This window comes from Duganella fentianensis, from assembly GCF_009857835.1.
In the GTDB taxonomy this organism is placed as follows: Bacteria; Pseudomonadota; Gammaproteobacteria; order Burkholderiales; family Burkholderiaceae_D; genus Rugamonas; species Rugamonas fentianensis.
Genome location: NZ_WWCL01000003.1, coordinates 574,629 through 805,314, shown reverse-complemented (window position 1 = coordinate 805,314; position 230,686 = coordinate 574,629). Strand labels below are relative to the sequence as shown.

Genomic DNA, 230,686 nt, shown 5'->3' with positions numbered 1-230,686 from the left:
CGAAGCAGCATCACCGGCTTCGATTTCATACTTGTCGATGCGGTGTTCCAGACCGGTGGCTACCGTCAGCGGCTTGGCCCAGCCGATGGCAAACTCATTGCTCGCTTCCAGCGTGGTGGTCAGCTGGCTGGCAATGAAGGCGCCGGCACGGAAGTTGGTCGGCGTGGAACCGGTATCCTTGAACAGCGAAACGTTACCCGAATCGGCTACCCCGATCTTGCTGGTGTCCTTGCCGTAGGTGCTGCTCAGGTCCATATTCCAGCCGGCCAGCGTGCCTTTGATGCCGGCCGTCAGGGCAAAGTCATCCTGCTTCAGAGTCTCCTTGGGCGAGAAGCCGGTAGGATAGATCAGCGGCAGACGGCTAGGCAGGCGGTAGTTCTCGTAAGCGCGCGCTTCCTTGTGGCCATAGGTGGCGATGGCATATAGCTGGCTGCCCGGCGCGAAATCGTAGCCAAAGTTCGCGGCCAGTACGTTCAGGTGGTATTGCGCATCACCGGAGATATGGTTGACGTGCGGGTAGCCCGGTTGCTGGAACATGCCGGGATAGGCCGCCATATTGGCCGGATTGACCACGCGCGGATCAAGGCCGCCACGGTCACTATAACCGTGGTACTTGGATTCGCCCGTGATACTCAGATAGGCATCCTGGAACGGTTCCATGCCGACGTTGAAAGCGCCGTCGCCGGTGCGGCCGCCACCATCGACATAGCCGCCGCCCGTGGCCGTGGCCGTGCCGCCATGGTTGTTGGATTTGAGGATGATGTTGATCACGCCGGCAATCGCGTCGGAACCGTACTGGGCGGCGGCGCCGTCCTGCAGCACTTCGATGTGGTCGATGGCGGCAACCGGAATGTAGTTCAGGTCTGCCGCAGCACCACCCTGGTAAGGGCCACCGAGTACGGCCAGATTGGCCGTACCGTGGCGGCGCTTACCGTTGATCAGCACCAGCGTATCGTTGGGGCTCAGGCCACGCAGGCGGGCCGACAGCGTCAGGTTGGCAGTATCGCCGCCAAACGCCTGCGCCGTGAACGAGGGCAGATTCTGCGCCAGCGCCTGGATCAGGTCCGGCTGGCCGGTGCGCTGCAGTGCACTGGCGTCGAGCACCTGTATCGGCGAAGCGCTGTTCTCCACTTTCATGCCGCTGGCGCGGGTACCCGTCACGATCACGGCGCTGACAGCCTCGCCGGCGACATCGGCCGGCGCGGCCGCCGCACCGGCAACGGCATCCACCGCAGGTGCGGCAGCATAGGCAGAGCCCATCAGCAGAGTGGACATCACGGCGGCGACGCCGGTCTTCAATTGAACCTTGTGCATGGTGATTCCTCGTTGATTAGTAAAGTAGGGTAAAGCGGTGATGAATTATTTTTTCGCGGCCAGCACTTCGATTTCTACCAGCCAGCCCGGATTGCTCAGTGCCGCCACCTGCACCACGGCGCGCGCGGGCAGGCTGGTCTGGCTACCGCCGAAATGCTGGGTGTAGGCTTCCATGAAGCCCCTGGTGTCGGCCTTGCCGCCCTTGGCAGGATCACCGACCAGATACACCGTCATCTTGATCACGTCCGGCATATCGAGCTTCATGCCCTGCAGGATTTCCTTGATCTTTTTCAGCACCGTTTCCGACTGGGTGCGGGTATCGCCGAAGGCCGCGATCGAATCCGGCGCGGCGCTGCTATCGACTATGGCCGGTACCTGACCACTGACGAAGTGCAGCGTTGCCGTCGGCGGCACCGTGACTGCCAGTGCGATGGGGAAGTCCGAACCGGGGATCTTGTGACGCACGATTTCCGCCGCCTTGGGTGCGGCGACCGCACTCTGGCAGCACAGTGCCAGTGCGGCGGGTACCATCAGGCCTGCCAGTACGCGTTGCAGAGTTGCTGGAGTTTTCATGTTGTTTGCTCTTTCAATGTTTGTTGGACATCTGGCCGTTGCTATATGGTTCTACCTGCAGCACATCGCGCAGGGCCATGACTTCGGCCTCGCTCAGCGGTGCTGCCTGATTGCCCCAGCTGCTGCGGACAAAACTGAGAATGGTGGAAATATCCTGATCGCTCAGGCTCTCGCTGAAGTCGGGCATGCCGCCCCGCCCTTTCAGCAGCACAGTGGCGACCTCGGTGCTTTTCCCCTGCACGAATTTGTTGCCCGCCAGCGCAGGGAAAGCGCCCGGTATGCCTTTGCCAGTAGGCTGGTGACAGGCCGCGCAGTTCTTCAGAAACAGCGCCTTGCCATCCATGCCATCCGCGCTGGCCGGTGCCGCCGCTGCGACGCCGATGGCAGCAAGCGCCAGCAGGGCGCATCTGATCAGTCGCTGTTTCATACGCTGGCCCTCGCATGGATTTTGGCGATCTGCTGCCAGGCCGATTCGATCGCGCCGGCCTGCCAGCCCGTCAGATAGCTCAGGTGTTCGCCGGCCAGCAGCACGCGGCCCTCGCCCTCCACCAGCGTGGGATAGGCAGCGGCGCGGGTCTTCTCGGTCCATTCGGCCCAGCCACCGAGGTTGTACTGCACGCGGTGCCAGGCAACGGAGAACGCCGTCTCGAAGTTCTCGCTGTACTGCGGGAAGATCTTCTGGCCTGCTGCCAGCGCAAACGCGGCACGCTCCTGCGGCGACAGGGCACTGATTTCGATGGCGCTCGTCTGGTACTGGTAGTAACCGAGCAGCACGCCCTTTTTCCCCTGCCAGCCGGTTGATGGCAGCGAGATGGTGTTGATGCCTTTCAGGTCGGTCAGGATATGGCCGCCATACAGCTGCTCGTCTTCTTCCCAGAAGCGGCGCTTCATCTGCAGGCCGATTTTGCCGACCGGCGCATAGGACACCGTGGCGATGGCCTTTTTGAATTTGTCCGAAAAATCAGTGTCGATCTGGCGCAGCACGGAAAGGGGAATCGCACACAGGCAGTAGTCCGCGCTGATGCTGGCCAGTTTGCCGCTGCCCGTGTCCTTGTAGGTCACGGTCACGCCCTTGTCGTTCTGACGGATAGTCTGCACTTCCGAGCGGTAGCGGATATTCTTGCCTACGCGTTTCTCGAACGCTTTGGCGATGGCGTCCATCCCGCCTACAGGCTGGAACATGGTGTTCTGCATGGGGAAGTCCTGCACGGCGCTGTAGACATGGCCCAGCTTGGAGGCCAGCAGGTCCTTGAAGCCGAGCGGATCGGACGGCGTACCGGCGCCGGGCGCCACACCAGCGCCGGGATTGACGGCATAACCACGGCCGCTACGGCCCTTGTACTGCAGATCCGCGCCAGCCAGCTGGCCTTCATGCGCCAGATAGTCAAGCAGCAGGCGCTTGTCGTCTTCGGTCAGTTGCTCGTCGAGCTGACGGTTCTTGACAGACTTGGCCAGCAGTTCGGAAACATGGCCGCGCATATCGGCCTTGATTTCGGCCACGCGCATGCGCTTGCCTGCAAACGGACCGGCATGCTCCGAGTAGACAAAGGCATGGTCGTTATCGTTGACCATCACTTCCAGCGGCACTTCGAACAGCCGCGTGTAATGCAGCGTGGACTGATGGTGCAGCGGAATGCGCCATGGTCCGTGATTGATGTAGTGGCCCTGATCGAACTCGCAGGTCTGCTTCTCGCCACCCAGCTCCGTCAGACTGAAGCCTTTGCGGGCTGTCTGGCAGCGGCCACCGGCAAAGCTGCGCGCTTCCAGTATCTGGCAATGGTAGCCCAGCTTGCCCAGTTCGTAGGCGGCCGTCATGCCGGCCAGACCGGCACCCAGTATCAGCACCTTCTTGCCTTTGCCACTGCCGCTCAGGGCCGGCGGCGCCGATGCCGTCGAGCCTATGCCCATGCCCCATGCATTCATGGTATTCAGCAGCAGCCCAGTACCGCCCACCGCTGCGGCGCGATACAGAAAGTCCCTGCGGGTAAATGAACTAAACGATTTAAACTGTTTAACTACTTTGCTTTCCATCTGCTTCCTCACCGATTTGCCAAAAGACTGATGCGCAAGTGATGCCGCGATGACTACCATCTAGCAATCGGTGTGCCACACATGGATAAACAAATAAACTTGCTTCGTATTGAAAGCAGCCCTTTATTCATATGGTTTACTTTCGCGGGGCATGTAAGCGCCACGAAAGGCGGGAGAAAACGACTTTATTTTCAAGCACCATTTTCTATCGACCAAGGTGCAATAGAAAAATCACGCGCAGCGCACCACAGCGATGCGCCAGCGTCCAGAAAAATACAAAGGGGAATGGAATACGATGCGAAAAATAGCAGACGCACCAGCCTAGTTCACATAGCTGGCGTAGTTGTGCGTAGTAGCACGTAGCAAGGCCGAGTTGGTGCGCTCTGTAGTGCGCGGCAGCAGTGCATATTCCACCTGCGTCAGCGGCTGCGTCGCACTGCTATCGAGCATATGGCAGGCGTGGTACTGCATCGGTGCGGCGGCATCGAGCAGATAGATGGTTTCCATATCGGCCGGATCGTAAGCCACCCGCACCATCCATGGCCCGCGCGTGCGCGCACGCTCGAACCAGCCTTCGTCGAAAGCGCGCATACAGGTGTATAGCTGATTAAACAGCTGTATGCCCGCACTACTGACCAGCGCCTCGGCGACGGGCAGCAGGCTGCAACGCAGCAGGTGCTCGGGATAGGTTCTCAGGGCATTGCCGTAACTGGCCATGCCCTGCTGCCAGCGCTGCACTGGCGTAGCGCCATCCAGTATGGTGCGGGTGTTGTAGTACAGGATGGCATCGAGCAGCAGGCGCTGGAATTCATCGAGGTCCAGCACCGCGTCCAGCCGCCCGGCGGCGGGCTGCGCTGCCGCGGGCAGCAGGCGGAAACGCCGCTCCAGCACGGGCTGCCATGCTGGCGGACTTTCGAGCGCAACACAGACTGGCAGATTGAAGTTGTTCAGCAAAGGCGTGAACACCCCGCCCGTACCCAGTTCCGGCGCCAGCTTCAGGCTGGCCGGCAGGTGCTGCGCGGGCCAGTCGGTTGCAGCGATTTCCCGCCCGTGCGCGGCGCAGTAGCGCACCTTGTCGGCACCGCACTGGGCCAGTGCCAGCAGGGCATGGGCCCGGCTTAGTCCGCCAAAGCCCACGTAGTAGCCGGTAATCAGCTGGCTGTAGGCATCCGTTACCAGATACAGCCAAGGCCGGCCTATGGTCTGTAGCGCATCCGCACGCGACACCAGCTGCAGCTCCGCCTGCAGCACGCTCAGACAGAAGGCGGCACCGGGGCGCCCGGCCGCCGCGACGCTGGCGGGCAATGGTGCGGATAGGTCTGCCCTGCCATCCTCGGCTTTGCCTGGCGCAGGGCTGCAGCACGCCTGTGCCATGGCTGCCATAGCCGCTGCCCCGCCGGTGGTGCGGCGCTGTACCTGTGCCGGCCGGTCATCGTCGTAATCGAGCCAGTAATTGAACTGGCCGAAGCTGGGCAGGCTGTCATGGGGCGCCGCCTGCACGGCGACGATACGGCCGGTCTCGCCATCGATCTGGCGGGTGCAGAAAAAGTCCGCCAGCATCTGCCGGTAGGCGCCCTGACGCGAGAAACGTCCATGCGCCGCAGCGTAGCGGGCTACTGCTACGCGGATCACGCGGCGAATATCCTCATCCACATTCACGCCGGCGCTATCGGCCGAGCTATCCTTGCGCGGGCGCCCGCGCTTGACGCCGGCCGTCGCCTGACGCAGTTTGCCCCGTCCGCCGGAATTGGCATAGTCGGGCAGCAGCGCGTTCGGCGTCTGGCCACGCTGCCAGTAGCGGCGCAGATAGCGGTACACCGTGGGATGCGAAACGCCATGCTGAAGCGTCGCCTGCGCCACCAGTGCGCCACGTAGCTGGGCCTCGTAAATGGCCGGCTCCTGCGCCACCAGCGGCGCAATAATCTGCCATGCCTTGTCGCGCAGGGCCAGATGCGCGGCGGCGGGCTGCTGCTGCCCCAATAGCGTCAGATAGGGATCACTGCCGGCTTTGCTGGCACGCCCTGCCGCCAGATCGGCCTGGATGCGCGCCAGCGTCCAGCGCTCCACCTCGCTGCCCTGCGCCGCCACATCGTACAGATAGGCGTGGCGCTGCCTGGGATCTATCCACAGTATGCGCAGCGTGCGCACCACCGGCTGCGTGTAATGCAGCAGCTCATTGCGTAGCAACATCGACACCCCGGCGATTTCTTCTGGCCATACCCCGCTCCCGTCTGCGTTCCTTAGCGCTCTCCTCCTGCCTATGCAATAAGCGCGCCAGATGGCCGCACGGGCATACGGCCCGCAGCGGGGCCATATTGAAGAAAGAAAAGCTTGATATTGGTGCAATGCAGCAGACGGGCGCACTGAGTCCGTGCACGGGCAGAAACGACAACAGGGCCTTGCGGCCCTGCTGGAGAGGAGGAAAAAGCGATCAGTACTTTTTCTTAGGCTTGGCACCAGCAGCCGGCTTTTTCGGCGGCGTGGATTTGCCCGACTCTGGCGGCATGCGGTCGGCATGGCTGATTTTCAGCTGTGCGCCGCCCACCCAGACTTTGCCCAGATGCTTGAACAGATCGGGCGGCATACCGTCCGGCAGCTCCAGCATGCTGTAGGTATCGAAGATTTCGATACGGCCGATATGCTTGGCTTCCAGCCCCGCTTCGTTGGCGATGGCGCCGACGATGTTGGCTGGCGTGGCCGCATGGTTGCTACCCACTTCGATGCGGAAAGCGCTCATGGGAATCGCGACCTTGCCCGGCTTTTCCTTTTTCTTCTTCGGTGCGGCGTCGGCCAGTTCGCCCGCTTCCACCCGTGCCGCCTTGGCCAGCGGCGATGCGGCCGGGCTGACCGGTGCAGCCGCTTTGGCCGGCTTGCTGACCGGCTTGGCGGCCGGTGCACGCTGCTCTTCACCATCACGGCTGATGCGCAACTGCTGGCCCGCTACCTTGATGCCGGCCAGATGGGCCAGCACCTCGCTATCGAGGTTGTCCGGCATATCGAGCACGGTGTAATCGTCGTAGATTTCGATACGGCCGATGTGCTTGGAGTCGATGCCGCCCTCGTTGGCAATCGCGCCGACGATATTGCCCGGCTTGACGCCGTGCTGGTAGCCCACTTCGATGCGGAAGGTTTGCATGCCCGGGTCCGGTGCGCGCATCACGCGTTCTTTTTTCGGGAAGCGTTCGGCACGTTCACCGCGCTCGGTGCGCTCGAAGCCGACCTGACGGCCCGGACGCTCGTCCCAGCTGGCGGCCGGAATCTGCTGCTTCTTATCCAGCAGCAGTGGCACATCGCCGCGTGCCATCTTGGCCAGCGCTGCCGCGATTTCGATGGCAGGAATATTCTGCTCGCGCTCGAAGTCTTCGATCAGCGACTGGAACTGTTCCAGTTCGCCCTGCGCCAGCGTTTCGCTGATCTGCGATTTGAACTTGGCGATACGCACATCGTTCACCGCCTGTATGGTCGGCAGTTCCAGCATGCCGATAGGCTGGCGGGTGGCGCGTTCGATCGACTTGAGCAGACCTTTTTCGCGCGGCGTGATGAACAGGATCGCTTCGCCGCTACGGCCGGCACGGCCGGTACGGCCGATACGGTGGGTATAGCTTTCCGGATCGTGCGGCACATCGTAGTTGACCACGTGGCTGATGCGCTCCACATCGAGACCGCGGGCGGCAACATCGGTGGCCACCAGAATATCGATCTTGCCATCCTTGAGCTGCTGGATGGTGCGCTCGCGCTGCACCTGCTGGATGTCGCCATTGATGGCCGCTGCCGAGAAGCCGCGCGCCTGCAGTTTCTGCGCCAGTTCTTCCGTACCCAGCTTGGTACGCGAGAAGATGATCATGCCGTCGAAGTCTTCTGCTTCCAGAATGCGGGTCAGCGCGTCGAGCTTATGCATGCCGCTCACCAGCCAGTAGCGCTGGCGGATGTTTTCATTGGTGCCCGTCTTGGCAGCGACCGTGATTTCTTTCGGGCTGCGCAGATAGGTGTTGGCGATGCGGCGTATGGCCGAAGGCATGGTGGCCGAGAACAGCGCCGTCTGGCGCGACTCTGGCGTCTCCTGCAGGATGCGCTCGACATCATCGATAAAGCCCATGCGCAGCATTTCGTCGGCTTCGTCCAGCACCAGCGTTTTCAGCTTGGACAGATCGAGCGAACCTTTATCGAGGTGATCGATCACGCGGCCCGGCGTACCGACCACGACGTGCACGCCACGGCGCAGGGCCGACAGCTGCGGGCCGTAGCTCTGGCCGCCGTAGATAGGCAGCACGTGGAAGCCGGGGATATGCGCGGCATAGGTCTGGAATGCTTCGGCGACCTGGATTGCCAGTTCGCGCGTCGGTGCCAGCACCAGCGCCTGCGGCGTGGTCTGGCGGATATCGATGCGCGACAGGACCGGCAGTGCAAACGCGGCCGTTTTACCAGTGCCGGTCTGGGCCTGGCCCAGTACGTCGAGGTTCTGCAGCAGCAGCGGGATGGTGGCCGCCTGGATAGGCGACGGGGATTCGTAACCGACTTCCTTCAGCGCCTTGATCAAAGGTGCACTGAGGTCCAGATCGGAGAACAGGGTTACGGGGGGAATGGAAGATTGGGGGGATACAGACATGGCGTCACTCACAAGTATGTTCGAATCGCCTAATTGCGAAAGAAATTTGTGCGTAGTTTACTCTGTCTGGCAGGTTTAAGCCCGATTTTGCCTAAAAATCGCGAAAACATGGCCGAAATCACAGTATTTCCAGCCAATTCACACGGACATAAAAAAAGCACAGGCCGTGGCCTGTGCTTCCCGTTTCCTGCACCGCCCAGGCCTTGCTGGTCCGGGGTGGCACGTCCTGCATGATGCTGCATGATGCTGCTGGGTGCTGCAAGCTGAAGGTCAGCTTAGTACCGCCAGTTCGGACTGGCGATCAGGGTGACGCTGTACTGCTTGATCTTACTGCCGGCTATGCTGCCGGCGGCCTGCTTATTTGCTGGCAGCTGGAGCGGCTGCGGCAGGAGCCGAGGCCGAAGCGCTAGCCGATGCTGCAGCTGCCTTCTTGTGATGCTTGCTCGCTTTCTTGGCTGGTTCGGCAGGCGTCGAAGCGGCTGGTGCCGAAGCTGCTGCAGCGGTGGCGGCAGGAGCCGATGCCTTGGCGCTCGCCGCAGCAGCTGGAGCAGGGGTCTGAGCGAAAGCGGCACCAGCGAACAGGGTGGCGATCAGGGTAGCGATAACTTTTTTCATGATAATTCCTCTTAGCGGTATAGACGGTTTATATAGTTAAATCTGATGCAAAGACTGCCTGATTACTTGCTAGCGGCCGGTGCCGAAGCCGCAGGAGCCGAAGCCGATGCGCTGGCCGATGCCGCAGCTGCTTTCTTGTGATGCTTGCTCGCTTTCTTGGCTGGTTCGGCAGGCGTCGATGCAGCCGGGGCCGAAGCTGCTGCAGCGGTAGCCGCAGGAACCGATGCCTTGGCGCTGGCCGAAGCGGCAGGAGCAGGAGTCTGAGCGAAAGCGGCACCAGCGAACAGGGTGGCGATCAGGGTAGCGATAACTTTTTTCATGATAATTCCTCTTAGCGGTATATACGGTTTATATGATTAAATCTGATTCAGTTACTGCCTGATTACTTGCTAACGGCTGCTGGTTTAACTTCGTGTTTTGCAACAACAACTGGTGCTGCGACCTTGGATTCTTTAGCCTGGTGTTCAGCTTTGACTGGAGCGGGTTTCACTTCGGTCTTGGCGGCGACATGGGTGTCGACTGCTTTAACTTCGGCGCCTTTGGCTTCTACAGTCTTGGCTTCAGCTTTCACCTCGTGGGTTTTAGCTTTGGCATCGGCTGGCTTGTGCGCCGCTTTCACCTCGGCTGCCTTGGCTTCGCCTTTCACTTCAGCGGTTTTGGCTTCGGCTTTGGCTTCTAGCTTGGTCTCGGCCTTCGCTTCGGTTTTCGCTTCAGCTTTCACTGCGGCTGGTTTGGCCACCGGTGCGGTGGTCGTGGTGGCAGCAGGCGTCTGTGCGAATGCTGCGGTAGCGAACAGGCCGGCGATCAGGGAAGCGGTGATTTTGGTCATGATGTATTTCCTTTTCTAGGTTTCGGCATCGGGACAATCCCGTGTCGCATGAGCAAAAAACGGCCTCCCTCCCCCTGCAGTTGACGGCAATTACAAGCTCTTACCGACTCTTACACTCGCTTACAAATAGCGCTTAGCGGCGCCCGGACTTCGGCGCCCTGCTTCAATGAGGCTGCACTTCCTTTTTCACGGCAGCCAGCGCCATGCGCTCCACCAGTCCGGGTGCGACCAGTTTCAGCCAGCGTCCCAGCTTGCCCTTGGCCGACATCACCACTTCGCGCTGGCGCGCCTGCATGCCATCGATAATCAGCCGGGCACACTGCTGCACCGACATGGCCTTATCCTCTTTCAGGCTGCTGCTACCGAGTTCACCGCCCGCCGCATTAAAACCGCGGTGGCGAATCTGCGTTGCCACCACGCCGGGATAGGCGATGGTCACGCTCACCCCGGCGCCACGCAGCTCCGGTCGTAGCGCCTCGAAGAAGCCGCCCATGGCGAACTTGGTGGCGCCATAGGCCGTGCGGCCCGGCACGCCCACCAGACCGGCCAGCGAAGAGACCGCAACGATGCGGCCCCGGGTCTGCTTCAGATAGGGCAGCGCCGCATGGGTACACCACACGCTGCCCCACAGATTTATCCGCATCAGTTCTTCGTACCAAGCCAGATTCTCGACCTCCTCGAACAGCGCATGGGCCGAGCGGCCGGCGTTGTTGATCAAGCCATCGATGCGGCCAAAGCGTGCCACACAGGCCGCGATCAGTGCCGTGCACTGGGCCTGCACCGAAACGTCGGTGGGCACCACCAGTGTCCGGGCACCGCTGGCTGCGCAATCGGCCGCCACCTGCTCCAGCAGTTCGGCCTTGCGCGCAGCCAGCACCAGCGCAACTTGATTGCCATGGCGACGTGCCAGCTGGCGCGCCATTTCTGCCCCGATGCCATCCGAGCTACCGGTAATGATGATGACTTGCATAGATCCCCTCCTGATTTAGACCGATATTATTTACAACAGCACGGCGTGCAGTTGCTACCACAAGTAAAGTAAGATAAAGCCCTCTGCACCGAATTACACTTCATGGAGTAAACATGCGCGTTCCGGCCCTCGCCATCGCTACCAGCCTCGCGCTGGCTTCCTTCCACGTCCACGCCCAGGCCCCCGCTGCACCGACCGTGACCGAAGGTCCGCTGCGTGCCCACCTGTCCTTCCTCGCCGATGATCTGCTGGAAGGGCGCGGCACTGGCCAGCGCGGCGGCGATCTGGCCGTGCGTTATCTGGAAACCCAGGCTGCCGTGATTGGTCTCAAGCCGCTGGCCAGCGGCGGCTATCGCATGCCCGTCAAAATCGAAGGCACCCGTTTGCTGGCCAATAGCCTGGTACGCTTCCAGAATGCCGACGGCAAGCAGATCACGCCACAGAACGGCAGCGAAATCGTATTCGGCACGGCCGGCGGCAAAGCCGATATCAGCATCGATGCCCCGCTGGTCTTCGTCGGCTATGGCGCCATCGCCCCAGAAGAAAAATGGGACGACTACAAAGGCCTCGACATGAAAGGCAAAATTCTGGTCATGATGGTCAATGACCCGCAGCCGACTGCCGAAGAGCCCAACCGCTTCGCCGGCAAAGCCTACACCTATTACGGCCGCTGGCTGTACAAATTCGAAGAAGCCGTACGTCAGGGCGCGGCCGGTGCCCTGCTGATCCACACCACCCCGTCCGCTTCCTACCCATGGAGTGTACCTGCCAATGGCTTCAGCCACGAGCGCTTCCATCTGGCCGGTTCCGGCAACCCTATCGAAGGCTGGCTGCAGGAAGACGTGGCGCGCAGCCTGTTTGCCGCCGGCGGCTTCGATCTCGATGCGCTGCGCGCGCAGGCCGAACGGCGCGACTTCCATCCGGTCGACCTGAAGCTCAGCGTGCACGCAGAAATTCATAGCGCGATCCGCCAGATCGAGCAGTTCAACGTGGCCGGCATCATTCCCGGCACCGATCCCAAGCTCAAGCAGCAGGCCGTGGTGTATTCGGCCCACTGGGACCATCTGGGCATGGACGAAGGCGTGAGCAAGGAAGATGGCCATGACCACATCTGGAACGGCGCCATCGATAACGCCTCGGGTTCGGCGGCCCTGCTGGCCATGGCGGCCGAAGCCGTCAAGCGTCCCGCCAAGCGCACCCAGGTCTTCCTCTGGCCTGCCGCAGAAGAACAGGGCCTGCTGGGTAGCGCGGCCTATGTGCGCAATCCGGCCTGGCCGCTCAGCCAGACTACGGCCGACCTGAATCTGGACAGCATGAACTTCGTCGGCCGCACGGTCGACATGGGTGTGGCAGGCGCCGAACGCAGCAGCCTGTATGACGCAGCCAGCAAGGTGGCGCGCAAAATGGGCCTGAAACTGGCCCCCACCATCCCCGACCTGTCCGGCGCCTACTTCCGTGCCGACCACTTCAACTTCGCCAAGGCCGGCGTACCGGCCTTTAACGTCGGTTCGGCCGTGTTCTCGGGCGACGGTCACTTCGAGTTCGAACACGATCAGGAACATTCGAGCGCCAAAATGGTCTCGTTCAAAAAGGACTACCACCAGATCACCGACGAATACCACCCGAGCTGGGATCTGTCGGGCATGGTGCAGCAAGCCCAGTTCACCCTGAATCTGGGCTACGCCGTCGGCAATGCACCGGAAATGCAGAGCTGGAAAGCCGGCGATGCATTCGGCAAAGTCAAACGCTAAAGGAGCGACAATGGAAACCAACAGCAAATGGATCAACATCGCTGGCGCCAACGGCAGCTTTGGCGCCTACCTGTCGCTGCCGCGTGGCGGCAGCGGCCCCGGCATCGTGCTGCTGCAGGAAATCTTCGGCGTCAACCAGCATATCCGCAATGTGGCCGACCAGTATGCGGCCGATGGTTATGTGGTGCTGGTGCCGGATATCTTCTGGCGTCAGGGCGAGCGCATCGAACTCGGTTACGAAGGCCCCGACTGGCAGCGTGCAGTGGAGCTGATGAACGCGACCGACTTCGCGCTGGCGCAGGCCGATGTGGCGGCAACCGCCAAGGTGCTGCGCGCCATGGCGGGGGTGGGCCGCATCGCCTCGCTGGGATTCTGCTTCGGCGGCAAGCTGTCCTACCATACGGCCGCCAATGGCGTGGTCGATGCGGCGGTGTGCTACTACGGCGGCGGCATCCAGCACGGGCTAGCTCGCGCCAGCGAAATCAGGCTGCCCGTACTGATGCACTTCGGTGCGCTCGACAGCCACATTCCGCTCAGCGCCGTGCAAAGCATCGCCGAGCAGTTCGACGATAACGAGCAGGTGGAAATCCATGTGTATCCGGACGCGGAGCATGGTTTTAATTGCAACCACCGCAGTTCCTACCATCAGCGCAGCGCTGCGCTGGCTAGAGGACATACACTACAGTTCCTGGCCGAACAGCTGTGACCGGGCGCGGGCCGTGCGCTAGAATGAAGCCTTACTACGTGAGGTAAGCATGGCCCGTCTGCAACTGCATTTCCCCGAAAACCAGTTCTGTTTTTCCACCCAGCTCACGGTCCGCGTGACCGACATCAACGCCGGCAACCATCTCGGCAATGACTCCATGATTTCCATGCTGTCGGAAGCGCGTGCGCGCTTCCTGTACGAGTATGGCGTGGAGGAAGTCGATGGCACGGGGCTGGGCATCATCGTCACCGATCTGTCCACCATGTACCGCGCAGAAGCCCATGCGCGCGACGTGCTGACCTTCGAAGTGGGCGTGATGGACTTCAATGCCTACGGCGGCGACATCATCTTCCGCGTCACCCGTCCGGCCGACCACACGCTGGTGGCCATGGCCAAGTACGGCTTCGTCTTCTTCAACTACAAGACGGGCAAGGTCACGCCCATGGCGCCTGAATTCCTCGCCAAATTCCCCAATGTGAACCGGCTCGAGTAAGCCGCCGCCCAGAGCGCGGCAGGCGGTTCAGCGCGCCGCGGTTTTTCGTACGATGGTTTTATCGAACCACTCGTCCAGCATCTGCTTCTCGTAGCGCAGCGTATCGCTCTCCGAGTAGCGGTTGATGCGCTGCATATAGCTCATATTCGATAACTGCTCATCGCCGCTGCGCACGCTCTGGCCATTCTGCTCCAGCGTGTAGCGCAATCGCATGCGCGGCCAGTCGGCACCATCATTGAGCACGCGGATATCTTCGCCGCCATTCCGGCGCGGCCACATACGCCCGGCCAGATCGATATCGAGTACTTCGATTTTCAGCGTCTGCCCGGCCGGCAGTCTGGCCGACCAGGTGTCGAAATAGCTGCTGAAATCCTTCAGCACGCGCTCGCGGTCGACGGCGCTGCGCGGCACATCGGCAAAATCTTCCGGCTTGACATAGCTGACGCTCACCTGCGCCGAGGCGGCGCCGCAGGCCAGCAGCGCAACTGCCAGCAGGCTACGTGTGATTGCTCGCATGAGAGACTCCTTCACAGATCATGCAGCCCAAAACGCTGCAAACGATATAGCTGCAATATAGCCGCTTTTATGCACGCCCGCGCCGCCTGAATAAGTTTGTTACCAAATCCCTGTCCGTGCTTGTCATGCTGCTGTCATAACAAATGACTAAGATTGCGCCCGTCGAGGCTGAGCCAGCCCCTCGCCACCTCCCGCGCCAGTCGCGGCCACCAGACTGGCATTAACCACAACAGGATTTCCCATGACCGACTCGCTCGATCTGACCCGTCGCAACCTTCTCAAATTCCTTTCCGGCGCACCTTTGCTGCCGCTCGCCGGCGGTAGCGCGACTGCCGCCCTGCTGTCCGCCTGCGGTGGCGGCGATACGGCCGCTGCAGCGCCTACGCTGATGTCGCTGAGCTTCAGCGGCATGGCAGCACCGACGCTGGCCGATCCGGCCAAGATGGCTACCACCACCGTGGCTTCCTCGCTCAACGCGGTCTACTCGAACGGCAAGACCCTGTCCTACGCACTGGGCTACCAGACCTTCTTCATCACGGGCGCCATGGTGCCTAACGGTAGCGGCGGCACTACCCTGGCCGGCGGCTACTACGACATCAAGAACCAGCCCATCCTGGACCGCAGCGATGCCGGCCAGCGCCAGTTCTTCTCGGACTGCCCGGACGGCTCCTCGCTGCTGAAACTGGCCAATCCTACTGTCACCGGCGTAAAAGGTAATACCGTTTTCGCCGTGGTGCAGTTCGAATATGCCACCCGCAACGTCAAGGGCGATTCCATGTACGGCATGCTGCCTTCGCCTATCGCCGTGCTGACGCTGGACCAGAGCCCGACCACGGGCGCACTGTCGCTGGTGAAGTACCATAACGTCGATACCAGCAGCGTCAACGGCCTGTGGATTACCTGCGGCGCTTCGCGTTCGCCATGGAATACCCACCTGTCGAGCGAAGAGTACGAGCCGGATGCCAGCGTGATCGAGAAGAACACCCAGTTCGCCAACTTCAGCACCAATCTGTACGGCGATGCCAGCAAGGCCAACCCTTACCACTACGGCCACCTGCCGGAAATCACCGTCAATCCGGACGGCACGGGCAGCATCAAGAAGCACTACTGCATGGGCCGTATTTCGCACGAGCTGATTCAGGTCATGCCGGACGAGCGCACCGCCCTGATGGGCGACGACGCCACCAACGGCGGTCTGTTCATGTTCGTGGCCGACAAGGCGCAGGACCTGTCCAGCGGCACCCTGTACGTGGCCAAATGGACCCAGCTGACGGCTGACAACGGCGGCTCGGCCAAACTCTCGTGGATCAAACTGGGCAGCGCCACCAGCGCCGAAATCAAGGCCCTGGCCGACAGCCTGAAAGCTGCCGACATTGTCAGCGTGAAGACCACCGATCCGGCCGATACCAGCTACACCAAGATCCCGTTCAGCGGCAAAACCAACTGGGTGAAATTCGTCGCCGGCAAAGAGAAGGCGGCCGCCTTCCTGGAAACCCACCGCTACGCTGCGTTCAAAGGTGGCAGCATGGGCTTCACCAAGATGGAAGGCACCACCGTCAACGCCAAAGACAAGATCGCCTACTCTGCCATGAGCTACATCCAGGCTGCCATGACCAATGGTTCGGGCGGCATCGCCGTCAAAGGCCCGAATGCCGGCATCGTCTACGCGCTGAACCTGAAGGGCGGCCAGAGCGACGACACGGGCGCCAGCATCAACAGCGAATGGGTACCGGTCGACATGGCTGCCGTGCCGGCACTGGTGGGCGAAGATCTGGCCACGCCGGACGCGCTGGGCAACCTGGCCAACGCCGACAAGATCGCCAATCCGGACAACATCAAGTTCTCGGAAAAGCTGCGCACCCTGTTCATCGGCGAAGACAGCGGCCTGCACGTGAATAACTTCCTGTGGGCGTACAACGTCGACACCAAGACCCTGACGCGCATCCTGTCCACCCCGGCCGGTGCCGAATCGACCGGCCTGCACGCCGTCGACGATATCAACGGCTTCGCCTACGTGATGAGCAACTTCCAGCACCCGGGCGACTGGGAAGCGGCCCTGCACGGCAAAGTGCAGGCCACGCTGGATCCGCTGATCCGCGCCAACTACCGCGACCGCTTCGGCGCCGCCGTGGGCTACCTGACCGGCCTGCCTACCCTGAGCTGATTTCCCCCAGCTGTCCCCCGCCCGCAACGAGCGTATGCTCCTTGCGGGCTTTTTTTATGGCGACGGCGCGATGTTGTGTAAATGCGATGGCAATATTGCCAAAAACGAAGTATTGTTGCAGCTGCTCTGAGCAGGCCGCTGCAGCCTTTGCAACACTCCCTAAAATCATGGATTGTTGCTTGTTGTCAATGGCCATAAGCCCGGTCTACAATCGGATAACCCCAACCTCGTGCCCTTTTGCGGAACTCGCTCATATGTCTTTTCTGTCCACGTCATCGCCTAAACTAGCGCCATGGAAAGTTCTGCTGGTCGACGATGAACCCGACATCCACGATATCACCAAGCTGACCCTGAGCCGCTTCCGTCTGGACGGACGTGCACTGAGTTTTGTCCACGCCTACAGCGGCGCAGAAGCCAAGCAAGTGCTGGCGCGCGAAAGCGATATCGCGCTGGTGTTTCTCGATGTGGTGATGGAGAGCGAAGATGCGGGGCTGGAAGTGGCGCGCTGGATGCGTCAGGATCTGGACAACCAGTTCACCCGCATCGTGCTGCGCACCGGCCAGCCGGGCCAGGCACCGGAAGAGCGCGTAATCGTGAATTACGATATCAACGATTACAAGGAAAAGACCGAGCTCGATCGCACCAAGCTGTTCACCACCACCTTCGCCGCGCTGCGCGCCTACCGCGACATCATGAAAGTGGAAGAAGCGCGCCAGCAGCAGATGCATTACCGCGAAGGGCTGGAACGGGTGATCGCCGCCTCCGCCCATATTTTCCAGCAGCGCAATCTGCAGGATTTCGCCAACGGCCTGCTGCAGCAGGTAGTGGCCCTGCTGCGGCTGGAACAGAGCATGCTGCTGCGCCTGCGCGCTGCCACTGCCATCAGCGGCGAAAACAATTACGAGATACTGGCCCAGATCGGCGACATCGATGGCCCGCTACTGAGCCCGGAACTACTGACGCGGCTCGATAATTCCAAGGTCAACAAGATCACCCACCTCGAAGGCGATACCTATATCGGTTACTTCCCGAATAACAGCGGCAAGCATTCGCTGCTGATCCTGAAAGGGGTGGAAGAAATCTGCGAGCTCGATATCAAGCTGCTGGAAGTGTTCTGCTCCGGCGTGGCCATCGCTTTCGACAACATCCTGCTGACCCAGGAAATCACCGATACCCAGGCCGAGCTGATCCTGCGTCTGGGCGATGTGGTGGAATCGCGCTCCAACGAAGCAGGCAACCACGTGCGCCGCATGGCCGAAGTGTGCCACCTGCTGGCCAGCGCCAGCGGCATGAGCGAGGAAGAAACCGCCGTGCTGCAGCATGCCGCGCCCATGCACGATATCGGCAAGATCGCCACGCCCGATGCCGTGCTGCTCAAGCCGGGCAAGCTGAATGCGGAAGAATGGGAAATCATGAAGCAGCACCCGACGGTGGGGCTGTCCATCCTGAACGGTTCGCAGCGCCCCATCCTCAAGGCGGCCGCCGTGATCGCCCACCAGCACCACGAAAAATACGATGGCAGCGGCTATCCGCAAGGCCTCAAGGGCGACGCCATCCACCTGTATGCGCGCATCGTCGCCGTGGCCGATGTGTTCGACGCGCTGATGCACAAGCGCTGCTACAAGGAAGCCTGGCCGCTGGAACAGGTGGTCGAACACCTGCGTTCCGTGGCTGGCCAGCATCTGGATCCGTATTACGTCGACCTGCTGGTGCAGAACATCGATAAAGCGCTGGCCATCAACCAGCGCTTCCCTGACTAGGCGCTGCGCAGCAGCACCGGCCCGCTCAGGCGGCCACCTTGCGCTGGATCTTGGGGAAGCGCAGCTTGTAGTGCAGCCCCAGTCCCGGCGAACTGAGCACCTTGACGCTGCCGCCCAGCGCACCCGTAACAAGGTTGTACAGGATGTGGGCACCAAGCCCGCTGCCGCCCGTGCCGCGCTTGGTGGTGTAGAAGGGATCGAACAGCTGGGCCAGTGCCGCGCTGTCCATGCCTATGCCATCGTCGCTGTAATTGAGTTCGACCAGATCGCCATCGAGCGCCACGCTGATGCGGATGACGCCGGGCTCGCCCTGCTCGAAACCGTGCACCAGCGAATTGACCACCATATTCGTCACCACCTGCGATAGCGCGCCGGGGAAGCTGGCCATATTGATCTGCTCGGGGCATTCCACTTCCAGCGTGACCGGCTTGCCTTTGAGTTTGGGCTGCAGCGACAGCAGCACTTCGTCCAGATAGCGGCGCAGATTGAAGCTGCGGATATCGTCGGCCGACTGGTCCACTGCCACCTGCTTGAAGCTGCGCACCAGCGCTGCCGCGCGCTGGGTATTGGTGGTCATGATACGCAGCGACTGGTCGATGATGCCAAAGAACTGCTGCAGGCCCTCCTCGTCCAGCGTGCCGTTGGCCAGCTCTTCGCGCGTCAGGCGCAGCTCTTCCACCAGATGGCTGGTGGCCGTCACGCAGATGCCCAGCGGGGTATTGATTTCGTGTGCCACGCCAGCCACCAGCCGGCCCAGCGACGCCAGCTTTTCCTGCCTTACCAGTTCGCCCTGCGCTTCCTTGAGCGAGTCCATTGCCGATTCCAGCGCGGCGTTCTGTTCTTCCAGCGCTTCCTTGGCGCGGCGGATTTCGCGGTCGGCGCGCATGCGGGCGATGGCCACGGCCACATGGCTGGCCATGAAGGCGAGGATGTCCAGATCGGCCTGGGTGTACAGCACCCGGTCGTCATAGCTCTGCACGATGATCACGCCGTAAGCCGTATCGCCCAGCAGCATGGGTGCGCCCATCCAGCTGGCGATCTCTATGCTGCCCAGCGGCTGTTTCAGTTCGCCGCTGGCGATCAGCGCTTCCAGCGCGGCCCGGTCCAGCATCTGCGCCTGCTTGCGCTGCAGGATGTAGGACGACATACCCAGCCCGAAATCGAAGCGTTTGACGGGCGCCTGCTCGTCCTTCTCGTCGACAAAATAGGGAATGCTGATTTCCTGCGTATCAGGGTGGTATAGCGCCATCAGGAAGTTCTGCGCCGGTACCAGCTCGCTGATGATCTGGTGCAGCTGCATGTTCAAACGGCTGCCGCCCGTAGCGGTGGCCGACAGATTGGCCAGCTGGTACAGCGCGCGCTGGATGTTCTCGGCGCGGCGCCGCTCGGCCACTTCGTGCGCCAGCAGCGCGGTGCGTTCCTGCACGGCGCGTTCCAGTCTGTCCATGCTGCGCAAGCCCTGCAGCGCGCTCGACACGTGGTTGGCGATCTGGGCGAACAGGGCCTGATCTTCGGTGCTGTAAGTGTGTTCCTTGTCGTAACTCTGCATCACCATGGCGCCCAGCACCTGATGGTTGAGATCATGCAGCGGGCAACCCATCCAGTGTTCGGCAATGGTGCCTATGCCGAAGCCGGCATTGTCCTGCCGCCGTGCCTGATGTTCGGCCGCCGTCATGATCATGCTGCGGTCATTGATGATTACGGCAGCGGTGGGCGATTCGCCCTCTTCCAGTTCGAACAGTTCGTCACGGCCGGGCGGTTCGTCGACTTCATCGACGAAGTAGACAAAGCGCACCTGATTGACGGGGCCATCGGCGTCGCTAAGCGCGACAAAGAAGTTGGCCGCATACATGATGCGCCCCAGCCCCGCATGCACGGATTGCAGGAATTCGCTGATATCGGTACAGCTACTGGCCTTCTGGCCGATTTCCAGCAACATGGCCTGTACGGCTTCGAGGCGGGCGAGACGACTTTCCATCGAGTTTCCTGAATCGTAATATGAACAGGAAAATACTAGCAGTTCCCCACGCGCACGGCCATAGGCTGGCGCCGTTCTGGCCTCAGGGCGCTATTGTCTGCGCCGGCCGGCACACAAGGCGTGGTTCAGGGACGACGGTAGCCGCCCGCAATCCAGTGTGCAGCGCTGCTGACGTTGAGTTTGAAATCGGGCGCAACGCGCACCTGTGCCAGCTGTTCGCCATCGCTGTCGTAGGCGCTCAGCAGGGCATACGGATCGTCTTCATCAGGCACGATATCGAGCAGCACCTTGATCGGCCCCGCTTCATCATTGACCAGCACCTGCTTGTGCAACTGCGCGTGCAGCTGCTGCTCGTGGCGACGCAGCACCTCGTTAGCGGTTTTCACCAGCGTATGGAAGGCCGGCAAATCAAGCGGCTTGGGATTTTTCTTGTCGCGTCCCATGGTCCACGGCCCCACCAGTGCCGGTTCCGGTTCGCCATCCTTGATCATGGCTACGGCCCAGCCATCATCGTCCTCGTTCTTGATCACGCGGGCAGTCCAGCCATTGCCCTGCCACAGTCTGGCCTCCTGCACGGGGCTGTCGTGGTCGGTTTGCTGTGCTGGCTCCATGGCGCGCTCCTGTCGGATAGGTAAGGGAGCGAAATGATACGCCCTGCGCGCCTGATCAACAATGCCGCCTGCGTACTGAGCAAGATCAGACTTTTGTGAAAATTATGGCAATATAGAGGCCATAAACGCAACAAAACTTTCCAAAATAAAATATTAAAGAGAAATTTTTTGCCTAGTGTTGGCAGTACGAAAATCATATTAAATCAGACACTTAAGCCAGCCTTCAGCATCGCCACCCCGGTTTATGGCTGCTTTACTACAAAAAAATCACTAGACATTGCCTAGTGAATATTATTATTATCAATCCAGAATCACCAGTTTCCTGTTGTTAATACAAGTGCTGCTAGCCCCAAATTAGCTAGCCTATAGATAAGGAACCGATCATGTCTCTGACCAAAACCCTGCTGGCTCTGGCCCTTACCGGTGCTGCGCTGAGCGCACAAGCTGGCGTCACCTACACGGCCACTAGCGGCAACACTTCGACAGTTTCCGGCGTCACCACCATTGATTTCGACAATGGCCTGCTGCCTACCGGCTTCGCCACCTACGATACCCTCAATGCCATCATCCCGGCTGGCGGCTATCCCGGCGAATCGGCGCCGCCACCAGGTGACATCACCCGCTACTTCTCGGTCGGTACCAGCCACGGTCAGGTGACTTCGTCGAGCGTGACCTTTGGCGGCAACGGCGTACGCTACTTCGGCTATTTCATGGGTTCGCCAGACAGCTACAACGTGGTTACTCTGTACAGCGGCAACACTGCCATCCTGCAAATTAACGGCAGCGACATGGCGCACGCCGCCTCGCTGATGGCTGATGGCAATCAGAGCCATGGCTTCTACATGAATTTTGTGACCGATAGCGGCACCACGATTTCGAGCGTGAAGTTCTCCTCGAATACCAATGCCTTCGAGACGGATAACCACTCCTACATCGCAGCCGTACCGGAACCAGAAACCTATGCCATGCTGCTGACGGGTCTGGGCCTGGTGGGCTTCGCCAGCCGCCGCCGTCGCCAGTCGAACGAGGAGCGCTTCTACTAAGCAATTAGCAGAACAAAGTAACAGCGTCTAGAACGCTTAGGGGCTGGCAAGGTCTTCCTGCAAGGGAAGGCTCTGCCAGCCCCGATTTTTTTGCCCTACAGGGCGATACACGGCCGTGCCGGCGGCTGGGCCGGGGGGCGCAAGGGCGTGCTGCGCGGATCGATGGCTGGCTGCGGCGTCTGGTAAGTGTAGGGGTTGATGATGATGGGCGGAATGGCAGGGGGGGCCGAGGGGGGATTTTTGGGCCCGCCACCGGACAGGCGCATCCGGCGCCAGACCGCCCGCACTCGCTCTACAGCAACCATGATACGACCCTCCTGACAGAACTCGAACTTTCAGTATAGGCCAGCACTGGCACTATGCAAGGCCTGACCATTCGGCGCGGCCTGCATGCATTCCATCCCGTCAAATCGGCGCTTTGTCGCACACCGCTGGCTGCGCAGAGGCCCCGCGCGTACAGTTCAACCATGCCAGACGGCACATAAGAACTTAACCAGAATCGGGGTCCACCATGAAACGCTCTGCCAAATATCTGTTCATCGCAACGCTGCTCACTTTCCTGGCCATTTCTGCGTGGCAGGTAATGTTTGGTGACGGCATCAACGTCAACATCGATGGCGACGAGATCGACGGTCCGGTCGGCGCTGTGCTGGGCGTGCTGTTCGCCAGTGGCGGCATGGCCATCGCCGCGGTGGTGTGTGTCGGTGTGGCGATCTTCCTCGGCGTGCTGTTCGCCGGTCTGGGCGTGCTGATGGTGGGTGGCATGGCATTGCTGGCCTTCATCTGCATCATGGCCGTATCGCCACTGCTGCTGCCCCTGCTGATCGTCGTCGGCATCTACTACTACGCCCGCAAACGCCAGCAACGCCGCCAGCATCTGGCCCTGAATCAGGCAGTCTGATCACACGGCTGCGCAGCACCGGCACCGCTGCTGCCAGCCCTACCCGTTTCAACCGGAAGCGGCCGGGACTAACACTCCCGGCCGATCCGCCTTCAGGCCAGACGGCCTTCATCCTGCGCCAGCAGCACCCGGTTACGCCCGGCCCGTTTCGCCGCATACAAGGCCTGATCGGCGCGGCTCAATGCCTGTGCTCCCTGCGCTTCAGCGGCCGCCAGCCGGGCCAGTCCGATACTCACCGTCACCGTGATTTCCACGCCATCGGCCAGCTGCATGGGCGTATCGGCCACACGCGCACGCAGCCGCTCGGCCATCAGTTCTGCCGCCGGCAGGGCCGTGGCCGGCAACAGCATGGCAAATTCCTCGCCGCCTATGCGGCCCAGCATATCGATCTTGCGCCGTCCCGCGTTCATGCGTTCGGCCAGCTGCTGCAGCACGCGGTCGCCGGCAGGGTGGCCATATTCGTCATTGATGCGCTTGAAATGGTCGACATCGAGCAGCAGCACGCTGGCCGGCGGTTCCGGTGCACGCTGCAGGCGGCTGTGTTCTTCTTCCAGCCGGCGCATGAACTCGCGCCGGTTCGGCAAGCCCGTCAGCGCATCGGTAGTGGCCAGCAGATGCAGCTCGTCGTGCATGCGGCGCCGCTCCGTGGTATCGAGCGTGGAGACGATCAGGAAATCCAGGCTGTGGCCATGGCCGGGCATCACCAGCAGGGTCAGCTCATTGCGGCGCGCCACCCCGTCGAGGCGGCGGAAACTGCCTTCGCAGCTGAAGATGTGCTGCCCCTTGACCAGCGCGGCCAGCGCCAGCGCAAAATTCGGTCTGGCGGCCGCATCGAAGTTCTGCTCCAGCGTCAGCTGCGCCAGATCCTGCCGGTCGGCTCTGGCCCCCACCTGCGCCAGCCCGGCCGCATTGACATCGACGATGCGCACCTGGGCCGCCAGATAGTCGAGCTGCGCGGGATGGGCCTGCAGATAGCCGGCCAGATCGTCGATGCCGGTCAGCTCGAGCTCGTTCAGCGCCTGGCGCACGCCCGACCAGTCCTGCTCCCACAGGGCCACGGGCGCATGGTCGTACAGGCTGCGGAAGCGGGCTTCGCCGGCACGCAGCGCCTGCGCTGCACGGGCCTGTTCGATGGCGATGCCGGCCAGCTGTGCGGCCTGTTCGATCAGCGTGATATGGGCCATGCCGGGCAGGCGCGGACTGCGGTGGTAGATGGCGAAAGCGCCCAGCACATTGCCGCTGGCGCCGAAAATCGGATCGGCCCAGCACGAGCCCAGCCCGGCCTGCATGGCCTGCACGCGGTAATCGCCCAGCTCCGGCGTGTTGGCGATGTCGGCCACGATGATGCGCCGCCGCTGCTGCACCGCCTGACTGCAGGGGCCGGGCATATCGCTCAGCGCCTGACCATGTACGGCCGCGTTGAAGAACACGGGCAGGCTGGGCGCCGCGCCCACCAGCAGATGATCGCTATCGCCTTCGCGCAGCAGCACGCTGCACAGCATATCCTCGTTGCCCGCCTCCACGCCGCGCACCACGCCTTCGAGTATGGTCTGCAATGGTGCGCCGGTGGCCAGCAATTCCAGCACCTGACGGCGCGTCTGCTCACGCTGCATGGCGCGGGTGCGCTCGGTAATATCGTGGAAGGAATGCAGGCGGGCCGCCATGCTGCCCAGCTGTAGCTGGCGTGTATGCTGTTCGATCACGCGGCCATCGCGCAGATGCAGCACACTGAGCTCGCCCTCGGCCGGCCAGCCTGCCCTGTAGTCCGGCGACGGCACCAGCAGCGGCGCCTGTACGGGCGGGCGTAGCTGCTGGGCCATGTGGACCCGTAGCGCCGCCCCGTCGGTCAGCCAGTCCAGATGCTCGGGCAGATGCCACATCTCGCGCAAACGCCGGTTCACATTCAGCACTTCGCCCTGCGGGTCTTCCACCAGGATGCCGTCCATGGTGGCATCGAGTATGCTGCGGATGGTGGCCTGGCTGCGCTGCTCTTCGCTGGCCAGCGCCAGCAGCGCCTGTTCGCGTTCGCGCAGGTCGCCCGCCAGCATCTCGGCATAGCTCTGGGCGGCACGGGCACGCACGCGGCTGTGCGCCAGCTGGAACGTCAGTCCGGCCAGCAGGGCGCTAAACAGCATACCGGCCAGGCCCAGCAGGGTGGCCTTGCGCTCGCCGCTGGCATTGCTGCCGGCAGCGCTGATCTGCAACGTCCAGCTGCGGCCAGCGACCGGAAACTGCTGCTGGCTGACGCGGCTGCGCTGCAGGTCATCGGGCTGGCTGTCGTACATGAGGTTGGCGGAACTGAGGCTGCTGCCGTCATAGATTTCCACATCGAAGCCGCTGGCGCGGGGGCCGCCCAGCCCTGCCATCAGGTCATCCATGCGGAACGGCGCATACACCCAACCCGTCAGGGCGGCGCGGCGCTGTTCCACCGTGGCGACAGGCGCGCCATGCCGGTACAGCGGCAGCACCATCAGGAAGCCGGCCTGCACGGGCGCTTCCTGCTCCAGTTCCTGCACCAGCCGGATGCGCGCTGTCAGGGCCGGCAAGCCGCTATCGCGCGCCTGTTCCAGCGCAGCGCGACGCAGCGGTTCGGAAGCCGAATCGAAACCGATGGCGCGGGCATTGGCCACCGTGGCCGGTTCCAGATAGGTGATGGCGGCATACCAGTCGCGCAGGCCGGCCGGATGCACGCGGTAGCCGGCCACGCCGCTCCGGCGCACCTGCTCCGTATGAGCATCCAGCTGCTGCGGCGCCAGCAGCGCCATATAGCCTATGCCCTGTATGCCGGGGAAATGCTGCTGCAGGTGCTGGCCGGCCAGATAGGTGTGGAATTCGTCGCGGCTTACCCGCTCCGAACTGGTGAACAGACCCTGCACGCCGTACAGCACCTGTGCGTAGATGCGCATGCGCTGATCGAGATTGTTATGCAGTACGCGCACCTGCATCTCGAATTCGCTGCGCGCATCGCGTTCGGCATCGGCGCGCGCGCCCAGCCATAGCACGGCGGTGGCAGCCAGGCAGATGGCCAGCACCAGCGAGGACAGAATGTGCGGTGATTGCACGCTCTGCAAACGCTGGCCTGGCCGCGCGTTCATCTACACCCCGCCACCGGCAAACTGCTGGTAGCCGCGCGCGCGCAGCTCGCAGGCCGGGCACTTGCCGCAGCCGTAGCCCCAGTCATGTAGCTCGCCACGTTCGCCCAGATAGCAGGTGTGAGTGCCCGAGCGGATCAGATCGACCAGCGCGGCGCCGCCCAGTTCCTGCGCCAGTTCCCAGGTCTGGGCCTTGTCGCGCCACATCAGCGGGGTTTCCAGCTTGTAGCGGCTATCCATGCCCAGATTGAGCGCAACTTGCAGCGCTTTCATGGTGTCGTCGCGGCAGTCCGGATAGCCGGAGAAATCCGTCTCGCACATGCCGCCCACCAGCACTGTCAGGCCGCGCCGGTATGCCACCGTGGCCGCCACCGTCATGAACAGCAGGTTACGGCCCGGCACAAAGGTATTCGGCAGGCCATTGGCCTGGGTTTCGATGGCGATATCGTGCGTCATGGCCGTCTGCGCGATGTTCTTCAGCAGCGACAGATCAATCATGTGGTCTTCGCCCAGCCGCGCCGCCCACTCGGGCGAAAAGGCACGCAGCTGCTCGCGCACGGCCGGACGCACGGTCAGCTCGATAGCATGGCGCTGGCCATAATCGAAGCCTATGGTCTCCACACGCGCATAATGTTTCAGCGCCCAGGCCAGACAGGTGGTGGAATCCTGGCCCCCGCTAAACAGGACCAGGGCGGAATCGGTAGGCAGCATTACAGTGTTCTTTCAAGTACTTGCAAGGGTTTGCAACGTTATTAGTACGCCATCAACTGGGGCAATCCGGTAACATGGCAACATGCTTTACCCCCAATGGAATCTCATGCTACCGGCATTGCCCGCAAAATTATCAGCAGGATCACGAATTTTGGCACAAGTTGTGGCAAAAGTAGTGGCAAATATGGTGCGGGCCCGCGCCCGCCGGTGCGCTGCGGCAAGTCTGCTGGCTGCCATGGCCCTGCCCGCGCAGGCTCAGCTCGACTATGCGCTGCGCATCAGCGCGCCGGCCCCGCTCGATACGCTGCTGGAACAGAATCTCGATCTGCAGCGCTTCCGCGAGAGTCCGCGCATGGATCTGGAGCAGCTGCAGCGGCTGGTACGGGTAGCGCCCGAGCAGATCCGTACGCTGGTGGCCACGGAAGGCTATTACTCGCCCGAAGTCAGCGCGACGCTGGAGCGCGACGGTGAACGCCCCACCGTGCAGATTCGCGTCAGCCCGGGCGAGCCGGTGCGGGTGGGCGAAGTCGAGCTGGAACTGCAAGGCTTCGCCTACGCGCCGGGACTGGCGCCGGCCCTGCAGTTCGATCCGGTCGCACTCAAGGCCAGCTGGGCCCTCAAACAGGGCGCCATCTTCCGCCAGAACGACTGGGAACAGGCCAAACGCGGCCTGCTGCGGCAGGTGGTACAGAGCCGCTATCCGCGCGCCCAGATCGCCGAAAGCAGCGCCACCGTCGATCCCGACCAGCATGTCGCGCTGCTGCACGTGGTGCTCGACAGCGGGCCGGAACTGCGCTTCGGCGAACTGCGGGTGGAAGGGCTGAAACGCTATCCGCTCTCGGTGGTGGCGAATCTGAACCAGATCCAGCCCGGCGACTACTACAACGAAGCGGCGCTGCAGGCCTATCAGACCCGCTTGCAGGATAGTGGCTACTTCAGCAGCGTGGAAGTCAGCGCCGATAGCAGCGCCATGCTGAACGAGCAGCTGGCGGCAGCGGAAGCGCCGGCCAGCCGTGATCGCAGCATGGCGCCCCTGCCCCTGCTGGTGCGCGTGGTCGAGAACAAGCAGCGCAATGTCAGCGCCGGTCTGGGTTTCAGTACCAACACGGGTAACCGTGCTTCGCTCACTTATGACGACCTGTCCGTGTTCGGCCTGCGCATGAAAAGTGCGATGACGCTGGAAACCAAAAAGCAGTCGGCCCATAGCACGCTGTACTTCCCCACTACGCCGCAAGGCTATAACGACAGCATAGGCGCCGCCTTCGAGCGCAGCGACATTTCCGGTGAAGTCACCAGCGTGGCCAGCGTGGCCGCCAAGCGCAGCTGGGGCACGCCGCTGCTGGAACGTAATCTGTCGGTCGAGCTGCTGACGGAAACCAAGACGCTCGATGGCATCCCTTCCAGCACCAGCAAAAGCCTGCCGCTCACCTATGGCGTCACCTGGCGCAAGCTGGATAACCTGCTGTTCCCGACCAAAGGCTACGCCCTCAATGCGCAACTGGGCGGCGCCCTGCTGCCGCTGCTGACGGATGAAGCATTTGTGCGCGGCTATGCGCGCGCCGTGATGTATGCGCCGCTGGGCAGCAGCGATAATCTGATCCTGCGCGCCGAAGCCGGTGCGCTGGCTTCGCGCAGCAAGAATGGCGTGCCGGCCGTGTATCTGTTCCGCGCCGGTGGCGACCAGTCGGTACGCGGCTACGCTTTTCAGGAACTGGGTGTAAGAGTGGGCGATGCCATCACGGGGGGGCGTTACCTGACCACCGCCAGCGCCGAATACCAGCACTGGTTCCGCCCTAACTGGGGCGCGGCGCTGTTCTACGATGCCGGCAATGCCAGCGACACTTTCAGCACACTGCGGCCGAAATCCGGCTACGGCGTAGGCGCGCGCTGGAAGAGCCCCGTCGGCCCGATCAACGTCGATATGGCGTATGGCCACGCCGTGCACAAATACCGCTTGCACTTCTCGCTGGGCTTCACTTTCTGATTATTTCTGATGAGCGCAACGCCTCCCACCACTCCTGACACCGAGCAGCCTGCGGCCAGCAAGCGTCGCTGGCCGCGCCGTCTGCTGATCGGCTGCCTGCTGGTACTGGCCATGCTGGCAGCCGCCTTCTGGCTGCTGGGCCGCGAAACCACGCTGCAGCAGCTGGTGCAGCGCATCGCCAACGCCAGCGGCGGCCAGATTACGGTCAGCGATGTCTCCGGCTCGCTGTACCACCGCATGCACATCGGCCATCTGGTGTACCGCAGCGAAGACAGCGTCATCACGGCAGACCAGATCGATATCAACTGGTCGCCGCTGCAGTATTTTTCGGCTGGTCTGTCCGTCAGCGAACTGCGCGTGGCCGCACTGACCGTGCAGAGTCTGAAGGAATCCCCGCCGCCTACCCTGCCTGCATCGCTGGCGCTACCGTTTGAACTGCATCTGGCCGATGCCCGCATCGAACTACTGACGCTGATAGGCACCAATCCCGGCAGCCGGGACGTGATCCGCAAGCTACACCTGCAACTCGACGCAGGCCCGCAGCGCTGGCAACTGCATCAGGCCAGCGCCAGCACAGCCTATGGCGACATCGGCGCGGAATTGAAACTCGATGCCAGCGCGCCCTTTACCTTGCAGGGGCGGGCCACACTGGCCCACGCCAGCGGTGCCAGCGTGCGTCTCGACGCCAGCGGTACGCTGGCCGCGCTCAAGCTGCAGGCACAGGCCAGCCTGCAGAACAACAGCACTGCCGGTGCGGCGGGTAACGCGCGCACCGCTGTTACGGGTGCCGCTGCCGGTACAAGTGCCGCTGCTGGGGCCACTGCCAGCGCCAGCGCCGTCCTTGCCCCGTTTGACACCTTCCCCTTGCGCAGCCTGAATCTGCAGGCCCGCCACATCGATCCGGCTGCCCTGCAGGCCGGCCTGCCGCAAGCCCTGCTCGATCTGGACCTGCAGGCCAGTCTCAGCACACAGCAGCAGCTAAGCGGCCGCCTGTCGCTGTACAACCGTGGCAAAGTGGGCGCCATCGACCAGCAGGCATTGCCCCTGCAAGCACTGGCAGCGCGCCTGAACGGCAGCCTGAAAGACCGCATCAATACCGCCAGCCTGGACGACGTGGTGATCGACCTCGGTGCTGCAGGCCGCTTCACAGGTGGCGGCAAGCTGCAACACAAGGACGGCGCCGCCACACTGGAAAGCGCCCAGTTCACGCTGCACACGGATAAGCTCAATCTGCGCCAGTTGCACAGCAGTCTGCACGCCACCAGCCTCGCTGGCAACATCAGCCTGCAAGGCAAAGCAAAGCAGCAAACGCTGACGGCCAGACTGACACAGAAAGACCTGCAACTGGAACTGCAAGCCCTGCTCAATGCCAGCAAGCTGCACCTGCAACAGGCGCGCCTGCAGGCCAGGCAAGGCAGCCTTGCCGTCAGCGGGCAGGCCAGCCTGCAGGGCCAGCGCGATTTCGCCCTGACCCTGCGCAGCCAGCATTTCGATCCGGCCGCCCTGGGCCCGCAACTGCCGGCGGCCGATCTGAATGGCAGCATCAGCGTCGACGGCAAACTGGCGCCTGCATGGCAGGCCAGTGCGACGCTGGATCTGCAGGCCAGCAAGCTGGCCGGACACCCGCTGACGGCCAGCGGCAAACTGCGCGCCGACGCCCGCCACCTGAGCGACGTTGATCTGCGCCTGCAACTGGCGCAGAACAGCGCCAGCATCAAGGGCAGCTTCGGCGCAGCGGGCGAGCAGTTACGCTGGCTGGTGGAAGCACCGCAGCTGAACGCCTTCAGTAGCGATATCGGCGGCGCGGCCAGCGTCAGCGGCAGCATCAGCGGCAGCATGGCCGCACCGCGCAGCAGCTTCGAACTCGATGCCCGAGGCCTGATGCTTAGCGCCAGCAAGCACGCAAATCCTGATAGCCGAGTACACGCCAGCGGCGAACTCACGCTGGCGGGTGCCAGCAAGCGTCCCGAACTGAACGTGCAGGGTACGGTGCAGAAGCTCGATCCGGCCGCCTTCGGCAGCGCCCAGAGCGGCAGCATACAGGCCGACTTCCGCGCCGACGCCAGACTGGCACAGGACTGGCGCGCCGCCCTCAGCCTGACCCTGCAACCCTCGACGCTGGGCAGCGCGCCCCTGAGTGGCCGCGCGACCTTGCAGGCCGACCGCCAGCGCATCAGCAACGCCGATATCGATCTGCATCTGGCCAGCATGGCGCTCAGCGCCAAAGGCAGCTTTGGCAAAGCGGGCAACAAACTGGAATGGAAGCTGGCCGCGCCACAACTGGCCCCGCTAGGCCCCCAGTTCGGCGGCGCGCTGCAGGCGGCCGGAGTACTGGCCGGCACCAGCGCCAAACCGGCCCTCAGCTTCACGCTCGATGGCAGCAATCTGCACCTGCCCGGCGCACGCCAGATCGCCAGCATCCGTGGCAGCGCTACGCTGGGCAGCACGGAGAGCACCAGCGATGTGCCTATGGTGGCCGATATCGACATCAGCCGCTACGGCTCTCCCACCCTCAGCCTGAACCGCCTGCGCCTGCAGACTAGCGGTAGCCGCAGCGCCCACACCCTGCAGCTCAGTGCCAGCAACGGCGACTTCGATGCCAGCGTCAAGCTGGCCGGTAGCTGGGCCAACGATAGCTGGAGCGGCACCCTCAACACGCTGCAGAACCGTGGCCGCTTCGGCTTCACGCTGGCCGCCCCCGCGGCCCTCAAGGTGACAGCCGAACGTGATAGCGGCGTGGCCGGCCTGCTGCATCCGCAGCAGATCAGCGTGGGCAGCGCCAGCCTGCAACTCCCTGATGGCAGTATCCGGCTCGACCAGCTAGAGAAAAACGGTGCCAGCTGGCGCAGCAAAGGGCAGGCGCAGGGCGTACCCGTCAACTATCTGGCCCAGCTCTCGCCGGCATGGCACGACTTTGTGCGCAGCACCCTGAATATCGGTGCCGAATGGTCGCTCAATCTGCAGGCAGCCAGCAATGGCGCGGCGCCGGCACTGGACGGCATGCTGCGGGTGTACCGCGAATCGGGCGACCTCACCATTACCGGCGCCGATCTGCCGCAGGCACTGGGCCTGCGCATGCTCGACGCGCGCGCCGACCTCACCGATGGCAATCTGCGCCTGCAGCTCAATCTCGATGGCAGCCGCGCCGGACAGGCCCGCTTCGACGCCAGCACGCGGCTGGTGGATGGCCATCTAAGCCAGCACAGCCCCTTTACCCTGAGCGGCAGCGCGAATATGGGCTCGATCGCGTGGCTGGCACCACTCGCAGGACAGCCCGGCATGGAAGTGGACGGCGTGCTCAAACTGAATGTGGCCGGTAGCGGCAGCTTTGCCGCGCCCCAGCTGAACGGTGACCTGAATGGCGAAAAACTGACGCTGACGCTACCCGAACAAGGCATCAAGCTACGCAACGGCCAGCTACAGGCGCGCATCAGCGGTGACCAGCTGACCTTGCAGAACCTCAGCTTTGACGGCACGGAAGGCCGCGCCAGCGCCGAAGGCTGGATGCGCTACGCCGACAATCAGGCCAGCATGAACCTCAAGCTGGTGGCCGATAAACTGGAAGTGCTGGCCCGACCCGACCGCATACTGGTGGTCAGCGGCAGCAGCAGCCTGACGCGCGACGCCAAGCAGTTCCAGCTCACAGGCAAATACCGCGCCGAACGGGCCAGCATCGAACTGGCCAACGAAAACACCCCCACCCTGAGCGATGACGTGATCATCCTGGGCCGTGGTGCGGCTGTAGGCAAAGCGCCGCAAGGCATGCCGCTAAATATCGATCTGGAGGCCGACCTCGGCGACGCCTTCAGTCTGAAAGGCAAAGGCCTGAATGCGCAACTGGCCGGCACCCTGCGCATCCGCGTCAGCGAACGGCGCGCACCGCGCGTGCAGGGCAGCATCCGCGTCGTCAGCGGCACTTACGCCGCCTATGGCAAGCAGCTCAGCATCGAACGTGGCGTAATCAACTTCAGCGGCGCTTACGATAATCCGGGCCTGAACATTCTGGCCGTGCGCCATGGCCCCGAAGGCGAAGCCCTGAGCGAAACCAATGTGGAAGCAGGCGTGGAAGTCCGCGGCACGGCGCTGGCCCCCGTTGCCAAGCTGGTCTCCACTCCCAACGTATCGGATAGCGACAAGCTGGCATGGCTGGTACTGGGCCACGGCATCGACAGCACGGGCGGTAACGATATGGCCCTGCTCAGCACTGCGGCCGGTGCCCTGTTCGGCGGCGGTCAGGGCCGGCTGGCCAATGCGCTAGGGGTGGATGAACTGGGCGTCAAGCAGGCGGCCGGTACGGCCGCAGGATCGGCCACAGGGCTGCAATCGACCGTGGTCACGGTGGGCAAGCGGCTGTCGGCACGGGCCTATCTGAGTTTCGAGCAGGGTGCGGGCACGGCCACCAGCCTGGTCAAGCTCAAATACAAACTGAACCCGCGCATCACCCTGCAATTCCAGACCGGCACCAACAATGCGCTGGATGTGCTGTACAACTGGGCCTTCGACTAGACAGGCTGGCTGGCCCGTCTAGCTGGGATGGTGGTCGGGCACAGGGTCATCCTGCGGCACCGGATGGGGCACGGCAGGCGGCGCGGGATCGTCGGCCGGCACAGGATCAGGCGCCCGGTGCAGGTGCAGCGCGGGCAAATAGGGTAGCGGCGATGGCATTACGGCAGACGTCAGCATGAACACTCTCCTTGCATCAGGGTAGCCTTCATTGTACGCCTGCTGCGTTTCAGGGCTGCGCGTGTCTGACGTATTTTTCCAGCCACAGATTGGTTTCGTACAGCATGTGCAGTATCGATTCACGCGCCCGATACGCATGGGCCTCATTCGGCAGCATCACCAGCCGTGCCGTGCCACCGAGTCCTTTGATAGCCTGGAACATGCGTTCGCTCTGCACGGGGAAGGTGCCGGAATTGGCATCCTCGGCGCCGTGTATCAGCAGCAGCGCATCCTTGATGCGGTCAGCGTAGTTAAATGGCGACATGGCCTGATACACCTCCGGCGCCTTCCAGTAGGGCCGCTCTTCGGACTGGAAGCCGAACGGCGTCAACGTGCGGTTGTAAGCGCCGCTGCGGGCTATGCCGGCCCGGAACAGCCGCGTGTGCGCCAGCAGATTGGCCGTCATGAAAGCGCCATACGAATGGCCGCCGATGGCGATGCGATGGCGTTCGGCCACGCCGCGGCGCACTACTTCTTCCACTGCCGCCTCGGCATCGGCCACCAGTTGCGGCAGATAGCTGTCGTTGGGTTCCTCCTCGCCGCTACCCACGATGGGGAAGGACGGGTTATCCAGTACCGCATAGCCCATGGCCAGAAACGCGGCCGGCCCCCAGTAGCTGACGGCATTGAAGCGGTAAGGCGAACCGGTGGTCTGGCTGGCTGCGCCGGTGGATTTGAATTCCTGCGGATAGGCCCACATCAGCAGCGGCAGCGGACCGTCACGCTGTGCGTCATAGTCCGGCGGCAGCATCAGCGTGGCCGTCAGTTCTACTCCATCGGCACGCTGGTAGCGGATCTGCTCTTTTTGCACTGCGCGTAGCTGCGGGGTCGGATGGGGATAGTGCGTCAGTGCCAGCAGCTGCTGGCCATCCGGCTTGCGCAGGTCGCGCAGATAGTAATTGGGCCGCTCGGTCGGGGTTTCGCGCGAAGTGAGAATCAGCGTGCCATCCTGATTCAGCACGGCCGCCACGTTCTCGAAGTAGGGCGCGGCGCTCTGGAACAGCCGCTCCTTGTGCAGCGTATCGAGATACAGCCGGTCGAGGAAAGGCCGGTCGCCTTCCGGCGTGGCACCGGCACCATCGAGCAGGATGCTGTTGTCCTCCCCTATCAGCAGGCGCGCAAAACCCTGGGCATCGGCGCGCAGCACGGGCGCACCGGGGCTGTTGTAGCGGTCTTCATACGAACCGGCATACACCAGCTGCGCTGCCACGGCCGGATGATCGGGCTGCAGGCGCCACTGGCGGAAATCACGCGTCTTGTGCCAGCGCTCATTGACCAGCGCCACATCGCCACGGCCCCATGCCACTCCGGCATAGCGCATCTGCAAGCGCGCCAGCACCTGTGGCGCCGCCGTGAACGGCGCCGCATGCTGATACACCAAATCACGCACACCATCAGCCACGGCGCGGGCCGGATCGCCGCCATCCTGCGCTTCCACCCAGACCAGCGTGGCTGCCGCATCGGCACGCCAGCCCACATTGCGCACACCGGCCGAAACAGCGTCATTCCCCGGCGGCAGGCCTTCTTCCAGCGGCAGATCGGCCACCGTATGCAGCACGGCGCCAGCCAGATTGAGCACTTCGATGCGCTCGCCGAAATTCGACGCCGGTACCAGATAGGAATACGGCCGCGTCACGCACTGGCTCAGTATGTGCTGGCCATCGGGCGAAATCGCCGTGCGCGCATAGGCGGCCGGCGCGGCGATGGGCTGGGCTTTGCCATGCAGATCCAGCCGCACTAGCTGCACGGTGATGTAGTGCTCAAACAGCTGTGCATCGTGCTCGTTCTTCAGCAAGTCCTGATAGGTACGCAGCTGGCGCACACCGGCAGCAGCATCGCTATCCTGCATGACGGGGCCGCGCGGTATGCCATCCGACACGGGCGCCTTGCCACTGCCGGCAGGTCGCCAGTGCACCAGCAGGCCGCTGCTATCGGGCAGCCAGCTGAAACCGCGCGTCAGCACGGCCGATAGCGGCTGGGCCGACAGGCGCGCCGCCTTGTTGGCCGCAATATCGAGCAGCCACAGTTCCACTGCGCCCTTGTCGCCCTTGAAGGCCACATGGGAAAACGCCAGATAGCGCTGGTCCGGCGACCAGCTCATGTCGGCCAGACGCAGATTGCGCGGCAGGCCGCGTATGCGGCGCGGCTTCTGCGTTGCCACTTCCAGCAGCGACAGATCGGTGCCGAACGAAAAGCGCGACTGCGCGTAGATGCGGGGATTGATGCGCAGACCGGCCAGCTTGAGCTCCGGCTGCGCCACTTCGGCTATGCCGGGCAAGGCCGGGGTCTGCACCACGGCCAGCAGGTCACGCTGCGGGCTCAGACTCATGGAGGGCGCACGCGGTGCATCGACGATCTGCTGCAGCGCCAGCGGCGGCAGGCCATAGCCGTCGGCAGCAGCTGCCATATGCGGTGCGGGGGCCAGCAGGTCTGCCGTCAGCGGCAGCTTGGGTAAAGCTTGATTCATGGTGTTCCTTATCGCCAAGATAATATGGCGGGGCGGCGCGGCTGCAACGGCAGAGCTTAAAGCCCAGTTTGCTGACGGCGGAATTGATTGTCAAGGCAGTAAGCGGCCGGACTGGCGTACAATCGCGCTTCTCGACTGACTCAAGACGCTGTTGCAATGAATATCGAAATGACCACCCTCACCCTGCTGCTGCTCGTGCCTCTGGCCGTGTGGCGCATCTATTCCCGTCTGAAGACGCTGCTGGGGCGCACCCGCTCGGAACTGTGGCGCCACTACAGCACGGCCGTGATCAGTGCCGGCAGTCTGGGCGTGATCGCCGCCACCCTGCTGGGCAAATGGGAAGCGCTGGGCGCCCTGCTGGCCGGTGCTGCCATCGGTGCGCTGCTGGGGCGCCGCAACGTGCAGAGCACGCGGCTGGAAAATACCAAGGAAGGCTTCTTCTACACGCCCAACCGGCGCCTTAGCCTGCTGGTGCTGATGCTGTTCATCAGCCGCCTGATTTACCGCCTGTTCGAAGCCTATCTGCACATGCACAACCAGCTGCCGCTCGATCCGGACTTCCTCGGCCAGCCTGTTACTGCCGTGCTGTTTGGCCTGCTGGGCGGCTTCTATCTGTATTTCTCGGCCCAGCTGATCCGCTGGCGCCGCAGCACCAAGCCGGTGCCCCGCCCTATCGACATCTTCGACATCAAGTAAGCCCGCTGGCCTAGAGGCCCAAAACACAACGCCCGGATGCATCACTGCTCCGGGCGTTTGTTTTGGGCGAGACCCTGCTATCAGGCGGCCTGAGTTGCCTCGGCGGTCCGGCGCTGCAGCACGAAGATAGGCTGGGCCCATTCCGTATCCTTCTTCTTTTTGCTGGTGATCAGCGTCAGTTCGGAAGGATCGTACACGTCGGTGTTGTGGGTCAGCGGCGTCGTCATCAGATACTGGGCGTCGGTGTTCTTGAGGAACTCGCCCACTAGCTGGATGTTGCGGATATCCAGGTGGGCAAACGGTTCGTCAATGAACACGAAGCCGCCCGAACCATCTTCCGATTTCAGCAGACCAATCAGCAGCACCAGCGATTTCATCACCTGCTGGCCGCCCGACGCTTCGCCGTCGTTCATGCCGATGATGCCCTTGCCGTCGAACTTGAAGCGCACATGCAGGCCAGCCTGCGCCAGCAGCATATCGTCGTTTTCCAGACGTACCGGATCGGCATGCACTTCGATGCCGGCCAGCTCGCCCAGTTCCTTGATGTTCTTGGCGTAGGTCTTGATGGTGTAGCGCAGCCGCTCCATGTAGGCGCCACGGGCATTGCCGGTGGCTTCGATGGCGCGGTTGTTCTGGTAGCGGCGCTCTTCCGTCTCGGCCTGACGGCCATGCAGCTGGTCGTTGAGGCGCTGGTACTGGTCGATCACGGTAGCATCGAGTTCCCAGTCGCTGCGCGCCAGACTGGTTTCCAGACTGTGGATACGCAGGTGAACCTGATGGGTGTTCTGATGCTCGTCGGCCAGCGCCAGACGACGGGCCGAACGCTTCCAGCCTTTCGGCAGGTGGCGCCAGCTCTTGCGCAGTGCCAGCAGCGCACGCGCATGCTCGCTACGCTGTTCCAGCTGGCGGCGGTTATTCAGACGCATGCCGGCTTCCGCTTCCGACAGCGCGAAGCGGGCGTTCTGCCACGTAGTATCGGCGCGGGTACGCGTCACCACGGCATTCTTGATCAGCGTCTGCAGCTCGCCCAGACGTGCCCCCACTTCCGTGCGCTCGGCACGCAGCGGCACGGCGTTGCGCGCCGCTTCGTCGAATTCTTCCTGCCGTGCGGCCAGCTCCTTGGCCGCATCGACACCGGCCAGACGGGTCTTGAGCGCGCTGATTTCGGAGGCCAGCTTGGAGACCACCAGCGTCAGCGCATCTTCCTGCGCTTCCAGTGCTGGCAGGCCTTTCTGGATCGCTTCCATACGCTGGGTGCGGCCAGCGGAACCGAAGCGGTAACGCGAAGCTTCCACGAACAGCGAACGGCCACCGCGACGCTCGCGGTGGTAGGCGTCCGGCGTAATCCATTCTTCATGGCTGCCCAGCTTGGCGCCGGCATCGACCGAATCAACCCGGGTAATACGGGTCAGCTGTTCTACCAGCCATGCCGGCACTTTGGCTGAGAACTTCACCACCGACATCAGGCTGTCATCCTTGACGCTAGGCGCGTGCACCAGATCGGGCACGATGAAGTGGCGATAGCGCTCCTTCTCCGCCAGACGGTAGGCTGCCGACGCATCGGAAGCTTTATCCAGCAGCACCACGGACGCATAACCGCCCAGCACACCTTCGATGGCACCCTGCCAGCGTGCATCCGTCACCTCGACGATGTCGGACAGCATGGCGTGGCCTATGCCTGCATCGTTGAGGGCGCGGCGCATGGCGCGCTGCACTTCCGGCTCCGGCATGGCAGTCTTGCCCTGCAACGCAGAAATGGTGGCCTGTTCGCCGGCGATCTTGCTGGCGATAGCATCGCGTGCCATACGCTGGCGCGCCAGTTCGATTTCTTTTTCCTGTAACTGCTGCGCCACTTCGGCCAGATCGGCACCGGCATCGGCGGCCAGCTTCTGCAAGCGGGCCTTCTGTTCCAGCAGCGAATCGAGCGGCTTGAGTTTGCCGTTAATCAGGGTCAAGCGGCTTTGCAGCGCGGTCGATTCCTGTTCCAGCACGGTTTCCGTCTGCTGTGCGTCACTCAGCGCCTTGGCCTGTGCGGCCAGCGCATTGCGCTTGTCCGACAGCTGCTGGTCCGCCTGCAGCAGCGGCTTGCGCGCATCGCGCAACTGGCGGCTGATGGTGCCGTGCTTCTCGCGCGCTTCGTGGTACTCCAGCGTCGGCAGCACTTCTTCCTGCAGATTGCGGCGTTCCTTGTTGAGCGACTCCCACTGGTGGTAATTGGCCACGCGCAGGCGCAACCCTTCCAGATTGGTCTTGGACGATTCCAGCTCGGCCTCGAAGCGTTTCAGTTCCGTTTCCGTATCGCGCTGGTGGCGCTTGGCTTCGTCGTAGGCGTCCAGCACTTCCTTGTCGCCGAATACCTGGAACACCAGATCGAGCAGCTGGCGCGGGGCGTATTCGCACAGCTTGTCCGTTTCGCCCTGCTCGAGCGCCAGCACTTTGGCCATGGCGGGCGACAGGCCGGCACTGGCCAGACGCTTGCGGTAGTTCTCCACACCGAGCCAGTCGTTGCCGACTTCGCCGATGTCTTCGATCTGCACATTCCCCGGACGCATCAGGTACTGACGCTTCCAGTCGCCACCGTTTTTCTGGATCTGGCAGAACAGCGTCACTTCATCATCGCTGAAGAAACCGGAGCTACGGAACGGACGGTTGGACAGCTGCCTGCCCACGGCGCGGTTATCCACCACGGCGCGCAGCCATGCCGTCTGCTGGCCGCTATGGCGGGCATAGTGCTTGTAGGTACGGCCCATCGAGCAATCGAGCCCGAACAGGGTGCGCAGCGCATCGAGCAGCGTGGTTTTGCCGGAACCGTTCTGGCCCGCGATGGTGATGATCTTCGCGTCCAGCGGAATATTCTTGATACGTTGCCAGTAATCCCAGTGGACCAGCTCTAACGATTTAATGTGAAACATGGCTTAGCTCTCGTCGGGAAGTTCGGTATCGGCAGCGCTATCGCTGTCGGCAGCTTCGGGGGCATGTTCAACATGCGGCTCGACATACGGCTCGGCTTCCGGCTCCGGCGTTGCGGCCTGACGCGGCACAGGGATCATCTGCGCGGGCGAACGCTTGAACACATCGGCCAGCGCGCCATTGATGATGCGCTCTTTCAGCAGGTCGGTGTCCATCATCAGGTCCAGCAGCGGACCTTCCACGATCACGTCGCCGCGTCGCTCGATGAAGCCCAGCTTGGCCAGTATGCCCAGATTCATATCGAGACGGGTTTTCTTGCCCAGCTTGTCGCCGAAGTCGGCCAGCAGCGCCTTGTAGGCGATGCCGATGGAAGTATCCTCTGCCCGTGGCAGCGGCTTCTCCACCCCGAACATATCGTTCTGGTCGTCGTCCGCATGGGTATGGCTTTCCTGCCGTTCGCGCTTGGGCAAGATGATCTGCGCCCACAGCACTACCAGCAGGGCCACGCCGTCGCGCGACAGGCCGAAATTATTGTTCTGCCAGATATCGCGCGCACCGAAAATCTTCGGTTCGATAGCACGGTGCAGCGCCAGCGTCACATGATCGGCGTACACGTTATCCAGCAGTTTCAGGCCCGTGGCCAGCAGACGCGCATCGACTTCGGCGCGGAACTGTTCATCCGACAGCACGCGTTTGACCAGTTTGTCATCGCGGCGCAGGCTCTGGTGCGTGAGCAGGCGGGCGATCAGAATTTGGGAATCGTCATTCATCGGACTTGTCGCCTTCCGGATTCAGAATAAGTGAGAGGGAGGCCATGGACATTGCTGCCACATGCAAATCGGGCAACTCGACCATTTCATCGGTCGGTGCAAATTTCACTGGCAAGCGAGCCAGTTCGGCAGTAGCGCCCTGCAGGCGTGCTTCGTCGGCATCACCCAGCAGTGGCAGCAGCGAAGCGCGGTAGGAGGCCACGGCAAAGGTAGCCGGCAGCAGGGTTTCGTGTACCGGCATCGCTTGCGGCGCGGCTTCCGACGCATCGACTGCCGGCGGCAGATTCTGCGTGGCCTGTTTGCCGAAGGCGGCGAAATCGGACAGGCGCTCCAGCCAGTCATCGAGTTCGCGCTGCATCTGCGGCGCATCGCTAATCGTGGTCGGGGCATCGGTACCGGCCGGCAGGCCGCCGCTGACAGCGCTGGTGACGCGGTCGGCCAGCAGTTCGGTTTCCGCCACGTCGATCATTTCGGCCGGCGTAATAAACAGCGGCACCACCGGCTGATCGATCGCATCGATCGCCAGCGAGGCCAGATCTTCGTGCAGCAGCAGCCAGCGCTTGATGTCCGTAGTGGACAGGCCGGACTGGCCCAGATGCACGCGCTGGCGTTCGATCTGGTTCAGCGCACGCGAGAACATACCCTGCATATTCAGCAGCGCCGACTGGGCGCGGCCGATGGCCTGCGCCGCACGGTGGGTGGCGGCATCGGCGTTTTCATCGGAGGTAATGGCGCGCAGGATTTCCGAGCCCTTTTCCACCCAGTCGCACGCCATATGCCATTTGGCCTGCGAAGCGCGCAGGCGGAATTCCGAGCCGGAGGCAATCGCGTCGGAGAATTCTTCCGTCAGATCGACCAGACGACCGAGCAGATGCTGCAGCTGTTCGACTGTCACGCCGCCCATCACCTGCGCACCAGCCACCTGCGACAGCAAGAAACCCATATCGGCTTCGTCTTCGTCGTTACCCAGCGCTAGCAGACCGTCGATGGCCGACAGCACATTGCGCGCCATAGGCGTAACGCGGTACACGGCCTGCTGCGCATCCCACGCCAGCAACTGGTTGCTACGCAGGCGCATCAGCACCGTTTCTAGACTTTCCGGCAGCAGATAGGCCAGCCGGGTATTGATGTCGGCACGCGAGAAGGTAGACGAGCTGGTATCCGAGGCCAGCTCGCGCAGCACCAGCAGTCGTACCAGCACGCCATCAAACCCGCCGTGGAACAGGGCCGTGAACACCTGCAGCAACGGCTGCGCGCGTTTCAGGTGGTAGACCTGTTCGATCTCGTCCACCGACACATTCGGTTTGAAGTGGGCTTGCAGGCCATCCTGCTGCTGATCCAGCGCCCCGTCAGGCGTGGTCTCGCTTGTTATAGGTTCTATCATTGTTTATCAATTGGTACGCAACTCACACCGGAACAGCGCCGCAGGCGAAAACTCCATGGGCAGACCCGTCCCGATTGCGGGGGCGTCAGTATAGCAGGAGCTTACTTGTGCACGACCTTTTCCAGTGTCTGGTCGACGAAGTCGCCATCGTCGTCATTGAAGCGTACCCGCACCGGATACCAGTCCATAGACGGCGCCAGCCACAGGTCTACCTGCTGGCCCTGCGCGTCGGGCGGCGGTGCCTTCACCAGATGGACGGCATTCACCTCGCCCGTGCCGATCTGGACTGCCTCATTTTTCATCACCTTGAAGCGCCACACCTCGGCATCGCGCCGGCCGGCGACGAAAAATGCCCATTCGCTGCCCGCCTTGAACTTGTCCGGGGTGGCGCGCGCCTGCGCCGCCAGCTGCCACTGGATACTGGTGCGATCCTGCTCGCCGCCCTTGATCGGGTAGCTGTCGTCGCTTTCGCTGAATGTGATGGTTTTGACATCGCGCTTGAAGCTGGTGTGGCTAGGGTCTTTGCGGAAGCGCTTTTCATAGAACTGCACCGGTGCCAGTCCGTAGTCGTCGACACTGCCCTCGCTGCGGTTCTCCAGTATCTTGCCCAGCAGGCTGACGCGACTTTCCGTGGCGACGAAATAGCTGCCATCGGCCGCACGCCACTGCACGGAGGCAGTCCCGTTCAGGGAAATGCCGCGCTGCTTGGCCTTGATGCTGTAGCTCAGGTCTGCCGACGGCGGCAGGTTGAACGGCCGCTTGACGCTGGGATGCTCGCCCTCGGCCGCGCGGGCCAGCGGCGCAGCGGCCAGCAGCGCGGTGGCGCACAGCATGAGCAGACGACGGTGGAACGATGGGTGCATATTATTTTCCGGTTACGTTAGTCGTGATGCGGGAAACCGTCTGAGTGGTCAGAGCCCCACTCGCTTCGGTGTTGCGCAGCTGGACCGGCAGCCAGTTCAGCGAGGGCGCCAGCCAGATATCCAGTCTGGAAGTATAGCTGCCGGGACGCGGGGGACGGGTCAGATGCCAGGTCTTGATCTTGCCCAGCCCCGTCTCCAGCTCTTCCTCGCCCACCAGCCGGAAGCGGAAGATATTCGCCGTGCGGTCCTCGCCCACCTGCATATCGATATCGGTGGCGAACTGGTTGGCATCCGCGCGGCCTATGCCGCCCAGCTGGAAGGGCACGGTGGTCATGTCCTGCGCCCCCACCAGCAGGGGGAAGCTGCGTTCGGAAGCGGAAAATGTAATGGTGGCCGCATCGCGGTTGAAATGGGTAGCCGTTTCTGCACGCCGCGCGCGTTTCTGCGTGCTGGTGGCAGGTGCGATGCCGTAATCGTCGATGCTGCCAGCGCTGCGCATCACCAGCAGGTTCAAGCGCGTCACCAGCAGGTTCAGGCCCGCTTCGACCGAGGCCTGATACTGGCTGCCATCGGTATGCCAGCGCATATTGGCCGAACCGTTCCAGCGCGTGCCATCGGCATCCACCCTTGCCACATCCATATCAAAATCGGCCGAAGGCGGTAAATTGACTTTGTAGCGCCGCATCGACAGCAGCTCCGGCACTTGTGCAGTCAGCGGGGTGGCACCATCGGCCTGCGCCGGCATAGGCGCGGGCATCCCCGTCTGCGCTGCGCTGGCGCCGGCCTGCTCCGCCTCCACCGGCGTGGCCAGGCTGGCCGCATCGGCCAGCACGCCTTGCACGGCGGCGGAAGTCGCGTCGGCGGGGGCAGGCGCCAGCGGTGCGATAGCGGGGTTTGGGCTGGTCTGACTGATTGAAGGCGGTGGCCGCACGGGCAGCTGGCGGGCCGGCAAAGCCTGCGGCTGCGCCGGTTCCGGCGTATCGACATGCTTGGGCAGGCTCAGTTGCAATTGCGCCGTCATCAGCGAAGGCGGCAGCGGCGACGGGCGTGGCGCTACGCCAGCAAGATGGTTGCCGGCCCAGTCTATCGCCACACCATGCAGCACCAGCGTGGCCACGCAGAACAGCAGCAGGCGGCGACGTTGACGTAGGAAGGTGACAAAGCTCATGGCGCTAGTTTAACTGGTTCGGCGCGCCTGCGCGCCCCTGTAGAAATGTTGTCAAAACCTTTTGAAGGCCCAGCCGTAATCTGCTACGCTAAACGCTGAACCCACTGGAGAATTCGATGACCCATCCGCAAATGCCGAACATCCCCGGCGCCAATGTCATGCACGATACGCTCGATTTCGTTAAAAACCTGTGGGGCAGCATGAGCGTGCCCGGCCTCACGGCACCCACGCTGTCCGTGGAAGAACTGGACAAGAAAATCAGTGACCTGAAAGCCGTGGAAGCATGGCTCAGCGTGAACATGAATATGCTGCGCGGGAGCATACAGGCGCTGGAAGTCCAGCGCGGCACCATCGCTACGCTGAAATCCGTCGGCGCCAGTCTGGCTTCGGCGGCCCAGCAGCCGGCCAGCAGCGACAAGTCCATCTTCGATGCCAACCCTTATGTGTCGGCCTTCTTCCACCATGCGCGCAATGCCGACAAGGACAAGCCAGCCGCGCAGGAACCGGCCAAAGCTGCGGAAGCGGCCAAGGCGGCGCCCGAGGCCAGCACTGCGGCCGGCGCTAGCACCAGCAAGCCTGCAGCGGGCGCCGATGCTGGCGCCGCACCGATGGCCAATCCGGCCGCGTGGTGGAATATGCTGCAGGAGCAGTTCAAACAGGCCGTGGCCAGCACCGTGCCAGCTGCCGCCACCAAACCGGCTGCCAAAGCTGCAGCACCGGCCAAAGCCAAAACCAAACCTGCCGCCAGCGGCGCCGCGAAGAAACCGGCCACCAGACGCGCAGCCGCCAAGCCGAAAGCGGCCAGCAGTAAAGTTTAAAGGGAGAGTCTGGCCTGATGCAGATTCAGGCCAGCCGCTGTATGCGGATCGCGTCGATCAGGCCATCGGCCTGACGCTGCACTTTTTCGATATCGATCAGGCCTTCCTGTTCCAGTGCCTGCGCGCCGGCGTGGGCAGTCTGGAAAGTCTCCAGCGTATCGCCCTTGGCAGCGACGGGGCGTATCCACGCCACGCTGCCCACTTTCATTTTCGAATAAACTTCCTTAGCGATATCGCGCATAGTTAATGCCCTTTATATGCCCTCAATATTGACAGCAGATTAAGCCGCAGACGGGGTGCACCGCATTTCAGTGTAATCATTTGACCTGCTGCGGACAAGCGCACCAGCACCGCTGTTGCGCGCTATCGTCACTCCGGCAGGGGGCCGTTCTCCGCCTCGAATTCACTGGCCGCTGCCGCAGCCACCACGCCCTGCATGGGCGCCAGCTGGGTCAGTTGCTCCATGAGCTGGGCGAAGCGCTGCTGCCCCGGCGCCAGCGCATCGACATGCATCAGCACCGTCACCGCCTCATCGGCCAGTGCCGCATCGTGACCATTCTGCTGCATATACGAGATCAGAATCTGCGCTGCATTGAACAGTATGCGCAAATTGTTGGGCAGGGCTTTGCGCGCCACCCGCATCCATTCCACCGCTTCGTCCAGCTTGCCCGTCTTCCACAGCAGTACGCCGGTATTCATCATATCGGTGGCTTCCTTGCGCGCCGCCTTGATATACTCGGCGCCCTCTTCGCCCATGCGTGCCTTGTCGAAGATGGCCTGCACCTGATCGAGCAGGGGCAGGTTGTCGTGGTTGTTGCGCGCGACAAAACACAGCAGCGAAGTGCCGGCCTCCTTCACGCCCACGGCAAACAGCAGGGTGGCCAGTTCCATGCAGATGTCCGTGCCGGGGCGCTGCCTGGTCTCATCGGCCAGCATGGTCTCCAGCTCTTCGCCCGATTTGCGGGCACGCCGGTAGTCGCCACTCTCGTGGTACACCAGCCCTTCGGTGATCTTGGCGCGCAGGATCACCTGATCACCGCCGAACTGGTGGATGGCGGCATTGAGCAGGCGCTGGGCTTCCTTGATATCGTTCTTCTGGCCGCACACGCGGGCCAGCCCGAAGAAGGCTTCCGGCGTTTTGCGCACCGAGTATTCGCCGATGTCTATGCATTTGCGGAAGGCTTTTTCAGCTACCGGAATATTCCCCAGCTTGAGCGCACTATGACCGTAGGTGACCTGGCGCAGCACGGAGTTGGGCGACATCTTGGTGGCCTTTTCCAGCACGCCGAAGGCTTCTTCGATATTCCCCTGCAGCAGATGGGAGGACGCCAGCTGGTCATAGGCATCGATGTAGAAGCGGTTGGCCGTGATCACCGACTGGAACATCGCCTGCGAAGCCGCTACCTCGCCATTGTTCATCATGATCTTGGCCAGCCCGCAGCGCGCCCAGTTGTAGTCGCGTTCTTCCAGCACTTTTTCGTAGACGCGGCGGGCCTTCTCCGGCTCGCCGCTCTTCAGCAGCAGCGTGGCCTTCATGCGCAGCAGTTCGATTTCGTGCAGCGGGTTGCTGGCGATCTGCTCGTCGCACAGCTTGGCCGCGCGCAGGAAATCCTTGTCCGCATAGGCGTGATCGATTTCCTTGAAAATCTGCTTCTTGTTCCATACCCGGTTCAATCGGGTCAGCAGCACGCCTTCCGTAATCGGCTTGATGATGTAGGCATCGGGCTGGTGCTCGGCCGCCCCCATCACCGATTCCACGCTTTTTTCGGCCGACACCATCAGCCACACGCTGCTCGGCATCAGCAGATTGCGCAGACGGGCTTCTTCCAGCACCTGCTGGCCATTCTTGCCATCGCCGAGGTTGTAATCGCACAGCACCACGTCGTAGCGGTGCTTGCCCAGCAGGACCATGGCTTCGCCGCCGCTGGCTGCCTGGTCGATGTGTTTGGCGCCGAGGTTGCGCAGCGACTCGCGCAGCAGCTGGCGGATACCGACGAAATCATCCACCAGCAGATAGCGCTTCTCTGCCCAGTCTACGTCATTGGTGGCAACCAGCTGATGGGGCGTCATGGCAGTCGCAGTACGAAGCAGCCGCCGCCCAGTGTGCCGCCATTTTCCAGCGCGATGCTGCCGTGGCGCTGCCGATGCCTGTGCATCTTCGCCACCTCGCTGGAAAAGTACAGCCCCAGACCACTGCTGTTATTGAGGAAATTGACGGCGCTGCGCTGATTGTTCATGGCGCTGGCACCCGCCTCCAGCATCACGGCAGGGAAGCCCGTGCCGTTATCTTCCACCCGGATTTCGAGGTAGTCGCCATCGATGCGTATGGCCAGCCGCAGCCGGTCGCGCGTATAGCGTATGGCGTTGTTAATGGCGTGTACCAGCACACCGATGATCAGGTCTTCATCCAGCGTCCACAGGGCGTGCTCGGGATAATCGAGTTCCAGCGTGATGCCGCGCGACTGCAGCAGGATGCGCGCCTGGCTGGCCACCTGCTGCACCAGTTCCGCCATGCTGTTGGCCACCGGCTCGAAAGGATAACCGGGCTTGCCCACGTCCTTGTACAGGGCCAGCAGCTGCATCAGGTTGTCGTTGAGGCGCTTGGTCTGGTACAGCATCTGCCCTAGCTGGGCGTAATCGGGATGGGATTGCTCGCGCGTGCTGCCAGCATCGGCCATGGCGCCCGCCAGCAGGTTCTCCAGCGTGCCACTCAGGACGCTGATGGAGTTTTTCATATCGTGCGCAGTGGAAGCCAGAAACATATACAGTTCCGGCGAACCCTGATACTGCGGCGCTTCGTGTTCATCCATCGTCAGTGCCTCCATGGACGGCGCGGTACAAGGAAAAGAGCGCTGGCTGCAGCCAGCGTTCTGATTATAGCTGCTAGCGTATGCCGCCACCAGCACGGCATATGCGCTGGCGCAACGCTGCTTGCGGCAGGAATCCGGCGCCTACTCGTCTTCCGCCGGCACGGCGCGGCGCCGCTGCTTGAGCAGGAAGCGCCCCGGCACCAGCGCATCGACCAGCGTGGCCTCCAGCGGCATGGGGCGCTGTTCCAGCTGCGACACCAGCAGCTCCGCCATCAGCGTGGACCAGATGATGCCGCGCGAAGCATAGCCGAGCAGGCTATACAAGCCCGCATGCACAGGCATGTCGCGCAGCCTTTCGAGCCGCCCGCCGCTACTGTAATCGGGCAGCGGCCCCACCAGCGGCAGCCGGTCCGGCGCCGCGCAGCGGAAGCCTACCCGTCCTGCCAGCGGTGCAGTGGCCGCCAGCGCTGCTACTGCCTCACCCGGAATAATTTCGGCCAGACGGGCCAGATTCTCCTGCTGGCAGCTGGCGCGCAGCGCCCTGTCATCATCGCTGCTATAGGTCGCACCGGCGCAGATCACGCCCTGATTGGGCGGCGTAACGTAAGCTTCGCGGCAGACCGCCAGCGCCAGGCGCGGCCCCAGTTCCTGTGGCAGATGGGTGACCTGCCCGCGCAGACGGGCCAGCGGCAACTGCGCCGCCTGCGCAATATCCACCGCACCGGCTCCGTTGGCAAGGATGACCACAGGCGCTTCGGCCAGCATGGCACCACTGGCATCGAACACCTGCCAGTTTTCGCCATGGCGCTCAAGCCGCAGCGCTTCGTGGTGAAAGCGCTGCTGCAGACGGCTGCCGCAGGCGGCCAGCAAGGCCGCACACAGCGATGCAGGCCGCGCCCAGCCGCCCTGCCCGAACAGCCAGCCGCCATGCGGCGTAGGCCCGCCCAGCAGAGCGGAGGCAGCGGGCGCATCGAGCCAGCGCACGTATTGCTGCGGGTAGTTCCATGTTGCCACCACATCCTGCTGAACCTGCGCGTGGCCGGCATCGCGCGCCAGTTGCAGCACGCCGCAGCTGGCCCCTTCGAACACCTGGCCTACGCCGCCCAGGCGCTGCCACTCGCGCAGGCCAAACAGGAAGGCGGCGCGCGTCAGGCGGGTGGGAATATTGTCGTCCTTGGACAGCAGCGGCATGAAGATGCCGGCCACATTGCCCGACGCTTCCTGTCCCGGCGCGCCATGGCGTTCGATCAGCGTGACCTGCCAGCCCGCTGCGCACAGACGGTGGCTGGCCGAAGCCCCGGCTATACCGGCGCCGATCACGATGGCCTGCCGCACGGCAGGCAGGGGCGGCGCGGGCCGGCGCGGCTTGCGGCTCTGGTACAGCGCCCGATAGACTGCACCAGCCATGCCGCTCTGGCTGGACACCTTCTCGGCCGGCACCGGCTGCTCGACAAAGCCCTGCTTGCGCAGCGCCAGCTTCATGGCTTCATCGGGTGCCTCGGCCAGCAGCTCGGCTTCCGGTTGCGCCAGCCGTGCCAGTTGGCGCGTCAGCATGGGGGCCAGCCCGGCGCGCAGATAAATCTGGTCTACCCGCGCTTCGATCTCCGGCAGCACATCCTCGGCCGCGCCGACCAGCAGATCCAGCGTCACCCTACCGTCATCGAGCACGATGCGGTGAAAGCCCGGCAGATTCAAAGGCCACAGCGCGCGCAGCTGGGCGTCGCCGATACTCTCGGCCGGCGCCAGCTGCGGCGTCAGCGCCAGATAGAACAGCATGGCCTGCGGCGCCTGCCCGCGCCACGCGGCCATGAAGCGGCTGCCGTCTTCAAACGCTGTATCAAGGATGACCCGAGGGCTGGCCGTCGTCACGTTGCTCATCGCTGCTGGCGGCAGAAACAGGCCGGGTCATGGTCGTTCACCATGCCTATGCCCTGCATGTAGGCATACACGATGGTGGAGCCGACGAACTTGAAACCGAGCTTGGACAGGTCTTTGGAGATCCGGTCCGACAGCGCCGTCCTGGCGGGCCGGGGGCCAGCCTCCGGCGCCAACGGCTGGCCGCCGACATAGGCCCACAGCCAGGCATCGAGCGTGGTGCCGCTGGCGCGCAGGCGCAGATAGGCCTGCGCATTGGTGATGGCCGCCGCCACCTTCAGGCGGTTGCGCACGATGCCGGGATTGGCCAGCAGTTGCGCCACCTTGTCGGCATCGTAGGCGGCGATTTTTTCGGCATCCCACTGGTCGAAGGCCGCGCGGTAGCTGGCGCGCTTGTTCAATATGGTTTCCCAGCTCAGCCCCGCCTGCGCGCCTTCCAGATTCAGCATCTCGAACAGGCGCAGCTCGTCGTGGCAGGGTACGCCCCACTCCTCGTCGTGATAGGCCAGATACAGGGGATTGGCCGGATTGGCCCAGCGGCAGCGGGTAAGATTTTCAGTCATGGTGCAGTAGACAGCTTGAGTTGCGGCCCGCAGGCCGGCTAGATTTCCAGATCACTCGACAGGCCGGTGCGGCGCCGTTCGCCGCCCAGATTAGGCGGACCGGCCAGATTCGTCACCAGCCGCACTTCGCCCGCCGTTACTGCCTGTTCCAGTTGCTGCATCAGGCGCGGGAACACTCCGGCGCTCTGCGTGGCCGCGGTGCTATACAACGCCGCCCACGCATTGCGGCCGGAACGCTTGGCTATGTACAGGCCCTGATCGGCCAGCTCCACCACCTGCGACCAAGACAGCAAGCGTGGCTGCTCGGGCAAGAAGGGGAAGCAGGCAAAACCGATCGAACAGGTTTTCGCCAGCGTGGCACCATCGGGCAGGATGAATTCGCGCTCGGCCACGGCCCGGCGCATGCGTTCGGCCACCACATGGGCTTCCTCGCGGTGAGTGGCGCGCGCCAGCACCAGAAACTCTTCGCCGCCCCAGCGGATCACATAGTCGGACTCGCGGAATACTTCGCGCAGACGCTCGCGCATCTGCACCAGTATGGAATCGCCGGCCGCATGGCCATAGCGGTCGTTGACTTCCTTGAAGTGATCCAGATCGACCATGAAGAACACCAGATCCTTGGCTGCTGTCTGGTCGCAGATGGTCAGCTCGCGGTGCTGGCCGGCGTCGTGCGCGCGCAGGCTGAGCGCCACATCGGCATCCACATTCTGCAGGAAGAAGCGGCGGTTGCGCAGTCCCGTCAGCTGGTCGGTCAGGCTGACTTCTTCCAGTGCCTTGTAGGCCCTTTCCAGTTCCAGATTCTTTTCCAGCAGCTGTTCCTGAGTCGCGCTCAGTGCCTTCAGCGTGGCGGCCACCTGACGGTAGGCGCGCGCATTATCGAGCGCAATCGCACCATAGGCACACAGGGTGCGGAAAATCAGCCGTTCGCGTTCTCCGTAGGCGCCGGCCTGCAGCGACTGCACCGTCATCACCCCCAGCACGCGGTCGCCCACATGCAGCGGGGCGAACAGCAGGCTGAGCGTCGGCAAGGTGCCCGGTATCAGGTTAGGCGTCAGATCGGCCTCGCCCAGCTCCACCAGTATTTCGCGCCGCTCGCGCACGCAGCGGGCCGAATTGGCCAGCGGGTCGGACAGGGCCACGCGTACGGCCGGCAGCTGATTGCCGTCTTCCGTACCGAAGGCGCAGGTCAGCCATTCGCCATCGGGTTCGAGCAGGAAGATGGAGAAATGGGTAGCGTCGAGCAGGCCATGCACATGCCGGTCCAGCGCACGGAATACGGCAGCGGCGTCCAGATGGGCCGTGATCTCCTGACCGATGGCGCTCAGGTGGGTCAGCGTGGCACTGGTCTGCTGCAGCACTTCGGCGCGCTGGGCTTCTGCAGCAGCCAGCTGGCGGTGATGCTCGCCTTCCGTCTGCGCGCGCTCAGTCTGGTACTGCACCTGCATGGCGATGGCACGGTTGGTGGCCTGCTGGCTGTGGATCTGGTCACGCGCCGCGCCGGCCTGCAGCGAAATCGCATAAGCCCTTTCGTAATTGCCCGTTGCTGCGTACTCGCGCGCGATGGCATCGAGCAGCGCACCGGAAACCGTATAGCCATCGATGGTGCCGGCCACTTCCAGCGCCAGCAGCAGATAGTGCAGCACCGGACTGGCGGCCTGCATATTGGCCGGTGCCGGCAGCGCATGCTGGGCATGGATTTCGGCCAGCACATTCAGCGCCGCAATCTGGGCGGAAGCATCCACATGTTCGCGCGCCAGTTGCAGCGCCGCCTGCGCTGCGGCCAGCGCTTCATCGGCACGCCCCAGATGGGACAGCGCGTGCGCCTGACCGCGCCGCGCACTACTGCGGAAATCGGACTGGCGCAGCGCATCGCCGCGCGCCGCCAGCTGGGTAAAGCTGTCCAGTGCGGCCTGATGGTGGCCCAGATCCAGCGCCAGATCGCCCTGATATTCCAGCGCCACGGCAAACGCGCGCGAACCGGACAAGGCCTGCAGGGTGTGCAGCGCTTCGCGCAGCAGGGTCTGCGCGGCTTCGCGCTGCCCCAGCTGGCGCAAGGTTTCTGCGGTCTGCATCAGGCCCATGCCTATGCTCAGTGGCCAGCCGGTTGGCCGCGCCAGATCCAGCCCGCGCTGCATCCAGTCCAGCGCAGCCTCGTGTGCATTCAGACTGGTGAAGGCATTACCGATATTGGTTGCGATCACGATGGCACGGCGGATCTGGCCAGTGGCCAGCGCCGTCTCGAAGCTCAGCATCAGATGGCCGATGGCGCGCCCGTATTCGCTGCGCTGGAAGGCACAGGTTCCGAAAAAATCGCTGATCCAGCCCGCCGCGGTGGGCGCCACGCCCGTCAGGTCGGTGCTGAAACGCTGGCCCCAGCGCTGCTGCGCCGCCTGCCAGTCTATAAAAGTGTCGAAGATGCCCGAGGCGGCATCGATCACGTCGATCCGCACGGCGTCGCCCGCGCTACGGGCCGCCTCGGCAGCACGGGCCAGCGCCTGATCTGCCGCACGGCTGTCGCCGCGGTCGATGGCAATGCCAGCCTGCAGCCATTCGAGGTCGGCGCACGCCAGCGCCGCTTCACGCGGCAAGCCTGCGCTGGCCAGTTCCAGTTGCTGCTGCGCCTGTAGGCACAGCAGCTGGGCCGCATTCAGCCGTCCGTGCAAACCTTCCGCCTCGGCATCGATCAGCAGCACGCGGCTGCGCGTCAGTGCTGCCTGCGCTGCCGGCAGCAAAGGCAGGAACGGAGCCAGTTCGGCACACAGACGGCGCGCCTGCGGCGGATCGCGCTGGCGCAGATGCCAGGCCAGCAGTTCCAGCAATGGCCAGCGCTGGGCGCCTTGCGCATCGGCCAGCGCGGCCTGCCACTGCGCCAGTTCCTCGTCACGCACAAACAGATACACTCTATGCTTTCCTTTACTGTGGACTCCCCGGTCGGGAGCCATCGCCGCTGCGCGGGTTTGCGCGCTACACATTATTCCACAAATTCCCTGCAACTAACGACGCTGAAACATTTCTGATGAGCAAAAAAAAGCGGCGCTTCCCTTCCGGGTCGCGCCGCATCACTTCCCTACAAGTGTCTGTGTGTGGCTCAGGCCATTTTGCTAATTTCCATCAGGCGGTTGCGCATGCCTTCGGTGGCGGCCGGTCCCGGTGCAAACATATAGTCTTCATCATTGATGGCCAGACCGCTGTTGGCATCGACCAGCACCTGATCGGCCGGCTTGCCGGTTTCGCGGCTCACCACCAGCAGGCTGGCGCCCTCCGGTGCCAGATGGTCATTACCCCAGGCGATGAAGGCCAGCAGTACAGGTTTGAATGCGCGCCCCTTCTCGGTCAGGATGTATTCGAAGCGTGGTGGCCGGGTGCTGTACTGGCGGCGCTCCATCAACCCCCCTTCCACCAGCCCGGACAGGCGGCGCGTCAGCATATTCGGGGCAATCTTGAGACTTTTTTCAAATTCGTCGAAACGGGTCAGGCCATAAAACGCATCGCGCAGGATCAGGATGCTCCACCATTCCCCCACTTTGCCCAGACTGCGGGCTATCGGACAGGCCATGCTGCCAAAATCAGTGTGTTTCATGCTTTACTCCTTGGTCTGCTAGTTCGTTATCGCTGATGCAATATGGCTGGCTGGTCATTGTTGCCAGGCGAATTCATTATTAACGATCCGGAAAATGCCTGCTTTTGCCGTAAGCGAGAGCAGTTTTGCTAGCGGAGAAAAGTATGAAAAATAGTGTGGATGAGGGGGTATTTACAACAACCTTGCAAGCTAGTGGTAGCATACGGTGCATATCGTGCAAATGAAAACAGAAACTATTCAACATTTTCTCCCGTAAGCGCTACTATGCAACTTGTAGTGACAAAGCTTGCATAACCATTACCCAGCAAAGGCCATGCCAACCGCCCGCCCTACCCCATCGAGCAAGATACTGGTCGTGGACGACTCAGCGTTCGAACAGCGCATGCTGGTCGACCTGCTGAGCGAACTGCCGTATTCTGTTTCTGTGGCCTTCAATGGCATGCAGGGTTATCAGCTGGCACTGGCCCAGCAGCCGGACCTGATCCTGCTCGATGTGCGCATGCCGGGCATGGATGGCTATGCCGCCTGCCGGCTGCTGAAAGCCAATCCGGCCACGCAGGACATCCCCATCATTTTCCTGAGCGGCAATGACAACTCGGAAGAGCGCATTCTCGGCCTGTCGCTGGGCGGGGTGGATTTCGTCGGCAAGCCGTTCTCGCCGGGCGAACTGGCAGCACGCATACAGGTACACCTGAATCTGGCCATGCGCGCCCGCCAGCAGCTGGTGCCCCGTGCCGACAGCACCCTAGCCGATACCATCGTGGCCGTGACGGATCCGGAAGTGGTGATCGTCAACGCCACCAAGCGGCTGATCTCGAATAATCTGGCGGCGCCGCCCAGCCTGACGGAAATCGCCAGCAAAGTGGGCACCTACCGCGAAAAGCTGTCGCAGCTCTTCCGCGCCCATACCGGCATGACGGTGTTCGCCTACATCCGCGCGGCCCGCATCGAATGCGGCATGAATCTGCTGCGCGAAACCGATATCGAAGTGCAGGATATCGCCCTGATGGTGGGCTTTAACAATGCCGGCAACTTTGCCACCGCCTTCCGCGAAAGCACCGGCCTCACCCCTAGCGCCTACCGCCAGCAACCAGGCAGTGCGCCCGCTGCGGCAGTAGCGCTGCCGGCCGAAACCGGCAGCCACAAATAGGCCCGGGCCGGCGGCCCGCTCCCTCCCCTTAGCGCAGACGGAACTTGCTGACCACTTCGGCCAGATTGGCGGCCTGCTCCTGCATGGAACCGGCCGCTGCTGCAGCCTGTTCGACCAGCGCCGCATTCTGCTGGGTCACTTCATCCATCTGGGTGATGGCCCGGTTGACTTCGGCAATGCCCGTGCTCTGCTCGCTGCTGGCAGCGGAAATCTCGGCCACTACATCGCTTACGCGGCGCACGCTGGACACCACTTCCGCCATGGTGGCGCCGGCCTTCTGCACCAGCGCCGTACCGCTTTCCACCTGCACCACGGAATCGTCGATCAGTTCCTTGATCTCTTTGGCCGCCGCCGCGCTGCGCTGGGCCAGATTGCGCACCTCGGTAGCGACCACGGCGAAGCCACGGCCTTGCTCGCCGGCACGGGCCGCTTCTACTGCCGCGTTCAGGGCCAGAATATTGGTCTGGAAGGCAATGCCGTCGATCACGCTGATGATGTCGACGATTTTGCGCGAGGAAGCACTGATGGAATCCATGGTGGCGATCACTTCATCGACCACTTTGCCGCCATCGGTGGCGATGCCGGAAGCGGACTGGGCCAGCTGGTTGGCCTGACGGGCATTGTCGGCATTCTGCTGCACGGTCGAGGTCAGTTCTTCCATGGCCGAGGCAGTTTCTTCCAGCGAGCTGGCCTGTCCTTCCGTGCGGCGCGACAGGTCCAGATTGCCGCTGGCGATTTCGGCCGAGGCCGTAGCGATCGCATCCGTGCCATGGCGCACTTCGCCCACCACTTTCAGCAGGCTGTCGTTCATGGCGCGCAGCGAGTCCATCAGCTGCCCTGTTTCATCGCGCGTGCTGGCCACAATCACGTTGCTGAGGTCGCCCTCGGCCACGCGGCCGGCAATGCCCACCGCTTCTTCCAGCGGTGTGGCAACAATGCGCGCCACATACACGGCCAGACCCATGCTGATCACCACCAGTACCACCAGCACGGCAATAATGGTGTTGCGCGAGCTGCTATAGGTCGCATCGGCCGCCTTGTCGGATGCCGAGCTGCCTTCATCATTGATTTTCACCAGCGCATCGAGCTGCTCGAATGCTGTGCGGAACAGCTTGTTCGAATCGCCGCGCAGCAGCGCAGCCGCTTCCTCATTCTTGTCCTCGCGCGACAAGGCCACCAGCTTGCGACTGGCGGCCATGTAGTCGTCCAGCGTCTTGCGGAATTCGCCATACACGCGCCTTTCTTCGGCTTCCGAAATCAGCGCCTCATAGGCGCTCTGCTGCTTGCGCAGAGTCTCCAGCCGGGTGGCCATGGATTTCTCCACATTGGCGAACTCGGCCGGATCATGCATGACGATGTGGGTGGTTTCGGATATCCGGTAGCGCGCCAGCGACACTTCGATCTGGCCCAGCGTGCGGATCGAGGGCAGCCAGTTATCGGCGATATCGGTCGAGGCCTGATTCACCACATTGAGCTGGCGGATGGCAAACAGGCCCAGCAAGGTGGCCAGTGCGATCACGGCGACAAAAGCCACGATCAGCTTGCGGCCTATTTTCAAGTCGGAAAACCACTGCATGACATCTCCTTTAGTTTTTTTCTACGTAGTAACACCATCATAAAACGAGAAAAATTCAAAGTCGATGAATCTATGCAAGTTGTAGTTGCGCCTGCATCTGGCGACGCCAGAACCACCACGAAGCCAGCGCATTGAGCCAGTACGCCGCATACAGCAAAGCCGTCAGCTGCAGGCCGCGGCTCAAGTACAGGGGCACGGAAATACTGTTCACCAGCAGCCAGAACGGCCAGGTTTCGATGCGCCGCCCCATCAGCAGCAATTGCGCCACGATGCTAAAGGCCAGCACGGCGGAGTCGATGAAAGGCGCATAGGCATTGGTATAAGCCTGCAGCAGCAGGCCATAGCCGGCCGTTGCCGCCAGCGCAATCGCACTCATCCACAGCAACACAGGCACGCGCACGCGCCGGATCGGCAATTGCTGGCCGCTATCGCCGCGGCGCCAGCGCCACCAGCCCAGCAGGCAGGTGATGATAAAGAACAGCTGCAACGCCACATCGGCATACAGGTTGACGCCATAAAACAACAGGGCAAACATGCTGCAGCCCATCACGCCCAGCCACCACGAGTGCACATTGTTCCGGCCCGCCAGCACGATAGACACCGTCATCACGACATTTGCCGCCAGTTCCAGAGTAGATACCAAAGCATGTCCCCGCAATTGAATATGGTCATCACAAATTTCCTGCCAGCGCTATGGTAAGCTGCGCCGCCAGTGCTGACTAGCTTGCTTTCAGGAAACGATGAAGGCTTGACATTCTCCTCACTTCTGGCAAATTGTAATCAAAGTTCAAAGATTGGTTCCTCATGCAAGCCCGTACCGTCGGCACCACTGTGGCCCTGCTGTATGCGACCGCCCTGCCGGCGCAAGCTGCACCCTGCCAGCTAAAAATAGCTCTCGAGCAATGGCCTCCCTATGTCTATAGCAAGCCCAATAGTGCACCCACGGGGCTGGATCTGGAGCTGACCCAGGCCATCTTGCGCGAAGCGGGCTGCACCTTGCAGCTGATGCCGGAGCTGCCCACGGCACGGCGCCAGCGCCAGTTCGAGCAGGGCAGTCTGGATGTGCTGCTGGCCGCCTCCGACACGGCGGAACGGCGCAAAATCGCCCGCTTCAGCATTCCCTACCGAAGCGAATCCGTGAATCTGTTTGTCCGTAGCGAACAACTACCCCGTTTTCAGCAGCTGCGCACGCTCGAGGGGCTGCTGGCCATGCAGGTATCGCTGCTGGCACCCAAGGTGGGCTGGTATGGCACGGCCTATGCCAGACTACAGCCGCAATTGCTGTCCGCCGGCCATCTGAGTACTTTTCTGAATTTCCAGCAAGGCGTACGCATGCTGGAGGCGGGACGCGCCGACGTCATCCTCGGCGACAGTGCGGCGCTACGCTATGAAGCGCGCGAACTGGGGCTAGCTATCAGCGCCCTGCCCGTGACGGTGATGCGCGCCCCCGTGCACCTGATGCTCAACAAGAACACCACTACGCCAGAAGAGCTGGAACAGATCAATGCCGCCATTGCGCGGCTAGAAAAACAGGGCGTGCTGGCCGAAATCCGCAACCGTTACGGCGAATTCTGAGTAGCCGCCCTGCCCGCATCAGGCGAACTGGCTGAAGTCCGGCTTGCGTTTCTGGAAGAAGGCCATGAAGGCTTCGCGCGCTTCCGGTGCCACCAGCATGGCGCCGAAGTGGACGTTTTCTGCTGCAATCGCATCGGCTACCGGGCCTTTACGGGCGGCTTTCATCAGCTGCTTGGTGACGCGCAGCGAACTGGCCGGCAGTGCTACCAGCTTGGCGGCCTGCGCTTCGGCAAAGGCGCGCAGTTCGGCGGCCGGCAGAATTTTTGAAATCAGGCCCATCTCCAGCGCTTCCTGTGCAAGGAAAGCTTCGCCCAGCATCAGCTTTTCTGCTGCGCGCGGATAACCGGCCAGTTGCGTCAGCAGCAGGCTGGAACCGTACTCAGGGCACAGACCCAGTTGCACGAACGGTACGGAGAACTTGGCGTTGTCGGCTGCGTAGACCAGATCGCAATGCAGCAGCAGCGTGGTGCCGATGCCGACGGCAGCCCCCGCGACCGCAGCCACTACCGGCTTGCTGCAGTTGGCCAGTGCCATCATGAACTGGTAGACCGAGCGCGCTTCAATACCGGCGCCATCGTCGGGACGGGCCGACTTCATGAAGTCTTCCAGATCGTTACCGGCCGTGAAAATTTCCGGCTGGCCGCAGATCAGCAGCGCACGCACGCTGGTGTCCTGCTCGGCAGCGTTGATGGCGTCGGCCATGCTCTGGTACATCGCCGAAGTGATCGCATTCTTGCGCTCGGGGCGGTTGAATTCCAGCGTCAAAACGCCGTTGCTAATGCTGCTCAAAATATCCATGCTGTCTCCAAAATAGTGAAAGGGCGCCGGAAAATTCCCAGCGCCCTTTGGACGGTTGCGCTCAAGCGCCTATGCGGTCTATGCAGCCGCCGTACGCGTTAGTTTATACGCGCTCGATGATACCAGCGGCACCCATACCGGCGCCTACGCACATGGTGACCATGCCGTATTTCAGGTTGTTGCGACGCAGAGCGTGCACCACGGTGGCAGCACGGATCGCACCGGTAGCGCCCAGCGGGTGGCCCAGCGCAATCGCGCCGCCCATCGGGTTGACCTTGGCCGGGTCCAGACCCAGATCGCCGATCACGGCCAGCGCCTGTGCAGCAAACGCTTCGTTCAGTTCGATCCAGTCCAGCTGATCCTGGGTGATGCCGGCCGCTTTGCAAGCTTCTGGAATCGCGAACTTAGGACCGATACCCATGATTTCCGGTGGTACGCCTTTGACAGCGAACGAGGAGAACTTGGCCAGCGGGGTCAGGTTGTGCTCGCGCAGGAACTTCTCCGAAACCACCAGCAGCGCGCCTGCGCCGTCCGACATCTGCGAGCTGTTACCGGCAGTGACGGAACCTTTGGCAGCGAACACTGGCTTCAGCTTGCCCAGCGATTCGATGGTCGAATCAGCACGGGCACCTTCGTCGGTATCCACGGTGCGGGTCTTGATCTTGATTTCGCCGCTGGCCAGATCCGGCGTACGGGTGATGATTTCCACTGGCGTGGTTTCATCCTTGAAGAAGCCAGCCTGCTGGGCAGCGATAGCACGGCGGTGCGATTCGACCGAGAAGGCATCCTGCGCTTCACGCGAAACTTTCCACTGGGTCGCCACTTTTTCAGCGGTCAGGCCCATGCCGTAGGCCATGCCCACGTTTTCGTCGGTGAACATGTTCAGGTTCATCGATGGGTGGTGACCCATCATCGGTACCATGGACATGGATTCCACGCCGCCAGCGATCATCGCATCAGCTTCGCCAACGCGGATACGGTCAGCGGCCATGGCCAGCGCGGTGATACCGGAAGCGCAGTAACGGTTGACGGTCACGCCGCCGATGGTGCGTGGCAGACCAGCCAGCAGCACCGATTGACGGGCGATGTTGAAGCCCTGCTCTGCTTCAGGGAAGGAGCAGCCGATGATGGCGTCGGTGATCAGGGCCGGGTCCAGGCCAGGAGCCTGTGCCAGTGCCGATTGCATTACGCGCACCAGCAGATCGTCTGGGCGGGTCTTGTTGAACATACCGCGTGGCGCTTTGCCGATCGGGGTACGGGTCGCGGCGACGATGTAGGCGTCTTGAATTTGTTTGCTCATTTTATTCTTTCAAAAATTTTTGATCGAAGTCGGTTGCGATGTTAGCTACGCTTCTCGGATAAATACCATTCCACTTGAACCTGTGCGGCCAGCGTGCCGGCGGCGTCGAAAATATCGACTTCCACGGGAAACGCTACCTTGCCTTGCGCTTTCAACTCGGCCTTCAGCGCGGCCAGATCGCCGGGCACCCGGCCCACCGCACGGGTGGCGCCTTTGGCGACCTTCTGATACTGGATGCGCGATTCCTTGGCCACAGGGCGCAGAGTAGGAATCAGCTCCGCAAAACCGCCCGCCATGGCTGCTCCGGAGGCCGTTTCGGCCAGCGTGAACAGCGCGCCGGCGTGCGGCGTGCCCAAGTGGTTGTGCAGCTTCTGGTCGTCCGGCATCGACACCTGCGCGGTGCCGTTGCCGATTTCGTCTATCCTGATGCCCAGCGTGCGCACCAGCGGCAGGGTATCCATCATCTGTTGCTTGATACGGTCATACACCATGCTCGGTCTCACTCGCAGTAATACTTTAAAAATCAGGCTCAGGACAGACATACACTTAGAAGCGTTGCTTAGTTACGCACTGCTTAGTTGCGGACCGGTTTACCGGTCTGCATCATGCCCATGATGCGTTCCTGGGTCTTCGGATGGTTCAGCAGTTCCAGGAAAGCTTTACGCTCCATATCCAGTATCCACTGTTCGCTCACGAAGGAACCCTGATCGATATCGCCACCGGACACGATCTCGGCAATCATTTCGCCCAGTTTGAAGTCGTGTGCGGAGATGAAGCCGCCGTCGCGCATGTTCACCAGCTGGGCCTTGATGGTGCCGTAGCCGTAACGGCCGGTCACTTGAATCGGTGCCTTCAGTGGTGGACGGTAGCCCTTGTCGAACATGGCGCGAGCTTCTACTTTCGCTACGTGCAGCAGTTCGTAAGGGTTGAACACGATCACGTCGTCTTCTTTCAGGTAGCCCATAGCCTGTGCTTCCAGAGCCGATTTCGACACGTTGGCGGTAGCCGCGTTGGTGAAGCCGGTTTTCAGGAATTGCAGGATGTCGGTGCCCTTGGCTTCTTTGTAAGCGCGTGCTGCTGCTTCTTTCAGACCGCCGCCGGCAGGAATCAGGCCTACGCCCACTTCCACCAGACCGATGTAGGACTCGATCGATGCTACGCGTTTCGATGCGTGCAGCGCCATTTCGCAGCCGCCGCCCAGTGCCAGACCGGCTACTGCGGCCACCACTGGAACGTTGGAGTACTTCATGGCCATGAAGGTGTCTTGCAGTTCGCGGATGATAGGATCAACCGCCTTGGCACCACCCTGCATGAACGCTGGCAGCGCCGATTGCAGGTCAGCACCGGCCGAGAAGGCACCGCCTTCGGCAGCGTCGGCACTCCAGATCACCAGACCTTTGTAGTTCTTGGCTGCTTCCGCCAGAGCCATCTTGAAGCCCTCGATCACGCCCTGACCGATCACGTGCATCTTGGTCTTCAGCGAGATGACCAGCACCTCGTCGCCGCTGTGCCACAGGCGTACCGAGTCGTCCTCAAACACGGTGGTGCCGGCAGTGCGGCCGTCGATAGCGCCCGAACCGAATACCGGAGCGCGGAACTGCTGACGCTCGTACACGGCCAGGTTGGAACGTGGCACGAACGATTTCGATACGGCCGACCACGAACCTTCAGGGGTGTGGACGCCGCCTTTTTCAGCTACAGGGCCTTCGAATACCCAGGCTGGCAGCGGTGCGTTGCACAGTGCGTGGCCTGCGTCGATGTCTTCTTTGACCCAGTTGGCAACCTGGGTCCAGCCAGCGGCTTGCCAGGTTTCGAACGGGCCCACGTTCCAGCCGAAGCCCCAGCGCATGGCGAAGTCGATTTCGCGCGCGTTGTCGGCGATGCTGTCGAGGTGGATAGCGATGTAGTGGAAAGCGTCACGGAAGATCGCCCACAGGAACTGGCCTTGTGGATTGGTCGATTCGCGCAGTGCTTTCATCTTCTTGACCGGATCCTTTTCTTTCAGGATGCGGGCAACGATGTCGGCAGCCTTGCCGCCGCCGGTCACGTATTCACCGGTAGCGAAGTCCAGACGCTGGATCTCTTTGCCTACTTTTTTGTAGAAGCCGGCGCCGGTCTTCTGACCCAGCGCGCCTTTTTCTACCAGACCTGCCAGCACGGCCGGGGTTTTGTAGACGGCGGCGAACGGATCGTTCGGCAGGTAGTCCTGCATGGTTTTGATTACATGGCCCATGGTGTCCAGACCGACCACGTCGGCGGTACGGAAGGTACCCGACTTGGCGCGACCCAGCTTGGCGCCGGTCAGATCGTCGACCACGTCGACCGACAGACCGAATTTCTCGGCTTCGTGCACGATGGCCAGAATGCCGAACACGCCTACGCGATTAGCGATGAAGTTAGGGGTGTCCTTGGCACGTACCACGCCTTTGCCCAGCGTGGTGGTCAGGAAGCCTTCCAGCTGGTCGCTGATTTCCGGCTTGGTGAACTCGGTCGGGATGATTTCGACCAGGTGCATATAGCGCGGTGGGTTGAAGAAGTGCACGCCGCAGTAGCGCGATTTCAGATCCGCATCGAAGCCTTCCGACAGCTTGGTGATCGACAGGCCCGAAGTGTTCGAAGCGAAGATCGCGTTCGGCGCAATGTGCGGTGCCACTTTGGCGTACAGGTCGTGTTTCCAGTCCAGACGCTCGGCGATCGCTTCGATGATCAGATCGCACTCGGCCAGCTTGGCCAGATCGTCTTCATAGTTGGCGACTTCGATCAGGGCAGCGTGTTCCTTGTTACCCAGCGGTGCAGGCGAGAGCTTTTTCAGGTTCTCGATAGCGCGCAGCACGATGCCGTTTTTCGGACCTTCCTTGGCTGGCAGGTCGAACAGCACCACAGGCACTTTGGCGTTGACGCAATGAGCGGCGATCTGCGCGCCCATAACGCCGGCGCCCAGCACGGCTACTTTTTTAACGATGAAATTGGTCATGTCGTATCCTTAAGTTGCTTAGAACAGGTCAGCGTCGAGGGCCATCAGGTTGGCCGAACCCGAACGAGCCTGACGGATCAAGGTTGCAGTTTCTGGTTGCAGACGGGCGAAGTAGAAGCGTGCGGTCGCCAGTTTGGCTTTGTAGAAGTTGTCGCCGCTGTCTTCCTTGGCCAGCGCGATCTTCGCCATTTGAGCGAAGAAGTAGCTGTACACCATGTGACCGACTACGCGCAGGTAAGGCACGCAGGCAGCGCCGACTTCGTCCGGGTTCTGGAAGGCTTTCATGCCGATTTCCATGGTCAGCTTGGTGACCTTGTCGCCCAGGTCGCCCAGCGGGGTCACGAATTCGCTCATGGCTTCATCGGTACCGTTGTCTTCTACGAAGGCTTTGATTTTCTCGCCGAATTTACGCAGCTTGGCACCGTTGTCGCCGAGGATCTTACGACCCAGCAGGTCCAGCGACTGGATGGTGTTGGTACCTTCGTAAATCAGGTTGATACGGGCGTCACGTACGTACTGCTCCATGCCCCACTCCGAGATGTAGCCGTGGCCGCCGTACACCTGCATGGCTTCCGAGGTAGCGATCCACGCATTGTCGGTGATGAAGGCCTTGACGATAGGGGTCAGCAGGGCTACTTCGTCAGCGGCTTCTTTACGCACTTCTTCGTCCGGGTGGTGCAGTTCGCGGTCGATCTGCAGTGCCACGTAGGAAGTGAAAGCACGCGCGCCTTCAGCGTAGGCTTTACCGGTCAGCAGCATGCGGCGTACGTCAGGGTGCACGATGATAGGGTCAGCCGCTTTATCAGGTGCTTTAACGCCCGACAGCGAACGCATCTGGATACGGTCTTTGGCGTACACCAGCGCGTTCTGATAAGCCACTTCGGTCAGACCCAGCGACTGCATGCCCACGCCCAGACGGGCAGCGTTCATGAACACGAACATGGCGTTCAGGCCTTTGTTCGGCTGGCCGATGATCCAGCCTTTGGCGCCGTCCAGATTCATCTGGCAGGTCGAGTTACCGTGGATGCCCATTTTTTCTTCGATCGCACCGCAGGTGATCGGGTTGCGCTCGCCGATAGAACCATCGGCTTTCGGCAGGTACTTAGGTACCAGGAACAGCGAGATGCCTTTCGAGCCTTCCGGTGCGTCCGGTACGCGGGCCAGCACCAGGTGCAGGATGTTTTCCGACATGTCGTGTTCGCCAGCCGAGATGAAGATCTTGGCGCCGGTGATGTCCCACGAACCGTCAGCCTGTGGAATCGCCTTGGTGCGCAGCATGCCCAGATCGGTACCGCAGTGTGGCTCGGTCAGGCACATGGTGCCGGTCCATTCGCCCGAAACCAGCTTAGGCAGGTAGATTTTTTTCTGTTCGTCGGTGCCGTGTTCTTTCAGGCACTCGTAGGCGCCGTGCGACAGACCAGGGTACATGGTCCAGGCCTGGTTGGCCGAGTTCAGCATTTCGTAGAACGAGTTGTTCAGCACTACTGGCAGGCCCTGGCCGCCGTATTCAGGATCGCAGGCCAGTGCAGCCCAGCCACCTTCCACGTACTGCTGGTAGGCTTCCTTGAAGCCTTTCGGGGTGGTCACGGTCTTGGTTGCGGCGTCGTGCTTGCAGCCTTCGCGGTCGCCCGAGTGGTTCAGCGGGAACAGCACTTCCGAGGTGAATTTGCCGCCTTCTTCCAGCACCTGGTTGATGATGTCGGCATCAACTTCAGCGTAGTCCGGCAATGCTTTCAGTTCTTCACCGACGTTCAGGAACTCGTGCAGAACGAATTGCATATCCCGGATTGGTGCGACGTATTGACCCATGATTTTCTCCTGATGACTTTTGTAGTGACTACGAAATGTTTAAATGGTGAGCGGATGAGATGCTGCGTTTAGTGCTGTGCGACCACCGCTGCCGGTGATTGCGGATTGCGATACGTACCTAACAGGCGTTCAAAACCGATGCCGGCCCGTGCCAGACTGCCCGGAATGCGCAGGAAACGCGCATCGTGGTGCAGGGCCAGAATCAGGCCATACATTTCATATACCAGCTGCTGCGGATCGGTATCGGCTTTCAGATCACCGCATTCGACCGCCTGCTTCACGCAGCGCAGCAAGGCGCCCTGCCAGGCACCGACCATGGCCATCAGCTCTTCGCGGATAGGGCCCGGACGGTCGTCATATTCGACGGCGCCACTGATATAGATACAACCGGAAGCCACTTCCACGCTGACCCGTTTCACCCAGCGGGCGAACATCGACTGCAGACGCTGGATACCGCGTGGCTCTTTCACACTGGGGAAGAACACTTCCTGTTCGAAGCGGTGGTGATACAGCTTCAGCACTTCCAACTGCAAATCTTCACGCGAACCGAAGTGGGCAAACACTCCGGACTTGCTCATGTTCATCTTATCCGCGAGCAACCCGATGGTCAGACCTTCGAGACCATCGCGGCTGGCCAGATCCAGTGCCACGTCCAGAATTGCGGCCCGTGTCAGCTCACCTTTGCGCATAAATTTAGTTGAGGTATTAATAAGATTACGTCCCAAGGTAAAAATTAATCTAGAGAGAAGAGAGCATTCTGCGCTAGTTAAATTTACTCCGTGTGAAAGAATTGCGAACGCTCGTACTATTATCTACCAAGGGGTAAATGTCAAACAGTACCGTTAGAGGTGTGGTTCTATTGATGCGACGCAGCAAAATCAGCACGAACGTGCTATAGCTTGCCCAACTGGCGGCGGTCGCGCTTGGTGGGACGGCCCTTGATATCGGCGCCGGGCTCGCGGTACAGGCGGCGGTGTTCGGCCACTTCGGCCCGGCGCGCCACGCTGGCATCAGTTTCTTCGTAGAGGTTGCGCGCCACCGTGGCGGGGCCGCGCACTTCGGACAGATTCATCACATCGACTTCCCAGCGGTCGGAACCGTTATCGATGTCCAGCACATCGCCGATGCGCACGGCACGGGCCGGTTTCACCTTGTCGCCGCCCAGTTTGACTTTGCCGCTATCGACGGCATCGGTGGCCAGCGAGCGGGTTTTGAAGAAGCGGGCCGCCCACAGCCATTTATCCAGTCTTACACTGCCATTCTCGTTCACGCGTATTTCCCTACTGCGACTATGCGCATAATCATCTTGTATGCAAAATAGGCCAGTTCGTAGCCTAGCCGGCGCCAGCGCCCCACATGCTCGAAATCGCTGGTGTGGATCACCACGCCCTCGCCCACAGCCGCCTCGATGTGCTGGCGCAGGCTGCTGGCAAACGCGGCATCCTTGATCACCACATTGGCTTCCTGATTCAGGAACAGGCTAAGCCCGTCCACATTGCTGGAGCCTACCGTGGCCCAGTCATCGTCGATCACGGCCACTTTGGCGTGCAGCTGGGTCTTGCGGTATTCCACCACCGTCACCCCGGCGGCCAGCAGCTTGGGGTAGAAGGAATGGGCGACGGCATCCTGCAGCCAGAACTCGCCCACGCCTATCAGCAGCGTCACCTGCACGCCGCGCTCGGCGGCGGCGGCCAGCGCGCGGCGGAACTTGGCACCCGGCGCGAAATACGGATTGGCCAGCAGCACGTTACGGCGCGCCTGCCCCAGCGCCTGCAGATAGGCGCGCTGGATGGTGCGGCGGTTGCGCAGATTGTCACGCACGACGAAACCGGCCTGCACCATGTTCTGTACAGCCTGCTTCTGCACTTTGCGCAAGTCGCGGTACAGCTCGAAGCGCTTGATCAGGCCCATTTTGCCCAGCCGCAGCCACTGGCTCTGCATCTCCATATGGATGGTGCCCACCAGCGGGCCGATGACCTGCACGGCAAAATCCCAGCGCGGCGCAGCCAGACTGAGCGCGCCACCATGGTCGCCGCGCATATCATCGACCACATTGATGCCGCCTACGAACGCTTGCGACTGGTCCACCACGCACAGCTTGCGGTGGGTGCGCGTCACGCCGCGCTTGAACCACGGATTGAAAATACGGTGCTCGACCCCGGCTTCCATCAGCTGGGCATGCATCTGGGCGATGCGACCGCGGCCCGTGCCCCACCAGTCGGTAATCATGCGTACCTGCACGCCACGGCGCGATGCGGCCGCCAGTGCGGCCAGCACGGCCCGCCCGGTGGCATCGTCGGCAAAGATATAGGTCTCGAAATAGATTTCGTACTGCGCGCTATCGATGGCAGCCAGCAGCGCAGGGAAAAACTCGGCGCCCGTGTGCAGCAGCAGCACATCATTGTCCGCAACGAAGTTGACGGTGGGCATAGGTTCAGGTCAGCGTCAGATTGGCGACGATGGGCGCATGGTCGGACAGCTTGGCCCACAGGCTGCCGTGCAGCACTTGTGCTGTCTCCACCTGAAAACCGCGCACATAGATGCGGTCGAGGCGGAAAAACGGCAGCGCCGCAGGAAAGGTGCGGGCCGGATGCACGCCCTGCTTGCGGCGCAGCGTACGCACCAGCTCATCGAGCGCGGAATTGCTGCCGATTTCATCGAACGCTTCGCGCACGCCGAGCGCGTTGCGCAGTTCGGCACTGAGGCTGTTGCGCCAGTCGTTGAAGTCGCCGGCAATGATCACGGGTTCGCCGTCGGGGGCCGACTCGCGCACGGCCGCGATCAGCGCCTGGGTCTGGCGCCGCCGTCCTGCTTCGAACAGACCGAAGTGCACCACATAGCAGTGCACGGGGCCGCGCGCCGTGTCCAGCACACAGTGCAGGATGCCGCGCTGTTCATAAGCGTGGTCGGACACATCGTGGTTGATGCTGTTGGCAATCGGGAAGGCGCTGAGCAGGGCATTGCCATGGTGGCCATGGTCGTACACGGCATTCATGCCATAGGCCGCATGGGCATGGCGCGATTCGCCGGCAAAATACTCGTGCTGCGCCGCAGCAGGCCAATGCTTGCGGCCCAGATGTTCGGCGCCGTATTTGGCCGCCTTGCGATCATGCTGGCCCTGCACCTCTTGCAAAAAAACGACATCGGCATCGAACAGCCCGATGGCCTGCTTGAGTGCCAGCACGCGCGGTTCACTGCGTATGGCCGATACACCCTTGTGGATATTGTAAGTAGCAACGCGGATTCTCATAAGACTATTCTAACCCTGAGTCCGGAGCTGCGGCGTATGTCGCCGCACATATTGCGCGGGTGAATGGGAGTGCACAGCTCCCGCCGTACTGACGGGAGCGTACGCCACTGACGCCGCTTCGAGGCCAGCGCGCCTTGCCGGCATCTGCGTTGATGGTGAGAGTCCATATGACCAGCACGATCACGAATCAGGTATATTATCCTTTTAACAATCACAGCTGAACTCAATGAAAAAGACTGTGGTGCCCTGCCAATACATGAGCCAGAAGCGGCCACACCCAATAAACCAGCGAATCAAGAAAGGCGTACATGATCGAAGCAGTCGGACTTAAAAAGACCTACCCTGGAACGGCAAAAGGCCAGCCTGTACAGGCGCTCAAATCAGTCTCCTTTACTTGTCGGCAGGGCCAGGTACTGGGGCTGATCGGCCCCAACGGCGCGGGCAAGACCACTACCCTACGCATCCTGTCCGGCGCCATCACTGCGACCGACGGCGAGGTGCGCGTAAAAGGTCTTAGCCTGATGCGGGAACACATGGCAGCGCGCCGCCAGATCGGTTTTTTGTCGGGCCACACGGGCCTGTATCTGCGGCTTTCCGTACGCGAGAATATCGAATACTTTGGCCGCGCCTACGGCCTGCGCGGTGCTGCGCTGCGCGCCAGATCGTCCGAGCTCATCGAACAGCTCGGCTTGCAGCAATATGCCGACCAGCTGGTGGATAAACTCTCTTTCGGTAATAAGCAACGGGCTGCCATTGCGCGCACGGTAGTGCATACGCCGGAAATCCTGATTCTCGATGAGCCTACCACCGGGCTGGACATACTGGGCGCCAAGCTGGTGAATGATTTTGTCCGCGAATATAAACGCAGCGGTGCTGCCATCATCTTTTCTACCCACCATATGCATGAGGTAGAAGAATTGTGCGACGAGATCTGCATCATCAATAACGGCGTCAGTGCATTCCAGGGCGCGCTGCCTCAGCTGCTCAGTCATACCGGCACCTCGTCACTGCATGGCGCTTATCTGCACACCGTTACTGCAACCGATACTTCTGTTTAAAGGCCGCCTGCAATGTGGAACGTATTTTTAAAAGAACTACTGGAAATCCTGCGCGATAAACGTACGCTGGCTTTCATGCTGCTCATGCCCGCCATAATTGTTCCTGCGCTGTTTTCCGGCTACGCAAAATTAGCCTCCGACAAAGCCCAGCAGGAAGGTACGCGCGAACTACGCTACGCGCTGGTGGCAGACGATGGGGCACCGATATTGCAAGCCGTACTGGCGGCCACGCCCAGGCTGCGCGCCGTCCCGCTAGGCTCGCAACAGGCCGCCATCGCCGCAATTCAAGCTGAACAGATCGACTTCGCCCTGATCTTTGCTGCAAACGGCGAACGTGCCATTCTGGCTGGCCAGCAACCGGAGATATCGCTGGCCTATAACACCGCGACGGTGTTCGACGGTGTCGGCAAGCGGATCAAACCCCTGCTCGCTGCAGCGTACACGAACAGGCTGCGCGTTGAACGCCTCGCCATCGCCGGCGTTACGCCGGATCTGGCCGCCACATTGAACTCGCCCTTTAAGCTGAGCGTTGCCAGCACTGCCAGTGCACGGCAGGAACATGGCGAACAGATAGGCGCATTGATTCCATATCTGCTGTTCATCATGGGACTCATGTCATCGATCGCAGTCGCCATCGATATGGGCGCCGGCGAAAAAGAGCGCGGTACGCTGGAGTCCCTGCTGCTGCTACCGATTTCCCGCTCGACGCTGGTTATCGCCAAGTTTCTCGTGGTACTGTGCGCAGCCGTGATTTCCGGCGCCATCGGCATTGCCTCGATGGGCTTCTGCGCGATGTACATGCTGGGACAGCAAAGCAGCGAATTGCAGTCGCTCACCCAGTATATCCAGGTGCCGGAACTGCTCATGCTGGGTTTGCTGATCCTGCCGGCCTATGCCATGGTGGCAGCGTTGCTGCTGTCGATATCCTTCTTTGCCCGTAGCCACAAGGAAGCGGCCAGCTATGCGCAGCAGATGACGCTCATCGTATTCTTGCCCATCATGGCAGCCATGCTACCGGGGATGAAACTGAGTGATGGCTGGTCGTTGGTGCCGATCACCAATACCGCACTGGCGATTAAAGAGGTCATCAAGGGCACCATCGTGCTGACCGATCTGATCAGCGTCTTCCTCTCCACCTCGGTGGTCGCCATAGTGCTGCTATTGATGTGCATCCAGTGGTGCAAACGCGAAGCGGTGCTATTCCGCTCTTGATCTAAGGACTGCTACCGGGCCGGGGCCATATCAAAACCCTGGCTCAGGTGTCCGTGTGGCCGACCTGGCCGCGCAGCTGGAGGATGGCCTCGGCGTTGGAGGCGGAGAAGCAGCGGTCGGCCGCTTCCAGATAGGGCAGCCAGAGATAGTTCACATGCTCGCGCGGCGACAGCTTGACCTCGGTCTCGCGCGGCACCTGCACGCTGAAAACGTGCTCGGTGTTTTCCGTCACACCGGGCGCATAGCGGTGGCGCCAGACGGGATAAATGGTGTAGATGTTGGAGAGCTGCCAGTCGCGCAGCACGATCTGCTGGCCATCGGCAACGATGCCCGTTTCTTCGAACAGCTCGCGGGTGGCAGCGGCCAGCAGCGGCTCGCCCACGGCATCGAGCGAACCGGTCACGGACTGCCAGAAACCGGGCTTGTCGGCCCGTTCTATCAGCAGCACTTGCAGGTCGGCCGTGTGGATCACCACCAGCACCGATTCGGGGATCTTGTAAGGCTTCATAGCAAACATAAAAGAAAAGGCGCCGCAGCGCCTTTTCCTGATACGACAGACTTAGCCAGCGACTTTTGGCTCGGTGGCGCGCAGACGGATGTGCAGTTCGCGCAGCTGCTTCTCGTCCACTTCCGACGGCGCCTGGGTCAGCAGACACTGGGCACGCTGGGTTTTCGGGAAGGCGATCACGTCACGGATGGAATCGGATTTGGTCATCAGCGTGACGATACGGTCCAGACCGAAGGCCAGACCACCGTGCGGAGGCGCGCCGTACTGCAGAGCGTCCAGCAGGAAGCCGAACTTCAGGCGAGCTTCTTCGGCATCGATCTTCAGTGCACGGAACACTTTCGACTGTACTTCTTCGCGGTGGATACGGATAGAACCGCCGCCCAGCTCCCAGCCGTTCAGTACCATGTCGTAGGCCTTGGCAATGCAGGCGCCCGGATTGGTTTCCAGCATGTCTTCGTGGCCGTCTTTCGGTGCCGTGAACGGGTGGTGGGTCGCGGTCCAGCGATCCGACTCTTCGTCGTATTCGAACATCGGGAAGTCGATCACCCACAGTGGCGACCAGACGTCGTCGAACAGGCCGGCTTTCTTGCCGAAGTCCGAGTGACCGATCTTCACGCGCAGCGCGCCGATGGCGTCGTTCACAACCTTGGCCTTGTCAGCACCGAAGAAGATCAGGTCGCCGTCTTCTGCACCGGTCAGTTCCAGCACTTTGGCCAGAGCGGCGTCGTGCAGGTTTTTTACGATAGGCGATTGCAGACCGTCACGGCCTTTGGCTTTCTCGTTGACCTTGATGTAGGCCAGACCCTTGGCGCCGTAGATGGCGACGAACTGGGTGTAGGCGTCGATTTCCGAACGTGGCATGTCGCCGCCCTTCGGTACGCGCAGACCGACCACACGGCCGTTAGGCATGTTGGCAGCACCCGAGAACACTTTGAAGTCGACGTCTTTCATCACGTCGGTCAGGTCGGTGAACTTCAGTTTTACGCGCATGTCCGGCTTGTCCGAACCGTAGCTGCCCATGGCTTCGGCGAAGTCCATCACCGGGAACGGGTTAGGCAGCTCGACGTCCATGGTGTTCTTGAACACTTTACGGATCATGTCTTCGAACAGATCGCGGATTTCCTGTTCGGTCAGGAACGAGGTTTCGCAGTCGATCTGGGTGAATTCTGGCTGACGGTCAGCGCGCAGGTCTTCGTCGCGGAAGCACTTGGTGATCTGGTAGTAACGGTCGAAGTTAGCCACCATCAGCAGCTGTTTGAACAGCTGTGGCGACTGTGGCAGCGCGAAGAAGTTACCCGCGTTGACGCGCGATGGCACCAGATAGTCGCGTGCGCCTTCTGGCGTCGACTTGGTCAGCATCGGGGTTTCGATGTCGATGAAGCCCAGTTCGTCCAGATACTTACGCACTTCCATCGACACTTTGTAGCGCAGGCGCAGGTTGTTCTGCATCTGTGGACGACGCAGGTCCAGCACGCGGTGGGTCAGACGGGTGGTTTCCGACAGGTTGTCGTCGTCCAGCTGGAACGGTACTGGCACAGAGGCGTTCAGCACTTCCAGTTGCGAGCAGATCACTTCGATCTTGCCCGATTTCAGGTTGTTGTTGACGGTGCCGGCCAGACGGTCTTTGACCACGCCGGTGACGCGCAGGCAGAACTCGCTACGGACAGCTTCGGCAGCCTTGAATACTTCGGCCTGTTCCGGATTGCACACCACCTGCACCAGACCTTCGCGGTCGCGCAGGTCGATGAAGATCACGCCACCGTGGTCACGGCGACGGTGTACCCAGCCGCACAGGCTGACAGTTTGGCCAAGCAGCGCTTCGGTAGTGAGGCCGCAGTAGTGAGTACGCATTGAGGACATGTTTATTTCTCGGTTCAGGTTAGGTTACTCAGTTAATCTAGTATTTGCTTATTTTTCTGGTACTGCTTCTTTTGCTTATGCTTGCTTATTTGCTGACTGCATCGAGGGTCTTGGGCGCTTCTTCCGGCGCTACCACACCCATCGAGACGATGTACTTCAGTGCCGCATCGACCGACATATCGAGTTCCACCACATCCTTACGCGCCATCATCAGGAAAAAGCCCGAAGTGGGATTCGGCGTGGTTGGAATATAGACGCTCACATAATCGCCCACCAGATGGTTCTTCACATCGCCACCCGGCGTGCCGGTCAGGAAGGCGATGGTCCACGATTGCGGATGCGGATACGGAATCAGCACGGCCTTGCGGAAGGCATTGCCCGACGACGAGAACAGCGTATCGGATACCTGCTTGACGCTCGAATACAGCGAGCTCACCACTGGGATGCGGGTCAGCAGTTTTTCCCATACACGCACCACGTAGTTACCGACCAGATTATTGGTCAGCAGGCCCGTGAGGAACACGATCAGTACCGTCAGCACCGTGCCCAGACCGGGAATATCGAAGCCGATCAGGGTGCGTGGCTGCCAGCGCGCCGGTACAAACAGCAGCGACTGGTCCATGGTGCTGATCACCAGATTAAGCACCCAGGCAGTAATTGCCAGAGGCACCAGAATCAGCAGGCCGGTAATGAAGTACTTACGCATCGGTTAATCTCGTCGGAGTGTGGATCGGACTACGCGGTCGTTCAGGCGCTTTCGCTGCTGCTGGCAGCCGGGGCTGGAGCCGCAGGCGTAGCAGTAGCGGACTCGGCAGCTTCCGGCTTGGCGGCTGGCTTCTGACCTTCCATCGGGCCGGTGGACATACCGGTGGCCGGTGGCGTACCGCCACGGAAGTCGGTCTGATACCAGCCCGTTCCCTTCAACTGGAAACCGGCAGCCGTTACTTGTTTCTTAAACGTCTCTTTGCCGCAAGACAGGCACACTGTCAGCTGCGGGTCGGAAATCTTCTGCAAGACATCCTTGGCAAAACCACAAGCCTCGCAGCGGTAAGCGTAGATGGGCATCTATTACTCCGCAAAAATCATCAAAACCCTGAATTATAAAGCTTTTTAGCAGGCACTTGCCGGTTTCCTGCGCTCAGGCCCGGCGTTGCCAGATCATCCAGCGCTCTTTGCCCTCGAAAACGGCAATCGAATCGCTCACAGGCTGATCTTCGATGCAGTCGAAATTACCATTCAGCAATTCCTCCAGCTCGCTACGGGCGATGCCGAATGGCGGCCCCTTAGGAATATTATCAAAGAAGAAATAGCCAGCCAACAGGCCACCGGCCGGCAGCAAAGCCGCCCAGCGCGCTGCCACTTGTGGCCGCATGGCGGGCGGCAAGGCGCATAAGAACGCCCGCTCGTAGATCAGTTGCAGCGGCTCGCCCTGCGGCTGCCATGCAAAGAAATCGGCCTCCACCACGCGCTCGGCATGGCGGCCGGCCACGGCTTTGCCCTTCTGCACGGCGGCTGGCGCAAAATCGATGGCCGTCACATCCCAGCCCGCATCGGCCAGCAGCACTAGTTCGTGGGCAGCGCCGCAACCGGGGATCAGGCAGCGCCGCGGAGTCTGGGCGGCGACGAAATCGCGCAAGGCTTGCGGCGCTGCGCCGCGGTCCCACGGGGTGAATTCGCGTTCAAAGCGCTCGTCCCAAAAGGCCGGCGAGCGTGGGTCGCGTTGCAGAAAGTCCGCCATGGTCGCAGCGTCAGCCCAGATGGTGCCAGCGCAGATACAGTTGCACGGCCACCACGCCACCGCCAAAGGCCAGTGCGAAATAGATCACCAGCGACAGCAGGCGGTTGGTGCGCTGCTGTTCACCGATCAGCACTTTGAGCAGTTCGCTATTGTCGGGTGCCGGTTCGGCCTGCTGGGCCAGCGCCTTGTGCAGCATGCGCGGTAGTTGCGGAATCACGTGGGCGTAGTGCGGCGCTTCCGCCTTCATGCGCTGCCACATGCCTTTCAGGCCCACCTGCTCGGCCATCCAGTTTTCCAGATACGGTTTGGCAGTCTTCCACAGATCGAGGTCGGGATCGAGCTGACGCCCCAGCCCTTCGATATTCAGCAGGGTTTTCTGCAGCAGCACCAGCTGCGGCTGCACTTCCACATTGAAGCGGCGCGAAGTCTGGAACAGGCGCAGCAGAATCTGGCCGAAGGAGATGTCTTTCAGCGGACGGTCGAAAATCGGTTCGCAGCAGGCGCGCACGGCCGATTCCAGTTCGTCCACGCGGGTATCTTTCGGTGCCCAGCCCGATTCGATATGGGCTTCGGCCACGCGCTTGTAGTCGCGGCGGAAGAAGGCGAGGAAGTTCTGCGACAGGTAATCCTTGTCGAAGTCGTTGAGCGTGCCGACGATGCCGAAGTCCAGTGCAATGTAACGGCCGAAGCTGGCCGGATCGACCGACACCAGAATATTCCCGGGGTGCATATCGGCGTGGAAGAAGCCATCGCGGAATACCTGCGTGAAGAAGATTTCCACGCCATCGCTGGAGAGCTTCTTCAGGTCCACGCCGGCTTCGATCAGGCGGTCGATCTGCGACACGGGGATGCCGTGCATGCGTTCCATCACGATCACGCTGCTCGAGCAGTAATCCCAGAACATTTCCGGCACCAGCAGCAGTTCCGAATTGGCGAAGTTGCGGCGCAACTGGCTGGCATTGGCCGCTTCGCGCATCAGGTCCAGCTCGTCGTGCAGATATTTGTCGAACTCGGCCACCACCTCTTTAGGCTTCAGGCGTTTGCTGTCCGCCCACAACCGTTCCACCATCTCGGCCGCGGTCTGCATCAGCGCCACGTCTTCATCAATGGTTTTCTTCATGCCGGGACGCAGCACTTTGACGGCCACCTGCTTGCCATCTTTGAGCGTGGCGAAGTGCACCTGTGCGATCGAAGCGGACGCTACGGGCGTGCGTTCAAAGGTGGCAAACAGCTCGTCCGGATGGGCACCCAGCGATTTGCGGATCTGGGCGATGGCCAGCTCCGTATCGAACGGCGGCACGCGATCCTGCAGGCGCGACAGCTCTTCCACCAGATCGCCGGGGATCAGGTCGCGCCGGGTTGACAGCACCTGACCGAATTTGACGAAGATAGGGCCCAGTTCTTCCAGCGCCATGCGCAGGCGCACGCCGCGCGGCGCCGACAGGTCGCGCCAGAAAAACACCGTATCGATAATCTTGGCGATGCGCGGCTTTTTCAGCTCGGCAATCGCGATTTCATCCAGACCATACTGAACCGCAACGCGCAGGATTTTCAGTAGGCGTAAAAATTTCAGCATCAGCGCGATCCCAGTTTCTGTTCCAGTTTGGCCAGCCGTTTGGCCGCCCGTTCTACGTCATCGCGCAAGCGCACCACGTCGGCGGAAAAGTCTTCCACCACATGGGGACGGACCAGCACCGGTTTTTCATCAAGCAGGAATTCGGCCACGTTCTCGGCCAGCTTGCGCTGCCCCGTCTTGACGGTTTCCAGCGCCGCCTTGGCGCCCTGCACCATGCGCACGGCGGCTACGGGCCCCACTACCTTTTCCAGATCGTGCTCGGCTTCCCAGCGCAGCGAATTGCTCAGCGAGGAAATCGTGTTGGCAAATTCCGCATCGCCGGCAATCTGCACATAGGAAAACGCCCGCTCGCGGTTCTGCAGCATCAGCGGCACGTCGGCCAGCTTCAGGCTGATGGTCACGCGTGCTTCCTCGCCCTCTGGCGCCGGCTGCAGATAGCCGTCCGGCGTGACCTGCAGGCGCAGCACTACGGCGCCACTATCGATGGCCGCCACCTTGCCCCCATGGCGCTGCAGGGCCGTGCGGGCCCATGGCTCCTGTGCCAGCAAATGGTTGATGGCGGCGCAGGCGGGCGCTGCCGCAGTGAGCCGGTGTAATAACAAACCCAGAGTCGGTGCAATCATACGGATACCGTGTAAACAAAAACTACCAATAAAAAACCGCCCGGATTACGGGCGGTCTTGATCTTACCAGTTTGCCGCTGAGTACGGCGATTATGCGTGCTGCTGCAGCTGCTGGATACCGGCCAGCAGCCAGCCACCGTTGCCCGATACCGGTTTGACCAGATTCCACACTTCGTTGAACGGCTCGGCCAGCGCATCCGGCGCCGGTTTGATCATGCCGGTGAACTTGACGCTGGACAGGTACTCGTCGTTGCTGGTTTCGATACCCAGCAGCTCCGCTTCGATGCTGACCACATCGGTGTAATCCTTCTGCGCGCCGCGCTCGGTGATCTGCAGCTTCAGCTCGGCAAACACTTCTGGCGTGGTGAATTCGCGGATATCGGCCACATCGCCCTTGTCCCATGCCGCTTGCAGGCGGATGAAATTACCTTTGGCCACGCGCAGGAAGGTCGCAGCGTCGAAGTCCGCTGGCACGCCCCATGGGGTGTGCGCTACCGGCGCGGCCACTGGTGCAGGCGCATCAGCCAGACGCGAACCGATTTCCGGCGTGCCGCCAGCCGATGCCGGCTGGGCATAACCGTTGCTGCTGCCGTAACCATTGTTGCCGCTATAACCGGCCGGTGCCATGGCCGGTGCCGATTTACGGCTGAACAGGCGGAACAGCAATACTACGACGCCAGCCAGCAGGGCCAGCATGATGATGCTGCCGAGGATGCCGCTCATGGCGCTACCGAAGCCGAAATGCGAGAACAGCGCGCCGATACCGAGGCCCAGCAGCGCACCGCCGAGGATGCCTTTCCATGGGCTGGCCGGTTTAGGCGGCATGGCCGGTGCAGGTGCTGGCGCAGGCGCCGGAGCGGCCTGACGTGGCGCTTGCTGAGGTGCAGCGGCTGGTGGCATGCGGCTGACGTTCTGCGACTGACGACCGATGGAGCGGCCACCGCCCATAGGACGCGCCGTGGCCTCGGCCAGCAGCGACATGGCAGAAACGGCCAGTACGGCGCCGATCAGGAGTTGCTTCAGTTTCATGGACTTCCTCAAGTTACAGTTTGATACCAGTGTGCAAAGCGGCCACACCTGCCGTCAGGTTGTAATACTGGACCCGCTCCAGCCCTGCTTCTTCCATCATGGATTTCAGGGTTTCCTGATCCGGGTGCATGCGGATCGATTCCGCCAGATAGCGGTAGCTCTCGGCATCACCGGCGATCTTCTGGCCCATCCACGGCAGCACCTTGAACGAATAGATATCGTACGGTTTCTGCAGCGGCTCGGCCACTTTCGAGAATTCCAGCACCAGCAGCTTGCCACCCGGCTTCAGCACGCGGCGCATTTCCTTCAGCGCCACATCCTTGTGCGTCATATTACGCAGGCCGAAGGCCACGCTGACGCGGTCGAAATAATTGTCCGGGAATGGCAGTTTTTCTGCATCACACAGCAAAGTGGGGGTCAGCAGGCCGCGATTCAAGAGGCGATCACGCCCCACGCGCAGCATGGATTCGTTAATGTCGGTCAGCCAGACTTCGCCGCTCGGGCCCGCCTGTTTGGCGAACACTTTGGCCAGATCGCCCGTGCCGCCAGCGATATCGAGGCATTTGAAGCCGGGACGCACGCCTGCGTGGGCTATCGTGAACGTCTTCCACAGACGATGCAGGCCAGCCGACATGACGTCGTTCATGATGTCGTATTTGGCGGCGACAGAATGGAAAACCTTGGCAACTTCGCGGACTTTTTCGTCTTCTGCGACAGTTTTGTAACCGAAGTGAGTGGTATTGGTCATGGTAGGCAGGCCTGTTAGTTTGGCGGCATTATACAAGACGGAACCCGGCGCTAGCCCCTGGGCGGCAGCACTAGCGTGCGCCTCACTGCCGCCGTGGCGGGGCCGGATGGGTGCCTAGTGCTTGTGCCCGCAGCCGTGCGAGGCTTTGGCGCCCGTGCCGGGCAGTACGGTACCCGTTTCGCGGCCGCTATCGCCGGCAAAACCGGCTGCGTGCAGACGGCCCATGTAGTCGGCCCACAGGCTATCCTGCTCTTGACCTAGGCGATACAGGTAGTCCCACGTGTACAGGCCGGTATTGTGGCCATCGCTGAACGTGGGCTGGATCGCGTAATTGCCCACCGGTTCGATACCGGCGATGCCCACTTCACGCTTGCCTACCTGCAGAGTCTCCTGCCCCGGACCGTGGCCTTTGACCTCGGCCGAGGGCGAATACACGCGCAGCAGTTCGAAAGGAATGGAAAAATTCGCCCCGTCGTCGAATTCGACTTCGAGACGGCGCGACTGGTTGTGGACCGTCAGGCCCGTTGGCTGTTTGCTCATGCTATCCCCTGCAGACGTTCTATCATGGCCTCGTGCAGCGCTGGCAGCAGCGCGCGGCGGGCCGCCAGCACGGCCGGATCGGCAGCACGCTGTACCGGCGCCCAGGTCGGCTGAGGGAAATGGGCATCGTCGGTATAGCGCGGGATCACGTGCCAGTGCACATGGGGCGTCATGTTACCAAAGCTGGCCAGATTGATCTTGTGCGGCGCCATCACGGCGCGCTGGGCGTCTTCCACCGCCCAGACTACGGCCATCACATGCTGCCGCTGGGCCGCCGTCAGGTCCGTCATTTCGCGCACATGTTCGCGCCACACCACGCGGGTGTAACCCGGATATTCCGGCTCGTCGACATTGATCACCACCAGCAGCTCGTCGCCCCAGATGATCACGCCTTCGGCCGGCGCTTCCAGCAGATTACATAGATCGCAGGCCATTACACCAGCACCCGCTCGATGCCGCCCGCATTGGCGCGCTGCACGTATTCCGGCAGCCAGTTCTCGCCCAGCAGGTGCTTGGCGATTTCCACCACGATGTAGTCGGCCGTGGTGCCCGCATCTTCGCTGTAGCGCGACACGCCGCCCAGACAGGCCGGGCAGCTGGTCAGGATTTTCACGTCGCCATCGAAACCGTCGGCGCGCAACTTGTTGGCGCCGCTCACCACTTCCTGCTCCTTGCGGAAGCGTACCTGCGTGGAGATGTCGGGACGGGCAATCATCAGCGTACCGGAATCGCCGCAGCAGCGGTCGTTCTTCTCGATCTTCACATTGTCATGCGTCTGGATCAGCGCGTTCACCGTCTTGGTGGCTTCCTGCATCTTCATCGGCGTGTGGCAAGGCTCGTGGTACATATAGCGCGTACCCGTCACGCCTTCCAGCTTGACCTGCTTTTCCATCAGATATTCGTGGATATCCATGATGCGGCAGCCGGGGAAGATCTTGTCGAACTCGTAGGTAGCCAGCTGGTCGTAGCAGGTACCGCACGAGACCAGCACAGTCTTGATGTCCAGATAGTTGAGCGTATTCGCCATGCGGTGGAACAGCACGCGGTTATCCGTCATCATCTTCTCGGCCTTGTCGTACTCGCCTGCGCCCCGTTGCGGATAGCCGCAGCACAGGTAGCCCGGTGGCAGCACGGTCTGCACGCCTACTTCCCACAGCATGGCCTGGGTGGCCAGACCTACTTGCGAGAACAGCCGCTCGGAACCGCAGCCGGGGAAGTAGAACACGGCTTCCGTGTCCGCATTGGTTTTCTGCGGGTTACGGATAATCGGGATGACCTTGTCGTCTTCGATATCGAGCAGCGCACGCGCGGTCTTCTTCGGCAGGCCGCCCGGCATTTTCTTGTTGATGAAGTGGATCACCTGCTCGCGCACTTTCGGCTTGCCCACGGTTGGTGGCGGTGCCTTGGTCTGGGTGCGGGCGAACTTCTTGAGCAGATCATTACCGAGGCGCTGGGCCTTGTAGCCTATGCCCACCATGGCCGCACGGGTGGCGTTGATGGTGGCCGGATCGGTGGCATTGAGGAAGAACATCGCCGCCGATTTACCGGGATTGAAACTCTTCTTGTCCATCTTGCGCAGCAGATTGCGCATATTCATGGATACATCGCCGAAGTCGATATTCACCGGGCATGGGGTGACGCACTTGTGGCAGACGGTGCAGTGATCTGCCACGTCTTCGAATTCTTCCCAGTGCTTGATGGAGATGCCGCGACGGGTCTGCTCTTCGTACAGGAAAGCTTCGATCAGCGACGAGGTCGCGAGAATCTTGTCGCGTGGCGAGTACAGCAGATTGGCGCGCGGTACGTGGGTCGAGCACACAGGTTTGCACTTGCCGCAGCGCAGGCAGTCCTTGACGCTGTTGGCGATGTTGCCGATATCGCTTTGCTGCATGATCAGCGATTCGTGACCCATCAGACCGAACGATGGCGTGTAGGCGTTGCGCAGGTCCGCTTCCATGCCGCTCAGATTGAGCAGCTTGCCCTTGTTGAAGCGGCCTTCCGGATCGACCTTCTGCTTGTAGTCGCGGAACGGACCGATTTCTTCTTCGGTCAGGAACTCCAGCTTGGTGATGCCGATGCCGTGCTCGCCCGAGATCACGCCGTTGAGCGAGCGGGCCAGCGTCATGATGCGTGCCACGGCCTGATGCGCCAGTTGCAGCATTTCATAGTGGTCCGAGTTGACCGGCAAGTTGGTGTGCACATTGCCGTCACCGGCGTGCATGTGCAGCGCCACGAACACGCGGCCACGCAGCACGCGCTTGTGGACGGCGCTGGCTTCGTCGAGAATCAGCTTGTAGGCGGCGCCGTTGAAGATCTGGCGCAGGCTGGCGCGGATTTCCTGTTTCCACGAAATGCGCACGGTGCGGTCCTGCACCACATCGAACAGGCGCGCCTGCGGCTGCGCCGCCAGACGTTCGAGCAGCGTCGGCACCAGACGTTCGAGACCCAGCGCTTCCAGTTGCGGCACGGCCGTTTCCAGCGGCTGATCGAGTTCGGCCAGCAGATAGGCCCAGCGTGCCTGCACCTGCGCCAGCAGCGCGGTAGCTTGCTGCACGCGGTCGCCCAGCATTTCTTCGTCGCCCACGCCGTCGTCGGCGTCGTCGCTCTTGCCGATAGGCAGATTACCGGCAGCGAAGAACTGCTGCAGTTCTTCGGCCAGTTGCAGCTTGTTGCGGATCGACAGTTCGATGTTGATGCGTTCGATACCGTCGGTGTACTCACCCATGCGGTTGAGCGGAATCACCACGTCTTCGTTAATCTTGAACGCGTTGGTGTGCTTGGCAATGGCCGCCGTGCGGGCACGATCAAGCCAGAATTTCTTGCGTGCTTCCGGGCTGACAGCCACAAAGCCTTCACCCACGCGGGTATTGGCCAGACGGATCACTTCCGACGCGGCCAGTGCAACGGCGTTTTCGTCGTCACCGACGATGTCGCCGAACAGCGCCATTTTCGGCAGCACGCCGCGCTTGGATTTGGTGGCATAGCCAACCGCGCGCAGATAGCGTTCGTCCAGGTGTTCCAGACCGGCCAGACGCAGGGTAGCGAACTGCTCGCCCTTGGCTGGCAGGCTGTCCAGATAATCCTTGATTTCCACGATCGATGGAATCGCATCGCGCGCCTGACCGAAGAATTCGAGGCAGACCGTGCGCGTATGCTTGGGCATCTTGTGCAGTATCCAGCGTGCCGAGGTAATCAGACCATCGCAGCCTTCTTTCTGGATGCCGGGCAGACCGGCGAGGAATTTGTCGGTAACGTCCTTGCCCAGACCTTCCTTGCGGAATTTGCGGCCTTCGATTTCCAGTACTTCCGTCTTGAACGGTTCGCCTTTGGCTTCGCCGCGGGTGCTCGGATGAGTCCACTCCAGTTTAAAGCGGGCCAGCGGCGTATCGTGGATCTTGGACAGATTGTGATCGAGGCGCGTGACTTCCAGCCAGTCGCCATTCGGATCGACCATGCGCCACGAGGCCAGATTGTCGAGCGCCGTGCCCCACAGCACGGCCTTCTTACCGCCCGCATTCATGGCGATATTGCCGCCTATGCAGGAGGCGTGCGCCGAAGTCGGATCGACGGCGAACACGAAACCGGCCTTCTCGGCCGCTTCCGATACCTTGTTGGTGATCACGCCGGCGCCCGTGTAGATGGTGGCGTACTCGCGGCTCAGGCCGGGCAGCACCTTCATTTCCACGGCGCCCATGTTGAGCAGCTTTTCCGTGTTGATCACGGCCGACATCGGCGTGAGCGGAATCGCGCCGCCCGTGTAACCGGTGCCGCCGCCGCGCGGGATGATGGTCAGTCCCAGTTCGATACAGCCTTTGACCAGACCGGCCATTTCTTCTTCGCTGTCCGGGGTCAGCACCACGAACGGGTATTCCACGCGCCAGTCGGTGGCATCGGTCACGTGGGAAATCCGCTTCATGCCGTCGAAGCAGATGTTGTGCTTGTCCGTGTAGCGGCCCAGCACTTTGTAGGTGCGCTTGCGCAGATCGTAGGTCTGCTTGAATTCTTCGCCGAAATCGGCCACGGCCTTGCCTGCAGCACGCAGCAGCTGGGCCACGTTCTCGCTGCGCTGACGCGATTCGGCATCGTCGGCCACACCATTTTCATCGACGCTGTGACGGCGCTTGTCCACTTCGGCCAGACGGTGGTGCAGTGCTTCTATCAATTCCTGACGGCGCTTGGGGTTGTCCAGCAAGTCGTCCTGCAGATAGGGATTGCGCCGTACGGCCCAGATATCGCCCAGCACTTCGTACAGCATACGGGCCGAACGGCCCGTCTGACGGGCACCGCGCAAAGCATCCAGCAAGCTCCACGACTCCTCGCCCAGCAGCCGGATCACGATCTCGCGATCGGAAAACGACGTGTAGTTATAAGGAATCTCGCGCAGGCGCGTGGCCTCCGGACCGTGAGGCGTTTCCGCCAGCAAAGCTTGAATTTGTGCAGGGGCGTTCATATTGCGATTCGACTGGAGACGACTAGTGACATTAGCCGGGAGGGTCATTCTAGCGTATTGCGGCGCACCACGCCGGAACAGCCTTCAATGCGCTAGGGCTAATCGGCGCGCCATTAATCCGCAAATAATTTGAAAATCGCAGGTTTCGTTGGCAATAAATGCCGAAACTTGGCGGAAAACTGAATTTAATTCATAAACTCAGCTTGTTGACAATATGTTTAATTGCACCAAATTAGCCCAGCAGATGGGCGATGCCATGCCAGAACCCGTCCGGCACATACAACAATAGCGTGGTCATGGTCAGGTAGCGCAGCAGTTTGCCTAGCGCCATATAGGCAATGCTGGGCCAGAACGGCAGGTGCAGCCAGCCACCCAGCGTGCACAGGGGGTCGCCTATGCCGGGCAGCCAGGACAGCAGCATGGTCTTGGCGCCATAGCGCTCCAGCCAGTGGAACCAGCGGCTCTGGCGCTCGCGCGCGAACGATTGCTTGGCCTGATAGCCCATCCAGTAATCGATCGCGCCGCCCAGCGTATTGCCCACCGTGGCCACGGCGATGGCAGGCCAGAACAGCTGGGGATTGGCTTTGATCACGGCAAACACGGCCGGTTCGGAGCCTAGCGGCACCAGCGTGGCCGAGATCAGGCTCACCAGAAACACGGAAGTCAGCCCTACCTGCGGCGCGGCCAGCACACTGAGCAGCCATGCAATTGCGGATTCGATCATCGCTTTCTTCTGATGTAGGGGGGTGTCCATTATAATAAATTGCATCCGCATGAATGCACCGTCCGGCTTGCGCCCACCCGCGCTCCGCCAGCGCCCTGCTCCACCCCGGTCACCCGCCGGTTAGTTAGCATAGCTTGAAGTACCGTACGCACCAGAATATTCTGGCCCGGAATCATTATGTTTGCAGACCATGACCATCGATTATCTGAAGAAAATCCTGACCGCCCGCGTCTACGACGTCGCCACTGAAACCCCGCTCGAGCACGCACCTGCCCTGTCGCAGCGCTGCGGCAACCGAATTTACTACAAGCGCGAGGACATGCAGAGCGTGTTCAGCTTCAAGATTCGTGGCGCCTACAACAAAATGGCTCACCTGAGCGACGCCCAGCGCAAGCGCGGCGTGATCTGCGCTTCGGCCGGCAACCATGCACAAGGCGTGGCCCTGTCCGCCGCCAAGCTGGGCTGCCGCGCCCTGATCGTCATGCCCACCACCACGCCTCAGGTCAAGATCGATGCCGTCAAGTCGCGCGGCGGCCCGTCCGTAGAAGTGGTGCTGCATGGCGAATCCTACACGGACGCCTACAACCACGCTTTACTGCTGGAACAGGAACAGAAACTGACCTTCGTCCATCCGTTCGACGATCCGGACGTGATCGCCGGTCAGGGCACTATCGGTATGGAAATCCTGCGCCAGCATTCCGGCCCTATCCATGCGATTTTCGTTGCCATCGGTGGTGGCGGCCTGATCTCGGGCGTGGCTGCCTATGTCAAGGCGATCCGTCCCGACATCAAGATCATCGGCGTACAGACGCTCGATTCCGACGCCATGGCGCGCAGCATCAAGGCTGGCGAGCGCGTCACCCTGTCCGACGTGGGCCTGTTCTCGGACGGCACGGCCGTGCGTCTGGTGGGCGAGGAAACCTTCCGTCTGACCCAGCAGTATGTGGACGACATCATCCTGGTCGATACGGACGCCATCTGCGCCGCCATCAAGGATGTGTTCACCGATACCCGCAGCATCCTCGAGCCGGCCGGTGCGCTGGCCGTAGCTGGCGCCAAGGCCTATATCGAGCGCGCTGCGCTGAGCAAGGAACCGGTCGAGAACCAGACCCTGATCACCATCGCCTGCGGCGCCAACATGAATTTCGACCGCCTGCGTTTTGTGGCCGAACGTGCCGAACTGGGCGAATCGCGCGAAGCCGTGTTTGCCGTCACCCTGCCCGAGCAGCGCGGTAGCTTCAAGCGCTTCTGCGCCTTGGTAGGCCCGCGCAATGTGACCGAGTTCAACTACCGTATCAGCGACAAGGACGAAGCCCACGTGTTCGTCGGCGTACAGATTGCCGACCGCAGCGAATCGGGCAAGCTGGCGCGCAACTTCGAGGAACAGGATTTCCGCACGCTGGACCTGACCCACGACGAACTGGCCAAAGCCCACATCCGCCATCTGGTCGGTGGCAAGAGCGCGCTGGCGCAGGACGAACTGCTGTACCGTTTCGAGTTCCCCGAGCGTCCGGGCGCGCTGATGCGCTTCCTCAATTCGATGGCGCCGAACTGGAATATCTCGCTGTGTCATTACCGCAGCCAGGGTGGCGACGTGGGCCGGATTCTGATCGGCCTGCAGGTGCCGCCCGAGGAAATGGATCAGTTTGCCCAGTTCCTCACCACGCTGGGCTACCGCTACTGGGATGAGAGCGCCAACCCCGTGTACAAACTCTTCCTCGGCTAAGCGCCGGGCGGGACGGCACAGTTTGCGCTACTATGCCGTCCTTCACCAACACGAGCACCGTCATGACCAACACCGCCGACCTGTCCCCGCTGGGAAAAAACTCTGCCTACCGCACCGATTACGCACCGGAATTGCTGTTCCCGATTCCACGGCAGGGCAAGCGCGATGAACTGGGCCTGACGGGCACCCTGCCGTTTTTCGGCGTGGATATCTGGAACGCCTACGAAATTTCGTGGCTCAACCAGCGCGGCAAACCGCAGGTGGCCATCGCCCGCATTACCGTGCCGGCCGATTCGCCCAACATCGTCGAATCCAAGTCCTTCAAGCTCTACCTGAACTCCTTTAACCAGACCCGCCTCGATAGCGTGGTGGCGCTGAAGACCTTGCTGCAGCAGGATCTGTCCCAAGCGGTAGGCGCCAACGTGCACATCTCGCTGACCCAGCCGGAAGAGTTCGGCATGATCACCATGGGCGAACTCGATGGCCTGCTGCTCGACCGTCTGGACATCGAAGTAGATCACTACAGCCCCGATCCATCGCTGCTGAAGGCGGCGCTGGACGAAGAACCGGTGGAAGAAAAACTGGTATCGCACCTGCTGAAATCCAACTGTCTGGTCACGGGCCAGCCGGACTGGGCCAGCGTGCAGATCCACTATGCGGGCCCGCAGATCGATCAGGAAAGCCTGCTGCGCTACCTGATAGGCTTCCGCGAACACAACGAGTTCCACGAGCAGTGTGTGGAGCGCATCTTCATCGACATCCTGCGCCAGTGCCACCCGCAACAGCTGGCCGTGTACGCACGCTACACGCGCCGTGGCGGACTCGATATCAATCCGTGGCGTAGCAACTTCAGCAGCGCCCAGAAGCCGGCCAATCTGCGCGGCGCACGCCAGTAATGCCAGTAAGTACAGGCCGTAGCATGTATGCCGAAGGCACGATACATTTCTGATCGGCACAGTTAATTCAGGCGTATCATAAGCACATAGGCAGCATAGTGCCGGACCCCGCCTCGGGGTTTTCCGGTGCCGGACAGAAAAAAGCCTATAATGCGCTCGCAGGCCGCATTTGTGCGCCGCAACATTCTATGTCGCAATATGAATAACCTAAGCAAAATACTCTCACTGGAAAACGTGCAGCTCGATCTGGAAGTGTCGAGCAAGAAGCGCGCTTTCGAGCAAGCCGGCCTGATCTTCGAAAACAATTGCGGCATCGCCCGCTCCACCGTCTCGGACAATCTGTTCGCGCGCGAACGTCTCGGTTCCACGGGGCTGGGGCATGGCGTGGCGGTTCCTCACGGCCGCGTGAAAGGCATGAAGAGCCTGAAGTCGCCGCTGGCGGCGTTTGTGCGTCTGGCCGAGCCGATTCCGTTCGAGTCGCCCGATGGCAAGCCGGTCAATCTGTTGTTTTTCCTGCTGATCCCTGACCACGTCACCCAGCAGCATCTGGAGATCCTGTCCGAGATCGCCGAAATGTTCTCCGACGACGCATTCCGCGTGGCCCTGAGCACGGACCCGGATCCGGCCTCGGTGTACCAGCGCATCATCAGCTGGGTGCCTACCCTGCAGGCAGCCGGTTAAGTCATCAGACGATATCGTCAGGGGCGCCTGACTATGGGTTACACTACCAGCTAGTTCAACCCATCACGAAGACGCCCCATGCTGCAAACTCCGCTGACGATACAAAGACTGTACGACGACAATCGCGAAAGTTTGCAGCTAGGCTGGTTTGCCGGCTTCCCCGGCGGCGAACGGCTGATCTCCGGCGACGTCGCTTCGGCCGCCGACCAGGTGGGCCACCTGAACACCATCCACCCGGGCCGTATCCAGGTTTTCGGCCATCAGGAAATCAATTACTACCAGCGCCTCAAATCGCTCACGCGCGCCCACGTGATCGGCGAGCTGATTGCAGGCGGACCACCGGCGCTGATCATTGCGCAAGGGCTGGAAACCCCGCCCGACATCCTCGCCATCTGCGACGAAAAAAATATCCCGCTGTTCTCGACGCCGCTGCCGGCGGCACAGGTGATCGACTTCCTGCGCGTCTACCTGTCGAAGAAGCTGGCCCAGCGCATCATCATGCACGGCGTGTTCATGGACGTGCTCGGTGTGGGCGTGCTGATCACGGGCGATTCCGGTCTCGGCAAAAGCGAGCTGGGGCTGGAGCTGATTTCGCGTTCGCACGGGCTGGTGGCCGACGATGCCGTCGAGTTCTCGCGCATCGCCCCGAATATGATCGAAGGGCGCTGCCCGCCGCTGCTGCAGAACCTGCTCGAAGTGCGCGGGCTGGGGCTGCTGGACATTAAAGCCATCTTTGGCGAAACGGCCGTGCGGCGCAAGATGCGCCTGAAACTGATCGTGCATCTGGTACGCCGTGGCGCGGCCGATGAAGAAGTGGAGCGCCTGCCATTCCAGTTCCCTACCGAGGACGTGCTGGGCCTGCCAGTGCGCAAGGTCGTGATCCCGGTGGCGGCCGGCCGCAATATTGCGGTGCTGCTGGAAGCCGCCGTGCGCAACACCATCTTGCAGCTGCGCGGCATCGACACGCTGCAGGAATTCATGGAACGCCAGCGTCAGGCCATGAGCGGAGACTAAACCGTCTGGCTGCGGTATCATCCTGTCCTATGCGCATCGTACTCTTAACCGGCATTTCCGGCTCCGGCAAATCTGTCGCCCTCAACGTGCTTGAGGATACTGGCTTCTATTGCGTCGACAACCTGCCGCCAGCCTTGCTGGCCAGCCTGGTCGATACTCTGGTACAGGAAGGCATGGAAGCACTGGCCGTCGCTGTCGATGCACGCAGCTCTGCCTCGCTGGCCAGCCTGCCGGAGGACGTCAAGCGGCTGCGTGAGCAAGGACATGATGTCAAAGTGATGTTCCTGACTGCGAACACCCATTCGCTGGTAGCGCGCTTCTCGGAAACGCGGCGCAGCCATCCCTTATCGCATGAACTGCGTCCGGGCCAGAATCCCGCTTCGCGCCGCACCCTGATCGAATGCATACAGGAAGAGCGCGAGCGGCTGGCTCCGATCGAAAAGCTGGGCCATGTGGTCGACACTTCGGAACTGAGTGCCAATAAGCTGCGCGCATGGGTCAAGGATCTGGTCGCTATCGAACGTGCGCCGCTCATCCTGTTCTTCGAATCGTTCGCCTTCAAGCTGGGCGTGCCGCTCGATGCGGATTTCGTGTTCGACGTGCGGGCGCTGCCGAATCCCTATTACGACCTGACGCTGCGCCCCCTGAACGGACGCGACCAGCCTGTAATCGATTTTCTGAACGCCCAGCCCAGCGCGCTGGAACTGTTCAAGGATATCCGCGACTTCATCGAGAAATGGCTGCCCTCGTTCAAGACGGACAACCGTAGCTATCTGACGGTAGCAGTAGGCTGCACGGGCGGCCAGCACCGCTCCGTCTACATGGCCGAACAACTGGCGGCCTATTTCCAGGCCAGCGAAAAAGTCGTCCTGCGCCACCGCGAACAAGCCTGACGTTTCTGCCCTAGTGTAGCAACTTCAGCAGCAGGCCCGAGATCAGAGCCGTTTGCAATATGCCCAGCGACACCGCGACGGTAACCACCCAGCGGATCAACTCGCTTCTAAGCTCGGCCAGCCGAGCGTCCACCTTCGCATCCAGCTTCTCGACTTTTGCATCGAGCTTTTCCAGTGCGATCCTGACCAGACTAAATTCCGCGGAAGATTCCTGCCTGGGCAGATAAAGTTCTGCCATATTTTCGCTCTCGGCTGTAAGCGTCTGAGTCAGCACATCAGATAGCACCGCCACGTGCGCTCGCGCCTGTGCAGCCGGCACGCCAGCGCCTTCCAGTCGCTCAACCACTTTCAGCGTATCAAAGGGACTCGAAGCCATCATTAGCTCCAGATAGGGACATCGTTGAACGATGCCCTCGCGCCAGACGTCAGGTATTGCGTCCCATCATAGCATCCGCTTACGCAAGCTGGCGCAGGGGATGGGCGTAGGCCGGCCAGACGGGTGCAAACATCTGCAGCACCTGTTCCTCGCTCACTTCGGCCAGCGTGGCGGGACGCCATTGCGGCGCGTTGTCCTTGTCGATTACGAGAGCACGCACGCCTTCGATCACTTCGCCATGTTCGAAATTACGCCGCACCAGCGCGCGTTCCATGCGCAGGCAATCGGCCACATCTAATGCAGCGCCGCGCTTGATCAGTTCGTGCGTCACGCACATCATCAGCGGCGAACGCGTCGCCATGACCTGCAAGGTCTTCTGGGCAAAGGCGCTGTCGTCCTGCTGCAGCGAGGCCGTGATGGCAGCCACCGAGCCGGCGGCGAAATGGCGGTCGATGGCAGCACGCTGCTGCGCCAGCTGGCTCTCGCCGGCGCTGCGCCGGAACGGCGCGGTAAAGTCTGCAATGGCAGCACGCAGCTGCAGGCCCGCCGTGGTCTCCAGCAGCGCCAGCAAGGCTGGCAGTTCGGCACTCGGCACGAAGTAGTCGGCCAGCCCTGCATACAGCGCATCAGCCGCGTTGATGGTCACGCCCGTGACGCCGAGGTAGTTACCCAGCTGGCCCGGCGCGTGCGACAGGAAATAGCTGCCGCCCACATCGGGGAACAGACCGATATTCACTTCCGGCATGGCCATCTTGGTACGCTCGGTCACGATGCGGATGCGGCACTCGGGCCCGCCCTGCGCCACGCCCATGCCGCCGCCCATCACCACGCCATCCATCAGCGCGATATAGGGCTTGGGGTAGAAATGGATTAAATGATTTAGCGCATATTCTTCCGTGAAGAAGTCTTCCAGCAGTGCGCTGCCAGCCTGCGGCGTATCACGCCCCACATCGTAGAAGAAGCGGATGTCACCGCCCGCGCACAGGGCTTTTTCACTGCTGCTGCGGATCACCACGGCATCCACCTCGGCGCTGTCGCGCCATGCCAGCAGCGCTGCCGTGATGTCGCGCACCATCTCCAGCGAAAGGGAATTGAGGGCCTTGGGGCGGTCCAGCAAAATCAGGCCGGTACCGTTGCTGACGCTGGTGTGAACATGTGCGCTCATGGAGTCTCGCGGTAAGTGAAAACGCTATTCTACTGCGCCGCCGAGGCGAAAAGACTACCCTCCAGACGCAAAAAAGGGCGCTGATGGCGCCCTTGATCGGATCTTGCAGTGACCGGCTTATAGCGCGGCGGCAGACTCGTAACTATCTGGCAGATGCTTGATCGCATCGTGGCCGTGGTTCTGCACTTTGTCCTTGTATTTCATCACCTGCCGATCAAGCTTGTCGATCAGGGTGTCGATGGCGGCGTACAGATCTTGCGACAGGCTTTCCACATACACGGTTTTGCCCGACATGCGCAGATTGATCTCGGCCTTCTGGCGCTTCTCTTTCTCTTTAAGGTTATCTACAGTCAGGATGACAGCAATATCAATCACTTGATCAAAGTGGCGGGTGACGCGCTCCAGCTTGTTCTGCACATATTCACGGATCGCTGCAGTCACTTCCAGATGATGTCCACTGATGGTGAGATTCATACACACTCCTAAAGATGATGTTACTGGCGGTTAGTGCGCTGCCCATTGCTGCCGGGCGCACAGGAACCAGATAACTACAAAGACTTGCGGAGACTGACTGGCGGGATTTTCAAAGCTTCCCGGTATTTGGCAACAGTTCGTCGCGCAATGACCATGCCCTGTTCGCCTAGCATGTCCGCAATCTTACTGTCAGATAAAGGGTTTTTCGGGTCTTCTGCTCCTGTCAATTGCACGATGAGTGCGCGTATCGCCGTCGAACTTGCTTCCCCTCCCGCTTCGGTGGCGACATGGCTACCAAAAAAATATTTCAGCTCAAACATGCCGTGCGGGGTCAGCATATATTTTTGAGTTGTTACGCGAGAAATAGTGCTCTCGTGTAGACCTAGTGTATCAGCTATTTCGCGCAGCACAAGGGGTCTCATGGCGACCGCGCCATGCGAGAAAAAGTTCTTTTGTCGTTCTACTATCGCTTGTGCAACGCGCAAAATTGTCTCGAAACGCTGCCGCATATTCTTGATCAGCCACTTGGCTTCCTGCAGCTGCGCGCCCATGGCGCTCTCGCCCTTGCCCTGCTTGAGCAGATTGGCGTACATGGCATTGACGCGCAATCGCGGCATCACATCGTTATTCAGGCTGACTTGCCAGCCGTTGCGCGATTTTTTCACGATCACATCGGGCACCACATAGTCCGAGGTGTCGGCCGCAAACGCTGCACCCGGGTGCGGATTGCACTGGCGGATCACGGTTTGTGCTTCGCGCAAATCCTCCTCGTCGCACAGCAGGGCTTTCTTTAATTTGTTGAAATCACGCTGGGCAAACCAGTTCAAATGATTTTCAACAATTGCCAATGCCATGCGGCGTGTAACCAACGGAATCGCCGGTAAACGCTTGATTTGCAGCGCCAGACACTCGGAGGCCGTACGCGCACCCACGCCGATAGGGTCGAAACTTTGCAGCAAAGTTAAGGCCGTCTGCAATTCATCGAGTTCGACTTCGAGTTCTTCGGGGATGCGCGCATGGATTTCTTCCAGCGCCTCTTCCAGATAGCCATTCTCGTCCAGCGCATCGATGATCAGTTCGACCAGTGCACGGTCGCGCTGCTCGAGCACCAGCACGCGCATCTGCTCGAGCAGATGGTCGCGCAGCGTGCAGTGGCTGGCTTCCAGCTGGGGCCGCGCGTCTTCATCGTCAGGCGCCTTGCTGCGGCCGGCATCGCTCCAGTCCACATCGGCCTCGCTGCTGGTGCTTTCCGTATCGGCGGCGGGGCCGTCATAGCTATCCGCTTCGGCCGGTGCCGCTTCGCTCTGGCCGGGCGGAACATCGGCGCCCGCTTCATTCGAGCTGGCCGGCTGGCTGATGGCGCCATCGGACAGCAAACGCAGCGAACGGTCGAGCGGATCGTCCAGCCGTTCCAGCAGCGGATTATCAGTGAGTAGCTGTTCCAGTTCCTGATGCAATTCCAGCGTGGACAACTGCAGCAGCCGGATCGACTGCTGTAGCTGGGGTGTCAGCGCCAGATGTTGCGAAGTGCGCAGTTGCAAAGACTGTTTCATGAGGCTTATGAGGCTTACATTCGGAAGTGTTCACCCAGATACACGCGGCGTACCGACTCATTTGCAATGATGTCGTCCGGACGGCCAGACGCCAGTACCGTGCCCTGGTTGATGATATATGCGCGGTCGCAGATGCCCAGCGTTTCGCGCACATTGTGATCGGTAATGAGGACGCCGATGCCACGTTCCTTGAGGAAGCGCACAATGCGCTGAATCTCGATGACGGCTATCGGGTCGACCCCGGCGAATGGTTCGTCCAGCAGCACGAAGCGGGGATTGGTCGCCAGTGCCCGCGCGATTTCCACCCGGCGCCGTTCGCCGCCCGAGAGCGACAGGGCGGGGTTTTCGCGCAGCTTTTCGATTTGCAAATCGGCCAGCAGGGTATTGAGCCGTTCATCGATGGCAGCCTTGGATAAAGACTTGCCGTCTACTTTCTGAATTTCCAGCACGGCGCGGATGTTCTCCTCCACCGTGAGTTTGCGGAATACGGAGGCTTCCTGCGGCAGGTAGGACAGGCCTAGCGCTGCGCGCCGGTGGATGGGCAGGCTGGAGATATCGGTGCCGCTGATATCGATGGTGCCCGCATCCGAAGGCACCAGTCCCACGATCATGTAGAACGAGGTGGTCTTGCCGGCGCCGTTAGGCCCCAGCAGCCCCACCACTTCGCCGCAGGCCACCTGCAGCGACACGTCGTGGACCACCTGGCGCTTGCCATAAGTCTTTTGCAAACCCTTGACGATCAGGGTGCTACCGCAGGAAGTCGTCATGCTTATTTTCCCGGTACAGGTGGAACGGAGGCGGCCGGTGCCGCTGCCGTGGTGGCAGCCGGTCCGCGCTGCACCGGCTGGATCACCATGGTGCCGCGACCAGCACCGGGCTTGCTCTCGCCCGTCACGCTGTTTTTCACGGCAAACTGTTCTTTGCGGCTGTCGTAGGAAATGAATTCGCCATCGACTTCATCGCTGAGGCGGCCCGCTTCCAGACGGCGGATTTTGGCTTTCGAGAACAGTTTCACCAGATCGGTTTTCTCGCTGTATTCGATACGTTCGGCTTCCCCTTCCACCCACTGGTCACCGGCACCGTCGCGCTTCTGGCGGAAGGTGGCAGGCGTGCCCGGAGTGCTGGTCAGCACCACCAGATTGTAGCCTTCGGGGTCAGTGCTGACGACCGCCTTGGGCGACTTCATCAGCAGCGTGCCGCGCGTCAGCACAACATTGCCCAGCAGGGTTTTGATCTGCTTCACGTCATCGATCTGCAGGTCGTCGTAATCGATCTTGGTCGGCTTGGAGGCATCGGCTTTCTCCGCCTGCGCCACACCCAGCCCGAGGCAGCACAAGGCCACTGCCAGCATCAGTTTCTTCATCATTCCTATCCTTTCGTTAGCACACAGGGAAGACCTAGTGCGCTGCACGTGGCGGCAACAGCAGTTGCCCACGACCACCCAGCTGCACTTCGCGGGTGGCATTATTGGCTTTCATGCCCAAGCCGGTTGCACTGGACTGTCCCAGTTGCAACGCCACGGCAGCGGCAGTTTCCATTCTTTCTTCGTCCGGATACACGGTCAACGTCGGTGTCGTCAGGTGCAGCACAGGAGCCTGTGCGGTAGCGGGACGCAGTACGTCCACCTTACCGGAAAGCTGGACGCGCGTATTGCCCTGATCGATCAATGCGCTCTGCGCACGCATCTGCATGGGCGGCTGCTCGCCGGACAGGCTGTGCACATACGGCTTTTCGATATCCGAGGCATCATCCACGGGGCGGTGGGTCAGCTTGTCGCCGGAGATGATGTAGGCCGGCTTGCCGGCCTGACTCATACGCACCAGACTGAACCGGTCGATGATGTAATCAGGCTCGTTGCGGTAAGGGTCGCCCTGCTCTTCCTGGCCCGCCTGATTCACCACCTGCACCAGCCAGAAGCTGCCGACGGCCACAAACACGCCGACCAGCATGATCAGCGTCAGTTGCCAGCGGTGAGCGGTCCGTTTATGCATGCTTATGCTCCATTACACCTGAAACTGCGCCATCACGCGCTCGTAACTGCCCTGGGCCTGCATCAGCAGCTCGCATATTTCGCGCACGGCACCGCGGCCGCCATAGGCCGTCGTCACATGGTGCGCGCGGCTCAGTACTTCGGCGCGGCCATTCGGCACGGCCACGGCCAGCCCCACGCGGCTCAGTATCGGCAGATCCACCACATCGTCGCCGATGAAGCCTACCTGCTCGGCCGTCAGCCCCGTCTTTTCCAGCAGCGCATGGAAAGGCGTGAGCTTGTCATGGCCGCCCTGATGCAGGTGGCCAATGCCCAGATCGGCCGCGCGGCGTATCACCTGCGGCGACGTACGCGCGCTGATGATGGCCGTCTGCACGCCGGCTTCCTGCAGCAGCTTGATGCCCAGCCCATCCTGCACATTGAAGGTTTTCAGGGCTTCGCCATCGGCGCCGTAATGCAGGCTGCCATCGGTCAGCACGCCATCAACATCGAAGATCATCAGTTTGATGCGGGCGGCCCGTTCCAGTACGCTAGCATTCATCAGATCACCTTGGCGCGGGTCAGGTCGTGGATATGCAGGGCGCCCACTAGCTTGCCGTCGGCGTCCGTCACCAGCATCTGGTTGATGCGGAATTCTTCCATCACGGCCACGGCATCGACGGCCATTTTTTCCGGCGCAATGGTGCGCGGGTTGGCGTGCATCACGTCACCGATCACCACTTTGCTGAAGTCCTGCACTTTTTCTATCATGCGGCGCAGGTCGCCGTCGGTGAATACGCCGACCGGACGGTTGTCGCCATCGACGATGGCCGTCATGCCCATGCCCTTCTGGGTAATTTCCAGCAGCGCATCGGTCAGTTTCACATGGGCCTGCACTTTCGGCACGGCGTCGCCACTGCGCATCACGTCGCGCACATGGGTCAGCAGGCGGCGGCCCAGCGCGCCACCGGGGTGGGAGCGGGCAAAGTCTTCTTCCTTGAAGCCGCGCAGATCCAGCAGGGCCACGGCAATCGCGTCGCCCAGCGCCAGCGTGACGGTAGTGGAGGTGGTCGGCGCCAGATTCATCGGGCAGGCTTCCTTGGCCACGGCCACGTTCAGGTGCACGTCGGCGATCTCGGCCAGACTGGAGCCCGGTTTGCCCGTCATGGCGATAATCTTGGTACCCATGCGCTTGACGACGGGCAGGATGGTCATCAGTTCCGAGCTTTCGCCGGAATAGGAAATGGCGATCAGCACGTCGCCGGCCGTCACCATGCCGAGGTCGCCGTGCGCAGCTTCGGCCGGATGCACGAACAGCGCCGGCGTGCCGGTGGAGGCCAGCGTGGCGGCGATCTTGCGGCCGATGTGGCCGGATTTGCCTATCCCCGAGACCACCACCCGCCCTTTGCAATTCAACAACAGGGCGATGGCCTGCACGACGCTATCGTCGGCAGCCAGACGGTCATTCAAAGCAGCGATGGCATCGGCCTCGTTCTGCAGGGTGGCTTGGGCAAGGCGCAGTGCATGCGCGGCCTGATTTGCGTCAAAAGCTTTCAGCATTGTTTTTTCATGGGTTACACTCACACCCAAGTATAGCCGAATTAGGAAAGCAAAAAACTTGCCAGATTAAACATAAGGTGAAAACATTGAGCGTTGCAAGCCAGCCTGGCCGGTATCACATCGAGTAGAAATGAGTTGACATGACGTTTACGCCGCTGGAAATCACCCTGTTATTGCTTGGAAGCGCAGTCCTCGGCGTAGTCGCCTTCCGTATGCTACAGCTACCGCCCATGCTCGGCTATCTGGCTGTGGGCATCCTGATCGGCCCCCACGCGCTGGGGCTGGCGGAAGAAAGCGAAATCACCCACGCACTGGCCGAATTCGGCGTGGTGTTCCTGATGTTCTCCATCGGGCTGGAGTTTTCCCTGCCCAAACTGATGTCCATGCGCAGCATCGTGTTCGGTCTGGGCATGGCGCAGGTGGGCCTGACCATCATCGCCACCATGCTGTTCGGCTGGACCATCGGCACCCAGCTACCGCCCGAAATCCATTTAGGCTGGCAGACCTCGTTTGCACTCGGTGGTGCGCTGGCCATGTCGTCCACCGCCATCGTGTCGAAAATGCTGACCGAACGGCTGGAACTGGAAAGCGAACACGGGCGCCGCATCATCGGCATCCTGCTGTTCCAGGATCTGGCCGTGGTGCCGCTGCTGATCCTGATTCCTTCGCTGGGCCAGCGCCCCGACGCGCTGGCGGAAACGCTGGCCTGGGCCAGCCTGAAAGCCGTGATCGTACTGGCCCTGCTGCTGTTTGTCGGGCAGAAGATCGTGCGCACCTGGTTCACCATCGTGGTCAAGCGCCGCTCGCAGGAACTGTTCATGCTGAACCTGCTGCTGATTACGCTGGGCGCTGCCTGGATCACCGAGAAGGCCGGCCTGTCGCTGGCTCTGGGCGCTTTCGTGGCCGGCATGCTGATCTCGGAAACGGAATACAAGCATCAGGTGGAAGAGGACATCAAACCGTTCCGCGATGTGCTGCTGGGACTGTTCTTCATCACCATCGGCATGCTGCTCAACGTACACATGGTGCTGCAGCACTGGTGGCTGGTACTGGTGCTGCTGTGCGGCCCGGTACTGCTCAAGTTCGCCCTGATCGCCGGGCTGGCCAAGCTGTTCGGCTCTTCCGATGGCATATCCATGCGCATCGGTCTGGGACTGGCACAGGCAGGCGAATTCGGCTTCGTGCTGCTGAATCTGGCCGGTGGCAGCAAGCTGATCGACCCATTCATCATTCAGGTGGTGCTGGCGTCGATGGTGCTGTCCATGCTGCTGGCGCCCTTCATCATCGCCAAATCCGACCAGATCGTGCTGAAGTTCTCCAACAACGAATGGATGATGCAGTCGCTGGCCCTGACCAAGATCGCCAGCCGCACCATGTCGACCAACAAGCACGTCATCGTGTGCGGTTTCGGCCGTAGCGGCCAGAGTCTGGCCACCCTGCTGGCGGAAGAAAACATCGACTACCATGCGCTCGACCTCGACCCCGAGCGTGTGCAAGAGGCGCAGACTGCCGGCCGCCACGTGTCCTACGGCGATGCGGCGCGGCGCGAAAGTCTGGTGGCCGCCGGCATCTACCGCGCCAGCGCCGTGGTGATTACCTATGCCAGCACGCCATCCGCGCTCAAGGTGCTGCATCTGGTGCATGAACTGGCGCCTACCCTGCCCGTCATCGTGCGCTCGCACGACGATACGGATCTGGACCGGCTGAAGCAGGCCGGTGCAGCCGAAGTGGTACCGGAACTGATGGAAGGCAGCCTGATGCTGGCCTCGCACGCGCTGGTCATGCTGGGCGTGCCGCTGCGGCGCGTGGTGCACCGCGTGCAGATGGCGCGCGATGCACGCTACGCTTCGCTGCGCGGCTATTTCCATGGCGCCAGCGATAGCGCTGATGAAGCGGATCTGGAGCGGCTGCACTCGGTCACCCTGCCCAGCAGCGCCAGCAGCGTGGGGCAGGCACTGGGCAGCATCGCCGTCGAACACAGCGGCGCTGCCGTCAGCAGCGTAAGGCGTGGCAAGGCGCAACTGGAAGTCGCGCCCGAACTGGAACTGGAAGCCGGCGATGTGGTGATTCTGCGCGGCACGGCCAGCGCCGTGCACAAGGCAGAACAGAAGCTGCTGCGCTAGCCGACGTTGCGCAGCTCGGCAGCGCTATCGGCATCGCGGCTGATGACGCGGTTGCGGCCATTTTCCTTGGCCACATACAGGCGCGCATCGGCCTGCGCCACCCAGGTACGCGCCACCACGGCCGGATCGCCTTCCGCTTCGCCCGGCGCCAGACAGGCCACGCCTATCGATACCGTCACCGATAGTTGCAACTCCTGCGACAGCACGATCATGCTGCCGGCCACGCTGGCGCGGATACGTTCGGCCACGAAAGCGGCGCTATCGAGATCGGCATCGATCAGCAGCACCACGAATTCTTCGCCGCCGAAACGGGCCAGCGCATCGGAACTACGCAGCTCGTTCTTGATGCGGCGCGATACTTCGCGCAGCACATCGTCGCCGCCGCCATGGCCCACCGTATCGTTGACGCGCTTGAAGTGGTCGATATCGATGTACATGAAGGAAATCGGATACTGCTGGCGACGCGCGCGGGCTATCTCTTCCAGCAGGCGGCGGTCGATATAGCGGCGGTTGTACACGCCGGTCAGGGAATCCGTCAGGCCGATGTACTTGAGCATCTCGTTACTGATCACGTTTTCCAGACAGATGGCGATGATGGAGGCCATGTGTTCGATGAAATCCGTGCCCAGACTAGGGGTGAAACGGGTGGGATCGCAGCTGCCCAGATTGAGCGAGCCGATAATCCGCTTGTTCCGCAACAGTGGTACCAGCGCAACACTTTGCAAACCGGCGGGCGGGTGCGGAAAGGCCGTAGCATGACGGCGCGCATCATACATGCCCAGCTGGGGACGCGGCGCGGCGGCCTGCGCGTTGCGCGGCGCCAGTTCCAGCCCCATGGCTTCGACCTCCTCGACGAAGATCAGGCCGGGGAAATCCTCGAACACCACGTCGAGCTTGAGCATCACTTCACGGATATCGGCATCTTCATCAAGCAGCGTTAAAGTTACGCTATCGAGTTCCGATATAACCGGTAAGACGCGGAAGATAATGCCTATCAGTTCAGGAAAATTAGCAGCGCCGACAATTTCCAGATCAAACGCCTGATGACGCGTCATGATGGAATGGTTGCGCTCCGCCTGCTCGAGCAGATAGGTCATACGCGCGCGCAGCGCCTGGTTCTCGGCCACCAGTTCCTCCGCTGCCGCGGCAGGGGTACTGTTAGGCCGTAACTTGCTGGATGCCGTTTGCGTCATAAATGCCCTTACTCACCTGATTTCTTGCCAAATGCCACATTACGCCAAGTTTTGCCACTTGTAAATTCGGCGGCACCTTCAGCGGCAAGTCTGAGCGCCAGACACGCAGGACGCGCGCCTGACCATTTCTGGCATTCCGCACAGCGGCTGACCTAGAACGCCAGCGTAGCCTCGACCTCCTGACCGACACGGAGCACCTGCCCTGCACCGGCCAGCACTAGGCAATTCATGCCGAAACACAGCGCGCCTTCGAGCTCCGGCTTGGCGCGGAAACTCTGCATGATATCGAGCGGATCAGGCCCCACCACGCCACTATCCTGATCGACCGAGGGCATAGGGCAACGCGGACATGGTTTGACGGGCTTGAGCACGGCCTCGCCTAGCGCAAAGGTTTCCGTATAGTCTTCGTCGAAGGCTTCGATGCCGTCCACCACCACGTTGGGGCGGAAGCGGTTCATCGGCAAGGCTGCGCGGCCGGCACGCAGCAGGCGCTGATTGAGTTCGTCCAGCGAGGCCTGGCTGATCAGCAGCAGGGGATAACCGTCGGAGAACAGGGTGGTGGCTGCGATGCCGCCGCTCCAGGTCTGGCTGACGGCACGCTCGGCCTGCGGATGGAACCGGGCCAGCCGGCACGACACGCCCAGCACGGCACTGAACCAGTCGGCCGCCTGCTGGCCGCTGTCACTCGCCAGCACTTGATCTTCCCACACTTGCACCGTCAGCGTAGCGTCACCCGCGCTGCGGGCCAGCGCCAGCTGCAAGGCTGGCATGTCCGGCGCGCTGAGCACCAGCTGGTCGCCCGCCAGCTGCGGCCGGATCAGCGCCATGCGCGGATATTCGCGCTGGGTCAGGCAGACGCCGGAAGGGTCGACTACAGCCCATTCGCGGTCGCCTATGCCCGCGTGCTGCAGGCCTTGCACCGTCAGCGTTGCCTGCTGCAAGGACAGGCCACCACAGGACTTCACCGGATACAGGATCAAGGACGACAGGGTGGCCATGATGCTCCTTACTCCGCGCTGGCGGCAGCTTTGGGTGGACGCGGCTTGCGTGGCGCCGGTTTGCGTGCCGGCTTGGCTGGTGCTGCTTTCCCTTCGGCGCCCTCACCTGCCGACGCTGCCGGTGCCGCGGCTGGCGAGGCTTTTGCTGCGGCAGGTGCTGCAGTCTGGGCTACCGGCGCTGCGGGAGCGGCCGCCTTGGCTGCCGGCTTGGCTTTGTGGCGAGGACTTTTCTTGGCGGCGCCATCGCGCTGCTGCGGCGCTGGTTTCGATGCAGCGCCTGCGCCTTCCGCCTTCGCCGCTGCTGGCACTTCCGGTTTCGCAACAACAGGGGCTTCCGGCTTGGCCGCTAGCGCGGCTTCCGCCTTCGCTGCAGCCGGCGCCTCGGATTTCGCTACGGCGGGCGCATCGCTGCGCGACTCCGCCGCCGCCTCAGGCTTAGCCTCGCCCTGCTGCCCGGTCTTCTGCTTGTTGGCAGCTTTCACCTTGCGCGCTGGCGGCTTGGTACCATTTTTCTTCTTCGCCGGTGCAGCGGCCTGCGTTGCAGCCGTCGCGCCCCCAGCCTCGGCTGCAGACTCCTGCAGCGATTCCGCCACCGGCGCAGCGGCTGGCACCATTGCGACCTCGGCGACCTGTACCGCTTCCGGCTGGCTCACGGCAGCCATAGCAGCGCCATCGTCCGCGCCGGCCGATTCTGCGCCCGGCGCGGCCTGTCCCGCGCGGGCCTGGCGTTCAGCCTGGCGAATGGCAAAGCGCTCGGCCGCCGTGCGGCCACGGTTGCGGCTGCGGCGCGATTCCGGCTTGGCGCCCTCGCCTTCAGCCGGCTGCACGCCATCATTGGCAATGGCCTCGCCAACTACCGCCGCAGGCATAGGCACGCCGCTACCACGGTAGACATAGGCACCGGATTTTTCATCACGGCCGAATTCGAGCAGGCCACGCGCCTTGCATTCCTCGATCAGATTGCCGAAGGTGCGGAAGCCATAGTAGGACTCGCTAAAGTCCGGCTTACGGCGCTTGATGGCTTCCTTCAGTACGGATGCCCAGATCTTGCCGCTATCACCGCGTTCCAGCACCAGCGCTTCAAACGTATCGATGGCGATTTCCACCGCCTGATTGCGGCGCTTGTCCATTTCTTCGCGGCGGGCGCGTTCCTCTTCCGGCGTACGTTTGACGGCCTGACGGTTCTCGCTGGCGTCGCGCTTGGCGCGGCGGCTTTCGCGCACCAGATCATCGTAGAAAATGAACTCGTCGCAGTTCGCCACCAGCAGGTCGGAAGTCGATTGCTTGACGCCCACGCCGATCACTTTCTTGGCGTTTTCGCGCAGCTTGGACACCAGCGGCGAGAAGTCCGAGTCGCCCGAGATGATGACGAAAGTATCCACGTGCGACTTGGTGTAGCACAGGTCCAGCGCATCGACCACCATACGGATGTCGGCCGAGTTCTTGCCGGACAGGCGCACGTGAGGAATTTCGATCAGCTCGAAATTGGCTTCGTGCATGGGCGCCTTGAAACCCTTGTAGCGGTCCCAGTCGCAATAAGCTTTCTTGACCACGATGCTGCCCTTGAGCAGCAGGCGTTCCAGCACGGGCTTGATATCGAATTTATCGTAGTTGGCGTCACGCACACCGAGCGCGACGTTTTCGAAGTCGCAAAACAGCGCCATGCTGACGTTTTCGTTGGAAGAAGCCATGAAGTTTTTTTCTAGTGATGGGTGTAGCAGATGACGGGGACAGTCCCTGCGGACTGGCGCTTGACCGGAGCAGGGCTCCGCCTATCCGTCGATTATACCCAACAAAGCTGGCCCAGCGCTTAACGGCACAGCTTGCGCTGGGCCTCGCTGGCGCCGGACTGGCGCGGCACGATGTGCTTGCAGGTATCAAACTCCTGCTGCCACTGGCGGTCGTTGAGCAGGGCCGCACTCTGCTGGTTGAGGAAGTCCAGCAACTGCGGCTGGTTGGGCGCCATGAAGAAAGCCCGCTCGAACACCGTACGGGGACGGGCCGACAGATAGAGCCAGCTATCGAGATCGGGATATAGCTGGCGCATGCTGGGCATGGAACTGGCCTGCAGAAATGCCAGCGGTACGCGGCGCTGCTGCAGCTTGAGCAGATTGCGCGCTTCACTATCGGCTTCGTCCTTGCTCACTAGTCCCGTCTGCAGCAAAGCGTCGAAGTCCTTGTAGGAAAAACCTTCCACCGTGCCGATGCGCTGTCCATGCAGCGAGGCATCGCCCTGATATTCGAACGGCGCACTACGCAGCGAGGCCACCATATTCGCATCGACCATGTAGTAGCGGCTCCAGCTCTGGCGCGCGCCCTCGGCGCCGAACCAGCGCGGATTGGCCCAGGCCACCACACCCTGCCACTGGGGCTGGCCGAGCATCATCTGCAGACGGCGGCGAGGTAGCTGGGTAGCGATGAACTGGTAACGCCCGGCCGAACGCTGGGTCAGCCAGTCGGCCATTTTTTCACTGAGGTTGCCGGGCATGCCGACTGCGAAGGTCGGCCCCGGATAGTAGACATACAAAGGAATGGTCTGGACAGCCAGCGCCAGCCGCCATGGCAAACACAGCGCGATACAAGCTAAGCAGCCCCGGATGCGTACCTTTGTCATGCTGACAATACTACCACGCTCCATCGCCGGCAGCACATAAATCACCACCGACAGGGCCAGTACCCGAGACCATTGCACCAGCTTGTGGCCGGGCATACGTAAAGCTGCAGCGGGCTGAATTTCAGACAATAAAAAACCCCGGCATGCCGGGGTTTTACGTGGTGCTAAAGCCAGAATCTGACTCAGACGTTGAACAGGAAGTTCAGTACGTCACCATCTTTCACCACATATTCCTTGCCCTCGGCGCGCATCTTGCCCGCTTCCTTGGCCGCCGATTCACCCTTGTACTGGATAAAGTCGTCGTAGGCGATGGTCTGGGCACGGATGAAACCGCGTTCGAAGTCGGTGTGGATCACGCCGGCAGCTTGCGGCGCGGTATCACCGATATGGATGGTCCAGGCGCGCACTTCTTTCACGCCAGCGGTGAAATAGGTCTGCAGACCCAGCAGCTTGTAGGCAGCGCGGATCAGACGGTCCAGGCCCGGCTCTTCCATACCCAGATCCGCCAGGAAAGCCGACTTGTCTGCGTCATCCAGATCAGCGATTTCAGCTTCGATGGAAGCGCAGATGGCTACGATAGGCGCGTTCTGGGTGGCAGCGTAGGTGCTCAGCTGATCCAGCAGCGGGTTATTGGTGAAGCCGCTTTCCGATACATTGGCCACATACATGGCAGGCTTGGCGGTGATCAGGCACAGCGGCTTGATCAGCAGCATCTCATCGGCATCCAGACCCAGTGCACGCACTGGCTTGGCGTCGTTCAGCTGCGGCATCAGGCGTTCCAGCAGAGCTACCAGCTTGGCGGCATCCTTGTCGCCGGAGCGGGCTTTCTTGTTCTCGCGGTGCAGGGCTTTTTCCACCGTGCCGAGGTCGGCCAGCGCCAGTTCGGTCTGGATCACTTCGATATCGTCCAGCGGGCTGACCTTGCCGGCCACGTGGATCACATTGTCGTCTTCGAAGCAGCGCACCACGTTGACGATGGCGTCCGTTTCGCGGATGTGCGACAGGAACTGGTTACCCAGACCTTCGCCTTGCGATGCACCGGCCACCAGACCGGCGATGTCGACGAATTCCACGATGGCATTCACCATGCGCTCAGGCTTGACGATCTCGGCCAGTGCGGCCATACGCGGGTCCGGCACTTCCACCACGCCCACGTTAGGTTCGATGGTGCAGAACGGGTAGTTCTCGGCCGGAATGCCAGCCTTGGTCAGCGCATTGAAAAGGGTGGACTTGCCGACGTTAGGCAGGCCGACGATGCCGCATTTGAGACTCATGAATAATCCTTAAAGTTCAACGAGTTAGGCGGATGCTTGCGGCGCTGGGCCGGCACCATACAGGCTTGCGATAAACCACCACCATCACTACGCAATGAGGACAAAAGCAGCCTATCAGCCATGCGATCGCTGAAGTTCGGGTGCGTTTTGCCAAAAAAAGAGCTCTATTGTACCTCTCCGCACTGCCCTTCTCCAAAATCCTGCAGCCCGCCCGAAGCTGCCACGACAGCCCGACACCGCAGCACCGGCTGAGATTGTCACAAATAGACCTTTCAATTGCTTTTTTTGCATTGCAGAAATACAAAGTGTTGTTTATTAAAAATTTATTTATGCTAATTGAGTAATCTTAAAACAATGGAAATTGAGCTTATGTTACGCTTTTCAGGCGTCCTCAGCGATGCCGGCAGGTGACCGATCCCCCACCAATATAGGGTCATTAGAGCCCAGTAAAAACAAATACCGCTTACATGGAGAGATGTGAAATGAAGAAAACCCTGGTTAAGAGTGTCGCCGCTGCCGCCGTTGCCGCTGCGATGGCTGTTCCTGCGTCTGCTGCCAATATCGTTCTGATCGATAGCACCAACAGCTTCGCCACCGCCCCGCACGGCGCTGAGGCACTGTTTGCTTTCCAGAAAGCAGCCAACTACTGGAACAAGACGCTGTCGAACGATGCCACCATTCGCATCGACATTAAGTTCGCTTCGCTGGGCGCCGGCATTCTGGGCAGCACTGGCAGCAACACGAATGGCGTATCGGTTGCTGACGTTTACCAAGGTCTGAAAACTACCGGCACCAGCGCATTGGACCAGATTGCTGTAGCCCACCTGCCAACGCTGGCGAATGGCACCGACCTGGCCATGCGCGTCAATGCGTACGCTGATGCTGCCAACAAGATCGGTGTCGACCCGTCCGTTACCAGCCGCATTTCGAATGGCAGCAATGGCATTAACCAATACCTGGACGTGAACACTGCGGTACTGAAAGCTATGGGTATGGGCGCCAGCTACCAAGATTCGTACGCCGCCCGCAAAACTGACGCCAGCATTACTTTCAGCTCCAACTTTGCCTTCGACTTCAACCCTACCGATGGCATTGCAAGCGGCAAATACGACTTCACCGCCGTTGCAGTACACGAACTGGGCCACGCTCTGGGCTTCGTCAGTGGCGTCGACACCTTCGATCTGGTTGGCGGCAAGGGCCCTTACGCTGCTCAATTCAGCAGCGGCGCATTTGGCACCAAAAACATCGATGACTGGGCGATCGGCAGCACGCTGGATCTGTTCCGCTATGGTTCGGGCGTCGACGGCGGTGGCCGCTACCTGCAATGGGGCGCCAACAAGACTGCCTTCTTCTCGATTGACGGCGGTGCCAGCGTCTTCAACCTGCCAGACGTTGCGCAGGAAGCTGCCTTCTTCTCGACCGGCCGCTACAACGGCGACGGTCAGCAAGCTTCGCACTGGGCTGACAACAAAGCCGTACTGGATCTGGGCGGCAGCTGCTACCTGAGCACCCGTCAGATCGGTGTGATGGACCCAACCATTGCCGCTTGCGCCGGTGGTTCTGTGAGCCAGAACGATCTGGCTGCGTTTGACGCCATGGGCTGGAATCTGAATCAGAACATTCTGAACAATCCAACCTACAACAAGACCACAGCCGAGATCTACGCCATGGACGGTCTGGCACAAGCTGTACCTGAGCCAGAAACCTATGCCATGCTGCTGGCCGGTCTGGGCATCACCGGCTTCGCTGCACGTCGCCGCAAAGCCAAACAGGCATAATCTAACGCTACCCGCGTAGCACTCTGCAGGGGCGGACCACCGGCAACGGGGTCCGCCCCTGTTGCATCCGCCGCTGAACTGCTAGACTTTCCCGGCTAGCCACTTTGCCGAGGAAACCGTATGCCGATCGTCCGCCGTCCCCGTTCCGCCCTCACCGCCACCGTACTCGCCACCGCCCTGCTGAGCACCTGGACCACACTACCAGCCAATGCCGCAGCGCGCGCCAAGCACAGCGACAGCGCCAAAGCCGGCAACGCCCAGCAGCAGCTGGCCCGCATCGCCGCCGAGTTCCATCGCGCGCGCTGCCGTTTCGACCCGCTGCTGTTCGCTACCGCCAACGGCGATAGCCGCTATGACGACCAGCTGGGGCTAGCGATATCCCCCAAAGTACGCGCCCAGCAATTCAATCTGTACCGCGCCATGCAGAAGCAGCTGATGGCGCTCAAGCGCAATCAGCTCAACCCGCAGGACCAGCTAACCTTCGAGCTGCTCACCTACGAGCTGAATAACGCCATGCAGCTCGAATCCTTCCCCGAGCACCTGCTGCCGCTGAACCACTTCGAAAATGTTCCTAGCACGCTGGCCAACTATGCCGACGGTAACGGCTCGCAACCGCTTAACACGGTGGCACAGCAGCGCGCCTATCTGAGCCGCCTGAACCAGCTGCCGGCGTGGATAGATCAGGCGATTGCGAATATGCGTGCCGGCATGCGCAGCGGCATCGTGCAGCCGGCCGCCATCACGCAGGCACTGCTGCCGCAAATGCGCGCCCTGCGCGCCAGCAGCACCGAAGCGAGCATCTACTACAGCCCCGCCAGGCACTTCCCTGCCGGCTTCAGCGCCGCCGATCAGAAGCAGCTGGCTGCCGCCTACCGCAGCGCCGTGGAAAAAGGCATTGCACCGGCCCTCGACCGCCTCGTGCAGTTCCTCGAAACGGACTATCTGCCGGCCAGCCGCGCCAGCACGGGCTGGAGCGCTCTGCCCAATGGCGCGGCATGGTACGCGGCCCGCATCAAGGACAGCACCAACCTGCCCCTGCAGGCGGAAACCATCCATGCACTGGGCCTGAAAGAAGTCGCGCGCATCCAGCAGCAGATGGCCGAAGTAGCGCCCAAGCTGGGCTACACGGGTGAACCCAAGCTGCTGCCGCAATGGGTGGCCCGGCAGGACCAGTACCGCATCTTCAGCAGCGATGAACAGGTGCTCGACACCTACCGCAGCATCTACGCGCAGGTGCAGGCCAAACTGCCGGCCTATTTCAGCCTGATTCCGAAAGCCCAGCTGGAACTGCATCTGGAACCGGAACTCACGCGCGCCACCGCGTCTGACCACTACACCCCGCCTGCCGGCGACGGTTCGCACCCGGGCGTGTTCTGGCCCGTGGTGAACGACGCCAAGCAGTACAGCCGGGTCGACATGGTCAGTCTGTTCCTGCACGAAGGCGTGCCTGGCCACCACCTGCATGCGGCCCTGCTGAAGGAGCTCGATCTGCCCGACTTCCGCAAGTTCAGCACAGAGAACCAGAACAGCGCAGCCTACACGGAAGGCTGGGCCCTGTATTCGGAAACGCTGGGCCGCGAAATGGGCCTGTATGAAGATCCGGTGGCCTACTTCGGCCACCTGAATGCGGAAATGCTGCGCGCCGCGCGTCTGGTCGTAGATACCGGCATGCACGCCAAAGGCTGGAGCCGCGAGCAGGCCATCGCCTATCTGGTGGACACACTGGGCTGGCCGGAAGCGCGCGCCAAAAACCAGATCGAACGCTATATGGTCTGGCCGGCGCAGGCGCTCAGCTACAAGATCGGCGCACTGAAGATACAGGAACTGTGCAAGCGTGCGCAGGACGCGCTGGGCGACAAGTTCAGCTTCCCGCAGTTCCACGCGGTGGTGATCGGCGACGGCACCCTGCCGCTACCGATACTGGAAGCGCGCGTCAACCGCTGGATCGCAGCGACGCGCTGATGAACCAGCCGCCGCTTGCGGCGGCTAGTCTGCATCTCACTGCATCACGTTCATGACCGCCAGCACCATCGCCTGTGCAGCGGTCTTGATCGATGGTTCCGGTACCGGCGCGTAGTAAGGCGAGTGGTTGAAGGCCAGCGGCTTGCCGCCCGGCTTTTCGGCTTCCGCCACGGCCGCCGGATCGTACACGCCGGTGAAGAAGAACATACCGGGCACGCCCTGATTGACGAACTCGGAGAAGTCTTCGCTGGCCGTCATGGCCGGACGGCGCACCACATTGGCCGCACCGAAAGCCTGTTCGAACACGGGCGCGGTGCGCGCCACCAGTGCCGCGCTGTTGTCGATGGCAGCACCACCGGCAATCAGCTCCACCTCCGGCGCCGGCGCATCGGCCATGGCGGCCGATGCGTTGGCAATGCGGCGCACACCGGCCAGCAGTTTGGCCCGCACTTCCGGGCTGTAGGAACGGATGGTGCCGCGCACGCGCACGGAGTCCGGGATGATGTTGCCCACCGTGCCGCCGTTGATGGCGCCTATGGTGACTACACCGAATTCCCTGGGATCTTTTTCTCGGCTCACCACGGTCTGCACATCGACCACGAAACGGGCCGCAATGGTAACGGGATCGAGCGCCTTGTCCGGTGCCGAGCCATGGCCGCCGCGGCCTTTGAAAGTGATTTCGATAGCGTCCGAATTGGACGAGACAGGGCCGCTGTTATAGCCGATGGTGCCGTAGGCATGCGGCCAGCTATGCAGGGCAAACGCGTAATCGGGTTTGCCGAAGCGGCGGAACAGGCCATCATCGAGCATGGCCTTGGCGCCGCTGACGATTTCTTCTGCAGGCTGGCCGATGAACATCAGCGTGCCCTTCCACTGCGATTTCATCGCCACCAGCGTGCGCGCTGCCCCCAGCCACGCCGTCATGTGCACATCATGGCCGCAGCTATGCGCCACCATGGTGTCTTTACCCTCGAGCAGCGCATGGGCTTTGCTGGAAAACGGGAAGCCGGATTTTTCTTCCATCGGCAGGCCGTCCATTTCGGTACGCACCAGCACCGTGGGGCCGGCGCCGTTGCGCAGGATGGCCACCACGCCCGTCTTGCCGACTTTTTCCGTTACTTCGAAACCGAGGCTGCGCATTTCTGCTGCCAGCTTGGCGGCCGTGCGCTGCTCCTGAAAAGCGATCTCCGGATGCGCATGCAGATCCTTATAGATGGCATCGAGCTTGGGATACATGGCATTCACCTGCGTGGCCACGGCAGCGGCATCGAGTGCAGGGGCGCTGTGCGCGCCGACGGTCAACAGCAGAGCAGCGAGCGGCAGATATTTCATCGGTGGTTTCCTTGCTGGCGTGATCAAAATACCAGCATACCACCGTCAACTCAGGCCGTATGCAGCTTCATGGTAGCGGCTTCGAATTTGCCTTCGACGATCTGGTTCATCACCAGCAGCGACTTATCGATGGCCTGTTCGATCAGATCCTGCTCGTCGCGACGCGGACGGTGCAGCACGAAATCCGCCACCGGCTGCTGCAGGCCCAGCGTACGCGGATGGCCGATGCCTAGGCGCAGCCGCCAGTAATCCTGCGTGCCGAGTGCCGCCGTGATGTCTTTCAGGCCGTTGTGGCCACCGGTCGAGCCGCCTTTTTTGAGCCGCGCGATGCCCGGCATCAGATCGAGTTCGTCGTGCACCACCAGCACCTGATCGGGCGTGATCTTGAAGAAGCGGCACAGCGCACCGACCGACTGGCCGGAACGGTTCATATAGGTCTGCGGTTCCAGCAGATACACTTCCTGACCGGCCACGCTGGTGCGCGCCATCAGCGCGTTGTAGCGCGTTTCGCGCTGCAATCGGGTGCCGGGCAGGCTGTTGGCCAGATTATCGACCAGCCAGAAGCCGGCATTGTGGCGGGTTTGTTCGTATTCGGCGCCGGGGTTGCCGAGACCAACGATGAGACGGATAGGCATAAAATTTTGCGCGGCAAAAATAGGATCGGGCATAAAAAAACCCCCGCTGGCAGGCGCACCAGAGTGCGATCAGACCAGCGGGGGCTGCACTAGCTACCGCCCGCGGGCGGCATCAGTGATTACTTCTTCTCTTCAGCAGCAGCGGCTTCAGCCGATACGTGACCAGCAGGTACCGAAGCGGTAGCGATGGTCAGGTTAGCGCCGTGGGTAACAGCGGTAACGCCAGCTGGCAGAACCAGATCGCCTACGTGCAGCGAGTGGCCAACGTCGATGTTTGCCAGGTCAACGGTGATGAACTCTGGCAGGTCTTTTGGCAGGCACGATACGTCGATTTCGTTAGCAACGTGGCTGATGGTTGCGCCGTGCAGCTTAACAGCTGGCGAAACTTCAGCGTTCACGAAGTGCAGAGCCACTTTGGTGTGCATTTTTTTGTTCTGGTCTACGCGCTGGAAGTCAGCGTGCAGAACCAGTTGTTTGAATGCGTGGACTTGGAAGTCGCGCAGCAGAACTTGCTGGGAAACGCCGTCGATTTCCAGATCCAGGATCGACGAGTGGAACGCTTCTTTTTTCAGAGCGTGGTACAGGGCGTTGTGGTCCAGCGAGATGGTGATTGCTGGCTCGGTACCGCCGTAAACGATACCTGGGGTCTGGCCCGAATTGCGCAGGCGGCGGCTCGCTCCGGAACCTTGCAATTCGCGTTTGAATGCTACTACTTTCATGTGATACTCCAAAAATAACAGGGCTCGCGCCCCGTGTTAGGAAGCCCCCGCGACCAGGGTGCTTCAGAATATGGGTCTTGCGACCCATGCAACCGGAACAACAACGGCGCAACGGCAAAAGCCGGTGCGCCGCGTAAATCTTTTAGCAACACCGCAGCACAGGCTGCGGCATCACGTATCGTCGAACTTAGTCGATGAACAGGGAGATCACGGAATCACCCTTGACGATACGTTTGAAGGTCTCTGCCAGCAATGGTGCGCAGGTCAGTTGACGGATCTTGTCGCAGGCCTTGGCAGCTTCGGACAGCGGAATCGTGTCGGTCACAACCAGCTCGTCCAGCGAGGAGGTGGTGATACGTTCGATCGCAGGACCGGACAGCACAGGGTGGGTGCAATACGCGATGACTTTCTTGGCGCCGCGCTCTTTCAGCACTTCTGCCGCTTTCACCAGCGTACCGGCGGTATCGACCATGTCATCCATGATCACGCAGTTACGGCCTTCCACTTCACCGATGATGTTCATCACTTCGGAAACGTTGGCTTTAGGACGGCGCTTGTCGATGATGGCCAGATCGCAACCCAGACGCTTGGCCAGTGCACGTGCGCGCACTACGCCGCCGACGTCCGGCGATACCACCAGCAGATCCTGGTAATTTTTCTTCTGCAGGTCGCCCAGCAGAACTGGCGATGCGTAGATGTTGTCTACCGGGATATCGAAGAAGCCCTGAATCTGGTCAGCGTGCAGATCCATGATCAGGACGCGCTCGACGCCGGCTTCTTCCAGCATATTGGCCACGACTTTTGCCGAGATCGCCACACGTGCCGAACGCGGGCGACGGTCTTGACGGGCATAGCCGAAGTAAGGAATTGCAGCAGTGATACGACCAGCGGATGCACGTTTCAGTGCATCGACCATCAGGATCAGTTCCATCAGGCTGTCGTTAGTAGGGGCGCAGGTCGATTGCAGAACGAAGACGTCTTTACCGCGGACGTTTTCGTTAATCTCTACCATCACTTCGCCGTCCGAGAATTTCGAAACGTTTGCCTTGCCGAGAGGGATGCCGAGATTTTTGACGACCCCTTCTGCCAATGCAGGATTAGCGTTGCCGGTAAAAACCATCAGGTTTTCGAAAGCCATTGGGAGTCCCAGAGAAAAGTCGAAGAATTTTTTGAACAGCCGCCGGCAGTGCTGCCGACGCTATGTGTACTAAGTAGAATGTCCCGCTCCAGGCGAGACATTTTTGCCTTATCCGGCCGGAGACTGCTTCAGCCTCGACGGTTCCAGATACAAACGAATGGCAGGGGAACAAGGATTCGAACCTTGGTATGCCGGAATCAAAATCCGGTGCCTTAACCAGCTTGGCGATTCCCCTACGCAACTGACTGCTTGTCGTTACAGGCCGATATTATACAGCCATTTTAACGCTAAGCCAAATCTTTTTTACGCCTCACAACATCGCATCCAGTGGGTGATGATGGAGCGCCTTGGCTTTCCATGCTTGCCACTTCGCCGGCACCTGTTTCAGCACCGACTCTGCTTCAGCTTCGGAGGCCAGCGCACAGAACACACATGCACCAGAGCCAGTCATCCTGGCATCACCGTACGCTGCTAGCCACGCTACCGCTTCTGCTACCGGCGGATATAACTGCGTTGCTACCTGCTGTAAGTCGTTCTTTCCAAATTCCTTTAAACCGTTTCGATTTTCGAGGTAGCTGGAAAAGTCCGATATTATGACCGGCGGAGTATCCCTTGTCAAATGTTCTGAAGAAAAAATTGCTGCTGTAGGGACTTCTACCCCCGGTTCGATCACCACATACCAGCAATCAGCCGCCTGCACCGGCTGCAGCGCCTCGCCCACGCCTTCGGCAAACGCGGTCTGGCCAAAGATGAAGAACGGGATGTCGGCGCCCAGCGGCAAGCCCATGGCCATCAGTTCATCGCGGCTCAGGCCGGCTTGCCACAGATGGTTGAGCACCATCAGCGTGGTGGCCGCATCGGACGAGCCGCCACCCAGCCCGCCGCCCATGGGCAGCACCTTATTGATCGCGATATCCACTCCGCGCGGCAGGTGGCCCGTGCGGCGCTGCACTTCCGCCTGCAGCAACCGGGCGGCGCGGATAATCAGGTCGCACTCCTGCGGCACGCCGGCCAGTTCCGTCACGCGCACGATTTGCTCATCGTCGCGCAGCGTGAAGTCCAGACTATCGCCATGGTCCACCATCTGGAACACGGTCTGCAGCAGATGGTAGCCATCGGGACGGCGGCCATTTACGTGCAGGAAGAGATTGAGTTTCGCGGGGGCGGGGCAATGTTTCAAACTTGTCATGTCGGTATTTTATTCTTCTACGCTGGGACGGATGGCAATGCGGATCGCCAGCTCTTCCACTTCGCCTGCACCCAGGCGGGTCAACTCGATACGTTTCGGTTGCGGCACGGTCGCTTGCTCGTCCTGCCAGGTCATATATTCGACTTTCCAGCCATCGCGCGTGACCACCGTGTTGCGGGCAGGCGAAGCGCTGAAGCGCTGGCCCTGCGCATCGGTGGCATAGCCCTGCAGCCAGTCGCGCAGGCCCGCTACGGGCAGGCTCCAGCCCAGCGTCTGGGTGGTCAGGCTATCCAGATCGGCGGCCGTACGCAGCGGCTGGCCGCTCTGCTGCAGGCTGGCCTGTGCTGGCGTGACATGCAGCACAGCCACGGTCTGGCCCGTCGGCGATACCAGCGTCACGTCGGTTGCGGCAGGCGTCTGCTGCCACTGGAAAGTGCCCGTCAGCGATTCGCGCTTGCCGTCACGCAGGTAGTTGATGCCTATAGACCCTTGCAGGGCCAGCGTCTGGCGGTAAGGCGCCACCGTAGTGGCCGACAGCGCTGCGCCACCCGTGCTGGCACAGCCGCCCAGCAGCAAGCTGGCACTTAGGCCCAAAGCAGTCAGCAGCGCACGGCGGCGCGCAGGTCGGTAATCAGTCATCGTGAGTGCTGTCATGTGAGTGCGGCTATCAGAGGCTTTGCTTGAGGCGGGCCAGCGTGCTTTTCAGCACATCATTCTGCGGGTCTTTGCGCTGGGCTTCCTGCCAGAGCTTTCTGGCACCGGCCTGATCGCCTTTAACGAACAGCACTTCGCCGAGGTGCACGGCAATTTCCGCATCGTTGCGCGCGGCATAGGCACGGCGCAGCATGGATTCCGCTTCATCGAGATTACCCATGCGGAATTGCACCCAGCCCATGCTGTCCATGATGTAGGGATCGCCGGGCGCCATTTTCAGCGCCTTGTCGATCAGGCTATACGCTTCCGGCAGGCGCTCGTTGCGCTCGGCCAGCGAGTAGCCCAGTGCGTTGTAGGCTTGCTGGTTATCGGGCGCGGCGATCATGACCTGACGCAGCGTTTTTTCCATCAGTTCCATCTGGCCCAGCTTTTCAGCCAGCAGGGCAAACTCGTACAGCAGGTCGGGATTGCCGGGGAAGCGCTTGTTGGCATTTTCCAGCACCACGAAAGCCGTCAGCACATCGCCGGCATCGCGCAGCAGCTGGGCATCGACCAGGAAGACCTGGGCCAGATCATTCTGGTCGCTAGGTTTGAGTTCGGCCAGCTGGGCGCGCGCTTCGTCTATCTTGCCCTGTCTGGCCGTCAGCTGCGCCATCTTCAGGCGCGCCGCCAGATATTCCTTGTCATCGCCGCTGCCGTCTATCTGCTCCAGCCAGTTGTAGGCGGCCGCCAGATCGCCACGGTGTTCGGCGATCTGCGACAGGATGATCAGCACCTTGGCCGGATCACGCTCGTCGTTGGGCTGCTGCGCCAGCACGTCCACGTAGCGCGACAGGTATTTCTCGGCGCTGACCAGATCATTGCTCTGCATGGCCATGGCGCCCAGCGAATACAGCGTGGCCAGATTGTCGGGCTGATCTTTGAGCAGGGTGAGGAACTGCTCGCGCGCCGCATCCACCTGCTTGGCATCTATCAGTATGCGGGCATAGGCGGCCCGCACCTCGTGGGCATGAGGGTGTTTGACGAGGAAATCGGACAGCACGGCCAGTGCCTTGTCCAGACTGCCCGACACTTGCGCCTTGGTCAGCACGGCCAGCTCGGAATCGGCCTTGATGGCCAGCGCCCGCTCCGCTTCCGCATAGGCGCGCGGTGCATCGTTGAGCGCGAACGCACTCTGGGCCATGATCAGATGGCTTTCCAGCATGTCGTCATACGGTGCCAGCACGCGCTCCTGCAGCGCAAAAGTGGCCGCCTTGTCCTTCAGATGCAGCAGCAGTTGCTGCATCTGGAACATGGCCAGCGGACGGGATTTCGCCGGTAGCTGCTTGAGGCGCAAGGCAAACACCTGCTCCGCCTCGCGCAAATCGGGGTTGTTGACCAAAAAGCCCAGCTGCAGCTGGATCGCCTCGTCCGACTCGGGCGCCAGCGCGCGCCACAGGCGGATCGCCGACAGCGCTTCCGGCCCCTGCTTAGCGGTCATGGCCATTTCCGTGGCCCGCTGCGCCAGCCGCGGGTCGCGGGTCTGCTGGGCCAGTGCCAGCATGGTGATATACGGCCCCTGCCAGTTACCCTGCTTGAATTCCAGCTCGGCCTTGGTGATGCGGTAGACCAGCTCGCTGGTCAGCTCCACTTTCGGCAATACCACCTCTGGCACTGCGGGCGCGTCAGTACTTGCCGTCAGCGTTTCAGCGGCAGGAGCGGGCTGGCCCTCCCTGGCAGCAGCGCTGTCGGGCGTACTGGCCGCCTTGGTCGCATCGGCGGCAGCAGTGGAGACGGGGGAAGCCAGTTGCGGGGCGGTGGCACATGCCGACAGCAGGGCCGACAAGGTTACAATGGCAAAAGCGTTTTTCAAGGGTAAATCCTGGCGATCGGTATAGTTACGGACAGATTTTACGCCCTGCACCGGGCTGGCGTGTTTGACTAGTGTAACCAAATATTCCGATCAGCCCGCTTTCCACTCCCGCCGCAGCCATTTCGCGGCCGGCCGGAGGCACAGGAACCGCCGGCGCAGCACGCCCTTCCCGCTCAACCATAGCCGACCAGAAGCGAAACAGATGCCAGAATTACCAGAAGTTGAAGTCACCCGGCGCGGCGTTGCGCCCCACCTCGAAGGCCGTACCGTGCATTCCGTGGTGATGCGCCGCGATGGCCTGCGCTGGCCCTTCCCGCCCGAACTCAATCAGCTACTGGCGGGACGCACCGTGCGCGCCACTGGGCGGCGCGGCAAATACCTGCTGGTACATTTCGACCATGGCACGCTGATCATCCATCTGGGCATGTCCGGCCATCTGCGCATCATGCCGGCCGGCATAGCGCCGGAAAAGCATGACCACATCGATCTGGTGGTGCACAGCGACGCAGGCCTGCAAGCCCTGCGCATGAAAGACCCGCGCCGCTTCGGCGCCGTGCTCTGGCATGACGCTGCCGACGGCGCGCTGGAACACCACGTACTGCTGCGCGAACTGGGCGTGGAGCCGCTGGAAGCGGGCTTTACGGGCAAGCTGCTGTACGACCGCACGCGCGGCCGCAGCACCGCCGTTAAGCAAGCTTTGCTGGCAGGCGATATCGTAGTCGGCGTGGGCAATATCTACGCCTCGGAAAGCCTGTTCCGTGCCCGCATCAATCCGAAAACCCCGGCAGGCCGCATCAGCCTGGCGCGCTACGAAACGCTGGCGCAGACGGTACGCGACGTGCTGGCCGAAGCCATCGTGCAGGGCGGTAGCACCTTGCGTGACTTTATTGCCGTAAATGGCCAATCGGGCTACTTCCAGCAGACCTATTTCGTCTATGATCGTGCTGGTGTGCCGTGCAAAGTGTGCGGCACCACTATCCGGCAAATCAAGCAGGGCCAGCGTTCCACGTTTTACTGCGTGCATTGCCAAAAATAAGGGCAGACTCCATGGTCAGGGATTTCGAACATTACAGCGCTTGGCGCCAGAGCGTACTGACCGCGCTGACCGGCTATCAGAGCTGGATGCGTGCCACTGGCCTCAGCGATGGCGCCACCGAGCAGCGTATCGCCCGCACGCTGGCGCGGCTAGTTGACGACAAGCTGTCGGTCGCGTTTGTGGCCGAATTCTCGCGCGGAAAATCGGAGCTGATCAACGCCATATTCTTTGCCGATTATGGCCAGCGCCTGCTACCCTCGGCGGCGGGCCGCACCACCATGTGCCCAACCGAGCTGATGTACGACGCTGCCTATGCGCCGTCGCTGCGGCTGCTACCCATCGAAACCCGCGCCGAACATCTGTCCACCAGCGACTACCGTGAGCAGCCCGAGGCTTGGACCGTGCTGCCGCTAGCGCTCGACGATGGCGCGGGCATGCACGAAATCTTCAAGCAGGTGGGCCTGACGCGCCGCGTGCCCGTGGAAGAAGCGCGCCGCTACGGCCTGTACGACGACGAAGACCCCACGCTCGCCGCGACCATAGACGAAGCCGGCATGGTGGAGATTTCGCGCTGGCGCCACGCCATCATCAACTTCCCTCACCCGCTGCTCAAGCAGGGGCTGGTGATCCTCGATACGCCGGGCCTGAACGCCATCGGCACCGAGCCCGAGCTGACGCTCAATCTGATACCGAATGCGCACGCCGTGCTGTTCATCCTGGCTGCCGATGCCGGCGTTACGCGCAGCGATATCGACGTCTGGCGCCAGCACATAGGTGCGGGTGCGGGCCGTATCGTGGTGCTCAACAAAATCGACGGCCTGTGGGACGAACTGCGTAACACGGCCGACATCGATGCCGACATCGCCCGCCAGCAGGAACAGGCTGCTCACACGCTGGGGCTGGAAACCCGTCAGGTGTTCCCCGTCTCGGCCCAGAAGGGGCTGGTGGCACGCATCACGGGCGACGCCGAGCTGCTCGCACGCAGCCGTTTGCCGGCGCTGGAACAGGCCCTGTTCGAGCAGCTGATCACGGCCAAAAAGGATATCGTACGCCAGCAACTGCAGGACGAACTGCAGGCGCTCAGCAGCGCGCAACTGGGGCTGCTGCAGGCACGCAGCCGCGGCATCGTCGAGCAGCTGGTGGAACTGACTAGCCTGCGCGGCAAGAACCACAACATGATCAGCCACATGATCCGCCGCATCGACGTGGAGAAGAAGGAGTTCGATGCCAGCCTGTACACGCTGCAGGCCACCCGCTCTGTCTTCACCCGTCTGTCTACCGAGCTATACACCTGCATGGGCATGGACATCGTGCGCGACGATATCGAGCAGGTGCGCAGCGATATGCAGCACAGCCGCTTTTTCACGGGTGTGCGCGAAGCCATGCGCCAGTACTTCGCCCGCGTCAACGCCAACCTCGATGCAGCCGAACGCAAGACGGCCGAAATCAGCGACATGATGGCCGTGATGTACCGCCGCTTCGCCAGCGAGCACGGGCTGTCGCTGGCCATGCCCATGGCCTTCACGCTGCAGCCCTATCGCTCCGAAATCGCCACCATCGAAGCCATCTACAACAAGCAGTTCGGCACGGCCACGCTGATTACCACCAGCCGCGTAGTACTGATGGAGAAATTTTTTGATACCATCGCTTCGCGCGTGCGGGCCTGCTTCAAGTCCGCCAATCAGGATGCGGAAGCCTGGCTGAAAGTGATCATGGCGCCGCTGGAAGCGCAGATCCGCCAGCACAAGGAACAGCTCAAGCACCGGCAGGCGTCGATCCAGCGCATCCACGATGCAACAGACAGTCTGGAACAGAAGATCGAAGCCTTCGAAGCCAGCCAGCAGGAACTGGCAGCGCAGAAGATCACCTTGCTGGAGCTGGCCGGACAGGTCAGCCTCGCCATCAATGCAGAATGGTCGGCGCTGGACGCCGCCGCCTAGAACGCCGGTCAGCGCTCGCCGCACCAGCCCCCAGTATTTCAGGAAACCTATGAAGTTAGCAGTCGAATTTGCACGAGACGATTTTCACGATCCCGATTTTTCCGCCACCCTGATGGCATGGCAGAAGCAGCATGGACGGCACACGCTGCCATGGCAGAACACGCGTGACGCCTATCTGGTCTGGCTGTCCGAAATCATGCTGCAGCAGACCCAGGTATCGGCCGTGATAGGCTACTACCAGCGCTTCCTGACGCGCTTCCCCGATCTGGCCAGCCTCGCTGCCGCGCCGGTGGAAGATGTGATGGCGCAGTGGAGCGGGCTCGGTTACTACACCCGTGCACGTAACCTGCACAAATGTGCCCAGCGCGTGGTGGCCGAGTACGGCGGCGTATTCCCGTCCGACCCGCTGCTGCTGGCCGATCTGCCCGGCATAGGCCGCTCCACGGCAGCGGCGATTGCAGCGTTCTCCAGCGGCCGCCGTGCCGCCATCATGGACGGCAACGTCAAGCGCGTGCTGGCCCGCGTGTATGGCGTAGACACCTATCCGGGCGAACGCAAGACGGAAGAAATGATGTGGCGCCGTGCCGAGGCGCTGCTGCCCGAACAGGGCATAGAGGCCTACACGCAGGGCCTGATGGATATGGGCGCGACGCTGTGCACGCGCAGCAAACCTGATTGCGCGCGCTGCCCCATGCAGCCGCGCTGCGTGGCCTACAACACGGGCCGCACGGCAGAACTGCCGGTGCGCAAGCCGAAGAAAGCCAGTCCCGAAAAGCACGCCATCATGCTGCTGATAATCGATGGCGGCGCCGTGCTGCTGGAGCAGCGGCCACCGAGCGGCATCTGGGGCGGCCTGCTGTCGCTACCGGAACTGGCCGGCCATGTGGCCGCGCCGGACGACGATAGCGACGAGAGCAAGGATGCGAACGCGGTGGCGGACGACGAATTGCTGCGCGCAGTCGCACCGTTTTGCAAGATGGAAAGCTATGAACGCCTGAACACCGTCACTCACATGTTCACACACTACAAGCTGCACATCGCACCGTACCGCATCACACTGGCACAACGGCACATGATGGCCGCGCAGGCAGCCTACGTCTGGCTACCGCTGGCACAACTGGGCGAAGCCGCCCTGCCCGCCCCCATCAAGAAACTGCTGCTGGAACTAGCTGGCAGCAACTAGCGCAAACAGGATGTGGCGGCGGATCAGACCCAGAACTTAACCACCGCCACGACGATGCCGGTGATAGTCAGCACCGTACCGATTAGCCAGCGCAATATGCGTAATTCGAGATGCGCCATTTGCAAGCGTATTTCACCGAGGTCATTGGTAACGCGCTTCTCGAATTCCGCCGAGCGCTGGTTCAGCGTGGAAAATTCTTCGCCTAGATGGCGTTCCAGTGCCCGCACCTCAGTTTTACTGGCGGACTGCTCGAACATCAGCGCAATCCGGCTTTCCATACGCAGAATGTCTTCCTTGCTCGCGAAATAGCGGCGCATTTCCTGCCGCTCCAGCCGCAAGGACTCCACTTCGTTTTCAACCGAAGTGAGGCGCTTCTCCAGTTTTAAGATTTGCTCGTCCATGCCGCATCTTCCCCTTGGCTCCAGGGACAAGCAAGGTAGCACGATTGAGTAATCTCAAATTACAGTTCTTCGAGCGAGAACAGGCGGCGGTGTTCGCGGATGGCGTAGCGGTCCGTCATGCCGGCGATGTAGTCGGCGATCTTGCGCGCCTGCTTGCTGACGTCGCCTGACTTGTCCTGATAGTCGGGCGGCAGCAGCACGGGGTCGGCCATGAAAGCGCCATACAGTTCGCGCACGATGCGGCTGGCTTTGACGCGCATGCGGTTCACCTTGTAGTGGCGATACAGATTCTCGCGCAGGAAGCGCTTGAGTTCCGTCGCATCCTTGCGCATAGGGTCGGAGAAGCGGATCAGCGGCGGCGCCGCGCGCACCTCGTCTATGCTCTTCGGTGCGGCATCGGCCAGCAAACGGCTGGATGTGACGATCAGATCGTCGGCCAGCGCTGTAATCAGCCGGCGCAAGGTTTCGTAGATGGCACGGCGGCCCGACAGGCCGGGGAAATGCTGCTGCACATCGCGCCACAGGCACGCAAAGAAATCCACCTGCTCCAGCTGGGCGATGGTGATCAGGCCGGAACGCAGACCATCGTCGATATCGTGGCTGTTGTAGGCGATTTCATCAGCCAGATTGGTCAGCTGGGCTTCCAGCGAAGGCTGGGTGCGGTCAATAAAGCGCTGCGCGACAGGGCCCAGCAGACGGGCATTGTTGAGCGAACAGTGCTTGAGTATGCCCTCGCGGGTTTCGAACATCAGGTTCAGGCCATCGTAGGCGCCGTAATGTTCTTCCAGCTCGTCCACCACGCGCAGGCTCTGCAGATTGTGCTCGAAGCCGCCATGCTCCTGCATGCATTCGTTGAGCACATCCTGCCCCACATGGCCGAACGGCGTATGACCGAGATCGTGGGCCAGCGAAATGGCTTCCACCAGATCTTCGTTCAGGCGCAGATTGCGCGCCAGCGAACGGCCGATCTGCGCCACTTCCAGACTGTGGGTCAAGCGGGTGCGGAACAGATCGCCCTCGTGATTGAGGAATACCTGCGTTTTGTACTCGAGCCGGCGGAAAGCCGACGAGTGAATGATGCGGTCGCGGTCGCGCTGGAATTCGCTGCGCGAAGCATGCGGTGTTTCGGCATAGCGGCGCCCGACGCCGCCCGATGCATGGGCAGCATAAGGGGCGAGGAAGTCGTCGGGTAGCATGGCTATAGTCTGGTTAAATACTCGCGGCCAGCGTGGCCAGCAGCAGTTCCTGTGGCGCGTTGGTGATGCAGGGCGCGCCCAGCGGTTTCATCAGAATGAACTTGATGGCGCCACCCTCGTTCTTTTTGTCCACTTCCATCAGCTCGAGCCAGCGCGCTGTGCCCAGATCGGGCGCTTTGACGGGCAGGCCGGCAGCAGCCACCAGCGCGCGCACGCGCTCCACCGTGGCCGCATCGACAAAGCCCATGCGCTGCGACAGATCGGCCGCCATCACCATGCCACAGCCGACCGCTTCACCGTGCAGCCACTGGCCATAGCCCATGCCTGCCTCGATGGCGTGGCCGAAGGTATGGCCGAAATTCAGGATGGCGCGCAGGCCACCTTCGCGTTCGTCCTGACGTACCACGTCCGCCTTGATTTCGCAGGAACGGGCAATCGCGTAAGCCAGTGCGCCCTTGTCGCGCGCCACCAGCTTGGCGATGTTCGCTTCTATCCACTCGAAGAAAGGCAGATCGATCACGGCGCCGTATTTGATCACTTCCGCCAGACCGGCTGCCAGTTCGCGCTCCGGCAGAGTCTCCAGCGTGGTGGTATCGGCCAGCACGGCACGCGGCTGGTAGAACGCGCCTATCATGTTCTTGCCCAGCGGGTGGTTGATGCCGGTCTTGCCGCCCACCGAAGAATCCACCTGCGACAGCAGCGTAGTCGGCACCTGGATGAAATCCACGCCGCGCATATAACTGGCAGCCGCATAGCCGCACAGATCACCGATCACGCCGCCGCCCAGCGCCACCAGCGTGGTCTTGCGGTCGGCCTTGTTGGCCAGCAGTGCGTCGAAAATCTTCATCAGACTTTCCCAGTTCTTGAACTCTTCGCCATCCGGCAGCACGATGCTGATGATCTGCTTGCCGGCAGCGCGCAGGCCCGCTTCCACCCGCTCCAGATACAGCGGCGCGATAGTGGTGTTGGTGACGATGGCGACCTTGTTGCCGTGCACATGGCGCGCCAGCAGGGACTGGTCCTGCAGCAGCGCAGGACCGATAGAGATCGGGTAGCTGCGCTCGCCCAGATCGACATTTAACAGGATGGTGGATTCTTCGTTCATGGAAGGCTGGGCTTGAGTCACACAGTTGGGCGCGGCCTCGCAGGCGCGCGTTTCCAGCTGGTTCAGGATGTTGGATACCATGGATTGTACGTTAGGACGTCCCGTATCGATGACGATGTCGGCGACTTCCGTGTACAGCGGATCGCGCACGGCCATCAGCTCTTCGAGCTTCTTGCGCGGATCGGCCGTTTGCAGCAGCGGACGGTTCTTGTCGTGTGCGGTGCGCTGCAGGATGCTGTTGACGCTGGCACGCAGGTAGATCACCGTGCCCCGTTCCTTCAGATAGGCGCGGCTTTCAGGGTTGAGGATGGCGCCACCGCCAGTGGCCAGCACCAGATCCTGCTGGCCCGTGAGTTCCCGTATGACTTCGGCCTCGCGGCGGCGAAAGCTGGCTTCCCCTTCGATTTCGAAAATCCACGGGATGGTGGCTCCCGTACGGGCTTCGATCTCATGGTCGGAATCGATAAAACGCAGCCCCAGCTTACGCGCCAGGATGCGGCCGATGGTGGTTTTTCCTGCCCCCATCAGGCCGACTAGAAACACATTAGGCATGAACAGTCCGAGTTAATTCGGGTTACTACACGAAGTTGATGTCCCGTAAGGGCTAGTCAGCCCCGGCGGTGTGATCGTCTGCAGCGCAAAATCTGCTGCCAAACCCGGTAAGTGTACCAGACCCGTGTAATTCGATTCACTCCCGTTCACCTGTCCGCGTACCGTCAGGTTCACATCGAGCCAGTTGGCACGGTCGCGCGGGTAGACCAGCGAGACGATCGCCTGCCCTTTGGCATCGGTCGTCACATTGGTGCTGACCGTGACAGGAATGCCCGGATCGAGCAGGCCATTGCCGTTCAGGTCTTCGCCCGCATCGAGTATGCCGTTGCGGTTGATGTCTTCATTGGCGCAGCCCACGTGCTGCACCGGCGTCCATGGCCCCTGCGGCAAAGCGTAGCCCAGCATGCCCTTGTAGTAGGTGGTCGGCAGCACGGAAGCGGTCAGCTTCACGCCCGGCACGGCATTGCCGGCGGCATCCGTCACCAGCACCAGATAGTCGAGCTGGTAGGAAGCGCTGCCCGGGGTCTGCACCAGATTACCGGTACCGGCACTGATGAACAGCGACTTCTGCGCCACCGTCAGGCTGGCCACGGCGCTGGCGCCGGAACCACCGATGATGCGTGCCTGGATCTGCACGCCATTCAGCGGCGAAGGATTGCTACCGGCCACGAAGCTGACCGTGGCCGAGCCGTCTGCGCCCGTCTGCACCAGTGCAGGCTGGGTCAGCGAACCGCCGCTAGGATCGGTCAGGATGGAGAAGGCCACGCTGGCATTCTTCACCACATTGTTCTGCACCGTGCCATCGCGCACCACGGCGCGCAGGCTGGCCTGCTGGGCCGTGCTGCCCGCTACATTGGCACCGATCACGGCCGGATCGGCCTGCACGGTGATGGTGGCGATATTGGTCAGCGGCGCAACGAATTCCAGCGTGGTCTGGGTGGTCTGGCCGATCACCGTCGCCGTCAGCGTGGCGACGCCGGGGCCGCTGGCATTCAGATAGGCGCTGGCGGCACCGCCGGACAGGGCCACCGGACCGCTCAGCGGGCTGCTGCAGGCCGCATCGCTATACACCGTGCCGCGCGAGCTGCTGATGGTGACAGCACCTGCAGGGCCACCCGTTACGGCGATCTGCTGGCAGCCGCCGATAGGCGCCGTGGTCTGCACATTGCCGACCGCATCGAGCACCTTGATGGAGAAGCTGGACGCATTGATGACGATGCTGGCGGAAGCCGATTCGCCACCGGCTTTCACGGTAATCACATCCGCCGTACCGCCGCTGGCGGCATAGCTGAGCACCAGCTGGCCGGCCGAATTGGTCACGGCAGCGCCGCCGCCCTTCACGGTCAGGCTGTTGGCATTGGAGGCAAACTGCACGGTTTTGCCGCTCAGGGCATTGCCGGCCGAATCCACCAGTTTCAGGGTAATGTCGGCCGTCGCTCCCACATTGATGGTGGGCTGTGCATTCAGGGTCAGGCGGTTGCCGGCCACGTTGACGATGGTGCTGACCGGCACGGCGCCCGGCACACTGGCCGTGATGCGGATGGCGCGCGAAGTGGAGTCGCCGCCGGTGCCCAGTTTTTCCGTCACCAGACCCTGTGCATTGGTGACGCGGTTGGTCAGCGACAGGCTGCCGGAATCGGCGCTCAGATTGACCGTCACACCCGACATCACGGTGTTATTGGCATCGCGCACCAGCGCCACCACATTGACTTCATTGCCAGCCGTGCCAGCCGATGCCAGTGTGCCCGAATCCGTCGTCAGGCTCAGGGTAGGAATCGCATTGATAACTTCCACCGTAATCTCGGCCGACTTGGCCGAACCGGCGCTGGCCGTGATGGTGATCTTGCGCAGGCTGCTATCGCCCTTGGTGCTGAGTTTTTCCGTGACCTGACCGGAGCTATTGGTCACGCGGTTGGTATTGCTGATGGTGCCGGAGCTGGCATTGAAGCTCACCGTTTCATTCGGCAGCGCATTGCCGCCGGCATCCTTGACGATCACCGTCAGCGTCACTTCCGTACCATCAAGGCCGGACGAGGCCAGCGTAGTGGCACTGGCCTGCAGCAGCACGCTGGCGGCCTTGGACGGCGTCACGCCATTGCTGTTCGTACCGGGTGAACCACCGCCGCCACCGCATGCCGACAACAGAGTGGCGCAGACCAGCAGCGCCAGCCATTCGCGGATTTTATTCATGATGCAATTCCCATTTGGTTGAGGATGAATTCTGCTCGTTCCGGCCAGCGCCGGATCAGCGCGAGATCACTTTGTCCGCCACGATCTTGGGCGTGATAAAGACCAGCAGTTCAGTCTTGTCGTTGGTGCGGCCATTGCTGCGGAACAGATTCCCCAGCAGCGGCACGTCACCCAGCAAGGGCACTTTATTGGTGGTATTGCGCTCGGTCTGCTGATAGATCCCGCCCAGCACCACGGTGCCGCCGTTATCCACCATCACCTGCGTTTTCACGTGTTTGGTATCGATGGCGAAACCGGCACGGGTTTCCTGTCCCACGCTATCCTTGTTCACGTCCACATCGATCACCACATTGCCGTCCGGCGTAATCTGCGGCGTCACTTCCAGCCGCAGATTGGCCTTGCGGAACTGGATCGACGTGGCGCCGCTGCTGGTGGCCACCTGATACGGCAGTTCGATACCCTGCTCGATCAGCGCGATCGCCTTGTCGGCCGTGATCACACGGGGGCTGGAAATGATCTTGCCGGTACCATCGGCTTCCAGTGCCGACAGCTCCAGATTGAGGAAGCGGTTGGCCGCCGACGAGAACAGGCTGACCGCCAGCGTGCCGGCAGCAGAGCCATTGATGGCCGCTGCGGGCAGATTGACGAACTGGGTGTTGGTGTAGCTGGCGTCGGTCACCTTGGCCTGCCCCGTCACCTCGCCTATGCCCGTCATATTGCCGCCGATGGCGACGCGGGTATTGCTGTTGCCGATCTGGTAGCCGGTATCGCCGCCACGCAAAGTGCGCAGATCAGCGAAGCCCAGTTTGGCGCCCAGATTGCGCGTGAAGGTGTCGCTCGCCTCGACGATGCGCGCTTCGATCAGCACCTGCTTGGAAGCCACGTCAGTCTTGGCGATCAGCTTGCGGATGTCTTCCAGCTTGGACGGAATATCGGTGACGAACAGCTGGTTGGTGCGCGGCTCGATGATGGCGCTGCCGCGCTTGGACAGCACGCGGTTCTTACTATCGGCACCGCCATCCAGACCGAACACGGTCTTGAAGGCATCGGCCTTCTGGTAATTGAGCTGGAAGATTTCCGATTTCAGCGGTTCCAGATCGGCGATCTGGGCACGCTGCTCCAGTTCCAGTTTTTCCTTGGTCAGCAGTTCTTCCTTGGGCGCGATCCACAGCACGGAGCCGTTCTTGCGCATATCCAGCCCTTTGGCCTGCAGCACCACGTCGAGCGCCTGATCCCATGGCACTTCCTTCAGGCGCAGGGTCAGATTGCCGGCCACGCTATCGCTGGTGATGATGTTCAGGCCGGAGATATCGGCGATCGCCTGCAGCGCCGCGCGCACTTCCACGTTCTGGAAATTGAACGACAGCTTCTCGCCGCGATAGCCCTGGGTGCCCTGCGTGAGCTTGTTCGGATCTTCCTTGATCGGTTTCACATCGATCACCAGCTGGGTATCGCTCTGGTACACCGTCTGTTCCCACAAACCGCGCGCTTCTATGGTCAGGCGGGTATTCTCGCCCTGCGCCAGCGTGGTCACCTGTGCCACCGGCGTACCGAAGTCGCCCACGTCCAGACGGCGGCGCAGATTTTCCGGCACGCCCGTCTTGAGGAAGTCCACCACGACGCCAGTCGGGGTCTGGCGCACATCGGCCGCCACCTGATTGTTGGGCAGGTCGACGATCACGCGGCCTTCGCCATTGCTGCCACGGCGGAAATCGATATCGCGCAGCATGGGGCGCGTGACCGCTGCCGGCTTGGCCGCTGCAACCGGCAGACCGGCCGCATCCACCGGCGCGCTCACGCCGCCGCTGCCGTCTATGGTCAGGATGACGGACTTGCCATCGATGGCAGTAGCGTAGTTCAGGCTGCGCTTCAGATTGAAGACGAGACGCGAGCGCTCGCCCGCCTGCACCACGTTCACACTGCGTACATCACCGACACCGATTTCCTGCGTGCTGCCGCCGGTGGCGTTGGAAGTGGCGCCGAAGTCCAGCGCGATGCGTGGCGGATTGGTGATGGAAAAGCCGATAGGCAGCTTGTCCGGTGCCTGTCTCAGTGCGATATTGACGATGACGTTCGCGCCCTGACGGTGGGCCCTGACCGATTCGATGGCATTGGCAGCCGGCGCCGCTGCAGTATCGGCCGCAGAGGTCTGTGCATGCAGCGGTGCTGCCGCCAGCAGCAGCCAGGCACTGGAGAATATGGCCGCCCAGCCGGCACGGGCCAGACCGGACCCTGACTTGGTATGCGCCATCATTTGCTCGTCTCCTTACTTTCCTGCAGTTCCAGCTTAGAAATGCGCTCGACCCAGTCGCCCGCCGCATCCTGCACTATTTCCTTGATCACTACCGTGCTGTCATTGATGCCGGTAACCAGTCCGAAATTCTGGCCTATGTGCTGGCCCACCGTTACGTGATGTACCGAACGGTCGATTTGCAGTATCGCGTGGTACACCCCGCGCTGCTGTATGGTGCCCACCATTTTCATGGTATCGAGCGGGAAGCCTTCCAGAAACTCCTTGCGCCGCTCCATATCGGGCTTGAGTCCCTTGCCTTCGCGTGCGCTGCTGCGTGCCAGTTCGTCCAGCAGCTTGTTAGGGTTGAAGGGATCGATAGTGCCGCTCTGCGCATAGGCAAACGGAATAAAATTCTTGGGCTCGGCCAGCGGCGGCACGGCCACGCGCGCCTGCGCATCGACCTGCTTCATCCATGCCCGCACTTCCTGCTCGTCGCTATTGCTGCAGCCGGCCAGCAGCGCACCCAGCGCCAGCAGGGCCAGAGGATGTACCAGAGCGCGTGTGATCAGCCTGTTCATGGTTTTTTCGCTGCCTTCTTTTTCTTGTCAGCAGCCGTCTTGCGCTGGGCCTGCACTTCTTCCGGGTCCAGATAGCGGAAGGTCTTGGCCACCGCTTCCAGCGTCAGCGCACCATCCTTGCCCGTGCTCAGGCTCATGTTGTTGAGCGTGACGATGCGCGGCAGGTTGGCCATGTCGCCCGCGAAGGCGCCGATATCGTGGTAGCTGCCGCTGACGCGGATATCGATAGGCAGCTCGGCATAGTAGTCGCGCACGACTACCTGCGCCGGCTTGAACAGCTCGAACTGCAGGCCACGGCCGGAACCGGCCTGATTGATGTCGGTCAGCAGCGCGGCCATTTCGGCCTTGCTGGGCAGCTGTTTCTGCAGCCGGTCCACATACTGGTCCACCTGTACCTTCTGTGCTCGCAGTGCTTCCAGATTCACCGCCTGCGCTGTCTTTAGACGGTATTCCTCGCGCAGCTTCAGCTCCCGCGCGGCACCGGCATCCTGCTGTTCGAACTGGCCGCTCCAGTAGAAGAAGTAGCCGAGGCCGACCACGGCCGCCATCACCCCCACGCTGCACAGCAGCCGGGGCGCTAGCGGCCACAGACCCGGATGACGTCCGCTCAGATTGCGGAACTGGCTAGCCAGCTGCGCGCCCACATCGTTGAGATTGATATTCAGATTGGCCATGGCGTTCAGCGCTCCCCTGCCTTGGCGCTATTGGCGTTAGTGGCGGAATTAGCGGCTTTGGCTTTGCCGCCAGCCGGCGCATCCTGCTCGCGCGGCCGCTTGATGTACACCTGCAGATTAAATTCCACCACCTTGCGCGTGGTCTTGCCCTGACCCAGTCCGGTCGATTTCACTTCGATCAGATCGGGCCGTTCCAGCCACGGCGATACGCCGGCCAGATTGCGCAGCAGTTCCGACACGCGCTCCTGCGATTGCGCATAACCGATCACGGCGACTTTCTGGCCATCCTGCTTGAAACTCTTCAGATACACGCCGGCCGGCGTCTGGCGCACCAGTTCGTCGAGCAGATACACCGGCTGGTTGCGGTCGCCCTGCAGGTCTTCTACGGCCTGCTGGCGCGCCTTCAGCGCTTCGATTTCCTGCTTGAGCGTGGCGATCTCGGCGATCTGTTTATCCAGACCCGATATGGCTTCCTTGATGACCTGATTGCGCGCATTCTGGACCGAGATGCTGCGCGCGTTATAGCCGCCCACCAGCAGCACTACCCCCACGCCGAGGATGCCGCCCAGCGTCAGCAAGGCGAAGAAGGCGGACTTCTTCTGTTTGCGTTTTTCTTCGCGGTGCGGCAGCAGGTTTATGCGTATCATCAGCCGAACCTCCGCAAGGCCAGCCCGCAGGCCACCAGATAGGCTGGCGCCTCGCTGCGCAGCTGCGATTCGCGCACGGCGGAGCCCAGCTGCATGCCCTGGAAGGGCGAGATTACATTGCAGGCTATGCGGGTGCGGCTAGTGACCAGTTCCAGCAGGCCGGGCAACACGGCGCAGCCGCCGGCCAGATACAGCTGGTCGATGCGCGTGTACGGCGTCGAGGTGTAGAAGAACTGGATGGCGCGCGTCACTTCCATGGCGGCGCTTTCGAGGAAGGGCATCAGCACATCGACGTGATAGCCGTCCGGCAGATCGCCCGAGCGCTTGCGTGCCTCGGCTTCATCGAAGGACAGGCCGTAGTTGCGCACGATCTCCTGCGTCAGCAGCTGGCCGCCGAAAGGCTGTTCGCGTTCGTACACGGTCACGCCGTCGAGCAGCACGGAAATCTGCGTCACCTGCGCGCCGATCTGGAACAGCGCCACGATCTGGCCTGCGCCACCTTCGGGCAGCTGGGCCGTGATGCGGTCCAGCGCAGCACGCGCGGCATACGATTCGATATCCATCACGGTAGGTTTCAGGCCCGACGCTTCGGCGATGGCCACCCGGTCTTCGACTTTCTCGCGCCGCGCCGCCGCCAGCATGACTTCGATATCTTCCGGACCGCTGGCCGCAGGACCGATCACATCGAAATCCAGACTCACTTCATCGAGCGCAAACGGAATGTACTGGCTGGCTTCGGATTCCACCTGCACTTCCAGCTGGTCTTCTTCCAGCCCGGCAGGCAGTACGATCTTCTTGGTGATCACGGCAGCCGAGGGCATGCCCAGCGCCACCAGACGGGCGCGCGTGCCGCTCTTCTTCCACAGCCGGCGCAGCGCATCGACCACCTGTTCCAGATTCTCGATATTGCCATCGACCACAGCGCCACGCGGCAGCGCTTCGCTGGCATAGCGCTCGAGCCGGTAGCCGTCCTTGCCGGCCTGCCCCAGTTCCACCATGCGGATGCTGGAGGTACTGATATCCACCCCGGCCAGCGGCGGGTTACCCTGACCCAGCAGGCTCTTGAAATCGATCATGAGGCCACCTCCCCGTTATTCGCACGAGGCTGCCGCCGACCCAACATTTGTTGTGTTTGCATAAAGGAACTCGTTTGAAAACCAGTATTTAGATGGGGAAGGTAAGACCGTACATTAATTCCTGTCAATTTAAGTGTAAAGGTATTTCTTCTGCGCACAATTGCATATTTGTACCCCTTATGCCACATTTTTGTGCGTCGCTGTAGAAGCAAAAACAATTCAGTTGTTTTATTGCTCACTGGAAATATTTTCCACTATCAGGCGCGAAGTGCCGCCAGCATTGGCGCTCGCTTATAATGGCCCGCACACGCCACCAAGAGAATGCATTGCATGAGTACATCTTCAAATTCTTCGCCTCCGGACGCAACAAATTCGGTAAAACAGGGTAAACCTGCAACACGTTTCCTGATGCAGGCCGCTTTTGCCGTGGCCGGACTGGGTCTGGGCGGAATTTTGCTGGTGGTATTCGGGCTGGCCATGGCCTACCCCAATCTGCCCGAACTCGATACGCTGACCGACTACCGGCCCAAGATGCCGCTGCGGATATTCTCGGCCGATAATGTGCTGATCGGCGAGTTCGGCGAAGAGCGCCGCAACCTCGTGCACATCCGCGAGATTCCCGATGTGATGAAGAAGGCCGTGCTGGCCATCGAAGACGACCGTTTCTATGAACACGGCGGCGTGGATTACACCGGCATCCTGCGTGCGGCCGTGCACAACGCCACAGGCGGCGCCAAACAGGGGGCATCCACCATTACCCAGCAGGTGGCGCGTAACTTCTTCCTGTCCAGCGAACAGACGCTCAAGCGCAAGCTGTACGAGATGCTGCTGGCATGGAAGATCGAAAAGAATCTGAGCAAGGACCAGATTCTTGAGGTGTATATGAACCAGATCTATCTGGGCCAGCGCGCCTACGGCTTCTCCTCGGCCGCCCAGATCTATTTCGGCAAATCGCTCAAGGAGCTGACGGTGGCGGAAGCGGCCATGCTGGCCGGCCTGCCGAAAGCGCCATCGGCCTACAACCCTGTGGTCAACCCGAAGCGGGCGCGCACGCGCCAGCAGTACATCCTGCAGCGCATGCACGAACTGGGCTACATCACCGACAAGCAGTTCGAAGCTGCCAAGGCCGAGCAGCTCAAGGTCAAGACCGATAGCAGCGAATTCGGCGTGCATGCCGAATACGTGGCCGAGATGGCACGCCAGCTGGTGTACGAACAGTTCAAGGAAGACACCTATACGCGCGGCCTGAACGTGTTCACCACCATTACCAAGGCCGATCAGGATGCCGCCTATCTGGCGCTGCGCAAAGGCGTGATGGACTACGAGAAGCGCCACGCCTACCGCGGTCCGGAAGCCTATATCGACATCCCGCAGAACAAGGAAGAGGCGGACGACGCCATCGAAACGGAACTGGCCGACCATCCTGATAGCGACGACATCATCGCGGCCATGGTGCTGGCGGCCACGCCGCAGCAGATCACGGCCGTCACTGCTACCGGCGAAGAAATCAAGATCACGGGGCCGGGACTGGAAATGGGCCGCTCGTGGCTGTCCGACAAGGCCGCACCGAACAAGCGCATCCGCCGTGGTGCCGTGATCCGCGTGATGCAGGAAGGGAAAGACTGGCTGGTCACCCAGATGCCGGAAATCGAATCGGCCTTCGTCGCGGCCGACACCCACGATGGCGCCATCAAGGCCATGGTGGGCGGCTTCGATTACAACCGCAGCAAATTCAATCACGTCACGCAGGCATGGCGCCAGCCCGGTTCTTCGTTCAAACCCTTCATCTACTCCGCTTCGCTGGAGCGCGGCCTATCGCCCGCTACCATCATCAACGATGCGCCGATTTCCTTCGATGCCGGCCAGACAGGCGGACAGGCTTGGGAGCCGAAGAACTACGACGGCAAGTATGAAGGGCCGATGACCATGCGTAAAGGCTTAACCAAGTCCAAGAACATGATCTCTATCCGCATCCTGCACCGCATAGGCGCCAAATACGGGCAGGAGTACAGCACCCGCTTCGGCTTCGACGCCGACAAGAACCCGCCCTATCTGACGCTGGCTCTGGGTGCCGGCAACGTGACGCCGCTGCAGATGGCCGGCGCCTACGCGGTGTTTGCCAACGGTGGCTACAAGGTCAACCCTTACCTGATTTCGCGCGTGACGGATGCCAACGGCAAAGTGCTGTCGCAAGCCCGTCCCGACAAGGCTGGCGACGAAGCCAACCGCGTAATCGACGAGCGTAATGCCTTCCTGATGGACAGCATGCTGAAAGACGTGGTGCGCTTCGGTACGGCCACCAAGGCGCTGGTGCTGAAGCGCCCTGACCTGTCGGGCAAGACGGGCACCACCAATGATTCCATCGACGCGTGGTTTGCCGGCTATCAGCCGCATCTGGTAGGGGTGGCGTGGATAGGTTACGACCAGCCTAAAAATCTGGGTAACCGCGAAACGGGGGGTGGTCTGGCCCTGCCGATCTGGATCAGCTATATGCAGAAGGCGCTGAAGAATATCCCTATCGAGGAACGTGCGGTGCCGGAAGGCGTGATGCTGATCGGCGACGAGTACTACTATGCGGAGAACCCGCCCGGCACGGGCGTGCCGAATATCGATGGGGGCAGCCGCGTGACCCCGGCCGATGAAAAGGCCAGGGACGCGGTGAAGAACGAATTATTCTGAGCAGCCTTCCAGACACACAGGCGCACCACCCTGCGCGCTGACCATTTCGGACAGCGCGCTGAAGAGTTCGCTGTCGTCACGCGTGTTGTGCCATTTGCCGTCGCGCATACGGTAGTGGTAGCCGCCGGAACGGGAAGCGACCCACATCTCCTGCATGGCGGCCTGACTGTTGACGATGATCTTGGAACCATTGTCGATAAACTCGATTTCCAGCACGTTGCCACTGCGGCTGCACTCGACGTCTATCATGCCTTCGTCGTTCAATTCATCGAGGGCCAGTGCAATCCGGCTCAAGGTGGCGTCGGCCTGCGCCAGGAATTCTGATTCGCCCATGCTACACTCCATGTTTAAGCAATTAATCTAACCTTCAAGCGTGATTCTATCGTGAAGTCCAGTTTCCGTTTTGTTATTGGCATGGCTACCCTGTGCCTGACCGTCTTGCTGAGCGCGTGCGGCCAACCCGGCCCGCTGTATCTGCCCAAGATTCCGCCCGCCAAGCCAGCCAAGAGCGGTGATGCGGCAGCGGCACCGACTCCCCCTACCGCCCCTCAACAGTAAAGCTTATGTCGCAATTCTCTTCGCATTTTTCCTACGTGAATGGCGTGCTGCACGCTGAAGGCGTGTCGCTGGCCACCGTGGCCGAGCAGTTCGGCACCCCGACCTACGTCTATTCCAAGGCAGCCCTGCTGGCCAATTTCGCTTCCTACGCCGATGCCTGCGCCGGCCGCGATGCGCTGGTGTGCTATGCCATGAAGGCCAACTCGAATCTGGCCATCCTCGACCTGCTGGCCCGTCAGGGTGCCGGCTTCGACATCGTTTCGGGCGGCGAACTGCTGCGCGTGCTGGCTGCCGGTGGCGACCCGCGCAAAGTGATTTTCTCGGGCGTAGGCAAGAGCGTGGCCGAGATGCAACTGGCGCTGACCCACGACATCCTGTGCTTCAACGTGGAATCCATCCCCGAACTGCACCGTCTGAACGAAGTAGCGGGTGCCATGGGCAAGACTGCGCGCATCTCGCTGCGCGTCAACCCTAACGTGGATGCCAAGACCCACCCTTACATCGCCACCGGCCTGAAGGCCAACAAGTTCGGCGTAGCCTTCGACGATGCGCTGGCAACCTATCGTACGGCTGCCAAGCTGCCGCATCTGGAAGTGACCGGCATCGATTGCCACATCGGCTCGCAGTTGCTGGACGACGCGCCGCTGCTGGAAGCGCTGGACCGCCTGATCGAGCTGATCGACCAGCTCGGCAGCGAAGGCATCGTTCTGCGCCACCTCGACATCGGTGGCGGCATCGGCATCCAGTACGGCGAAGCGGGCGAAGCCGACCCTGTGCCAGTAGGCGACTATCTGGGCCGTCTGTTTGCCCGTATCGACGCATGGCGCGCAGAGCGCCACGCCGGTGTACCGATCAAGGTCATTTTCGAACCGGGCCGCTCCATCGTGGGCGACACAGGCGTGCTGCTGACCCGCGTGGAATACCTCAAGCACGGCGAAGAAAAGAACTTCTGCATCGTCGATGCGGCCATGAACGATATGTCGCGCCCTACCCTGTATCAGGCGTGGATGGATATGCAGCCCGTGGTGCAGGGCCAGAGCGAGGCCCAGACCTACGACGTGGTGGGCCCGATCTGCGAATCGGGCGACTGGCTGGCACGTGACCGTGCACTGGCCGTACAGGCCGGCGATCTGCTGGTGATGCACTGCGCCGGCGCCTACGGCATGACTATGTCCTCCAACTACAACACGCGTGGCCGCGCTGCCGAAGTCATCGTTGACGGCAGCGCCAGCTGCGAAGTGCGCAAGCGCGAAAATCCGGCCGACCTGTACGCGCTGGAATCGCGTCTGGCCTAAGCCGGCCAGCGGTCTGCTGTTTCAGGCAAGTCTGGGCGCTTTGCCCAGCTTGCCTTTAAGACGGAACAGCAGCAGACCGCCCAGTATCACACCGAACAGGATGGGCTGGCCCAGCAGGTGCTTGCCCGCCTTCATCCACCAGAAGTGCAGCACGGCCAGCGGCGCAATCACATAGATCAGCTGGTGCAGCCGCTGCCATGCCTTGCCGCCCAGCCGGCGCATCATGCCGTTGGTGCTCGTCACAGCCAGTGGTATCAGCAGCACGAAGGCGATAAAGCCCACCGTGATAAACGGCCGCTTGAGCACATCTTTCCACATTTCCTGCACGTCGAAGAAATGATCGAACCACAGGAAGGTGAGGAAGTGCAGCAGGCCGTAGAAGAACACATACAGCCCCGCCATGCGGCGCAGCTTGATCAGCCAGTTCCAGCCCGTCAGGCGGCGCACCGGCGTAATCGCCAGCGTGATGGTGAGCAGGTAGAGCGTCCAGTCACCCGTACCGCGCGTGATGAATTCCAGCGGTTCCACCAGTTGCCCCGTAACGGTCAGCACCACCATGCGCGCAAGGGGAAGCAGCGCCAGCACAAACAGTACACCCTTTAGCCAGCCGAGCTGGCGCGCAGTCAGTTGCAGAGCCATGGTTTAGTAGAACTTCTTCAGGTCCATGCCTGCGTACAGCGGTGCCACGTCGGCATAGCCGTTGAACATCAGGGTCTTGCGTTTGCGCGCGAGGAAGCCGTCTTCACCGATGCGGCGCTCGGAGGCCTGCGACCAGCGCGGGTGATCCACCTCGGGATTCACATTCGAATAAAAGCCGTACTCGTTGGGTGCCGATAGATTCCACGAGGTGCGCGGCTGTTCGCGCACGAAGCGGATCTTGACGATGGACTTGGCCGATTTGAAGCCGTATTTCCACGGCAGCACCATGCGCACGGGCGCTCCGTTCTGGTTGGGCAGCACTTCGCCATACATGCCCAAGGTCAGCAGCGCCAGCGGATGCGCCGCTTCGTCGATGCGCAGGCCTTCCGTGTAAGGCCAGTCCAGCACGCGGCTGCCTACGCCGGGCATCTGCTTTTTGTCGGCCAGCGAAATGAATTCCACGTATTTGGCGTTGCTGGTCGGCTCGACCTTTTTCATGAGCTCGGAGAAGGAATAGCCCACCCACGGGATCACCATCGACCAGCCTTCCACGCAGCGCAAACGGTACACGCGCTCTTCCAGCGGCGCCAGTTTCAGCAGGCTGTCCAGATCGAGCGTCACGGGCTTTTTCACTTCGCCCTCGATGCTGACCGTCCACGGATGAGTTTTCAGCGTGCCCGCATACATGGCCGGCTCGCTCTTGTCGGTGCCGAATTCGTAGAAGTTGTTGTAGCTCGTCGCGTCCTTGTAGGGCGTGGGCTTGTCCAGCGCCGAATACGAGGGATTGAGCTTGCCCGCCAGTTTGGGGCGCACGCCTTGCGCAAAAGCTTCGCGCTGGGCCATTTCCATCAGGGCAGCGCTGCCGATGGCACCGACGGCCAGCTGACGGATGAAGTCGCGCCGACCTTCGTAGACGGCGCGCGGGGTGATTTCCGAGGAAAACGGCAGTTCGATGCCGTTCGGACTACGTTTGATCAACATGCTGGCTCCTGTGGTATCCAAGGTATTTACTAAGAACTAAGACTGCGCTCACTGTCAGTCTTCAACCTTAGTCGCGCGGCAAAACGCAACCTTACACCATTCTTCGCCAGCCGTTATTAGGCCCCTATTAAAGCTTGCCGTAGGAGTGCAGACCGGACAGGAACATGTTGACGCCAAGGAAAGCAAAGGTCGTCACCAGCAGGCCCACCAGTGCCCACCATGCAGCCGGACGGCCACGCAGGCCCGTCATCAAACGCATATGCAGCCACGCTGCGTAGTTGAGCCACACGATCAGCGCCCAGGTTTCTTTCGGGTCCCACGACCAGTAGCCGCCCCAGGCTTCCGCCGCCCACAGCGCACCGAGAATGGTGGCGATGGTGAAGAAGGCGAAACCGGCCGAAATGGCTTTGTACATCACGTCATCCAGCACTTCGGCCGACGGCAGACGGTCGACCAGATAGCCGGAAGTTTTTAGCAGATAGGCAGCAGCCACCATGGCAGCCAGCGAGAAGTTGCCATAGCCGATGAAGTTGGCCGGTACGTGGATTTTCATCCACCAGCTTTGCAGGGCCGGCAGCAGCGGCTGGATTTCGGCCGCGTCGCGGGTGTTGGTGTACCAGAACAGGAAGGCAATGGCCGCCGTGATGACGAGCGTGACGAAGGCGCCCATCTGGCTGGTGGCGTAACGCTGTTCGAAGTACAGGTAGAACATGGCCGTGATCAGGGCGAACAGCACGAACACTTCGTACAGATTGGAGACGGGGATGTGGCCCACGTCCGTGCCGATCAGGTAGGACTCGTACCAGCGCACCATCATGCCCGTCAGGCCCAGTATGACGGCAGCCCAGCACAGCTTGTTACCGATGCTGAAAGCGACGGTCGAACGGCCCAGCATGCCCACCCAGTAGAACAGCGTGGACAGGATGAACATCATGCTCATCCACAGAATCGCCGACTGGCTCGACAGCATCATGCGCAGCCAGAATTTCTTGGTACCGTTGTCGAGCACGCCGCCGTACATGGCGATGGCGCCCAGCGACAGCAGCGCCACCAGCGGCATCAGCCAGCGCGCCGGTTTCCAGTGCCAGCCCAGCGCCGCAAACGTGGGTGCCGCAGCCAGCAGGATGCCCTGCTCGTAGATGTCCATATACTGGCCGTAGCGGTTCAGGCCGAACAGCGAGGCGGCCACCAGTGCCAGGCCGAATACCCAGTCCAGCAGCGTCAGGCGTTTGAAATAGCCGGGCGCTTGTGTGTAGGTCTGGCTCGATTGGGTCAGTTCCATCTTCTTTCTCCGTCCCTGCCGGTCAACGTGGCTAAAAAGCTCACGCCGATTGCGGCAGTTTTTCTTTCAGGTTCTCAAATTCGCGTTCAAAGTCCAGTGTTTTGCGCTGGGTACTCATGGCCATCAGGGCTTCGGCGCCATCGGCATGGTCGGTAATCCATATCCACAGGCGACGCTCGCGGATGTAGAACATGGAGAATACACCGATCACGAGGAACAAACAGCCCAGATAGACGACATTTTTGCCGGGCGAGCGGGTTACCTGGAAGACCGAGGCTTGCACCTGAGTGAAGTCATCAAGTTGCAGATAGATAGGCGCGCCGTAGAAATAGCCGTCCGACAGGGCGTTGGTGGCCAGTTGCAGGAAGCGCGCATGGTTCTGGTCCGGCGTGGCGGGGGCCAGACCATCCTGAGCGCGCGCCACCTGCCACAGTTCCCACAGGGTGCCGTTGAGGATCTTCATGAACACATCGGCGGCTTTTTCCTGCTCGGCTGCCGGAATCTTCTCGAGGAAGCGCGAGATGGCCACAAAGCCGCCCACTTTGCCGTCACCGGCGAAGATGGACAGGCTCTTGTCGGCCGAAGCCTGCAGCTGCTGCTGGATCTGCTGGGCGTTGGCCGATTGGGGCGCCGCACGGCGCGCATAGCGCTGGGCCGCTTCCATGCGCAGGGCCGGGGAATTCAGCGCAGCGCGCAGACGCATCCAGTCCTTCAGGCCGTGCTCGTCGTCGGCCGGTATGCGCAGATAGGTGAAGGGATCGGACGGGCTGTTACGCATGCCGGCCAGATACATGGTGGCGCCATCGATCTGGATGGGCTGCATATAGTTCTGGTACTCGCGTGCCTGACCGTTCTTGTCGCGCAGCTTGTAGGTAAAGCTGGGGCCGACGTTCTTCATGTCCTTGTTGTTGGCATTGCGCGCTGCCGAACCCGTGTGCTTGTCCAGTGTGGCGCTCAGTTGCTGCTCCAGACTTTCTCCCTTGGCCACGGCGCGCGGGTCTTGCGTATTGCCCATGTTTTCCACGTTGAAGGCGCGGAAACCGGTCCACTCCACCGTGTAGGCATCGCCCAGCGGAGTGGAAGTGCCCACTTCGCCATTCAGGGCAAAGGTGGTGCTGCTGCCTCCGGCCATGGGAAAGCCTGTCAGTTTCAGTTTACTACCACCATCGTCGAAGCTGGACTGGTAGATGGCCAGCCCTTTGAAGATCAGCGGCTTGTTGACTTCGATGACAGCATTGACCTTTTCGCCACTGACGTTGTCGCGCACTTCCACTTCGGAAGCGAACAGCTTGGGCATGCCCGTGGTGTAGAAATCGACGGTGAATTTTTTCAGCGAAATGGTGATCGGCAGATCCTGTATCAGCACGCCATCGGGACGGTTCAGAATCGCGCTGTCGCTGGTGGCGCCTTCCGGCACCAGCGTATTGCCACGGAAACTAGGATTGGAGGTGCTCAGGCGGCTCTGCGCCGGCACGTTGGCGATCAGGCCCGAGCCATTGAAGGGCACTTTGCCGGCGAACCATTCCTGCGCGCGGATAGGCATGTCCGAATCGAGCAGGCCGCCGATACAGATGACGACGATGGCCGAGTGGGCGAAGATGTAGCCGAACTTGTTACCGGCGCCCCGTTTGGCAGCGACCAGCGTGCCGCCATCGCGCTCCACGGTTTTCACGGCATAACCGGCATCGGCCAGCCGCGCCGCGCTCTGCTGGGCCAGCGCCGTGCGTGCCAGCGGCGCACGCCATTGCATCTTGTGGTGGAAGTTCAGCAGCGAGCTAGCGCGCACATTCTCGCGCCAGCTGCGCATATCGCGCAGCATCTTGGGCGTATTGCGTATGATGCACAGCGTGGTGGACGTCACCAGCATGCCCATCAGCAGCAAGAACCACCAGGCCGAATACACGGCATATAGGCCCAGCTTGCGGAACACTTCGAACCAGAACGGACCGAACTGGTTGATGTAGTTATTGGTCGCCTCGTTCTGCTTCATCACCGTGCCGACCACGGCCGCAATGGCAATCATGGCCAGCAAAGCGATCGCAAAGCGCATCGAAGAAATGAGCTCGATCAATTCGCCGATCAGGGGACGACGGGTTTTTACGGCAATACCGGAAGTGCTGGGGCTGCTGCTCATGCTAGGAAAGGTTTCTCGAAAAATGTGCTGACGGCAGCATAACAACAAAAAGGGCAGCCCGCTTACGCTGCCGCCCTTTTTTTATGGCCATGCGGTCCCGCCCGAGAGCGGGGCCGAGGTGGTGATTACTTCAAGCCGGCGACGTAGTCAGCCACGGCTTTCATTTCGTCTTCCGTCATGCGCTTGGCAATGGTGGTCATCTGCGGGCTGTTTTTACGGCCATCAGCTTTGAACAGACCCAGCTGAGCTACCGTGTAGTCCTGATGCTGTCCAGCCAGACGCGGGTATTGCACAGGGATGCCGGCACCGGTGGCGCCGTGGCAGCTGGCGCAGGCTGGCACGTTCTTCTCGGCGATACCGCCGCGATAGATCTTCTTGCCGATTTCTACCGTGTCCTTGTTCTTGGCGGCGTTAGGCTTGGAAGCCTGGGCTGCCAGATAGGTGGCGATGTCCAGCTTTTCCTGATCGGTCAGCATTTTGGCGTAGGTGGTCATCACCGGCTGGTTACGCTCAGGGGTGGTGAAGTTCACCAGCTGCTTGTTCAGGTAGCCGGCGCTCTGGCCTGCCAGTTTAGGATTGACCGTGATGGTCGAGTTGCCGCCTTCACCGTGGCACGATACGCAGGCTGGCAGACCGCGGGCAGCGTCGCCGCTACCGAACAGGGTGCTACCCTTGGCAGCATCGCCCTTCAGTGCCGCAGGTTCTGCGTGCGCTGGTTTTTTGTCTTCAGCGTGGGCAGTTGCGCTCACAGCCAGCACGGCCACCAGCAGGGATTTTACAAACGGTGAAAACGCACGATTCATTCAGGCACCCTCAAAAAAGTTTGGTCGCAAGCTAGACTAACACCAAGGCCACAGGCTGGGTTAGCGCCGCTTCGTAACTACTCATTGTACAATAGCTTTCCAGCATATTTGCTCCCTTTTGTTGCATTTCCCCCATTCCCATGTCCAAACTCTGGCAAGCCCGCTTCTTCACGACCGTCAACCAATTGCGCGAATTACCCGACACCAAAGTGCCGGAAATCGCCTTTGCGGGTCGCTCCAACGCCGGTAAATCGACCGCCATTAACATCCTGTGCAACCAGAAAGGTCTGGCCTTCGCATCCAAGACACCGGGCCGCACCCAGCATATTAACTACTTCTCCATCGGTGGCGCCCATGTGGCACAGCACCGTAAAGACCCCACCATCGTGGACGAGATCGAGTGCCTGCTGGTCGACCTGCCCGGCTACGGTTATGCCGAGGTTTCCGGCTCGGCAAAATTACACTGGCAACGACTGCTCGGTGACTATGTGCAGCGCCGTGAACAATTGGCCGCCTTGATCCTGATCATGGATTCGCGCCGCCCGTTCACGGAACTTGATGTACAGATGCTCGAATGGTTCGCCCCGACAGGCAAGCCTATCCATTGCATTTTGACCAAGGTTGATAAACTCAACCGGAATGAAATGGTCAATGTGCTGCGTCAGGCCAAGGCCAAACTGGAAAGCTATGTGGATGAAGACGGCGAAGGATTCCCGTTCACCGTGCAGCTGTTCTCGGCCCTGAAACGGGTAGGCATAGACGAAGCCAATGACAAGATCCTCGAACTGGCCGGCCTAAGCGACGAGACCGACCCAGATGCAATGCCCGGCAGCGGCGCAGACGACACGCCTGCTGACGCTGCCCCGCCTGTCCCCGAAGTTTAAGTTAGCCCACTATTAAGTTTGCCCCTTAATCCAGCAAGGAAGTAGCGCAATGACTCATCCACACGTTTCTGCCCAGTTTCCCAATGTCCGTATGCGCCGTATGCGCCGTGACCCGTTCTCGCGCGCGCTGATGCGTGAAAACAATGTGACGGCCTCGGACCTGATCTATCCCGTGTTTATTCTCGAAGGCACGCAGCAGCGCGAGCCGGTCGCTTCGATGCCGGGCGTGGAGCGGGTATCGATAGACCTGCTGCTGGAAGTGGCGGCCGAGTGCGTCGCGCTGGGTATTCCCGTGCTGGCCCTGTTCCCCGTCATCGAGAGCAGCAAGAAAACCCCGGACGGTGTGGAAGCCACCAATCCGGACGGTCTGATGCCGCGCGCCGTGCGTGCCTTGAAGCAGGCCCATCCTGAACTGGGCATCCTGACCGATATCGCGCTCGACCCTTACACCAGCCACGGTCAGGATGGCCTGATCGATGAAAACGGCTATGTGATCAACGACGTCACCACCGACATGCTGGTGCGTCAGGCACTGTGCCATGCCGCAGCAGGCGTCGATGTGGTGGCACCGTCGGACATGATGGATGGCCGTATCGGCGCCGTGCGCGCTGCGCTGGAAGCCCATGGCTACATCCACACCCGCATCATGGCTTACTCGGCCAAATACGCTTCGGCCTTCTACGGCCCGTTCCGCGATGCCGTGGGTTCGGCCAAAAATCTGGGCAAGAGCGACAAGAACACCTACCAGATGGACCCGGCCAACAGCGACGAAGCGCTGCGCGAAGTGGGCCTCGATCTGGCCGAAGGCGCCGATATGGTGATGGTCAAACCCGGCATGCCGTATCTGGACGTGGTACGCCGCGTGAAAGATGAATTCAAGGTGCCGACCTTTGCCTATCAGGTCAGCGGTGAATACGCCATGCTCAAGGCCGCAGCCCTGAACGGCTGGCTCGATCACGACAAGGTGATGATGGAATCCATGCTGGCCTTCAAGCGCGCAGGCGCCAACGGCGTGCTGACCTACTTCGCGCTCGACATCGCCCGTCTGCTCAAAGCACAAGGCTAAGCCGTAGCGCACTGCCGGCGCAGTGTGCGTGCACAAAAAAACCAACGGCCGGCCAGTCATGCAGACTGGCCGGCCGTTGTCATAGAGCCCTGCGCTTTAGCGCCCCGAGCCGCGCGTATATTCGGGGAACATTTCCTTGAGCAGGAAGGCGATCAGTTCCTTCTCGTCTTCCTTGCGCGCACTCAGCGTGATCACCTTGCCCAGACGGCGCGACTCCCACGGGAAATCGCCCTGCTTCTCCTTGCGGATCACCTTGATCATTTCCTTGACCACGGCCGTTTCGATGTCCTGCTCGGCGCCCTGCTCGACGTGAACCTGCTGCAGCCAGTTGCGCTTGAAGTTGGTATTCCAGCCACGGAACTTCACTTCCGCGCTGTGGTAGCTCTTCTCGACCGAGAAGATACCGCCCGTATCATCGCGGTCGCCACCGGCCGAACGGCCTTGCGCGCCAGCGATATTGGCTTTGGCGATACGCAGCGCGCGTTCGTTTTCCGATTCCGCCGGTGCCGGTGGCGCCGGTTGCGGGTTATTGGCTTCGCGCGCGGCTCGGCGCTTGGCGATCATTTCCGACATATCCTGTTCCGGCGGCGGCGTCATGGTGGCCTGCACGGGCGGCACATAGGTTTCCAGCTTGGGCTTGCTGGCGGCCGGCGTATCGCGCTGGGTAATCTGTTTCGGTGGCGGCGGCGTTTTGGCTGCCTTGGCCACTTCGATTTTCTTCGGCTGCGGCTGCTTCGGGCTCTTGTCCTTGGTCGGTGCGATGTAGACCATCACCCCGCCCTTGGGCGGCGCCGCATGCTTGCGTTCAGGCGCAGGCGCGAGGAAGTAGTACAGCACGCCCAGCAAGTGCAGGGCAATGGAGATGCCGATACCGATGCGGTTGGGCTTGTTTTCGTTCTCCCACGTACCGTAGCCGACCGAGGCCGGCAGGCGTTGTCCGCATGCTTCGCAATACTCAGAACGCGCAGTGTGGATGTGAGGATCGTGATGCAAAATAACAAACCTTGAAGGGGAGCGACGACAAAAGTGCGGCCATAGTGCCAGAGTCGCGCTGTTTTGGGAACCAGTGCACGAGCAGACGATGCCCGCCATGCTAGCGCTGCTAGCTTACAAGTTCCCGGCCTTGAAGGATGTTACCGTATGTATCAGCCGGCGTTACAAACTGCCCCATTCTGGTGCTGCGGCAGCAATTGCTGAGCCATTGCCAGCACGCAGCGCTCGGCATCCTGCACCACGCGTGAAACTAGCCCCGGCCTCGGTAGAGCATGGGTGTAGTAGTGCGCGCCCTCGACGGGGAAGCCCAGCGCCCACAGACGCGGGCAGGCCTGCCCTTGCCGGTCTAGCAACTGGCTGGCACCATCGATGTCCAGCCCGCCCGGGTGGAAATCGCCATTCCGGTAGGGCCGCGCCAGCCCTCGTACCAGCATATTACGGATGAGTAAGGATGTTGTCTGGAAGGGAAAAAACCCCGCCAGCCGCGCCACCACCAGCACATCCACGCCCTGCCTGACCCAGCCGCTGGCCAGCGGCGTGCACAGCTGGAAACGGGCGCTGGCAGCATCCGTTTCGATATGGCAGCCGGGGCCGGCCAGCCACTGCACTACCCCCGCCTCCATCAGCGCCAGCAGTTGCTGGTTGCGCCGCAGCGGCGGGCCGTAGGCCATGCGGTTGATGGCCGGATGGTAGCGCTGCAGGAACTGGCGGTGCGAGACCGGCGTCAGGCCGCCGAATTCCAGCGCCGCCTGCAGGGTGGCGCGACAGTCGCGCAGCACGTCCAGCGCGGCCTTGCAGGCATTGCCCAGATTGCCCTGCTGGGCTGCCGCCAGATCACGCAGCAGCCAGTCGTGCACATAGTGGCGGAACTGCCCCAGCGTGGCGAAGCGGCGCTGCTGCAGCGGGAACAGCCAGCGCATGATCTGGGCCGCATCGCCGGCCGTCAGCACGAAACGTTGCGGATCGAGCGCATGACCGGCCAACGTGCTGCGGTACACCCAGGCCATTTCGCGCTGCAGTAGCGGCAGCACATCTCGCTCGAAATCGAGCTGCGGGCTGCCGTCGCGCAACTGGGCGCGGGCACGCAGGGCGGCCAGTGCCTGCGGGGTGAAATACTGGGCCGCGTGGCGGCCAGCCAGCCCTTTCTGGTTCAGGCCGCGCGCCGCTGCTGGCAGACACAGGCGCGAGCACAGCGTCAAACGTGGTTCGTCGCCGGACGGCAGGTAGCGCAAGCCCGCCCCTTGGCTGGCACCATGCGGCAGATAGCGCCCGCCCCGCCCCAGCGTCAGCTCGGCCAGCACATCGTGGGCGCACAAGCCCAGCCCCTGTATGGCTACCTGCGTGCCGGCAGCTATCTGCTGCAACTGGGTAGAAGGATACAGTTCGCGCACCAGCGCCAGCTGGGGATTGCGTGCGCCCTGCTGACGCACAAAGCCTTCCAGCTCATCCTGCTCGGGGTCGGGCTGCTGGCGGTCATGTCCCGTGGTGATAAACACGAAGCTGCTGCGCACCACGGTGCCACTGTCCAGCATGATGGCCCACTGGCCATCAGCCTGCAGGGTCAGATCGCAGGCACTGGCGCTGTGCTGCTGCAGTGTAACGCAGGCGGGCAAGGCCGCAATCAGCTGGGCATATGCCCAGCACAGATAGGCGCCCAGCAAACCGCGCGGCAGATAATCGCCATCGCTGATGCTGCTGCCAGCAGCATGGCCGCTATCACAGTGCGTGGCATAGGCACCGTCATCGCAGCGGCGATAGCCCTGCTGGCGCGCCCATTCCGTCAGGCTGGGGGTTGGGCAGATAGCGGAGTAGCGCACACTGCCGTGCAGCGGAAACAGCGTGACCTGACTGGCCAGCGTATTGATCAGCAGATGGCGTGACTGGTCGGGATCGTGCACGCCGGCGCCGCACGGGCCCGGCTCTATCACGCTGATGTCGAGCGCCAGCCCCGTATGGCCGCACAGCGCTGCCAGCCGTTCCAGCACACTCAGGCCGCGTGGCCCCATGCCGATGATGGCGACACTGTAGCGCTGCATGGGCGACCGTCCTTTCTCATAGTCACCTTGCCTATGATAAAGAAACAGCCGCCCGGCTAGTTGTCACCGCTCAATGCTTGGCCGTGCCGACGGCTTTCAGTTCGACCGGATGGGGCGCAGGCGCGGGGGTACCGGCCAGCTCCTCGTCGCTCATGGGGCCAGTGCCACTGTATTTGTCGAGGAACAGGTAGATCACGGGAGTGATGTAGAGCGTAATCACTTGCGAGAAGATCAGCCCGCCTACCACGGCCAGACCCAGCGGCTGGCGCAGTTCGGCGCCGGCACCCAGACCCAGCGCGATCGGCAAGGCGCCCATCAGTGCGGCCATGGTGGTCATCATGATCGGGCGGAAGCGCAGGATACAGGCTTCGCGGATCGCATCAGCCGGCGCGCGGCCTTCGTTACGCTGCACGTGCAGGGCAAAGTCGATCATCATGATGGCGTTCTTCTTGACGATACCGATCAGCATCAGGATACCGATGATGGCGATCATGGTCAGATCCAGATTGAACAGGCGCAGCGTCAGCAGCGCACCCACGGCCGCCGAAGGCAGACCGGCCAGAATAGTCAACGGGTGGATATAGCTTTCGTACAGCACGCCCAGCAGCACGTAGATCACGCCCAGTGCCGCGATGATCAGGATCAGCTGGCTGCCCTGCGAACTCTGGAACACGGCCGCATCGCCGCCGTAGTTGGTGATGATGGATGGCGGCAGATGCATGTCCAGCCCCATCTTGTCGATCTTGGCGGTGGCTTTACCCAGCGGTACATCAGGCGCCAGATTGAAGGACAGCGTGATGGCCTGCAGCTGGCCCTGATGGTTGACGGCCGTCGGCCCCACCGTGCGCTCCACCGTGGCAAAGCTGGACAGCTGCACCAGCGCGCCCGTCTTGTTGCGCACCGAGATGCGGGTCAGTGCATCATCGAACTGACGGTCGGAAGTGGCCGCCTCAAGGATCACGTTGTAGCTGGCCGCGGGGGTATAGATGGTCGATACCTGACGCTCGCCGAAGGCCAGATACAGCGCCGTACGGATATCGCCGATGGCCACGCCGAGGTTGTTGGCCTTGTCGCGGTCTATCTTCAGCGTGGCCTGCAGGCCGCGGTTCTGCGAATCGCTGGTGACGTCGCGGAAATCGGGATCGGCGCGCAACTGGTCGAGGTATTTCTGCGCCCACTCGTTCAAGGCGCCGGGGCTGACCGATTGCAGCGTGTACTGGTAGCGGCTCTTGGACTGGCGGCCACCGAGCTGCAGATTCTGCACAGGGCTCAGGTAGACGGCGATGCCGGGCACAGCCTTGGTGGCCTTGCGCAGGCTATCGAGCACTTCCGGCATGCTCTTGCGCTCGCTGCGCGGCTTGAGCACGAGGAACATACGGCCGCTGTTACCGCCACCGACAAACGAGGTCACGTCCTGCACGTTGGGATCCTTCTGGATCACGGCAGCGACGCGTTCCTGCAGCTCCTGCAAGGCCGAGGAAGAAATGTCTTCCGCTGCTTCCGTGTTGACGCGGATCTGGCCCAGATCTTCCTCGGGGAAGAAGCCTTTCGGTATCGTGATGTACAGTGCCGCCGTCAGGGCAAATGTGCCCAGTGCCGCCAGCAGCACGATGTAGCGGTGGTGTAGCGCCACATCCAGCGTACGCACATAGCTGTTGCGCAGGGCCGTGAAGCCGGCCTCGAACCAGCGGCCGATAAAGCCGCCCTTGTCGTGCTCGGGATCGACCGCATCGGCCGGCAGCAAACGGCTGGCCAGCATAGGCACCAGCATCAGCGACACAGCCGCCGACACCAGTACGGACAGGCCCACCACCACGGCAAATTCGTGGAACATCAGACCGATCACGCCGGGCATGAAGAAGATGGGGATGAACACTGCCACCAGCGAAACGGAAATCGAAATAATCGTGAAGCCCATTTCCTTCGAGCCGACCAGCGCCGCCTGCAAAGGCTTCTTGCCCAGCTCGATGTGGCGCACGATGTTTTCCAGCACCACGATGGCATCGTCCACCACCAGCCCCACGGCCAGCGTAATGCCGAGCAAGGAAACGTTGTCGAGGCTATAGCCAAACGCATACAGCAGCGCCAGCGCGCCCAGCAGCGAAATCGGCATGGTGATGGCCGGAATGAAGGTGGCCGCCGCACGGCGCAGGAACAGGAAGATCACCATCACCACGAGGAAGATGGTCAATGCCAGCGTCAGGTTCACATCATGGATGGCTTCACGGATCGACACGGAACGGTCGTTGACCAGATTGATGTTGATGGAAGCCGGCACCTGATTCTTGAAGCGCGGCAGCAGACGGCGTACGCCATCGACCACCTGTACGGTGTTGGCGTCAGGCTGGCGCATCACCAGCAGCACGATGGAACGCTCGCCGTTGTAGCTACCAGCCGTCTTGACGGACTGGAAGCTGTCTTCCACCGTCGCCACATCTTTCAGGCGCACGGGCTGGCCGTTGCGCTGGGCGATGATCAGTTCGGCGAACTCGGCCGCCTTCATCAGCTGGGCATTGCCCTGTATGGTCAGGGTCTGGCTAGGACCGTCAAGGATACCGAGCGGGGTATTCGCATTGGCCGATTTGATCGCCTGCTGCAATTCGTCGAGCGTCATGTTACGCGCGTTCATCAGCTCGGACTTGGCGCGGATACGCACGGCAAAACGCTTCTGGCCATTCACCGTCACCTGTGCCACGCCGGGCAAGGTGGACAGGCTAGGCGCGATCAGGTTCTCCGCATAGTCATTAAGTTCCGACAGCGTCAGCGAAGGCGAATTCATGGTCATGAACAGCACGGGGGCATCGGCCGGATTGACCTTGCGGTAGGACGGCAGATCCGTCATCTCGATCGGCAACTGGCGCTGGGCGCGCAGCAGCGCGGCCTGCACATCGATGGCCGCTTCGTTGACGTTGATGCTGGGGTCGAACTCCAGCGTCAGCGAGGAGTTACCCAGCGTGTTAGTCGAAGTAATCACCGACAGACCGGCGATGGTGGAGAACTGCTTCTCCAGCGGCAGCGCCACCGACGATGCCATGGTCTCGGGCGAAGCGCCGGGCAGGTCGGCCGAAACGTTGATCACGGGCGTGTTATAGCTGGGCAGCGCGGCCACAGGGATGTAGAAATAGGCCAGTACACCAGCCAGTATCAGGGTCAGCGACAGCAGTACCACCATCACTGGCCGGCGGATACACAACTCGGACAGATTCATTGCTTAGCCCTTCTGCTTGTCGTTGGCCGGCGTGCTGCCAGCGCCACTGGCCGCTGCGCCCGCACTGGCGGCAGCACCGTTGCTGCTACCGGCTGCGGCAATGCGTACCTTGCCGCCCGGGCGCAGGTTCTGCTTACCATCGACAATGATTTTCTCGCTGCCATCCAGACCGCTGACGGCGGCACTTTCGCCAAACGCATACAGGCGTTTGATGTTCACCACCTTGGCCTTCTGCTCGTCATCGACCGCGTAGACAAAAGTGCCGCGCGTGTTGCTGATGATGGCGTTCTGCGGAATCACCATGGCATCTTTGAGCACCTGCGCGACCAGCCGCGTGCTGACGTACTGGCCCGGCCACAAACGGGTTTCCTTGTTGGCAAACTGGGCTTTCACGCGGATCACCCCGGCCACGGGATCGACCGTGTTATCGATGAAGCTCAGTGCACCGCTGACTTCCTGCGTACCGTCGCCGGTGGTGGCCTTGACGGCCACGCTGCCATCGCGCTGCGCCTGCAGCAAGGTCGCCAGTGCCGATTCCGGCAGCGTGAAGGCTACCGTGATGGGGTCGAGCTGGGTGATTGTGGTCAGCGACGTGGCCACCTGTACCAGACTGCCCGGATACACATTGATCGCGCCTACCCGCCCTGCCATCGGTGCACGGATGCTGTTGTAGCTGGCGTCCACGCTGGTGGAACGGGCCGCTGCCATGTCGGCGTTGAGCAGCGCACGGGCCGAATCGACCTGGCTCTTGAGCGTATCGACAGCGCTCTGGGCGACGAACTTCTGGGCAAACAGTTCCTGCGCCCGTTTGTACTGGCGCTCCACATCGGCCAGCGCGGCCTGATCGCGCACCACCTGTGCCTGCGCCTTGTCCACATTGGCGCGCGCGCTGCGGTCATCCAGCGTGAACATCAGCTCGCCTGCTTTGACGAACTGGCCTTCCTTGATATGCACGCGCGAGATCGTGCTGGTGATCTGGGCATGCAGGTCCACCGTGCTAATCGGCGTCACCGTGCCATTCGCCTGCAACACCACGGGCACATCCTGCCGCTTGGCTGCCGTGATCGCGACCGTGGTTGGCCCTTGCTGGCCGGGGCCTGCCGGTTTGGCGGTTTCGGCGCTGTGATGGGTCATGTTCCAGCCGACAGCACCGGCTCCGGCGACTGCAGCGATCAGAATGGCAAGGGAAGATTTTTTCATTGGTAGATAGGGATTCGGCAGTGCGAATCATTGTCGCACAGTATTGTTGACTGACCGTCGAGATCAACGGCCAGCGTAGTATTCAGGTACCACTAACGTCACTTCCAGGCCGCCTTCGGCATGATTGGCCAGCACCACGCTGCCGCCATGCTGCTCGGCGATATTGCGGGCGATGGTCAGGCCCAGCCCCGTACCGCCGGAAGCGCGCGAGCGCGAGCTTTCCACCCGGTAGAACGGTTCGAACACGCGGGCCATCTGGTCCTGATCGATGCCGGGGCCGCCGTCGCGGATGCGGATGCGTGCCGCGCCGACCAGTCGCTCCACCGACACATGGGCGTAGTGGCCGTATTTGACGGCATTGTCGATCAGATTCATCAGGCAGCGCCGGATCGCCAGCGGACGCCCCATCAGCGCCATGGCGGCACGGCCGCGCAATTCCACCGACTGGCCCACATCGGTGGCATCGCTGCACACGCTGTCGAGCAGAGCATCGAGATCGAGCGCCTGCATGGTTTCCGTCGAGTCCATGCTGCGCGCCAGATCCAGCCCTTCTTTCACCATCTGCTGCATGGCGGACAGGTCATCGATCAGGCGCTGCTGCAATTCTTCGTCATGGACTTTTTCCAGCCGCAAACGCATGCGCGTGAGCGGCGTCTGCAGATCGTGGGTAATCGCGGCCAGCATTTCCGTGCGCTGCTGGATGTGCTGGCGGATGCGCGCCTGCATGGCGTTGAAGGCCGCACTGGCCTGACGAATTTCGGCGGCGCCGCTCAGCACCACGGGCGGGTGGTTGATGTCGTTGCCGAGGTCTTTGGCGGCCTGTGCCAGCGTGCGCAGCGGACGCACCGTCATGCGCGTGACCAGATAGGCCAGACCGGCAATGCTGAGCAGGAAAGGCAGCATGGCCAGCCACTCGCTGTGCTGGGCCGGCGGCGGCGAGCGCGGGGGCAGCACGGACAGCTTCATGATTTCGCCATCCGTCAGCTGCACCGTCATGGTTTCGCACGTGCCCTTCCACTGGGTCGGCGCGAAGAAGTCGCGGCCTTTACGGGGTTCATCGCACTCCAGCGGACGTTCGGCCAGCGGCCCCAGCGAAATGGTGGGCCCGACACGTTGCTGCAGCAGCGCGGAAAAGTCACTAGGCGGCAGCGCTTTGGCCATGGCCAGATCAGTGCGCTCGAGCTTGACAGTGCCACGGCCGGCTACACGCAGATAGGTGGGGCGCGAAGCAGCGGGCAGCACGTCGGCCGTGGTGATCAGCTGCTCGGCCCGTTCCAGCGCATGGAAGTCGCGGTAGCGTTCGATGGCACGGGTACGTTCGCCCACGGCCAGCCACTGGGTCAGCGCCGCCGAGGCAACGATACCGAGCAGCAGAACGAGAAATACCCGCCCCGTCATGGATCCGAGAAAAGCTCTCACGCGTGCGGCTCCATAGTGACCTGCCCGGCCAGCACATAGCCGCCATTACGCACGGTCTTGATGATCTGCGGCAGGCGTGCGTCTTCGCCCAGCTTCTGGCGCAGACGGCTGATCTGGATATCGATAGAACGGTCGAAAGGATCGGCATCGCGGCCCTGCGTCAGGTTGAGCAACTGATCGCGGTTGAGCACGCGGTTGGGGTGCTCGAGGAAGACTTTGAGCAGGCGGAATTCCGCGCCCGACAGCATGATGACGATGCCGTCCGGATTGAGCAGATGGCGTGCCGTCAGGTCCAGCGTCCAGCCGGAGAAGCGCAGCAGATGGGCTTTGTCGGCAGCGCCACCGCTAGGCATGGCGTTACTGCGGCGCAGCACGCTACGGATACGGGCCAGCAGTTCGCGCGGCTCGAACGGTTTGGGCAGATAATCGTCGGCGCCCATTTCCAGTCCGAGTATGCGGTCTAGCGGTTCGTTACGGGCGGTCAGCATGATCACCGGCAGGGTAGACTGGGCGCGCAGCTTGCGGCACAGGGTCAGGCCATCGTCGCCGGGCAGGTTGAGGTCCAGCACCACCAGATCGGGGCGGGCGTCTTCCAGCAGCTTCCACATGGCCAGACCGTCGGCGGCGGCGAGCGCGCGGTAGCCGTTCGATTCCAGATAATCGGCCAGCAGGGAGCGGATGTCGCGATCGTCGTCGACGATCAAGATAGTAGATGTGGGTTCCATGCGCCCATTATCCCCAGTTCACCTAGCTGTGGGCAATCGCCAATTGTATCGTCTTGTATATGACGGGGCCAACGAAACATCTGGATACAAAAAGCGCCGCTAGGGAAACTTGGCGGCAACCTTGCACTGCCAAGATGGTGTCCAGCGCGATGCCCACAACGAGGCGGCGCGACAGATTAATTCACTCATAAAGGAACTACCATGAAAGCCTTACGCACTACTCTCCTGATCGGTTTCACGGTACTGGGCATGGCCGCCGCTCAGGCACAGGACAAAGCTCCGGCAGCGGGCCACCACGGCATGCCGGACCGCGCCCAGATGCAGGCCAAGATGGGCGACATGTTTGCCAAGCGTCAGGCCCGCCTGCACGACCTGCTGAAGCTGACGGCGCAGCAGGAATCGGCCTGGGCCACCTATCAGGCTGCCATCAAACCAGCGGCCGGTGATCAAGCGTGGCCGGAGCGCGGCGCGGCCGCCAAGATGACGGCGCCTGAACGCATGAGCAAGATGATAGAGCATCACAAACAGCGCCAGGCCAAGATGGAAGCCCATCTGGCAGCCCTGAACACCTTCTACGGCCAGCTCAGCACCGAACAGAAAGCCGTATTCGATGACCACACCATGGGCGGCGCCCACGGCGGCCACCCCATGCAGCGCCGCACCCGTGGTGCTGCGGGCGAGCATCACGCTGACACGGCCAAATAAGCGGCTAGCGGCTGGACACTGGCGCGTACCGCAGTGTCTAGCCTGCTTGAGCGCTTTAAACTTTTTAGACTTTTTAGACTGTTTTAGACCGGTTCTAGACTGATCTAGACCGTTCTAGACCGCTTTAGACCGTTCTAGACTCTTTTAGCGCAGACGCTCCAGCGAGGTGGTGAACCTGGCGGCATCCTGAAAACCGATTACGCGGGCGCCAGCGATCTCCTTACCGCTGCGGTCGAACAGAATGATGCCCGGCGGGCCAAACAGGCCGAAGCGTTTCAGCATGGCCTTGTCATCGGCATCATTGGCCGTCACATCCACCTGCAGCAGCACGGTATTGGCCAGCGCTGCCTGCACGGAGGGCGCCACAAAGGTCAGCTTTTCCATTTCCTTGCACGACACGCACCAGTCGGCATAGAAATCCAGCATCACGGTTTTGCCGCCGGTATTGGCCAGCACGGCATCCAGCTGCTGTACTGTCTTGATGCGCTGGAACACCAGCGGCTTGTGCTGCTGGCCGCCCAGATGGGCCAGCGGTGCCAGCGGATCACGTCCGCCGCTGACCACGCCCACCAGCTGCACCAGCCCCATTACAACAAACACCAGCGCAGCCGACTTGGCAAACCAGTGGCCGCGATTGAGCAGCAGATACATGCCGTAGCCCACGAACAGCGCGGCCCAGCCCAGCATCTGCACGGCCGCCGGCAGCACGGGCGCCACCAGCCACCAGCCCATGGCCAGCATCAGCACGCCGAAGAAGCGCTTCACGCCATCCATCCAAACGCCTGCGCGTGGCAGCAAGGCACCGGCCGAAACACCGACCAGCATCAGCGGCACACTCATGCCTACGGCCATGGCGAACAGGGCGCTACCGCCTATCAGCACATCGCGGCTCTGGCTGATGTAGACCAGCGCAGCGGCCAGCGGCGCGGCCACGCAGGGGCCGACGATCAGCGCAGAAATGGCGCCCATGACGAACACGCCGGCCAGCTTGCCGGACGACTGGCGGTTGGAAACATCGCTCAGTTTCGATTGCAGCGCAGCCGGCACCTGCAGGTCATACACGCCGAACATGGACAGCGACAGAATGGCCATCAGCACGCCGAAGCTGCCCAGCACCCACGGGTTCTGCAAAGCCGCAGCCAGCCCTTCCCCGGCCAGACCGGCAGCCACGCCGAGCGCCGTGTAGACGATGGCCATGCCCAGCGAATAGGTGGCCGACAGCAGCAGGCCACGGCCACGGGTGGTATTCGAGCCTTCGCCGACGATGATGGACGACAGGATGGGCACCATAGGCAGCACGCAGGGCGTGAAGGACAGCCCCAGCCCCAGCAAGGCAAACAGGGGCAGGATTACCAGCAGCTTGCCGGACTTGAGCGCAGCTTCCAGTTTGCCGGCCTCGTTGCCCGCCGCAGCGGCAGGCACTGCCGAGGTTTCCGGTGGCAGCAAAGTGGTCACAGGTTCGGGGATGGCGCGGATGGTGACGCCGGGCGTCACGGGCGCCGGTTTGCCTTCCAGGCCGGTAGCTGCGGTATTGACGGCAGCGGCATCTGCCGTTGCGCCGCCAGCGGCCACAGGCGTACCTGCTGCTGCGCCAGCCACTGCACCGCCGGCGACGGTCTTGCCCGCCACAGTGACGACGCTAGCGGCCGGGCTGTTCGTGCCTGCTGCGGCGGCAGAGTTGGCTGCCGGCGCGGCAGCATTCGCCGCTGCTGCAGGCAGCGGCACCGAGCCGCTACCGACCAGCGTGATCTTGTAGTCTTGCGGTGCGTAGCATAGGCCTTTGTCCGAGCAGCCCTGCCCCGTGCCCTGCAGCGTGAAGCTGCCAGCAGCATCGACCGGCATCGTCATGGTGACGGATTTGCGGTAAGTCTCTACATTCTTCTGGAAAGTTTCATCGTAGTGCACGGTGCCAGCCGGAATCGCCAGTGCGCCCACTTTCGCGCCCACGGCGCTGAACTTGAAGCGCTCGCGATACATATAGTAGCCATCGGCGATCTGGAAAGTCACCGCCACCGTGTGGCCGTCCACCATGCGCGCCGAGAATTTGAAGGCTGCATCGGGCTCGAGGAAACCGTCATCGGCACGGGCCGGCACAGGGCCCAGAACAGCGATCAGCGCAAACAGCGCAAGGCAGAGACGGACAAAACGCAACATGGACTTCTTTCGATAAAACGGCTCTCCCGCATAGTACACCGACTGCGCTCAGACCGGCTGATAGGCCCCTTAAAGCTACGTCGCGGAGAAGTTCTGTGCGACACTGGAATTTTTTCCGACGGAGTGAACCATGGCGACCCTACGCCCCCTGCTGTGCTCTACCCTGCTGGTCTGCGCCGGTGCACAGGCCCAGAGCCCCGATGCGGCACTGGCCAGCATCAAGGCCGACGAACTGCTGCAGCACATCAAGGTACTGGCCTCGGACGAATTCGAAGGGCGGGCGCCCGGCTCCATAGGCGAGGCGCGCACGGTGGACTACCTGAAACAGCAGTTCCGCCAGCTGGGTCTGCGTTCCGGCAATCCGGACGGCAGCTGGGTGCAGGGCGTGCCCATGCGCGGCCAGAAGCCCGTGCCGCAGTTCAGCTACAAGGTAAATGGCAAACAGGTCAGCCTGAAGTTCCCCGACGATTACGTAGCCCACTCCACTACGCCGGGAGACCATGCCCAGATCAGGGGTTCGGACATCGTCTTCGTCGGCTACGGCGTGCAGGCGCCCGAATACGACTGGGATGATTACAAGGGGCTGGACGTCAAGGGCAAGACCCTGCTGATGCTGATTAACGATCCTGCCATCCCCGACCCGAACAACCCCGAACAGCTCGATCCCGCCATGTTCAAGGGCAAGGCCATGACGTATTACGGGCGCTGGACTTACAAATACGAAATCGCCGCCAAGCTGGGCGCGGCCGCTGCCATCATCATCCATGAAACCAAACCGGCCGCCTATCCGTGGGATGTGGTGCGCAGCGGTGGTGTGGGCGAGCATTTCAGCCTGCAGCGCAAGGGCGCCGATCCGGACGCACCGACCGTGCCCGGCTGGATACAGCTGGACCGTGCCAGGGAACTGCTGTCCGCCGCCGGCTATGACTTCGACCAGCTCAAGCAGCAGGCGCTGAAGAAAGACTTCCAGCCCGTAGTGCTGAAAGCCCGGGCCGACTTCCAGATCGACAACCAGACGCGCAGCCTGAAGTCGAACAATGTGGTGGCATTGATCGAGGGCAGCGATCCCAAGCTCAAGCATGAATACGTGATCTACAGCGCCCACTGGGACCACCTCGGCATCGATACCCGCCTGCCGGGCAGCCGAACCGAGCAGATCTACCATGGCGCGCTCGACAACGCTTCCGGCACGGCCGCCCTGCTGGCTCTGGCCAAGGCTTACAAGGCCCTGCCTGCCGCACAGGCGCCCAAACGCTCCATCCTGTTCCTCGCCACCACGGCAGAAGAACGGGGCCTGCTAGGCGCCAAATACTATGCAACCCATCCACTGGTGCCGCTACGCCAGACCGTAGCCAACATCAATATTGACGGCATTAATGCTTGGGGCAAGACGGCGCAGATCGAAAACGTCACGTCCGGCCATTCCAGCATAGACGAACTGCTGGCCAAGTATGCAGCAGCACAGGGCCGCAAGATGGAAAACGATAGCCGCCCCGAACTGGGCAGCTTCTACCGCGCCGACCAACTGGAATTTGCCCGCGCCGGCGTACCCGTGCTGTACACCAAAGCCCGCAGCGGCTACCTCGACCGTCCCGACAACTACGCGGCCGAAGTGGTGAACCATTATGTGGCGCACGACTACCACCAGACCAGCGACATCGTACGCACGGACTGGGACTTCAGCGGTGGCGTGCAGGATATCGGCCTGCTGTTCCAGGTGGGGCTGGAGATCGCCAACGGCACCACGCCGCAATGGCACGACGGCTCCGAGTTCAAGGCCGCCGGTGCACGCCGCCTGCGTTAAAGCCATCCGCTCCGGCCCGCGCCGGACGAAAAAAAGCCGGGCTAGCCCGGCTTTTTTAATGCGCCCTAACGCGAAGATTACTCTTCAGCGGTTGGAGCGGCTTCGATGTCGGTTGCTTCTGGACGGTCCAGCAGCTCAACGTAAGCCATTGGAGCGTTGTCGCCAACACGGAAACCCATTTTCAGGATGCGCAGGTAACCGCCGTTGCGGTTAGCGTAACGTGGGCCCAGTTCTGCGAACAGCTTCAGAACGATTTCACGATCGCGCAGACGCGAGAATGCCAGACGCTTGTTAGCCAGAGTGTCGGTCTTGCCCAGGGTCAGGATAGGCTCAACTACGCGGCGCAGTTCTTTAGCTTTAGGCAGCGTGGTTTTGATGGCTTCATGACGCAGCAGGGAAACGGTCATGTTGCGCAGCATTGCCAGACGGTGGGACGAGGTACGGTTCAGCTTACGGAGGCCGTGACGGTGACGCATGGTACTTCCTTTCAGTGTTTAAATCCGAGTTCTTCGATCGCCTGATATCGCTAAAAGGCGCGGACCGGTTCTAGGGATGACGTCCGGCACACCATGTGCCGGACGGGTACAGCAATTACTTCTCCAGACCAGCAGGTGGCCAGTTTTCCAGCTTCATGCCCAGGGTCAGGCCGCGCGAAGCAAGGACTTCCTTGATTTCGTTGAGCGACTTGCGACCCAGGTTTGGCGTCTTCAGCAGTTCGTTTTCCGAACGCTGGATCAGATCGCCGATGTAGTAGATGTTTTCTGCTTTCAGGCAGTTGGCCGAACGTACGGTCAGTTCCAGATCGTCCACTGGACGCAGCAGGATAGGATCGACCAGCGGTGCGCGCGATGGCGCTTCGGCAGCCGCTTCGGTGCCTTCCAGTGCAGCGAACACGTTCAGTTGGTCTACCAGTACGCGGGCCGATTGACGGATCGCTTCTTCCGGCGAGATCACACCATTGGTTTCAATGTTGATGATCAGCTTGTCCAGGTCGGTACGCTGTTCCACACGGGCCGATTCCACGGCGTAGGAAACGCGACGCACAGGCGAGAACGAGGCATCCAGAATGATACGGCCGATGGTTTTGTTGGTGTCTTCGGACAGACGGCGGACGTTACCTGGCACATAGCCACGGCCCTTTTCCACTTTGATCTGCATGTCCAGCTTGCCGCCAGCGGTCAGGTGGGCAATCACGTGCTCAGGATTGATCAGCTCTACATCGTGTGGCAGATCGATATCCGATGCCAGCACGGCGCCTTCGCCTTCTTTCTTCAGGGTCAGGGTGACGGAGTCACGGTTGTGGACTTTGAAGACCACGCCCTTCAGGTTCAGCAGCAGGTCAACCACGTCTTCCTGTACGCCGTCCAGCGACGAGTATTCATGAACTACGCCAGCGATCGTCACTTCGGTTGGCGCGTAGCCTACCATCGACGACAGCAGTACGCGACGCAGCGCATTGCCCAGGGTGTGGCCATAACCACGTTCGAACGGCTCCATCACAACTTTAGCGTGACCGGCACCGAGTGCCTCAACGTCGATAATACGTGGCTTCAACAGACTGTTTTGCATGTAAATGTCCTTTTCAATACCCTCGGCGCGTTAAGCCGATAAGGCTGATGGCATTAGTGAAAACGCCCACTCGACGGAGTGGGCGGGTTTTTTTGCAGCGAACTACAGATTAACGCGAGTACAGCTCGACGATCAGCGATTCGTTGACGTCGTTAGCGATTTCGTTACGCTCTGGCAGGGACTTGAAAGTACCTTCCATTTTCTTGGCATCGACCGACACCCACGAAGGCATACCGACTTGTTCAGCCAGCGACAGCGCTTCGATGATACGGTTTTGCTTTTTCGATTTTTCGCGTACAGCGATCACGTCGCCGATTTTCACAACGTACGAAGCGATGTTCACAACCTGGCCGTTCACGGTGAAGGCTTTGTGCGAAACCAGCTGACGTGCTTCAGCGCGGGTCGAGCCGAAGCCCATGCGGTAAGCAACGTTGTCCAGACGGGTTTCCAGCAGTTTCAGCAGGGTTTCACCGGTGTTGCCTTTGCGGCGGTCAGCTTCAGCGAAGTAGCGACGGAACTGACGTTCCAGCACGCCGTACATACGTTTAACTTTTTGCTTTTCGCGCAGTTGGTTGCCGTAGTCCGAGGTACGGGCACCCGATTTAACGCCGTGCTGGCCTGGTTTGACGTCCAGTTTGCACTTGCTGTCCAGCGAGCGACGTGCGCTCTTCAGGAACAGGTCAGTACCTTCACGACGGGAGAGTTTAGCTTTAGGACCGATATAACGTGCCACGATGCTTCCTTTTTATAAATAATAACGCCCCAGCCATCTTGCGACGGTTAGGCGCTAGTCTGATCCTCAGGGTGGGCCAGACGGTGGCTAAATAATCCTGCGATGCACATTTCTGCGCCCGCAAGACGAGAACAGCCGGAGAGTATAGCCGTTTCCGGCCTACTGCTCCAGCTTTTTTTAACAGCATACCCGCCGAGGCGGGCAGGCCATTAGATACGACGACGTTTTGGAGGACGGCAGCCGTTGTGCGGTACTGGGGTCACGTCCTGGATCTCGGTGATCTTGATGCCCAGGTTGTTCAGTGCGCGCACTGCGGATTCACGACCAGGACCAGGGCCCTTGATACGTACTTCCAGGTTCTTCACGCCGCATTCGATTGCGACTTTACCAGCTGCTTCAGCCGCAACCTGCGCTGCGAACGGGGTCGATTTACGCGAACCCTTGAAGCCAGCACCACCGGAGGTCGCCCACGACAGAGCATTGCCCTGACGGTCGGTGATGGTGATGATGGTGTTGTTGAAGGAAGCGTGAACGTGAGCGATACCTTCGGCAACGTTCTTCTTGACCTTCTTGCGTACGCGCGCTGCTGCGGCGCTGCTTTGTTGCTTAGCCATGTGATTTCCCTAGATTATTTCTTGAGCGATTGAGCGGCTTTGCGCGGGCCCTTACGGGTACGTGCATTGGTGCGGGTGCGTTGACCGCGGACCGGCAGGCCCTTACGGTGACGCAGGCCGCGGTAGCAACCCAGATCCATCAAACGCTTGATGTTCATGGACAGTTCGCGACGCAGATCGCCTTCGACGATGAATTTAGCTACTTCATCGCGCAGTTTTTCCAGTTCGCTGTCGTCCAGATCTTTGACCTTTTTATCGGTCGCAATACCCGTAGCGGCGCAGATGAATTTTGCGCGTGGACGGCCTACACCGTAGATGGCCGTCAGGCCGATAACGGTGTGCTGATGATTTGGGATATTAACCCCTGCAATACGTGCCATTCGTTATTCCTCGATAAATAACGGTTATTAACCTTGACGCTGCTTGTGACGTGGTTCGACGCAGATTACGCGAACAACGCCCTTGCGCTTGATGATCTTGCAGTTGCGGCAGATCCGCTTGACTGAGGCGTTAACTTTCATTTTGCACTCTCTTGTTGGTTCGATTATCTAAAATTACTTGGTCCGGAACACGATACGTGCGCGGCTCAGATCGTAAGGTGTCAGCTCTACCGTCACCTTGTCGCCAGGAAGAATGCGGATATAGTTCATCCGCATTTTACCCGAAATATGCCCGAGCACCACGTGTCCGTTTTCCAGCTTTACTCGAAATGTTGCATTTGGCAGATTCTCAAGAATCTCGCCCTGCATCTGTATGACGTCGTCTTTTGCCATTCGGTATGTTTACCGCGCTTATCGCGTCGGAATTCCGCCTTTGAAGTTTGCTTTGCGCAGCAGCGATTCATATTGCTGCGACATTACATAGTTTTGTACCTGGGCCATGAAATCCATGGTCACAACTACAATAATCAACAGAGAAGTACCACCAAAATAGAACGGTACTTTCCACTCGGCTTGCATGAATTCCGGCAACAAACACACCAGGGTAATGTAGATGGCGCCAGCCAGTGTCAAACGTGTCAGGATCTTGTCGATGTAACGGGCAGTCTGCTCACCGGGACGGATCCCTGGCACAAAGGCCCCGCTCTTCTTCAAGTTATCCGCTGTTTCCTTGCTGTTAAATACCAGCGCTGTATAGAAGAAACAGAAAAACACGATCGCAATGGCGTACAACAGTGCGTGGATGGGCTCGCCTGGCCCCATCGATGCAGCCAAATCTTTCAGGAACCGGACCGCGGGATTCGCCGTATCGGCGCCAGCGGTAAACCAGCCCACGATCGTTGCCGGGAACAAGATAATCGACGAAGCGAAGATAGGTGGAATCACGCCGGCCATATTCAACTTCAATGGCAGGTGCGAGGTTTGACCACCGTAAATCTTGTTGCCCACTTGACGTTTCGCATAATTCACCAGAATCTTGCGTTGGCCACGTTCGACAAAGACTACGAAGAACGTTACCGCGACAACCAGGATCATGATGACGATTGCAGAGAAGGCACCGATCGAACCGTTGGACACCGACGAGGCCAGGCCTCCCAGTGCACCCGGCAGACCAGCCGCGATACCTGCAAAGATGATGATGGAGATGCCGTTACCGAGACCGCGCTCAGTAATCTGCTCGCCCAACCACATCACGAACATGGTTCCGGTCAACAGCGTCACGACCGTAACGAAGCGGAATGCATAGCCTGGATCCAGCACCAGACCTGCCTGCGACTCCAGTGCGACTGCAATGCCCAACGCTTGGAACGTCGCCAGCACCACCGTGAAATACCGGGTGTACTGGGTGATCTTGCGACGGCCTGCTTCGCCTTCTTTTTTGAGCGCTTCCATCTGTGGCGAAACGATCGACACCAGTTGCATGATGATCGATGCCGAGATGTAAGGCGTGATACCCAACGCAAAGACTGTGAAGCGCGCGAGAGCGCCACCGCTGAACATGTTCAACATGCCCAGGATGCCACCCTCTTGCGACTTGAACAGCGCGGCCAATTGCACCGGATCAATCCCCGGAACGGGGATATGAGCACCGATACGATACACCACCAATGCGCCAAGCAAGAACCAGAGCCGGCCCCAAGGGAAACCAGCTGCTGCACTTTTAGCTAATTGTGGGTTAGTCGCCAATTTTCGCTCCGATCAAGCTGTTAGCGGTCAACTCAGGCTACCGAGCCGCCGGCTGCTTCGATGGCGGCTTTCGCGCCAGCGGTCACTTTCAGGCCTTTGAGGTTCACCGCTTTGGTGATCTCGCCGGACAGAATGACGCGCACATCGCGTGCCAGCACGCTCAGTACGCCAGCTTGTTTCAGTACCAGGATGTCGACATCGCCAACAGCCAGGTTGTTCAGGTCGGACAGACGCACTTCAGCTTTGAAGGTAGCGTTGAGCGACTTGAAACCGCGCTTAGGCAGACGGCGCTGCAGAGGCATCTGACCGCCTTCGAAGCCGACTTTGTGGAAGCCGCCCGAACGCGATTTTTGACCCTTGTGACCACGACCTGCGGTTTTACCCAGGCCGGAGCCGATACCGCGGCCTACGCGACGCTTAGCGTGCTTCGCGCCTTCGGCTGGTTGAATGGTATTCAGTTCCATGATTTCTCCGTGTGTAAGCCCGGGGGCTTACGCAACAACTTTAACGAGGTACGAGACTTTGTTGATCATGCCGCGCACGGATGGGGTGTCTTGCAGCTCGGAAACCGAGTTTACACGACGCAGACCCAGACCGCGAACGGTAGCACGGTGATCTTCACGCGTGCCGATCAAGCCCTTGACCAATTGTACTTTGATGGTTTTTTGTGTCATCGCGTTCACCTTAGCCCAGGATGTCTTCTACCGACTTGCCGCGTTTAGCAGCAATCTCAGCAGGAGTACTCATTTTTGCCAGACCGTCCAGCGTTGCACGCACCAGGTTGTAAGGGTTGCTCGAACCGGTGGATTTTGCCACCACGTCGGTCACGCCCATTACTTCGAAGATTGCGCGCATAGCGCCGCCAGCGATCACGCCGGTACCAGGTTTCGCAGGCGACATCATCACTTTCGATGCGCCGTGACGACCGGTCACGGTGTGTTGCAGGGTACCGTTTTTGAGGGAAACCTTGATCAGGTTGCGACGGGCTTCTTCCATTGCCTTCTGCACACCGACTGGAACTTCCTTCGACTTGCCTTTGCCCATGCCGATGCGGCCATCGCCGTCACCAACTACGGTCAGCGCGGCGAAACCCATGATACGACCACCCTTGACCACTTTGGTCACGCGGTTGATCGCGATCATTTTTTCGCGCATGCCATCATCCGGCTTGTCGCTTGCCATTTTTGCTTGCATTTTTGCCATGATCGTTCCTTAGAACTTCAGACCGGCTTCGCGCGCGGCTTCTGCCAGCGCCTTCACACGGCCGTGGTAACGGAAACCGGAGCGATCGAACGCTACTTCGGTAATCCCTGCTTTCAGTGCTTTCTCTGCGACGCGCTTGCCAACCAGAGCGGCAGCAGCAGCATTGCCGCCTTTGCCCGACTTGCCAGCCAGTTCGTTGCGCACTTCGACTTCTGCCGTGGAGGCCGATACCAGAACTTTGGCATCTGGCGAGGTCAGGTTCGCGTAAATGTGCTGATTGGTGCGGTGTACCGACAGGCGGTTCACTTTCAATTGCGCGATCTTGATTCGGGTTTGGCGTCCGCGGCGCAGACGTGATTCTTTCTTGTCCATCGTCAGCCCCTAGTTTACTTCTTCTTGGTTTCTTTGATCTTAACCACTTCGTCCGAATAACGGACGCCCTTGCCTTTGTATGGCTCAGGAGCGCGGTAAGCACGAACTTCAGCAGCCACTTGGCCCACTTTTTGACGGTCGATGCCTTTGATGACGATCTCGGTCGGAGTGGCCGTCGCGCAGCTCACGCCAGCAGGCATGACGTGCACGATAGGGTGGGAGAAGCCCAGCGACAGGTTCAGCTTGTCGCCTTGTGCTTGAGCTTTGTAGCCCACGCCGATCAGGTTCAGCTTCTTCTCGAAACCCTTGGTTACGCCGTTGACCATGTTGTTGACCAGAGCGCGCAGCGTGCCGGACATGGCATTGGCTTCGCGGGAGTCATTGGCTGGCGTAAAGCTCAGGGTACCTGCATTGTTTTCTACTGCTACCAGACCGTTCAGGGACTGGGTCAGCACGCCCAGCGGGCCTTTTACGGTGATCGCTTGTGCGGAGATGGCGACTTCAGCGCCAGCTGGCACAGCGATAGGCATTTTAGCTACTCGAGACATGTGTAACTCCTTATGCGACGTAGCAAATAACTTCGCCGCCGACACCGGTAGCGCGTGCTTTGCGGTCAGTCATGACGCCTTGCGGAGTCGACACGATCGCCACACCCAAGCCATTCATCACAGTAGGGATCTCGTCTTTGCCTTTGTAGATACGCAGGCCCGGACGGGACACGCGCTCCAGGCGCTCAATGACGGGACGGCCAACATAATACTTCAAACCGATTTTCAGTTCCGCTTTGCCACCAGCTTCGGCAACTGCGAAATCTTCAATGTAACCCTCGTCCTTCAGGACGTTGGCAATCGCAACTTTAACTTTCGACGATGGCATAGCCACGGTCGCTTTTTGCACGCCTTGGGCGTTGCGAATGCGGGTCAGCATATCGGCGATAGGATCGCTCATACTCATTGCTTATTCTCCTATTACCAGCTTGCTTTAGTCATACCCGGAATTTCACCACGCATGGCGAATTCACGGAGCTTGATACGGCCCAGACCGAATTTACGGAAGGTGCCGCGTGGACGACCGGTGACGGCGCAGCGGTTACGCTGGCGGGTCGGTGCCGAGTTACGTGGCAGCGCTTGCAGTTTCAGGCGCGCTTCGTAACGTTCTTCTTCCGACTTCGACTGGTCATCAATGATGGCCTTCAGTGCAGCGCGCTTGGCAGCAAACTTGTTTGCCAGGTCAATACGCTTCTGCTCACGGTTAATCAGTGCGAGTTTTGCCATGATCTACTTAGTTCCTGAACGGGAATTTAAAGGCGGCGAGCAGAGCTTTCGCTTCGTCGTCGGTCTTGGCGGTGGTGGTGATCGAAATGTTCAGACCACGCAGCGCATCGATCTTGTCGTACTCGATTTCCGGGAAGATGATCTGCTCTTTCACGCCGATGTTGTAGTTACCACGACCATCGAACGCACGGCCATTCACACCGCGGAAATCGCGCACGCGTGGCAGGGCCACGGTGATGAAGCGATCCAGGAACTCGTACATACGAGCGCCGCGCAGGGTAACCATGGTACCGATCGGGTAGCCTTCACGGATTTTGAAACCCGCGATTGCTTTACGCGATTTGGTGGTCACTGGTTTTTGACCAGCGATCTTGGTCAGGTCGCCGACAGCGTGCTCGAGGACCTTCTTGTCCGCAACAGCCTCACCCACACCCATGTTCAGGGTGATCTTGGTCAGACGTGGAACTTCCATTACCGACTTGTAACCGAATTTAGCGGTCAGGTCAGCAACGACTTTTTCTTTATAGAACTCTTGGAGACGTGCCATGATTTCTTAAGCCTTCACTACTTCGCCGGACGATTTGAAGACGCGGACTTTTTTGCCATCCACTTCTTTGAAACCAACACGGTCTGCCTTGCCAGTCGCTGCATTGAACAGTGCAACGTTGGACACGTGAATCGGCATAGTCTTATCGACGATACCACCTTGTACGCCAGTCATTGGGTTAGGCTTGGTCGCTTTTTTAGCAACGTTGACGCCTTCAACCACGACGTGCTCAGCATCTACACGACGCTGAACGACGCCACGCTTGCCCTTGTCTTTCCCGGCCAGAACGATGACTTCGTCGTTTTTACGAATCTTATCCATTACGACTCCTTACAGGACTTCAGGTGCCAGGGACACGATCTTCATGAACTTTTCAGTACGCAGTTCGCGCGTGACTGGTCCAAAAATACGGGTACCGATTGGTTCCAGTTTGGCGTTCAGCAGAACGGCGGCATTGCCGTCGAACTTCACCAGGGAACCATCTTGGCGGCGCACACCTTTAGCGGTACGCACAACCACGGCGTTATAAATTTCACCTTTTTTAACACGGCCACGTGGCGCAGCAACCTTAACGGTTACTTTGATCACATCGCCAATGCTTGCATAACGGCGCTTGGAGCCGCCCAACACCTTGATGCACAGAACTTCTTTTGCACCGGTGTTGTCGGCCACTTCGAGCCGGCTTTCAGTTTGAATCATAGTATTCTCTTTCCCAACTTAAGCCGAAGAATCCACACAATGCGGACCTGCGGTCAGTCTTGGTCCCGCCAGAGTGCTCATGCAGAGCCCACTGTTTGGGTGCTTGACCTTCGTACTGCTACTGACCGCGCGGTTCTGCGTCTGTGGCCAGACACTTTGCGGCGTTACATGAACGAAGCCCGCAAGTATTACATACAATTTGCGGGCTTGCAAGAACTAATTGAAAAACCGCCCCCGGCCCTAAGGTCGGAGGCGAGATCGTCAATTAAACGATTTGTGCGGCTTGCACCACACGCGTTACGGTCCATGCCTTCGTTTTGGAGATCGGACGACCTTCCGTGATTTCCACCGTGTCACCGGCTTTCACCTGGTTGGTCTCGTCGTGCGCGTGATACTTGTTCGAGCGGACGATGATCTTACCGTACAAAGGATGTTTGACGTGGCGTTCGATCAGAACGGTAACGGTTTTGTCCATTTTATCGGACACCACCTTACCGATCAGAGTACGCTTCAGCTTTACTTGATCAGTCATTTGGCTTCCTTCGTGTTCATTACCGTTTTTACACGTGCGATATCGCGACGTACCTTCTTGAGCTGCGAAGTGTTGCTCAGTTGTTGCGTAGCGATTTGCATACGCAGGCCAAACTGGGCCTTCAACAGGTCATTCAGCTCTTTTTGCAGAGCGTCCTGGTCTTTGCCGCGGAGTTCAGATGCTTTCATATTTCACTCCTGTTATTGACCAACTTGACGAACCACGAAAGTGGTTGCCAGTGGCAGTTTGGCAGCGGCCAGGCGGAATGCTTCGCGCGCCAGTTCTTCTGCGACGCCATCCATTTCGTACAGGACTTTGCCTGGACGGATTTCGGCGACGTAGTATTCCGGATTACCTTTACCGTTACCCATACGGACTTCGGCAGGTTTGTTCGAAATCGGTTTGTCCGGGAACACGCGAATCCAGATACGGCCGCCACGTTTGATGTGACGGGTCATGGCGCGACGTGCAGCCTCGATTTGACGGGCCGTGATACGACCACGGGCCACGGCTTTCAGACCGAATTCGCCGAACGACACCGAAGTGCCGGCGGTGTGCGAAATGCCGGTGTTACGGCCTTTCTGCTCTTTACGATACTTTCTGCGTGCTGGTTGCAGCATGATTATTCTCCTGCTTTCTCGGCCGGCTTGGCGGCGCTACGCACACGGCCGGCACCGGCTGGACGACGGCCAGCTGGTTTACCGTCGTCGCGACGTGGGCCACGTGGCTTCTTCTCGTCTGGTGGGGTATCGATCACTGGTGCGTCGCCGTTAGCCGAACGATCGCCTTTGTAAACCCAAACCTTCACACCGATGATGCCGTAGGTGGTCGAAGCTTCGCTGGTACCGTAGTCGATATCGGCGCGCAGGGTGTGCAGAGGCACACGACCTTCGCGATACCACTCTTTACGAGCGATTTCGATACCGTTCAGACGGCCCGACGACATGATCTTGATGCCCAGGGCACCCAGACGCATGGCGTTTTGCATAGCACGTTTCATCGCGCGGCGGAACATGATGCGCTTTTCCAGCTGCTGAGCGATCGAGTCAGCGATCAGCTGCGAATCGATTTCTGGCTTGCGGATTTCTTCGATGTTCACATGCACAGGCACGCCCATGATCTTGGTCAGGGCCGACTTCAGTACTTCGATGTCTTCGCCTTTTTTACCAATGACCACGCCCGGACGCGAGCTGTAGATGGTGAAGCGCGCGTTCTTGGCTGGACGCTCGATCACGATGCGGCCGACCGAAGCGTTCTTCAGCTTGGTTTTCAGGAAAGCGCGAGCTTTCAGGTCTTCATTCAGCATGGCAGCAAAGTTGCCATTGCCAGCGTACCAGCGCGAAGCCCAGTTACGGGTTACGGCCAGACGGAAACCGGTTGGATGTATCTTCTGTCCCATCGTGACTCCTTAGTTGCCGACAGTCACGTAAATGTGACAGGATTGTTTCGAGATACGATCACCCCGGCCTTTAGCGCGTGCAGTGAAGCGCTTCAGGATCGGGCCCTTTTCGACGTAGATCGTTTTCACGAACAGTTCGTCGATGTCCGCGCCGTCATTGTGCTCAGCGTTAGCGATTGCCGACTCGAGCACTTTCTTGATGATGGTCGCGCCCTTTTTTGGGCTGAATTGCAGAATGTTGAGTGCAGCGTCAACCTTCTTGCCACGGATCAGGTCAGCAACCAGACGACCTTTTTGGTCGGACAGGCGCACACCTTTGAGGATAGCTTTGGTTTCCATTATTTCTTCGCCTTCTTGTCAGCGGCATGGCCCTTGAACGTGCGGGTCAGCGCGAATTCACCGAGCTTGTGACCAACCATGTTCTCGGAAACATACACAGGCACGTGCAGCTTGCCGTTGTGAACAGCGATCGTCAGGCCGATGAAGTCAGGCATGATGGTCGAGCGACGGGACCAGGTTTTGATTGGCTTTTTGTCTTTGGACGCTTGAGCGGCTTCGACTTTTTTCACCAGGTGGGCGTCACAGAACGGCCCTTTTTTCAATGAACGAGTCATGATTTATCCTTATTTCTTGCCGCGGCGCGAGACGATCATCGAAGAAGTACGCTTGTTGCTGCGAGTCTTCTTACCCTTGGTCTGCTGGCCCCATGGCGACACTGGGTGACGACCAGCTGCAGTACGGCCTTCACCACCACCGTGCGGGTGGTCGATCGGGTTCATGACCACACCGCGAACGGTAGGACGAACACCGCGCCAGCGCATCGCACCAGCTTTACCGATCTTACGCAGGCTGTGTTCGGCATTGCCGACTTCACCCACGGTTGCACGGCACTCGATGTGCACGCGACGTACTTCGCCGGAGCGCAGACGCACCTGAGCGTAGGTACCTTCACGGGCCATCAGCACCACGCCAGCACCAGCGGTACGGGCCATCTGAGCACCCTTACCTGGCAGCATTTCAACGCAGTTCATCACAGTACCAACTGGGATGTTGCGGATCGGCAGGCAGTTACCGGCTTTGATCGGAGCTTCCGAACCGTTCATCACGGTGTCGCCCACGGCCATGCCTTTGGTAGCGATGATGTACTGACGCTCACCGTCGGCGTAGCACAGCAGAGCGATGTGCGCGGTACGGTTAGGATCGTATTCGATACGTTCCACTTTTGCAGGAATACCATCTTTTTGACGCTTGAAGTCAACCAGACGATAGTGCTGCTTGTGGCCACCACCGATATGACGGGTGGTGATGTGACCGTTGTTGTTACGGCCAGCAGTTTTCGATTTTTTCTCAACCAGCGCTGCGAACGGACGGCCTTTGTACAGGTCGGCGTTAACAACTTTCACCATGCCGCGACGGCCTGGGGAGGTTGGCTTCATCTTAACGAGTGCCATTATTTAGCCTCCTCGGAGAAATTGATTTCCTGGCCAGGTTTCAGGCACACGAAAGCGCGCTTGGTATGGTTGCGGCGGCCGATGTGAGCACCGGAACGCTTCTGCTTACCTTCGCGGTTTACGGTTTGCACCGATTCCACTTCCACTTTGAACAGCAGTTCAACAGCGGCTTTGATTTCTGGCTTGGTCGCGTCGGTGCTAACACGGAACACGATCTGCTCGTTCTTTTCCGCGACCATGGTGGCCTTCTCGGAAATGACCGGAGCTACCAGCACCTTCATCAGGCGCTCTTCGCTAAATTTCAATGCGCTCATGCCAGCATCTCCTCAATCTTAGCCAGTGCAGCTTTGGTGACCAGGATCTTCTTGTAGAACACCAGGGACATTGGATCTGCGTGACGTGGTTCAACGACCAGAACGTTCGGCAGATTGCGCGAAGCCAGTTCCAGGTTTTCGTTGGCGGTATCGGTAATGATCAGCACCGAGTCAAAGCCCATGCCGGTCAGCTTTTGCGACAGCAGCTTGGTCTTAGGAGCTTCGATAGCGAAATCTTCTACCACAACCAGACGCTCTTCACGAGCCAGTTGCGACAGGATCGAGCAGATACCAGCGCGGTACATCTTCTTGTTCACTTTGTGGGTGAAGTTCTCGTCAGGCGAGTTCGGGAAGATGCGACCACCGCCGCGCCACAGTGGCGACGAGGACATACCAGCACGAGCACGGCCGGTACCTTTTTGGCGCCATGGCTTCTTGGTCGTGTGGTGAACTTCTTCACGGTCTTTTTGCTTGCGGTTACCGCTGCGGGCATTGGCTTGGTAAGCAACGACGATCTGGTGGATCAGGGCTTCGTTGTAGTCACGGCCGAAGACGGTGTCGGCGGCAGCAACGTTAGAGGCGGCTTGACCTTGTGCGTTCAAGAGCTTGAGTTCCATCGATTAAGCTCCCTTCTTTGCTTTAACTTTGACAGCAGGCGACACAACAACCTGGCCGTTTTTCGCGCCTGGGATCGCGCCTTTGACCAGCAGCAGCTGACGGTCGGCATCGATACGGGCGATTTCGAGGTTCTGCACGGTGCAGGTTACGTCACCGAGGTGACCGGTCATGCGCTTACCAGGGAATACGCGACCTGGATCCTGCGCCATACCGATGGAACCTGGTACGTTGTGCGAACGGGAGTTACCGTGGGTCTGACGACCCGAAGCAAAGTTGTGACGCTTGATGGTACCAGCGTAACCCTTACCGATCGATACGCCTTGCACGTCAACTTTCTGACCAACTTCGAACAGCGAAACGGCAACGGTGTCGCCAGCTTTCAGTTCAGCAGCTTTGGTAACGTCAATGCGGAATTCTTTCAGCGTGGTACCGGCTTCAACGCCAGCTTTGGCGTGGTGACCAGCGACGGCTTTGGTCACGCGGGAAGCGCGACGTTGACCGAATGCAACCTGAACAGCGGAGTAACCATCCGTTTCAGGCGTTTTGATTTGCGCAACACGGTTGTTCGATACGTCCAACACGGTGACTGGGATCGAATCCCCGTCATCGGTGAAGATGCGCATCATACCAACCTTGCGACCGAGGAGGCCTAGGCTCATTTTTTCTCCATTCCCACCTACGATTGGGCGGGGCTTTGTTTAACTACTAAAATAAGTACGGACCAATAAAAAAGACATATCCATACCGAAGCCGGCTAGTTTAGCGCGAAAAGACCCTTGACGCAACAACTTAATACGAGGTATGTCAGGTTTTCGCGCGGCGCAGGCAAAATGGCGGCAAAGTGGGGCAAAACCAGCGCCGATGCGGGCTGGCGTACCAGATCGGGCAAAAAAAACACCCCGGCCACACAGGGTGGCCGGGGTGTGGTGCAGCTGACCCGGCCCTGGCGGGCCGGGATGGCAGGCGATGCTTAGAAGGTGTAAGCAGCGCTCAGGCCCAAGGTACGGAACAACATGTTGGCAGCAGTGATGCCTTCACGGTAGTTGACTGGCGTATCCTGGTTCAACAGATTGTTGATATAGGCACTCAGCTTCACGTTCTTGCTCAGGGTGTAAGTCAGGTTGTAATCCACCGTGGCGTAGGCGCGAACTTTGCCGCAGGCTGCCATCTGATCGGCGGCAACTTTGCTGGTCTCGCAATAGGTCGGCGCATCGTCGCTGTTCGGGCTCCAGGCACCGCGGTAGTTCACGGTCACGCCCTGATCCACTTTGCCGCTGCTCAGCGAGCCGCGCAGTTTCATGCGCAGACGCGGACCACCATCGTAGCTACCGGCACCGTTCATACCGTAGGCATTGTCGGCCACCAGGAAGGACTGGTACTTCAGTGCATAGGTACCGTCCAGTTTCAGGGCAACATCACCCACGTTGGCGATCTTGAACTTGCCCGAAGCGTCGAAGTCGAAGCCCGAAGCGCGGGTTTTGCCCGAATTGACATACGGGTTGTACAGCATGCCCAGCTTGCCGATACCCTGGAAGTTGGTGGCAGTACCCGGAGCGTACTTGCGTACCAGTGCCAGGAACTCGTTGTCGGTCGCCGAGTTGTCCATGCGAATCAGCTGGCCGGCAGGCAGCGCTGCTTCGTTTTTCAGAACGTCCGCTACGGAACGCGGAGAGATTTCATCCTTACGCTCGATGCTGTAGTAGTCCAGTGCCAGCGTCCAGTTCTTGACCGGCTCGAGCACCAGGCCCAGCGTGTAGGAACGCGAGGTTTCCGGTTTCAGATCCGGGTTCGAGGTGGTGAAGCTAGGCAGCGAGGCCAGGCAATCGTTGTTGCGGTAGGTGTTGGCCAGCGCCTTTTCAGCCGCCGTTGCACCGGACTTCTGAATGATGTTATTCAGTTCCGAAGCGATAGGGCAACGACGCTGATCGACCACGTTATTGCTCACTGCGCTACGGCCCAAACCGTTACCAGTTTCAACGATGTTAGGCGCACGGAAGCCACCGGCCGCCGTAGCGCGCAGCAGCAGCGAGTCCAGCGCCTGCACTTTGGCGCCGAGTTTCGGCGACAGGTGAGCTTCAACGCCACTGGTTTTGTCGGCACGCAAGGCGGCGCTCAGCTCCACACGCTTCACCACAGGAATGGTGGCTTCGGTGAATACTGCGTACTGGCTCTGACGGTCTTTCACTTGCAGACCGAATACGCCTACCAGTTCGCCGCCCAGCACGTTGTCCGAGCTCTTCATTTCGTAAGAACTACGACGGATGTCGGTGCCTACTGCAATGCTCAGAGGACCGGCCGGCAGTTGCATGACTTCACCGGTGATCGTAGCGTCGATGAATTCGATCTTCGCTTCACCTTCCGTGGTACGGACCGGGAACATCGAGTTCAGCAGTGCCACGTCGTTCTTCTGACCAAACTTGTAGGTGTTGTTCAGAATGGCATCGGTATAGCCTTTGGCGCTAGGTGCGCGGGTGGACTTGGTGGCGCTCGAGGTCATGTGACCCACCGCCGATTTCCAGTCGAAATTGCCGAGCGTGCCGTTCAGGGCCAGCATAAAGCGGCTCTGGTCGGATTCGGTACGGTTGAAGTTAAAGCCGTCGCCGGTGTCCATCAGACGGGCGCGGTATTCGACAGGGAAATTGTAGGGATTGCCGTTGTTACCCACTGGCAGTTTCGGGTAGGTGAATGGACCTACCATTTTGCCAGCCAGCGCGTTGTACCAGACGAAGGATTGGGTGGTGGCGTAATTGTTGCTAACGCCCAGAGGTGCAACGATGTAGTCGTTGGTCGCGCCGGCGGTGGTGATTTCGAACGAGGCGTCGATATCGCGGCCTATCTTGAAGCGGGTGTTGCTGGCAGCAGCGTAGCGCTTGTTATCGGTGGTCAGCCCCGAATACTGCAGCACATCGAATTTGCACAGCTTGTCCGATGGGTCGATCGCGCTCGCCGGGCAGCCTGGCGCAGCAACAATGTTGGTCGAGCTCAGGAAGTAGTTACCGGTCGGCGAGTAGGTGCTCTTGGCGTCCCAGGTCGAACGTCCCGGGGTCTGGCGCTGCCATGCCGGATAGCGGCTGGCCAGCTCACCCTGGGTGTAACCATCGCGCTTGTAGCCTTCGAAGGTCAGATAGGTGTTGAAGCCGTTCTCTTCCACATCGCCGAAGCCGTAGATGGCCGAGACGCTGCGGTTACGACGGTCAGCGAAGCCGTCGGTGGCTTCGTAGTTAACCTGGACTTTACCGCCCTGGTAGTCTTTACGCAGGATGATGTTGATCACGCCGGCAATCGCGTCGGAACCGTAGATAGCCGAAGCGCCATCTTTCAGAATCTCGATGCGCTCGATCGCGTCGGTAGCGATAGCGTCCAGATTGGTGAAGTTTTCTTGTGCACCGTCGGCCAGGCCGTAAGGAGCGATGCGGCGGCCATTAACCAGAACCAGGGTCGAGACCTTGCCCAGACCGCGCATCGACACACCCGAGGAACCGGTTGCGAAGCCACTCGAGCTGCTGCTGGCCGAGTTGAGGCTGGTGCTGATGGCAGCCGTCGAGTTCAGCAGGCCCAGCACGGTGTGCTCGCCGGTACGCTCGATGTCTTTACGCGACAGCACTTGCACAGAGGCAGCCGTTTCACTGTCGGTACGTTTGATGCTGGAGCCGGTGATTTCTACCCGCTGAATCTTGGGCTCGGCGGTTTCCTGCGCATGCACAGCAGGGGTGAAAGCGACTGCCAGGGCAATCGATAAAGCATTTTTCTTCAAATTTATGTTTTTCAAAACTATTCCTGAGTGGTAATTACAAACTACGCGCATAAGGATGACGCTGGATCACAACGCCGTTGATTTTTATGCGGCCTAGGAATTTCTCACAACAGGCTGTCAAAGGAAAGGAAAAAACTCGCCAGAGGCGAAAAAACCTTCAATTAACTAAACATTCGTTGTTTTTTAGAATTAAATTCGTAATGTTTTACTACTAAAGTACTCGCGGGCCAGGCGCAGCACAGGCCCCAAAACAACAGGGCCGCAAGTGCATGCACTTGCGGCCCTGTGATCCGGCACATGACAGCCCGTGGGCCGTCATGGAGGAGAATTATTGCAGTTTGATTTCGACGTCAACGCCAGCTGGCAGGTCCAGCTTCATCAGTGCGTCCACGGTTTTGTCGGTTGGATCAACGATGTCCATCAGACGCTGGTGGGTACGGATTTCGAACTGGTCGCGCGAGGTCTTGTTGACGTGTGGCGAACGCAGAACGTCGTAACGCTGGATGCGGGTTGGCAGAGGAACTGGGCCTTTGACCACAGCGCCGGTGCGCTTGGCGGTATCAACGATTTCCAGAGCCGACTGGTCGATCAGTTTGTAATCGAAAGCTTTCAGACGGATACGGATTTTCTGGTTTGGTGCGGACATGATGTTTTCCTAAAAGAGCGAACTGGCAACTTTGTAGCGCCAGCAATTTAAAAAGAACGGGATACAGCACAAAGGGTCGACATGGTAGCACACCTTGTCGACCCTGAGTTATCAGCGCCTAAAAATTAGCCGATGATTTTTGCAACCACGCCTGCGCCAACGGTACGGCCGCCTTCGCGGATAGCGAAGCGCAGACCTTCTTCCATCGCGATCGGGTTGATCAGCTTAACGGTGATCGACACGTTGTCGCCTGGCATAACCATTTCTTTATCGGCTGGCAGCTCGATCGAACCGGTTACGTCGGTGGTACGGAAGTAGAACTGTGGACGATAGTTGTTGAAGAACGGGGTGTGACGGCCGCCTTCATCTTTCGACAGAACGTAGATCTCGCCGGTGAAGTGGTTGTGTGGCTTGATCGAGCCTGGTTTTGCCAGAACTTGACCACGTTCCACGTCTTCACGCTTGGTGCCGCGCAGCAGCAGACCAACGTTGTCGCCTGCCTGACCCTGGTCCAGCAGTTTGCGGAACATTTCCACGCCGGTGCAGGTGGTTTTCACGGTGTCTTTGATACCGACGATTTCGATCTCTTCGCCGACTTTGATGATACCGCGCTCAACACGACCGGTCACCACGGTACCGCGACCCGAGATCGAGAACACGTCTTCTACTGGCATCAGGAAGGCGCCGTCCACTGCGCGCTCTGGCGTAGGGATGTAGCTGTCCAGTGCTTCGGCCAGTTGCATGATAGCCTGTTCGCCCAGCGGACCGGTGTCGCCGTCCAGAGCCATACGTGCCGAACCTTTAACGATAGGCAGGTCGTCGCCTGGGAAGTCGTACTTCGACAGCAGCTCGCGCACTTCCATTTCAACCAGTTCCAGCAGTTCTGCGTCGTCAACCAGATCGCACTTGTTCAGGAACACGATGATGTATGGAACGCCAACCTGACGGGCCAGCAGGATGTGCTCGCGGGTCTGTGGCATAGGACCGTCAGCTGCGGAGCAAACCAGGATTGCGCCGTCCATCTGAGCAGCACCGGTAATCATGTTTTTGATGTAGTCGGCGTGGCCTGGGCAGTCAACGTGAGCGTAGTGACGACCCGAGGTTTCGTACTCAACGTGAGCGGTGTTAATGGTAATACCACGTGCTTTTTCTTCTGGAGCAGCATCGATCTGGTCGTAAGCTTTAGCTTCGCCGCCGAATTTCTTCGACAGAACGGTAGCGATCGCTGCGGTCAGGGTGGTTTTGCCGTGGTCAACGTGACCGATGGTGCCGACGTTGACGTGCGGCTTGGTCCGTTCGAATTTCTCTTTTGCCATTTCAATCTTCCTTAGATCAAAGTTTTAAAGTTGCAGGCGGGGATCATCCCGCCCGCAAAAAATATAAAAAATTACTTGGCTTTCGCGGTAACGATAGCGTCGATAACGTGCTTAGGCGCTTCCGAGTAGTGCTTGAATTCCATCGTGTAGGTTGCACGGCCTTGCGTTGCGGAACGCAGGGTGGTCGAGTAACCGAACATTTCCGACAGAGGCACTTCAGCTTTGATGATCTTGCCACCGCCGCCTGGGATCTCGTCCATACCTTGCACCATACCACGACGGGACGACAGGTCGCCCATCACGGTACCGGCGTAGTCTTCTGGCGTTTCCACTTCCACCGCCATCATCGGCTCCAGAATAACTGGGTTAGCTTTGCGGCAGCCGTCTTTGAAGGCCATCGAAGCAGCCATCTGGAACGCGTTTTCGTTCGAGTCCACATCGTGGTACGAACCGAAGAACAGCGTTACTTTAACGTCAACCACTGGGTAGCCAGCCAGAACACCGGTGTTCAGCGTGCCACGTACACCCTTCTCAACTGCAGGGATGTATTCACGTGGAACGGTACCGCCTTTGATGGCGTCCACGAACTCGAAGCCCTTACCTGGTTCTTGCGGTTCGATCTTCAGAACCACGTGACCGTACTGACCACGACCACCGGACTGCTTAACGAACTTACCTTCGGACTCTTCGCAAGTCTTACGGATGGTTTCGCGGTATGCAACCTGTGGCTTACCGACGGTCGCTTCCACGCCGAATTCGCGCTTCATACGGTCAACGATAATTTCCAGGTGCAGCTCGCCCATACCACCGATAATGGTCTGGCCCGATTCTTCATCGGTCTTGACGCGGAACGAAGGATCTTCCTGAGCCAGACGGTTCAGTGCCAGACCCATTTTTTCCTGGTCAGCCTTGGTTTTTGGTTCCACAGCCTGTTGAATCACTGGCTCTGGGAAGACCATTTTTTCCAGGGTGATGATCGATGCTGGATCGCACAGGGTTTCACCGGTGGTCACGTCTTTCAGACCCACTGCAGCAGCGATGTCGCCGGCGCGCACTTCTTTGATCTCTTCACGCTGGTTAGCGTGCATCTGCAGAATACGGCCCAGACGTTCTTTACGGTTTTTCACCGAGTTGAACACGGTATCGCCAGCGTTGATCACGCCCGAGTACACGCGGAAGAAGGCCAGCTGGCCCACGAACGGGTCGGTCATGATCTTGAAGGCCAGTGCCGAGAATTTCTCGTCATCGGAAGCTTTACGGCTGGCTGGCTCTTCGTGCTCGTCGGTACCGGTCACGGCAGCGATGTCCACTGGCGATGGCAGGTATTCGATCACGGCGTCCAGCATAGCCTGTACGCCCTTGTTCTTGAACGCGGTACCGCACATCATCGGCACGATTTCGGAAGCGATGGTACGCTCACGCAGTGCTTTCTTGATTTCGGCTTCGGACAGGTCGCCCTCTTCCAGGTACTTGTTCATCAGGTCTTCGTTGGCTTCAGCAGCAGCTTCTACCATCTTCTCGCGCCACTCAGCGGCCGAATCAGCCAGCTCGGCAGGGATATCGACGTAGTCGAACTTCATACCCTGGGTAGCGTCGTCCCAGATGATGGCTTTCATCTTGACCAGGTCGATCACGCCTTTGAAGTTTTCTTCAGCGCCGATAGGGATCTGGATCAGAACCGGGTTAGCTTTCAGACGAGCGCGCATCTGATCGTAAACTTTGAAGAAGTTGGCACCGGTACGGTCCATCTTGTTTACGAAGGCCAGACGTGGCACTTTGTACTTGTTAGCCTGACGCCATACGGTTTCCGACTGAGGCTGTACGCCACCAACTGCGCAGTAAACCATGCATGCGCCGTCCAGAACACGCATCGAACGTTCCACCTCGATGGTGAAGTCCACGTGGCCTGGGGTGTCGATGATGTTGATGTGGTGCTCAGGGAAGTTGTTAGCCATACCTTTCCAGAAGCAGGTGGTCGCTGCCGAGGTAATGGTAATGCCGCGCTCTTGCTCCTGCTCCATCCAGTCCATGGTGGCGGCGCCATCGTGAACTTCACCGATCTTGTGGTTCACGCCCGTGTAGAACAGAACGCGCTCGGTGGTGGTGGTCTTACCTGCATCGATGTGAGCGGAGATACCGATGTTGCGGTAGCGCTCGATGGGGGTCTTGCGGGCCATAATTATTCCTAAATCTTTGAATGGACAAAACCGAGCCACTTCAAATTACAAAGTGTGCCCGGCCTCGAACAACAGATAACAGCCAGTTTCCGAAAAAACTGGCCGATTTGATTAGAAGCGGAAGTGCGAGAACGCCTTGTTCGCTTCTGCCATACGGTGCACTTCATCACGCTTTTTCATCGCACCGCCGCGGCCTTCAGCCGCTTCCATCAGCTCACCGCCGAGGCGTTGTGGCATGGATTTTTCGCTACGCTTGTTAGCGGCTTCACGCAGCCAGCGCATGGACAGAGCCATACGACGTACTGGGCGCACTTCGACCGGCACTTGGTAGTTAGCACCACCAACGCGACGGGATTTAACTTCAACCAGTGGCTTGGCGTTGTTCAGCGCGGTAGCGAACACTTCCAGTGGATCTTTACCGGTTTTTGCTGCGATGTGCTCGAAGGCACCGTAGATGATGTTTTCTGCGACCGATTTTTTACCGGACAGCATCAGAACGTTCACGAATTTCGCGACATCCGTGTTGCCGAATTTTGGATCCGGCAGAATTTCGCGCTTGGGTACTTCACGACGACGTGGCATATCAATTCCTTTCAATCTTCAGTTGAGGTGCGCAGATATGGGATTCGCACTCTCGCGGAGGACCATCATAGCCATCCACTTACTCGACCAAATGCGGTCGATTACATTCACTAAGTGAGCTGCCACTAAGCGAAAACTGTCTACTACTGAGCGATTACTTCTTCGCTTGTTTAGCGCGCTTGGTACCGTATTTCGAGCGAGCTTGTTTACGGTCTTTAACGCCCTGGGTATCCAGTGCACCGCGAACCATGTGGTAACGCACACCTGGCAAGTCTTTTACACGACCGCCGCGCAGCAGAACAACGCTGTGCTCTTGCAGGTTGTGGCCTTCACCGCCGATGTACGAAATGACTTCGAAACCGTTGGTCAGACGCACTTTAGCGACTTTACGCAAAGCCGAGTTAGGCTTCTTAGGAGTGGTGGTGTACACACGGGTGCAAACACCACGTTTTTGCGGGCTGTTTTCCAGCGCCGGCGATTTGCTTTTCACGGTCAGAGCGACGCGTGGATTGCGAATCAGTTGATTGATGGTTGGCATCGTTTAAACCCAACAAAATTACAACAGTTAATAACCCGGACCGGAGTCCGGCGACTAAAACTTCGTCCCGATTTACTGCCACAGCGCAGGCGCCAAAAGCCACTCACGAAGAGCAGCCAAAAATAGCGTATACGATGCGCAGACTAAATTGAGAACTCGCGAGTATAGACCTGACCGGTGGCGCAGTCAATCAATTTCGCGGCAGAATGCGGGCTGGCAGGCCGTGGCCAGACTAGCAAGAAGGTGGCCAAACACCGGATAATACCGGCCATGATACTGCTTTCCGCCCCACGCTCCCTGCTGCGCCCTGCTCCCCTGTTCGTCCTGTTCAGCTACGCCCTGCTGACGCTGGTACCCCTGCTACCACTGGTACTAGGCGGCAGCGCCACCGAACTGCCCCAGACCATGGCCGTGGCCGGCCTGCTCTGGCTTGCCGTCTGGGCAATATTGCAACGTCCTGCATGGTTCCACTGGCTGCTGCTGCCCGCCTTTCTGGCCCTGCCGACGGAAGTGTATCTATTCAAATATTATGGCCAGGGCATCTCCACCCACCATCTGGGCATCATCGCCGAAACCAGCCCTAAGGAAGCGATGGAGTTTCTGGGCAATAAAGTCTGGCTGATGGGCGGCCTGATGCTGGCCGTGCTGGGCTGGTGGCTGGCCGTGCAGCTGGCAGCACAGCGCTGCCAGCAACTGGCTTGGCGCGGCCTGAGCCGCTGGATCGCACTGGCCTTGCTGGCCCTGCTGGCGGGCTGGCAGTGGTACGGCTGGGAATTCGGCGTCAAAGGCAAGCCCGTGCCGCGTAGTGCCCCCCCGGCCGGCGCCTATCGGCCGCTGGCTGCCAGCGCTTCTGCCGCCGCCTCCGGTTCGGCTTCGGCTTCGGCCTCCGTCAGCGCCGACAGCGCCAGCGACGCGGAGGATGAGGAAGACGAGGACGAGGACGAAGAAGCCGCCGGCAGCGCCGTCGCCGGCGCCCACCATACCCGATTGCACCTTGCCGCCCTGCCCTGGTGGCTAGGCTCGCCCTTCAATCTGTCCCATCTGGCGGCCTCGTGGCCGTTCGGCCTGAGCGTGCGCGGCGTGGACTTCTACAAGGAACGCAGCTATCTGGCCGATCTGGGCCAGCGCAGCCGCAACTTCCGTTTCGGCGCCCGCCAGCGCCAGAGCGATAACACGCCGGAGGTCGTCATCATGGTGATAGGCGAATCCTCGCGCTACGACCGCTGGGGCATCAACGGCTATCAGCGCGACACCACCCCGCTGCTGGGCAAAGAGCCCAACCTCGTTACGCTGGCCGATGTGATCACTTCCGTCTCCGCCACCCGCCTGTCCGTGCCTATCATGATTTCCCGTAAGCCGGCCACGCAAAGCCTGCGCGAAGGCTTCTCGGAAAAATCCTTCATCACGGCCTACCGCGAAGCCGGCTTCAAGACCTGGTGGTTATCCAACCAGATCGCTTTCGGCAAATTCGACACCCCCGTCTCGGTGTTCGCCAAAGAGGCCGACGTGGTGCAGTTCATGAATCTGGGCGGCTACACCAAGCATTCGAACTACGATCAGGTGCTGCTGGAACCGCTGCAGCACGCCATGGCCGATCCGTCGCCGAAAAAACTCATCGTGCTGCACACGCTGGGCAATCACTGGAACTACAGTCAGCGCTATCCGCAGCAGTACGACCGCTGGCAACCCTCGCTGTATGGGGTGGATAATCCCGTCTACACGGATCTGAAGATCAAGACCCGGCTGAACAACAGCTACGACAACTCCATCCTCTACACCGACTGGTTCCTGTCGCAGGTGATAGGCCAGCTCAAAGGCGGTCCGCGCCGCAGTGCCATGCTGTACGTGGCCGACCATGGCCAGACGCTGTACGATGACCGCTGCAATCTGGCCTTCCATGGCCACAACACCCAGTACGAATTCCATGTGCCGGCCATGCTTTGGTATTCCGACCAGTACCGCAGCGACTATCCGGACAAGGTGGCGCAACTGATCGCCCACCGCAAGAACAAGCTGGCCACGGAAAACGTGTTCCACACCCTGCTCGATCTGGCCGACATTGCCTATCCCGACGAGAAGCTGGAATGGAGCTTCCTCAGTCCGCAACTGAAGGCGCACAAGCGCTACGTCGACAGCTACGGCTGGAGCAATTACGACAACGCCAGCTTCCGTGGCGATTGCCGCGAAGTCATCGACAAGGGCAGGCCGCTAAAGCAGGAGAAGTAATTCCTGCTCGCCGGGATGCGCCATATAGGCGCTGAGCCAGTCGTACACCTGGCGCGCGCGCCGCGCTATCGCGCCATCAAAGCCCTGCGCATCCAGCAGGGCAATGCCATTGGTCTCCGCCAGCACGCCCGGCATCAGCCGCAGCTGCTGCTGATGGCGCCGCACGCACCACGGCTCCAGCTCACGCTGTAGCAAGGGCGCCAGCACCAGATTGTGCGAGGAGACGATCACCAGCGCCTGCGCGGCCAGACGCTGCAGCACCGCCGCTGCGGCCGAAATCGACTCCAGATGGTTGGTGCCGCGGAAAATCTCGTCGATGATGAATACGGCACGGCCCTGCTCGGCCCGCGCCAGCAATTCGCGCGCGCGGCGCAGTTCGGCCAGATACAGGCTTTCCCCCTGATCCAGCGCATCCTCGCTCTGCATGCTGGCGTAGACCGGCAGCCGCACCACACTGGCCTGCGCCGCATAACAGAAGCCGAAGGCACGCGCCGTCAGCAGATTCAGCCCCACCGTCCGCAGCAAGGTGCTCTTGCCGATGCCATTCTGGCCCGAAATGAAAGCGCCCTTGTGCGCCAGCTGCACATCCAGCGTTTGCGGCTGCTCCAGCAGGGGATGGGCCACCTGCACCAGCGCTACCCCGTCGCCCTGCTCTGCCCAGCAATAGCGTGGCTGCCGGCGCAAATGGCACACCAGCGCCAGATCCGCTTCCAGCGCGGCCATGCGCGCAAAACAGTCACGCAGCCACGGCAGATGCGCTTTCACCACTGCACGGCTGGCAAAATAGTGGCGCACATTCGCCAGCCATAGCCAGTCCTGATACTCGGCCACCCCGGGCAGGCTGGCCAGCGGCGATGGGGCCAGCAGGCGGTTGAGCCGGGCAGCTTCGGCGGCATCAGTCTGCCAGTCGCGGGCCAGCGGCTGATCCAGCCCGCCCAGCAGGGTATGACTGCGCAACAGCTGCTGCAGTGCTGCGCGCTGGCGGGTCCAGCTTTGCATGGGCTCGTGGTAGCGCATCTGCACAGCCAGCAGCGCCAGCCAGAAGCCCAGCACCAGCAGCCAGACGGCAGGCCATGCGCTCGCCAGCGCCAGCACCACCGTGGCGAGCAGCCCCAGCGGCAGACCCGGCAGCAAACGGCTCCAGCGCGGCGCATCCCGCATCGCGTTCTGCCAAAGCGTGGCACTGACTTCGCAATCAGCCTGACGCAGCCCTGTGCAGGCCTGCAGCAGCAGCGACTCCTGTGCCGGGTCATCCAGCAGAGCACGTACCCGCGCCATGCTGTCCATTGTCGCGCCGTTCCCGCTATGCAGGCGCCGGTGCAATTCCTGCTGACCGAAGATGCTGGTGCCGCGCGTCAGCAAGCCGCTGTATTTGGCCAGCAGCAGATCATTCCACGTTTGCTCATCCAGCACACTGTCTTCGGGGTGGGCACTATGCCGGTACTGCGCCACGTCGCTGGCGGCAAACGGATAATCGATAGCAGCCTGCGACGCTGGCAATAAGAGACGGGACAGTTTTTCGAGCAGACGCATGCGGTTTTCCTGGACTATGGCTAGCCCGACAATTTGCGGCACTTGCCAAGATATCAAGTACGCCAGAAAAAATATTTCCCTGCCGCACAGACGACATGCGCGCGGGCGGACAGACCGGACGTGCGCGGACAACGGACGACGGCAGTAATTTTCATAAAAATCAGCCACTTAGCACTTGGCACGGTTTCTGCATGGAGAGTTGCAACTCTTACTCAGACGCTGCCATGATCCGCGATACTTCACAACAGGACACCGTACTCACCGCACCGGCCGGCCAGCGCCGCCGCCGTTTGCTGCTCATCGCTGCCGGCGCCGTGCTGCTACTGGGCGCCGCCTATGCCGTGCTGCATAGCTGGCGCGGTAGCAGCCACTCCGTCAGCATGGCGCGCCTGCGCATCGCCGAAGTGGGGCGCGGCACGCTGGTGCGCGATGCCGCCGTCAATGGCCGCATCGTTGCCGCCGTCAGTCCCACCCTGTATGCGGCCGCACCGGCCACCGTCACGCTCAAGGTGGCGGCCGGCGATACGGTGAAAAAGGGCGACGTGCTGGCCCTGCTGGAATCGCCCGACCTCAGCGATGCGCTCAAGCGCGAACAATCGAGCTATCTGCAACTGGAAGCGGAAGTGGCACGCCAGCAGATTCTGGCACGCCAGCAGAAGCTGCTGGCGCGGCGCGATGCCGATACGGCGGAAATCGAACGGCTGTCGGCCCAGCGCACACTGGAGCGCTACAACGCCGTGTCCAACGAAGGCATCATCGCCAAGATCGAATACCAGAAAGCCAAGGATGCGCTGAACTCGGCCGAAATCCGCGCCCGCCACGCGGCACAGGCGGCCGAACTGGAAAGCGATAACGTGGCACTGGCGCTGCAGACCAAACGCAATGAGCTGGACCGCCAGCGTCTGTCACTGGCCAATGCCCAGCGCCGCGTCGACGAGCTGACCGTGCGCGCGCCCGTCGATGGCTTCATCGGCACGCTGTCAGTGGCCAACCGCAGCGTGGTACCGGTCCATGCGCCGCTGATGACACTGGTCGACCTGTCGCGCCTCGAAGTCGAACTGGAAGTGCCGGAAACCTATGTCGCCGATCTGGGCCTGGGCATGCATGCCGAAGTGGATTTCGGCGCCGGCCGTGCCACCGGCAAGCTATCGGCGCTGTCGCCTGAAGTCGTCAAGAATCAGGTGCTGGCACGGGTGCGCTTCGAGAAGGAACAGCCGGCCGGCCTGCGCCAGAACCAGCGCGTCAGCGCCCGCCTGCTGATCGACGAACGGGCCAACACGCTGATGCTGGCGCGCGGTCCTTTCGTTGAATCGGAAGGCGGCCGCTATGCCTATGTAGTACGCGACGGCGTCGCCATCCGCACCCCCGTCAAGCTGGGCGCCACCAGCATCAGCAACGTCGAAATTCTCAGCGGCCTGCAAGCGGGCGACAAAGTCGTCATTGCCGGTACCGAAACCTTCGAGAACGCCGCGCGCGTCTCGATCAATCCATAACCTCACGAGGCCCGCCATGCTGCGCATGAAAAACCTGAGCAAAGTCTACCGCACCCACATGATCGAAACCCATGCCCTGCGCGGCTTCGAGATCAACGTCCAGCAGGGCGAGTTCGTCACCGTGACCGGCCCTTCCGGCTCCGGCAAGACCAGCTTCCTCAACATCGCCGGTCTGCTGGAAGAATTCACCGACGGCGAATACATCCTCGACGGCATCAACGTCAAAGGCATGGACGACAATGCCCGCTCGCGCCTGCGCAACGAGAAGCTGGGTTTCATCTTCCAGGGTTTTAACCTGATCCCCGATCTGTCGCTGTTCGATAACGTCGACGTACCGCTGCGCTACCGTGGCTTCAACGCGGCCGAACGCAAGGAGCGCATCGAGGATGCACTGGCCAAGGTGGGCCTGGGTTCGCGCATGAAGCACTATCCGGCCGAACTGTCGGGCGGCCAGCAGCAGCGCGTGGCGATCGCCCGCGCCCTGGCCGGCTCGCCCAAGCTGCTGCTGGCCGACGAACCGACCGGCAATCTGGATACCCAGATGGCGCGCGGCGTGATGGAGCTGCTGGAGGAGATCAATGCGCAGGGCACCACCATCCTGATGGTGACGCACGATCCGGAGCTGGCGGTGCGCTCGCAGCGCAACGTGCACATCATCGACGGCCAGGTGGCCGATCTGGTGCGCAAGGCACCCACCCTGGTCCAGCCACACACCCATACGGCATAAGGAGCCCCGCATGTTCCAGTACTACTTCATGCTCGGCCTGCGCAGCCTGCGCCGCAATCCGGCCCTGACCGCGCTGATGGTGCTGACGCTGGCCGTGGGCGTGGCCGCCAGCATCGCCACCCTGACCATCCTGCACGTGATGTCGGGCGACCCGATACCGCACAAGAGCGACCGTCTGCTGGTGCCGGTGATCGACAACGGGCCGCTGGCCGGCTACACGGCCGGGGAGGAACCCAACGACCGCCAGCTCAGCTACCGCGACGCCAGCAACCTGCTGGCCAACAAGGTGGCCGAACGCAGTACGGCGCTGTATGGCATCAGCGTGGCGGTGGAGCCGGCACGCAAGGAACTGCCCCTGTTCAATGCACGTGGCCTGGCTCCCACCAGTGATTTCTTCAATATGTTCGACGTGCCGTTCCGCTACGGTGCCGGCTGGAGTCCGGCCGAAGACAAGGCAGCGGCCGACGTGGTGGTGCTGAGCCGCCAGCTGGCCGAGAAGCTGTATGGCGATAGCGATCCGGTCGGCCAGCGCCTGCGCATCAACAGCCAGCAGTATCAGGTCGTGGGTGTGCTCGATAAGTGGAATGTGGTCCCACGTTTCCACCGCATCATCGGCACGCCCGATGGCGCCTTCAGCGACGAAGACGAGCTGTATGTGCCGTTCGCCACCAGCGTGCGCCATGAAATGCAGCGCAACGGCAATTCCAGCTGCAGCAGCGATATCGCCCCCGGCTATCAGGCCTACCTCGATTCGGAATGCACGTGGATACAGTTCTGGTTCGAGCTGCGCAGTGCTCGTGAACGGGGCGCGCTGCAGGACTATCTGAACAGCTATGCCACCGAACAGCGCAAGCTGGGACGCCTGCAGCGGCAGGCACCCAACAAGCTGTATGACGTGCGCGAATGGCTCGATTACATGAAAGTGGTCGGCAACGATAGCAAGCTGTCGGCCTGGCTGGCGTTCGGCTTCCTGATTCTGTGTCTGGTCAATACCGTTGGCCTGCTGCTGGCCAAGTTCTCCGTGCGCGCGGCCGAAGTGGGCATACGCCGTGCGCTGGGCGCCTCGCGGCGCGAAATCTTCCAGCAATTCCTGATCGAGACCACCGTGATCGGAATGGCCGGCGGCCTGCTCGGCCTGCTGCTGGCGTTCGGCGCGCTGGCACTGATCGCCATGCAGTCGAAAGCACTGACGGTGGTGGCGCATATGGACTGGCTGATGCTGCTACTGACCTTTGCCCTGTCCGTACTGTCGGCCGTGCTGGCCGGTCTGCTGCCGACCTGGCGCGCCTGCCAGACCACGCCCGCTCTGCAACTGAAGTCCCAGTAATGCACACAGCGCCGTGATACCTCCGCTTTAAGGAACCCTGCATCATGAACTTGCACCCCATACTGTCTGCCCTGCTACGCAACAAGACCGGTCCGCTGCTGGTGGCCATACAGGTTGCGCTCAGTCTGGCCATCCTCGCCAACGCCCTGCACATCGTGCAAGTGCGTCAGGCCGTAGCCAGCCGCCCCAGCGGCCTCGCCAGCGAAGCCGATGTCTTCTCGATCAAAGTGCGCCACCTCGAGCCGCGCAGCCATCAGGCCCAGCTCGACGAACAGCGTCGTGAGACGGCAGCACTGCGCGCCGTGGCCGGCGTGCAGTCGGTGGCCTACACCACCCAGATGCCGCTGTCGCGCTCGGGCAACTACACCAGCGTGTCGCTGGACCGCAAACAGGTCACCTCGAGTGCTGCGGTCACGACCTACTATTCGCCCGATTCGCTGATCTACACCTGGGGACTGCAACTGGTCGAAGGACGCGATTTCCAGCCCAGCGAAGTGCCCGAAGTCGACACCAACACCAGTAAGGACTTTCCCCACAGTGTGATCATCACCCGCTCGCTGGGACAGAAACTGTGGCCCAACGCCAGCAACTATCTGGGCAACACGATTTACTACGGGGTCGGCCCCAACACTTCGGAATTACGCGTAGTAGGCGTGGTGGCGCGCTTGCAGACACCAGGTGCCGCCAATACCGAAGGCGCTGAATTCTCGATGCTGCTTCCCGTCCGCCTGACCGGCGATGATGCATCCACCTACACGGTGCGCACGGAACCGGGCCAGCGCGAACGGGTCATGCAGGAAAGCGAAGCGGCGCTGCGCAAATCTTCCGTTCTGCCTGTCATCACCCGCCTGCAGGCCGTCAGCGAACTACGGCGCGACCGTTATCGCGCCGATCAGGCGCTGGCATGGATGCTGGTCACCGTCAGCGTGCTGCTGCTACTGATTACGGCCAGCGGCATCGTCGGCATGGCCAGCCTGTGGGTCACCCAGCGCCGCAAGCAGATCGGCGTGCGGCGTGCGCTCGGTGCACGCCGCAGCGATATCCTGCGCTACTTCATCACGGAGAATCTGCTGATTACCAGCGCCGGCGTGGTGGCCGGGGTGCTGCTGGCCCTGGCGCTGAACCAGTTGCTGGTCAGCCAGCTGGAAATGCCGCGCCTGCCCGCCGGCTATCTGCTGGCCGGTGCTGCGCTGCTGTGGGCGCTGGGCGTGGCTGCCGTGTACGGGCCGGCCTGGCGCGCTGCCAGCATTTCGCCGGCCACCGCCACCCGCAGTACCTGACACAGTAGCAGAACCCTGTGCTGCGGGCGTGCCCCGCACGCAGCACGACAATGATATGCTTGCAACATGCCTAACGTTTTAATCATAGACGACAACGCTGCCGTCGCCATCGCACTGGAAGTGCTGTTCTCGCTGCACGAGATCGAAGCGCTGCGCGCTGCCACGCCGGAAGAAGGGCTGGCCCTGCTGGCACGTCACCCGGTCGATCTGGTGATACAGGATATGAACTTCAGTGCCGACACCACCTCGGGCGAGGAAGGCACGGCGCTGTTCCGCGCCATCCGCGCACGCTATCCCGATCTGCCGGTGATCCTGCTGACGGCATGGACCCATCTCGATGCGGCGGTAGAACTGGTCAAAGCCGGTGCGGCCGACTATCTGGCCAAGCCCTGGGATGACCCCCGCCTGATTGCCACCGTCAACAACCTGATCGATCTGGGCCGCACCAGACGCGCCCTGCAGCAGCGCCTGCAAAGCGAGCAGCGCCAGCGCCACGCGCTGGAAAGCGAATACGATCTGCGCGGCATGGTGTGGCAGGACCCGGCGACGGAACGGGTGATCCATCTGGCCTGCCAGGTGGCGCGGGCCGATGTGCCGGTACTGATCAACGGCCCGAATGGCACGGGCAAGGAAGGCATCGCCGCCATCATTCAGGCCAATTCCAGCGTCCGCAACGGCCCCTTCGTGGTGCTCAACTGCGGCGCCCTGCCGTCCGAACTGATCGAAGCGGAACTGTTCGGCGCCGAGGCCGGCGCTTACACGGGTGCTTCGCGCGCCCGCGAAGGCAAGTTCGAAGCGGCCGATGGCGGCACTCTGTTCCTCGATGAAATCGGCAATCTGCCGCTGGCTGGCCAGATGAAGCTGCTGCGGGTGCTGGAGACGGGACGTTTCGAACGGCTAGGCTCCAACCGCGAACGGCAGGTGAAAGTACGGGTGATCAGCGCCACCAATGCCGACCTGCCCGCCATGATACGGGCCGGCAGCTTCCGCGAAGACCTGTTCTATCGCCTCAACGTGATCGAACTCAGGCTGCCGCCGCTGGCCGCCCGTCCGGCCGACATCCTGCCGCTGGCGCGCCACTTCCTCGGTACCCCGGCACGTCCGCTGCATCCGTCCGCGCAGGCGGCGCTGCTGGCGCACAGCTGGCCCGGCAATGTGCGCGAGCTGAAGAACGTAATGGCCCGTGCCGCCCTGCTGGCCAGCGGCGATGCCATCAAAGTGGCCGATCTGGGCTTGCCCGCGGCCGGTAACGAAGACGCCGTGCGCGAACCGGACCGCGATGCCATCGGTCTGGCCCTGAGCCGCGCCGGTGGCGTAGTGGCGCAGGCGGCGGCCGATCTGGGGCTGTCACGTCAGGCGCTGTACCGCCGCATGGAGCGGCTGGGTATCGCCCGTCCCTGATGCCGCGCCCTGCTCTGCGCCGTCCGCCCATGCGGCTCTCGCTGCTGACGCGCTGGACAGCCATGATCGCCACCCTGCTCACGCTGGGCATGCTGATCGCACTGGCCCTGCTGTACTATCTGCCGGACCAGCCCTTGCTGGTACTGGCCATCTGCCTGCTGTGCGTACTCCCGATAGGCATCATCACCATCCGCGCCCAGCTGGAAACCATGCTGTCGCTATTCCGCGCTCTGAGTGGCACTGTCACCAGCTACCGTGATGGCGACTTTTCCTTCAGCCTGCACTGGCCGCAGAACGATGAACTGAGCGATCTGGTTGCGGCCCACAATGCGCTGGGCGATGTGCTGCGCCAGCAGCGGCTCGATCTGGTGCAGCGCGAACTGCTGCTCGACACCATGGTGCAGAACACCCCCGTCGCCATGCTGCTGCATAACGATAGCGGCACCATCGTGTACGCCAATATCGCGGCGCGCCAGCTGCTGTATCAGGGCCACAAGCTGGAAGGCCACAAGCTCGACACCATACTCGCGCAAGCCACGCCGGCACTGCGCGAAGCACTCGATCGTGGTGGTGACGGACTATTCACCAGCAGTGGCGCCGATCCTGCGGCAGATGCCGAGAACGAAGAGGTATTCCATCTGGCGCGCCGGCGCTTCCACCTGAACGGGCGCCAGCACGAACTGCTGCTGCTGCGCCAGCTGACCATGGAATTGCGCCGGCAGGAAGTGCAGACCTGGAAGAAGGTCATCCGCGTTATCAGCCACGAACTGAATAACTCGCTGGCTCCGCTGACTTCACTGGCCCATTCGGGCGCCGAGCTGGTGCGGCGCGGCCAGACCGGGCGGCTGCCGCAAATCCTCGCCACCATCGAGGAACGTACGCGCCATCTGGAAAATTTCATTCTTGGCTATGCGCGCTTTGCCAAGCTGCCGGCACCGCGCGCGACGCCACACCACTGGGAAGAGTTTCTGGCCCAGCTAGGCGAGCTGGCGGAATTCCAGCTGCTAGGGACGCCGCCGGCCGAGCCGGCCAGCTTCGATACCGCCCAGTTGCAGCAAGCTTTGCTCAACCTGATCAAGAACGCTCATGAGTCTGGCTCGCCGGCCGACGCCGTCACGCTGGAAGTGCGGCCGCTGCCCGGTGCCGTGCGCATCGATGTGCACGACCGTGGCCCCGGCATGAGCGAAACGGTGCTGGCCAATGCACTGGTGCCATTCTATTCGACCAAACGCAGCGGTACCGGCCTGGGTCTGGCGCTGGCGCGCGAGATCGCCGAAGCCCACGGCGGACGCATCCTGCTCGCCAACCGCGCTGGCGGCGGCCTGAGCGTGACTTTATTTTTGCCAGTGTCTAGTACATACAACTAGCCCATTTGCGCTAGTTCGAAATAAATTATGACAATTTGCAAAGCGGAAATTATTTAAACGAAATATTTAATCGTCTCCCCACGCACTTAGTTAATCACTATTAGTTTTGTTATTTCCATAAAAAAATAGCGAATTGACATGAAATTCGCTCCGGCGTAAGGTCACTAAGCAGTCACGGATTTTAGTTCTTCAACTATCTCATTACGCGGGGATCACATGAAAATAACTTCCTTACTAGCAGCTGGCCTGTTAGCAGCCGCTTGCGGTCAAGTGTCAGCAACGGATGTATCGCAAAACGTTGGCATGATTGGCGGCCCAGTCTACTTCACAGGTAGTTTCGGCGCCAGTCACATTGACGGCGACGAATTTACCGACACTTTCACCTTTACTTTTTCCGCCAGTTCCGGGCTCAGCACCGGCTCGTTCAAGAGCCTTCAAATGGACGGCAAACAGCTCACGCTGAGCTCAGTCAAGCTAAATAGTTACGATCTGACCTACTCCAACGGCGTCTACTCGTCAGCCAGCTACATCGACCTGCCAGTGAACAGCCCGTTTACGCTGACGATCAAAGGCACTGATCCAGGCATCTTTAGCTACAGTGGCACCGTCTATGTCACTGCCGTTCCAGAGCCTGCCACCTATGGCATGATGCTGGGCGGTATGGCACTGCTTGGTGTAGTGGCACGACGCCGCAAAGGCTAATCCCGCCAAAAGACGCTACGGCGTCTTTTTTTCATCCCGCGCCATGCCGGCTGCTACACTGCCGGCATGAAACTCTCCGCCCAAACCCGCTTCGACGCTCCCGGCCATCCGCCAGCCACCATCACCGAATTTCAGGGCGTACGCAGCCTGCATCTGGGCACCTCATGGGTGCAAGGTGCCATGCGCATCGCCAAGCCCGACCAGATCGAACTGGAATACGTCCAGATGATGATGATGTGGCTGCTGTTCAATCCGCAGCCGCGCCAGGTGGTGCAACTGGGTCTGGGCAGCGCCGCCCTGACCAAATTCTGCTACCGCCGCCTGCCCGATACCCGTGTCACCGCCATCGAACTCAACCCTAACGTGATCGCCATGTGCGCAGCCCAGTTCGCGCTGCCGCCCAATGACGAGCGCCTGCAGGTCAGGGAAATGAATGCCATGGACTTCGTGCTCGATACCGCCAACCATGGCAAGGTGGATGTCCTGCAGGTCGACCTGTACGACGAAGAAGCGCGCGGCCCCGTGCTCGATAGCCCGGAGTTCTATCAGGCCTGCTACGACTGCCTGAGCGCAGATGGCATGATGACCACCAATGTGTTCGGCGACTTCTCCAACTACGACAAGAATCTGCAGGCCATGGAACAGGTGTTCGATGCCGTCGTCTGGCTGCCGGAAGTACATGACGCCAACATCATCGTGATTGCGTTCAAGCGCGCGCCGGTACTCGATTTCAGCGTGCTGTACGAACGGGCCGGCGCCATCAAGAAAGCCTATAACCTGCCCGCCAAATCGTGGGTGAACGGGCTCAAAGGCTGGATGCTAGATCAACACTAGGTCAACATTTAAGCAGGCACCTTGACGGTGCAGCACAGGCCGATCTGTGGTGGATTTGCACCATTTTTCCGCAGAAAATGGAGCATGCATCGAACATAATACGGCACGCACCAATTTAAATCACGAAAAATTGCCAGATGTGCAGAATCTGCAACAAATTGGGGCATCCACAATTGCGGCAGTGCAAAAACAACCGTTAGTATTTTTCTCCGCCCTGCGCCAGTTACGCGTCCGCAGGTCCCAACTAGAAAGAGATAACGATGAAAAGAGCACCGCAATTCCAACGCACGCTGCTGGCGGCCGCCGTTCTGGCCCTGTCGACCGGCTACGCCAGCGCCGAAGGCAATGATGCCCCGGCCGAACAAACCGTCGTGGTACTGGGCTCGCGCTCGGTGGCCAAGACGGCCCTCGATACGGCCGCCCCGGTGGGCCTGATCGGCCTGAAAGATATGCAGACGGCCGGCCCGCTGGAGCTGGGCAAGCTGCTGCAGACGCTGGACCCATCCTTCAACTTCTCCAGCACCTTCATCAGCGACGGTACCGATTCGATCCGTCCGGCTACTCTGCGTTCGCTGGGCCCTGATCAGGTGCTGGTACTGGTGAACGGCAAGCGCCGTCACCAGCAAGCCCTGCTCAATGTGCAGCAGACCATCGGTCGCGGTTCGGCCGGTACCGACATCAACGCCATTCCGCTGGGCGCCATCCACCACATCGAAGTGCTGCGCGACGGCGCGGCCGCCCAGTACGGCTCCGATGCGATCGCCGGCGTGATCAACATCGTGCTGAAGTCGCAGGTCAATGAAACCCAGGTCAGCGGCAGCGTCGGCACCACCTCGGAAGGCGATGGCGATCTGTACTCGGCCAGCGCGAATACCGGCTTTGCGCTAGGTCAAGATGGCGGCTTCCTCAACCTGACGGCAGAAGCGCGCAAACGCGGCGAAACCAACCGCGCCGGCGTCGATTCGCTGCGCGTCAGCCCGCCACGCGTGACCCAGCACATCGGCGACAGCAACACCAAGGACGGCTACCTGTGGTGGAACGGCTCGCTGCCGATCGACAAGGCCAGCGATTTCTACGCCTTCGGCGGCGTCTCCAAACGCAAGAGCGATTCCTTCGGTTTCTTCCGTTCGGCCGGCGACGACCGTACGGTGGCATCGGTATCGCCTAACGGCTACCTGCCAGCCATCCACACCACCATCAAGGATGCTTCGTTTGCCTTCGGCTACCGCCGCGATCTGGCCAACGACTGGAAGGCCGACATCAGCATCAACTACGGCGCCAGCGAACTGGCATTCCATGAGTCGGACAGTCTGAACGTCAGCTACTGGTACGAGAAAAAAGCCGATGGCAGCATCTACGGCGAATCGCCACGCGAAGCCGATACGGGCACGCTGAAATTCAACCAGACCACCTTCAACGCCGACATCAAAGGTCCGGTGCAACTGGGCGGCGCCAGCATCTTCCTGGCCACCGGCTTCGAATACCGCGCCGATAACTACCAGATCGTCGCCGGTGATCCGGTGTCCTACCAGTATGGCCGCACCAACAATCCGGCCATCGTGATCAAGACTCCTAGCGGCGCTACCGCAGCTTCCGGCATCCAGGGCTTCCCGGGCTACACGCCGGCGACGGCAGTCGATTCGGGCCGCCACAACATCGCCCTGTTCCTCGACGCTGAACACAAGCCTGTCAACGAACTGACGCTGGGCGGCGCTGTGCGCTACGAAAGATACTCGGACTTCGGCAGCACCGTTACCGGCAAGCTGAGTGCCCGCTTCGACCCGACCAAGCAGTTCGGTCTGCGCGGCAGCCTGTCCACCGGTTTCCGTGCACCGAGCGTGCAGCAGGAGTTCTACAGCTCCGTCTCGACCAACCTGAATAACGGCGTGCTGACGGAAACCCTGACCGCACGTCAGGGCAGCGCTGTCACCAAGGCTTTCGGCATCGCTCCGCTGAAAGAAGAAACCTCGACCAACGGCAGCATCGGCATGGTGCTGCGTCCGGCCAGCAATATGTCGCTGACGGCTGACCTGTACGAGATCAAGATCAAGGACCGCATCGTGTTCTCGAGCGAAATCGCACCGGAAGCCAACGGCGGCCCGATTGCCAACATCCTCAAACCGCTGGGCGTAGGCCAGGCACAGTTCTTCACCAACGCGGTCGATACCCGTACCCGTGGTCTGGACATCGTGGCCGAACACACGTCCAAGTTTGCCGCCTCCACGCTGGTGCTGTCGGGCCAGCTGGGCTTCAACAAAACGGAAGTCACCAAGCGCCATTCCACGTCGTCGGTGCTGACCGGTGCCCAGCTGTTCGACCAGTCGCAAGTGACCCTGATCGAACACGGCCAGCCACGCAAGCACCATGTGGTCGCGGCTGACTACACGGCCGGCCAGTGGAACCTGAACACGCGCGCCAACTACTACGGCGAAGTACAGGCTGAAAACTTCAGCCCGCTGCAGAAATGGGATGCGCGCTGGCTGGTCGACGCTTCGGTGCGTTATGCCTACACCAAGCGTACCTTCTTCAGCGTGGGCGTGAACAATCTGTTCAACCAGACTCCGTCCGACTGGACCAACGGTGGTGTATTCCCGAAACTGGGCTTCACCAAGTGCTGGGAAACCTGCCCGATCGGCGTGAACGGCCGCACTATGTACGTGCGTGCTGACACGGCCTTCTAAGCAGTCGCCGTCGCTACGTGAACAGCTGGCAGCGCTGCTGCCAGTTGCTTCACCAGTGCTTCCATCTGCTCGGCTGGCACCTGTGCATAGCCGAGCACCAGTCCCTGCAGGGCCAGACTTCCCTGCGTCGCCTTGGCGCTCAATGGTTCTGCCACCATGCCCTGCTCCAGCAGGCGCTGGCTGATCGCCACATCGCTCCAGCTCTGATCCCTGAAACACAGCACCAGATGCATGCCGGCCGACACGCCATGCAGCGTCACATGCTGGCCCAGACGGCGTTCCAGCGCCGCCACCAGTGCATCGCGCCGCTGACGGTACAGCCGCCGCATGCGCCGCACATGGCGCGCAAACTGCCCGCTTTGCAGGAACTCCGCCAGCGCCAGCTGCTCCCCCACCCGCCCTCGCGCCGACGATTGCGCACGCATCTGCGCAAAGGCCGGTGCCAGCGCCGCCGGTACCACCACGAAGCCGATGCGTAGCGCCGGAAACATGGTCTTGCTGAAGGTGCCCAGATACACCACGGGTGCATCATCGGCCAGCCCCTGCATGGCCGACAGCGGTGCCCCATCGTGACGGAATTCGCTGTCGTAATCGTCTTCGATAATCAGCGCACCGGCACGGCGCGCCGCTTCGATCAGCGCAATACGGCGGCTCAGACTCAGCACGCTGCCCAAAGGGTACTGATGCGACGGGGTGGTGTAGATCAGCCGCGGCGGACGTAGCAGCCAGTCATCCGGCTGCGGTGCTATGCCCTCTTCGTCCACTTCGATGCCACTCACATTCAGGCTGGCGCCACGGGCCGCAGCGAGCGCACCGGCATAACCGGGATGCTCTATCCAGATCGTATCGCCCACATCGGCCAGCGCACGCAGACACATATCGAGGCTACTCTGCGTACCATCGGTGATGAACACCTGCGCCGCATCGCATACCACCCCGCGCGCCGCGCGCAGATACTCGGCCACCGCCACCCGCAGCGGCCACTCGCCGGCCGCATCGCCATAGTTAAGCTGGTCCGGCGTCAGGCTGCGCCAGGCGCGTTCCAGCAAGCGCCGCCACAGCGCCAGCGGAAAATGATCGAGGGCCGGCACACCGGGCACAAAAGCTCCCGCCAGATGCACGGCCGTAGGCGGCGTACGCAGATTGCGCACCCGCTGCGCCAGCCCGGCCTGCGCGGCAGGCGGCACCACCTGCGCACTGGCTGCCTGCAGCGGCACCGTGGCCACCACCGTGCCGCGCCGGTCGCTGTGCACATAGCCCTCACTAGCCAGCTGCTCGTAGGCATACAGCACAGTATTGCGTGCCACCTGCAATTCCTCGGCCAGCGCGCGCGACGGAGCGAGCAGCGTTCCCGCGGTCAGCGTGCCCTGCCGGATCGCGCTGCGCAGGCATTCATGCAGCAGGCGCTGGCGCGACCAGCCGTGCTGCGCGTGCTGTCCGATGTAGGCGTTGAAAAGCAGGGAGTAGTCCATCGTGGCTCCAAAAAATAACACAGTTCTGGATCTTTTTAAGGAACCATCACTCCATTATATTGGCACTTCAATTCAACCGGATGGAGATTATGACCACACCAGAAACTGCCGCAGCACCGAGCGAACGCACGCGCATCCGCCGCATCCCCACCAACGCCGCCTATGACACAGCTACATTGCACGCCATCGTCGATGCAGCCTATCTGTGCCACGTCGCTTTTGCCGATGACAGGGGCGCACACTGCATTCCCACGGCATGCTGGCGCGAAGACAGCCACCTGTACATCCACGGCTCGAATGGCAGCCGTATGCTCAAGCGCCTGACGGACAGTGAATGCTGCGTGACGATTACCCATCTCGACGGGCTGGTGCTGGCGCGTTCCGCCTTCAACCACTCGATGAACTACCGCTCGGCCATGATCTACGGCCGCTTCGAAGTGGTCAGCGATGAAGCACAGCGCCACCATGCGCTGGAAAATTTCATGGAGCATCTGGCACCGGGGCGTCAGGCAGAAATCCGCGCCGGTTCGGACAAGGAATATGCAGCCACCACCATCCTGCGCATCAGCCTCGAAGAAGCAGCCTGCAAGATCCGCAGCGGCGGCCCGGACGACGACGAGGAAGACATGCAGCAGCCCGCATGGGCCGGTGTACTACCGCTGGCGCTGAAACCGCTGGCACCGGTAGTGGACGAGAGCTGCCTTATACCTTCTCCGGCCTACGTGCAGCAGTGGCAACAGGACTGAACTGCTCGCGCCACCACAGCGCCAGCATGCAAGCGATGAACAGCAGGCCAGCTGGTGCTAGCGGCAGCAGTGCAGTCGTAGCCGGCGCAGCTAGCTGCGCCGATGTCGCTGGCGACGCTGCGGCCATGGCCTGCCCCTGAGCCATTCCCTGCGGAGTGTGGCGCGCCGCATAGCGTGCCGTGGCATCGCGCCGCAATGCACGCTGCCACGCAGGCCAATCATTCGAGCCATACACATACAGGCGTTCCGCTTCCTGCGTACCGCCCAGCGTCATGGTCAACCAGCCTGTCTGCGCTGGCCAGACTGCGGCGCACGCCGCATCGGCCTTGTCACGGCGGCGCTGCAAGGGCTGCTGCAAACCCTCCACTTGCAGCATGGCGCCCGCTGGCGCGCCCTGCACACACAGTTCGCTGCGCAGGCCCGCCAGCGGTAAAGGGTCATCCAGCTGCCATGCCAGCTTGCCCTTGCTCGGCAAGGCTATCGTATCCAGCGCCACCTGCCACCACGCCGCCAGCGCCTGCGGCGCACTGATGGCGTAGCGGTGCCATTCCGTCAGCCCCAGCCAGATCACGCGGCCGCGCTGCAGTTCGCGCTGCCACAACCACGGCTGCTTCCTGTCATCCTGTGCCAGCACGCTCCAGCCGGCACTCTGCCCGGCCGGATTCCAGGGTGCAGGCGCCAGCGACAGCTGCGTGCCAGCCAGCGCAAACTGGCGCATGTCTTCCTGCTCCGTGGTGGCCGACTGGGCTTGCAGATGCAGGCCAAATTCGCGCTGCCACAATGCCGCGTCGGCCGCATTCCCGCCCAGCACCACCAGCGGCACGCCCTGTCTCACCTGCGCCAGCAAGGCACTACGTGCGGCGGGTGCCAGATGTTCGATATAGGCCGCGTCAGCAAACAGCAGGTTGGGCGCAGTCAAAGCTTCGCGTGCCGCTTCCTGACGGGCGATGGCTTTGCCCAGTGTGACATTCCAGTCCACCAGTGCTCCACCATCGACCAGCAACTGATTCAGGCTGCGCGCATCGAATGACGGTGCATCGAACAGCCCGCGCACCTGCAAGGGTGTCGCCACCCTGACCTGCAGCGGCAACGGTCCCTGCGCCTGCACTTTGCCAGCCGCATCCAGTATGCGTGCCTGCAGCACCATGGCTTCCGCCACCGGTGGCAGCCACTGCACACTCTGAGTCGTACTAGCCTTCGCGGCCGGACCGGAATCGGCCAGCACCTGACGGTTTTCCGCCAGCAGCTGCAGCCGCCAGCCGGCCTGCGCTTCGCCACGCCTTACCTTCAGCGTGAACTGCCGGCCCAACGCCAGCGTGCGCGGAAAATCCAGCCAGAGCAGCTCGGCCGCCTTGGGCGCCCATTGCAGCGGACGTGCTGGCACATCGCGCCACTCGGCATCGCGCAAGCCATCGCCACGCAACTCCACGGCGCTGGCAGATGCCAGACGCTGTAGTTGCGCAGCCGTGACGGCCGCTGGCGCATCGCTCTGGATCACGATAGGCGCTGCCGCACCGGCAGGCAGGCGCAATCCGGCCAATGTCAGCGCCAGCGCCAGTGCCGCCAGCAGCACCAGCGCTGCGTTGATCTGCTGATGTTTGCGCAGATACAGCGCAGCACTCACCACACCAGCCAGCACAACGGCCAGCGACACCAGCCACTGGCCCGGCGGGATAGACGAAAAGACGGCAGTCATCATGGCTCCACTCATTGCACGGGCTCCTTGCCATTCCACGCGCGACGGAAGGCGGTATCGCTCACGCTGCGCGACTGCAGCAGCACGGGCGCCTCGCTCAGCGTGCCGCGCAGCCACGCGCGCAGTTCACCACGGCATGGCATGCAGCCATCCTGTACATCCTGTACGGCGCGCTGCGCCGCCAGCTTCTGTTCCGGATCGGTGATGCGCTGGCTAATCGCTTCACGTGCGGCCTTGCTCCATAGCGCAGGCAAGGCGCCATCCTGCGCCAGCGCCTGTACCAGCTCGCGCACTTCGGCTGGCACGCTCACACTGGCCGCACCCTGCGCACGCTTGTAGCCAAGCACACCGACTATATCGCCGCTCATGCGCTTCTCTTCTTTCAGCGCCGGCGGCACGAATGCCGTGCGGTGCAGATAGACCCGCTCGGCCGCCTGCAATTCCTTGATCGCTTCCAGCGCCTTGTATTCCGGCACTAGCGCCGTCTTCGGCGTGATCGCGCGCAGCGACTTCTCCGCATCCCACATGGCAGCCAATGCCCGCTTCAGGATTGCTTTGGTCTTGGGATCGAATATGGTGGCATTGTCTTCCTGATCGTGGGCGTGGCCAAACTCCTTGAGCATGGAACTGTCCCGGCCAAAGCCGGCTGCCGGTGTACCACCTTCGTGGCCATGCTCGCTCTCGTGCTCGTCGCCGAACAGGCTGGATTCCTCACCGAGGAACTGGCCATAGCGCAGCCGCAGCTTGGCCTGATCGCTAGCGATCGCCTCGCTACGGCTGCGCACCGTGGCAGGTGGCATGGAAGTCTGGGCCTGCATATCAGCCAGCAGCTGCTCCGTATCGATGATGATCTGACGCTGGCTACGCAGCGTTTCCGGCTTGGCCAGACTAGGCAGCGCGGTCGCCTCCAGACTCTCCGCTTCAGGTGCGGGCAAGCGCAGCGTGTAAGTCGGCGACTGGGTAGTGTGCGGATGGTCGGGCGCATTGTCGCTGGCCCGCACAAAGAAATACAGCTCGTCGCCGGGCTCCATACCCAGTTCGCCCAGATTCCATTGCTTCTTCCAGCTGCGCTCTTTCGGGTTGGCCGACTGCGGCAGCGGCACTTCGCGGTCGCTGAAGCGGATATTCTCGCCGCTGCCACGCGCCAGCGTCATATGCAGGCTGGCGCGGCTGATCGCGTAATCATCTTTCGCGCTGACGGCGATCTGCACGCTGCGCGCATCGCGGGCCAGCACATGTATCAGTTCCGTGGGTTCCGCAATTGTCACCTCGGGCGCCTGATCGGGAATCACGCGTATGGTGTAACGCGTAGCGCCCGGCTGGCGCAAACGCCAGAACAGCGATTCATCGACACGCCGGCGAATACACTCGGCGCCCAGCTGCAGCACGCTGCCGTCACCCAGCTCCACCACAGGCAGCACGCTGCCTGCGTCCTTGAGGCACCAGTACACCTCGGAGTACTGCGGTATCTGCACATCACGCGCAACTGTTTCGAACGGTTTGCTGCCTGTGTAGGCAGGCGGCACCACGCGCAGATAGGCTTCGCCACCGCCGGCCACACGGGCGCTGCGCTGCGCTAGCGATGGCATGCTGGCAGAGGACTGGCGGCTCTGCACTACGCCGCCGATCATTAGCCACAGCACCAGTGCCAGTAGCGGCAGCACTGGCCAGCGCACGCGGCTACGGGCAATGGCGGCATAATCCGCTACACCCAGCACGGCATGCAGGCGCGCCAGCAAGCGCTGCTGCTGCAAACGGCCGATGGCGGAAATGGCATCCATCGCCAGCAGATCCGCACTGTCCTCCAGCGCCGGAACAGCTGCGTTCAGCCACGAGGTCCACTCCGCGTGGACGCGCTGGCGCCAGCGCTGCGCATCAAACACAACCCACAGCGCTGCCAGCAGCAAGCCTGCCAGTACAAACAGTCGCGCAGCAGGTAGCAGCCAGAGGGCGAGCAGCAGCGGCACCAGCAGCGCCCCCCATACTGGCAAACGGCGCAGGAAGATGGCGCGGTGCAGGCGCAGGCGCAGCAACTCAGTTTCGTCGCGCATGGCTCAGTACCCGTTCGATCATAAATAGCGCCAGCAGCAAATAAGCCAGCCAGCGCGCTGGTTCCGCTTCGGCGGCTCTGGCACTAGGCACGGCCGTAGCGTTCCACTGCTGCGAAGTCAGTCCGTACGGCACTGCCGCCGCAGGCTGTAGCTGCTGCCAGCTCTCGTATAGAGCGTGGGCCACTTCGGCATCGCGCGGCGGAAAAGCTTCCGAAGTCCAGCGCCGGCCTTGCACTGTATCGGTATATCGCAGATGCAGGCCATGCAAGCTCACGCTCTGCCCTTCAGCTTTTTCGCTGCTCGCGCGTGCGCTTCCCAGCCACCAGTGTGGCGCCGCCCACCGGGCTGGTGCCGCATCCGGCCGGTCCCAGATAATCAGACTCGTTGCAGGGCCCGGCGCATCGGCAAAGCGTATGGTCTGCCCGCCCTGGCCCCTGCCCTGATCCGCATCGACACTGGCAAACGCGGCAAACATGGCACGCCACAGCGCCATGCGTTCCGGTGTGGTTGCCAGCACCACTTCCTGCACTGGCAGCACAGGCTGCACCGGCTGTCGATCGCTATTATTTGCGCTAGCCATGGTGCGTACCGTCACAGCATGGGCAAACTGCGGCGGCCGTGCGGGCATGGCCAGTTGCTGATGGCGGCTGACTATCAGCAGACGTGCCGTGGCACGCCACTCCCGCTCATGCTCGGCCAGCCAGCGCAAAGGCTGGGCAGGCAGCGCCAGTTGCTGTGCGTGGCCCATGCCGGCGGCAGCAATCTGCTGCTGTGCCCATACAGGGTCCGCACCATTATCCAGCAGTACGGTATCACCACGCCACGGCACGATGGTGGCAGCCAGCCATGCCAGCAGCGCTATCAATATCAGGCAGCGTACCAGTAGCAGCAAACGGTCACGCCACTGCCAGATGCGCAATTGCCGGGGCTCGGCAGCGGGTAGGAAGCGCGCGGTCGCCAGCGGTTCTGCCGTCAGGCGCTGGCGCTTCTGGCGGTGCCACCACCACGGTAGCAACAGCAGCGGCAAAGCCAGCCACCAGTAGGGATAGGAACTGAAGATCATCGGCTAGCGGCCCTTCTTGCGCCTGCCGCACGCAGCCAGCCGCGCAGCACTTCCACCACCGGCTGTTCGATACACGCGACGCTATGCACGATGTCACTCTGACGGCAGGCCTGTGCCACCGCATCGAAATGGGCGCGGCTCTGTTCGCGGTAGCTGGCACGGTCGGCACCGCTCAGGCGATGCAGGCCGCCACTACGTTCGGGATCACGGTAGGCAGCACCAGCGCGGAAACTGGCATCCACTTCCGCCTGCGTGCGCAGCGTCAGCAGCCGTACATCGTGGTGCATGCGGCGCAGCCGCTGCAACGCCTCGCTGAGCGGCGAAGGCCAGTCCAGAAAATCGCTGGCAACGAACATCACCGCAGGGCTGCGGGCAAAATGCAGATGGGCTTTCAGCACCTCGCCGGCGGGCAGCCTACCCAGCGGCTGCGCCTTGTTCAGCTGTGCCAGCACGCGCTGCAGCTGGCGCGGACCGCGCGCCGCCGGCGTGAAGTCCACCTTGTCGCCGCTGCACACCACCAGACCGAAAGCATCGCCCTGACGCTGGGCTATCGCCGCCACGCAGGCCAGCACGGTACGGGCAAACCACAGCTTGTCGATGCCGTTGATCTCGCGGCTGGGTTCCGCCATGGACGCAGTCGCATCCAGCCATAGCCAGACTGCGACGTGGCTGTCACGCTCCGCTTCGCGGATGAAGTAGCGGTCGGCACGGGCCAGCAGCTTCCAGTCCACGCGGCGCCATTCATCACCGGGCGCATAGGCACGGTATTCGGAGAACTCCACGCCAGCGCCGCGCTCGCGGCCTGCATGGATGCCATGGCCGAGTCCTGCCAGCACGTGCCGGATCACCAGATCCAGATCACGGGTCTGCGCCATCGTGGCGGTGGTGGGCATCATCGTCAGCGTGTGGCCTTAATCGGGGCGGATATGTTCGCGCAGGGCTTGCAGAATCTCGGCGATGGCGATGCCGTCCGCTTCCGCTTCGAAGTTGCGCAGCACGCGGTGGGCCAGCACCGGCAGCAGCATCTCGGCGATGTCTTCACGCGTAACGGCCAGCCGCTGGTGCATCAGCGCGCGTGCCTTGGCAGCCAGTACCAGCGCCTGTCCGGCACGGGGGCCAGCACCCCAGCCCACATGCTTCTGCACGGCCGGCACGGTACTCAGTGCAGGACGGGTAGCGCGGATCAGCCGGGTAGCATAGGCCAGCAGATGGTCACCGATCTCGATATCGCGCACCAGCTGCTGCAAGCGCAGCAGGGTCGCTACATCCATCACCGGCTCAGCATCGCGCAGGCCGGTATGAGTGGTGGCCGACACCATGGCGATTTCTTCCGCCTCGGTCGGATAGCCCACATCGATGCGCAGCAGGAAGCGATCCAGCTGTGCTTCCGGCAGCGGATAAGTACCGGCCTGCTCGATGGGGTTCTGGGTCGCCAGCACGAAGAAGGGTTTGGGCAGACGGTGGGTGCGGCCTGCAAACGTGACGCTGCGCTCCTGCATGGCTTCCAGCAGTGCCGACTGGGTCTTGGGCGGAGCGCGATTGATCTCGTCGGCCAGCAGCACCTGGGTGAACACCGGGCCCTGCTGGAAGCGGAACTCGCGCTTGCCCGTTGCATGGTCTTCTTCCAGTATCTCGGTGCCGACGATATCGGACGGCATCAGATCAGGCGTGAACTGCACGCGATGGAAGTCCATATCGGTCGCCTGCGACAGCGATTTCACCAGCAGCGTTTTGCCCAGCCCCGGCACGCCTTCCACCAGAGCGTGGCCGCCAGCCAGCAGACAGATGATGAGCGCATCGATCACGTTTTCCTGACCGATGATCACGCGCGCCATGCTGGCCTTGAGCCCCGTGACCTTGGCACACAGCGCTCCGATTTCATTTTCGCTCCAGGCGACGGCACCTTCGGCCTGCATCAATGTAGACAAAATCAAGCTCCCAACGCGTATTGAATGATGTTGACGGCAAAGCGGGTGTTATCGATCGCCAGCCAGCGTTTGTTGCGGAAGTCGTAATCCCACTCGCAACCGTAGTCCTTGTTACTGTACAAAAGCCGCACGCGGCCACCGAATTCCACTGCCTTCAGATAGTCGTGCACCAGATCGTCACCCCAGCCGTTCAGCTCCACGCTGGTATTCGGCGGCCCGTCGAAGTGGAAAAAGCTCGAATACACGGGATGGTTGTTGGGTATCTTGTGCAGGGCTTTCGCCCCGAAGATACGGGCGATCTCGGCCTCGAACGATTTGGCGAACAGGCCATCGATATCGTGGTTGCAGTCATCCACGAACAGGAAGCCGCCACCACGGATATAGCGCTCCAGATTGCGCCGTTCGGCCGGCGTGAACTGCACCAGCTTGTGGCCGGCGAAATAGCAGAACGGCGCTTCCAGCATCTTCGGGTCGGACAGCGCAACGATGCGCTCAACGGGATCCACCCGCAGGGTCGTGTATTCGACCAGCGAGTTGAGCACATTGCTCGGCATGCGGATGTCCACATCCCAGTCGCCCGACTCGTAAGTCAGGCGGGTGAAATAGAAATCGTAACTGGCCACACTACTTCCCGTGCTGCCTCAGACGGCGTCCGACAGCGAGGTGAAATTAAAGTCGCGCACCTTCATCGGCGGAATCAGCATCTGGAAGCGCACTTCGTCACCGCCTATCACCACCGGCTTGCCCAGCTCCTCGATATTGTTCAGCATCGATACGGGGCTCTCGTTGAAGCGGAAGTTCTTGATCGGGTGCTTGATCTTGCCATTCTCGATGTAGAAGGTGCCGTCGCGGGTCAGGCCTGTCAGCAGCAGCGATTGCGGATCGACCATGCGGATATACCAGGTGCGCGTCACCAGTACGCCCTTCTTGGTATTGGCGATCAGCTCTTCCGTGGACTTGCCGCCACCGGCCATGATCATATTGCCATGACGGCCAAACGCCTGCTGCCCCTGTTTGGCAGCCCAGAAGCGGGTGTAGTCGAGCGAGGCAATCTGGCCGCCCTTGATGACGTCCGTACGGTGGCGCGCCAGCATGGTTGCATTGTCCCATGGCAGCACCGGCACTTCCGTGTTCCACGGATCGGCCCAGACATTCACCTGTTCATCGAACAGCTTTTCACCGAGACGGTTGCCGCCGCCCTTCTTCGACAGGAAGCTGCGTCCTTCATCGGCCTGACGTGCATCGAAGGCGCCGAACATGCGACCTATGATTTCCGAGGTGGCAGCCGGTTCCAGTATCACCGTGTAGCGGCCCGGCTCCAGCGCCTTGGCTTCCACCGAGCGCAAGGCTTTTTCTATTGCGATTTCCGATGCTTCACGCGCATCAAACCGGCGCGCATCGGTGGCCGAACGGGTAGCCCAGCCCGAACCGCGTCCATCTTCGGTGCGGGTGGTGACGGTGAAATCCAGATCGCTGTAGCTCTGATGGCCAAACACGCCATTCGAATTGGCGATAGTGGCAAAGCCCGTGGTATCGACAAAAAATCCTGCCGCCACCAGGCCCTGCTTGCGGCAGGCGTTGATGCTGGTCGCAGCCACTTCGGCGCGGTATTCGGGATCAATGGCTGCGGTAGCGTCGCTGAAGGTGGCGCTAGCCTTGTAATCCTGCTGACTGATGGCAGGCAGGAACTCGGGATTTTCCGGTGCCAGCCGCGCTACATCCTCGGCACGGCGCACCGCCTTTTCCAGCGACTTGTCATCGAACTCGTTGATCGACGCCGTGCCCTGACGCTTGCCAAAAGCGACGCTGACGGTGAGCTGGGTATTTTCCACCAGCCCGGCCGTCGATACGCTGTTGCGCGCATAGCGGACATTGCCCTGACGGCTGCCATTCATCTGCACACGGCATTCGTCAGCGTGTGAAAAACCGATCACCTTGTCGCAGATACGCTTGGTTTCTTCCTGAGTGAGGATCTTCATGGCTTATCCTATTTTGCGGGCAGTGTTAATGACGTTGATACCATTGAAACGTGTGGTAGGTGAACCATGCGATACGGCGCTGACCTGACTAGGCTGGCCCTTGCCGTCGAAGAAGGAGCCGCCCATACGCCAGTCGCGTTCGTCGCACAGGGCAGAGCAGGCATTCCAGAATTCCTGCGTGTTCGACTGATAGGCCACGTCTTCGATAGGGTTGGTGATCTTGCCGTTCTTGATTTCGAAATACAGCTGGCCGCCAAACTGGAAGTTGTAGCGCTGCTGGTCTATCGAATACGAACCGCGGCCAAGGATGTAGATACCCTTCTTGACGTCCTTGACCATTTCGTCCGGCGTCAGCTTCTGCTTGCCCGCTTCCAGCGACACGTTAGGCATGCGCTGGAACTGCACGCTGCTCCAGCTATCGGCGTACGAACAGCCATGCGATTCCTTCTCGCCGATGATGGCGGCCTGGTCGCGCGTGGCCTGATAGTTGACCAGGATGCCATTGCGGATAAGGTCCCAGCGCTTGGACGCCACACCTTCGTCGTCGTAACCCACGCAACCCAGCGAGCCGGGGGTGGTTTTGTCAGCGACGAAGTTGACGATGTCGGAGCCGTACTTGAAATTCTTGGCACGCCATTTATCGAGCGTAGCGAAGCTGGTGCCAGCGTAGTTAGCTTCGTAGCCCAGCACGCGATCGAGCTCGGTGGCGTGGCCGACCGACTCATGGATGGTCAGGAACAGGTGTTCCGGCGACAGCACCAGATCGTATTTGCCCGGCTCGACGGATTTGGCGCTCAGTTTTTCGCGCGCCTGACGGCCCGCCGCACGGGCATCCTCGATCAGATCGTAAGCGCCCTTGTACAGCGTGGTAACACCACCGGCAGCGGCAACCTTGTTGGCCGGCTTGGCATCGAAGAATTCATAGCCCATGCTGGCCGGCGAAGACAGGCCGTCACGGGTACGGAAACGGTTGGTGGTCTTATCGACGGCCGTTGCCGTCAATGGCGACCACAGACGATGGATGTCCTGATCGATGTAGGAGCCATCGGTGGAAGCAAAATACTTCTGCTGATTTACCTGGAACAGATTGGCCGCCATGAAGCTGGCTCCCGCTTCCAGACCGGCCTTGTTGGCCGCGATCAGCATCTCGGCTTTTTCCTTGATGGGCACCGTACGCCAGTCCTTCTTGAATGGCGTGGCCCAGGCCACTTCGCCTACGCCTTTGACAGGTGCCAGCACCACAGGCTCGCTCTGCAGCCTGGCATTGGCGCGGGCAATCGCCACCGCCTGACGTGCTGCGGCCACCACCGAGTCGGGCGTCATCACATTGGTCGAGCAGAAGCCGTAGGCTCCGTTGGCGATGACGCGCACGCCGACACCGGATGATTCCGTGTTGACGATGTTTTCCACGTTCAGATCGCGCGTGGTCAGGAACTGGTTCAGGTAGCGGCCTATGCGTACGTCGCAATAACTGGCACCGGCCTGCGTGGCGGCGTTCATGGCCGCATCGGCCAGCGCTTTCTTGTACTGCACCGCCATGGGGTTGAGCAGCTCTTCCGCGGCGATGGCATGGCCAAACACCGGAATCAGCAGGCTACCGCCAGCGGCAGCGCCTATCTTGAGAAATGAACGTCGTTCCACAATAACTCCCTGAAATGAAAACAGGGCCGGAATAGCTTCCGGCCCCGGTAACTACCTGACCTTAAACGGCATCCGACAGCGAGGTGAAGTTGAAGTCACGTACCTTCATGGCCGGAATCAACAGCTGGAACTGCGACTCGTCACCCGACAGGATTTCCGGCCGGCCCAGCTCTTCGATGTTGTTCAGCATCGTGACCGGGCTTTCGTTGAAGCGGAAGTTCTTGATCGGGTGCTTGATCTTGCCGTTCTCGATGTAGAACGTACCATCGCGGGTCAGACCGGTCAGCAGCACCGATTGCGGATCGACCATACGGATATACCAGGTACGGGTGACCAGTACACCCTTCTTGGTATTGGCGATCAGCTCTTCGGTCGATTTGCTGGTACCGGCCATGATGATGTTGCCGGGCGTGCCCACCGCGCGCTTGCCCTGCTTCTTGGCCCAGTAGGTCGAGTAGCCCAGATTGGCCACTTTACCGCCCTTGATGATGTCCTGACGTTCGCGCGCCAGCAGGCTGCCGCCATCCCACGGCAGCACGGCCACGTCCTTATCCCACGGATCGGACCAGACATTCACCTGCTCGTCGAACAGCTTCTCGCCCAGACGGTTGCCGCCGCCTTTCTTGGACAGGAAGCTGCGGCCTTCGTCGGCCTGGCGCGCATCGAATCCGGAGAACATAAAGCCCAGCAGGTCCGAGGTCGCAGCCGGCTCCAGAATCACCGTGTAGCGGCCCGGCTCCAGTGCCTTGGCATCTACCGAGCGCAGAGCTTTTTCGATCGCCACATTCGATGCTTCGCGCGCATCGAACTTGTTGACGTCGCCCACGCTGCGCTTGGCCCAGCCCGAACCACGGCCATCTTCGGTACGCACGGTCACGGTGAAATCCAGCCCGGTATCGCGCTGGAAGCCGAACACGCCTTTCGAGTTGGCCACGGCATTGAAGGTGGCGTTATCGCTGAAGAAACCGGCTGCTACCAGCTTGTTCTTCTTGCTGTTCTCGATGCTGTAGGCTGCCACCTGCGCACGGAACTCCGGATCGATGTCGGCGGTCTTCTGGAAGTAGGTATCGCTGGCACGGAATACCTGCTTGTCCGGGGTCGGCATGAATTCCGGATTCTCCGGAGCCAGCCTGGCCAGATCTTCCGCGCGGCGCACGGCTTTTTCCAGCGACTTGTCATCGAACTCGTTAATCGTCGCCGTGCCCTGCTTTTTGCCGAAGGCGACCGATACCACCAGCTGGGTATCTTCGATCAGACCGGCCGTGGATACGGCATTGCGCGCATAACGGATATTGCCCTTGCGGCTACCGTTGATGTTCACTTCGCACTGGTCAGCCGTGGAGTAGGACAGCACCTTGTCGCAAATCTGTTTTGCTTCGTCTTGACTCAAATTCTTCATCTCGTGATCTCCAGGGCTTAGCCGATTTTGCGTGCGGTGTTAATGACGTTGATGCCGTTGAAGCGCGTGGTACTTGCGCCATGCGACACCACCGAAACCTGCGACGGCTGTCCCTTACCATCGAAGAAGGAACCGCCCATGCGCCAGTCGCGCTCGTCGCAGATGCCCACGCAGGCATTCCAGAACTCCTGGGTATTCGATTGATAGGCCACGTCTTCCAGCATCTGACCGATCTTGCCGTCCTTGATTTCGTAGAACAGCTGGCCGCCAAACTGGAAGTTGTAGCGCTGCTGGTCGATCGAGAAAGAGCCGTCGCCGACGATGTAAATGCCCTTCTTGACGTCCTTGATCATTTCGTCCGGCGTCAGCTTCTTCTTGCCGGCTGCCAGCGAGACGTTAGGCATACGCTGGAACTGCACGCTGCTCCAGTTATCGGCGTACGAGCAGCCGTGCGACTCTTTCTCGCCGATGATGTGGGCCTGATCGCGCGTGGCCTGATAGTTGACCAGAATGCCGTCCTTGATGATGTCCCAGCGCTTGCATTTGACGCCTTCATCGTCGTAGCCCACATTGCCGAGCGAGCCCGGGGTGGTCTTGTCGGCCACGATGTTGACGTGCTCCGAACCATATTTGAACGTCTTGGTCTGCCATTTATCGAGTGTGGCGAAGCTGGTACCGGCGTAGTTGGCTTCGTAGCCGAGCACGCGATCGAGTTCGGTCGGGTGGCCGACGGATTCGTGGATGGTCAGCCACAGGTGTTCCGGCGACAGCACCAGATCGTATTTGCCCGGCTCGACGGATTTGGCCGTCAGCTTGGCCTTGGCCTGCTTGCCGGCCGCACGCGCATCTTCGATCAGATCGTAGGACTTGGTGTACAGCGTGGTCACGCCGCCGGCCGCCTTGATCTTGTGTTCGGGACGCGCGTCGAGGTATTCATAGCCCATGCCGACCGGTGCCGACAGGCCCTGGCGCGAGCGGAACTTGTTGGTCTTCTGGTCGACGGCGGTAGCGAAGACGGGCATCCACAGGCGATGCATATCCTGATCGATGTAGGAACCATCGGTGGAAGCGAAGTACTTCTGCTGGTTCACCTGGAACAGCAGCGACTGCATGAAGTTGGCGCCACCTTCCATGCCGGCCTTGTTGGCCGCGATCAGCAGCTCGGCCTTTTCCTTGATAGGTACGGTACGCCAGTCCTTGACGATAGGCGTGGCCCATGTCACTTCGCCCACGCCTTTGACAGGCGCCAGTATCAGCGGCTCGGTCTGCAGTTTGGCATTGGCCTTGGCGATCGCCACGGCCTGACGGGCGGCAGCGGCCACGCCGTCGGCACTCATGTCGTTGGTCGCAGCAAAGCCGTAGGCGCCACCGGCGATCACGCGGATGCCGACACCGGCCGATTCCGTGTTGACCACGTTTTCCACGTTCAGGTCACGGGTGGTGATGAACTGGTTCAGATAGCGCCCTACCCGCACGTCGCAGTAGGAGGCGCCGGCCTGGGTTGCCGCCGTCATCGCGGTATCGGCCAGCATCTTCTTGAATTGCAGGGCGACTGGCTTGAGCAGATCTTCTGCCGCAATCGCGCGGCCGAAGGCGGGCAACAGCATGGTGCCCAGCGCCAGACTACTTATATTGAGGAATGCACGTCGTTCCATCGTATCTCCAGAGTGTCACAACTAGGTTGGGAAGACTGGCCTGCTGGCCACGGCTAGAGTTTTGCTCCGCCGTTTTCTACGTTCTACTGCACCTGACATATCCACCGCTAAAATGGCCGGTAATGCAATCTTAGCGCCAGATTAAGCTACGGTACAGGCAAAATATATGCCATCGATTGCAGCACGCAATCTGTCGCTGCCAGCGCCTGAAACCGGCCATTTCGGCCGCAGCGGTGTCCGCAAACTGTCCGCCCAGTGTCCGCACTGTGTCCGCCGGAATACCCCGATCACCCTCGTGGTATTTGCTTGACCTTACGACAAGCTTGGCCGATCATCGCGCTGGACGCGCTGCGGCGTGTTACCCGATACTGCAACCCGAGGAGATTTCGTATGAAACGTTCCATCCTGTCGGCACTGGCAGGCACGCTGCTAGTCTGCGCTGCCGCTGGCGCCACCGCTGCAGAAGATGCGGCACTCAAGGCAGCCATTGCCGCCCCATCGCGCACGCCGGAAAACGTCGCACGCGACGTCTACCGCCATCCCTACGAAACGCTGAACTTCTTCGGCATCCAGCCCGGCATGACGGTGGTGGAACTGGCCCCCGGCGGCGGCTGGTACACGGAGATACTGGCACCGTATCTGCGCGAACGGGGCAAGCTGATCGCGGCCGGCCCTGATCTGGCGGCGCCCGGCGAAGCCGAGCGCAAATCGGCCGAGCGTTTTCTGGCCCGCCTGAACACCAGACCCGAGGTGTACAACAAGGTCGCACTGGGCGTGTTCGTCCCGTCGCGCGGCGCCTATGCGTTTGCACCGGCCGGCAGCGTGGACATGGTGCTGACCTTCCGTAACATCCACAACTGGATGCCGACCGGCCCGGATAATCTGAAAGCGCTGTTCGGCAGCGTCTACACCAGCCTGAAAAAAGGCGGTGTGTTCGGCGTCGTCGAGCACCGACTGCCCGACAGCAAAATGCAGGACGCCAGCGCCAGCAGCGGCTATATGCACGAGAAGTATGTGATCAGTCTGGCCGAAGCGGCCGGCTTCAGGCTGGCCGCCAAGTCGGAAGTCAACGCCAATCCGAAAGATATGGCCGACCACAAAGGCGGTGTGTGGGCGCTGCCACCGACCTATACCAACAAGGATGAGGACCGCGCCAAGTATCAGGCCATAGGCGAGAGCGACCGCATGACCCTGAAGTTCGTCAAACCTTAAAGCAGCAAACGGGCGGCGCTGGCGGCTTATGCCGCCGGCCCGCCTGTCAGCAATCCCTCTTCAGCCGGCTGCTTCCTGCGGCCTTACCCCGCTGTTCATCATGGCGGCAAGTTCGCTGCCAGAGACCACGTTCTGCACATTCAGCAGCAGCACGAACCGTCCCTGCACTTTGCCTATACCCTGCAGCATTTCAGCGCGTACCTGCGCACCGAAAGTGGGCGGCGCTTCGATATCGGCTGCGCTGATATCGAGCACGGCATTCACCGCATCGACCAGGATGCCGATGACAAACGGCCCCGCTTCGCTGCCCACCTCCACCACGATGATGCAGGTGCGTTTGCTGATGGCGCCCGGCGGGCGTTCGAGCCGGCGCGCCAGATCCAGCACCGGCACGGCGGTGCCGCGCAGATTGATCACGCCGCTAATACAGGGCGGCATCTGCGGCACCGGCGTCACGCCCAGATACTCGAGTATCTCGCGCACCGCCAGTATGCCGATGGCGAACATGTCCTGCCCCAGCATGAAGCTCAGGTACTGGGCCGAGCCGGCCGCCACTACGGGCTGCGCCGGCGCTAGCGTCAGGCTGCTCATGGCGGCCCCGCTCAGAACTTGACGAAGTGCGACTCGTCAGGCTCGCTCATTTCCGCCATACGCCGGCTGCTGCCCATGCCGCCGTTACGGGCCGACGGTTTGCCGGGCCGGTGCACCACGGCTGGCCGTACGCTGCGCGTGCCACCGGCCAGCTTGAAGAAGGACATGGTCTGCTGCAGCTGCTCGGCCTGCGAGCTCATTTCCTCGGCCGTTGCGGCCAGCTCCTCTGAGCTGGAGGCGTTCTGCTGGGTGGTCTGGCTCAGTTGCGTCACGGCCGAATTAATCTGGCCCACACCGGCCGATTGCTCTTCCGAAGCGGCCGTGATTTCCTGCACCAGATTCGAAGTGCGGCGGATATTCGGCACCATTTCATCGAGCAGACGGCCCGCCTTCTCGGCCAGTTCCACGCTGCTCGATGCCACCTGTTCGATTTCCTGCGCCGCCACCTGGCTGCGTTCTGCCAGCTTGCGTACTTCCGCCGCCACCACGGCAAAGCCCTTGCCATGTTCACCCGCACGGGCAGCCTCGATGGCGGCATTCAGTGCCAGCAGATTGGTCTGGTAGGCGATATCGTCGATGATGCTGATTTTCTTGGCGATCTGCTGCATCGCCGCCACGGTGGATTTCACGGCCTCGCCGCCTTCGGCCGCTTCCACTGCCGCCTTGCTGGCGATACCATCGGTAACGCGGGCATTCTCGGTGTTCTGCGAAATCGATGCCGTCATCTGCTCGACCGAGGCACTGGTTTCTTCCGTGCCGGCCGCCTGTTCGCTGGCCGCCTGCGACAGCGACTGGGCGGTGGCGCTGACTTCCTCGGAAGCGCTGGCCAGCGCTTCGGCGCCGTTGTTGACTTCATTCACCACGTGCGACAGCTTCTCTATCATGCCCTTCATCGCCGCCAGCAGGCTGGTGGTGTCACCGTTTTTCAGCTCCACATCGGCACTCAGGTCACCATCGGCCACCTGACGCACGATGTCGGCCGCATACGATGGGTCGCCACCGAGCTGCTTCATGATGCCGTTCAGGATCAGCAGGCCTACGACCACCAGCAAGGCCAGCGAAACGCCGCTGGCGATGTACATCAGGTTACGGGCCCGCTCCGATGCCTGTTCGGCATTTTTCACCGCATCTTCGCCATACCCGACGTTGAGCGCCACCAGCTTGTCCAGACTTTCCGTGGCGGCATGGAAGAACGGGCGGTTCTCGGCCAGCGTCTTGTGCAGCTGTTCGAACAACTCCTTGCGTTTGGCCGGTTCGCTACGCACGATCTGTGCTGCCAGCTCATTGACGATGGTATCGCGAGCTTTCCAGGCTTCCCACTGCTTGACGAACACGGTCCAGATCTTGGCTTCTTCCGGCTCCTGCGGCAAAGGATCATAGACCTTCCATGCCTTGTCAATTTCAGCATAGATCTCCTGCTTGCGCTTGATCTCATGCGTGAGACTGGCGACTTCTTCCGGATACAGCGCAGTGGAGTCCATGGCACGGCTGGAGGAACGAATGGCGGTCTTGCCCTCATTGATCACCTGCAGTGCTCTCACTGACGGCATGCGGTTCTTGCCTATTTCATCGAGCATCAGGGCATCCTGCTTCAGGCCATTAAATGCAAGTAGCACCACCACCACCAGTGCCAGCACGGCGATCGTCAGCAGCGCGATCAATTTCGTCCGAACCGTTAAAGTCGAAAACATAGTGATTCCCCTCTGAGTTGAAACCGATTGATTTTTTTCTACCTCTGTTCCGCCAGCGCTTTCAAACGGCGCCGGTCATGCTTGATCCATCCCACCAGATCCTGCGCCGGCATCGGTCTGGCCAGCAGATAACCCTGCGCCATATCGCATCCCAGCTTGCCCAACAACTGCCAGTCTTCCAATAACTCCACTCCTTCGGCCACGGTGGCCACGTTCAGGCTGCGCGCCAGATCCAGCGCACCCTTCAGCACACCCAGCCGGTTGGGCCACTGCGCTGCGCCATTGACGAAGGCGCGGTCGATTTTCAGTTCCGTGAACGGGCAGCGGGCAAACTGCTGCATGGACGAATAGCCGATGCCGAAATCGTCCATCGCCAGCCCGTAGCCCATCAGGCGCAAGCGCCCCATATTCGTCAGCGCCTGCGACAGCTGGCGCATCACCGCCGTCTCCGTCACCTCCCACACCAGCGACGAGGTGGGTACGCCGGACGCCTCCACCAGCTCCGTCATGCGGTCGATAAAGCTGCGCTCGGCCAGATTGTCGGCCGACAGATTGATCGCCACCGTCAGCGGCGGCAAGCCTGCATGCTTCCATTCCGTCAGCCGTTCCAGCACCTGCTCCACGATCAGCAGCGTAAAGTCGGCCATCAGCGGCGTGCCTTCCAGCGCCTCGATGAAGTGCAGCGGCGCCAGCACGCCACGCTCGGGATGCTGCCAGCGCGCCAGTGCTTCCAGGCCGCGCAGATGGCCATTGGCGATGGCGATCTTGGGCTGGAAATAGGGCACGAACTGCTTCTGCGCGATGGCCTGCTTCAGCACATCGATGCAGGGCCGGTCCGGCTGGGCACAGGCCGGACGGGGCTCGGCCTTATTGCCGGCGCGGGCCAGCAGCATGCCCAGCGCATCGAGCTGCACGGGTTTCAGCAGAGTGCCCAGCAGGTCGATATGGCCTTCCTCGAAGCTCATACTTTCGATAATTTCCAGTAGCCGGGGATCGCGTGCACTGACCACAATCAGATGGCGGGCCAGACAGCGCTCGCGCAGCTGGCAGGTCAGTTCGATGCCGTCCATGCCCGGCATTTCCAGATCGGTCAGCACCAGAAAGGTGCCGAACTCGCCAAAGCGCTCCAGCATCTGCAAGGCTTCGTTACCATCACCCGCCTCCAGAATCTCGCCGAATTCGAGCTGGCGCAACAGCCCGGCCAGATAGCCGCGCTGCACCGTGCTGTCTTCCACCACCAGCACACGCTGGCCTACCCACGCCCGTGCCGGCGGCGGGTCTTCCAGTGCAGTGGTGCTGGTGGTCTGGTTCATCAAGAATCCCATCAATACGATAGTTGCTGCAAAATTTCACGATAGATCAGGTTGAGCGGCATCGACTTCTCCACCGCCCCGCGCTTGACGGCTTCCTTGGGCATGCCGTACACCACACAGCTCGCCTCATCCTGCGCCACCGTGTGCGCACCGGCCTTGAGCATTTCCAGCAGACCGGCCGCGCCGTCATCGCCCATGCCCGTCATGATCACCCCCAGTGCATTGGCCCCGGCCGCGCGTGCCGCCGATCGGAACAGCACATCCACCGAAGGCCGGTGGCGGTTCACCAGCGGCCCGTCCACCACTTCGACAAAATACTGCGCCCCCGTGCGGCGCAACAGCATATGCTTGCCACCCGGCGCGATCAGCACCTGCCCCTGCAGCACCCGGTCGTTATTCGCCGCCTCCTTGACCCGCACCTGACACACGCTATCGAGCCGCGCCGCAAACGCTGCCGTGAATTTCTCCGGCATGTGCTGCACCACCACGATGCCGGGCGCCACCCGCGGCAAAGCCGTCAGCACTTCTTCCAGCGCCTGCGTGCCGCCCGTCGATGTGCCGATGGCGACGACCCGCTCGGTGGTGGTGGTCATGGGGCGGCTATCGAGCGGCGGCAGCACCGCATCGGCATTCAGCTTGGCCGTGACGGGCGGCGGTGCCGGACGGTTAATCAGCTTGCCCACGCGCGCACCGGCCGCTGCCCGCACGGCCGAAATCAGTTCATCGGCGCTGTCATGCAAAAACTGCTTGAGGTCCAGCCGAGGCTTGGTGATGATGGCCACCGCACCGGCGCTGAGCGCTTCCACCGACGTCTGCGCGCCTTTTTCCGTCAGGGTGGAACAGATCACCACCGGCGTCGGCCGCTCGGCCATGATCTTGCGCAGGAAGGTAATGCCGTCCATCTTGGGCATTTCCACATCGAGTACGATCACATCGGGCCACTGCACTTTCATGCGGTCGATGGCCAGCAGCGGATTGGCCACCGCATAGCTGACATGGATGCCGGGCGCGTCGTTCAGCAGGCCGCTCAGCACCTGCCGCATCACCGCCGAATCATCCACGATCATCACATTGATTCCGTTCATAGCCGTCCTTTTCTGGTCTGCTTGCCCCCCACCAGCGCCAGCTCCGGCGCCACCTGCCGGCTCAGCACCTCGCCCGTACGGATGGTGAATATCAGCTGCCGGTGGCCTAGGCCGAACAGGCTTTCCGACACCAGCGGTATGCCGTGCTCGCGCAGGCAGTCGCGCGCAAAATCGCCGTTCTGGGCGCCGATATCGGGCGCCTTGCTATTCCCCGGGAACATGGCGCCGCCACCGAAGATCTTGCCCTGGCACTGGATCAGCGGCACGCCATGCTGGGCCAGCCCGTCGCACATCAGTTCCATCGCGTCTGCGCCATAGATGCCGGGCTGGCTGTGGGCACGGCGACGGCCATGGCCGGGCAGCTGGAAGTGCGACATGGCACCGATGCGCAGCAGCGGGTGCCACAGCGTGACGGACACGCAGGAGCCCAGCAAAGTGCGCACCCGATACTGTTCGTCGCCGACGAACACATCGCCGGGCATCAGAAAAATATCGATCACTTTGGTAGCGGACATGGTATTCATGGCTTGCGATAGATGGACGGGGCCACCGCCTGCAGCGTGTCGTTGATATCGTTCAGGGTTTCCGAATGGCCGATCAGCAGGTAGCCGCCCGGGCGCAGGTGCATAAGCAGACGTGCCACCAGTTGCCGCTTGGTCTCCAGATTAAAATAGATCATCACATTGCGCAGGAAGATCACATCGAAGCTACCGAGTTTGGGCAGGTGCTGGTTCAGGTTCAGATGCATGAACTGCACGCGCTGGCGCAAGGCTTTTGCCACCAGCATGGTGCCGGCTTCCTTGCCCTGCCCTTTCAGGCAGAAACGCCGCAGCAGATCGACAGGGATGCCGCTGGCCCGCTCCATCGCATAGTGGCCGAGCCGGGCCCGCTCCAGTACCCGTGTGCTGATGTCGGTACCCAGCACTTCCCATGCGCCATCGCCCAGCACATCGGCCAGTACCATGGCGATGCTGTACGGTTCCTCGCCGGTGGAGCTGGCGGCACTCCAGACCCGCATGCCGCGCCGTGCCACGCGCGCCTGTTCGGCCAGTTCGCGCAGCAGGGCAAAGTGCTTGGGTTCGCGGAAAAAATAGGTCTCGTTGGTGGTCAGCAGATCGACGGCAATCTGCAGCTCGCGGCTATGATCGCGGTTCTCCAGCATGCGCAGATAATCGCCATAGCTTTTCAGCTGGTGGTGCGCCAGCCGCTTGGCCAGCCGGCCGCTGACCAGTGCCTGTTTGCCATTGGCCATGGAGATCCCCGCCGCATCGTAGATGAAGCGCTGGAACTGCGTGAACTCCTTATCGGTCAGGGCCACCACCGCCATGTGTGCCGCTCCTCAGGACAGATGCGTGGCCACGCTGCCACGCGTAAGCTCGATGATTTCTTCGCTCGACAGCACGTGCGGGATGTCGAGCAGGATCACGAACCTGCCGTTGTACTTGCCAATGCCGGCGATGAAGTCAGGCCGGATGCGGGTGCCGAAGCTGGGTGCCGCTTCGATGTCGCCGGCGGCGATTTCCACCACGGCGTTGACGGCATCGACCAGCATGCCCAGCACCTGTTTGTCTTCGTCCTCGCCGCCTGCCACTTCGACGATGACGATGCAGCTGCGCTTGCCGATCACACTGGGTGCGCGGCCAAAACGGGCCGACAGGTCCAGCACGGGCACCACGGCGCCGCGCAGATTGATCACGCCGCGCACGCAGGGCGGCATCATGGGCACCGTAGCCAGGCTGCCGTACTCGATAATCTCCTTGATGTGCAGGATGCCGATGGCGTACTGCTCGTCGCCCAGCATAAAGGTCAGGAACTGGCTAGGCAGGGCCGCGCCGGACTGCAGCGCCACGATGGCACTGCTGCCGTAGGTGACCGCCTGCGGGGCGGGATCGGGCATAGCTGGAATCACATCGGTATTCATGGTTTCCTTTCCGGCTTCAGGCGGCCAGTATCGCCGTGCCCTTGCCGCTGACGGACTGCATCAGCGCTGCCACATCGAGGATCAGCGCCACTTCGCCGCTCCCCAGTATGGTCGAGCCGCTAATGCAGCGCACTTCGCTGAACAGCGGGCTGAGTGGCTTGATCACGGTCTGGAATTCGCCCAGCAGGGTATCGACCACCAGACCGGCGCGCTGGTTGCCCAGCTTGAGCACTACGATGCTTTCGCGCCGCGTCGCTGCACCGCCTAGCCGGAACAGCTCGCGCAGCCGCACGAAGGGCAGCACCTGCCCGCGCAGATTGCAGTAATCCTGCCCCGGCTCGGTAGCGTATTCGATGCACTCTTCTATCATGTCGAGCGGGATCACGAACACCGAGCTGCCCACCTGTACCAGGAAGCCGTCGATGATGGCCAGCGTGAGCGGCAGGCGCACGGTCACGGTGGTGCCCTTGCCTTCTTCGCTGCTGATGTCGACACTGCCACGCAGGGCCTGGATATTGCGCTTGACCACATCCATGCCCACGCCGCGGCCAGACAGGTTGGTGATCTTTTCCGCCGTCGAGAAACCCGCTTCGAAAATCAGGTTGTAGATTTCGCTGTCGGACAGCTTGCGCTCGGGATCGATCAGGCCCCGCTCTATGGCCTTGGCCAGTATCCTGTCCTTGCGCAGGCCACCGCCATCGTCGCTGACCTGGATCACGATGCTGCCCGATTCATGGAAGGCATTCAGCTTGATCATGCCCTTGGCCGGCTTGCCATTGGCCAGCCGCTGGCCGGCCGCTTCGATGCCGTGGTCCATGGCATTGCGCACCAGATGCAGCAGCGGGTCACCGATTTTTTCCACCACCGTCTTATCGAGTTCGGTGTCTTCGCCATCGACGATCAGGCCGATATCCTTGCCCAGTTCGCGCGCCACATCATGCACCACACGCTGGAAGCGGTTGAAGGTGGCGCCTATTTTCACCATGCGCAGTTCCAGCGCAGCGTCGCGTACTTCTTCCACCAGCCCCGATAAGGCCGACGTGCATTCCTGCAGTTCGCTGTTGTGCAGATGCTGGCCCACCATGCTGGTGCGGGCACCGGCAATAATCAGCTCGCCCACCAGATCGATCAGCCTATCGAGCTTGTCGGAATCGACGCGGATCGAACGGCTTTCCTGTGCCTTCTGCTCGCTCACCTGGCGCTGCTTGGCCAGCGCCGCTTCCACCACCACGGGCGGCACGTTGCCGCCATCGACCAGTATGCTGCCCAGTTGCTGGGGCGCCTCTGCTTCGCTGCGTTCCGATTGCTGCTGCAGGGCGCCGGCCAGTTCCTGCGCCGTCACGCTGCCACAGCGCACCAGTATTTCGCCTAGCCGCGCGCCCTGCTCGGGCAGGGCGCGGATCAGATCGACGTAGTGCGATACCTTGCTATGCGGCGGGATGATGCGGATCTCGGCATCGTCCTGCACGAACTCGAACACGCCGGCGATGGCTTCACGATCGGCATTGCTGTCGAAGGCGATTTCAAAACCGAGGTAGCACTGTTCGGCATCCATGTCATCGGCCGGCGGCATGGCATCGGGCACGGTGGCTATGCCGACGATACGTCCCAGCTTGGTCAGATAGCGCAGAAAGGCTATCGGGTCCATACCGTTCTGTAGCACTTCGCGCCCGAAGCGCAGCGAGATATGCCAGTAGTCGCTGTGGCCGGGCTCCTGATCGATGCGCTCCACGCCCGGCTCGGCCGGCAGCACCAGCGCCGCTTCGCCCGCGCCTTCCGCCGTCTCGCCATCCATGTGGCGGCGCAGCTGGGCCAGCAGCATTTCGCCCTGCGGCGCCATATCGGGATCGGCATCGAGCCGGCCCGCTGCCAGCGCATCGGTCAGCTCGGACAAGTAGTCACAGCAGGACAGCAGCAGCACGATCATCTCGTCATTGAGCGCCACCGTGCCATCGCGCACGCCATCGAGCAGGCTTTCCACCACATGGGTGAAGGCGACGATGTGATCGAGGCTGAACAGGCCGGCCGAACCCTTGATGGTATGGGCGGCACGGAAAATCGCATTGATCGCTTCGCTCTGATCGCCGGCCAGATCGACGTTGAGCAGCGCGTTCTCCATTTCCTCCAGCAGCTCGCGGCTCTCGGTGATAAACGTCTGTAGTGCTTCATCCAGATTCATGGCATGCCCTCGGTACGGATGGAACGTGGGATCAGTCGTAATGCTTCAAGCGTGTATCAGTAAGGCGTCACCAAAGAAGGCGCCCAGATCGAGCAGCTGCAGCACTTCCACCACGGGCTGGCTATGCTGCACCAGCCGCAGTTCGCGCTGCTCGGCCTGCGCGGTCTGCTTGGCCAGCATCAGCACCTGCAGGCCGGCCGTATCGAGTTCCGTCACGCCGGCCAGATTGAGCTCCAGCACGGGGCTGGCGCGCAGCGCCGCCAGCACCTGCTGCTTGACTTCGGCCGCGTGGTAGATGGTCAGCTCTCCCTCTAGGGCCAGATGGCCTACGTCATCCTGCGCGCTGGGTGTCGCGGACATGGCAGCCACCCCGCCTCAGGGCAGAACCAGTTTGGCCACGGCACCCAGCAGCACTTCCGGCTTGAAGGGCTTCACCACCCAGGCCTTGGCACCCGCTGCTTTACCCTCTTCCTTCTTGCTCTCCTGCGATTCCGTGGTCAGCATGATCACCGGCGTGAAGCGGTAGCTGGGCAGCGCCTTGAACTCGCGCACAAACGTAATTCCGTCCATATTCGGCATATTCACATCGCACACCACCAGATGGATTTTCTGGCCCGTGCACTTGGACAGCGCATCGGCGCCATCGCGTCCTTCGATCACGTCATAGCCTGCGCCTTTGAGGGCGATGCCTACCACCTGCCGCAGCGAGGCGGAATCGTCCACCACCATAATTGTCTTTGCCATAGTCTTTCTACTCCGGTTACGAATCAGAAGAAGGTGATTTCATCGGCGGCAGCAGCGGCCGGGGCGGCGCGGCTGGAGCCGCCATGCACGGCGTGTTCTTCCGCCATGGCATAGGTTTTCTGTAGTTCGCGCAGCAGCGGCTGGGCATCCATGGGCTCCAGTATCTGCGCCGAGTGGTAACGGTCGCTATGCTCGCGCAGCAGGGCCGGCAGGCGGGCGATATTTTCCTGTACGTGGGCCAGCACCTGGCTGACGCGGTCCTGGAACTGCAGCTGCACCAGCGCCTCGCCCACTTCGCCCTGTATGCCCACGCTTTCCTGCTTGAGCTGTTCGGACGAAGCCACCAGCGCATCGGTCATGCTGCGAAAATCGTGCAGCACGCTCTCTATCATGGCTTCGGCCGATTGCATGGAACTGTTTTCCTGTGCTGCCGTGCGGTCGGCCGCTTCACTGGCGGCGAGTATGGCGCTGCTGATCAGGCCCACGCGATTGGCGATGTTCTTGCCCGTCTCGGCCGAGCGGCTGGACAGGTGGCGCACTTCCTGCGCCACCACGGCGAAACCGCGCCCGGCCGGACCGGCGCGCGCCGCTTCGATGGCGGCATTCAGCGCCAGCAGATTGGTCTGGGCCGCGATGCTGGCCACGCCTTCGGCCATGTCGCGCAGTTCGCGCGTGAAGCGTTCCAGATCTTTGATCTGCGACAGCATGGCCTGTTTCGATTCGAAGGCTGATTTCATCGAGCCCACCACGGAACCCAGCTGGGTTTCGCTGCGGCTGAAAATCTCCGTCATGCCCTGGCCGTCGCGCGCACTGTCGTGGCTGGAAACGTGTACCGCCGTATCGAGCCGGTCGACGATGTTGGAGAAGCGCGTGGCCAGATCGGACACGGCTTCCTCCATCTGGCTGCGGGAATTTTCGATGTGCCGGCACCAGACCGGCAGCACGGCATCACCGAACTGCTCGCGCGATTGCAAATACTGCTCGAGACTGGCAGAGGCACCACCGGCACCCGCCTGCTGGCGCAGCACGCTCCACACGGCTAGCGCCATCAGTATGGCGCCCCACAATACGGTGTACCAGCCCCAGCGGGACCAGCCCGCCACGATGGTCCCGACGGCGCCGGCGCCGGCCAGTCCCAGCGGGACCACAACTCTGCTATCGAAACCCGTATTCGTGCTCATTACTCGCGTCCCCGAGGTTGGCTACAGCTTCTTGTTACAGCGTGTTTTTTTGCGATACCTGTTGCACGAATGTATCCCAGAAACTATTTCCGCGCCACAAAGTCACTGGCAAAACAATGGCGACTGGCAGTTAAACAACAGCGTGCAAACCATGACTGAAATGCAATATTATGTAGTCGGAGTACAGCGCTCGCCGCGGGGAAAATAGCTTGTTGCAAGTTTGCAACCATTTTTGACAAGCCAGCCCGATTTAACTTCATTTAGGGGTGTTTTACCTATGAAAATACGGTGTTTTGCTGGCGTTCAACTAGTTTAAATCTGAAGTATCTCTCTAATTTTAATTCCGAAATACAATGGAAATTGCGCTACAGACCGTAAAAAAGGTTTACACTTTCGGCTCCCATGATAGGCCGCTTTGCGCGCCGGAATAAAACGACATCAAAATGAGCCAGGCATTCATCGACCACCGCGCGAAATACCGTGACATCACGTCCCAGCGTTATAAAGTTACACCCGCTATGTATGATGAGGTTACGGCTTTGCTGGCGCCGCTGGCCTCGCCCGTCAGTTTCCGCAAAGGCGAATTCCTGCAGCGCATAGGCACCATCGCCCAGAATCTGTACTGGCTGCACAGCGGCGTGGCGCGTACCGGCTTCATTACGGAAGCAGGCGCCGAAGTCACCCTGCACTTCGTCACCGATGGCGAACCGGCTGCTTCGCATGACGATCTGCTGCGCGCGCGCGATGGTCTGCCGGCCCAGCATTTCGTAGTGGCCGAAACGGCAGTGCATGGTTTCAAGCTGGACTGGGCTGCCTACACGGCCATGCGCGAAACCAATAGCATGCTGCGCGACTACTACCTGAAAGTCTCCGAGTGCAGCATCATGGAACAGGCCCGCCGTATGTGCATCAACGCTTCGCCGGCACAGGGCCGGCTGGCGGCCTTCCGGCGCGAGTATCCGGGGCTGGAACAGCGCATTTCGCAGAAAGTCGTGGCGTCCTTCCTCGGCATTACGCCGCAATACATGTCACAGCTGCTGCGCAGCGACAGCATCGACAAATAAGCCGCCCGGCACACCACCCGCAGGCAGAAAACGCACGGGGCAGGCGACGATTTCACAAGAAATCGTGGCCTGCCCCGTGGCTATTCGTGGCTATTGAGCGACAGATATGCTGCGCTTAGGCTTTCATGCCCTTGATCTTGTTCTTGTCATCGACGAACACGACCTTCGGTTTGTAATCCTTGGCCTGCTCTTCCGTCATCGGCGCATAGGTGCAGATGATCAGCAGGTCGCCCAGCTGGGCACGACGTGCGGCCGCACCATTGAGCGAAATTTCGCCCGTGCCGCGCAGGCCCGGAATCGCATAGGTGGAGAAACGTTCACCATTGTTGACGTTGTAGAGTTCGATCTTCTCGTTCACCCAGATATCGGCCGCTTCCAGCAGATCCTGATCGATACCGCAGGAACCTTCGTAGTGCAGATCGGCCTGGGTCACCGTCACGCGGTGCAGCTTGGAGCGCAGCATAACTCGTTGCATAGACATCTTCTTCATCCTTCATTTAATAAACTGACAAGCTTTACATCGTCTACGGCTGCGCCGGACAACGTGAGGCCGACATCCTACCATTAGCCGCGCTTCGCCGCCCGCTTTGGCTCAGCTTTGTTGCTGGCCCGGGACCTATGCATGTTCCTATTGCTAGCCTATAACAGGCTAATTGCGTCTAATTTGGCCTCTACTGGCCTGCTCGCCGTGGCTGCAGGCGCGCCCGCAGGCGCCCTGACGGGCAGTTTTACACCCGAAACGGGCAGTTTGTGGCATATTGCTAACTAGCAAAAAAATATTCAGAAAAGCCACAATGCGACTCACCCGACTATTCACCCTGATCAGCGCCATCCTGGCGCTGCTCGTGTGTGGCGTACAGGGCCGTTCGCTGTGGGCTGAATGGCGCCAGTATCAGGCTGCCGAGCAGGGCTTGCAGGCGCTGCAGCTGGTGAGCGCCTCCATGCGGGTGGCGGAGAAGCTCTCGGTCGAACGTGGCCCCAGCAATGCCGTCATGGGCGATGGTCATCCTGCGGCCCCCGCCAAGCAGGAGCGCCTGCGTACTGCCCGCAACGATACCAATGCCGTCCTGCGCCAGCTGCAGCAGCAACTCAGCCACGGCAACACCGTGCCAGCCCACCAGCTGGCCGGGCTGGAACTGGCCTTGCGCGAAGCGCGCCGCAATGTCGACCAGCTGGCGGCCCAGCCTCCTTCCAGCCGCACGCCGGCCCAGCTTGATGCAGCGGTCGAACGCATGTATGCGCTGGTGCCGCTGGCCCTCGACGCCGTCACCGAGGCCACGCGCGCTTCCGAACAAGCCTATCCGCGCATTACACGGGTACTGGTGAAAGCGCGGCTGGCAGTGGAACTGCGCGAATACGCTGGCCGGCTGGGGTCCACCCTGACCGCGCCGCTGGCTACTGCCCAGGCCCTCGGCAGCGCACAGCAGCAACGCCTGCAATTCCTGCGCGGCCGGCTGGAACAGCTACGCCAGCTGATCAAGATGGCGAATAACGACGCCGATCAGGCAGTGCACATCCAGGCGGCCGTGGCGCGCATGGATAGCGACTATTTCGAAGCAGGCCAGCGCATCATCAGCGAAGTGGAACAGGCCAGCAGCAATGGCCCACGCGACAGCATGGCGCGCCACTACAGCATGGACACGGCGCAGTTTGCCCAGCGCTATGTGCCCACCATGACGCCGATACTGGCAGTGCGCGATGCCCTGCTGCAGGAAGCCGAGCATCAGGCGCAGGCCGAGTTTGCACGGGCGCGCCACGAACTAAGCTGGGCCATGCTGAACGGTGCCGCCATTCTGCTGGTACTGGTGACCCTGCTGGTAATCGTGCGGGTGCGCGTGGTCGCGCCTCTGCTGCGCGCTACCCGTGCCGTGGTCCGCCTCGGCAACGGCGACTACACCCCGCCCTCGCGCATCAGCCGGCGCCGCGATGAAATTGGTGACATGCTGCGTGCGCTGGCCACCCTGCGCGAAAACAGCATGGAACGCCAGCGGCTGGAACAGGAGCGGGCGCGCCTGATCGAGGAACTCAAAATCCGCGCCGACACCGATTACCTGACCGGCATCCTGAACCGGCGCGCCTTTGCAACGGCCGGCAATCTGCGCCTGCGCGGTGCGCGCGAAAAAGATGAATCGCTGGCCGTGATCCTGTTCGACATCGACCATTTCAAATCCGTCAACGATTGCTACGGCCACGATGCCGGTGATCAGGTGCTGATCCGCATCGCCGAAGTGGTGCGCTCCACCCTGCGCGATGGCGAGATCCTGGCACGCTACGGCGGCGAGGAATTTGTCGTCATGCCTAGCTTCTGCGGACTCGAAGCAGCCCGTGCACTGGCCGAACGGCTGCGCGTGGCGATCGAGCAGGAGCCGCTCACGCTCAGCGACGGCTATATCCTGCGCGTGACTGCCAGCTTCGGCGTGGCCGTGGCCCATGGCCCCCACGCCGCGCTGGATGACCTGTTCCACTCGGCCGATCTGGCCCTGTACCGCGCCAAGAGCCAGGGCCGCAACCGCGTCGAAGCCCAGCTCTGATTTACCTGGCCTTGGGCGCTGCCACGGGCGTAAAACTCAGATCGCGGAAATCGAAGCTGAAATCCGTCTCCGTCGAGACGGGCGCCATCTTCATGCGTTCGATGCTGGCATCCGGATTGAGCGCAAAGCTGACGTAGGCATCGGCATTGAAGTTGCGCTCTTTCCAGCGCACGATGAAGGTGTCGTGCTGGAAGTGTTCCAGTTCGCCCTCCAGATCGGGCGTGCGGCTAAAGCGCATGACCTGCTTGCGGCCTTCGCGCCGGATACTGACCTTGCCATACCACGCATCCTCGTACTCGCCCTCGTAGGCTGCCAGCGGCAGCGATGGGGTGGACTTGGCCGCGCGTGCAGCGCTCTCCTTGCCCTGACGTTCCAGCTCCTCCTTGTGGGCCGCCGCTTCCTGTTCCGCATACAGGGTAATCCAGTCGCTGGCCGGTACGTTCAGATACTGGTCCAGTATGCGCCAGTACAGCGCCGCCATGGCCGGGCTGTTTTCCGCATTGGTCAGTATGGCGATGCCGAGTTTTTCTTCCGGCACCATCAGCACGGTCGAATAAAAGCCCTGCAGCGCGCCGCCATGCATGGCGATCTTGCGGCCCCGGTAATCGCGCAGGCTGAAGCCCAGTCCATAGCCGGCAAAGTTAGGCTTGGTGGCGGCCAGCGGCGGCTTGGGCGTGCGGATGCGCATAGGCGTCTGCTCGGTCCACAGTTCGCCGATCTGTTTGCTGCTGATGATCTGGCTGCCGTCTTCCAGCTTGCCCTCGTTGAGCAGCATATTCATCCAGCGGGCGATATCACTGGCACTGGTATTGATGCCGACTGCGCCGATGGCATTCTCCACCTGCATGGGTTTGACCACGCTGATCTTGTCGTTGATCTTGCTATGTGGCGCAGAGTAGTTGCTGCCCGCGCGCATGGCATCCACGCTGGTGGTGGTTTCCTGCATGGCCAGCGGGGTGAGGATGCGCTCGCGCACGACCGCGCCCCACGGCTTGCCCGCCTTTTGCGCGATGATTTTTCCGGCCACAATGTAAAGCAGATTGTCGTAGGCGTAGTTGTTGCGGAAGCTGGTGGCCGGCTTCACGTAACGCAGGCGGGCGATGATTTCATCCGTGCTGAAACTGGTGGTGGGCCACCACAGCAGATCGCCCGCACCCAGTCCCAGACCGCTGCGGTGAGTCAGCAGATCGCGCACCGTCATCACGCCCGTCACATAGGAATCGTACATCTGGAAATCCGGCAGATGCCTGGTCACCGGATCATCCCATGCCAGCTTGCCATCATCGACCAGCTGCGCCAGCGCGGCGGCCGTAAAGGCTTTCGAGTTGGAGGCGATTTCAAACAGCGTGTGGCCGTCCACGGGCGTGGCTACTCCCAGCTTGCGCACGCCATAGCCATTGGCTGCCACCACCTTGCCATCCTTGACGATGGCCACCGCCATGCCCGGCACATCGAAAGTCTTCAGCACGCGCTGCACATCCGCCTCGAGGTCGAAGGCCGGCACCGGTGCCGGCGCAGCCTGCTGCAAAGGAGGAGGTGCGACCGCCACCGGCGAGGTAGCCAGCGCGTTCGTGCTCAGTGCCAGCAGCACCAGCGTGGCGCCCAGAGTAGGAGTAAATTTCAGCATCATGGTTTCTTGAATTGTTTATCGACCGAGCTTTGCGTCACAGGATGATAGTGCTGGCGCGCCTGCGCGTACAGGGTTTTGGCCCATGCGCGTTCGGCCGGATTGTTCAGCAGCGCCGTGTACAGCGGCACCACGAACTTCTGCCGTCCTACGCTGAGCAGGAAGGCCTGCAGCGGTGCGCGCACGTTGTAGCCGGCCTTGATCGACGACAGGTAGAAACGGTAGGCGATTTCATTGTTGCCGCTCTTCGCCAGCCCGAAGCGCTGGTCCAGTTCCTGCAGCTGGCTGGCCGTGGCCTTGCCATCGATATCGTTCAGGAAGTGCATCCATTCGAGCGCAATCCAGCCCTGTGCCGGCAGGTCGGCGGTGGCCAGTGTGCCCTGCAGCCATGCGCTGCGCTGGGTATCGAGCGCGGCCAGCCGTGGCGAGGCCTCATGCCGTGCACTGGCCGGTATGCCGGCGCCATACAGCCACTCGTCCAGCTCCGCTGCGCTCATCACTTCAGGATGGGACGCCAGCAGATGGGTCTTGAGGTAGCTGACAAAGTCCTCCGTGCGCACCGACTGGAAGGCATGCTGGTCAAACCAGCCGCGCAGGAAGGCATCGAACACGCTGCGTCCGGCGCGCTGTTCCAGCGTGCGCAGCAGCCATGCACCTTTGGGATAGACCAGTTCCGTATCCGTGTAGGTGGCCGCAGCCGTATCGGCATCGCGCGTCACCAGCGCCTGTTTGGCGGGCGGGATCGCGGCCAGCGAGGCCATGGCTTCTTCCTGCTCCACCTGCAGATTCATCTGCGCCACTTCTTCGCCGTACAACTTTTCCACTACGCGCGTGGTGACGTAATTGGTAAAGCCTTCGTTCAGCCAGAAGTGCTTCCACGTCGCGTTGGTCACCAGATTGCCGGACCACGAGTGGGCCAGTTCATGGGCGATCAGGTCGACCAGACTACGGTCGCCTGCGATCATGGTGGGGGTGACAAAAGTCAGGCGCGGGTTCTCCATGCCGCCTATGGGGAAGGATGGCGGCAGCACCAGCATGTCGTAACGCTCCCAGCGATACGGGCCATACAGCTCTTCGGCTGCGCTGATCATCTTTTCCGTATCGGCCAGTTCATAGGCCGCCGCGTCGATACGGGCCGGTTCTGCATACACAGCCGAACGGGGGCCCAGATTGCGCACTTCGATTTCGCCGATGGCGATCGCCAGCAGGTAGGAAGGGATAGGCTGCGCCATACTGAACTTCCAGCCGCCCACGCCATGCGACTGCTGGTCGTTGGCCGCGCTCATCACCACGCGCAGGCCTTCCGGCGCAGCGATGCGGGCGCTGTAGGTAAAGCGCACGGCCGGCGTATCCTGCAGCGGCACCCACGAACGGGCATTGATCGATTCGGACTGGCTGAACATGAAGGGGCGCTTGCCGGACATGGTCTGCTGCGGCGACATCCATTGCAGTGCCGTGGCCGAAGGCGCCGTGCGGTAATAGATGCGCACTTTCTGCGGCTGGAACGGCACGGCGATGCGCAGCGCGCGGCCTTTTTCCGCATCGGGCTTATCCAGCATATAGGAGGCGGCCTGCCAGCGGCCGGACGGATGCAGCAGCTGCACGCGGGCGATATTCAGTTCGCTGGTATCGAGCACCAGCGAACTGGCCGATTTATCGAGCCAGTTCAGGGTCAGCTCGGCGTAACCGGACAGGGTGTGGCGGGCAAAATCGGCTTTCAGGTCCAGATGCAGATCGCTGGTGCGCACCTGATCGTAGCGCGCATAACTGAGCGGATCGGCATGGGCCAGACGGAACATGGAAGCGGCGGCCAGCAGCAGCGCCGCAAGGGTTTTGTGGGTTTTCTTGAGTTGCATGGGGTTCATCCTAAGTGACCGGAGCGCGCAGCAGAATAGCACAGCCCCATGTTAAGATGCGCCCCACTCTACAAGCAGGAACATCATGGAAGCTTTCCTCATTTCCACCGGCATCGTCGCACTGGCCGAAATCGGTGACAAGACCCAGTTGCTGGCCTTCTGTCTGGCCGCCAAATTCCGCCGCCCGCTGCCCATCGTGGCGGCGATTTTTGTGGCCACGATCGCCAACCACGCGTTCGCGGCCGCCATAGGCAGCTGGATTACCAGCCTGCTGGGGCCCGATATCCTGCGCTGGGTGCTGGGCGTGTCCTTCATCGCCATGGCGGTATGGACGCTAATTCCGGACAAGATCGATGAAGAAGATATGCCGCTGGCGAAGTACGGCGTGTTCCTCACCACCCTGATCGCCTTCTTCGTCGCCGAGATGGGCGACAAGACGCAGGTGGCGACGGTAGCACTGGCTGCGCGCTATCACAGTCTGGTGGCGGTAGTGTGCGGCACCACCTTCGGCATGATGCTGGCCAATGTGCCAGCCGTGTACCTGGGCGATAAAATCGCCCACCGCGTTTCGCTGAAACTGGTGCACGGCATTGCGGCACTGGTATTCGCCCTGCTCGGCGTGGCTACGCTGATGGGCGCAGGCGCCACCCTAGGCGCCTGATACGGGCAAGGGTGGCAAGGACGGCAAGGCTGGAACGTACAGGTCCACCGTATGCGTGACCGGCTGGTCCTCCAGCGTGATCTGCAGCCCCGCCAGCCTTTCCCCATCCAGCACCAGCAGCCAGTCGTCAGACTGGCTGCGCTGCACGCGGATCACATAGCGCGCCGCGCCATAGCAGTAGCTCAGTTCGAAATGCTCCCATGCGGGCGGCATGCGCGGCGACAGTTCCAGCAGTTGGCCCGTGCGCCGCACTCCCAGCAGCGACTCCACCAGCAGGCGGTACATCCAGCCGGATGATCCCGTGTACCAGCTCCAGCCGCCGCGTCCCACGTGAGGTGGCACCGCATACACGTCCGCCGTAATCACATACGGTTCGACCCGGTAGCGCTGCATGGCCTCGGGCGTGGCCGTATGCCGCAACGGATTGATCATGCGCGCCAGCTCCCACG

206 protein-coding genes, 1 tRNA gene and 2 pseudogenes (2 of these 209 only partly in view) are annotated in these 230,686 nt (G+C 61.2%); 49 read left to right on the top strand and 160 right to left on the bottom strand.

Annotation, left to right across the window (positions count from 1 at the left end):
- From GTP23_RS16670 to GTP23_RS16625, 10 genes are all read right to left on the bottom strand, one after another.
- A protein-coding gene (locus tag GTP23_RS16670) for a TonB-dependent receptor plug domain-containing protein (protein WP_161036140.1) crosses the window boundary here: on the bottom strand, positions 1 to 1,314 show its 5' portion. Its footprint begins 1,155 nt before the window's first position; 1,314 of the gene's 2,469 nt are visible here — the first part of the coding sequence; it begins with the start codon at positions 1,312 to 1,314; its stop codon lies off the left edge, out of view.
- 45 nt (positions 1,315 to 1,359) lie between these two features.
- Positions 1,360 to 1,887 carry a RidA family protein gene (locus GTP23_RS16665; RefSeq protein WP_229256126.1) on the bottom strand — a complete coding sequence of 176 codons (528 nt, stop codon included), beginning with the start codon at positions 1,885 to 1,887 and terminating at the stop codon, positions 1,360 to 1,362.
- Positions 1,888 to 1,900: 13 nt separating this feature from the next.
- Positions 1,901 to 2,314 (bottom strand): c-type cytochrome, encoded by a 414-nt coding sequence (locus GTP23_RS16660; RefSeq protein ID WP_161036139.1) that lies wholly within the window; start codon positions 2,312 to 2,314, stop codon positions 1,901 to 1,903.
- On the bottom strand, positions 2,311 to 3,918 hold the full coding sequence (locus GTP23_RS16655) for a flavin monoamine oxidase family protein (RefSeq protein ID WP_161036138.1): 1,608 nt from the start codon (positions 3,916 to 3,918) through the stop codon (positions 2,311 to 2,313). Before GTP23_RS16655 ends, GTP23_RS16660 begins: the two co-directional genes overlap by 4 nt.
- Positions 3,919 to 4,239: 321 nt before the next feature.
- Positions 4,240 to 6,108, bottom strand: coding sequence for a TnsB C-terminal domain-containing protein (locus GTP23_RS16650; RefSeq protein ID WP_161036137.1), 1,869 nt, complete (start codon positions 6,106 to 6,108; stop codon positions 4,240 to 4,242).
- A gap of 241 nt (positions 6,109 to 6,349) precedes the next feature.
- A complete protein-coding gene (locus GTP23_RS16645) occupies positions 6,350 to 8,524 on the bottom strand; it encodes a DEAD/DEAH box helicase (RefSeq protein WP_161036136.1) in 2,175 nt (724 codons plus the stop codon).
- Between the two features lie 357 nt (positions 8,525 to 8,881).
- Positions 8,882 to 9,139 (bottom strand): hypothetical protein, encoded by a 258-nt coding sequence (locus GTP23_RS16640; protein ID WP_161036135.1) that lies wholly within the window; start codon positions 9,137 to 9,139, stop codon positions 8,882 to 8,884.
- Between the two features lie 62 nt (positions 9,140 to 9,201).
- Positions 9,202 to 9,459 carry a hypothetical protein gene (locus GTP23_RS16635; RefSeq protein ID WP_161036134.1) on the bottom strand — a complete coding sequence of 86 codons (258 nt, stop codon included), beginning with the start codon at positions 9,457 to 9,459 and terminating at the stop codon, positions 9,202 to 9,204.
- A 62-nt stretch (positions 9,460 to 9,521) separates the two neighbouring features.
- Positions 9,522 to 9,968: a hypothetical protein gene (locus GTP23_RS22815; RefSeq protein WP_229256125.1), complete on the bottom strand. Its 447-nt coding sequence runs from the start codon at positions 9,966 to 9,968 to the stop codon at positions 9,522 to 9,524.
- A 163-nt stretch (positions 9,969 to 10,131) separates the two neighbouring features.
- A complete protein-coding gene (locus GTP23_RS16625; protein ID WP_161036133.1) occupies positions 10,132 to 10,938 on the bottom strand; it encodes an SDR family oxidoreductase in 807 nt (268 codons plus the stop codon).
- 113 nt (positions 10,939 to 11,051) lie between these two features.
- Here GTP23_RS16625 and GTP23_RS16620 point away from each other — a divergent pair, with 113 nt between their 5' ends.
- From GTP23_RS16620 to GTP23_RS16610, 3 genes are read left to right on the top strand one after another with little or no spacing between them, the layout of a single operon-like run.
- Positions 11,052 to 12,689 (top strand): M28 family peptidase, encoded by a 1,638-nt coding sequence (locus GTP23_RS16620; RefSeq protein ID WP_161036132.1) that lies wholly within the window; start codon positions 11,052 to 11,054, stop codon positions 12,687 to 12,689.
- Positions 12,690 to 12,699: 10 nt separating this feature from the next.
- On the top strand, positions 12,700 to 13,395 hold the full coding sequence (locus GTP23_RS16615; protein WP_161036131.1) for a dienelactone hydrolase family protein: 696 nt from the start codon (positions 12,700 to 12,702) through the stop codon (positions 13,393 to 13,395).
- A gap of 49 nt (positions 13,396 to 13,444) precedes the next feature.
- Complete coding sequence (locus GTP23_RS16610) at positions 13,445 to 13,888, top strand: thioesterase family protein (RefSeq protein ID WP_161036130.1); 444 nt, start codon at positions 13,445 to 13,447, stop codon at positions 13,886 to 13,888.
- 27 nt (positions 13,889 to 13,915) lie between these two features.
- On the opposite strand, the gene GTP23_RS16605 is transcribed toward GTP23_RS16610, so the two are convergent.
- Entirely contained in the window at positions 13,916 to 14,404 is a 489-nt protein-coding gene (locus GTP23_RS16605) for a DUF3016 domain-containing protein (protein ID WP_161036129.1), read from the bottom strand.
- 241 nt (positions 14,405 to 14,645) lie between these two features.
- On the opposite strand from GTP23_RS16605, the gene GTP23_RS16600 reads away from it, so the two are divergent.
- Entirely contained in the window at positions 14,646 to 16,568 is a 1,923-nt protein-coding gene (locus GTP23_RS16600) for a PhoX family protein (protein WP_161036128.1), read from the top strand.
- On the opposite strand, the gene GTP23_RS16595 is transcribed toward GTP23_RS16600, so the two are convergent.
- Positions 16,555 to 16,764, bottom strand: a complete 210-nt coding sequence (locus tag GTP23_RS16595) for a hypothetical protein (protein WP_161036127.1) — start codon at positions 16,762 to 16,764, stop codon at positions 16,555 to 16,557. The genes GTP23_RS16600 and GTP23_RS16595 overlap by 14 nt on opposite strands.
- Positions 16,765 to 16,822: 58 nt before the next feature.
- Here GTP23_RS16595 and GTP23_RS16590 point away from each other — a divergent pair, with 58 nt between their 5' ends.
- On the top strand, positions 16,823 to 18,328 hold the full coding sequence (locus tag GTP23_RS16590) for an HD domain-containing phosphohydrolase (RefSeq protein ID WP_161036126.1): 1,506 nt from the start codon (positions 16,823 to 16,825) through the stop codon (positions 18,326 to 18,328).
- Between the two features lie 25 nt (positions 18,329 to 18,353).
- Here GTP23_RS16590 and GTP23_RS16585 read toward each other — a convergent pair whose 3' ends face one another.
- Positions 18,354 to 20,306: a GAF domain-containing sensor histidine kinase gene (locus GTP23_RS16585; RefSeq protein WP_161036125.1), complete on the bottom strand. Its 1,953-nt coding sequence runs from the start codon at positions 20,304 to 20,306 to the stop codon at positions 18,354 to 18,356.
- A 125-nt stretch (positions 20,307 to 20,431) separates the two neighbouring features.
- A complete protein-coding gene (locus GTP23_RS16580) occupies positions 20,432 to 20,917 on the bottom strand; it encodes a hypothetical protein (protein WP_161036124.1) in 486 nt (161 codons plus the stop codon).
- Positions 20,918 to 21,300: 383 nt separating this feature from the next.
- Between GTP23_RS16580 and GTP23_RS16575 the strand changes: the two genes are divergently transcribed.
- Positions 21,301 to 21,960: an Npun_F0296 family exosortase-dependent surface protein gene (locus GTP23_RS16575; RefSeq protein WP_161036123.1), complete on the top strand. Its 660-nt coding sequence runs from the start codon at positions 21,301 to 21,303 to the stop codon at positions 21,958 to 21,960.
- A gap of 95 nt (positions 21,961 to 22,055) precedes the next feature.
- Here GTP23_RS16575 and GTP23_RS16570 read toward each other — a convergent pair whose 3' ends face one another.
- Positions 22,056 to 22,265 carry a hypothetical protein gene (locus GTP23_RS16570; protein ID WP_161036122.1) on the bottom strand — a complete coding sequence of 70 codons (210 nt, stop codon included), beginning with the start codon at positions 22,263 to 22,265 and terminating at the stop codon, positions 22,056 to 22,058.
- A 206-nt stretch (positions 22,266 to 22,471) separates the two neighbouring features.
- Here GTP23_RS16570 and GTP23_RS16565 point away from each other — a divergent pair, with 206 nt between their 5' ends.
- The gene (locus GTP23_RS16565) at positions 22,472 to 22,861 is read left to right on the top strand and encodes a DUF898 domain-containing protein (protein ID WP_161036121.1); all 390 of its coding nucleotides are present in this window, start codon (positions 22,472 to 22,474) and stop codon (positions 22,859 to 22,861) included.
- Positions 22,862 to 22,953: 92 nt separating this feature from the next.
- Here the strand turns inward: GTP23_RS16565 and GTP23_RS16560 are convergent, their stop codons facing one another.
- Positions 22,954 to 25,956 (bottom strand): CHASE domain-containing protein, encoded by a 3,003-nt coding sequence (locus GTP23_RS16560; RefSeq protein WP_161036120.1) that lies wholly within the window; start codon positions 25,954 to 25,956, stop codon positions 22,954 to 22,956.
- The gene (gene queC / locus GTP23_RS16555) at positions 25,957 to 26,664 is read right to left on the bottom strand and encodes a 7-cyano-7-deazaguanine synthase QueC (protein WP_161036119.1); all 708 of its coding nucleotides are present in this window, start codon (positions 26,662 to 26,664) and stop codon (positions 25,957 to 25,959) included.
- A gap of 184 nt (positions 26,665 to 26,848) precedes the next feature.
- Here queC and GTP23_RS16550 point away from each other — a divergent pair, with 184 nt between their 5' ends.
- Positions 26,849 to 28,648 (top strand): autotransporter assembly complex protein TamA, encoded by a 1,800-nt coding sequence (locus tag GTP23_RS16550; protein ID WP_161036247.1) that lies wholly within the window; start codon positions 26,849 to 26,851, stop codon positions 28,646 to 28,648.
- A 9-nt stretch (positions 28,649 to 28,657) separates the two neighbouring features.
- On the top strand, positions 28,658 to 33,154 hold the full coding sequence (locus GTP23_RS16545) for a translocation/assembly module TamB domain-containing protein (RefSeq protein ID WP_202412220.1): 4,497 nt from the start codon (positions 28,658 to 28,660) through the stop codon (positions 33,152 to 33,154).
- 18 nt (positions 33,155 to 33,172) lie between these two features.
- Here the strand turns inward: GTP23_RS16545 and GTP23_RS22615 are convergent, their stop codons facing one another.
- A complete protein-coding gene (locus GTP23_RS22615) occupies positions 33,173 to 33,331 on the bottom strand; it encodes a hypothetical protein (protein WP_202412248.1) in 159 nt (52 codons plus the stop codon).
- A 49-nt stretch (positions 33,332 to 33,380) separates the two neighbouring features.
- Positions 33,381 to 35,837, bottom strand: a complete 2,457-nt coding sequence (locus GTP23_RS16540) for a S9 family peptidase (RefSeq protein ID WP_161036118.1) — start codon at positions 35,835 to 35,837, stop codon at positions 33,381 to 33,383.
- A gap of 168 nt (positions 35,838 to 36,005) precedes the next feature.
- Between GTP23_RS16540 and GTP23_RS16535 the strand changes: the two genes are divergently transcribed.
- Positions 36,006 to 36,533 (top strand): CcdC protein domain-containing protein, encoded by a 528-nt coding sequence (locus tag GTP23_RS16535; protein WP_229256124.1) that lies wholly within the window; start codon positions 36,006 to 36,008, stop codon positions 36,531 to 36,533.
- An 80-nt stretch (positions 36,534 to 36,613) separates the two neighbouring features.
- Here the strand turns inward: GTP23_RS16535 and GTP23_RS16530 are convergent, their stop codons facing one another.
- The 5 genes from GTP23_RS16530 to GTP23_RS16510 form a co-directional block, all read right to left on the bottom strand.
- Complete coding sequence (locus tag GTP23_RS16530; RefSeq protein ID WP_155436282.1) at positions 36,614 to 39,445, bottom strand: ATP-binding protein; 2,832 nt, start codon at positions 39,443 to 39,445, stop codon at positions 36,614 to 36,616.
- Between the two features lie 3 nt (positions 39,446 to 39,448).
- Entirely contained in the window at positions 39,449 to 40,213 is a 765-nt protein-coding gene (locus GTP23_RS16525) for a hypothetical protein (protein WP_161036117.1), read from the bottom strand.
- The gene (locus GTP23_RS16520) at positions 40,206 to 41,597 is read right to left on the bottom strand and encodes a hypothetical protein (RefSeq protein WP_161036116.1); all 1,392 of its coding nucleotides are present in this window, start codon (positions 41,595 to 41,597) and stop codon (positions 40,206 to 40,208) included. Before GTP23_RS16520 ends, GTP23_RS16525 begins: the two co-directional genes overlap by 8 nt.
- A 101-nt stretch (positions 41,598 to 41,698) precedes the next feature.
- Positions 41,699 to 42,460, bottom strand: a complete 762-nt coding sequence (locus GTP23_RS16515; protein WP_161036115.1) for a DUF3108 domain-containing protein — start codon at positions 42,458 to 42,460, stop codon at positions 41,699 to 41,701.
- A gap of 1 nt (position 42,461) precedes the next feature.
- Positions 42,462 to 43,628, bottom strand: coding sequence for a DUF3108 domain-containing protein (locus GTP23_RS16510; protein ID WP_161036114.1), 1,167 nt, complete (start codon positions 43,626 to 43,628; stop codon positions 42,462 to 42,464).
- A gap of 116 nt (positions 43,629 to 43,744) precedes the next feature.
- Between GTP23_RS16510 and GTP23_RS16505 the strand changes: the two genes are divergently transcribed.
- Complete coding sequence (locus tag GTP23_RS16505; RefSeq protein WP_161036113.1) at positions 43,745 to 44,446, top strand: PhaM family polyhydroxyalkanoate granule multifunctional regulatory protein; 702 nt, start codon at positions 43,745 to 43,747, stop codon at positions 44,444 to 44,446.
- A gap of 25 nt (positions 44,447 to 44,471) precedes the next feature.
- On the opposite strand, the gene GTP23_RS16500 is transcribed toward GTP23_RS16505, so the two are convergent.
- The 7 genes from GTP23_RS16500 to GTP23_RS16470 all read right to left on the bottom strand — a co-directional run bounded on the left by GTP23_RS16500 (position 44,472) and on the right by GTP23_RS16470 (position 53,274).
- Positions 44,472 to 44,687: a hypothetical protein gene (locus tag GTP23_RS16500; protein ID WP_161036112.1), complete on the bottom strand. Its 216-nt coding sequence runs from the start codon at positions 44,685 to 44,687 to the stop codon at positions 44,472 to 44,474.
- Between the two features lie 128 nt (positions 44,688 to 44,815).
- On the bottom strand, positions 44,816 to 46,516 hold the full coding sequence (locus tag GTP23_RS16495; protein WP_161036111.1) for a tetratricopeptide repeat-containing response regulator: 1,701 nt from the start codon (positions 46,514 to 46,516) through the stop codon (positions 44,816 to 44,818).
- On the bottom strand, positions 46,513 to 47,256 hold the full coding sequence (locus GTP23_RS16490; protein WP_161036110.1) for a sensor histidine kinase: 744 nt from the start codon (positions 47,254 to 47,256) through the stop codon (positions 46,513 to 46,515). Before GTP23_RS16490 ends, GTP23_RS16495 begins: the two co-directional genes overlap by 4 nt.
- A 141-nt stretch (positions 47,257 to 47,397) precedes the next feature.
- Positions 47,398 to 49,134 carry an FAD-dependent 5-carboxymethylaminomethyl-2-thiouridine(34) oxidoreductase MnmC1 gene (mnmC1, locus tag GTP23_RS16485; RefSeq protein ID WP_161036109.1) on the bottom strand — a complete coding sequence of 579 codons (1,737 nt, stop codon included), beginning with the start codon at positions 49,132 to 49,134 and terminating at the stop codon, positions 47,398 to 47,400.
- Positions 49,131 to 49,694 (bottom strand): DNA-3-methyladenine glycosylase I, encoded by a 564-nt coding sequence (locus tag GTP23_RS16480; RefSeq protein WP_161036108.1) that lies wholly within the window; start codon positions 49,692 to 49,694, stop codon positions 49,131 to 49,133. The genes mnmC1 and GTP23_RS16480 overlap by 4 nt, the downstream gene beginning before the upstream one ends.
- Positions 49,695 to 49,732: 38 nt before the next feature.
- Complete coding sequence (locus GTP23_RS16475; RefSeq protein WP_371866934.1) at positions 49,733 to 52,594, bottom strand: diguanylate cyclase; 2,862 nt, start codon at positions 52,592 to 52,594, stop codon at positions 49,733 to 49,735.
- Positions 52,595 to 52,782: 188 nt separating this feature from the next.
- Complete coding sequence (locus GTP23_RS16470; protein ID WP_155436292.1) at positions 52,783 to 53,274, bottom strand: winged helix-turn-helix transcriptional regulator; 492 nt, start codon at positions 53,272 to 53,274, stop codon at positions 52,783 to 52,785.
- 313 nt (positions 53,275 to 53,587) lie between these two features.
- Between GTP23_RS16470 and GTP23_RS16465 the strand changes: the two genes are divergently transcribed.
- The gene (locus tag GTP23_RS16465; RefSeq protein WP_161036107.1) at positions 53,588 to 54,424 is read left to right on the top strand and encodes a response regulator transcription factor; all 837 of its coding nucleotides are present in this window, start codon (positions 53,588 to 53,590) and stop codon (positions 54,422 to 54,424) included.
- A 28-nt stretch (positions 54,425 to 54,452) separates the two neighbouring features.
- Here GTP23_RS16465 and GTP23_RS16460 read toward each other — a convergent pair whose 3' ends face one another.
- Positions 54,453 to 56,000 (bottom strand): methyl-accepting chemotaxis protein, encoded by a 1,548-nt coding sequence (locus tag GTP23_RS16460; RefSeq protein ID WP_161036106.1) that lies wholly within the window; start codon positions 55,998 to 56,000, stop codon positions 54,453 to 54,455.
- Positions 56,001 to 56,070: 70 nt separating this feature from the next.
- Entirely contained in the window at positions 56,071 to 56,643 is a 573-nt protein-coding gene (pnuC, locus tag GTP23_RS16455; RefSeq protein ID WP_161036105.1) for a nicotinamide riboside transporter PnuC, read from the bottom strand.
- A 161-nt stretch (positions 56,644 to 56,804) separates the two neighbouring features.
- Here pnuC and GTP23_RS16450 point away from each other — a divergent pair, with 161 nt between their 5' ends.
- Entirely contained in the window at positions 56,805 to 57,575 is a 771-nt protein-coding gene (locus GTP23_RS16450; protein WP_161036104.1) for a substrate-binding periplasmic protein, read from the top strand.
- An 18-nt stretch (positions 57,576 to 57,593) separates the two neighbouring features.
- Here GTP23_RS16450 and GTP23_RS16445 read toward each other — a convergent pair whose 3' ends face one another.
- The 9 genes from GTP23_RS16445 to GTP23_RS16405 form a co-directional block, all read right to left on the bottom strand.
- The gene (locus tag GTP23_RS16445; RefSeq protein WP_161036103.1) at positions 57,594 to 58,373 is read right to left on the bottom strand and encodes an enoyl-CoA hydratase; all 780 of its coding nucleotides are present in this window, start codon (positions 58,371 to 58,373) and stop codon (positions 57,594 to 57,596) included.
- Between the two features lie 103 nt (positions 58,374 to 58,476).
- Complete coding sequence (locus GTP23_RS16440) at positions 58,477 to 59,673, bottom strand: acetyl-CoA C-acyltransferase (protein ID WP_161036102.1); 1,197 nt, start codon at positions 59,671 to 59,673, stop codon at positions 58,477 to 58,479.
- Between the two features lie 41 nt (positions 59,674 to 59,714).
- Positions 59,715 to 60,164, bottom strand: a complete 450-nt coding sequence (locus GTP23_RS16435) for a PaaI family thioesterase (RefSeq protein ID WP_161036101.1) — start codon at positions 60,162 to 60,164, stop codon at positions 59,715 to 59,717.
- 83 nt (positions 60,165 to 60,247) lie between these two features.
- A complete protein-coding gene (locus GTP23_RS16430; RefSeq protein ID WP_161036100.1) occupies positions 60,248 to 62,647 on the bottom strand; it encodes a 3-hydroxyacyl-CoA dehydrogenase/enoyl-CoA hydratase family protein in 2,400 nt (799 codons plus the stop codon).
- An 18-nt stretch (positions 62,648 to 62,665) separates the two neighbouring features.
- Positions 62,666 to 64,456, bottom strand: coding sequence for an acyl-CoA dehydrogenase C-terminal domain-containing protein (locus GTP23_RS16425; protein WP_155436301.1), 1,791 nt, complete (start codon positions 64,454 to 64,456; stop codon positions 62,666 to 62,668).
- A 68-nt stretch (positions 64,457 to 64,524) separates the two neighbouring features.
- Positions 64,525 to 65,145: a TetR/AcrR family transcriptional regulator gene (locus tag GTP23_RS16420; RefSeq protein ID WP_155436302.1), complete on the bottom strand. Its 621-nt coding sequence runs from the start codon at positions 65,143 to 65,145 to the stop codon at positions 64,525 to 64,527.
- 203 nt (positions 65,146 to 65,348) lie between these two features.
- Positions 65,349 to 65,726: an RNA-binding S4 domain-containing protein gene (locus GTP23_RS16415; RefSeq protein ID WP_161036099.1), complete on the bottom strand. Its 378-nt coding sequence runs from the start codon at positions 65,724 to 65,726 to the stop codon at positions 65,349 to 65,351.
- Complete coding sequence (clsB, locus tag GTP23_RS16410) at positions 65,723 to 66,886, bottom strand: cardiolipin synthase ClsB (protein WP_161036098.1); 1,164 nt, start codon at positions 66,884 to 66,886, stop codon at positions 65,723 to 65,725. The genes GTP23_RS16415 and clsB overlap by 4 nt, the downstream gene beginning before the upstream one ends.
- A gap of 4 nt (positions 66,887 to 66,890) precedes the next feature.
- Positions 66,891 to 67,706, bottom strand: a complete 816-nt coding sequence (locus GTP23_RS16405; RefSeq protein WP_161036097.1) for an endonuclease/exonuclease/phosphatase family protein — start codon at positions 67,704 to 67,706, stop codon at positions 66,891 to 66,893.
- A gap of 308 nt (positions 67,707 to 68,014) precedes the next feature.
- Between GTP23_RS16405 and GTP23_RS16400 the strand changes: the two genes are divergently transcribed.
- On the top strand, positions 68,015 to 68,764 hold the full coding sequence (locus GTP23_RS16400) for an ABC transporter ATP-binding protein (protein ID WP_161036096.1): 750 nt from the start codon (positions 68,015 to 68,017) through the stop codon (positions 68,762 to 68,764).
- 12 nt (positions 68,765 to 68,776) lie between these two features.
- Complete coding sequence (locus GTP23_RS16395; protein ID WP_161036095.1) at positions 68,777 to 69,976, top strand: ABC transporter permease; 1,200 nt, start codon at positions 68,777 to 68,779, stop codon at positions 69,974 to 69,976.
- A 43-nt stretch (positions 69,977 to 70,019) separates the two neighbouring features.
- Here the strand turns inward: GTP23_RS16395 and nudB are convergent, their stop codons facing one another.
- The 13 genes from nudB to GTP23_RS16330 form a co-directional block, all read right to left on the bottom strand.
- Complete coding sequence (gene nudB / locus GTP23_RS16390) at positions 70,020 to 70,484, bottom strand: dihydroneopterin triphosphate diphosphatase (RefSeq protein ID WP_202412244.1); 465 nt, start codon at positions 70,482 to 70,484, stop codon at positions 70,020 to 70,022.
- Positions 70,485 to 70,535: 51 nt separating this feature from the next.
- A complete protein-coding gene (aspS, locus tag GTP23_RS16385; RefSeq protein WP_202412243.1) occupies positions 70,536 to 72,335 on the bottom strand; it encodes an aspartate--tRNA ligase in 1,800 nt (599 codons plus the stop codon).
- Positions 72,336 to 72,429: 94 nt separating this feature from the next.
- Positions 72,430 to 73,050 carry a DUF502 domain-containing protein gene (locus GTP23_RS16380; protein WP_161036092.1) on the bottom strand — a complete coding sequence of 207 codons (621 nt, stop codon included), beginning with the start codon at positions 73,048 to 73,050 and terminating at the stop codon, positions 72,430 to 72,432.
- A gap of 41 nt (positions 73,051 to 73,091) precedes the next feature.
- A complete protein-coding gene (locus GTP23_RS16375) occupies positions 73,092 to 73,409 on the bottom strand; it encodes an FmdB family zinc ribbon protein (protein WP_161036091.1) in 318 nt (105 codons plus the stop codon).
- 73 nt (positions 73,410 to 73,482) lie between these two features.
- On the bottom strand, positions 73,483 to 74,082 hold the full coding sequence (locus tag GTP23_RS16370; protein WP_161036090.1) for a methyltransferase domain-containing protein: 600 nt from the start codon (positions 74,080 to 74,082) through the stop codon (positions 73,483 to 73,485).
- Positions 74,083 to 74,092: 10 nt separating this feature from the next.
- A complete protein-coding gene (ubiB, locus tag GTP23_RS16365) occupies positions 74,093 to 75,661 on the bottom strand; it encodes a ubiquinone biosynthesis regulatory protein kinase UbiB (protein ID WP_155436311.1) in 1,569 nt (522 codons plus the stop codon).
- Positions 75,658 to 76,281: a ubiquinone biosynthesis accessory factor UbiJ gene (locus GTP23_RS16360; RefSeq protein WP_161036089.1), complete on the bottom strand. Its 624-nt coding sequence runs from the start codon at positions 76,279 to 76,281 to the stop codon at positions 75,658 to 75,660. Before GTP23_RS16360 ends, ubiB begins: the two co-directional genes overlap by 4 nt.
- A 90-nt stretch (positions 76,282 to 76,371) precedes the next feature.
- The gene (locus tag GTP23_RS16355; protein WP_161036088.1) at positions 76,372 to 77,310 is read right to left on the bottom strand and encodes a Tim44 domain-containing protein; all 939 of its coding nucleotides are present in this window, start codon (positions 77,308 to 77,310) and stop codon (positions 76,372 to 76,374) included.
- 13 nt (positions 77,311 to 77,323) lie between these two features.
- The gene (ubiE, locus tag GTP23_RS16350; protein ID WP_155436314.1) at positions 77,324 to 78,058 is read right to left on the bottom strand and encodes a bifunctional demethylmenaquinone methyltransferase/2-methoxy-6-polyprenyl-1,4-benzoquinol methylase UbiE; all 735 of its coding nucleotides are present in this window, start codon (positions 78,056 to 78,058) and stop codon (positions 77,324 to 77,326) included.
- A gap of 114 nt (positions 78,059 to 78,172) precedes the next feature.
- Positions 78,173 to 78,598, bottom strand: coding sequence for a gamma-butyrobetaine hydroxylase family protein (locus tag GTP23_RS16345; protein WP_155436315.1), 426 nt, complete (start codon positions 78,596 to 78,598; stop codon positions 78,173 to 78,175).
- The gene (locus GTP23_RS16340) at positions 78,595 to 79,032 is read right to left on the bottom strand and encodes an HIT family protein (protein ID WP_161036087.1); all 438 of its coding nucleotides are present in this window, start codon (positions 79,030 to 79,032) and stop codon (positions 78,595 to 78,597) included. Before GTP23_RS16340 ends, GTP23_RS16345 begins: the two co-directional genes overlap by 4 nt.
- A complete protein-coding gene (locus tag GTP23_RS16335; protein WP_161036086.1) occupies positions 79,032 to 83,048 on the bottom strand; it encodes a DUF3683 domain-containing protein in 4,017 nt (1,338 codons plus the stop codon). Before GTP23_RS16335 ends, GTP23_RS16340 begins: the two co-directional genes overlap by 1 nt.
- 232 nt (positions 83,049 to 83,280) lie before the next feature.
- Positions 83,281 to 83,772, bottom strand: coding sequence for a YqaA family protein (locus tag GTP23_RS16330; RefSeq protein WP_161036085.1), 492 nt, complete (start codon positions 83,770 to 83,772; stop codon positions 83,281 to 83,283).
- Positions 83,773 to 83,962: 190 nt separating this feature from the next.
- On the opposite strand from GTP23_RS16330, the gene ilvA reads away from it, so the two are divergent.
- The 5 genes from ilvA (at position 83,963) to rapZ (ending at position 88,982) form a co-directional block, all read left to right on the top strand.
- A complete protein-coding gene (gene ilvA, locus GTP23_RS16325) occupies positions 83,963 to 85,498 on the top strand; it encodes a threonine ammonia-lyase, biosynthetic (RefSeq protein WP_161036084.1) in 1,536 nt (511 codons plus the stop codon).
- Positions 85,499 to 85,560: 62 nt separating this feature from the next.
- Positions 85,561 to 86,394, top strand: a complete 834-nt coding sequence (queF, locus tag GTP23_RS16320) for an NADPH-dependent 7-cyano-7-deazaguanine reductase QueF (protein ID WP_161036083.1) — start codon at positions 85,561 to 85,563, stop codon at positions 86,392 to 86,394.
- Between the two features lie 198 nt (positions 86,395 to 86,592).
- Positions 86,593 to 87,075 (top strand): PTS sugar transporter subunit IIA, encoded by a 483-nt coding sequence (locus tag GTP23_RS16315; protein ID WP_155436321.1) that lies wholly within the window; start codon positions 86,593 to 86,595, stop codon positions 87,073 to 87,075.
- A 78-nt stretch (positions 87,076 to 87,153) separates the two neighbouring features.
- On the top strand, positions 87,154 to 88,089 hold the full coding sequence (gene hprK, locus GTP23_RS16310) for an HPr(Ser) kinase/phosphatase (protein WP_155436322.1): 936 nt from the start codon (positions 87,154 to 87,156) through the stop codon (positions 88,087 to 88,089).
- 29 nt (positions 88,090 to 88,118) lie between these two features.
- Positions 88,119 to 88,982: an RNase adapter RapZ gene (rapZ, locus tag GTP23_RS16305; protein ID WP_161036082.1), complete on the top strand. Its 864-nt coding sequence runs from the start codon at positions 88,119 to 88,121 to the stop codon at positions 88,980 to 88,982.
- A 10-nt stretch (positions 88,983 to 88,992) separates the two neighbouring features.
- Here rapZ and GTP23_RS16300 read toward each other — a convergent pair whose 3' ends face one another.
- The 9 genes from GTP23_RS16300 to GTP23_RS16260 all read right to left on the bottom strand — a co-directional run bounded on the left by GTP23_RS16300 (position 88,993) and on the right by GTP23_RS16260 (position 96,079).
- Positions 88,993 to 89,361 (bottom strand): CCDC90 family protein, encoded by a 369-nt coding sequence (locus GTP23_RS16300; protein ID WP_161036081.1) that lies wholly within the window; start codon positions 89,359 to 89,361, stop codon positions 88,993 to 88,995.
- A 76-nt stretch (positions 89,362 to 89,437) separates the two neighbouring features.
- Positions 89,438 to 90,523: an enoyl-CoA hydratase/isomerase family protein gene (locus tag GTP23_RS16295; RefSeq protein WP_161036080.1), complete on the bottom strand. Its 1,086-nt coding sequence runs from the start codon at positions 90,521 to 90,523 to the stop codon at positions 89,438 to 89,440.
- Between the two features lie 117 nt (positions 90,524 to 90,640).
- A complete protein-coding gene (hpf, locus tag GTP23_RS16290; RefSeq protein ID WP_155436325.1) occupies positions 90,641 to 90,997 on the bottom strand; it encodes a ribosome hibernation-promoting factor, HPF/YfiA family in 357 nt (118 codons plus the stop codon).
- Between the two features lie 74 nt (positions 90,998 to 91,071).
- Positions 91,072 to 92,550, bottom strand: coding sequence for an RNA polymerase factor sigma-54 (locus tag GTP23_RS16285; protein ID WP_161036079.1), 1,479 nt, complete (start codon positions 92,548 to 92,550; stop codon positions 91,072 to 91,074).
- Between the two features lie 14 nt (positions 92,551 to 92,564).
- A complete protein-coding gene (gene lptB / locus GTP23_RS16280) occupies positions 92,565 to 93,317 on the bottom strand; it encodes an LPS export ABC transporter ATP-binding protein (protein ID WP_155436327.1) in 753 nt (250 codons plus the stop codon).
- A gap of 2 nt (positions 93,318 to 93,319) precedes the next feature.
- Positions 93,320 to 93,913 (bottom strand): lipopolysaccharide transport periplasmic protein LptA, encoded by a 594-nt coding sequence (gene lptA / locus GTP23_RS16275; RefSeq protein ID WP_155436419.1) that lies wholly within the window; start codon positions 93,911 to 93,913, stop codon positions 93,320 to 93,322.
- Positions 93,914 to 93,947: 34 nt separating this feature from the next.
- Positions 93,948 to 94,541 (bottom strand): LPS export ABC transporter periplasmic protein LptC, encoded by a 594-nt coding sequence (gene lptC, locus GTP23_RS16270; protein WP_161036078.1) that lies wholly within the window; start codon positions 94,539 to 94,541, stop codon positions 93,948 to 93,950.
- A 12-nt stretch (positions 94,542 to 94,553) separates the two neighbouring features.
- Complete coding sequence (locus tag GTP23_RS16265; RefSeq protein WP_161036077.1) at positions 94,554 to 95,081, bottom strand: KdsC family phosphatase; 528 nt, start codon at positions 95,079 to 95,081, stop codon at positions 94,554 to 94,556.
- A complete protein-coding gene (locus tag GTP23_RS16260) occupies positions 95,081 to 96,079 on the bottom strand; it encodes a KpsF/GutQ family sugar-phosphate isomerase (RefSeq protein ID WP_161036076.1) in 999 nt (332 codons plus the stop codon). The genes GTP23_RS16265 and GTP23_RS16260 overlap by 1 nt, the downstream gene beginning before the upstream one ends.
- A 140-nt stretch (positions 96,080 to 96,219) precedes the next feature.
- Between GTP23_RS16260 and GTP23_RS16255 the strand changes: the two genes are divergently transcribed.
- The gene (locus GTP23_RS16255) at positions 96,220 to 98,202 is read left to right on the top strand and encodes a monovalent cation:proton antiporter family protein (RefSeq protein ID WP_161036075.1); all 1,983 of its coding nucleotides are present in this window, start codon (positions 96,220 to 96,222) and stop codon (positions 98,200 to 98,202) included.
- On the opposite strand, the gene GTP23_RS16250 is transcribed toward GTP23_RS16255, so the two are convergent.
- The 5 genes from GTP23_RS16250 to ychF form a co-directional block, all read right to left on the bottom strand.
- A complete protein-coding gene (locus GTP23_RS16250; protein WP_161036074.1) occupies positions 98,199 to 99,395 on the bottom strand; it encodes a GGDEF domain-containing protein in 1,197 nt (398 codons plus the stop codon). The genes GTP23_RS16255 and GTP23_RS16250 overlap by 4 nt on opposite strands.
- Before the next feature lie 152 nt (positions 99,396 to 99,547).
- On the bottom strand, positions 99,548 to 100,393 hold the full coding sequence (locus GTP23_RS16245) for an MOSC domain-containing protein (RefSeq protein WP_161036073.1): 846 nt from the start codon (positions 100,391 to 100,393) through the stop codon (positions 99,548 to 99,550).
- Positions 100,394 to 100,401: 8 nt separating this feature from the next.
- The gene (locus GTP23_RS16240) at positions 100,402 to 102,084 is read right to left on the bottom strand and encodes an NYN domain-containing protein (RefSeq protein ID WP_161036072.1); all 1,683 of its coding nucleotides are present in this window, start codon (positions 102,082 to 102,084) and stop codon (positions 100,402 to 100,404) included.
- 119 nt (positions 102,085 to 102,203) lie between these two features.
- Entirely contained in the window at positions 102,204 to 103,103 is a 900-nt protein-coding gene (locus GTP23_RS16235; protein WP_161036071.1) for a type 2 periplasmic-binding domain-containing protein, read from the bottom strand.
- An 86-nt stretch (positions 103,104 to 103,189) separates the two neighbouring features.
- Positions 103,190 to 104,281, bottom strand: a complete 1,092-nt coding sequence (ychF, locus tag GTP23_RS16230; protein ID WP_161036070.1) for a redox-regulated ATPase YchF — start codon at positions 104,279 to 104,281, stop codon at positions 103,190 to 103,192.
- Between the two features lie 467 nt (positions 104,282 to 104,748).
- On the opposite strand from ychF, the pseudogene GTP23_RS16225 reads away from it, so the two are divergent.
- The 3 genes and pseudogenes from GTP23_RS16225 to GTP23_RS16220 all read left to right on the top strand — a co-directional run.
- Positions 104,749 to 105,876, top strand: a pseudogene (locus GTP23_RS16225) (NF038122 family metalloprotease); the annotation flags it as partial.
- 87 nt (positions 105,877 to 105,963) lie between these two features.
- Positions 105,964 to 106,059: pseudogene (locus GTP23_RS23090) on the top strand (PEPxxWA-CTERM sorting domain-containing protein); the annotation flags it as partial.
- Between the two features lie 120 nt (positions 106,060 to 106,179).
- Positions 106,180 to 108,021, top strand: a complete 1,842-nt coding sequence (locus GTP23_RS16220) for a DUF885 domain-containing protein (protein ID WP_161036068.1) — start codon at positions 106,180 to 106,182, stop codon at positions 108,019 to 108,021.
- A gap of 36 nt (positions 108,022 to 108,057) precedes the next feature.
- Here GTP23_RS16220 and GTP23_RS16215 read toward each other — a convergent pair whose 3' ends face one another.
- The 8 genes from GTP23_RS16215 to GTP23_RS16180 form a co-directional block, all read right to left on the bottom strand.
- The gene (locus GTP23_RS16215; protein WP_161036067.1) at positions 108,058 to 109,353 is read right to left on the bottom strand and encodes an amidohydrolase; all 1,296 of its coding nucleotides are present in this window, start codon (positions 109,351 to 109,353) and stop codon (positions 108,058 to 108,060) included.
- Between the two features lie 50 nt (positions 109,354 to 109,403).
- Entirely contained in the window at positions 109,404 to 109,988 is a 585-nt protein-coding gene (pth, locus tag GTP23_RS16210; RefSeq protein ID WP_161036066.1) for an aminoacyl-tRNA hydrolase, read from the bottom strand.
- A gap of 119 nt (positions 109,989 to 110,107) precedes the next feature.
- Complete coding sequence (locus GTP23_RS16205; RefSeq protein WP_155436341.1) at positions 110,108 to 110,707, bottom strand: 50S ribosomal protein L25/general stress protein Ctc; 600 nt, start codon at positions 110,705 to 110,707, stop codon at positions 110,108 to 110,110.
- Between the two features lie 187 nt (positions 110,708 to 110,894).
- Complete coding sequence (locus GTP23_RS16200) at positions 110,895 to 111,845, bottom strand: ribose-phosphate pyrophosphokinase (RefSeq protein WP_155436342.1); 951 nt, start codon at positions 111,843 to 111,845, stop codon at positions 110,895 to 110,897.
- A 158-nt stretch (positions 111,846 to 112,003) separates the two neighbouring features.
- Positions 112,004 to 112,080: transfer RNA gene (locus GTP23_RS16195), tRNA-Gln, on the bottom strand.
- Positions 112,081 to 112,155: 75 nt separating this feature from the next.
- Positions 112,156 to 113,034: a 4-(cytidine 5'-diphospho)-2-C-methyl-D-erythritol kinase gene (gene ispE, locus GTP23_RS16190; protein ID WP_161036065.1), complete on the bottom strand. Its 879-nt coding sequence runs from the start codon at positions 113,032 to 113,034 to the stop codon at positions 112,156 to 112,158.
- A 9-nt stretch (positions 113,035 to 113,043) separates the two neighbouring features.
- On the bottom strand, positions 113,044 to 113,673 hold the full coding sequence (gene lolB, locus GTP23_RS16185; RefSeq protein WP_161036064.1) for a lipoprotein insertase outer membrane protein LolB: 630 nt from the start codon (positions 113,671 to 113,673) through the stop codon (positions 113,044 to 113,046).
- A 28-nt stretch (positions 113,674 to 113,701) separates the two neighbouring features.
- On the bottom strand, positions 113,702 to 115,540 hold the full coding sequence (locus GTP23_RS16180; RefSeq protein WP_161036063.1) for a tetratricopeptide repeat protein: 1,839 nt from the start codon (positions 115,538 to 115,540) through the stop codon (positions 113,702 to 113,704).
- A gap of 202 nt (positions 115,541 to 115,742) precedes the next feature.
- Here GTP23_RS16180 and mutM point away from each other — a divergent pair, with 202 nt between their 5' ends.
- Genes mutM through mutY form a run of 3 tightly spaced genes read left to right on the top strand, consistent with a single transcriptional unit; the run spans position 115,743 to position 119,699 of the window.
- Positions 115,743 to 116,576, top strand: a complete 834-nt coding sequence (mutM, locus tag GTP23_RS16175) for a bifunctional DNA-formamidopyrimidine glycosylase/DNA-(apurinic or apyrimidinic site) lyase (protein ID WP_161036062.1) — start codon at positions 115,743 to 115,745, stop codon at positions 116,574 to 116,576.
- An 11-nt stretch (positions 116,577 to 116,587) separates the two neighbouring features.
- Positions 116,588 to 118,516 (top strand): dynamin family protein, encoded by a 1,929-nt coding sequence (locus tag GTP23_RS16170; protein ID WP_161036061.1) that lies wholly within the window; start codon positions 116,588 to 116,590, stop codon positions 118,514 to 118,516.
- A gap of 49 nt (positions 118,517 to 118,565) precedes the next feature.
- On the top strand, positions 118,566 to 119,699 hold the full coding sequence (gene mutY / locus GTP23_RS16165) for an A/G-specific adenine glycosylase (RefSeq protein ID WP_161036060.1): 1,134 nt from the start codon (positions 118,566 to 118,568) through the stop codon (positions 119,697 to 119,699).
- 23 nt (positions 119,700 to 119,722) lie between these two features.
- Here the strand turns inward: mutY and GTP23_RS16160 are convergent, their stop codons facing one another.
- The 9 genes from GTP23_RS16160 to GTP23_RS16120 are packed head-to-tail and all read right to left on the bottom strand — an operon-like array spanning position 119,723 to position 130,351.
- Entirely contained in the window at positions 119,723 to 120,100 is a 378-nt protein-coding gene (locus GTP23_RS16160) for a CCDC90 family protein (RefSeq protein ID WP_161036059.1), read from the bottom strand.
- A 59-nt stretch (positions 120,101 to 120,159) separates the two neighbouring features.
- Complete coding sequence (locus GTP23_RS16155) at positions 120,160 to 121,296, bottom strand: deoxyguanosinetriphosphate triphosphohydrolase (RefSeq protein ID WP_161036058.1); 1,137 nt, start codon at positions 121,294 to 121,296, stop codon at positions 120,160 to 120,162.
- A gap of 13 nt (positions 121,297 to 121,309) precedes the next feature.
- Entirely contained in the window at positions 121,310 to 122,953 is a 1,644-nt protein-coding gene (gene aroKB, locus GTP23_RS16150) for a bifunctional shikimate kinase/3-dehydroquinate synthase AroKB (protein ID WP_161036057.1), read from the bottom strand.
- 12 nt (positions 122,954 to 122,965) lie between these two features.
- Positions 122,966 to 125,143, bottom strand: coding sequence for a beta strand repeat-containing protein (locus tag GTP23_RS16145; protein WP_202412219.1), 2,178 nt, complete (start codon positions 125,141 to 125,143; stop codon positions 122,966 to 122,968).
- 55 nt (positions 125,144 to 125,198) lie between these two features.
- Entirely contained in the window at positions 125,199 to 127,394 is a 2,196-nt protein-coding gene (locus tag GTP23_RS16140; protein WP_161036242.1) for a type IV pilus secretin PilQ, read from the bottom strand.
- Positions 127,394 to 127,954, bottom strand: a complete 561-nt coding sequence (locus GTP23_RS16135) for a pilus assembly protein PilP (RefSeq protein WP_161036056.1) — start codon at positions 127,952 to 127,954, stop codon at positions 127,394 to 127,396. The genes GTP23_RS16140 and GTP23_RS16135 overlap by 1 nt, the downstream gene beginning before the upstream one ends.
- Positions 127,951 to 128,628 (bottom strand): type IV pilus inner membrane component PilO, encoded by a 678-nt coding sequence (locus tag GTP23_RS16130; protein ID WP_161036055.1) that lies wholly within the window; start codon positions 128,626 to 128,628, stop codon positions 127,951 to 127,953. The genes GTP23_RS16135 and GTP23_RS16130 overlap by 4 nt, the downstream gene beginning before the upstream one ends.
- A gap of 5 nt (positions 128,629 to 128,633) precedes the next feature.
- On the bottom strand, positions 128,634 to 129,275 hold the full coding sequence (locus GTP23_RS16125; protein ID WP_161036054.1) for a PilN domain-containing protein: 642 nt from the start codon (positions 129,273 to 129,275) through the stop codon (positions 128,634 to 128,636).
- A complete protein-coding gene (locus tag GTP23_RS16120) occupies positions 129,275 to 130,351 on the bottom strand; it encodes a pilus assembly protein PilM (protein ID WP_161036053.1) in 1,077 nt (358 codons plus the stop codon). Before GTP23_RS16120 ends, GTP23_RS16125 begins: the two co-directional genes overlap by 1 nt.
- Before the next feature lie 330 nt (positions 130,352 to 130,681).
- On the opposite strand from GTP23_RS16120, the gene GTP23_RS16115 reads away from it, so the two are divergent.
- Positions 130,682 to 133,030: a penicillin-binding protein 1A gene (locus tag GTP23_RS16115; RefSeq protein WP_161036052.1), complete on the top strand. Its 2,349-nt coding sequence runs from the start codon at positions 130,682 to 130,684 to the stop codon at positions 133,028 to 133,030.
- On the opposite strand, the gene cyaY is transcribed toward GTP23_RS16115, so the two are convergent.
- Entirely contained in the window at positions 133,022 to 133,363 is a 342-nt protein-coding gene (gene cyaY / locus GTP23_RS16110; protein ID WP_155436358.1) for an iron donor protein CyaY, read from the bottom strand. The genes GTP23_RS16115 and cyaY overlap by 9 nt on opposite strands.
- A 51-nt stretch (positions 133,364 to 133,414) precedes the next feature.
- Here cyaY and lptM point away from each other — a divergent pair, with 51 nt between their 5' ends.
- Together lptM and lysA are read left to right on the top strand one after the other, a co-directional pair.
- Complete coding sequence (lptM, locus tag GTP23_RS23085) at positions 133,415 to 133,588, top strand: LPS translocon maturation chaperone LptM (RefSeq protein ID WP_443093191.1); 174 nt, start codon at positions 133,415 to 133,417, stop codon at positions 133,586 to 133,588.
- 5 nt (positions 133,589 to 133,593) lie between these two features.
- Positions 133,594 to 134,883: a diaminopimelate decarboxylase gene (gene lysA / locus GTP23_RS16105; RefSeq protein ID WP_161036051.1), complete on the top strand. Its 1,290-nt coding sequence runs from the start codon at positions 133,594 to 133,596 to the stop codon at positions 134,881 to 134,883.
- Positions 134,884 to 134,904: 21 nt separating this feature from the next.
- On the opposite strand, the gene msrQ is transcribed toward lysA, so the two are convergent.
- The 5 genes from msrQ to GTP23_RS16080 form a co-directional block, all read right to left on the bottom strand.
- On the bottom strand, positions 134,905 to 135,522 hold the full coding sequence (gene msrQ, locus GTP23_RS16100; protein WP_161036050.1) for a protein-methionine-sulfoxide reductase heme-binding subunit MsrQ: 618 nt from the start codon (positions 135,520 to 135,522) through the stop codon (positions 134,905 to 134,907).
- 3 nt (positions 135,523 to 135,525) lie between these two features.
- Entirely contained in the window at positions 135,526 to 136,503 is a 978-nt protein-coding gene (msrP, locus tag GTP23_RS16095; protein WP_161036049.1) for a protein-methionine-sulfoxide reductase catalytic subunit MsrP, read from the bottom strand.
- Positions 136,504 to 136,630: 127 nt separating this feature from the next.
- Complete coding sequence (gene ccsB, locus GTP23_RS16090) at positions 136,631 to 137,785, bottom strand: c-type cytochrome biogenesis protein CcsB (protein WP_161036048.1); 1,155 nt, start codon at positions 137,783 to 137,785, stop codon at positions 136,631 to 136,633.
- 40 nt (positions 137,786 to 137,825) lie between these two features.
- Positions 137,826 to 139,919 carry a cytochrome c biogenesis protein ResB gene (locus tag GTP23_RS16085; protein WP_161036047.1) on the bottom strand — a complete coding sequence of 698 codons (2,094 nt, stop codon included), beginning with the start codon at positions 139,917 to 139,919 and terminating at the stop codon, positions 137,826 to 137,828.
- Positions 139,920 to 140,044: 125 nt separating this feature from the next.
- Positions 140,045 to 140,722, bottom strand: a complete 678-nt coding sequence (locus tag GTP23_RS16080; RefSeq protein ID WP_161036046.1) for a c-type cytochrome — start codon at positions 140,720 to 140,722, stop codon at positions 140,045 to 140,047.
- A gap of 140 nt (positions 140,723 to 140,862) precedes the next feature.
- Here GTP23_RS16080 and yihA point away from each other — a divergent pair, with 140 nt between their 5' ends.
- Positions 140,863 to 141,606 (top strand): ribosome biogenesis GTP-binding protein YihA/YsxC, encoded by a 744-nt coding sequence (gene yihA, locus GTP23_RS16075; RefSeq protein WP_229256121.1) that lies wholly within the window; start codon positions 140,863 to 140,865, stop codon positions 141,604 to 141,606.
- A gap of 49 nt (positions 141,607 to 141,655) precedes the next feature.
- Entirely contained in the window at positions 141,656 to 142,672 is a 1,017-nt protein-coding gene (gene hemB, locus GTP23_RS16070; protein WP_161036045.1) for a porphobilinogen synthase, read from the top strand.
- 96 nt (positions 142,673 to 142,768) lie between these two features.
- On the opposite strand, the gene GTP23_RS16065 is transcribed toward hemB, so the two are convergent.
- The 6 genes from GTP23_RS16065 to GTP23_RS16040 form a co-directional block, all read right to left on the bottom strand.
- A complete protein-coding gene (locus GTP23_RS16065) occupies positions 142,769 to 143,665 on the bottom strand; it encodes a hypothetical protein (protein WP_161036044.1) in 897 nt (298 codons plus the stop codon).
- Between the two features lie 152 nt (positions 143,666 to 143,817).
- Entirely contained in the window at positions 143,818 to 145,701 is a 1,884-nt protein-coding gene (locus GTP23_RS16060) for an FAD/NAD(P)-binding protein (protein ID WP_161036043.1), read from the bottom strand.
- 70 nt (positions 145,702 to 145,771) lie between these two features.
- Positions 145,772 to 148,909 carry an efflux RND transporter permease subunit gene (locus GTP23_RS16055; RefSeq protein ID WP_161036042.1) on the bottom strand — a complete coding sequence of 1,046 codons (3,138 nt, stop codon included), beginning with the start codon at positions 148,907 to 148,909 and terminating at the stop codon, positions 145,772 to 145,774.
- A gap of 3 nt (positions 148,910 to 148,912) precedes the next feature.
- On the bottom strand, positions 148,913 to 150,043 hold the full coding sequence (locus GTP23_RS16050; RefSeq protein WP_371866933.1) for an efflux RND transporter periplasmic adaptor subunit: 1,131 nt from the start codon (positions 150,041 to 150,043) through the stop codon (positions 148,913 to 148,915).
- 129 nt (positions 150,044 to 150,172) lie between these two features.
- Positions 150,173 to 151,528 (bottom strand): ATP-binding protein, encoded by a 1,356-nt coding sequence (locus GTP23_RS16045; protein WP_371866899.1) that lies wholly within the window; start codon positions 151,526 to 151,528, stop codon positions 150,173 to 150,175.
- Complete coding sequence (locus GTP23_RS16040) at positions 151,525 to 152,253, bottom strand: response regulator (protein WP_155436371.1); 729 nt, start codon at positions 152,251 to 152,253, stop codon at positions 151,525 to 151,527. The genes GTP23_RS16045 and GTP23_RS16040 overlap by 4 nt, the downstream gene beginning before the upstream one ends.
- 201 nt (positions 152,254 to 152,454) lie before the next feature.
- Between GTP23_RS16040 and GTP23_RS16035 the strand changes: the two genes are divergently transcribed.
- Positions 152,455 to 152,958 (top strand): Spy/CpxP family protein refolding chaperone, encoded by a 504-nt coding sequence (locus GTP23_RS16035; RefSeq protein ID WP_161036040.1) that lies wholly within the window; start codon positions 152,455 to 152,457, stop codon positions 152,956 to 152,958.
- 144 nt (positions 152,959 to 153,102) lie between these two features.
- Here the strand turns inward: GTP23_RS16035 and dsbD are convergent, their stop codons facing one another.
- On the bottom strand, positions 153,103 to 155,112 hold the full coding sequence (gene dsbD / locus GTP23_RS16030) for a protein-disulfide reductase DsbD (protein WP_161036039.1): 2,010 nt from the start codon (positions 155,110 to 155,112) through the stop codon (positions 153,103 to 153,105).
- Between the two features lie 130 nt (positions 155,113 to 155,242).
- Between dsbD and GTP23_RS16025 the strand changes: the two genes are divergently transcribed.
- A complete protein-coding gene (locus tag GTP23_RS16025) occupies positions 155,243 to 156,916 on the top strand; it encodes a M28 family peptidase (RefSeq protein ID WP_161036038.1) in 1,674 nt (557 codons plus the stop codon).
- A 77-nt stretch (positions 156,917 to 156,993) separates the two neighbouring features.
- Here GTP23_RS16025 and rplQ read toward each other — a convergent pair whose 3' ends face one another.
- The 34 genes from rplQ to rpsL form a co-directional block, all read right to left on the bottom strand.
- Positions 156,994 to 157,392, bottom strand: coding sequence for a 50S ribosomal protein L17 (rplQ, locus tag GTP23_RS16020; RefSeq protein ID WP_161036037.1), 399 nt, complete (start codon positions 157,390 to 157,392; stop codon positions 156,994 to 156,996).
- A 115-nt stretch (positions 157,393 to 157,507) separates the two neighbouring features.
- A complete protein-coding gene (locus GTP23_RS16015; protein WP_155436376.1) occupies positions 157,508 to 158,485 on the bottom strand; it encodes a DNA-directed RNA polymerase subunit alpha in 978 nt (325 codons plus the stop codon).
- Positions 158,486 to 158,594: 109 nt separating this feature from the next.
- Complete coding sequence (gene rpsD / locus GTP23_RS16010; RefSeq protein WP_161036036.1) at positions 158,595 to 159,218, bottom strand: 30S ribosomal protein S4; 624 nt, start codon at positions 159,216 to 159,218, stop codon at positions 158,595 to 158,597.
- A gap of 209 nt (positions 159,219 to 159,427) precedes the next feature.
- A complete protein-coding gene (rpsK, locus tag GTP23_RS16005; protein WP_072786827.1) occupies positions 159,428 to 159,832 on the bottom strand; it encodes a 30S ribosomal protein S11 in 405 nt (134 codons plus the stop codon).
- 14 nt (positions 159,833 to 159,846) lie between these two features.
- On the bottom strand, positions 159,847 to 160,212 hold the full coding sequence (gene rpsM, locus GTP23_RS16000; RefSeq protein ID WP_155436377.1) for a 30S ribosomal protein S13: 366 nt from the start codon (positions 160,210 to 160,212) through the stop codon (positions 159,847 to 159,849).
- Positions 160,213 to 160,239: 27 nt separating this feature from the next.
- On the bottom strand, positions 160,240 to 160,353 hold the full coding sequence (gene rpmJ, locus GTP23_RS15995; RefSeq protein ID WP_005663407.1) for a 50S ribosomal protein L36: 114 nt from the start codon (positions 160,351 to 160,353) through the stop codon (positions 160,240 to 160,242).
- A gap of 33 nt (positions 160,354 to 160,386) precedes the next feature.
- Entirely contained in the window at positions 160,387 to 160,605 is a 219-nt protein-coding gene (gene infA, locus GTP23_RS15990; protein WP_005663428.1) for a translation initiation factor IF-1, read from the bottom strand.
- An 18-nt stretch (positions 160,606 to 160,623) separates the two neighbouring features.
- Positions 160,624 to 161,958: a preprotein translocase subunit SecY gene (gene secY, locus GTP23_RS15985; RefSeq protein ID WP_161036035.1), complete on the bottom strand. Its 1,335-nt coding sequence runs from the start codon at positions 161,956 to 161,958 to the stop codon at positions 160,624 to 160,626.
- Positions 161,959 to 161,990: 32 nt separating this feature from the next.
- Entirely contained in the window at positions 161,991 to 162,422 is a 432-nt protein-coding gene (gene rplO / locus GTP23_RS15980; RefSeq protein ID WP_155436379.1) for a 50S ribosomal protein L15, read from the bottom strand.
- A gap of 27 nt (positions 162,423 to 162,449) precedes the next feature.
- The gene (gene rpmD, locus GTP23_RS15975) at positions 162,450 to 162,632 is read right to left on the bottom strand and encodes a 50S ribosomal protein L30 (RefSeq protein ID WP_155436380.1); all 183 of its coding nucleotides are present in this window, start codon (positions 162,630 to 162,632) and stop codon (positions 162,450 to 162,452) included.
- A gap of 10 nt (positions 162,633 to 162,642) precedes the next feature.
- Entirely contained in the window at positions 162,643 to 163,161 is a 519-nt protein-coding gene (gene rpsE / locus GTP23_RS15970; protein ID WP_155436381.1) for a 30S ribosomal protein S5, read from the bottom strand.
- Between the two features lie 9 nt (positions 163,162 to 163,170).
- On the bottom strand, positions 163,171 to 163,533 hold the full coding sequence (gene rplR / locus GTP23_RS15965) for a 50S ribosomal protein L18 (RefSeq protein WP_155436382.1): 363 nt from the start codon (positions 163,531 to 163,533) through the stop codon (positions 163,171 to 163,173).
- Positions 163,534 to 163,547: 14 nt separating this feature from the next.
- The gene (gene rplF / locus GTP23_RS15960) at positions 163,548 to 164,081 is read right to left on the bottom strand and encodes a 50S ribosomal protein L6 (RefSeq protein ID WP_161036034.1); all 534 of its coding nucleotides are present in this window, start codon (positions 164,079 to 164,081) and stop codon (positions 163,548 to 163,550) included.
- A gap of 10 nt (positions 164,082 to 164,091) precedes the next feature.
- Positions 164,092 to 164,487 carry a 30S ribosomal protein S8 gene (rpsH, locus tag GTP23_RS15955; RefSeq protein ID WP_161036033.1) on the bottom strand — a complete coding sequence of 132 codons (396 nt, stop codon included), beginning with the start codon at positions 164,485 to 164,487 and terminating at the stop codon, positions 164,092 to 164,094.
- A 14-nt stretch (positions 164,488 to 164,501) separates the two neighbouring features.
- A complete protein-coding gene (gene rpsN, locus GTP23_RS15950) occupies positions 164,502 to 164,807 on the bottom strand; it encodes a 30S ribosomal protein S14 (protein ID WP_161036032.1) in 306 nt (101 codons plus the stop codon).
- Between the two features lie 7 nt (positions 164,808 to 164,814).
- Positions 164,815 to 165,354, bottom strand: coding sequence for a 50S ribosomal protein L5 (rplE, locus tag GTP23_RS15945; protein WP_155436386.1), 540 nt, complete (start codon positions 165,352 to 165,354; stop codon positions 164,815 to 164,817).
- A gap of 6 nt (positions 165,355 to 165,360) precedes the next feature.
- Entirely contained in the window at positions 165,361 to 165,675 is a 315-nt protein-coding gene (rplX, locus tag GTP23_RS15940) for a 50S ribosomal protein L24 (protein ID WP_155436387.1), read from the bottom strand.
- Between the two features lie 9 nt (positions 165,676 to 165,684).
- Positions 165,685 to 166,053, bottom strand: coding sequence for a 50S ribosomal protein L14 (gene rplN / locus GTP23_RS15935; protein WP_155436388.1), 369 nt, complete (start codon positions 166,051 to 166,053; stop codon positions 165,685 to 165,687).
- Between the two features lie 265 nt (positions 166,054 to 166,318).
- Positions 166,319 to 166,585: a 30S ribosomal protein S17 gene (rpsQ, locus tag GTP23_RS15930; protein WP_155436389.1), complete on the bottom strand. Its 267-nt coding sequence runs from the start codon at positions 166,583 to 166,585 to the stop codon at positions 166,319 to 166,321.
- Positions 166,582 to 166,773 carry a 50S ribosomal protein L29 gene (gene rpmC, locus GTP23_RS15925; RefSeq protein WP_155436390.1) on the bottom strand — a complete coding sequence of 64 codons (192 nt, stop codon included), beginning with the start codon at positions 166,771 to 166,773 and terminating at the stop codon, positions 166,582 to 166,584. The genes rpsQ and rpmC overlap by 4 nt, the downstream gene beginning before the upstream one ends.
- Before the next feature lie 12 nt (positions 166,774 to 166,785).
- Positions 166,786 to 167,205, bottom strand: coding sequence for a 50S ribosomal protein L16 (gene rplP, locus GTP23_RS15920; protein ID WP_008444302.1), 420 nt, complete (start codon positions 167,203 to 167,205; stop codon positions 166,786 to 166,788).
- 2 nt (positions 167,206 to 167,207) lie between these two features.
- Positions 167,208 to 167,984: a 30S ribosomal protein S3 gene (gene rpsC, locus GTP23_RS15915; RefSeq protein WP_155436391.1), complete on the bottom strand. Its 777-nt coding sequence runs from the start codon at positions 167,982 to 167,984 to the stop codon at positions 167,208 to 167,210.
- Positions 167,985 to 167,993: 9 nt separating this feature from the next.
- Positions 167,994 to 168,326 (bottom strand): 50S ribosomal protein L22, encoded by a 333-nt coding sequence (rplV, locus tag GTP23_RS15910; protein WP_174864456.1) that lies wholly within the window; start codon positions 168,324 to 168,326, stop codon positions 167,994 to 167,996.
- Positions 168,323 to 168,598 carry a 30S ribosomal protein S19 gene (rpsS, locus tag GTP23_RS15905; protein WP_155436392.1) on the bottom strand — a complete coding sequence of 92 codons (276 nt, stop codon included), beginning with the start codon at positions 168,596 to 168,598 and terminating at the stop codon, positions 168,323 to 168,325. The genes rplV and rpsS overlap by 4 nt, the downstream gene beginning before the upstream one ends.
- Before the next feature lie 9 nt (positions 168,599 to 168,607).
- Positions 168,608 to 169,435, bottom strand: a complete 828-nt coding sequence (rplB, locus tag GTP23_RS15900; RefSeq protein ID WP_155436393.1) for a 50S ribosomal protein L2 — start codon at positions 169,433 to 169,435, stop codon at positions 168,608 to 168,610.
- A complete protein-coding gene (rplW, locus tag GTP23_RS15895) occupies positions 169,435 to 169,749 on the bottom strand; it encodes a 50S ribosomal protein L23 (protein WP_161036031.1) in 315 nt (104 codons plus the stop codon). Before rplW ends, rplB begins: the two co-directional genes overlap by 1 nt.
- Positions 169,746 to 170,366, bottom strand: coding sequence for a 50S ribosomal protein L4 (gene rplD, locus GTP23_RS15890; RefSeq protein WP_155436395.1), 621 nt, complete (start codon positions 170,364 to 170,366; stop codon positions 169,746 to 169,748). The genes rplW and rplD overlap by 4 nt, the downstream gene beginning before the upstream one ends.
- Positions 170,367 to 170,369: 3 nt before the next feature.
- Positions 170,370 to 171,026: a 50S ribosomal protein L3 gene (gene rplC / locus GTP23_RS15885; RefSeq protein ID WP_155436396.1), complete on the bottom strand. Its 657-nt coding sequence runs from the start codon at positions 171,024 to 171,026 to the stop codon at positions 170,370 to 170,372.
- A 311-nt stretch (positions 171,027 to 171,337) separates the two neighbouring features.
- Entirely contained in the window at positions 171,338 to 174,136 is a 2,799-nt protein-coding gene (locus GTP23_RS15880; RefSeq protein WP_229256120.1) for a TonB-dependent receptor plug domain-containing protein, read from the bottom strand.
- Between the two features lie 313 nt (positions 174,137 to 174,449).
- Complete coding sequence (rpsJ, locus tag GTP23_RS15875) at positions 174,450 to 174,767, bottom strand: 30S ribosomal protein S10 (protein ID WP_028101676.1); 318 nt, start codon at positions 174,765 to 174,767, stop codon at positions 174,450 to 174,452.
- A gap of 125 nt (positions 174,768 to 174,892) precedes the next feature.
- A complete protein-coding gene (gene tuf / locus GTP23_RS15870; protein ID WP_161036029.1) occupies positions 174,893 to 176,083 on the bottom strand; it encodes an elongation factor Tu in 1,191 nt (396 codons plus the stop codon).
- 71 nt (positions 176,084 to 176,154) lie between these two features.
- Positions 176,155 to 178,260 (bottom strand): elongation factor G, encoded by a 2,106-nt coding sequence (gene fusA / locus GTP23_RS15865; RefSeq protein WP_161036028.1) that lies wholly within the window; start codon positions 178,258 to 178,260, stop codon positions 176,155 to 176,157.
- Positions 178,261 to 178,371: 111 nt separating this feature from the next.
- Positions 178,372 to 178,842: a 30S ribosomal protein S7 gene (gene rpsG / locus GTP23_RS15860; RefSeq protein WP_155436655.1), complete on the bottom strand. Its 471-nt coding sequence runs from the start codon at positions 178,840 to 178,842 to the stop codon at positions 178,372 to 178,374.
- 154 nt (positions 178,843 to 178,996) lie between these two features.
- Positions 178,997 to 179,380: a 30S ribosomal protein S12 gene (gene rpsL / locus GTP23_RS15855; RefSeq protein WP_008444270.1), complete on the bottom strand. Its 384-nt coding sequence runs from the start codon at positions 179,378 to 179,380 to the stop codon at positions 178,997 to 178,999.
- Between the two features lie 270 nt (positions 179,381 to 179,650).
- On the opposite strand from rpsL, the gene GTP23_RS15850 reads away from it, so the two are divergent.
- Entirely contained in the window at positions 179,651 to 181,606 is a 1,956-nt protein-coding gene (locus GTP23_RS15850) for a phosphoethanolamine transferase (protein WP_161036027.1), read from the top strand.
- Here the strand turns inward: GTP23_RS15850 and GTP23_RS15845 are convergent.
- Positions 181,589 to 183,139, bottom strand: a complete 1,551-nt coding sequence (locus GTP23_RS15845; protein WP_161036026.1) for a MutS-related protein — start codon at positions 183,137 to 183,139, stop codon at positions 181,589 to 181,591. The genes GTP23_RS15850 and GTP23_RS15845 overlap by 18 nt on opposite strands.
- A gap of 224 nt (positions 183,140 to 183,363) precedes the next feature.
- On the opposite strand from GTP23_RS15845, the gene GTP23_RS15840 reads away from it, so the two are divergent.
- From GTP23_RS15840 to GTP23_RS15800, 9 genes are all read left to right on the top strand, one after another.
- Positions 183,364 to 184,632 (top strand): efflux RND transporter periplasmic adaptor subunit, encoded by a 1,269-nt coding sequence (locus GTP23_RS15840; RefSeq protein WP_161036025.1) that lies wholly within the window; start codon positions 183,364 to 183,366, stop codon positions 184,630 to 184,632.
- A 16-nt stretch (positions 184,633 to 184,648) separates the two neighbouring features.
- On the top strand, positions 184,649 to 185,359 hold the full coding sequence (locus tag GTP23_RS15835; protein ID WP_155436658.1) for an ABC transporter ATP-binding protein: 711 nt from the start codon (positions 184,649 to 184,651) through the stop codon (positions 185,357 to 185,359).
- Positions 185,360 to 185,369: 10 nt separating this feature from the next.
- Complete coding sequence (locus GTP23_RS15830; RefSeq protein WP_161036024.1) at positions 185,370 to 186,686, top strand: ABC transporter permease; 1,317 nt, start codon at positions 185,370 to 185,372, stop codon at positions 186,684 to 186,686.
- A 44-nt stretch (positions 186,687 to 186,730) separates the two neighbouring features.
- Positions 186,731 to 187,966 (top strand): ABC transporter permease, encoded by a 1,236-nt coding sequence (locus tag GTP23_RS15825; protein ID WP_161036023.1) that lies wholly within the window; start codon positions 186,731 to 186,733, stop codon positions 187,964 to 187,966.
- Between the two features lie 66 nt (positions 187,967 to 188,032).
- Positions 188,033 to 189,367, top strand: coding sequence for a sigma-54-dependent transcriptional regulator (locus GTP23_RS15820; RefSeq protein WP_161036022.1), 1,335 nt, complete (start codon positions 188,033 to 188,035; stop codon positions 189,365 to 189,367).
- Positions 189,367 to 190,734 (top strand): sensor histidine kinase, encoded by a 1,368-nt coding sequence (locus tag GTP23_RS15815; RefSeq protein ID WP_202412218.1) that lies wholly within the window; start codon positions 189,367 to 189,369, stop codon positions 190,732 to 190,734. Before GTP23_RS15820 ends, GTP23_RS15815 begins: the two co-directional genes overlap by 1 nt.
- A 216-nt stretch (positions 190,735 to 190,950) precedes the next feature.
- Positions 190,951 to 191,436 carry an FxDxF family PEP-CTERM protein gene (locus GTP23_RS15810; RefSeq protein ID WP_161036021.1) on the top strand — a complete coding sequence of 162 codons (486 nt, stop codon included), beginning with the start codon at positions 190,951 to 190,953 and terminating at the stop codon, positions 191,434 to 191,436.
- 66 nt (positions 191,437 to 191,502) lie between these two features.
- On the top strand, positions 191,503 to 192,270 hold the full coding sequence (locus GTP23_RS15805) for a spermine/spermidine synthase domain-containing protein (protein WP_161036020.1): 768 nt from the start codon (positions 191,503 to 191,505) through the stop codon (positions 192,268 to 192,270).
- Positions 192,271 to 192,530: 260 nt separating this feature from the next.
- Positions 192,531 to 194,951, top strand: a complete 2,421-nt coding sequence (locus GTP23_RS15800) for a TonB-dependent receptor plug domain-containing protein (protein ID WP_161036019.1) — start codon at positions 192,531 to 192,533, stop codon at positions 194,949 to 194,951.
- On the opposite strand, the gene pdxR is transcribed toward GTP23_RS15800, so the two are convergent.
- Positions 194,948 to 196,423, bottom strand: coding sequence for a MocR-like pyridoxine biosynthesis transcription factor PdxR (gene pdxR / locus GTP23_RS15795; protein ID WP_161036018.1), 1,476 nt, complete (start codon positions 196,421 to 196,423; stop codon positions 194,948 to 194,950). The two genes, GTP23_RS15800 and pdxR, sit on opposite strands and share 4 nt — an antisense overlap.
- Before the next feature lie 89 nt (positions 196,424 to 196,512).
- On the opposite strand from pdxR, the gene GTP23_RS15790 reads away from it, so the two are divergent.
- A complete protein-coding gene (locus tag GTP23_RS15790) occupies positions 196,513 to 197,169 on the top strand; it encodes a pyridoxamine 5'-phosphate oxidase family protein (RefSeq protein ID WP_161036017.1) in 657 nt (218 codons plus the stop codon).
- Here GTP23_RS15790 and GTP23_RS15785 read toward each other — a convergent pair.
- The 10 genes from GTP23_RS15785 to GTP23_RS15740 all read right to left on the bottom strand — a co-directional run bounded on the left by GTP23_RS15785 (position 197,126) and on the right by GTP23_RS15740 (position 210,581).
- Complete coding sequence (locus GTP23_RS15785) at positions 197,126 to 198,868, bottom strand: hypothetical protein (RefSeq protein ID WP_161036016.1); 1,743 nt, start codon at positions 198,866 to 198,868, stop codon at positions 197,126 to 197,128. The two genes, GTP23_RS15790 and GTP23_RS15785, sit on opposite strands and share 44 nt — an antisense overlap.
- An 8-nt stretch (positions 198,869 to 198,876) precedes the next feature.
- Positions 198,877 to 200,916 carry a DUF4175 family protein gene (locus GTP23_RS15780; RefSeq protein ID WP_161036015.1) on the bottom strand — a complete coding sequence of 680 codons (2,040 nt, stop codon included), beginning with the start codon at positions 200,914 to 200,916 and terminating at the stop codon, positions 198,877 to 198,879.
- Complete coding sequence (locus GTP23_RS15775) at positions 200,900 to 201,979, bottom strand: BatA domain-containing protein (RefSeq protein WP_202412217.1); 1,080 nt, start codon at positions 201,977 to 201,979, stop codon at positions 200,900 to 200,902. The genes GTP23_RS15780 and GTP23_RS15775 overlap by 17 nt, the downstream gene beginning before the upstream one ends.
- On the bottom strand, positions 201,976 to 202,875 hold the full coding sequence (locus GTP23_RS15770; RefSeq protein WP_229256119.1) for a DUF58 domain-containing protein: 900 nt from the start codon (positions 202,873 to 202,875) through the stop codon (positions 201,976 to 201,978). Before GTP23_RS15770 ends, GTP23_RS15775 begins: the two co-directional genes overlap by 4 nt.
- A 15-nt stretch (positions 202,876 to 202,890) precedes the next feature.
- The gene (locus tag GTP23_RS15765; protein ID WP_161036238.1) at positions 202,891 to 203,895 is read right to left on the bottom strand and encodes an AAA family ATPase; all 1,005 of its coding nucleotides are present in this window, start codon (positions 203,893 to 203,895) and stop codon (positions 202,891 to 202,893) included.
- A 14-nt stretch (positions 203,896 to 203,909) separates the two neighbouring features.
- The gene (locus tag GTP23_RS15760) at positions 203,910 to 204,530 is read right to left on the bottom strand and encodes a DUF4159 domain-containing protein (protein WP_161036014.1); all 621 of its coding nucleotides are present in this window, start codon (positions 204,528 to 204,530) and stop codon (positions 203,910 to 203,912) included.
- Between the two features lie 18 nt (positions 204,531 to 204,548).
- Complete coding sequence (locus tag GTP23_RS15755; RefSeq protein WP_161036013.1) at positions 204,549 to 205,886, bottom strand: TldD/PmbA family protein; 1,338 nt, start codon at positions 205,884 to 205,886, stop codon at positions 204,549 to 204,551.
- 3 nt (positions 205,887 to 205,889) lie between these two features.
- On the bottom strand, positions 205,890 to 207,527 hold the full coding sequence (locus GTP23_RS15750) for a TldD/PmbA family protein (RefSeq protein ID WP_161036012.1): 1,638 nt from the start codon (positions 207,525 to 207,527) through the stop codon (positions 205,890 to 205,892).
- Between the two features lie 61 nt (positions 207,528 to 207,588).
- The gene (locus GTP23_RS15745; protein ID WP_161036011.1) at positions 207,589 to 208,926 is read right to left on the bottom strand and encodes a TldD/PmbA family protein; all 1,338 of its coding nucleotides are present in this window, start codon (positions 208,924 to 208,926) and stop codon (positions 207,589 to 207,591) included.
- Positions 208,927 to 208,943: 17 nt separating this feature from the next.
- Entirely contained in the window at positions 208,944 to 210,581 is a 1,638-nt protein-coding gene (locus GTP23_RS15740) for a TldD/PmbA family protein (protein WP_161036010.1), read from the bottom strand.
- Between the two features lie 390 nt (positions 210,582 to 210,971).
- On the opposite strand from GTP23_RS15740, the gene GTP23_RS15735 reads away from it, so the two are divergent.
- Positions 210,972 to 211,793, top strand: coding sequence for a class I SAM-dependent methyltransferase (locus tag GTP23_RS15735; protein ID WP_161036009.1), 822 nt, complete (start codon positions 210,972 to 210,974; stop codon positions 211,791 to 211,793).
- Between the two features lie 60 nt (positions 211,794 to 211,853).
- Here the strand turns inward: GTP23_RS15735 and GTP23_RS15730 are convergent, their stop codons facing one another.
- From GTP23_RS15730 to GTP23_RS15680, 11 genes are read right to left on the bottom strand one after another with little or no spacing between them, the layout of a single operon-like run.
- On the bottom strand, positions 211,854 to 212,384 hold the full coding sequence (locus GTP23_RS15730) for a chemotaxis protein CheW (protein ID WP_161036008.1): 531 nt from the start codon (positions 212,382 to 212,384) through the stop codon (positions 211,854 to 211,856).
- An 11-nt stretch (positions 212,385 to 212,395) separates the two neighbouring features.
- Entirely contained in the window at positions 212,396 to 214,075 is a 1,680-nt protein-coding gene (locus GTP23_RS15725; protein ID WP_161036007.1) for a HAMP domain-containing methyl-accepting chemotaxis protein, read from the bottom strand.
- Between the two features lie 38 nt (positions 214,076 to 214,113).
- Positions 214,114 to 215,388 carry an EAL domain-containing response regulator gene (locus tag GTP23_RS15720; protein WP_161036006.1) on the bottom strand — a complete coding sequence of 425 codons (1,275 nt, stop codon included), beginning with the start codon at positions 215,386 to 215,388 and terminating at the stop codon, positions 214,114 to 214,116.
- 11 nt (positions 215,389 to 215,399) lie between these two features.
- The gene (locus GTP23_RS15715; RefSeq protein ID WP_161036005.1) at positions 215,400 to 216,473 is read right to left on the bottom strand and encodes a protein-glutamate methylesterase/protein-glutamine glutaminase; all 1,074 of its coding nucleotides are present in this window, start codon (positions 216,471 to 216,473) and stop codon (positions 215,400 to 215,402) included.
- Complete coding sequence (locus tag GTP23_RS15710; protein WP_161036004.1) at positions 216,470 to 216,988, bottom strand: chemotaxis protein CheD; 519 nt, start codon at positions 216,986 to 216,988, stop codon at positions 216,470 to 216,472. Before GTP23_RS15710 ends, GTP23_RS15715 begins: the two co-directional genes overlap by 4 nt.
- Positions 216,989 to 216,993: 5 nt before the next feature.
- Entirely contained in the window at positions 216,994 to 217,800 is an 807-nt protein-coding gene (locus GTP23_RS15705; RefSeq protein ID WP_161036003.1) for a CheR family methyltransferase, read from the bottom strand.
- Positions 217,801 to 217,812: 12 nt separating this feature from the next.
- Positions 217,813 to 218,394: a chemotaxis protein CheW gene (locus tag GTP23_RS15700; protein WP_229256118.1), complete on the bottom strand. Its 582-nt coding sequence runs from the start codon at positions 218,392 to 218,394 to the stop codon at positions 217,813 to 217,815.
- Between the two features lie 16 nt (positions 218,395 to 218,410).
- A complete protein-coding gene (locus tag GTP23_RS15695; RefSeq protein ID WP_161036002.1) occupies positions 218,411 to 220,573 on the bottom strand; it encodes a chemotaxis protein CheA in 2,163 nt (720 codons plus the stop codon).
- Positions 220,574 to 220,618: 45 nt separating this feature from the next.
- Positions 220,619 to 220,933, bottom strand: coding sequence for an STAS domain-containing protein (locus GTP23_RS15690; protein WP_161036001.1), 315 nt, complete (start codon positions 220,931 to 220,933; stop codon positions 220,619 to 220,621).
- Positions 220,934 to 220,948: 15 nt separating this feature from the next.
- On the bottom strand, positions 220,949 to 221,317 hold the full coding sequence (locus GTP23_RS15685; protein WP_155436683.1) for a response regulator: 369 nt from the start codon (positions 221,315 to 221,317) through the stop codon (positions 220,949 to 220,951).
- A 23-nt stretch (positions 221,318 to 221,340) separates the two neighbouring features.
- On the bottom strand, positions 221,341 to 222,498 hold the full coding sequence (locus tag GTP23_RS15680) for a methyl-accepting chemotaxis protein (protein WP_161036000.1): 1,158 nt from the start codon (positions 222,496 to 222,498) through the stop codon (positions 221,341 to 221,343).
- Positions 222,499 to 222,941: 443 nt separating this feature from the next.
- Between GTP23_RS15680 and GTP23_RS15675 the strand changes: the two genes are divergently transcribed.
- On the top strand, positions 222,942 to 223,562 hold the full coding sequence (locus GTP23_RS15675) for a Crp/Fnr family transcriptional regulator (protein ID WP_229256117.1): 621 nt from the start codon (positions 222,942 to 222,944) through the stop codon (positions 223,560 to 223,562).
- A 115-nt stretch (positions 223,563 to 223,677) separates the two neighbouring features.
- On the opposite strand, the gene panD is transcribed toward GTP23_RS15675, so the two are convergent.
- Entirely contained in the window at positions 223,678 to 224,037 is a 360-nt protein-coding gene (gene panD / locus GTP23_RS15670) for an aspartate 1-decarboxylase (RefSeq protein ID WP_155436685.1), read from the bottom strand.
- Positions 224,038 to 224,356: 319 nt separating this feature from the next.
- Here panD and GTP23_RS15665 point away from each other — a divergent pair, with 319 nt between their 5' ends.
- Positions 224,357 to 226,093, top strand: a complete 1,737-nt coding sequence (locus GTP23_RS15665) for a GGDEF domain-containing protein (RefSeq protein ID WP_161035999.1) — start codon at positions 224,357 to 224,359, stop codon at positions 226,091 to 226,093.
- 1 nt (position 226,094) lies between these two features.
- On the opposite strand, the gene GTP23_RS15660 is transcribed toward GTP23_RS15665, so the two are convergent.
- Both GTP23_RS15660 and GTP23_RS15655 read right to left on the bottom strand, forming a co-directional pair.
- Positions 226,095 to 227,720 carry a serine hydrolase gene (locus GTP23_RS15660; protein ID WP_161035998.1) on the bottom strand — a complete coding sequence of 542 codons (1,626 nt, stop codon included), beginning with the start codon at positions 227,718 to 227,720 and terminating at the stop codon, positions 226,095 to 226,097.
- A complete protein-coding gene (locus tag GTP23_RS15655; protein WP_161035997.1) occupies positions 227,720 to 229,576 on the bottom strand; it encodes a M1 family metallopeptidase in 1,857 nt (618 codons plus the stop codon). Before GTP23_RS15655 ends, GTP23_RS15660 begins: the two co-directional genes overlap by 1 nt.
- An 85-nt stretch (positions 229,577 to 229,661) precedes the next feature.
- Here GTP23_RS15655 and GTP23_RS15650 point away from each other — a divergent pair, with 85 nt between their 5' ends.
- Positions 229,662 to 230,237 carry a TMEM165/GDT1 family protein gene (locus GTP23_RS15650; RefSeq protein WP_155436688.1) on the top strand — a complete coding sequence of 192 codons (576 nt, stop codon included), beginning with the start codon at positions 229,662 to 229,664 and terminating at the stop codon, positions 230,235 to 230,237.
- On the opposite strand, the gene GTP23_RS15645 is transcribed toward GTP23_RS15650, so the two are convergent.
- On the bottom strand, positions 230,226 to 230,686 hold the 3' portion of the coding sequence (locus tag GTP23_RS15645; protein WP_161035996.1) for a GH36-type glycosyl hydrolase domain-containing protein. The gene runs 8,221 nt beyond the window's last position; only the last 461 of its 8,682 coding nucleotides appear in the window; its start codon lies beyond the right edge, outside the window; its stop codon occupies positions 230,226 to 230,228. The two genes, GTP23_RS15650 and GTP23_RS15645, sit on opposite strands and share 12 nt — an antisense overlap.

Bases quoted from the DNA above. Each gene is read 5' to 3' on its own strand.
- GTP23_RS16085 (WP_161036047.1), bottom strand. From the start codon at position 139,919: ATGAGCAGCAGCCCCAGCACTTCCGGTATTGCCGTAAAAACCCGTCGT.
- GTP23_RS16550 (WP_161036247.1), top strand. From the start codon at position 26,849: ATGGTGCGGGCCCGCGCCCGCCGGTGCGCTGCGGCAAGTCTGCTGGCT.
- rpsC (WP_155436391.1), bottom strand. From the start codon at position 167,984: ATGGGACAGAAGATACATCCAACCGGTTTCCGTCTGGCCGTAACCCGT.
- GTP23_RS16500 (WP_161036112.1), bottom strand. From the start codon at position 44,687: ATGCGCGATATCGCTAAGGAAGTTTATTCGAAAATGAAAGTGGGCAGC.
- GTP23_RS16245 (WP_161036073.1), bottom strand. From the start codon at position 100,393: ATGGCCACCCTGTCGTCCTTGATCCTGTATCCGGTGAAGTCCTGTGGT.
- GTP23_RS16480 (WP_161036108.1), bottom strand. From the start codon at position 49,694: ATGACTGAAAATCTTACCCGCTGCCGCTGGGCCAATCCGGCCAATCCC.
- GTP23_RS15660 (WP_161035998.1), bottom strand. From the start codon at position 227,720: ATGCTGAAATTTACTCCTACTCTGGGCGCCACGCTGGTGCTGCTGGCA.
- rplF (WP_161036034.1), bottom strand. From the start codon at position 164,081: ATGTCTCGAGTAGCTAAAATGCCTATCGCTGTGCCAGCTGGCGCTGAA.
- rplR (WP_155436382.1), bottom strand. From the start codon at position 163,533: ATGGACAAGAAAGAATCACGTCTGCGCCGCGGACGCCAAACCCGAATC.
- panD (WP_155436685.1), bottom strand. From the start codon at position 224,037: ATGCAACGAGTTATGCTGCGCTCCAAGCTGCACCGCGTGACGGTGACC.
- GTP23_RS16595 (WP_161036127.1), bottom strand. From the start codon at position 16,764: ATGGCCATTGACAACAAGCAACAATCCATGATTTTAGGGAGTGTTGCA.
- GTP23_RS16600 (WP_161036128.1), top strand. From the start codon at position 14,646: ATGACCGACTCGCTCGATCTGACCCGTCGCAACCTTCTCAAATTCCTT.
- GTP23_RS16340 (WP_161036087.1), bottom strand. From the start codon at position 79,032: ATGGCCTGCGATCTATGTAATCTGCTGGAAGCGCCGGCCGAAGGCGTG.
- GTP23_RS16400 (WP_161036096.1), top strand. From the start codon at position 68,015: ATGATCGAAGCAGTCGGACTTAAAAAGACCTACCCTGGAACGGCAAAA.
- fusA (WP_161036028.1), bottom strand. From the start codon at position 178,260: ATGGCCCGCAAGACCCCCATCGAGCGCTACCGCAACATCGGTATCTCC.
- GTP23_RS16335 (WP_161036086.1), bottom strand. From the start codon at position 83,048: ATGAACGCCCCTGCACAAATTCAAGCTTTGCTGGCGGAAACGCCTCAC.
- GTP23_RS16625 (WP_161036133.1), bottom strand. From the start codon at position 10,938: ATGCAAGTCATCATCATTACCGGTAGCTCGGATGGCATCGGGGCAGAA.
- GTP23_RS16250 (WP_161036074.1), bottom strand. From the start codon at position 99,395: ATGACGCAAACGGCATCCAGCAAGTTACGGCCTAACAGTACCCCTGCC.
- GTP23_RS16115 (WP_161036052.1), top strand. From the start codon at position 130,682: ATGAGTACATCTTCAAATTCTTCGCCTCCGGACGCAACAAATTCGGTA.
- rpsK (WP_072786827.1), bottom strand. From the start codon at position 159,832: ATGGCTAAGCAACAAAGCAGCGCCGCAGCAGCGCGCGTACGCAAGAAG.
- GTP23_RS15825 (WP_161036023.1), top strand. From the start codon at position 186,731: ATGAACTTGCACCCCATACTGTCTGCCCTGCTACGCAACAAGACCGGT.
- rpmJ (WP_005663407.1), bottom strand. From the start codon at position 160,353: ATGAAAGTTAACGCCTCAGTCAAGCGGATCTGCCGCAACTGCAAGATC.
- GTP23_RS16040 (WP_155436371.1), bottom strand. From the start codon at position 152,253: ATGGAACCCACATCTACTATCTTGATCGTCGACGACGATCGCGACATC.
- rplX (WP_155436387.1), bottom strand. From the start codon at position 165,675: ATGGATAAGATTCGTAAAAACGACGAAGTCATCGTTCTGGCCGGGAAA.
- GTP23_RS16360 (WP_161036089.1), bottom strand. From the start codon at position 76,281: ATGATTGCACCGACTCTGGGTTTGTTATTACACCGGCTCACTGCGGCA.
- GTP23_RS15790 (WP_161036017.1), top strand. From the start codon at position 196,513: ATGACCACACCAGAAACTGCCGCAGCACCGAGCGAACGCACGCGCATC.
- GTP23_RS16060 (WP_161036043.1), bottom strand. From the start codon at position 145,701: ATGCAGCGCTACAGTGTCGCCATCATCGGCATGGGGCCACGCGGCCTG.
- rplP (WP_008444302.1), bottom strand. From the start codon at position 167,205: ATGCTGCAACCAGCACGCAGAAAGTATCGTAAAGAGCAGAAAGGCCGT.
- GTP23_RS15730 (WP_161036008.1), bottom strand. From the start codon at position 212,384: ATGAGCAGCCTGACGCTAGCGCCGGCGCAGCCCGTAGTGGCGGCCGGC.
- rpmC (WP_155436390.1), bottom strand. From the start codon at position 166,773: ATGAAAGCATCTGAACTCCGCGGCAAAGACCAGGACGCTCTGCAAAAA.
- hpf (WP_155436325.1), bottom strand. From the start codon at position 90,997: ATGAATCTCACCATCAGTGGACATCATCTGGAAGTGACTGCAGCGATC.
- GTP23_RS16330 (WP_161036085.1), bottom strand. From the start codon at position 83,772: ATGATCGAATCCGCAATTGCATGGCTGCTCAGTGTGCTGGCCGCGCCG.
- GTP23_RS16495 (WP_161036111.1), bottom strand. From the start codon at position 46,516: ATGACGCCCCATCAGCTGGTTGCCACCAATGACGTAGACTGGGCAGAG.
- GTP23_RS16220 (WP_161036068.1), top strand. From the start codon at position 106,180: ATGCCGATCGTCCGCCGTCCCCGTTCCGCCCTCACCGCCACCGTACTC.
- GTP23_RS15805 (WP_161036020.1), top strand. From the start codon at position 191,503: ATGAAACTCTCCGCCCAAACCCGCTTCGACGCTCCCGGCCATCCGCCA.
- GTP23_RS16530 (WP_155436282.1), bottom strand. From the start codon at position 39,445: ATGTTTCACATTAAATCGTTAGAGCTGGTCCACTGGGATTACTGGCAA.
- GTP23_RS16655 (WP_161036138.1), bottom strand. From the start codon at position 3,918: ATGGAAAGCAAAGTAGTTAAACAGTTTAAATCGTTTAGTTCATTTACC.
- pth (WP_161036066.1), bottom strand. From the start codon at position 109,988: ATGCCTATCCGTCTCATCGTTGGTCTCGGCAACCCCGGCGCCGAATAC.
- GTP23_RS15745 (WP_161036011.1), bottom strand. From the start codon at position 208,926: ATGAAGAATTTGAGTCAAGACGAAGCAAAACAGATTTGCGACAAGGTG.
- rpsG (WP_155436655.1), bottom strand. From the start codon at position 178,842: ATGCCACGTCGTCGTGAAGTACCCAAGCGCGAAATTCTGCCGGATCCA.
- GTP23_RS16080 (WP_161036046.1), bottom strand. From the start codon at position 140,722: ATGAATCGTGCGTTTTCACCGTTTGTAAAATCCCTGCTGGTGGCCGTG.
- GTP23_RS16665 (WP_229256126.1), bottom strand. From the start codon at position 1,887: ATGAAAACTCCAGCAACTCTGCAACGCGTACTGGCAGGCCTGATGGTA.
- GTP23_RS16525 (WP_161036117.1), bottom strand. From the start codon at position 40,213: ATGAATGACGATTCCCAAATTCTGATCGCCCGCCTGCTCACGCACCAG.
- GTP23_RS15650 (WP_155436688.1), top strand. From the start codon at position 229,662: ATGGAAGCTTTCCTCATTTCCACCGGCATCGTCGCACTGGCCGAAATC.
- GTP23_RS16470 (WP_155436292.1), bottom strand. From the start codon at position 53,274: ATGAAACACACTGATTTTGGCAGCATGGCCTGTCCGATAGCCCGCAGT.
- lysA (WP_161036051.1), top strand. From the start codon at position 133,594: ATGTCGCAATTCTCTTCGCATTTTTCCTACGTGAATGGCGTGCTGCAC.
- GTP23_RS16135 (WP_161036056.1), bottom strand. From the start codon at position 127,954: ATGAACAGGCTGATCACACGCGCTCTGGTACATCCTCTGGCCCTGCTG.
- lptA (WP_155436419.1), bottom strand. From the start codon at position 93,913: ATGAAGAAACTGATGCTGGCAGTGGCCTTGTGCTGCCTCGGGCTGGGT.
- GTP23_RS16435 (WP_161036101.1), bottom strand. From the start codon at position 60,164: ATGGTGTATGACCGTATCAAGCAACAGATGATGGATACCCTGCCGCTG.
- GTP23_RS15815 (WP_202412218.1), top strand. From the start codon at position 189,367: ATGCCGCGCCCTGCTCTGCGCCGTCCGCCCATGCGGCTCTCGCTGCTG.
- GTP23_RS16540 (WP_161036118.1), bottom strand. From the start codon at position 35,837: ATGAATCAAGCTTTACCCAAGCTGCCGCTGACGGCAGACCTGCTGGCC.
- GTP23_RS16200 (WP_155436342.1), bottom strand. From the start codon at position 111,845: ATGGCTTTCGAAAACCTGATGGTTTTTACCGGCAACGCTAATCCTGCA.
- GTP23_RS16155 (WP_161036058.1), bottom strand. From the start codon at position 121,296: ATGCTACCCGACGACTTCCTCGCCCCTTATGCTGCCCATGCATCGGGC.
- lolB (WP_161036064.1), bottom strand. From the start codon at position 113,673: ATGACTGATTACCGACCTGCGCGCCGCCGTGCGCTGCTGACTGCTTTG.
- GTP23_RS15740 (WP_161036010.1), bottom strand. From the start codon at position 210,581: ATGGAACGACGTGCATTCCTCAATATAAGTAGTCTGGCGCTGGGCACC.
- lptB (WP_155436327.1), bottom strand. From the start codon at position 93,317: ATGACGACTTCCTGCGGTAGCACCCTGATCGTCAAGGGTTTGCAAAAG.
- aspS (WP_202412243.1), bottom strand. From the start codon at position 72,335: ATGCGTACTCACTACTGCGGCCTCACTACCGAAGCGCTGCTTGGCCAA.
- pdxR (WP_161036018.1), bottom strand. From the start codon at position 196,423: ATGGACTACTCCCTGCTTTTCAACGCCTACATCGGACAGCACGCGCAG.
- GTP23_RS16215 (WP_161036067.1), bottom strand. From the start codon at position 109,353: ATGAAATATCTGCCGCTCGCTGCTCTGCTGTTGACCGTCGGCGCGCAC.
- rplO (WP_155436379.1), bottom strand. From the start codon at position 162,422: ATGGAACTGAATACCATTCAACCAGCCGAAGGCGCGAAGCACGCTAAG.
- GTP23_RS16055 (WP_161036042.1), bottom strand. From the start codon at position 148,909: ATGAATCTGTCCGAGTTGTGTATCCGCCGGCCAGTGATGGTGGTACTG.
- GTP23_RS15690 (WP_161036001.1), bottom strand. From the start codon at position 220,933: ATGTCCGCGACACCCAGCGCGCAGGATGACGTAGGCCATCTGGCCCTA.
- GTP23_RS16345 (WP_155436315.1), bottom strand. From the start codon at position 78,598: ATGAGCAAACAGCCAACGGGCCTGACGGTCCACAACCAGTCGCGCCGT.
- GTP23_RS16430 (WP_161036100.1), bottom strand. From the start codon at position 62,647: ATGACCAATTTCATCGTTAAAAAAGTAGCCGTGCTGGGCGCCGGCGTT.
- GTP23_RS16285 (WP_161036079.1), bottom strand. From the start codon at position 92,550: ATGAAACAGTCTTTGCAACTGCGCACTTCGCAACATCTGGCGCTGACA.
- GTP23_RS16520 (WP_161036116.1), bottom strand. From the start codon at position 41,597: ATGATAGAACCTATAACAAGCGAGACCACGCCTGACGGGGCGCTGGAT.
- GTP23_RS16140 (WP_161036242.1), bottom strand. From the start codon at position 127,394: ATGGCGCATACCAAGTCAGGGTCCGGTCTGGCCCGTGCCGGCTGGGCG.
- GTP23_RS15840 (WP_161036025.1), top strand. From the start codon at position 183,364: ATGATCCGCGATACTTCACAACAGGACACCGTACTCACCGCACCGGCC.
- ilvA (WP_161036084.1), top strand. From the start codon at position 83,963: ATGACCATCGATTATCTGAAGAAAATCCTGACCGCCCGCGTCTACGAC.
- GTP23_RS16650 (WP_161036137.1), bottom strand. From the start codon at position 6,108: ATGTTGCTACGCAATGAGCTGCTGCATTACACGCAGCCGGTGGTGCGC.
- GTP23_RS16440 (WP_161036102.1), bottom strand. From the start codon at position 59,673: ATGAGCAAACAAATTCAAGACGCCTACATCGTCGCCGCGACCCGTACC.
- GTP23_RS16160 (WP_161036059.1), bottom strand. From the start codon at position 120,100: ATGGACGAGCAAATCTTAAAACTGGAGAAGCGCCTCACTTCGGTTGAA.
- GTP23_RS16460 (WP_161036106.1), bottom strand. From the start codon at position 56,000: ATGCAGTGGTTTTCCGACTTGAAAATAGGCCGCAAGCTGATCGTGGCT.
- rplC (WP_155436396.1), bottom strand. From the start codon at position 171,026: ATGAGCCTAGGCCTCCTCGGTCGCAAGGTTGGTATGATGCGCATCTTC.
- GTP23_RS16445 (WP_161036103.1), bottom strand. From the start codon at position 58,373: ATGGATATTTTGAGCAGCATTAGCAACGGCGTTTTGACGCTGGAATTC.
- GTP23_RS16170 (WP_161036061.1), top strand. From the start codon at position 116,588: ATGGTCAGGGATTTCGAACATTACAGCGCTTGGCGCCAGAGCGTACTG.
- GTP23_RS15720 (WP_161036006.1), bottom strand. From the start codon at position 215,388: ATGAACCAGACCACCAGCACCACTGCACTGGAAGACCCGCCGCCGGCA.
- GTP23_RS15705 (WP_161036003.1), bottom strand. From the start codon at position 217,800: ATGGCGGTGGTGGCCCTGACCGATAAGGAGTTCACGCAGTTCCAGCGC.
- GTP23_RS15770 (WP_229256119.1), bottom strand. From the start codon at position 202,875: ATGATGCCCACCACCGCCACGATGGCGCAGACCCGTGATCTGGATCTG.
- cyaY (WP_155436358.1), bottom strand. From the start codon at position 133,363: ATGGGCGAATCAGAATTCCTGGCGCAGGCCGACGCCACCTTGAGCCGG.
- GTP23_RS16370 (WP_161036090.1), bottom strand. From the start codon at position 74,082: ATGGCGGACTTTCTGCAACGCGACCCACGCTCGCCGGCCTTTTGGGAC.
- rpsM (WP_155436377.1), bottom strand. From the start codon at position 160,212: ATGGCACGTATTGCAGGGGTTAATATCCCAAATCATCAGCACACCGTT.
- GTP23_RS22815 (WP_229256125.1), bottom strand. From the start codon at position 9,968: ATGACCAAAATCACCGCTTCCCTGATCGCCGGCCTGTTCGCTACCGCA.
- rpsE (WP_155436381.1), bottom strand. From the start codon at position 163,161: ATGGCAAAAATGCAAGCAAAAATGGCAAGCGACAAGCCGGATGATGGC.
- GTP23_RS16615 (WP_161036131.1), top strand. From the start codon at position 12,700: ATGGAAACCAACAGCAAATGGATCAACATCGCTGGCGCCAACGGCAGC.
- GTP23_RS16375 (WP_161036091.1), bottom strand. From the start codon at position 73,409: ATGCCCATCTACGCTTACCGCTGCGAGGCTTGTGGTTTTGCCAAGGAT.
- GTP23_RS16605 (WP_161036129.1), bottom strand. From the start codon at position 14,404: ATGCGAGCAATCACACGTAGCCTGCTGGCAGTTGCGCTGCTGGCCTGC.
- GTP23_RS16585 (WP_161036125.1), bottom strand. From the start codon at position 20,306: ATGGAAAGTCGTCTCGCCCGCCTCGAAGCCGTACAGGCCATGTTGCTG.
- mutM (WP_161036062.1), top strand. From the start codon at position 115,743: ATGCCAGAATTACCAGAAGTTGAAGTCACCCGGCGCGGCGTTGCGCCC.
- GTP23_RS16395 (WP_161036095.1), top strand. From the start codon at position 68,777: ATGTGGAACGTATTTTTAAAAGAACTACTGGAAATCCTGCGCGATAAA.
- GTP23_RS16640 (WP_161036135.1), bottom strand. From the start codon at position 9,139: ATGAAAAAAGTTATCGCTACCCTGATCGCCACCCTGTTCGCTGGTGCC.
- tuf (WP_161036029.1), bottom strand. From the start codon at position 176,083: ATGGCAAAAGAGAAATTCGAACGGACCAAGCCGCACGTCAACGTCGGC.
- GTP23_RS15700 (WP_229256118.1), bottom strand. From the start codon at position 218,394: ATGAATACCGATGTGATTCCAGCTATGCCCGATCCCGCCCCGCAGGCG.
- GTP23_RS16260 (WP_161036076.1), bottom strand. From the start codon at position 96,079: ATGCTGAAAGCTTTTGACGCAAATCAGGCCGCGCATGCACTGCGCCTT.
- msrP (WP_161036049.1), bottom strand. From the start codon at position 136,503: ATGTTGATCAAACGTAGTCCGAACGGCATCGAACTGCCGTTTTCCTCG.
- GTP23_RS15695 (WP_161036002.1), bottom strand. From the start codon at position 220,573: ATGAATCTGGATGAAGCACTACAGACGTTTATCACCGAGAGCCGCGAG.
- GTP23_RS15800 (WP_161036019.1), top strand. From the start codon at position 192,531: ATGAAAAGAGCACCGCAATTCCAACGCACGCTGCTGGCGGCCGCCGTT.
- rpsH (WP_161036033.1), bottom strand. From the start codon at position 164,487: ATGAGTATGAGCGATCCTATCGCCGATATGCTGACCCGCATTCGCAAC.
- nudB (WP_202412244.1), bottom strand. From the start codon at position 70,484: ATGAAGCCTTACAAGATCCCCGAATCGGTGCTGGTGGTGATCCACACG.
- GTP23_RS16355 (WP_161036088.1), bottom strand. From the start codon at position 77,310: ATGAAACTGAAGCAACTCCTGATCGGCGCCGTACTGGCCGTTTCTGCC.
- GTP23_RS16050 (WP_371866933.1), bottom strand. From the start codon at position 150,043: ATGACCCATCACAGCGCCGAAACCGCCAAACCGGCAGGCCCCGGCCAG.
- GTP23_RS16635 (WP_161036134.1), bottom strand. From the start codon at position 9,459: ATGAAAAAAGTTATCGCTACCCTGATCGCCACCCTGTTCGCTGGTGCC.
- rplW (WP_161036031.1), bottom strand. From the start codon at position 169,749: ATGAGCGCATTGAAATTTAGCGAAGAGCGCCTGATGAAGGTGCTGGTA.
- ccsB (WP_161036048.1), bottom strand. From the start codon at position 137,785: ATGGAACTGACCCAATCGAGCCAGACCTACACACAAGCGCCCGGCTAT.
- GTP23_RS16205 (WP_155436341.1), bottom strand. From the start codon at position 110,707: ATGAAAGTAGTAGCATTCAAACGCGAATTGCAAGGTTCCGGAGCGAGC.
- rpsJ (WP_028101676.1), bottom strand. From the start codon at position 174,767: ATGTCCGCACCAAACCAGAAAATCCGTATCCGTCTGAAAGCTTTCGAT.
- GTP23_RS16420 (WP_155436302.1), bottom strand. From the start codon at position 65,145: ATGCGCAAAGGTGAGCTGACACGGGCCGCAATTCTGGACGTGGCACTG.
- GTP23_RS15820 (WP_161036022.1), top strand. From the start codon at position 188,033: ATGCCTAACGTTTTAATCATAGACGACAACGCTGCCGTCGCCATCGCA.
- GTP23_RS16590 (WP_161036126.1), top strand. From the start codon at position 16,823: ATGTCTTTTCTGTCCACGTCATCGCCTAAACTAGCGCCATGGAAAGTT.
- GTP23_RS15830 (WP_161036024.1), top strand. From the start codon at position 185,370: ATGTTCCAGTACTACTTCATGCTCGGCCTGCGCAGCCTGCGCCGCAAT.
- GTP23_RS16235 (WP_161036071.1), bottom strand. From the start codon at position 103,103: ATGCCCGGCCACAAGCTGGTGCAATGGTCTCGGGTACTGGCCCTGTCG.
- GTP23_RS16565 (WP_161036121.1), top strand. From the start codon at position 22,472: ATGAAACGCTCTGCCAAATATCTGTTCATCGCAACGCTGCTCACTTTC.
- hemB (WP_161036045.1), top strand. From the start codon at position 141,656: ATGACTCATCCACACGTTTCTGCCCAGTTTCCCAATGTCCGTATGCGC.
- GTP23_RS16125 (WP_161036054.1), bottom strand. From the start codon at position 129,275: ATGATACGCATAAACCTGCTGCCGCACCGCGAAGAAAAACGCAAACAG.
- GTP23_RS22615 (WP_202412248.1), bottom strand. From the start codon at position 33,331: ATGCTGACGTCTGCCGTAATGCCATCGCCGCTACCCTATTTGCCCGCG.
- GTP23_RS16535 (WP_229256124.1), top strand. From the start codon at position 36,006: ATGACCACCCTCACCCTGCTGCTGCTCGTGCCTCTGGCCGTGTGGCGC.
- GTP23_RS16645 (WP_161036136.1), bottom strand. From the start codon at position 8,524: ATGTCTGTATCCCCCCAATCTTCCATTCCCCCCGTAACCCTGTTCTCC.
- GTP23_RS16035 (WP_161036040.1), top strand. From the start codon at position 152,455: ATGAAAGCCTTACGCACTACTCTCCTGATCGGTTTCACGGTACTGGGC.
- ychF (WP_161036070.1), bottom strand. From the start codon at position 104,281: ATGAGTCTCAAATGCGGCATCGTCGGCCTGCCTAACGTCGGCAAGTCC.
- aroKB (WP_161036057.1), bottom strand. From the start codon at position 122,953: ATGCCTAATGTGTTTCTAGTCGGCCTGATGGGGGCAGGAAAAACCACC.
- GTP23_RS15835 (WP_155436658.1), top strand. From the start codon at position 184,649: ATGCTGCGCATGAAAAACCTGAGCAAAGTCTACCGCACCCACATGATC.
- hprK (WP_155436322.1), top strand. From the start codon at position 87,154: ATGCTGCAAACTCCGCTGACGATACAAAGACTGTACGACGACAATCGC.
- GTP23_RS16610 (WP_161036130.1), top strand. From the start codon at position 13,445: ATGGCCCGTCTGCAACTGCATTTCCCCGAAAACCAGTTCTGTTTTTCC.
- GTP23_RS16620 (WP_161036132.1), top strand. From the start codon at position 11,052: ATGCGCGTTCCGGCCCTCGCCATCGCTACCAGCCTCGCGCTGGCTTCC.
- rplQ (WP_161036037.1), bottom strand. From the start codon at position 157,392: ATGCGTCACCGTCACGGCCTCCGTAAGCTGAACCGTACCTCGTCCCAC.
- GTP23_RS15785 (WP_161036016.1), bottom strand. From the start codon at position 198,868: ATGATGACTGCCGTCTTTTCGTCTATCCCGCCGGGCCAGTGGCTGGTG.
- mutY (WP_161036060.1), top strand. From the start codon at position 118,566: ATGAAGTTAGCAGTCGAATTTGCACGAGACGATTTTCACGATCCCGAT.
- GTP23_RS15725 (WP_161036007.1), bottom strand. From the start codon at position 214,075: ATGTTTTCGACTTTAACGGTTCGGACGAAATTGATCGCGCTGCTGACG.
- GTP23_RS16405 (WP_161036097.1), bottom strand. From the start codon at position 67,706: ATGAGAATCCGCGTTGCTACTTACAATATCCACAAGGGTGTATCGGCC.
- GTP23_RS15755 (WP_161036013.1), bottom strand. From the start codon at position 205,886: ATGAAGATCCTCACTCAGGAAGAAACCAAGCGTATCTGCGACAAGGTG.
- GTP23_RS16580 (WP_161036124.1), bottom strand. From the start codon at position 20,917: ATGGAGCCAGCACAGCAAACCGACCACGACAGCCCCGTGCAGGAGGCC.
- GTP23_RS15655 (WP_161035997.1), bottom strand. From the start codon at position 229,576: ATGCAACTCAAGAAAACCCACAAAACCCTTGCGGCGCTGCTGCTGGCC.
- rapZ (WP_161036082.1), top strand. From the start codon at position 88,119: ATGCGCATCGTACTCTTAACCGGCATTTCCGGCTCCGGCAAATCTGTC.
- GTP23_RS15735 (WP_161036009.1), top strand. From the start codon at position 210,972: ATGAAACGTTCCATCCTGTCGGCACTGGCAGGCACGCTGCTAGTCTGC.
- GTP23_RS15845 (WP_161036026.1), bottom strand. From the start codon at position 183,139: ATGCGTCTGCTCGAAAAACTGTCCCGTCTCTTATTGCCAGCGTCGCAG.
- rplB (WP_155436393.1), bottom strand. From the start codon at position 169,435: ATGGCACTCGTTAAGATGAAGCCAACCTCCCCAGGCCGTCGCGGCATG.
- rpsL (WP_008444270.1), bottom strand. From the start codon at position 179,380: ATGCCAACCATCAATCAACTGATTCGCAATCCACGCGTCGCTCTGACC.
- GTP23_RS16505 (WP_161036113.1), top strand. From the start codon at position 43,745: ATGACCCATCCGCAAATGCCGAACATCCCCGGCGCCAATGTCATGCAC.
- GTP23_RS15775 (WP_202412217.1), bottom strand. From the start codon at position 201,979: ATGATCTTCAGTTCCTATCCCTACTGGTGGCTGGCTTTGCCGCTGCTG.
- infA (WP_005663428.1), bottom strand. From the start codon at position 160,605: ATGGCAAAAGACGACGTCATACAGATGCAGGGCGAGATTCTTGAGAAT.
- GTP23_RS15765 (WP_161036238.1), bottom strand. From the start codon at position 203,895: ATGCAGGCCGAAGGTGCCGTCGCCTGGAGCGAAAATGAAATCGGAGCG.
- GTP23_RS16130 (WP_161036055.1), bottom strand. From the start codon at position 128,628: ATGGCCAATCTGAATATCAATCTCAACGATGTGGGCGCGCAGCTGGCT.
- rpsS (WP_155436392.1), bottom strand. From the start codon at position 168,598: ATGACTCGTTCATTGAAAAAAGGGCCGTTCTGTGACGCCCACCTGGTG.
- clsB (WP_161036098.1), bottom strand. From the start codon at position 66,886: ATGCCCACCGTCAACTTCGTTGCGGACAATGATGTGCTGCTGCTGCAC.
- GTP23_RS16145 (WP_202412219.1), bottom strand. From the start codon at position 125,143: ATGAATAAAATCCGCGAATGGCTGGCGCTGCTGGTCTGCGCCACTCTG.
- GTP23_RS16660 (WP_161036139.1), bottom strand. From the start codon at position 2,314: ATGAAACAGCGACTGATCAGATGCGCCCTGCTGGCGCTTGCTGCCATC.
- GTP23_RS16465 (WP_161036107.1), top strand. From the start codon at position 53,588: ATGCCAACCGCCCGCCCTACCCCATCGAGCAAGATACTGGTCGTGGAC.
- GTP23_RS15680 (WP_161036000.1), bottom strand. From the start codon at position 222,498: ATGAGCACGAATACGGGTTTCGATAGCAGAGTTGTGGTCCCGCTGGGA.
- GTP23_RS16300 (WP_161036081.1), bottom strand. From the start codon at position 89,361: ATGATGGCTTCGAGTCCCTTTGATACGCTGAAAGTGGTTGAGCGACTG.
- dsbD (WP_161036039.1), bottom strand. From the start codon at position 155,112: ATGTTGCGTTTTGTCCGTCTCTGCCTTGCGCTGTTTGCGCTGATCGCT.
- GTP23_RS15810 (WP_161036021.1), top strand. From the start codon at position 190,951: ATGAAAATAACTTCCTTACTAGCAGCTGGCCTGTTAGCAGCCGCTTGC.
- queF (WP_161036083.1), top strand. From the start codon at position 85,561: ATGACCAACACCGCCGACCTGTCCCCGCTGGGAAAAAACTCTGCCTAC.
- rpmD (WP_155436380.1), bottom strand. From the start codon at position 162,632: ATGACACAAAAAACCATCAAAGTACAATTGGTCAAGGGCTTGATCGGC.
- GTP23_RS16120 (WP_161036053.1), bottom strand. From the start codon at position 130,351: ATGATCGATTTCAAGAGCCTGCTGGGTCAGGGTAACCCGCCGCTGGCC.
- GTP23_RS16380 (WP_161036092.1), bottom strand. From the start codon at position 73,050: ATGCGTAAGTACTTCATTACCGGCCTGCTGATTCTGGTGCCTCTGGCA.
- msrQ (WP_161036050.1), bottom strand. From the start codon at position 135,522: ATGGCTCTGCAACTGACTGCGCGCCAGCTCGGCTGGCTAAAGGGTGTA.
- GTP23_RS16295 (WP_161036080.1), bottom strand. From the start codon at position 90,523: ATGAGCGCACATGTTCACACCAGCGTCAGCAACGGTACCGGCCTGATT.
- rpsN (WP_161036032.1), bottom strand. From the start codon at position 164,807: ATGGCAAAACTCGCACTGATTAACCGTGAGCAGAAGCGTATTGACCTG.
- GTP23_RS15780 (WP_161036015.1), bottom strand. From the start codon at position 200,916: ATGCGCGACGAAACTGAGTTGCTGCGCCTGCGCCTGCACCGCGCCATC.
- GTP23_RS16545 (WP_202412220.1), top strand. From the start codon at position 28,658: ATGAGCGCAACGCCTCCCACCACTCCTGACACCGAGCAGCCTGCGGCC.
- GTP23_RS16255 (WP_161036075.1), top strand. From the start codon at position 96,220: ATGACGTTTACGCCGCTGGAAATCACCCTGTTATTGCTTGGAAGCGCA.
- GTP23_RS15665 (WP_161035999.1), top strand. From the start codon at position 224,357: ATGCGACTCACCCGACTATTCACCCTGATCAGCGCCATCCTGGCGCTG.
- rplD (WP_155436395.1), bottom strand. From the start codon at position 170,366: ATGGAACTCAAGCTCTTGAACGCACAAGGTCAAGCCGCCTCTAACGTT.
- rpsQ (WP_155436389.1), bottom strand. From the start codon at position 166,585: ATGACTGATCAAGTAAAGCTGAAGCGTACTCTGATCGGTAAGGTGGTG.
- GTP23_RS16025 (WP_161036038.1), top strand. From the start codon at position 155,243: ATGGCGACCCTACGCCCCCTGCTGTGCTCTACCCTGCTGGTCTGCGCC.
- rplE (WP_155436386.1), bottom strand. From the start codon at position 165,354: ATGGCACGTCTCCAAGAGTTCTATAAAGAAAAAGTCGTTGCTGACCTG.
- GTP23_RS15715 (WP_161036005.1), bottom strand. From the start codon at position 216,473: ATGAACGGAATCAATGTGATGATCGTGGATGATTCGGCGGTGATGCGG.
- yihA (WP_229256121.1), top strand. From the start codon at position 140,863: ATGTCCAAACTCTGGCAAGCCCGCTTCTTCACGACCGTCAACCAATTG.
- GTP23_RS16425 (WP_155436301.1), bottom strand. From the start codon at position 64,456: ATGGGTCAATACGTCGCACCAATCCGGGATATGCAATTCGTTCTGCAC.
- ispE (WP_161036065.1), bottom strand. From the start codon at position 113,034: ATGACAAGTTTGAAACATTGCCCCGCCCCCGCGAAACTCAATCTCTTC.
- mnmC1 (WP_161036109.1), bottom strand. From the start codon at position 49,134: ATGAGCAACGTGACGACGGCCAGCCCTCGGGTCATCCTTGATACAGCG.
- GTP23_RS16575 (WP_161036123.1), top strand. From the start codon at position 21,301: ATGTCTCTGACCAAAACCCTGCTGGCTCTGGCCCTTACCGGTGCTGCG.
- GTP23_RS16240 (WP_161036072.1), bottom strand. From the start codon at position 102,084: ATGGCTTCTTCCAACGAAAACGTCAGCATGGCGCTGTTTTGCGACTTC.
- GTP23_RS16450 (WP_161036104.1), top strand. From the start codon at position 56,805: ATGCAAGCCCGTACCGTCGGCACCACTGTGGCCCTGCTGTATGCGACC.
- lptC (WP_161036078.1), bottom strand. From the start codon at position 94,541: ATGCATAAACGGACCGCTCACCGCTGGCAACTGACGCTGATCATGCTG.
- GTP23_RS16515 (WP_161036115.1), bottom strand. From the start codon at position 42,460: ATGCACCCATCGTTCCACCGTCGTCTGCTCATGCTGTGCGCCACCGCG.
- rplN (WP_155436388.1), bottom strand. From the start codon at position 166,053: ATGATTCAAACTGAAAGCCGGCTCGAAGTGGCCGACAACACCGGTGCA.
- GTP23_RS15850 (WP_161036027.1), top strand. From the start codon at position 179,651: ATGATACTGCTTTCCGCCCCACGCTCCCTGCTGCGCCCTGCTCCCCTG.
- GTP23_RS16560 (WP_161036120.1), bottom strand. From the start codon at position 25,956: ATGAACGCGCGGCCAGGCCAGCGTTTGCAGAGCGTGCAATCACCGCAC.
- GTP23_RS16490 (WP_161036110.1), bottom strand. From the start codon at position 47,256: ATGGATGAACACGAAGCGCCGCAGTATCAGGGTTCGCCGGAACTGTAT.
- GTP23_RS16265 (WP_161036077.1), bottom strand. From the start codon at position 95,081: ATGAATGCTAGCGTACTGGAACGGGCCGCCCGCATCAAACTGATGATC.
- GTP23_RS16570 (WP_161036122.1), bottom strand. From the start codon at position 22,265: ATGGTTGCTGTAGAGCGAGTGCGGGCGGTCTGGCGCCGGATGCGCCTG.
- queC (WP_161036119.1), bottom strand. From the start codon at position 26,664: ATGCTGCCTACCGATTCCGCCCTGGTCCTGTTTAGCGGGGGCCAGGAT.
- GTP23_RS16510 (WP_161036114.1), bottom strand. From the start codon at position 43,628: ATGAGCTTTGTCACCTTCCTACGTCAACGTCGCCGCCTGCTGCTGTTC.
- GTP23_RS15685 (WP_155436683.1), bottom strand. From the start codon at position 221,317: ATGGCAAAGACAATTATGGTGGTGGACGATTCCGCCTCGCTGCGGCAG.
- GTP23_RS15675 (WP_229256117.1), top strand. From the start codon at position 222,942: ATGAGCCAGGCATTCATCGACCACCGCGCGAAATACCGTGACATCACG.
- GTP23_RS16315 (WP_155436321.1), top strand. From the start codon at position 86,593: ATGAATAACCTAAGCAAAATACTCTCACTGGAAAACGTGCAGCTCGAT.
- GTP23_RS16015 (WP_155436376.1), bottom strand. From the start codon at position 158,485: ATGCAAAACAGTCTGTTGAAGCCACGTATTATCGACGTTGAGGCACTC.
- GTP23_RS15710 (WP_161036004.1), bottom strand. From the start codon at position 216,988: ATGTCCGCTACCAAAGTGATCGATATTTTTCTGATGCCCGGCGATGTG.
- ubiE (WP_155436314.1), bottom strand. From the start codon at position 78,058: ATGACCAATACCACTCACTTCGGTTACAAAACTGTCGCAGAAGACGAA.